The sequence below is a fragment of the Arthrobacter sp. 210 2 genome (genome assembly GCF_059093025.1).
In genome coordinates this window covers 165,766-334,352 of sequence record NZ_JBNHIE010000004.1, presented here as the reverse complement: position 1 = coordinate 334,352, position 168,587 = coordinate 165,766, and the positions used below count along the sequence as shown (strand labels likewise).

General features: G+C 66.0%; 148 protein-coding genes, 1 tRNA gene, 1 rRNA gene and 2 riboswitches (1 of these 152 running past the window's edge). Of the genes, 66 read left to right on the top strand and 84 right to left on the bottom strand.

Features of this window, described 5'->3' with window-relative positions:
• Positions 1-302 precede the first annotated feature (302 nt).
• The 5 genes from rrf (at position 303) to AC5RWA_RS11055 (ending at position 6,502) form a co-directional block, all read left to right on the top strand.
• Positions 303-419, top strand: a 5S ribosomal RNA gene (rrf, locus tag AC5RWA_RS11075).
• Positions 420-895: 476 nt separating this feature from the next.
• Positions 896-1,183 (top strand): HU family DNA-binding protein, encoded by a 288-nt coding sequence (locus AC5RWA_RS11070; protein WP_009358243.1) that lies wholly within the window; start codon positions 896-898, stop codon positions 1,181-1,183.
• 115 nt (positions 1,184-1,298) lie between these two features.
• The gene (locus AC5RWA_RS11065) at positions 1,299-3,461 is read left to right on the top strand and encodes a bifunctional copper resistance protein CopD/cytochrome c oxidase assembly protein (protein ID WP_494057628.1); all 2,163 of its coding nucleotides are present in this window, start codon (positions 1,299-1,301) and stop codon (positions 3,459-3,461) included.
• Positions 3,461-5,467, top strand: a complete 2,007-nt coding sequence (locus AC5RWA_RS11060) for an NHL domain-containing thioredoxin family protein (protein ID WP_494057627.1) — start codon at positions 3,461-3,463, stop codon at positions 5,465-5,467. Before AC5RWA_RS11065 ends, AC5RWA_RS11060 begins: the two co-directional genes overlap by 1 nt.
• 216 nt (positions 5,468-5,683) lie before the next feature.
• A complete protein-coding gene (locus AC5RWA_RS11055; RefSeq protein WP_494057626.1) occupies positions 5,684-6,502 on the top strand; it encodes a DUF559 domain-containing protein in 819 nt (272 codons plus the stop codon).
• A gap of 157 nt (positions 6,503-6,659) precedes the next feature.
• Here the strand turns inward: AC5RWA_RS11055 and AC5RWA_RS11050 are convergent, their stop codons facing one another.
• From AC5RWA_RS11050 to AC5RWA_RS11035, 4 genes are all read right to left on the bottom strand, one after another.
• The gene (locus tag AC5RWA_RS11050) at positions 6,660-7,652 is read right to left on the bottom strand and encodes a hypothetical protein (RefSeq protein ID WP_176156735.1); all 993 of its coding nucleotides are present in this window, start codon (positions 7,650-7,652) and stop codon (positions 6,660-6,662) included.
• 138 nt (positions 7,653-7,790) lie between these two features.
• A complete protein-coding gene (locus AC5RWA_RS11045; RefSeq protein ID WP_494057625.1) occupies positions 7,791-9,485 on the bottom strand; it encodes a helicase HerA-like domain-containing protein in 1,695 nt (564 codons plus the stop codon).
• 48 nt (positions 9,486-9,533) lie between these two features.
• A complete protein-coding gene (locus AC5RWA_RS11040) occupies positions 9,534-10,070 on the bottom strand; it encodes a GNAT family N-acetyltransferase (protein ID WP_494057624.1) in 537 nt (178 codons plus the stop codon).
• Positions 10,071-10,074: 4 nt separating this feature from the next.
• Positions 10,075-12,015 (bottom strand): FAD/NAD(P)-binding protein, encoded by a 1,941-nt coding sequence (locus AC5RWA_RS11035; protein WP_494057623.1) that lies wholly within the window; start codon positions 12,013-12,015, stop codon positions 10,075-10,077.
• Between the two features lie 309 nt (positions 12,016-12,324).
• On the opposite strand from AC5RWA_RS11035, the gene AC5RWA_RS11030 reads away from it, so the two are divergent.
• From AC5RWA_RS11030 to AC5RWA_RS11000, 7 genes are all read left to right on the top strand, one after another.
• Positions 12,325-13,320 carry an amino acid ABC transporter permease gene (locus AC5RWA_RS11030; protein WP_494057622.1) on the top strand — a complete coding sequence of 332 codons (996 nt, stop codon included), beginning with the start codon at positions 12,325-12,327 and terminating at the stop codon, positions 13,318-13,320.
• Complete coding sequence (locus tag AC5RWA_RS11025) at positions 13,320-14,138, top strand: amino acid ABC transporter ATP-binding protein (RefSeq protein ID WP_494057621.1); 819 nt, start codon at positions 13,320-13,322, stop codon at positions 14,136-14,138. The genes AC5RWA_RS11030 and AC5RWA_RS11025 overlap by 1 nt, the downstream gene beginning before the upstream one ends.
• A 9-nt stretch (positions 14,139-14,147) precedes the next feature.
• On the top strand, positions 14,148-15,206 hold the full coding sequence (locus AC5RWA_RS11020; protein ID WP_494057620.1) for an ABC transporter substrate-binding protein: 1,059 nt from the start codon (positions 14,148-14,150) through the stop codon (positions 15,204-15,206).
• Between the two features lie 62 nt (positions 15,207-15,268).
• A complete protein-coding gene (locus tag AC5RWA_RS11015; protein ID WP_494057619.1) occupies positions 15,269-16,102 on the top strand; it encodes a DUF1684 domain-containing protein in 834 nt (277 codons plus the stop codon).
• The gene (locus AC5RWA_RS11010; protein WP_494057618.1) at positions 16,099-17,163 is read left to right on the top strand and encodes an LLM class flavin-dependent oxidoreductase; all 1,065 of its coding nucleotides are present in this window, start codon (positions 16,099-16,101) and stop codon (positions 17,161-17,163) included. The genes AC5RWA_RS11015 and AC5RWA_RS11010 overlap by 4 nt, the downstream gene beginning before the upstream one ends.
• A gap of 10 nt (positions 17,164-17,173) precedes the next feature.
• Positions 17,174-18,535: an NtaA/DmoA family FMN-dependent monooxygenase gene (locus AC5RWA_RS11005; RefSeq protein ID WP_494057617.1), complete on the top strand. Its 1,362-nt coding sequence runs from the start codon at positions 17,174-17,176 to the stop codon at positions 18,533-18,535.
• 190 nt (positions 18,536-18,725) lie between these two features.
• Positions 18,726-20,144 (top strand): HNH endonuclease signature motif containing protein, encoded by a 1,419-nt coding sequence (locus AC5RWA_RS11000; protein ID WP_494057616.1) that lies wholly within the window; start codon positions 18,726-18,728, stop codon positions 20,142-20,144.
• A 22-nt stretch (positions 20,145-20,166) separates the two neighbouring features.
• Here the strand turns inward: AC5RWA_RS11000 and AC5RWA_RS10995 are convergent, their stop codons facing one another.
• Both AC5RWA_RS10995 and AC5RWA_RS10990 read right to left on the bottom strand, forming a co-directional pair.
• Complete coding sequence (locus tag AC5RWA_RS10995) at positions 20,167-20,565, bottom strand: hypothetical protein (protein WP_494057615.1); 399 nt, start codon at positions 20,563-20,565, stop codon at positions 20,167-20,169.
• Between the two features lie 154 nt (positions 20,566-20,719).
• Positions 20,720-21,700, bottom strand: coding sequence for an ABC transporter substrate-binding protein (locus AC5RWA_RS10990; protein ID WP_494057614.1), 981 nt, complete (start codon positions 21,698-21,700; stop codon positions 20,720-20,722).
• 321 nt (positions 21,701-22,021) lie between these two features.
• On the opposite strand from AC5RWA_RS10990, the gene AC5RWA_RS10985 reads away from it, so the two are divergent.
• The 4 genes from AC5RWA_RS10985 to AC5RWA_RS10970 all read left to right on the top strand — a co-directional run bounded on the left by AC5RWA_RS10985 (position 22,022) and on the right by AC5RWA_RS10970 (position 30,011).
• Positions 22,022-24,346, top strand: a complete 2,325-nt coding sequence (locus AC5RWA_RS10985) for a coiled-coil domain-containing protein (protein WP_494057613.1) — start codon at positions 22,022-22,024, stop codon at positions 24,344-24,346.
• 278 nt (positions 24,347-24,624) lie between these two features.
• Positions 24,625-25,614: an LLM class flavin-dependent oxidoreductase gene (locus tag AC5RWA_RS10980; RefSeq protein ID WP_079595421.1), complete on the top strand. Its 990-nt coding sequence runs from the start codon at positions 24,625-24,627 to the stop codon at positions 25,612-25,614.
• Positions 25,615-25,827: 213 nt separating this feature from the next.
• Positions 25,828-28,458 carry a trehalase-like domain-containing protein gene (locus AC5RWA_RS10975; RefSeq protein WP_494057612.1) on the top strand — a complete coding sequence of 877 codons (2,631 nt, stop codon included), beginning with the start codon at positions 25,828-25,830 and terminating at the stop codon, positions 28,456-28,458.
• An 89-nt stretch (positions 28,459-28,547) separates the two neighbouring features.
• Positions 28,548-30,011 (top strand): MFS transporter, encoded by a 1,464-nt coding sequence (locus AC5RWA_RS10970; RefSeq protein WP_494057611.1) that lies wholly within the window; start codon positions 28,548-28,550, stop codon positions 30,009-30,011.
• Positions 30,012-30,020: 9 nt separating this feature from the next.
• Here the strand turns inward: AC5RWA_RS10970 and AC5RWA_RS10965 are convergent, their stop codons facing one another.
• From AC5RWA_RS10965 to AC5RWA_RS10950, 4 genes are all read right to left on the bottom strand, one after another.
• Positions 30,021-31,151: an FAD-dependent oxidoreductase gene (locus tag AC5RWA_RS10965; protein WP_494057610.1), complete on the bottom strand. Its 1,131-nt coding sequence runs from the start codon at positions 31,149-31,151 to the stop codon at positions 30,021-30,023.
• A 47-nt stretch (positions 31,152-31,198) separates the two neighbouring features.
• Positions 31,199-32,125, bottom strand: a complete 927-nt coding sequence (locus AC5RWA_RS10960; protein ID WP_494057609.1) for an AEC family transporter — start codon at positions 32,123-32,125, stop codon at positions 31,199-31,201.
• Positions 32,126-32,177: 52 nt separating this feature from the next.
• A complete protein-coding gene (panD, locus tag AC5RWA_RS10955) occupies positions 32,178-32,603 on the bottom strand; it encodes an aspartate 1-decarboxylase (RefSeq protein WP_176156730.1) in 426 nt (141 codons plus the stop codon).
• 93 nt (positions 32,604-32,696) lie between these two features.
• On the bottom strand, positions 32,697-33,611 hold the full coding sequence (locus tag AC5RWA_RS10950; RefSeq protein WP_494057608.1) for a LysR substrate-binding domain-containing protein: 915 nt from the start codon (positions 33,609-33,611) through the stop codon (positions 32,697-32,699).
• Between the two features lie 153 nt (positions 33,612-33,764).
• Between AC5RWA_RS10950 and AC5RWA_RS10945 the strand changes: the two genes are divergently transcribed.
• Complete coding sequence (locus tag AC5RWA_RS10945) at positions 33,765-35,228, top strand: amino acid permease (protein WP_494057607.1); 1,464 nt, start codon at positions 33,765-33,767, stop codon at positions 35,226-35,228.
• A 129-nt stretch (positions 35,229-35,357) separates the two neighbouring features.
• Here the strand turns inward: AC5RWA_RS10945 and AC5RWA_RS10940 are convergent, their stop codons facing one another.
• A complete protein-coding gene (locus tag AC5RWA_RS10940) occupies positions 35,358-36,575 on the bottom strand; it encodes an MFS transporter (RefSeq protein ID WP_494057606.1) in 1,218 nt (405 codons plus the stop codon).
• Positions 36,576-36,891: 316 nt separating this feature from the next.
• Here AC5RWA_RS10940 and AC5RWA_RS10935 point away from each other — a divergent pair, with 316 nt between their 5' ends.
• Complete coding sequence (locus AC5RWA_RS10935; RefSeq protein ID WP_494057605.1) at positions 36,892-40,398, top strand: bifunctional proline dehydrogenase/L-glutamate gamma-semialdehyde dehydrogenase; 3,507 nt, start codon at positions 36,892-36,894, stop codon at positions 40,396-40,398.
• 117 nt (positions 40,399-40,515) lie between these two features.
• Here AC5RWA_RS10935 and AC5RWA_RS10930 read toward each other — a convergent pair whose 3' ends face one another.
• The gene (locus AC5RWA_RS10930) at positions 40,516-40,830 is read right to left on the bottom strand and encodes a hypothetical protein (RefSeq protein WP_494057604.1); all 315 of its coding nucleotides are present in this window, start codon (positions 40,828-40,830) and stop codon (positions 40,516-40,518) included.
• A 148-nt stretch (positions 40,831-40,978) separates the two neighbouring features.
• Positions 40,979-41,833, bottom strand: a complete 855-nt coding sequence (locus AC5RWA_RS10925) for a LysR family transcriptional regulator (protein WP_494057603.1) — start codon at positions 41,831-41,833, stop codon at positions 40,979-40,981.
• A gap of 143 nt (positions 41,834-41,976) precedes the next feature.
• Here AC5RWA_RS10925 and AC5RWA_RS10920 point away from each other — a divergent pair, with 143 nt between their 5' ends.
• Positions 41,977-43,359: an MFS transporter gene (locus AC5RWA_RS10920; protein ID WP_494057602.1), complete on the top strand. Its 1,383-nt coding sequence runs from the start codon at positions 41,977-41,979 to the stop codon at positions 43,357-43,359.
• A gap of 56 nt (positions 43,360-43,415) precedes the next feature.
• Here AC5RWA_RS10920 and AC5RWA_RS10915 read toward each other — a convergent pair whose 3' ends face one another.
• The 3 genes from AC5RWA_RS10915 to AC5RWA_RS10905 form a co-directional block, all read right to left on the bottom strand.
• On the bottom strand, positions 43,416-44,588 hold the full coding sequence (locus tag AC5RWA_RS10915; RefSeq protein WP_494057601.1) for a N(5)-(carboxyethyl)ornithine synthase: 1,173 nt from the start codon (positions 44,586-44,588) through the stop codon (positions 43,416-43,418).
• Positions 44,585-44,725 carry a hypothetical protein gene (locus AC5RWA_RS10910; protein ID WP_176156728.1) on the bottom strand — a complete coding sequence of 47 codons (141 nt, stop codon included), beginning with the start codon at positions 44,723-44,725 and terminating at the stop codon, positions 44,585-44,587. The genes AC5RWA_RS10915 and AC5RWA_RS10910 overlap by 4 nt, the downstream gene beginning before the upstream one ends.
• 100 nt (positions 44,726-44,825) lie before the next feature.
• Positions 44,826-44,899, bottom strand: a tRNA-Gly gene (locus AC5RWA_RS10905).
• Between the two features lie 241 nt (positions 44,900-45,140).
• Between AC5RWA_RS10905 and AC5RWA_RS10900 the strand changes: the two genes are divergently transcribed.
• Positions 45,141-45,605: an SRPBCC family protein gene (locus tag AC5RWA_RS10900; protein WP_494057600.1), complete on the top strand. Its 465-nt coding sequence runs from the start codon at positions 45,141-45,143 to the stop codon at positions 45,603-45,605.
• A 39-nt stretch (positions 45,606-45,644) separates the two neighbouring features.
• Here AC5RWA_RS10900 and AC5RWA_RS10895 read toward each other — a convergent pair whose 3' ends face one another.
• Positions 45,645-47,363 (bottom strand): CAP domain-containing protein, encoded by a 1,719-nt coding sequence (locus AC5RWA_RS10895; RefSeq protein WP_494057599.1) that lies wholly within the window; start codon positions 47,361-47,363, stop codon positions 45,645-45,647.
• A 133-nt stretch (positions 47,364-47,496) separates the two neighbouring features.
• On the opposite strand from AC5RWA_RS10895, the gene dcd reads away from it, so the two are divergent.
• On the top strand, positions 47,497-48,072 hold the full coding sequence (gene dcd, locus AC5RWA_RS10890) for a dCTP deaminase (protein WP_115523542.1): 576 nt from the start codon (positions 47,497-47,499) through the stop codon (positions 48,070-48,072).
• Positions 48,073-48,087: 15 nt separating this feature from the next.
• Here dcd and AC5RWA_RS10885 read toward each other — a convergent pair whose 3' ends face one another.
• The 6 genes from AC5RWA_RS10885 to AC5RWA_RS10860 form a co-directional block, all read right to left on the bottom strand.
• A complete protein-coding gene (locus AC5RWA_RS10885) occupies positions 48,088-49,269 on the bottom strand; it encodes a cation:proton antiporter (RefSeq protein WP_494057598.1) in 1,182 nt (393 codons plus the stop codon).
• Positions 49,270-49,274: 5 nt separating this feature from the next.
• On the bottom strand, positions 49,275-49,757 hold the full coding sequence (locus AC5RWA_RS10880) for a cation:proton antiporter regulatory subunit (protein ID WP_079595405.1): 483 nt from the start codon (positions 49,755-49,757) through the stop codon (positions 49,275-49,277).
• A gap of 40 nt (positions 49,758-49,797) precedes the next feature.
• On the bottom strand, positions 49,798-50,541 hold the full coding sequence (locus tag AC5RWA_RS10875; RefSeq protein WP_079595404.1) for a cupin domain-containing protein: 744 nt from the start codon (positions 50,539-50,541) through the stop codon (positions 49,798-49,800).
• The gene (locus tag AC5RWA_RS10870; RefSeq protein ID WP_494057597.1) at positions 50,538-51,506 is read right to left on the bottom strand and encodes a DUF6807 domain-containing protein; all 969 of its coding nucleotides are present in this window, start codon (positions 51,504-51,506) and stop codon (positions 50,538-50,540) included. Before AC5RWA_RS10870 ends, AC5RWA_RS10875 begins: the two co-directional genes overlap by 4 nt.
• Positions 51,503-52,603: a Gfo/Idh/MocA family protein gene (locus tag AC5RWA_RS10865; protein WP_494057596.1), complete on the bottom strand. Its 1,101-nt coding sequence runs from the start codon at positions 52,601-52,603 to the stop codon at positions 51,503-51,505. Before AC5RWA_RS10865 ends, AC5RWA_RS10870 begins: the two co-directional genes overlap by 4 nt.
• Positions 52,604-52,741: 138 nt before the next feature.
• Positions 52,742-54,013 carry an MFS transporter gene (locus tag AC5RWA_RS10860; protein ID WP_494057637.1) on the bottom strand — a complete coding sequence of 424 codons (1,272 nt, stop codon included), beginning with the start codon at positions 54,011-54,013 and terminating at the stop codon, positions 52,742-52,744.
• Positions 54,014-54,338: 325 nt separating this feature from the next.
• On the opposite strand from AC5RWA_RS10860, the gene AC5RWA_RS10855 reads away from it, so the two are divergent.
• From AC5RWA_RS10855 to mnhG, 6 genes are read left to right on the top strand one after another with little or no spacing between them, the layout of a single operon-like run.
• Positions 54,339-57,353, top strand: coding sequence for a Na+/H+ antiporter subunit A (locus AC5RWA_RS10855; protein WP_494057595.1), 3,015 nt, complete (start codon positions 54,339-54,341; stop codon positions 57,351-57,353).
• Positions 57,350-57,940, top strand: a complete 591-nt coding sequence (locus AC5RWA_RS10850; protein WP_494057594.1) for a Na(+)/H(+) antiporter subunit C — start codon at positions 57,350-57,352, stop codon at positions 57,938-57,940. Before AC5RWA_RS10855 ends, AC5RWA_RS10850 begins: the two co-directional genes overlap by 4 nt.
• Positions 57,937-59,628 (top strand): Na+/H+ antiporter subunit D, encoded by a 1,692-nt coding sequence (locus AC5RWA_RS10845; RefSeq protein WP_494057593.1) that lies wholly within the window; start codon positions 57,937-57,939, stop codon positions 59,626-59,628. Before AC5RWA_RS10850 ends, AC5RWA_RS10845 begins: the two co-directional genes overlap by 4 nt.
• Complete coding sequence (locus AC5RWA_RS10840; protein ID WP_115523548.1) at positions 59,625-60,170, top strand: Na+/H+ antiporter subunit E; 546 nt, start codon at positions 59,625-59,627, stop codon at positions 60,168-60,170. The genes AC5RWA_RS10845 and AC5RWA_RS10840 overlap by 4 nt, the downstream gene beginning before the upstream one ends.
• A complete protein-coding gene (locus tag AC5RWA_RS10835; RefSeq protein WP_079595396.1) occupies positions 60,167-60,445 on the top strand; it encodes an MrpF/PhaF family protein in 279 nt (92 codons plus the stop codon). The genes AC5RWA_RS10840 and AC5RWA_RS10835 overlap by 4 nt, the downstream gene beginning before the upstream one ends.
• A complete protein-coding gene (gene mnhG, locus AC5RWA_RS10830) occupies positions 60,435-60,890 on the top strand; it encodes a monovalent cation/H(+) antiporter subunit G (RefSeq protein ID WP_494057592.1) in 456 nt (151 codons plus the stop codon). Before AC5RWA_RS10835 ends, mnhG begins: the two co-directional genes overlap by 11 nt.
• Before the next feature lie 47 nt (positions 60,891-60,937).
• Here the strand turns inward: mnhG and AC5RWA_RS10825 are convergent, their stop codons facing one another.
• The 8 genes from AC5RWA_RS10825 to AC5RWA_RS10790 form a co-directional block, all read right to left on the bottom strand.
• On the bottom strand, positions 60,938-61,201 hold the full coding sequence (locus AC5RWA_RS10825; protein WP_079595394.1) for a DUF4235 domain-containing protein: 264 nt from the start codon (positions 61,199-61,201) through the stop codon (positions 60,938-60,940).
• Between the two features lie 77 nt (positions 61,202-61,278).
• A complete protein-coding gene (locus AC5RWA_RS10820; protein WP_494057636.1) occupies positions 61,279-63,333 on the bottom strand; it encodes a hypothetical protein in 2,055 nt (684 codons plus the stop codon).
• Positions 63,334-63,573: 240 nt separating this feature from the next.
• Positions 63,574-63,789, bottom strand: a complete 216-nt coding sequence (locus AC5RWA_RS10815; protein ID WP_494057591.1) for a CDGSH iron-sulfur domain-containing protein — start codon at positions 63,787-63,789, stop codon at positions 63,574-63,576.
• Positions 63,786-64,862, bottom strand: a complete 1,077-nt coding sequence (locus AC5RWA_RS10810) for a glycosyltransferase family 2 protein (RefSeq protein WP_494057590.1) — start codon at positions 64,860-64,862, stop codon at positions 63,786-63,788. Before AC5RWA_RS10810 ends, AC5RWA_RS10815 begins: the two co-directional genes overlap by 4 nt.
• On the bottom strand, positions 64,859-65,914 hold the full coding sequence (locus tag AC5RWA_RS10805) for an iron-containing redox enzyme family protein (protein ID WP_494057589.1): 1,056 nt from the start codon (positions 65,912-65,914) through the stop codon (positions 64,859-64,861). Before AC5RWA_RS10805 ends, AC5RWA_RS10810 begins: the two co-directional genes overlap by 4 nt.
• A 67-nt stretch (positions 65,915-65,981) precedes the next feature.
• Entirely contained in the window at positions 65,982-66,437 is a 456-nt protein-coding gene (locus AC5RWA_RS10800) for a DUF4383 domain-containing protein (protein WP_079595389.1), read from the bottom strand.
• 116 nt (positions 66,438-66,553) lie between these two features.
• A complete protein-coding gene (locus tag AC5RWA_RS10795) occupies positions 66,554-66,760 on the bottom strand; it encodes a hypothetical protein (RefSeq protein ID WP_494057588.1) in 207 nt (68 codons plus the stop codon).
• Complete coding sequence (locus AC5RWA_RS10790; protein WP_494057587.1) at positions 66,757-67,308, bottom strand: heme-degrading domain-containing protein; 552 nt, start codon at positions 67,306-67,308, stop codon at positions 66,757-66,759. Before AC5RWA_RS10790 ends, AC5RWA_RS10795 begins: the two co-directional genes overlap by 4 nt.
• Positions 67,309-67,394: 86 nt before the next feature.
• Positions 67,395-67,533, top strand: a riboswitch (TPP riboswitch).
• A gap of 57 nt (positions 67,534-67,590) precedes the next feature.
• On the opposite strand from AC5RWA_RS10790, the gene AC5RWA_RS10785 reads away from it, so the two are divergent.
• From AC5RWA_RS10785 to AC5RWA_RS10775, 3 genes are read left to right on the top strand one after another with little or no spacing between them, the layout of a single operon-like run.
• A complete protein-coding gene (locus tag AC5RWA_RS10785; protein ID WP_494057586.1) occupies positions 67,591-68,214 on the top strand; it encodes an ECF transporter S component in 624 nt (207 codons plus the stop codon).
• Positions 68,214-69,767, top strand: coding sequence for an ABC transporter ATP-binding protein (locus AC5RWA_RS10780; RefSeq protein WP_494057585.1), 1,554 nt, complete (start codon positions 68,214-68,216; stop codon positions 69,765-69,767). Before AC5RWA_RS10785 ends, AC5RWA_RS10780 begins: the two co-directional genes overlap by 1 nt.
• Complete coding sequence (locus AC5RWA_RS10775) at positions 69,764-70,564, top strand: energy-coupling factor transporter transmembrane component T family protein (protein WP_494057584.1); 801 nt, start codon at positions 69,764-69,766, stop codon at positions 70,562-70,564. The genes AC5RWA_RS10780 and AC5RWA_RS10775 overlap by 4 nt, the downstream gene beginning before the upstream one ends.
• Here the strand turns inward: AC5RWA_RS10775 and AC5RWA_RS10770 are convergent.
• Positions 70,561-71,394 carry a glycoside hydrolase family 25 domain-containing protein gene (locus AC5RWA_RS10770; RefSeq protein ID WP_275727289.1) on the bottom strand — a complete coding sequence of 278 codons (834 nt, stop codon included), beginning with the start codon at positions 71,392-71,394 and terminating at the stop codon, positions 70,561-70,563. The genes AC5RWA_RS10775 and AC5RWA_RS10770 overlap by 4 nt on opposite strands.
• A 177-nt stretch (positions 71,395-71,571) precedes the next feature.
• Here AC5RWA_RS10770 and AC5RWA_RS10765 point away from each other — a divergent pair, with 177 nt between their 5' ends.
• Together AC5RWA_RS10765 and AC5RWA_RS10760 are read left to right on the top strand one after the other, a co-directional pair.
• The gene (locus AC5RWA_RS10765) at positions 71,572-73,095 is read left to right on the top strand and encodes a UDP-N-acetylglucosamine 1-carboxyvinyltransferase (protein ID WP_275727287.1); all 1,524 of its coding nucleotides are present in this window, start codon (positions 71,572-71,574) and stop codon (positions 73,093-73,095) included.
• Between the two features lie 67 nt (positions 73,096-73,162).
• Positions 73,163-74,392, top strand: a complete 1,230-nt coding sequence (locus AC5RWA_RS10760; RefSeq protein WP_494057583.1) for a glutamate--cysteine ligase 2 — start codon at positions 73,163-73,165, stop codon at positions 74,390-74,392.
• A gap of 33 nt (positions 74,393-74,425) precedes the next feature.
• Here the strand turns inward: AC5RWA_RS10760 and AC5RWA_RS10755 are convergent, their stop codons facing one another.
• Together AC5RWA_RS10755 and AC5RWA_RS10750 are read right to left on the bottom strand one after the other, a co-directional pair.
• Positions 74,426-75,034, bottom strand: a complete 609-nt coding sequence (locus tag AC5RWA_RS10755) for a hypothetical protein (RefSeq protein ID WP_494057582.1) — start codon at positions 75,032-75,034, stop codon at positions 74,426-74,428.
• A 69-nt stretch (positions 75,035-75,103) separates the two neighbouring features.
• Entirely contained in the window at positions 75,104-76,951 is a 1,848-nt protein-coding gene (locus tag AC5RWA_RS10750; protein ID WP_494057581.1) for an HNH endonuclease signature motif containing protein, read from the bottom strand.
• 141 nt (positions 76,952-77,092) lie between these two features.
• Here AC5RWA_RS10750 and AC5RWA_RS10745 point away from each other — a divergent pair, with 141 nt between their 5' ends.
• Positions 77,093-77,410 carry a DUF1905 domain-containing protein gene (locus tag AC5RWA_RS10745; RefSeq protein ID WP_494057580.1) on the top strand — a complete coding sequence of 106 codons (318 nt, stop codon included), beginning with the start codon at positions 77,093-77,095 and terminating at the stop codon, positions 77,408-77,410.
• Here the strand turns inward: AC5RWA_RS10745 and AC5RWA_RS10740 are convergent.
• From AC5RWA_RS10740 to AC5RWA_RS10730, 3 genes are read right to left on the bottom strand one after another with little or no spacing between them, the layout of a single operon-like run.
• Entirely contained in the window at positions 77,407-78,615 is a 1,209-nt protein-coding gene (locus AC5RWA_RS10740) for an O-succinylhomoserine sulfhydrylase (RefSeq protein WP_115523563.1), read from the bottom strand. The two genes, AC5RWA_RS10745 and AC5RWA_RS10740, sit on opposite strands and share 4 nt — an antisense overlap.
• Positions 78,616-79,026, bottom strand: a complete 411-nt coding sequence (locus tag AC5RWA_RS10735; protein ID WP_079595377.1) for a rhodanese-like domain-containing protein — start codon at positions 79,024-79,026, stop codon at positions 78,616-78,618.
• Positions 79,023-79,301 carry a DUF1737 domain-containing protein gene (locus AC5RWA_RS10730; protein WP_494057579.1) on the bottom strand — a complete coding sequence of 93 codons (279 nt, stop codon included), beginning with the start codon at positions 79,299-79,301 and terminating at the stop codon, positions 79,023-79,025. The genes AC5RWA_RS10735 and AC5RWA_RS10730 overlap by 4 nt, the downstream gene beginning before the upstream one ends.
• 13 nt (positions 79,302-79,314) lie before the next feature.
• Positions 79,315-79,430: riboswitch (SAM riboswitch) on the bottom strand.
• A gap of 323 nt (positions 79,431-79,753) precedes the next feature.
• Here AC5RWA_RS10730 and opgC point away from each other — a divergent pair.
• From opgC to AC5RWA_RS10715, 3 genes are all read left to right on the top strand, one after another.
• Positions 79,754-82,138, top strand: a complete 2,385-nt coding sequence (gene opgC / locus AC5RWA_RS10725) for an OpgC domain-containing protein (RefSeq protein ID WP_494057635.1) — start codon at positions 79,754-79,756, stop codon at positions 82,136-82,138.
• A gap of 140 nt (positions 82,139-82,278) precedes the next feature.
• Positions 82,279-83,883: a flavin monoamine oxidase family protein gene (locus AC5RWA_RS10720; protein WP_494057578.1), complete on the top strand. Its 1,605-nt coding sequence runs from the start codon at positions 82,279-82,281 to the stop codon at positions 83,881-83,883.
• A 50-nt stretch (positions 83,884-83,933) separates the two neighbouring features.
• Complete coding sequence (locus tag AC5RWA_RS10715) at positions 83,934-84,605, top strand: Rid family hydrolase (protein WP_494057577.1); 672 nt, start codon at positions 83,934-83,936, stop codon at positions 84,603-84,605.
• Positions 84,606-84,653: 48 nt separating this feature from the next.
• Here AC5RWA_RS10715 and AC5RWA_RS10710 read toward each other — a convergent pair whose 3' ends face one another.
• Positions 84,654-84,908 (bottom strand): hypothetical protein, encoded by a 255-nt coding sequence (locus tag AC5RWA_RS10710; RefSeq protein ID WP_079595374.1) that lies wholly within the window; start codon positions 84,906-84,908, stop codon positions 84,654-84,656.
• Between the two features lie 225 nt (positions 84,909-85,133).
• On the opposite strand from AC5RWA_RS10710, the gene AC5RWA_RS10705 reads away from it, so the two are divergent.
• Positions 85,134-85,838: a TetR/AcrR family transcriptional regulator C-terminal domain-containing protein gene (locus AC5RWA_RS10705; RefSeq protein ID WP_115523566.1), complete on the top strand. Its 705-nt coding sequence runs from the start codon at positions 85,134-85,136 to the stop codon at positions 85,836-85,838.
• Between the two features lie 34 nt (positions 85,839-85,872).
• On the opposite strand, the gene AC5RWA_RS10700 is transcribed toward AC5RWA_RS10705, so the two are convergent.
• Both AC5RWA_RS10700 and AC5RWA_RS10695 read right to left on the bottom strand, forming a co-directional pair.
• Positions 85,873-86,337, bottom strand: a complete 465-nt coding sequence (locus tag AC5RWA_RS10700; RefSeq protein WP_494057576.1) for a pyridoxamine 5'-phosphate oxidase family protein — start codon at positions 86,335-86,337, stop codon at positions 85,873-85,875.
• Positions 86,338-86,364: 27 nt separating this feature from the next.
• Positions 86,365-87,294: an aminodeoxychorismate lyase gene (locus tag AC5RWA_RS10695; protein WP_494057575.1), complete on the bottom strand. Its 930-nt coding sequence runs from the start codon at positions 87,292-87,294 to the stop codon at positions 86,365-86,367.
• A gap of 130 nt (positions 87,295-87,424) precedes the next feature.
• Here AC5RWA_RS10695 and cls point away from each other — a divergent pair, with 130 nt between their 5' ends.
• Positions 87,425-88,864 (top strand): cardiolipin synthase, encoded by a 1,440-nt coding sequence (cls, locus tag AC5RWA_RS10690; protein WP_079595370.1) that lies wholly within the window; start codon positions 87,425-87,427, stop codon positions 88,862-88,864.
• Between the two features lie 41 nt (positions 88,865-88,905).
• On the opposite strand, the gene AC5RWA_RS10685 is transcribed toward cls, so the two are convergent.
• The 6 genes from AC5RWA_RS10685 to AC5RWA_RS10660 all read right to left on the bottom strand — a co-directional run bounded on the left by AC5RWA_RS10685 (position 88,906) and on the right by AC5RWA_RS10660 (position 96,003).
• Positions 88,906-90,180 carry a multidrug effflux MFS transporter gene (locus AC5RWA_RS10685; RefSeq protein ID WP_494057574.1) on the bottom strand — a complete coding sequence of 425 codons (1,275 nt, stop codon included), beginning with the start codon at positions 90,178-90,180 and terminating at the stop codon, positions 88,906-88,908.
• A 118-nt stretch (positions 90,181-90,298) separates the two neighbouring features.
• A complete protein-coding gene (locus AC5RWA_RS10680) occupies positions 90,299-90,457 on the bottom strand; it encodes a hypothetical protein (RefSeq protein WP_494057573.1) in 159 nt (52 codons plus the stop codon).
• A 99-nt stretch (positions 90,458-90,556) separates the two neighbouring features.
• Positions 90,557-92,920, bottom strand: coding sequence for a beta-xylosidase/alpha-l-arabinosidase (locus tag AC5RWA_RS10675; protein WP_494057572.1), 2,364 nt, complete (start codon positions 92,918-92,920; stop codon positions 90,557-90,559).
• 2 nt (positions 92,921-92,922) lie between these two features.
• Positions 92,923-93,741 carry a carbohydrate ABC transporter permease gene (locus tag AC5RWA_RS10670; RefSeq protein ID WP_079595366.1) on the bottom strand — a complete coding sequence of 273 codons (819 nt, stop codon included), beginning with the start codon at positions 93,739-93,741 and terminating at the stop codon, positions 92,923-92,925.
• Positions 93,742-94,695, bottom strand: a complete 954-nt coding sequence (locus AC5RWA_RS10665) for a carbohydrate ABC transporter permease (RefSeq protein ID WP_079595365.1) — start codon at positions 94,693-94,695, stop codon at positions 93,742-93,744. It lies immediately after the preceding gene.
• Between the two features lie 9 nt (positions 94,696-94,704).
• A complete protein-coding gene (locus tag AC5RWA_RS10660; protein ID WP_494057571.1) occupies positions 94,705-96,003 on the bottom strand; it encodes an extracellular solute-binding protein in 1,299 nt (432 codons plus the stop codon).
• A 139-nt stretch (positions 96,004-96,142) separates the two neighbouring features.
• Between AC5RWA_RS10660 and AC5RWA_RS10655 the strand changes: the two genes are divergently transcribed.
• Complete coding sequence (locus tag AC5RWA_RS10655; protein ID WP_494057570.1) at positions 96,143-97,168, top strand: LacI family DNA-binding transcriptional regulator; 1,026 nt, start codon at positions 96,143-96,145, stop codon at positions 97,166-97,168.
• Between the two features lie 29 nt (positions 97,169-97,197).
• Complete coding sequence (locus tag AC5RWA_RS10650; RefSeq protein WP_494057569.1) at positions 97,198-98,109, top strand: aldose-1-epimerase; 912 nt, start codon at positions 97,198-97,200, stop codon at positions 98,107-98,109.
• Between the two features lie 134 nt (positions 98,110-98,243).
• Here AC5RWA_RS10650 and AC5RWA_RS10645 read toward each other — a convergent pair whose 3' ends face one another.
• Positions 98,244-99,410, bottom strand: a complete 1,167-nt coding sequence (locus AC5RWA_RS10645) for an endo-1,4-beta-xylanase (RefSeq protein ID WP_494057568.1) — start codon at positions 99,408-99,410, stop codon at positions 98,244-98,246.
• Positions 99,411-99,601: 191 nt separating this feature from the next.
• Here AC5RWA_RS10645 and AC5RWA_RS10640 point away from each other — a divergent pair, with 191 nt between their 5' ends.
• On the top strand, positions 99,602-100,630 hold the full coding sequence (locus AC5RWA_RS10640) for a LacI family DNA-binding transcriptional regulator (protein WP_494057567.1): 1,029 nt from the start codon (positions 99,602-99,604) through the stop codon (positions 100,628-100,630).
• A gap of 221 nt (positions 100,631-100,851) precedes the next feature.
• A complete protein-coding gene (locus tag AC5RWA_RS10635; RefSeq protein ID WP_079595359.1) occupies positions 100,852-101,583 on the top strand; it encodes a polysaccharide deacetylase family protein in 732 nt (243 codons plus the stop codon).
• Between the two features lie 40 nt (positions 101,584-101,623).
• Here AC5RWA_RS10635 and pabB read toward each other — a convergent pair whose 3' ends face one another.
• The 8 genes from pabB to AC5RWA_RS10595 all read right to left on the bottom strand — a co-directional run bounded on the left by pabB (position 101,624) and on the right by AC5RWA_RS10595 (position 108,364).
• Entirely contained in the window at positions 101,624-103,705 is a 2,082-nt protein-coding gene (gene pabB, locus AC5RWA_RS10630; RefSeq protein WP_494057566.1) for an aminodeoxychorismate synthase component I, read from the bottom strand.
• A gap of 16 nt (positions 103,706-103,721) precedes the next feature.
• Positions 103,722-103,844 carry a type B 50S ribosomal protein L36 gene (gene ykgO / locus AC5RWA_RS10625; protein ID WP_011693081.1) on the bottom strand — a complete coding sequence of 41 codons (123 nt, stop codon included), beginning with the start codon at positions 103,842-103,844 and terminating at the stop codon, positions 103,722-103,724.
• 43 nt (positions 103,845-103,887) lie between these two features.
• Positions 103,888-104,976 (bottom strand): GTP-binding protein, encoded by a 1,089-nt coding sequence (locus tag AC5RWA_RS10620; RefSeq protein ID WP_494057565.1) that lies wholly within the window; start codon positions 104,974-104,976, stop codon positions 103,888-103,890.
• 57 nt (positions 104,977-105,033) lie between these two features.
• Positions 105,034-105,573, bottom strand: a complete 540-nt coding sequence (locus AC5RWA_RS10615) for a low molecular weight protein-tyrosine-phosphatase (RefSeq protein ID WP_494057564.1) — start codon at positions 105,571-105,573, stop codon at positions 105,034-105,036.
• A 132-nt stretch (positions 105,574-105,705) separates the two neighbouring features.
• Positions 105,706-106,329 (bottom strand): LysE family transporter, encoded by a 624-nt coding sequence (locus AC5RWA_RS10610; RefSeq protein WP_494057563.1) that lies wholly within the window; start codon positions 106,327-106,329, stop codon positions 105,706-105,708.
• A 92-nt stretch (positions 106,330-106,421) separates the two neighbouring features.
• Positions 106,422-106,874: a hypothetical protein gene (locus AC5RWA_RS10605; RefSeq protein ID WP_494057562.1), complete on the bottom strand. Its 453-nt coding sequence runs from the start codon at positions 106,872-106,874 to the stop codon at positions 106,422-106,424.
• A gap of 64 nt (positions 106,875-106,938) precedes the next feature.
• A complete protein-coding gene (locus AC5RWA_RS10600; RefSeq protein ID WP_494057561.1) occupies positions 106,939-107,757 on the bottom strand; it encodes a methyltransferase domain-containing protein in 819 nt (272 codons plus the stop codon).
• An 88-nt stretch (positions 107,758-107,845) separates the two neighbouring features.
• Positions 107,846-108,364 carry a MarR family winged helix-turn-helix transcriptional regulator gene (locus AC5RWA_RS10595; RefSeq protein WP_494057560.1) on the bottom strand — a complete coding sequence of 173 codons (519 nt, stop codon included), beginning with the start codon at positions 108,362-108,364 and terminating at the stop codon, positions 107,846-107,848.
• A gap of 192 nt (positions 108,365-108,556) precedes the next feature.
• Between AC5RWA_RS10595 and AC5RWA_RS10590 the strand changes: the two genes are divergently transcribed.
• From AC5RWA_RS10590 to AC5RWA_RS10560, 7 genes are all read left to right on the top strand, one after another.
• Positions 108,557-110,764, top strand: coding sequence for an MMPL family transporter (locus AC5RWA_RS10590; RefSeq protein ID WP_494057559.1), 2,208 nt, complete (start codon positions 108,557-108,559; stop codon positions 110,762-110,764).
• Positions 110,765-110,871: 107 nt separating this feature from the next.
• Positions 110,872-111,147: a hypothetical protein gene (locus tag AC5RWA_RS10585; RefSeq protein ID WP_494057558.1), complete on the top strand. Its 276-nt coding sequence runs from the start codon at positions 110,872-110,874 to the stop codon at positions 111,145-111,147.
• A 262-nt stretch (positions 111,148-111,409) separates the two neighbouring features.
• Positions 111,410-113,281: a molecular chaperone DnaK gene (gene dnaK, locus AC5RWA_RS10580; protein ID WP_494057557.1), complete on the top strand. Its 1,872-nt coding sequence runs from the start codon at positions 111,410-111,412 to the stop codon at positions 113,279-113,281.
• 2 nt (positions 113,282-113,283) lie between these two features.
• Entirely contained in the window at positions 113,284-113,982 is a 699-nt protein-coding gene (locus AC5RWA_RS10575; protein WP_494057556.1) for a nucleotide exchange factor GrpE, read from the top strand.
• A 276-nt stretch (positions 113,983-114,258) separates the two neighbouring features.
• A complete protein-coding gene (locus AC5RWA_RS10570; RefSeq protein WP_181884713.1) occupies positions 114,259-115,230 on the top strand; it encodes a DnaJ C-terminal domain-containing protein in 972 nt (323 codons plus the stop codon).
• Between the two features lie 15 nt (positions 115,231-115,245).
• A complete protein-coding gene (locus AC5RWA_RS10565) occupies positions 115,246-115,671 on the top strand; it encodes a heat shock protein transcriptional repressor HspR (protein ID WP_079595347.1) in 426 nt (141 codons plus the stop codon).
• A gap of 178 nt (positions 115,672-115,849) precedes the next feature.
• Positions 115,850-116,236: a hypothetical protein gene (locus tag AC5RWA_RS10560; RefSeq protein WP_079595346.1), complete on the top strand. Its 387-nt coding sequence runs from the start codon at positions 115,850-115,852 to the stop codon at positions 116,234-116,236.
• Positions 116,237-116,269: 33 nt separating this feature from the next.
• Here the strand turns inward: AC5RWA_RS10560 and AC5RWA_RS10555 are convergent, their stop codons facing one another.
• The 8 genes from AC5RWA_RS10555 to AC5RWA_RS10520 form a co-directional block, all read right to left on the bottom strand.
• A complete protein-coding gene (locus tag AC5RWA_RS10555) occupies positions 116,270-117,679 on the bottom strand; it encodes an aldehyde dehydrogenase family protein (RefSeq protein ID WP_494057555.1) in 1,410 nt (469 codons plus the stop codon).
• A gap of 270 nt (positions 117,680-117,949) precedes the next feature.
• The gene (locus AC5RWA_RS10550) at positions 117,950-119,455 is read right to left on the bottom strand and encodes an NAD-dependent succinate-semialdehyde dehydrogenase (RefSeq protein WP_494057554.1); all 1,506 of its coding nucleotides are present in this window, start codon (positions 119,453-119,455) and stop codon (positions 117,950-117,952) included.
• Positions 119,456-119,525: 70 nt separating this feature from the next.
• Entirely contained in the window at positions 119,526-120,329 is an 804-nt protein-coding gene (locus AC5RWA_RS10545; RefSeq protein WP_494057553.1) for an HpcH/HpaI aldolase family protein, read from the bottom strand.
• Positions 120,314-121,099 (bottom strand): 2-oxo-hept-4-ene-1,7-dioate hydratase, encoded by a 786-nt coding sequence (gene hpaH / locus AC5RWA_RS10540; RefSeq protein WP_494057552.1) that lies wholly within the window; start codon positions 121,097-121,099, stop codon positions 120,314-120,316. The genes AC5RWA_RS10545 and hpaH overlap by 16 nt, the downstream gene beginning before the upstream one ends.
• Before the next feature lie 2 nt (positions 121,100-121,101).
• Positions 121,102-122,181, bottom strand: coding sequence for a 3,4-dihydroxyphenylacetate 2,3-dioxygenase (gene hpaD / locus AC5RWA_RS10535; RefSeq protein ID WP_494057551.1), 1,080 nt, complete (start codon positions 122,179-122,181; stop codon positions 121,102-121,104).
• A gap of 43 nt (positions 122,182-122,224) precedes the next feature.
• Positions 122,225-123,766 carry a 5-carboxymethyl-2-hydroxymuconate semialdehyde dehydrogenase gene (hpaE, locus tag AC5RWA_RS10530; protein WP_494057550.1) on the bottom strand — a complete coding sequence of 514 codons (1,542 nt, stop codon included), beginning with the start codon at positions 123,764-123,766 and terminating at the stop codon, positions 122,225-122,227.
• 37 nt (positions 123,767-123,803) lie between these two features.
• Positions 123,804-124,487: a GntR family transcriptional regulator gene (locus AC5RWA_RS10525; protein WP_494057549.1), complete on the bottom strand. Its 684-nt coding sequence runs from the start codon at positions 124,485-124,487 to the stop codon at positions 123,804-123,806.
• On the bottom strand, positions 124,480-125,940 hold the full coding sequence (locus AC5RWA_RS10520; RefSeq protein WP_494057548.1) for a fumarylacetoacetate hydrolase family protein: 1,461 nt from the start codon (positions 125,938-125,940) through the stop codon (positions 124,480-124,482). Before AC5RWA_RS10520 ends, AC5RWA_RS10525 begins: the two co-directional genes overlap by 8 nt.
• A gap of 221 nt (positions 125,941-126,161) precedes the next feature.
• Between AC5RWA_RS10520 and AC5RWA_RS10515 the strand changes: the two genes are divergently transcribed.
• Entirely contained in the window at positions 126,162-128,075 is a 1,914-nt protein-coding gene (locus AC5RWA_RS10515; protein ID WP_494057547.1) for an FAD-binding monooxygenase, read from the top strand.
• On the opposite strand, the gene AC5RWA_RS10510 is transcribed toward AC5RWA_RS10515, so the two are convergent.
• The 6 genes from AC5RWA_RS10510 to AC5RWA_RS10485 all read right to left on the bottom strand — a co-directional run bounded on the left by AC5RWA_RS10510 (position 128,057) and on the right by AC5RWA_RS10485 (position 135,990).
• Complete coding sequence (locus tag AC5RWA_RS10510; RefSeq protein WP_115523591.1) at positions 128,057-128,914, bottom strand: prephenate dehydratase; 858 nt, start codon at positions 128,912-128,914, stop codon at positions 128,057-128,059. The two genes, AC5RWA_RS10515 and AC5RWA_RS10510, sit on opposite strands and share 19 nt — an antisense overlap.
• Before the next feature lie 108 nt (positions 128,915-129,022).
• Complete coding sequence (locus AC5RWA_RS10505) at positions 129,023-130,939, bottom strand: amylosucrase (RefSeq protein WP_494057546.1); 1,917 nt, start codon at positions 130,937-130,939, stop codon at positions 129,023-129,025.
• Between the two features lie 148 nt (positions 130,940-131,087).
• A complete protein-coding gene (locus tag AC5RWA_RS10500) occupies positions 131,088-132,806 on the bottom strand; it encodes a glycoside hydrolase family 13 protein (RefSeq protein WP_079595326.1) in 1,719 nt (572 codons plus the stop codon).
• A gap of 47 nt (positions 132,807-132,853) precedes the next feature.
• Positions 132,854-133,744: a carbohydrate ABC transporter permease gene (locus AC5RWA_RS10495; RefSeq protein ID WP_079595325.1), complete on the bottom strand. Its 891-nt coding sequence runs from the start codon at positions 133,742-133,744 to the stop codon at positions 132,854-132,856.
• Positions 133,741-134,679 (bottom strand): carbohydrate ABC transporter permease, encoded by a 939-nt coding sequence (locus AC5RWA_RS10490; protein WP_494057545.1) that lies wholly within the window; start codon positions 134,677-134,679, stop codon positions 133,741-133,743. Before AC5RWA_RS10490 ends, AC5RWA_RS10495 begins: the two co-directional genes overlap by 4 nt.
• A gap of 33 nt (positions 134,680-134,712) precedes the next feature.
• On the bottom strand, positions 134,713-135,990 hold the full coding sequence (locus tag AC5RWA_RS10485) for an ABC transporter substrate-binding protein (RefSeq protein ID WP_176156721.1): 1,278 nt from the start codon (positions 135,988-135,990) through the stop codon (positions 134,713-134,715).
• An 87-nt stretch (positions 135,991-136,077) separates the two neighbouring features.
• Between AC5RWA_RS10485 and AC5RWA_RS10480 the strand changes: the two genes are divergently transcribed.
• Positions 136,078-137,283, top strand: a complete 1,206-nt coding sequence (locus AC5RWA_RS10480) for an ROK family transcriptional regulator (RefSeq protein ID WP_079595322.1) — start codon at positions 136,078-136,080, stop codon at positions 137,281-137,283.
• Positions 137,284-137,293: 10 nt separating this feature from the next.
• The gene (locus AC5RWA_RS10475) at positions 137,294-137,668 is read left to right on the top strand and encodes a VOC family protein (protein ID WP_494057544.1); all 375 of its coding nucleotides are present in this window, start codon (positions 137,294-137,296) and stop codon (positions 137,666-137,668) included.
• 33 nt (positions 137,669-137,701) lie between these two features.
• Here AC5RWA_RS10475 and AC5RWA_RS10470 read toward each other — a convergent pair whose 3' ends face one another.
• The gene (locus AC5RWA_RS10470; RefSeq protein WP_079595320.1) at positions 137,702-138,370 is read right to left on the bottom strand and encodes a GntR family transcriptional regulator; all 669 of its coding nucleotides are present in this window, start codon (positions 138,368-138,370) and stop codon (positions 137,702-137,704) included.
• A 125-nt stretch (positions 138,371-138,495) separates the two neighbouring features.
• Here AC5RWA_RS10470 and glyA point away from each other — a divergent pair, with 125 nt between their 5' ends.
• Genes glyA through purU form a run of 7 tightly spaced genes read left to right on the top strand, consistent with a single transcriptional unit; the run spans position 138,496 to position 147,404 of the window.
• Positions 138,496-139,836: a serine hydroxymethyltransferase gene (glyA, locus tag AC5RWA_RS10465; RefSeq protein ID WP_079595319.1), complete on the top strand. Its 1,341-nt coding sequence runs from the start codon at positions 138,496-138,498 to the stop codon at positions 139,834-139,836.
• Entirely contained in the window at positions 139,833-141,053 is a 1,221-nt protein-coding gene (locus tag AC5RWA_RS10460) for a sarcosine oxidase subunit beta family protein (RefSeq protein WP_079595318.1), read from the top strand. The genes glyA and AC5RWA_RS10460 overlap by 4 nt, the downstream gene beginning before the upstream one ends.
• 28 nt (positions 141,054-141,081) lie before the next feature.
• Entirely contained in the window at positions 141,082-141,492 is a 411-nt protein-coding gene (locus AC5RWA_RS10455) for a sarcosine oxidase subunit delta (protein ID WP_079595317.1), read from the top strand.
• A complete protein-coding gene (locus tag AC5RWA_RS10450) occupies positions 141,489-144,446 on the top strand; it encodes a sarcosine oxidase subunit alpha family protein (protein WP_494057543.1) in 2,958 nt (985 codons plus the stop codon). Before AC5RWA_RS10455 ends, AC5RWA_RS10450 begins: the two co-directional genes overlap by 4 nt.
• Positions 144,439-145,089 (top strand): sarcosine oxidase subunit gamma, encoded by a 651-nt coding sequence (locus AC5RWA_RS10445; protein WP_079595315.1) that lies wholly within the window; start codon positions 144,439-144,441, stop codon positions 145,087-145,089. Before AC5RWA_RS10450 ends, AC5RWA_RS10445 begins: the two co-directional genes overlap by 8 nt.
• The gene (locus AC5RWA_RS10440) at positions 145,089-146,504 is read left to right on the top strand and encodes an L-serine ammonia-lyase (RefSeq protein ID WP_079595314.1); all 1,416 of its coding nucleotides are present in this window, start codon (positions 145,089-145,091) and stop codon (positions 146,502-146,504) included. The genes AC5RWA_RS10445 and AC5RWA_RS10440 overlap by 1 nt, the downstream gene beginning before the upstream one ends.
• Before the next feature lie 3 nt (positions 146,505-146,507).
• Positions 146,508-147,404, top strand: coding sequence for a formyltetrahydrofolate deformylase (purU, locus tag AC5RWA_RS10435; RefSeq protein WP_079595313.1), 897 nt, complete (start codon positions 146,508-146,510; stop codon positions 147,402-147,404).
• A 148-nt stretch (positions 147,405-147,552) separates the two neighbouring features.
• Here purU and AC5RWA_RS10430 read toward each other — a convergent pair whose 3' ends face one another.
• Complete coding sequence (locus AC5RWA_RS10430; RefSeq protein ID WP_079595312.1) at positions 147,553-148,155, bottom strand: TetR/AcrR family transcriptional regulator; 603 nt, start codon at positions 148,153-148,155, stop codon at positions 147,553-147,555.
• A gap of 161 nt (positions 148,156-148,316) precedes the next feature.
• Here AC5RWA_RS10430 and AC5RWA_RS10425 point away from each other — a divergent pair, with 161 nt between their 5' ends.
• From AC5RWA_RS10425 to AC5RWA_RS10415, 3 genes are all read left to right on the top strand, one after another.
• Positions 148,317-148,661 carry a cupin domain-containing protein gene (locus AC5RWA_RS10425; protein WP_079595311.1) on the top strand — a complete coding sequence of 115 codons (345 nt, stop codon included), beginning with the start codon at positions 148,317-148,319 and terminating at the stop codon, positions 148,659-148,661.
• Positions 148,662-148,666: 5 nt separating this feature from the next.
• Entirely contained in the window at positions 148,667-150,016 is a 1,350-nt protein-coding gene (locus tag AC5RWA_RS10420) for a flavin monoamine oxidase family protein (RefSeq protein ID WP_254865439.1), read from the top strand.
• An 88-nt stretch (positions 150,017-150,104) separates the two neighbouring features.
• A complete protein-coding gene (locus tag AC5RWA_RS10415; RefSeq protein ID WP_079595310.1) occupies positions 150,105-151,580 on the top strand; it encodes an APC family permease in 1,476 nt (491 codons plus the stop codon).
• On the opposite strand, the gene AC5RWA_RS10410 is transcribed toward AC5RWA_RS10415, so the two are convergent.
• Positions 151,573-152,256: an AmiS/UreI family transporter gene (locus tag AC5RWA_RS10410; protein WP_494057542.1), complete on the bottom strand. Its 684-nt coding sequence runs from the start codon at positions 152,254-152,256 to the stop codon at positions 151,573-151,575. The two genes, AC5RWA_RS10415 and AC5RWA_RS10410, sit on opposite strands and share 8 nt — an antisense overlap.
• A gap of 164 nt (positions 152,257-152,420) precedes the next feature.
• On the opposite strand from AC5RWA_RS10410, the gene gdhA reads away from it, so the two are divergent.
• The gene (gene gdhA / locus AC5RWA_RS10405; RefSeq protein WP_494057541.1) at positions 152,421-153,758 is read left to right on the top strand and encodes an NADP-specific glutamate dehydrogenase; all 1,338 of its coding nucleotides are present in this window, start codon (positions 152,421-152,423) and stop codon (positions 153,756-153,758) included.
• 5 nt (positions 153,759-153,763) lie between these two features.
• Here the strand turns inward: gdhA and AC5RWA_RS10400 are convergent, their stop codons facing one another.
• From AC5RWA_RS10400 to AC5RWA_RS10390, 3 genes are all read right to left on the bottom strand, one after another.
• Positions 153,764-154,732 carry an AraC-like ligand-binding domain-containing protein gene (locus AC5RWA_RS10400; protein WP_079595307.1) on the bottom strand — a complete coding sequence of 323 codons (969 nt, stop codon included), beginning with the start codon at positions 154,730-154,732 and terminating at the stop codon, positions 153,764-153,766.
• Between the two features lie 123 nt (positions 154,733-154,855).
• A complete protein-coding gene (locus tag AC5RWA_RS10395; RefSeq protein WP_494057540.1) occupies positions 154,856-155,953 on the bottom strand; it encodes a D-TA family PLP-dependent enzyme in 1,098 nt (365 codons plus the stop codon).
• Positions 155,950-156,531, bottom strand: a complete 582-nt coding sequence (locus AC5RWA_RS10390) for a TetR/AcrR family transcriptional regulator (protein WP_079595862.1) — start codon at positions 156,529-156,531, stop codon at positions 155,950-155,952. Before AC5RWA_RS10390 ends, AC5RWA_RS10395 begins: the two co-directional genes overlap by 4 nt.
• 122 nt (positions 156,532-156,653) lie before the next feature.
• Here AC5RWA_RS10390 and AC5RWA_RS10385 point away from each other — a divergent pair, with 122 nt between their 5' ends.
• Together AC5RWA_RS10385 and AC5RWA_RS10380 are read left to right on the top strand one after the other, a co-directional pair.
• On the top strand, positions 156,654-158,600 hold the full coding sequence (locus tag AC5RWA_RS10385; RefSeq protein ID WP_494057539.1) for a primary-amine oxidase: 1,947 nt from the start codon (positions 156,654-156,656) through the stop codon (positions 158,598-158,600).
• Positions 158,601-158,622: 22 nt separating this feature from the next.
• Complete coding sequence (locus tag AC5RWA_RS10380; RefSeq protein ID WP_494057538.1) at positions 158,623-159,057, top strand: hypothetical protein; 435 nt, start codon at positions 158,623-158,625, stop codon at positions 159,055-159,057.
• A gap of 7 nt (positions 159,058-159,064) precedes the next feature.
• On the opposite strand, the gene AC5RWA_RS10375 is transcribed toward AC5RWA_RS10380, so the two are convergent.
• The 4 genes from AC5RWA_RS10375 to AC5RWA_RS10360 all read right to left on the bottom strand — a co-directional run bounded on the left by AC5RWA_RS10375 (position 159,065) and on the right by AC5RWA_RS10360 (position 163,883).
• Positions 159,065-160,780 (bottom strand): alkaline phosphatase D family protein, encoded by a 1,716-nt coding sequence (locus AC5RWA_RS10375; RefSeq protein ID WP_494057537.1) that lies wholly within the window; start codon positions 160,778-160,780, stop codon positions 159,065-159,067.
• Between the two features lie 73 nt (positions 160,781-160,853).
• Positions 160,854-161,603, bottom strand: coding sequence for a ThuA domain-containing protein (locus AC5RWA_RS10370; RefSeq protein ID WP_275725955.1), 750 nt, complete (start codon positions 161,601-161,603; stop codon positions 160,854-160,856).
• Positions 161,603-162,673 (bottom strand): Gfo/Idh/MocA family protein, encoded by a 1,071-nt coding sequence (locus tag AC5RWA_RS10365; RefSeq protein WP_494057634.1) that lies wholly within the window; start codon positions 162,671-162,673, stop codon positions 161,603-161,605. Before AC5RWA_RS10365 ends, AC5RWA_RS10370 begins: the two co-directional genes overlap by 1 nt.
• A gap of 211 nt (positions 162,674-162,884) precedes the next feature.
• Complete coding sequence (locus AC5RWA_RS10360; RefSeq protein WP_494057536.1) at positions 162,885-163,883, bottom strand: LacI family DNA-binding transcriptional regulator; 999 nt, start codon at positions 163,881-163,883, stop codon at positions 162,885-162,887.
• Positions 163,884-164,084: 201 nt separating this feature from the next.
• On the opposite strand from AC5RWA_RS10360, the gene AC5RWA_RS10355 reads away from it, so the two are divergent.
• On the top strand, positions 164,085-164,681 hold the full coding sequence (locus AC5RWA_RS10355; protein WP_494057535.1) for a helix-turn-helix domain-containing protein: 597 nt from the start codon (positions 164,085-164,087) through the stop codon (positions 164,679-164,681).
• A gap of 57 nt (positions 164,682-164,738) precedes the next feature.
• Here the strand turns inward: AC5RWA_RS10355 and AC5RWA_RS10350 are convergent, their stop codons facing one another.
• The 5 genes from AC5RWA_RS10350 to AC5RWA_RS10330 all read right to left on the bottom strand — a co-directional run.
• Positions 164,739-165,077 carry a P-II family nitrogen regulator gene (locus tag AC5RWA_RS10350; RefSeq protein WP_275725950.1) on the bottom strand — a complete coding sequence of 113 codons (339 nt, stop codon included), beginning with the start codon at positions 165,075-165,077 and terminating at the stop codon, positions 164,739-164,741.
• A 41-nt stretch (positions 165,078-165,118) separates the two neighbouring features.
• Positions 165,119-166,363: an ammonium transporter gene (locus AC5RWA_RS10345; RefSeq protein WP_494057534.1), complete on the bottom strand. Its 1,245-nt coding sequence runs from the start codon at positions 166,361-166,363 to the stop codon at positions 165,119-165,121.
• A gap of 75 nt (positions 166,364-166,438) precedes the next feature.
• On the bottom strand, positions 166,439-167,428 hold the full coding sequence (locus AC5RWA_RS10340; protein WP_275725948.1) for a heme-dependent oxidative N-demethylase family protein: 990 nt from the start codon (positions 167,426-167,428) through the stop codon (positions 166,439-166,441).
• Positions 167,425-168,246: a PDR/VanB family oxidoreductase gene (locus tag AC5RWA_RS10335; protein ID WP_494057533.1), complete on the bottom strand. Its 822-nt coding sequence runs from the start codon at positions 168,244-168,246 to the stop codon at positions 167,425-167,427. Before AC5RWA_RS10335 ends, AC5RWA_RS10340 begins: the two co-directional genes overlap by 4 nt.
• A 173-nt stretch (positions 168,247-168,419) precedes the next feature.
• On the bottom strand, positions 168,420-168,587 hold the final stretch of the coding sequence (locus tag AC5RWA_RS10330; RefSeq protein ID WP_494057532.1) for a dimethylamine monooxygenase subunit DmmA family protein. 423 nt of this gene lie beyond the right edge of the window; the window shows 168 of its 591 coding nt (coding positions 424-591); its start codon lies beyond the right edge, outside the window — the gene reads right to left on this strand; the stop codon is at positions 168,420-168,422.

Below are 168,587 nucleotides of genomic sequence, written 5' to 3'. Positions count from 1 at the left end.
CCAGACCACTGGGTTGATAGGCCGGATGTGGAAGCGAGGACTAACGACTCGTGAAGCTGACCGGTACTAATAGGCCAACAACTTACACCACACACCCACCCCGCAAACGAACTTCAAAAGCGTTTGCACCCGGGGCGGGTAAAAAGATACACAAGACTGCTTGCGTCCACTATGTGGTTCCCAAACAACAAACCCGTTTGTTGCAGGGAACACCAACTGAATAACAACACCACACTGCTCGAACACGAGCACGAATGTTGTAACCAGGTTTTCCCACCCCCGCGGGGGTGTGGAGCAAGGGTTACGGCGGTCATAGCGTGGGGGAAACGCCCGGTCCCATTCCGAACCCGGAAGCTAAGACCCACAGCGCCGATGGTACTGCACCCGGGAGGGTGTGGGAGAGTAGGTCACCGCCGGACAACCATTAAGGTCGAGGCCCCAACCAGAAATGGTTGGGGCCTCCCGCATTTAAACAACACCGCCCCGGGATGCCCTATCAGATAACGCACCCAAAAACCCCGGATGACAACCACAACTGACAGAGCAACCCACCCCGGGTCACGCCGCGGGGCACCAAGGCACCGTCCCGCCGTCGGACAATCCGCCCGGGTGATAAGCCGTCCACAGCGAACCCAGGACAAGTGATGCGGCGTCGCCCGGGAACCCGCAACAGCTGATAGAGCGTCATCGGGGAACCTGCATTAGGTGAGAGAGCGTCCGCTGAGGGCACAATCGGGGCTGAAAACCCCCCAAAATCCGGTGATTAACCTCAAAAAGTCGCGGAAACACGCGGAATTTGCGGACCTCGACCGCCCAAGCTGGTAAGTTTTCGAACAGTGGCTTGTGCGCATGCCGCGTGCAGGCTCCATAAAGATGACCGTCCAGGAGGACATAAATGGCTAAGAACCGTAGTGAACTTGTTGCAGAGGTAGCGGGCAAGGCCGGCACCAGCCAGGCAGCCGTCAACTCCGTCCTCGACGCACTGTTCGAGGTTTTCGAGACTTCTGTCGCCGCGGGCGAGAAGATCACCATCCCGGGCTGGCTCGCCGTCGAGCGCACCGACCGTGCAGCACGCACCGGCCGCAACCCGCAGACGGGTGAAACCATCCAGATCGCAGCAGGCCACAGCGTCAAGCTGACCGCCGGCTCCAAGCTCAAGGCTGCGGTTTCCAACAAGAAGTAAGCTTCTTCCTCCCCGGCCCAGAGCCGGCGTGGAAAAGGAGCGGTGACCGGGAGGTTGCCGCTCCTTTTGCTTTTAAGGCCGATTCGCGGCCCGGGCAGGCGTAGCGGACAATGGAATGGTGTCTTCTGCCGCAAAACCCCGTTCCACAAACCCCCAGTCCGCTCCCGGCAAGGGAGCGCAGGGGCAGGACAGCGGCGCCTCCGGCATCTCACGCCCCTGGCAGCTTGCCGGACTGGCCGCAGTATTCCTTGGCCTTGTTGCCGCCCTCATCTTCTCCGGTGCTGCGGCAACCCGCGGCGTCGCTGACCCCGGCGCCCTGGTGCGTTGGGGCCTGCCCGCCAGCAAGGCCATCCACAACATTTCGCTGGCAACGGTCATCGGCGGCCTGATCTTCGCCGTCGGAATCCTGCCCAGGAGCTTGGCGCCCCGCAGCAGGGCCAGGGAAGCGTCCGAAGCCGACGGCGGCCCGGAGCACCCTGCCTTCAGCCGTGCTCTGGCCGTGGCAGCCGCCGCCGGCGCAACCTGGACCCTGTCCGCAATCGCCGTCCTGGTCCTGACGTACGCGGACGTCGCCGGGCAGGCGCTCTCGGGAGACGCCGAGTTCACGCAGGCCCTGGTGTATTTCATGACGGACATCGAGACGGGGCGCGCCTGGCTGGCCGTCACCATCATCGCCGCCGTAGTCACCACAGCGCTGTTCGGCGTCCGGTCCCTCGGCGGGCTGGCGCTGACCCTGGTCCTGGCGTTCATTGGGCTGGTCCCCACGGCGCTGATTGGCCACTCCTCAAGCTCGTCAGACCACGAGGGCGCCATCAACTCCCTCGGCCTGCACCTGGTGGGCGTCAGCACCTGGGTGGGCGGCATCATCCTGCTGGCCCTGCTCTCCGGCATCCTCACCGGTTCCAAGGCAGGGGCAGCCGGTGATATCACTGAATCCACCCTCCGCCGGTTCTCCTCCCTGGCCGGCTTCGCCTTTGTCCTGGTATTCGCCTCCGGAGTCATCAATGCCAGCATCCGGATCACCAACTGGGGAGACCTCTTCGGCTCCGCCTACGGCCAACTGATCCTGGCCAAATCCGCAGCCACCCTGGTCCTGGGCGGGATCGGCTTCATGCACCGCCAATGGGTCATCCCGCAGCTGGGCCGCAAGGGCTCCACAATGTCCTCGCGGCGCGTGCTGTGGCAGCTGGTCCTGGCCGAACTCCTGGTGATGGGCCTGACTTCCGGCGTGGCCGTCGCCCTGGGGCGTTCGGCCCCGCCGGAGCCCACAACCTATGCGCCGGACGCGTCGCCGGCCTTCATCCTGACCGGCTACGAACTGCCCCCCGAACTGACGCCGGAACGCTGGCTGACGGAATGGCGCCTCGACTGGCTCTGGATAGCCGTGGCCCTCTTCGGGCTGGTGTCCTACTTCCTCGGCGTGGCAAAGGTCTATCGCCGGGGCGACACGTGGCAGTGGTTCCGCACCGTGAACTGGGTGATCGGCCTTCTGGTGCTCACCTACATCACCTCCGGGCCGCCGTCGGTCTATGGCCGCGTCCTGTTCTCCGCGCACATGGTGGACCACATGGCGCTGACCATGGTGGCCCCCATCTTCCTGGTGCTCGGTGCACCGGTCACGCTCGCCCTGCGCGCCCTGCAACCCCGCGGCGACGGTTCACGCGGAGCCCGGGAGTGGATCCTGGTCTTCGTGCACTCGAAGTTCTCCCAGGTGGTTACCCATCCGCTGTTCGCGGCCGCCAACTTTGCCGGCTCCATTGTGCTGTTCTATTACTCCGACCTGTTCGGGTTCGCGATGCGCGAGCATGTGGGCCATGAGCTGATGATCGTGCACTTCCTGCTCACGGGCTACATCTTCGTGCTGAGCATGATCGGTTCGGACCCGCTGCCGCGCCGGGCGCCGTACCCCATGCGGCTGCTCCTGCTCCTGGCCACCATGGGCTTCCACGCGTTCTTCGGCGTGGCGATCATGGGCGGCACCAACCTCCTGGCCGCCGACTACTTCGGCAACCTGGGCCGGGACTGGGGACAGTCCGCACTGATGGACCAGCAGACCGGCGGCGCAGTGGCCTGGGGCATCGGCGAGGTGCCCACCCTCCTGGTGGCGATCGGCGTCGCCATCATGTGGTCCCGGTCCGACGCGCGGGAAACCAAACGGGTGGACCGGGCGGCCGACAGGAATAACGACGCCGATCTCACCGCTTACAACGATATGTTTGCCAAATTGGCCGAACGCGATGCCGAGCTGGCTGACCGCAACAAGCTGGAAGGACGCTGATGAGCGAAACCGTACGCACCCACCACCGGGTCCGAGCCTCCGAACTGGTGGGCCGTAACTGGTTGAACACCGGCGGCAAGACCCTCGACCTCGAAGCCCTGCGCGGCAAGATCGTGCTGCTGGACTTCTGGACCTTCTGCTGCATCAACTGCCTGCACGTCCTGGACGAGCTGCGCCCGCTGGAGGAAGAGTACTCGGACGTCCTGGTCACCGTGGGCGTCCACTCGCCCAAGTTCGAGCACGAGGCGGACCCGGTGGCGCTGGCCGCCGCTGTGGAGCGCTACGAGATCCACCACCCGGTCCTGGACGATCCGGAGCTGGAGACCTGGAAGGCGTACACCGCCCGTGCCTGGCCCACGCTGGTGGTCATCGATCCCGAGGGTTACATCGTGGCGCACCTCTCCGGCGAGGGCCACGCGGACGGCCTGGCCGTGCTGATCCCTGAGCTCATCGCCGAACACGAGGCCAAGGGCACCCTGCACCGCGGTTCCGGCCCGTACGTGGCGCCCGAGCCGACGTCCGGCACCCTGAGGTTCCCTGGCAAGGCGCTCTTCCTTCCCGCCGGCCGCGGTTCCGTCGCGGATGAAGCGTCCGACGGCGGCGCGGCAGCAGGTGCCGCATCGCACGGTTCATGGCTGGTCACCGATACCGGGCACCACCGCCTCGTGGAGCTCGGCACCGACTTCCATACCGTCCTGGCCACCTTTGGCTCAGGCACCAAGGGCTACGCCGACGGTCCGGCCGCCGGTGACACCGCGACCGCACAGTTCAACGAACCCCAGGGCCTGGTCCTGCTGCCGGAAGACGTGGCAGCCAAGGTGGGCTACGACGTCGTTATTGCCGACTCCGTCAACCACCGCCTTCGTGGGCTGTCGCTGACAGACGGCAAGGCCTCCACCCTGGCCGGCAACGGCGTCCAGCGTTTGCTGGAAACCGGCCCCGCGCGCGTGGACGAGGACGCTGCCGGGTTCACGGGCCGCCTCAGTGACCATCCCCTGGAAGTCTCCCTGAGCTCGCCCTGGGACCTGGTATGGTCGCGCAAGCTCAACGCCGTGGTGGTGGCCATGGCCGGGACCCACCAGATCTTCAGTTTCGACCCCGTGTCCGGTGAAGTGGACATTATTGCCGGCAACGGCCTCGAAGGACTGCTGGACGGCCCTGCCCACGAGGCCTGGTTCGCCCAGTCATCGGGCCTGGCCGAGGACGCCGACGGCAGCATCTGGGTGGCCGACTCTGAAACGTCTGCCCTGCGCAAGCTGGCCATGGATGACGACGGCGCCATCACCGTGGAAACCGCCGTCGGCAAGGGTCTGTTCGACTTCGGCTTCCGGGACGGCGCCGCCGAGGAGGCACGCCTGCAGCACCCGCTGGGCGTGACGGTCCTGCCGGACGGCTCAGTGGCAATCGCCGACACCTACAACGGCGCGGTCCGCCGTTACGACCCCACCACCAAGACCGTCTCCACGCTGGCCCGCGGCCTCGCCGAACCCTCCGACGTGATTGTGGACCACACCAAGGCAGCCGGCTCCGAGCCGCTGCTGGTGGTGGTTGAGGCGAACCAGCACCAGTTGGTGTACGTCCCCATCCCCAAGGAAGCACAGCAAGTGGACGAGGGCGCATCCCAGACGCACCGGCCCAAGAGCCCGGTGGCCCCCGGCCCGCTGGAGCTGACCGTCCGCTTCACCGCCCCCACCGGGCAGAAGCTGGATGACCGCTGGGGCGATCCCACGCAGCTGAAGATCTCCTCTACGCCCCCCGAGCTGCTGGTATCCGGCGGCGGAACATCGGTGGGGCTTCTCCGGACCCTTGAGCTGTCCCAGGACGTGCCCGAAGGCATCCTGCACATCACGGCGCGCGCGGCCGCCTGCGACGGGCCGGAGACCGAGGACGGCGAGATCCCCGATCACGCCGCCTGCCACCTGTACCAGCAGGACTGGGGCATCCCCGTGCTGCTGCAGGCCGACGGAGACACCGAGCTGGTACTGGACCTCCGCGGCATGGACTGACGCGCCGCCGTCGTCCGCGTATTACAGGGCTGCCGCCCGTGACCCTAACGTCACGGGCGGCAGCCTTTTGTGGCTGTACCCTGGCAAGAACCGCGGATTCGCGCGAATGCCGCTGCTAGCTGAACCCAAAAACGTGCCTGACGTGACGTACGCCAGTTCTCCACATAGGGCTGCCACCAGGTGCCGCACGCCCAAGGGCACGGCCAGCATGGCCGAATGGATGTCCCAGATGCACTCGCACGCTGCGGCGGAGCCGCCCGCCGTCCTGCCCTTGCCCGGCTCGGTGTTGACGACGCCGCGCTCAGACGCGCTGTGCGTAGGGGCATCCTGCAGCCGGACCGGGGACTTTACGCGCTTCCGACGGCGCCCCCGGACCTGGTTGCCGTGCTGCGGAACCGGGAGTTGCTCACCTGCTCCAGCGCCGCAGCACACTACGGCCTCTGGTGCCTGCATCCTCCAGGTCTTCGGCATGTCTACCACCAGCGGCATTCTGCAGTGGGTGACTCGGCCATCCACCACGCAGGGCTGCTGCTGCCACCTTCCCGGCTTCATCCTGTCGTTGCCCTCGCCGACGTACTGGTCCACGCCCTGCGCTGCCTGCCATTCGCTGAGTCCCTGGTTATGGTCGAAAGCGCGGTCTCCCGGGGTGACATGACCGTAGACTTCCTCCGCCAGCGGCTCGAGGGCCGGCGCAACGGCAAAACCCGCGAAGTTTTGGCGTGGGTGGACAGAGGCGCCGACTCCCTCCTCGAGACGCTGGCGCGAACCTATTTCCGCCAAGCCGGCATCTTCGTGCAGACCCAGGTTTACCTTGAACGGGTGGGTTATGTTGACCTGCTGCTGGACGGGTGGCTGGTGGTGGAGCTCGATGGCCGGCACCATGCAGAGTGGAGCCAGGTCAAGAAGGACCATCGGCGGAACAACGAATCCGTCGTCCAGGGATATACAGCGCTGCGCTACTACTACGCCGATGTGGTGCACCACCCCGCTGAGATGGTTGCCCAGGTCCAGGCTGTCCTGGGGCGGCGGAGGTAGAACGTCCTCATCAGCCGGCCGTTGCGTCACGCTGAACATGCTTTTGTGGGGGTGCCGGCCCTAAAAGCCCGGAATACAAAGGGCCTCCGCTGAACAGGTGGCCAAAACCATGCCTGGCGTGACGTGCGGCCCGTGACTGTAGAGCAGCGTGCGCAGCCTAGAAGCTCAGTACCGGGGTGACCCTCACCGCACCGCCGGAGACGTCCAGGCGGGTGGTGAAGCTGAAGTCCACTTCTTCTTCCAGCGGGTACCAGATCCCGGTGAAGGAGTTCTGCTGCAGCGCTTCCACCTTGGCCTTGCCGTCCAGGGGTGCCACCACCCACCGCCCGTCAAAGGGTTCGATGGCAACGTTCGGATACTCGGTGACGGTCCACTTGATGGTGCCGTCCTGGACCCTGTTGTTGCTGGCGTAGTAGAACGGGCAGTCCGGCTGGAGCTTCTGCTCCTTGACCGCTTCCGCCGCGCAGCCGTCCAGGAACTCCTTGACCTTGTCCGCCACGTCCTTCTTGAGGCTGGCAGTAGCCTGGGTCAGCAGGTTGAGCGGCGCCACGGGGACGTCCCGGGCGGTGACTGTGGCGCGGGTTGCGGGGGCTGAGAAGTACTGGCCGTTGAGGGCGGCCTCGTACTCACCCGGATAAAACACCGCGAAGGAGTTCCTGCCGTTGGGCATGTTCACCGGCACGCCGTTGACGTTGGCCTCGCTGCCGTTGACCACCGTGATGTCCACCGTAGGCAGCCGGGACGGGACGAACGCCCAGGTGTTGAAGAAGATCCATTCGGTGCCGGTCTTCTGCAGCATGAACTCCGTGCGGAGCCGGCTGCCGTCGATGGTGTATTCCATGGGCACCATGACCTGGTTGCCGGAACGCTCCTCCGGTTCACCGATCTCCACGTTGGCCAGGCGGGACGCGGCGGTCTGCAGCCCTGTCCCGTCGAGCATGGCGGCATTGCTGGGCGGTACAGTGGCGCGCAACAATCCCAGCGCCTTCCCGCCGTCGCCGCTTTGCAGCGCGTCCAGATACTCACGCACCGGCTGCTGCGGACTCGCCACCGTCTTGTTCACCAGGTTCACGGCAACAACGGCTCCGGCCACGGCAAGCATGAGGCCCAGCAGCCATCCGGCCGCTATCCTCACCAACGCTTGACTCATCTGCACGTTCCTTACACTAACGTTAGTGCGAACGCGCACTGAAGTCGGCGTCTACCCTTTGTGGGGGAGAGGCGCGGTGTTAAGGCCCGACGGCGGAAGCCGGAACAGGCGTCCGCAGCCCCTTGGGAGCGGGTCGGGTCAGCGGCGGCGCCGCCGGGACGACGTGCCGAACACACCACGCAGCAGTTCACGCCCCAGCTGGGTGCCGATGGACCGGGCCATGCTCTTCAGGCCGCCGCCCAAGGCGCCACCGAGTGCGCCGCCAAGGTCGTCCATCATCCCGCCGCCCGACTCCGGCCGCGAAGACCGGGGCGTCCCGGTCGGCGTACGGGGAACAGTGTTCCGGCTGGGAGCCGGCCTGCTGCTGGGCCGGCCCAGGATCTCCTCCTCAATCCGGCGGGCCTCGGCGTCCACGTCCGCAGCGTCGCCGGAACCCGGAACCGGCGGCCCGCCCGGCACCGCGGAACCGGTGGGTGCGGCAGCCTTGCCGGTCAGCTTCTCAAAGGCGGAATGGTTATCCACCGCGGTTCCGTACTTGGGCAGGAGTGCCGAGCCGGCCACCGTGCTCCGGACCAGGGCGTCATCGCTGGGTCCCATGACCGACTCGGGCGCCCGCAGCCGGGTGAGTGCCACAGGAGTGGGCGCGCCCCTGTCGTTCATGACCGTCACCACGGCCTCGCCGATCCCCGCGGAGGTCAGGGTTTCCTCCAGGTCGTAGTCGCTGACCGGGAACGTGGACACGGTGGCCTTGAGCGCCTTGGCATCCTCCGGGGTGAAGGCACGCAGGGCGTGCTGCACCCGGTTGGCCAGCTGGCCAAGGACGTCGGCCGGAACGTCCTTGGGAGTCTGGGTGACGAAGAAGATGCCCACGCCCTTGGACCGGATGAGCCGGACGGTGGTGGTGATGGCCTCCAGGAACGCCTTGGACGCGCCGTTGAAAAGCAGGTGGGCCTCGTCGAGGAAGAACACCAGCTTCGGCTTGTCCAGGTCCCCTGCTTCCGGGAGGTCCTCAAAGAGATCGGCAAGCAGCCACATGAGGAACGTGGAGAACAGCATCGGTTTGGTCTGGAGCGTGGGCAGCTCGAGGCAGGTGATGACGCCGCGGCCGTCCGGCGCGGTCCGCAGCAGCTCCGCGGTATCGAACTCGGGTTCGCCGAAGAACTTCTCCAGCCCCTGCGCCTCGAGGTTCACCAGTTCCCGCAGGATGACACCGGCGGTCGCCTTGGACAGCCCGCCCAGCTCCTCCAGCTGGTCCTTGCCGTCGGCGGACGTCAGGAACTGGATCACGGCCCGGAGGTCCTTGAGGTCGATGAGTTCCAGGCCGTTCTTGTCCGCGAAGTAGAACACCAGCTGCAGGCTGGATTCCTGCGTGTCGTTCAGTTCCATGATGCGCGAGAGGAGGATGGGCCCGAAGGACGATACCGTGGCCCGCACGGGGACCCCGTTACCATCGCCGCCCAGGGCCAGGAACTCCACCGGGAACGTCTTCCCCTGCCAAGCCTGTCCAATGCCCTCGGTGCGGGCGGTGAGCTTAGCGCTGCCGGTAGCGGCGGTGGCCAGCCCGGAGAGGTCACCTTTGATGTCCGCCAGGAAGACGGGGACGCCGGCGGTGGAGAGCTGCTCGGCCATCATGTGCAGCGTGACGGTTTTGCCGGTACCGGTGGCACCGGCCACCAGGCCGTGCCGGTTCATCATGGCCAGCGGCAGCCGCACCGGCGCGTCCTTGTGGAGTTCGCCGTCGATGATGGCGGCCCCCAGTTCGATGGTGGCACCGTCCAGCGCGTAGCCCTTCTGGATGGTGGCAAGCTTCTCTGCTGTGGTTTTGTTGGCCATGGCGCCAGCTTAGCGGCGCCCGGTGCCTGCGCGGCGGCACTCCGCCGGTCAGTTCTGCGCGGCCGGAAGTTCCTTGGTGAACGCCAGCGGCCCGATGGTCTCGGGGTCGGCGGCCAGGTCGAACTGCGGCTCATAGCCGGTGGTGAGGTAGAGGTGCTTGGCCTCGGGCTGCCGCGGACCGGTGGTGAGGTAGAGCCGGGTGTATCCGCGGCGGCCAGCCAGGGCCTCCAGTTCGGTGAGTACCATGCGGGCAAGGCCGCGACGGCGGTGTGCGGAGTGCGTCCAGATCCGCTTCAGTTCCGCCGTGGTGGCGTCATACTGGCGGAACGCCCCGCCGGCGATGGATTCGCCGTTTTCCTGGATCACCAGGAGCGCACCGTGGGGCTCCTCGAATTCGGCGGCTGGGTACCGGTTCAGCTCCTCTGCGGCAGCGCCCCGGCCAAAAAGGTCGCCGTAGCGGGTGTCGTATTCGACGGCGAGTTCGTCCAGCAGCGGCCGGACGCGGGGATCGTGCATGGGCAGGTTCAGGACCGCCAGGGCTGCGGGGTCAAGGGGCCTGCGCTTGAGTTCGGGTTCTGCGGTCACGGGTTCAGTACTTTCCGACGGCGGCTGGTTCTGGAGTTATTGTGGCGGAGGTTTCGGCGGACAGGCCGCGGGCAACGGTGAGGATGGTCCGCGCCAGGGCATCGTTCTCCCGGAACGGTGCCGCGTTGGTATTGGGCCGGGCAAACGCTCCCGCACCCCAGCCTGACGTTCCTGGCCCGATGCCGAACACGGTTTCCTGCGGGGTTCCGGCGGCATCCACCAGCTGGTGCCGGGCGGAAACCAGCAGTTTGCCCGTGGAGTGGATGCCGTCGGCCGTGAGCAGCTGCTGCTCCGTGCCCAGCCCCCTGCCGTACAGGGACGCTAGCACGGGATTGAGCGACCGGGTGACCGACGTGGACGGCAGCCGGGCCTCGATGAAGGCGCTGGCCGTGATGGCGGCGGGATGGTGCGGGGACGTTGCCCGGAACAGCCCGGTGGCCTCGTCGGCCGTCACCTCAAGGCCGGGACCCAGGAACTGGAGCAGCCCGGCACGGTGCAGGGCCAGCATCTGGCGCAGGCGGTGGGGCGGCGGGCCGGAGTCGACAAAGCTGAAGAACCCGTGCCACCAGCCGTGGACGGTCTGCTGGGACCGTGCATTGAGCCGTTCCGCAGGCACCACGCGCCCCAGTTCCATGTAAACGTGCAGCAGTGCCAGGAAGAGTGCCAGGGTCTCCGGATGGTCCGGGCTGTCCCGCAGCGCGAGGTCGTGCCCGATGTACCCTGCCACGGCGGACTGTACTTCCCCGAGGCCGGCGAAGCGGCGCCCGTCAAAGGGCCGGTCCAGCCGCTCGAGGTCGAGATGCAGGCCGGCATCCGGGACGGCGGCAGCCACGAGTTCGACGCGCGCGGTGCTGTACCAGTCCAGGCCGGAGTAGCGCGAGGCGAACTCTTCCCAGCCCATGGCGGCCCGCTCCGGGCTGCCGGTCAGCAGCTCCCGGTAGTAGCCGTACCCGGCTTCCTTGGCGATCAGCGGCCAGAGGTGGCTTCGGAAATCCAGTTCGCCGTGCCGCCGGAGCAGGGCCTCGACGGCGTCCGCGGTGAAGAACAGCAGCGGACCGGGTGCCTGACCACGGAGGGCAGACGAAATCTTGGAGTGGTACGGCACGCCGCGCCGCGACCCTGCCCACAGCCGGGGTTCCCTGCCGGACGCAAGGTAGCGCAGCCCGCCGTCGGATGTTTCCTCGAAGCGCCCGCCGCGGCCCTCCATCAGGAGGACCAGCAGGTCGACGAACGCGAGGCCCATGCCGGCGACGATCACGTCCTGCCCGGGGGCGATGGCTGAATAGTCGACGTCGGTGGTGTAGCTGGGCGCCGCATGGAACCCGCCGTGGCGGGCGGCGAAGCGGGACCAGCCGGCGGAGGCGGCGTCCGGGCGGGAGTCGGTGTGGCCCAGCGCGGTGACCAGGATGCCGGCATGCAAAGTCCGCCCGTTGGCCAGTTCCACGGCATGCGCGCCGTCGCCGAGCGGGGCGATGTCCACCGCCGTGGTCCGGTGCACGGTCACGCTCTTGCCGAGGGACCGGGCAGTGCGGCGGAAGAACCATTCGAGGTACTGGCTTTGAAGTTGGCGGGTGGGGAACGAGGAGCCCGTGAGGGAGTGAAGCTGGTCCCGCAGCTGCCGAGGGAAGTCCGGAACGTCGGTAATGGATCCGTCCAATACGCCGTCCGCCCATTCCGCCAGTCCGGGGCCGGATGCCGGGGGACCCTCGCAGGCGACGGACGCGTCCGTAAACATGGTGACGTCGGCCGCCGTCGAGTTCAGCAGCAGCCCGGGATGCTGGTCGTACCGCCAGATCCGGCCGGATCCGGGGACGTACGGCTCCACCACGTGGATCTGCAGGGCGCCGGCGAAGATCTCCGGCCGGTTGGCGGCAATCCGCTCAAGCACGCCGGCCGCCCGGGGGCCGCCCCCAATGAAGACGACGGCCGGAATGTTCGCTGGCATGGGACTCCTGACGGCGGTGCGGGGCGGACGGGGACGCGGCGGCCTTGGAAGGGCCGCCGGAGTGCCCATGCTAGGCAGCGGTGACGACGGCGGTCGAGCGCCTGGTCACGCCCGTTAACTCCCCGTCACAGCGCGTCAAGGGACGCAAAAAACCGACTCATGACGCCGCGCTAAGTCCCGTGACGATATGCAACCTGGCGCCTTGCTGGCCTCTTCCGGGCGGTCCTAGATTTGCAGCCAGCAACCGGGCCAGCCAGGACCGGTACCGGGGCAGCGGGCTCCAACCCGAATCGAGAAGCGAGGTGGCGCATGAGTTCAGCAGCAACGAAGGTGGCGCAGTCAGCACAATCACAGCCGGCACAGACGGCACAGCCACCTGCCCGGACCGCCATGGACTACTCCGGCTACCCGGTGGTGGCAGCCAGGCATCCCTGGCGCTGGGTGGGGACTGCCGCCGTCGCGCTTGGTGTCCTGGCGGTGGCGTGGTCCCTTGCCACGAACCCGCGCTGGGAATGGGGCGTGGTGGCGCAGTGGTTCACCGCGCAGTCCGTGATCAACGGCTTGCTGGAAACGCTGAAGCTGACGGCCATCTCGGGCCTGCTCGGGTTCGTCCTGGGCTTCATCCTGGCGCTCATGCGGCTGTCCGCCTCACCATTGCTGGTCTCGGTGTCCTGGACGTTCTCCTGGATCTTCCGGTCCACGCCGCTGCTGGTCCAGATGCTCCTTTGGTACAACCTGGGCTACCTCTACGAAAAGATCAGCCTGGGCATCCCCTTCACCGACGTGAGGTTCTTCGAGGTCCAGACCACCACGCTGATCAGCCAGTTCGCGGCCGCAGTGCTGGGCCTGACCCTGAACCAGGCGGCCTACTCGGCCGAGATCATCCGCGGCGGAATCCTCTCCGTTGACCAGGGGCAGCTGGAGGCCGCGGCGGCCCTGGGCATCCCGGCCTGGCGGCGGTCCACCCGGATTGTGCTGCCGCAGGCGATGCGGGCCATCCTGCCCACCGCCTTCAACGAGATCATCGGCCTGGTCAAGGGCACATCGATCGTCTACGTCCTGGCCTACTCCGAGCTGTTCTACACCGTGCAGGTCATCTACAACCGCACGCAGCAGGTCCTCCCGCTGCTCCTGGTGGCAACGCTCTGGTACGTGGTGATCACCTCGGTCCTCAGCGTCTTCCAGTACTACATCGAACGGCACTACTCCAAGGGTGCGGTGCGGAACCTGCCGCTGACCCCCTTGCAGAAAGCCCGTAAATTCTTCGCCACCCACGCAGTGGCCAACCGGACCAGGAGCCTCTGATGACCGTTACAGCTGCTACAGCCACCCAAGGCCTGGTGGAAATCACCGGCGTGCGCAAGTCCTTCGGGGCCACCGAGGTCCTCAAAGGCGTCAGCCTCACGGTTGAGCCGGGCGGCGTGGCCGTGATCGTCGGCCCGTCCGGCTCGGGAAAGTCCACCCTGCTGCGCACCATCAACCACCTGGAAAAGGTGGACGGCGGCCACATCTCAATCGACGGCACATTGGTGGGCTACGAAGTCCGGGGCGGGCGGCTCCATGAGCTGCGCGAGAAGGACATCCTGAAGCAGCGGACCGAGATCGGCATGGTGTTTCAGAACTTCAACCTGTTCCCGCACCTCACCGCTTTGGAGAACGTGGCCGAAGCGCCCGTCGTGGCGCAGCGTCCCGGAAAAGCACGGCCCTCCAAGGAAGAGGCAAAGCGCCGTGGCCTGGAGCTGCTGGACCGCGTGGGCCTGAAGGACCGCGCGGATGCCTACCCGCGGCAGCTGTCCGGCGGCCAGCAGCAGCGCGTGGCGATCGCGCGGGCCCTGGCACTGGATCCCAAGATCTTGCTCTTCGATGAGCCCACCTCGGCACTGGATCCTGAACTCGTCAACGAGGTGCTCGACGTTATCCGCGAGCTCGCCACCTCCGGCACCACCCTGATCATCGTCACCCACGAGATGGGCTTTGCCCGGGACGTGGCGGACACCGTGGTGTTCATGGACCAGGGCCAGATCGTGGAGCAGGGCACCCCGCAGGAGATTTTCACCAACCCCCAGGAACCGCGCACCAGGAGCTTCTTCTCCAAGGTGCTCGAACCGGCTTTCAACATCTAAGGACCTCCCATGGCATTCTCTTCACTCGCCGGCATCCGCACCCCGCGCTTCCGCAACAGGCGCACCCTGGCGGCGCTGCCCGCCGTCGTACTCCTCGGAACAGCCGCGCTGTCTGCCTGCGCCGATCCCGGTGCAACAGCTGCGGGCTCTGCCACGGGCGGAGCTGAGACGACGGCGGCACGCAACGGCGTGGTCTACAACGCGTCCCCGGACCAGCAGCGCATCCGTGCAGAGAAGGATCCGGCGCTCGCCGCCAAGGTCCCCGAACTCATTGGCAAGGACGGCAAGCTCACCATCGCCACCACAGCCGGTTCCATTCCGTTGTCCTTCCACGCCACGGACGACAAGACGCCGATCGGATCCGAGCTGGACATCGCGCAACTGGTGGCGGACAAGCTGGGCCTGGAGCTGGATGTCCAGGTCACCTCCTGGGACAACTGGCCGCTGAAGACCCAGTCCGGCGACTTCGAGGCTGTGTTCTCCAACGTGGGTGTGAACAAAGACCGGGTGAAGCTCTTCGACTTTGCCAGCTACCGGGCCGCCTTCATGGGTTTCGAGGCGAAGAAGTCCGCCAGCTATGACATCAAGGGCGCGGATGACATCTCCGGCCTGAAGGTGTCCGTGGGGTCCGGCACCAACCAGGAGAAGATCCTTCTCGCGTGGAACAAGGAACTCGAGGCCAAGGGCAAGGCGCCCGCCACCCTGCAGTACTACTCGTCCGACGCCGACACCATCCTGGCTCTGTCCTCGGGGCGGACAGACCTGAACATCGCCCCCTACCCGTCCACGGTGTACCGGGAAAACACCCGGGACGACCTGAAAGTGGTGGGCAAGGTCAACGCCGGCTGGCCCTCGGAAACCCTGGTGGCAGCCACCACCCTTCGCGGGAACGGGCTGGCCCCGGTCATCACCGAGGCCCTGAACTCGGCCATTGAGGACGGTTCGTACGCAGAGGTGCTGGAGCGCTGGGGCCTGTCCGAGGAGGCGCTGCCGGAGTCGAAGACCATCACCGAGGAGACCTTCGCGGCCGCCCAGGCTACTCCAACACAGGCTGCGAAGACCCCATGACGGGGACGTCATCCACGGCAACCGCCCCGAATCCGCCCGCACCAGCACCACAAGGAGCCACTTTGTCTACGCACACTGAAACCGCCCTCGAGTCCTTCGACGCCGACTGGCAGGAATGGCACACCGCCCACGAACGCCACCGCGCCCACCCGCACGGCTTCCTCGCCGTCACGCACCTGCACTGGCTGGACTCCTCCGCCAGGCGGCTGGACGGTGTTCCGGGCACGTGGAGTGCAGTGGACGACGCCGTCCGCATCGTTCTGGAGGCAGGCGAAAGCCTGCAGCGGGACGGGCAGGAGTTGAACGCCGGCTCCGGTGCCACCATTGAGCTGGGATCCATCGAGGAGCGCGGCGGGATCAACCTGGCGTCCGGCGATACGGTCATTGAGGTGGCGAAGCGCGGCGGCGAGTACATTGTGCGGCCGCGGAACCCGGAGAACGCACTGCTCCGCGAATACCAGGGCACCCCTGCCTACTCGCCGGACGCTGCCTACGCCGTCCGCGGGACCTTTGTGCCCTTCGAGGCGCCGCGGCCCACCACGGTGGGGGCCGCCGTCGAAGGCATCCAGCATGTCTACGAGGCCCCGGGTGAAATCCGTTTCAAACTGGCAGGCCGGGAACTGGCGCTGACGGCGTTCAACGGCCACGCACCCGGTTCGCTGTCCGTCCTGTTTACGGACCAGACCTCCGGCAAAACCACCTACGCAGCCAACCGTTCGCTCTCCGTGGTGCCGGCCGCGGACGGTTCGGTGGAGCTGGACTTCAACCGGGCCGTTAACCTGCCCTGCGCCTACACGGACCTGGCCACCTGCCCGCTGCCGCCGGCCGAAAACCGGCTGCCCGTTGCCATCGAAGCCGGCGAGAAGATCCCCTGCGAACGTCAGGACCAGAAGTGAGCACCAACGAATCAGCCCGCGCCGGGTTCCTGGCGATTGAACTCGACGGCGCCGGGTGGGACGGTGCCGGTTTCGGCAGCCTCACCAAAGCCGTGCTTGCCGCCGAATCCGCCGGGTTCCACGTGGCCACTTTTACCGATGAACCGGCACCCGGGCGCGTCAACGCCCTGCAGCGTGCGGCCTACGCCGGCCCCATCACTCGGACCATAGCCCTGGTGCCGGAGGTGGATACGGTCTACACCGAGCCGTTCCACGTTTCCACGCAGCTCGCGAGCCTGGACTACGTGGCGGGCGGACGCGCCGGATGGATCGCTACCGCAGGGGAATCACCCGAAGCCGCTGCCGCCGTCGGACGCGAATTTGTGAGCGGCGCTGCGCTCGGCCAGGAAGCCGCTGCCTCCATCGAGGTGTCCCGGCGTTTGTGGGACTCGTGGGAGGACGATGCGGTGATCCGTGACGTCGCCACCGGCCGCTACATCGATGTGGACAAGCTGCACTACGCCGACTTTGAAACCCCGGCGGACTTCGCGGGCCCGGCCTATTCAGTCAAGGGCCCGTCCATTATTCCCAGGCCGCTCCAGGGGCAGCTGCCGGTGCTGGTTCCGGCGTCCCTGCTGCGCGGGGTTTCAGCGGACGCCGTGGACGGTGTGCTGGTGAGCGCGCCGACCCCTGAACTGCTGGCCGTCGAGATCCGCGACGTCCGCACCCGCGTCGGAGCTGCGGTGGCGGTGGTTGCCGAGCTCGACGTCGTCCTGGACGCCCACGGGCAGGCTGCGGGGGACCGCGGGGCCGGCGCCGACAGCGGCCGGGCGAGGTACGCCGGCCCGGCGGCAGCCCTCGTTGACCTCCTGGCGCCGCTGCTCGCAGAAGCCGACGGCGTGCGGCTCCACCCGGCGTCGCTCGCGGTGGACCTCGGGGAACTGGCCCGGCTGGTCCTGCCGGAATTGAGGCGGCGCGGTGCCCTCCGTTCTCCCGTCCAGGACGGCACCTTCCGCGACCTGCTGGGCCTCGAACGTCCGACCAACCGCTATGCATCCGCCGCTGCCGGCACCGGAAAGTAAGGGAAAAACCATGACGCAGCACAGCCGTGCTACATCCAATGTTTTCACGCCGACAGGGAAGCTGCAGTTCGGCATTTTCTTCCAGGGGGTCAACTCGGGAACCATCTGGAAGGCCCCGGAATCCGGCTCGCAGACCGACTTCGAATCGTTCCGCCGCATCGCCCAGACCGCCGAGCGCGGGCTGTTCGCCGCGTTCTTCCTGGGTGAAGGGCTCCGCCTGCGGGAACACCTCGGGCGGCCCCACGCGCTGGATGTGGTTGGCAGGCCGGACGCCCAGACCATGCTCGCGGCGCTGGCTTCGGTGACCAACAACATCGGTCTGGTGGCCACCCAGAACACCACATACAACGATCCCGCGGATCTGGCCCACCGGCTCGCCTCGCTGGACCTGATTTCCGGCGGCCGGGCGGCATGGAACATCGTCACCACGGACAACGCCTGGACCGGCGCGAACTTCCGGCGCGGCGGCTACCTGGACCACGCGGACCGGTACAAGCACGCCGAGGCGTTCGTGGAGACGGCAAAGCGGATCTGGGACTCCTGGGAAACCCCGGACGGCCCCGCACGCAGGGTGCTTCACGAGGGGCAGCACTACACGGTGGACGTCACCCCGCGCCTGCCGCGGAGTGCACAGTACCGGCCGGTGCTGTTCCAGGCAGGCGACTCCCCGGAAGGCCGTGATTTCGCCGCGCGGCAGGCCGACGTGATTTTCTCCGCGCACCCCAAGTTCGATGACGCGGTGGAGTTCCGCCAGGACCTCGTGGCGCGCTCCCTTGCCGCCGGCCGCGGGGCAAATGCCGTGCAGATCATGCCGGCCAGCGAATTCATCCTGGCTCCCACCGCGGAAGAGGCGGCGGAGAAGAAGGAGTGGGTGCGCAGCCTGCAGATCGGTCCGCAGCAGGCGGTGGCGTACCTGGAACAGTTCTGGGGCCGGGAGCTGTCCGACTACGATCCCGACGGCCCGCTTCCGGACATTGATCCCGTGGTAGAGGAAACCTCCGAAACGCGGGGCAGCGGCTTCCACGGCGCGAAGGCGCGGCAGTTGGCGGACCAGTGGCGGGCCGAGGCCAAGGACAAGGGGCTCTCCATCCGCCAGTTCGTCACGTCCCGCACCGCGCGCGTGGATTCCACCTTCACGGGTTCCTACGCTGCGGTGGCCGACCAGCTGGCCGAGTACGCACGCGTGGGCGCGGTGGACGGCTTCAACATCTCACCGTGGCTCATTCCAACGGGGCTGGACGACATCGTGAACCATCTCGTGCCCGAACTGCAGGAACGCGGCGTCTACCCCACGGAATACCGGGGCACCACCCTGCGGGAGAACCTGGGGCTGGAGACGCCCGTGCGCTCCGCCGAGACGGTCCGCGCCTGATGAATTGGCACCGCGGTGGAAAGGCCGACGACGGCGAGGAGGGTGCCGCCGTCGTCGAGCCTTCCGCTGGGGCTGTACAGCTGCAGCTGACGGTGTGGGAGCAGCATCTGTAGGGCGTTTGTCAGACCCCGCACCTAGGCTGGAAGCGTCCGGATAAGGAAAACCCGACGTCTCAGGAGGAGGGCAGCGCATGCGGCATCAAACGGCCCCGGAGGTTGATGATGCCTGGGTTCCTGCTGTCGCCTTCGGGGATGGGGATCCGCTTCTGGTCGGGACTGTAAGCTTTCCACTCCCTTCCTTCCTCTCGGCTGACCAGGCTCTTCGGCTCGTCGCATCAGCTGACCGGCTCATTGCCTGGGGAACGGCCATGAAAACGCGTGCCCTGGCCCGGGTCGAAGAGGCCGTTGGCGAAGAGACCCCGGTGAGACGGGAGGAGCAGCCAGTGCGTTTTGGCGGGGACGAGGCCCATGCGCTCGCCGTCACAGAGGTGGCTACCGCCTGCGCCGTCTCCGAAGGTTCAGCCGCACGCTCCTTGAATGAAGCCGCAGAACTGACCACGTCCCAATGGGAAGTTCTTGAAGCGGTTGAAGAAGGAAAGATTTCCAACGGGCACGCACGGACCATCCTCGAACAGGCGCGCTTCCTGCCTGCCGGGCACGCTGAAAAGTTCTCGCGGGTGGCCCTGCAACGGACGCGGACCCGCCACGGCCGTCTCCGCACCGCCGTCGAACTGCGCAGCTGCCTGCGCAGGCTGCGTGAGCGGCTCCATCCAGAGAGCCTCGCGGCCCGGAAAGCAGCCGCCCACCGCGAACGCGGTGTGTGGTTCTCACCCGAGCCGGACGGGATGTGCACCCTCACCGCCTCCCTTCCTGCAGAGGTTGGCCTGGCCATTTTCAACGGGCTCGACCACGACGCACGGCTGATCAAGGCCAAGGTTGCAGAACATAGCCGTGACTCAGGCGCCATTGTTGGGGACGGTGTCCGGTCCGGCTCCAGCACGCTCCCGGAGTTCCGGGCGGATGCACTGGCCCACCGTCTCCTCGGCGGAACGGGGGAGTTAGAGTTCGGGGTGTTCCGGGCCGAGGTGGTAGTGACCATTCCCCTAGGTCTGGCACTCGGGGGTGGCACAGGAAGCGAAGCGACACTGGACTCCGCGGAACTTGCCGGCTACGGGCCCCTTGACGCTCCCACCGCCCGACAGCTGGCGGCACTGGCCCCCAACTGGCAGCGGCTTTTCACTGACTGCACCACCGGCAAAGCCCTCGGGGTTGGGCGGACGGCTTACCGTCCGCCGAAGGCGTTGCTACGGTACCTGCACAGCCGTGACGGCACCTGCAGGTTCCCGGGCTGTACCCGCCCGGTCTCTGTTTGCGAACCCGACCATACCGTTGAGTGGCAGGACGGGGGGACGACTGACGCCGGAAACCTTGCAATGCTGTGCCGAAGACACCACGCGCTCAAGTCCATAGGGGCCTGGAAGTACAGGCAGTTGCCTGGGTCCGGCAACCTCGAGTGGCAATCACCATTCGGCCGCGTCCACATCAGCGAACCCGTGGAAGTCCATCCGGAGCCTGATCCAGGCAAGCCGCCGGAACCGCCGCCGTTTTAGTTCCTGCGGTCGCGGTGGGACTTCAGTCGTAGGCAGGGCGGTGCCATTCCTGATCAGCGGGCACACGGCCGATGCTCCAGGCCGCGACTATACGCAGATCGACCCTGGTTGCCTGCAGGCGGACCTGGCGTCCCCCTGTCACGAGCACGGGGCCAAGAAAATGGACGTACGGATCGTCGTTCAGTTTCTGTTCGTCCGCGGGTGAGGCAACGGAGGCGAGCACGTCGGCGATGGCCGGGCTGCCGACGCGGATCTGGTCATTTTGCCGCCGCTCCCAGGTCTGCCCGGACGCGACCGATCCCGAAATGATGGTGCCGTCAACTACAACAGTCAGCTCGATTGTTGCATCGGGGTCGAGCCGGACGGTTGCGGCCAGCAGCTGCGCCAGGCGGCCGTCAATGTCATACTTCCCATCCGTCATGGCTCGTTCCTTTCGTGCTTCCTTCGTGCTTCCGTGGGCCTGGAACTGCTCCATCACAGCTTAGTTTCCGGCGTTCACGCCACCGCCGGAACTGGATATGAAAAATCCCCGCCGGGCTGGTGCCCGGCGGGGATTCCTTCGTCGGCAGGACCCTTTACTTCTTAGGCAGGCCTGCCGGGTTCAGCTCGGACTTCTGGATGGCCTCGGATGACAGGCCCCAGCGGTCCAGGATCTTGGCGTAGGTGCCGTTTTCGATCAGTTCGTTCAGCGCTGCCTGGGCAGCCACAGCCAGGCCGTTGTCCTTCTTGGTGGTGAAGGCGATTTCCGCCGTCAGCGGCCAGCCGCCGTTGAGCGTGCCCACCTGCTTGCTCTTTCCATCCTGCGCAGCCTTGTAGGCGGCACCCGCGTTGGGTCCGAAGGTCAGGTCCGCCCGGCCGGACTGAAGGGCAAGCGACGAGGCGGAATCGTCGTCGTAATACTGGAACTCGACCGGCGCCAGGCCATTCTTCTTGTTTTCCTCGTCCCAGCGCACCAGGATGGCTTCCTGGTTGGTGCCGGAGCCAACGATGACCCGCTTGCCCGCCACGTCCTTGGCCTCCTTGATCTCGCCGATGTTTGAGTCGCTCTTTGCGTAGAAGCCCAGCAGGTCATTGCGGTAGGTGGCGAAGTCGAACTTTTCCTTGCGGGCCTCGGTGACGGTCACGTTGGACAGCACCGCCTCATACTTTCCGGATTCAACGCCCAGCGGCCAATCGGCCCAGGCCACGGGAAGGGCTTCGACCTCCAGGCCAAGCGTCTCGCCCACTGCGTAGGCGATGTCCACCTCGCTGCCGATCAGGGTCTTGTTGTCGGTCGCGAAAAGGCTCAGCGGAGCAGTGCCTCCGGTGCTCACGATGGTGAGCTTCCCGTCGGCCTTGATGGCCTCCGGGACCAGTGCCGCCGCAGCGGGGTCAACGCTGACCTTGAAGCGGTCCTGCTCCGGGGACAGGTTGAACTGCTTCCCCGCAAGTGTGGCGGAGGACGACGACGGTGCTGTCGCCGCCGTCGCGCCCGGATCAGCGCAGGCAACCAGCCCCAGCAATGCTGCTGCTGTCAGGGCCGCGACGGCGGCGGGTTTCGTTCTGGTGATGGCCAAGATTCCCCCTTGGGAAGTAGGTAGCAGATGCAGCGGGTGTGCTCGTTGCAGCAACTATCCGCCAGCGCCGCGAAGGGAATCAAAGGCCGCCGCAACCCGGAGATACAGGGCGTAACGCCGGTTAATCGGGCGACCGCGGCGGTCATATTCGGGCCCTCTGCCGAGTCAAGAACCAAGTAGCGCGCGCCGGGTGTCGCCTTTTAACGAGTACCTGGGGCCTAAAGACAGGTGTGGGATTACGCGTGTGCTTGGCAGCTGCCGCAACCTACCGTTGGGCTAGCAGCGGCCAATGGGGGCCGTTCACCGGTCTCAGGAGCACACATGCGCACTTCCCCGTCAAAGCCGTCGGTTCCACGCCGCCTCGCCGCTGCCGTTGTCCTGCCGGGCCTGCTGGCCACCAGCTTGGTGCTGGTGCAGCCGGCCGTCGCCGGGACATCGTCCAACGGATCGATCTGCAATGGCGTGGTGAACCAGCTGGCACACCGGGGGACCGTCCAGGAAAACCTGCTGAAAGCCGCGGCCAAAAAGAACGCCGATGTCATTGCCAGGCTGCAGGCTGAACGTGATGGGCTGGCGGCACAGCAGGCGGCACTTATGGAGCAGATGGCTGCCGTGAATACGGAGATGGCGGCCCTCGAGGCGGAGGCACAGCAGCTGGCGAAAGACGTCAAGACTGCCGACGGCGACATCACCAGGCTTGAAGGGGAGAAAACCGCAACGCTGGCGGCCATCTCAGACACCCGGGAGGCCCTGGCCATCCTGCATGTCGACAAGGCCGGGGTCGAAGCCGAGCTCGCACCCCTGCTTGAGCAGCAGGCTGCGGCTGAAGCGGCCGCTGCCGGTCTTCGCGCCGAAGCGGCTGCCCTGTCCGCAGAAATGGCCGGTGCCCAGCGCGCGATCGATGCCGCTGCCGGCGAGCTTCTGGTCCTTCAGCAGGCGGCCGGGAAGGCGGCCTCTGAAGTGGCGGCCAAGGAAGCCCAGATCGAGGCGGCAGAGGACGATCTCACAACCCTGACCACCGCGGCGCAAGAAGCCGCCGCGGCGGTTGCCACCGCAACGGACGAACTGACCGCAGCCAAGAATGACCTCACGTCATGGGAGACAGCAGGCGAAGCCGCTGAGGAAGCCCTGCAGGCGCAGCGGGAGGCCATTCGGCTGGCAGAGCAGAAGCTCGCGGAACTGGAGGCAACGGCGGCGGCAGCGGACAAAGCCGTGGCAGATAAGAAAGCTGAGATCGCGGCCGTCGAAGCGGATCTGGAGGTTCGTGAAGCTGCCGCCGGCTCAGCAGCGGCAGCGCGCGCAGCCAAGACCGCCGAGATTGTTGCGGCCGAGGCACGCCTCGTCACCTTGGAGGCGGAGGCAGCGGCCGCGGCGGCCGCGGTGAAAGCCAACAATGACCACATCGCTGCGGCTGAAGCAGACGTAGCGGTATTCCAGGGCCGAATCAGCACCATAAATACCGCCATAGTGGCCATACAGGGTGAGCTGGCAACGGCCCAGGCCCAGCTGGGCCAGCTGGAGGCCAACAAGAGCGCCCTTGAAGCAGAGATCGCGGCTTTAACGGCGAAAATAGACAAGAACAATGGCAGCGCGAACGGCCTTATTACCCAACGGGCTGAGAAGCTGACGCTGCTTGCTGCCGTCAGCGCGCAGATCACCGACAAAGACGCCGAGATTTCCGGACTTCAAGGGGACCTGGCGGCCCTTAATGCGCAGGTGTCATCCTTGAACAGTCAGTTGCTGGCCAGGCAGCAGGAAAGCAGCGCGCTGCAGACGCTGTCCGTGCCGCTGCAGTCGGTCCTGACGATTGCGAATGCGGCCGTCACGGCCAAGGAAGGCGAGATCGCGAAGCTGACGGCCGAACTTCCCGCGCTTGAGGGCGCCGTGGACCAGGCGAACGGTGCCGTCGCTGGGAAGCAGACTGAACTGGACGCTTTGCAACAGCAGCTCACCATGCTTACGGAGACAGCCGTTGTGGCATCAGGCGAGCTCTCCACCCAGGAGACAATTCTGGAGGATATGGAAGCGGCGCTGCCGGCGCTCATCGGGAACGTCGCCGCTGCCGAGCAAGCCATTGCCGGCCAGAGGTCCGTGGTGGAGGCAAGGAAGGTGGCTTTGGCGGAGGCCGAGGCGGCCCGTGTTGCAGCGGAGTCCGCGGTGGGAGCAAAACAGCTGGAAATTTCAGGTCTCAAAGGCGAACTTCCGGCCCTTCAGGCGGCTGTTGATGCAGCGCAGAGTCTGGTTTCCGGCAAGACGAAAGAGATCGAAAGCCTGAACGCGATCATGGACAAGCTGGTGGCTGACCTGGCCCTGAAGAACGCGGAAATCCAGTCCAAGGAAGCGGAGATCCTCGTGCTGCAGGGCAGGGTGACGCCGCTTCTGGCCCAGCTCACCGCTCTGGAAGGTGAGATCACCGCGGCGGAATCAGCGCTCAAGGACCTGCAGCTCCAGCTGAACGCGCTTGACCGGCAGCTGGTGGAAGCCCAGGGTGTGCTGGCCGGCCTGGCGGGCAGGAAGGGGAGCAACAGTAAAGCCATTGATGTGCAGAAGGCAGTGGTGCGCAGCTTGCAGGATCAACTGGGGGCAGTGCAGACGAAGATCAATGCCATCGACACGCAGATCGGCTACGGAGGCTGCGCCGTTTAACGGCGTGGAAGACCGGCGCCCAATGATGTGCGCCGCAGCGAAGGGGCCAGGCCGTCAGGCCTGGCCCCTTCGTGTCTGCTCCAGGAGGCTACCCAGAGCCTCAACGACTTCCTTCGCCACGTCCTCCCTGGACTGGTGGTTCTGGCCCAGCCTCATCAGTTTGCTGAGTATTCCGAACATCACAGAAATAAGACGGGTACCGCCATGGTTATGCCTTTCGTGCCCGCCGTGACCCGGCGGGCAAAACTACGCAACGCTTCGAAAGGCCGGCACCTCACGTGACTCTTCCGCTTTCCATCCTTGACCTGGCAACCATCGGCAAAGGCCAGACGGCGGCGGAGAGTTTCGCAGGCAGCGTGGCCATGGCGCAAAGCGCCGAGCGGCTGGGGTACCGGCGGATCTGGTACGCCGAGCACCACAACATGTCCTCCATCGCTTCCTCCGCCACCAGCGTGCTGATCGCCCACGTGGCCGCGCACACGGAAAGCATCCGGCTGGGCGCCGGCGGCATCATGCTGCCCAACCACTCGCCCCTGACAATCGCCGAACAGTTCGGCACCCTGGAAACCCTGCACCCGGGGCGCATCGACCTCGGCTTGGGCCGCGCACCCGGCAGCGACCAGAACACCATGCGTGCGCTGCGGCGGGACCCGATGTCCGCGGACAGCTTTCCGCAGGACGTCCTGGAGCTCCAGGGCTACCTCACCGGCCCCACCCGCATCCAGGGTGTGGAAGCCACCCCGGGCAAGGGCACCAACGTGCCGCTCTACATCCTGGGCTCATCCCTGTTCGGCGCACGGCTGGCCGCCCAGCTGGGACTTCCCTACGCCTTCGCTTCGCACTTTGCGCCCAACGCGCTGCAGGATGCCGTGGCCATCTACCGCCGGGAATTCAAGCCCTCCGCCCAGCTGGATGCGCCGCACGTGATTGCCGGCGTGAATGTTATTGCCGCTGATTCCGCCTCTGAAGCGCAGGCCATGCTGCAGGAGACCAAGCGCGCAAGGGTCTCCCTGTTCTTCGGCGGCGGGCGGGAGTTCACCGACGACGAGGCGGACATGATCCTCGACTCACCGCAGGGCCAGCACGTCTCCCAGATGATGACCTATTCGGCGGTGGGCACGCCCGACGCCGTGATGGAGTATCTTGACAGCTTCGGCCGGCACGCCGACGCCGACGAACTCATCGTGGCCCACCAAAGCACCGGCACCGAGGCCCGGTTGCGGTCCGTCGAGCTGCTTGCCCAGGCGGCCGGCCTGGCCCGGGTGTAGCTGGGGGCGGCCACCCGCCGCCGGACTTTTCCACATACGCAGTGCTTTTACACATACGCAATGGTGGGGACTTTCGGCGGAAACCGGCCGGGCGGACCATGAGGGATGTCCCCTCCGGAGTTCCGGCGGACCTCCGGGGAGGGGCACCACCCGATCGCCGCGGGCCATCCCGCGGCTGCCTTACCGGGTGCGTCCTGCCTAAGGGGTGCACGAATGGCGATGCCGCTGAACCAAAGCGTGGCGGATTCCGCGCTGCTTACCCGGTCCCTCCCGCTGGGGCTGCTCCGTTCCTTCATCCAATCTGACGCGGCCGGCGACGGGCTGACTCCCACCCTGCTGGCGGAACTTAAGGTCCTGGCCCGGGTTCCGGGGCTTCTGGTTGCATGCAATTACGGCGGGACGCTCTGCGATGCCGAGGGGATCTCCACGGAAACCCTCCCCCTGGGAAGCGCTGCCATCGCCCTGCGCGCCCTCGCGGCGCTGCCCAACACCCATGCCGCCGTCATCTCCGGCCGTTCGCTTCGTGACCTGGCTGCCGTATCCCGCCTGCCCGCGGAAGTGCACCTCATCGGCTCGCACGGTGCCGAACCGGACATGCAGTTCGCGCATGTCCAGCCCCTGGCCACCGAAGCGGTTCTGCACAAAGTCAACGCAGCACTCACTGAGGCTGTGGGCTTCCATAAGGGAATCTGGATCGAGCGCAAGCCTGTGGCCGTTTCGGTCCACACCCGGCCTGCTACGGCGGACGTCGTCGCGGCTGTCACGGAAACCGCCCGGGAGATCGCCCGCAGCCACGGACTGTTCTTCATTGTGGACGGGTCGGTCCTGGACCTTTCGGTCGTGGAACCGGCGAAGGCCGAGGCACTGGAAAACCTCCGGTCGCGGCTCGGCGCCAGCGCTGCCATGTACGCCGGCGACGCCTACAGCGACGAGCTCGCCATCGCCACCCTCCGCGGGCCGGACATGGGCCTGCGGGTGGGCCCGGGGGAGACCCGCGCCGCGCACCGGCTCCGCGACCCGGAGTGCTTTGCCCGGGTCCTGGCCATCCTCTTCGAATTGCGCCGGGCGTGGCTGTTCGGCGAGGACGCCGTGGGGCTTGAGCGGCACTCCATGATCGGCAACGGATCCTCCACGGCCCTTGTCACCCCGGACGCCAGGATCTGCTGGATGAGCCATCCGCTCCCGGACTCCGGGTCACTCTTTGCCCACATCCTCGGCGGCGATGCGGCAGGGCACTTCTCCATCGAGCCGGTCAAGGCCTCCCAGGTACTGGGCCAGCGCTACGTGGACAGCACCATGATCGTGGAGACCCGCTGGGCGGACGTCACGGTCACGGACTACCTTGAACCTGCCCCGGAAGGCATCACCAGCCTGGTACGGGTCCTGTCCGGAAGCGGTGCAGCCCGGATCGTCTTCGCCCCCCGCCCTGACTACGCCAACGCGCCGTTCAGCATGGAGGCCCGCGGCGACGAACTGCATGTTGCGGGGACCTCGGACCCCGTTGTCCTCTACGCCCCGGGCGTGAAGTTCGCCATCGCCTCGGACGGCCGGCACGCCACGGCCACGGCCGCTGTCAACCTGCAGGACGGTCCAGTGGTGCTCAACCTGCGGTGCGGCGACACCGAACACCAGCCCGCAGATCCCGGCGGCGAAACGGACCGGCGGGCGGGCGTGGCACTCCACTCGCGGAGCTGGGTGCAGAGCCTGGACCTGCCCGGCGTCAAGCCCTCCCTGGTGCGCCGGTCCGCCCTGGTGCTCCGCGCGCTGGTCCACGAACCCACCGGCGCCGTGCTGGCCGCGCCCACAACGTCACTGCCCGAAGGGATCGGCGGCACCCGCAACTGGGACTACCGGTACTGCTGGCTGCGGGATGGGTCCATGACCGTCAACGCGCTGGTGGACCTTGGCTCCACGCAGGAAGCAGCCGGTTTCCTGGGCTGGCTTGGACGGATTTTGGAGCACGCCCCCGGCCCGGAGTGGCTCCATCCGCTCTACTCCGTGACGGGCGCGCCGCTCTCAACCGAAGCGGTCATCGACAGTCTCCCCGGGTATGCCGGCTCCCGGCCGGTCCGGATCGGCAACGCCGCGGACCACCAGGTCCAGCTGGATGTCTTCGGCCCCATCGCGGAACTGATCCATGCCCTGAGCGAAAAGGAGTCGGCGCTGACCGACGGCCACTGGGAGCTGATGGTCCAGATGGCTTCCGCGGTGCTGGCCCGCTGGCACGAACCCGATCATGGCATCTGGGAGGCGCGGCGCGCTCCCCGGCATCACGTGTACACCAAAGTGATGTGCTGGGTGACCCTGGACCGGGCGCTGCAAACCGCCGCCCGGCACGGGCGCACCCCCGACCCCTCCTGGGAAGCCACTGCCACAGCCATCCGGGACGAGGTGCTGCGTGAAGGCTGGGATGAGACAGCATCCTCCTACACCGTTGCCTATGACAGCCCCGATCTGGACGCCGCCGTCCTGCACATCGGGCTGTCAGGCCTGCTGGACGTCTCGGACCAGCGCTTCCTGGATACGGTCACGGCCGTGGAACGGGAACTGCGGGTGGGTCCCACCGTGTTCCGCTACAGGTACGACGACGGCCTGCCGGGCCTGGAGGGCGGGTTCCACATCTGCACCACCTGGCTGATTGAGGCGTACGTTGCGGTGGGGCGGGTTGAGGAGGCCTGGGACCTTTTCGACCAGTTGGTGAACCTCTTCGGGCCAACCGGGCTGCTGCCCGAAGAATACGATCCCGGCACCGAGACCCACTTGGGGAACCACCCGCAGGCGTACTCCCACCTCGGTTTCATCCGGTGTGCCCGCCTCCTGGACGCCCTGCAGGGCAGAAGGTAGCCGCTGGTCCTGATTGCTGCCTAGAGTGGAAGTTCCGGGTGCCTGCAGCGGACGGTTCCGGCAACGGAGACCAAGGCAGGAAACCCACCATGACAACCACATCTCAGGGCGTAGGATTCCGCTCCGAACGCGGGCCCATCCTCATCGCCCTCATGCTGGCCACGGGGCTCGTCGCGATTGATTCCACCATCGTGGCCACCGCCGTCCCGTCAATCGTGCGGGACGTGGGCGGGTTCTCGTCATTCCCCTGGCTCTTCTCGGCCTATCTGCTGGCCCAGGCCGTCTCCGTGCCCATCTACGGCAAGCTGTCCGACATGGCCGGCCGCAAGCCCATTATCCTGGCCGGCATCGGACTGTTCCTGCTCGGCTCCGTCCTGTGCGGCCTCGCCTGGAGCATGCCCTCGCTGATCGCGTTCCGGGCCCTGCAGGGGCTCGGCGCCGGCGCGGTGCTGCCGGTGTCCATCACGATCGCCGGCGACATCTATTCCCTGGAGGAACGCGCCAAGGTGCAGGGCTACCTCGCCAGCGTGTGGGCCGTGTCCTCCGTGGTGGGGCCGAGCCTCGGCGGAATCTTTGCGTCCCTGGGCCTGTGGCGCGGGATTTTCCTGGTCAACGTCCCCCTGTGCCTGCTGGCAGGATGGATGCTGCTCCGGACCCTGCACGAGAACGTGGAGCGGGCCAAGCACCGGGTGGACTTCGCCGGGGCGGCGCTGCTGGCAGTTTCCCTGGGACTGCTGATCCTTGGCGCCCTCCAGGGCGGCCAGGCATGGGAGTGGAACTCACCCGCCAGCATCGGCGTCTTTACGGTGGGCGGCGTGCTCCTGGCCCTCTTCCTCATGGTGGAGCGGCGGGCAGCGGAGCCCGTCCTGCCGTCCTGGGTGGTGTCCCGCCGCCTTCTTGGCACTACCGCCCTGGTGTCCTTCGGAGTTGGGGCGGTGCTGATCGGGCTGACCTCCTTCGTGCCCACCTTCCTGGAAGGGGCCTTGTCCAGCTCACCCCTGGTGGCCGGGCTGGCCCTGGCCGCGCTGACCGTCGGCTGGCCGATCAGCGCCTCGCAGGCCGGCCGGCTGTACCTGCGGATCGGCTTCAAGGCCACGGCCCTCATCGGCGTCTCCGTGACGGTGGCGGGACTCCTGGTCCTGGCCCTGACGGCAACCGTACCCAACGTGGCGTCCGTGGCCGGCAGCTGCTTCGTGGTGGGACTCGGGCTGGGGCTGGTGGCCACCCCCACCCTGATCGCCGCCCAGTCCAGCGTGCCCTGGAATGAACGCGGCGTGGTCACCAGCACCAACATGTTCGCCCGGTCCATCGGCAGCGCCTTGGGCGTGGCGGTGTTCGGGGCAGTGGCCAACGCAATCTACGCGGGAACCCCGGGCGGGGACAGCAGCGGTCCGGCGGTGGTGGCCGCTTCCGGTGCCGTCTTCCTGGCCGCGCTGGTGGCCGGACTGGTCACCGTCGCCGCGGTCCTGGCCATGCCCGCTGTCCGCGCCGGCACCAGCGGAGGGAAGGGGCCGGACCAGGTCCTCGCCGATGCGGAGGACAGCACCCAATAGCGGCAGTGCTTACCGGGAGGCGCGGAAGATCTCCGGTGCCGGGCGGGTGCCGGTGGCAAGGTCGGCAAGGATCCGGCCCACCACCGGCGTAAACTTGAAGCCGTGCCCGGAGAATCCGGCGCCTATGACCACCGGTCCGATCCGGTCCAGGATGAAATCCTCGTCCGGGGTAGTGGTGTAGGTGCAGCTGATCGCCTCGAAGGAATCGGCGTCCACACCCGGCAGCCAGGTCCGGGCGTAGTCCTGCAGCGCCGCGAGCTGCCTGGGTTCGGGCTGGAAGGACCGCCGGTCCGGGTCCACCACGGGCCCCACGCCGTGCCACCCGGCCTTGATCCCTTCGCCCGGGGTATGCATGCCGTACACCGGGGAGTACCAGCCCTGGTAGTCCCCGCCGGTACCGGGGTAGTGGTTGAACCCGGGCCACACAGCCTGCCCGTCGGTGATCCGGAAGTGCGCGGGCTGTTCCTGCGTGACGGTGAGCTTCGGGATCCGCAGCTTCGTACGTCCAACGGCACCCAAAAGCTTTTCGGTCCAGCCGCCCGCCGTCACCACCACCTGGGCCGCGGTGACCACCTCCATGCCCGCTGCGGACTCGAAACCCAGCCGGACGCCGTCGTCCATCACCTCGAAGTCCACCACCTTGGTGTGGTGCCTGATATCGGCGCCGCGGGCGACGGCAAGCCGCTGGAAGGCGGGCAGTGCAGCCTCCGGATTGAGCTGGCCGCCGTCGGGCATGTGCAGCACCTGCTGGTCGAACCGGATGCCGCCCCACCGCTCCCCTGCCTCGGCCGGTCGAAGGAACTCCGCGCGGATGCCGGCCTGGGTCAGCGCGGCAGCGACGTCGGGAAGCATCGGCTCGGGGCCGTGGTTCACAATGCCGGTCCGGGTGAGCAGCTTCTCGCCGCTGTCCTGCTCAAGTTCGTCCCACAGGGCCAGCCCTTCGGCCAGCATGGCCACGTACTCCGGGCGGTGGTAGCCGGGGTTCAGGTTCCGGGTGGTGCCGTGCGAAGCGCCGATCCGGTGCCCCGGGCCGAACTGTTCCACCAGCGTCACGTGGCGGCCCCGGCGCGAGAGCGCCCACGCGGCAGCCGAGCCCATGGCCCCGCCGCCGATCACCACAGTGTCAAGGATGGTGTGCATGGTTCTCCAATTGCTCTCTCGGTCCGGGTTGTGCAGTCAGTGCGTTCCTACGTGAGCAGCAGCGCGACGCCGATCATCGCAGGCACAGCCACGATGGTGGTAATCAGGACGGTGTCCTTTGCCACTGTAAGTCCGGTCTTGTAACGGCTGGCGGCCACGAAGACGTTCTGCGCGGTTGGCAGCGCCGAGGTCACCACCACCGCGAACAGGGCATGGCCGTCCATCCCCAGGGCAAACCGGGCGAAAAGGTACGCCAGTGCCGGCTGGACGGCCAGCTTGAAGCCGCTCGCGAGCAGGGTGTCCACGCGCCGGGCCGCCGCGGCCTGCAGTGGCCGGCTGCCGTTAAGGCTCATCCCGAACGCGATCAGCATCGCGGGGATCGCGGCCCCGCCGATCAGGTGGATGGGTTCCATGACCAGCGCCGGAACCTGGAAGCCGGTCCCGGCAACCACCAGCCCCAGCGCCGAACCCACGATCATGGGGTTCCGCAGGATCATCACGATAAAACTGAGGGGAGTGGTGCGGTGCGAGCTGGTGCTCGAATCCAGGATCATCAGGAACAGCGTGGTGAAGAAGGCGAGCTGGAAAATCAGCAGCGGGGCCACATAGCTGGCATCGCCCAGGACGTAGACGGCGATGGGGATGCCGAGGTTCGCCGAGTTGGCCAGCGACGCCGCCATGGAGGACATCAGGGATTCGGGCAGCGAGCGTTTCAGCCAGAACTTGGCGAGGGTAAAAAAGATAACCGCTGTGGACATGGCGGCCACCGCCGTCACCAGCAGTGGTTCGGCGAAGACTTCCTGGAGGCGGGCCTTGCTCAGCGTTTCGAAGAGCAGCGCCGGGCTGGCCACGAAGAAGGTGAGGGAGCTGAGGACCTGGCGGGCGTTGTCTCCGAGGATTTTCCGCCGGCCCACAAACCAGCCCACCAGGATGATGCACCACACCACAAAGAAGCCCGCCAGCACTCCTAGCACGGGGCAACCTGCCGGGCGCGGCGGAGTTGTCTACCGGGGCTCACGCTCCGGGTTAGAGTGCGGCGTTGTTAAGGGCGAACGGCGGACGCATCATCCCGGGGGTAAGCCCCTCGGCGGGGTCGTTGCCCAGCTGGATGACCTTGTTGTTCTCGTCCACGTGGACCACCCGGGGCTCGTACGCCTTGGCTTCCTCGGAGGTCATCTGTGCGTAGGTAATCAGGATGACAATGTCGTTCTCGTGCATGAGGTGCGCCGCTGCACCGTTGATACCGATGACACCGGAGCCGCGCTCGCCCGCGATGGTGTACGTCTCCAGGCGGGCGCCGTTGGTGACGTCCACAATGGACACGAGCTCACCGGGAAGGATGTCGGCAGCATCCAGCAGGTCCAGGTCAACGGTGACCGAACCTACATAGTGCAGGTCGGCGTGCGTGACGGTGGCCCGGTGGATTTTGGACTTGAACATTGTTCGATTCATAACGGCACAAGTCTAGCGCCGGCCCCGCTTCCCCGCAGTGACGCAGGGAACACTCGGCAGCACCCGCTGAGGGTAATGTACGACGGCGGGTGGTTACGCGGCGTCGTCCCGCGCCACGGCCGCCGCAGCCGCCGCCAGGGTTTCGCGGGCTGCGAGGATGGCAGGCCGCTGTGCGCTTGAACGGCGCACCGAGGTGAAAACCGTGCGGTGCGGCTTGCCCGGAAGCTCCAGCAGCTGGGCAGAGGTGCCGCGCCCGGTCCACACCAGGTCCGGCATCAGGGCCACCGCGTTGCCGGATTCAATCAGCCGGATCTGGGCCTGCAGGTCCGCGGTTTCGAAGCGGACGTCCGGTTCGAAGCCGGCGCTGCGGCACGCCTGCTCCGCCCAGTGGCGCGACGCGGCACCCCGTGGCTCCATGACCCACGCGAGTTCCGCGGTGTCCGCCAGCCCGCGGATGGCCGGGCCACCGTCGGACGCCGGGGGAACAGCCAGCCGGATGGCATCCTTGGTCAGGCGTACGCGGTCCAGCTCGGGATAACGTGGCGCGGCGTGCCCCGGGTACTGCTCGGCGATTACCAGGTCGAAGTCCCGTGCCCACGTCTCGTGGAGCGCCGTTTCGGGCTCACGCTGGATCATCTCGATCCGGACCTCGGGGTATGTGGCGGACATCCGTGTGAGGGTGTCCGGCATCAGCGCCAGCGCTGCCGACTGGAAGACCGCGATCCGCACGGTTCCGGTGACGGTTGTCAGTGACGCCGCCAAGTCCGCCTCGGCCTGTTCCATCGTCTGGAGCAGCTGCTCCGTGTGGGCCACCAGCACTTCAGCCTGCGGCGTCAGCTGCACCCGCCGGCCGGTTTTCCGGAGCAGCTCCACACCCACCTCCTTTTCCAGGAGGGCAAGCTGCTGGGACACCGACGACGGGCTGTACTGCAGTGCGTCCGCCACCTCCGCAAGGGTCCCGCGGATGCTTAATTCCCGGAGCAGCCGAAGCCTGCGGACATCAAGCATGAGGAATTCCTTACCGAAACTAACGAATATAGGTTAGAAGTAGTCACTTTATCTAATGCAAGCATGCTTGCATACTGTTGGGACCGAGTTACCCCCGTCACAGCCGATTTTCGGCGTGCCGCGGCGGGGTCGCACCCCAAGCAGGAGTTCCTGATGAGTACTAGAGATATGAGCCAGTCGGTCATGCGGCGCAAGCCCATCGATGACATTGAGGAAGAGAACAAACACAGTGGCCTCTTCAAGTCACTCGGGCTGTGGCAGCTGACCGCCATTGGCGTAGGCGGCATCATCGGCGTCGGCATCTTCTCCCTCGCGGGGCTGGTGGCCGCCGGAAGTGAAAGCGCACCCGGAGTGGGGCCGGCTGTGCTGATCTCGTTCCTTGTTGCCGGGCTTGCCTCCGCAGCAGCTGCACTGTCGTACGCGGAGTTCGCGGGAATGATCCCCCGCGCCGGCTCCGCCTACACCTACGGCTACGTGGCCCTGGGCGAAATTATCGGCTGGTTCATCGGCTGGGACCTCCTGCTGGAATACATCGCCATCGTGGCCGTGGTGGCCATCGGCATCTCCGGCTACTTCGACGCCTTCCTCTCCGGCATCGGCATCAACATGCCCCTCTGGATGACCTCCACCGCTGACGAGGGCCGGGGCGGCATCGTGAACATCCCGGCCATCGTGGTGTGCCTCCTGGTGACCTGGATCCTTTCCCGCGGTACGAAGGCGTTTGGCCGGTTCGAACTCGTGGCCGTGGCTATCAAGGTCATCCTGATCCTCTTCATCATCGGCCTGGGCGTCTTCTACATCGACACCAACAACTACAACCCGTTCATGCCCAGCGGCTTTGGCCCCGTCCTGGCCGGCGCGGCCACCGTCTTCTTCGCCGTCTTCGGCTACGACGCCATGAGCACCGCCGCCGAAGAGGCCAAGGACGGCAAGAAGCACATGCCCAAGGCCATCATCCTGTCGCTGATCATTGCCATGCTGCTCTATGTAGCCGCCACGCTGGTGCTGACCGGCATGCAGAACTACAAGGACATCGACCCCACGGCCGGTTTCGCCTCGGCCTTCACGGGTGTTGGGCTGCCGGTGATTGCCACGATCATCTCCGTGTTCGCCGTCCTGTCCATCCTTACCGTGATGCTGACCTTCCTCCTGGGCGTCACCCGTGTCTGGTTCTCCATGAGCCGCGACGGCCTGCTGCCCGGCTGGTTTGCCAAGACCGACCGCCACGGCACCCCGCAGCGCGTCACGTGGATTGCCGGCGTCGCCTCGGCCCTGCTGGCGGGCGTCTTCCCCATCAAGGCTGTTGCTGACCTGACGAACATCGGCATTCTGGCGGCGTTCGTTGTGGTCTGTTTCTCCGTGATCGTGTTCCGCTACAAGAGGCCCGACGCGCCGCGCACCTTCCGCCTGCCGCTGATGCCTGTCATTCCGGCCTTCGGCGTCCTGGCATCGGCATTCCTGATGTTCCAGCTCCACTGGGAAACCTGGGCACGCTTTGGGGTGTGGCTGGTGGTGGGCCTGGCGATCTACTTCTTCTACGGCAAGAAAAACTCCCTGATGAACCCCGCCAGCCCGCGGCACGAGGAGATCGTGGAGATGCACCGCCCCCTCCGCTGACCGGCCCTCGGGACGCTCTCTCAGCTTCCGCAGGTTTTCACGCGACGCCCTCTCACGTTCGGCGGAAATAAAAGAACCCTTTCCCACAGTCCTGTGGGAAAGGGTTCTTTTGGTTTCCGGGCTGCAGGCCTACTGGGCGACGGCGTTCTCATGGCTGGCAGCCATGGAGTGCGGAACCGCCAGCAGCGCAACCACGGCGAGGGCGCCGGCCGCTGCGAAGATGTAGAACCCCCAGGGGTAGGCGATGCCGGCTGCGACCAGCCCGCCTGTCACGGCAGGTCCGGCGATGGCGCCGATACGGCCCACGCCTGCGGCGAATCCAAGTGCCGTTGCGCGAAGGCGGGCCGGGAACAGCTGGCTGACCCAGGCGTACACGAGCACCTGGGAACTGAAGACAAACACTCCCGTGACGAAGACCAGGGCGTTAAGCAGGATTGCGTTGTCCACCTTGATGCTCAGGAGGGCGAGGCACACCGCCGAAAGGCCGAACCACAGCAGCACGATGGGTTTGGTGCCGTGCTTGTCCGCCAGGACGCCGGCGATGATGAGGCCGGCAACGGCGCCAAGGTTCAGGACCAGGAGCAGGGACAGCCCTGCGCTGACGGGGTAACCGGCGGAGGCCATCAGCTGCGGAAGCCAGGTATTCAGGCCATAGACCAGCAGCAGGCCCATGAACGAGGCTGCGGCAATCGCCGCGGCGACCAGGGGGTAGGGCTTTTTGGCCAGATCCCGGAATCCCGTCCGCTCCTCCGTCCTTGCAGTCCGGACGGAGGGCAGGGTCTCGGGAAGTTTGAACCACAGGAACGGCAGGAGAACCAGGCCGGCGATGCCGCCCACCACGAACATGGTGCGCCAGTCCGGGATGACGATCAATGCAAGGAAGGCGGTGGCCACGGCGCCCACGTGGTATCCCGTCATGGTACGGGTTGTGGACTTGCCGGCGGAACCTGCCGGGGCATAGTCGTTCATGTAGGCAAGGGCAGCCGGAAGGCAGGCCCCGAGACCGGCCCCTGCAAGAAGCCGGAAGGCACCAAATACGGCGACGTTCGGTGCCCACACCACCGCGAGGGTGAAAATCGAGAACCAGAGCACGCATGCAATCAGCAGGTTGCGGCGCCCGAAGCGGTCGGAGAGCGGGGCGATGAAGAGTGCTCCCAGGCCCACACCCACGAGGGAAATGGTGGCCACGAACGTTGCGCCTACGGCGTCGAAGCCCAGTTCGCCCGTCTTGATGAGGGTGGGGATGACGGTGCCGAGCACCACGAGGTCAAAACCGTCCAGGACCATTGCCAGCCAGCAGAGCCACACGGGCCACCGTGACGGGGAGGTGGAGGGGGAAGTTGTCATGGAATCCTCATTGATTAGGGACAGATGGGAGCGCAGCCGGCTGAGAGCCCCGACACACGGTGGCGTGACCTGCGGCATGCTTACGGTCAGCCAGAGTACAGCGCGGTTCATTGAACGTACAAATGTTCGAAAGACGAACAAAAGCGGCGGGCATCGGGTGCGCTCGCGGGCGGATGGGGACGCCCTTCACGAGGCTCCAAAAGCTTCATGTTTTCTAACCTGTATTGCTTAGAAAACATCGCTTTATCTTATGTGACAGCAAGCTCATACTGGTTCTAAGACCTCCTTGAATCCCCAGGAAAGAACGAGAAAAGCCATGACCCACATTGCAATGGAACCGGCAGTTGCAACCGGCCTCGCGCCGCAGACCGTCGACGTCGACGTGCCCCAGGCCAAAGCACTGGCCAACGACGCCGTCGCCCTGGTCCGCCGCTGGCTGACCGAGGCAGCGAAGGTTCCCGTCGACGCCTCCGCCGAGCAGTTGGCCGGCGTCCTGAAGGACCCCAACGGCCTGGAATTCACGGTCGGCTTCGTGGACGGCGTGGTCCGTCCCGAAGACCTGAACGTCGCCGCCCGGAACCTCGCCGCCCTGGCCCCCAAGGTTCCCGCGTTCCTGCCCTGGTACATGCGCAGCGCAGTGCAGCTGGGCGGCACTATGGCACCGGTCCTGCCGCAGGTTGTCATCCCCATCGCCCGCAAGGTCCTCCGCGAAATGGTGGGCCACCTGATCGTGGACGCCACCGACGCCAAGCTGGGCCCGGCCATCGCTAAGATCCGCAAGGACGGCGTCAAGCTCAACGTCAACCTCCTGGGCGAGGCCGTCCTCGGCGAGCACGAAGCCTCCCGCCGGCTCGAAGGAACGCACACCCTGCTGGCACGCCCCGACGTCGACTACGTCTCCATCAAGGTCTCCTCCACCGTGGCACCGCACTCCGCCTGGGCCTTCGACGAAGCCGTGGAACACGTCGTGGAGAAGCTCACCCCGCTGTTCCAGCGCGCCGCCTCCTTTGCCCGCGATGGCGGGAAGGCCAAGTTCATCAACCTGGACATGGAGGAGTACAAGGACCTGGACATGACCATCGCGGTCTTCACCCGGATCCTGGACAAGCCGGAGTTCAAGAACCTCGAGGCCGGCATCGTGCTCCAGGCCTACCTCCCGGACGCACTCTCCGCCATGATCCGCCTGCAGGACTGGGCTGCCGAACGCCGCGCCAACGGCGGCGCCGGCATCAAGGTCCGCGTGGTCAAGGGCGCCAACCTGCCCATGGAGCAGGTGGAATCCTCCCTGCATGACTGGCCGCTGGCCACCTGGGGCACCAAGCAGGACTCCGACACCAGCTACAAGAGCGTCATCAACTACTCCCTGCACCCGGAGCGCATCAAGAACATCCGAATTGGCGTCGCCGGCCACAACCTGTTCGACATCGCCTTCGCCTGGCTCCTGGCTAAGCAGCGCGGCGTGGAATCCGGCATCGAATTCGAAATGCTGCTGGGCATGGCCCAGGGCCAGGCTGAAGCGGTCAAGAAGGACGTCGGCTCGCTGCTGCTGTACACACCCGTGGTGCACCCGTCCGAGTTCGACGTCGCCATCGCCTACCTGATCCGCCGCCTCGAAGAGGGCGCCAGCCAGGACAACTTCATGTCCGCCGTGTTCGAACTCAGCGAAAACGAAGCCCTCTTCGAACGTGAAAAGCAGCGCTTCCTCTCCTCCCTGGAGGCCCTGGACAACAGCGTTCCCCTGCCAAACCGCCGCCAGGACCGCAGCCTGCCCCCGGCCCCGATGCCGCACGAAGGCTTCGACAACACCCCCGACACGGATCCGTCCCTGCCGGCCAACCGCAACTGGGGCCGGGCCATCCTGGAGCGCGTCCCGTCCTCCACCCTCGGCAACGCATCCGTGGCGGCAGCATCCATCAAGGACGAGGCCACACTCAACACCGTCATCCAGACCGCCCTGGACAAGGGCAAGGCCTGGGGCCAGCTCTCCGGCGACGAGCGCGCCGAGATCCTGCACCGCGCCGGCGACGTCCTGGAGGCCCGCCGGGCCGACCTGCTCGAGGTCATGGCCAGCGAGACCGGCAAGACCATCGACCAGGGTGACCCCGAGGTCAGCGAGGCGGTGGACTTTGCCCACTACTACGCCGAGTCGGCCCGTAAGCTGGAAAAGGTCGACGGCGCTACGTTCGTTCCGGCGAAGCTCACCGTGGTGACGCCGCCGTGGAACTTCCCGGTCGCCATTCCGGCCGGCTCCACCCTCGCGGCACTCGCCGCCGGCTCCGCCGTCGTGATCAAGCCTGCCAAGCAGGCCGCTCGCAGCGGCGCCGTCATGGTCGAAGCCCTCTGGGAAGCAGGCGTTCCAAAGGACGTCCTCACCATGGTCCAGCTCGGCGAACGGGAACTCGGCAAGCAGCTGATCTCGCACCCGGCCGTGGACCGCGTGATCCTCACCGGCGGCTATGAAACCGCCGAACTGTTCCGGTCCTTCCGGCAGGACCTGCCGCTGCTGGCCGAGACCAGTGGCAAGAACGCCATCATCGTCACCCCCAGTGCAGACCTGGACCTGGCAGCCAAGGACGTGGCCTACTCCGCGTTCGGCCACGCCGGCCAGAAGTGCTCCGCCGCCTCACTGGTGATCCTGGTGGGCTCCGTGGCCAAGTCCAAGCGGTTCCACAACCAGCTGATCGACGCCGTCACCTCCCTGAAGGTGGGCTACCCGGAGGACCCCACGAGCCAGATGGGGCCCATCATCGAGCCTGCCCACGGCAAGCTCCTGAACGCCCTCACCACCCTGGGCGACGGCGAAAACTGGGCCGTTGAACCCAAGAAGCTGGACAACACCGGAAAGCTCTGGAGCCCGGGGGTGCGCTACGGGGTCAAGCGCGGTTCCTACTTCCACCTGACCGAATTCTTCGGCCCGGTGCTGGGCGTGATGACGGCCGAGACCCTCGAGGAAGCCATTGCCATCCAGAACCAGATCGAGTACGGCTTGACTGCCGGCCTGCACTCGCTGAACCCGGAGGAGCTGGGAATCTGGCTGGACTCCATCCAGGCCGGCAACCTTTACGTCAACCGCGGCATCACCGGTGCCATCGTGCAGCGGCAGCCCTTCGGCGGCTGGAAGAAGTCGGCAGTCGGCGCCGGCACCAAGGCAGGCGGGCCCAACTACCTGGCCGGCCTGGGTGACTGGGTCTCCTCCCGCAGCACGGCAACGGCTGCCGTCACCCACCCCGGTGTCCGCCGGATCATCAACGCCGCCGGCGCCGCCCTGGAGCCTGCTGAGCTGGAATCCGTCCAGCGCGCCCTGGCATCCGACGCCGAGGCCTGGGCGGAGGAGTTCGGCACCGCCAAGGACGTGTCCGGGCTGAGCGCGGAACGCAACATCTTCCGCTACCGCAGCCTGCCCGTGACCATCCGTCTCTCAGAAGACGCGCCCTTGGCGCACCTCGTCCGGACCGTCGCAGCCGGCGTGCTGGCGGGCTCGGAGCTGACGGTGTCCACCGCCGTGGAACTTCCCGCCCAGCTGCGCCCCGTGCTCACCGCGCTGGATATCGACGTGACGGTGGAGTCCGATGCCGGCTGGCTGGCTTCCGCGGGCCGGCTCGCCAAAGCGGGCAGGCTGTCCGGCGCGCGTATCCGCCTCATCGGCGGCGACGCCACGGCGCTCGCCGAAGCAACGGGCGGCCGTCCTGACTTGGCGGTTTACGCCCACCCCGTCACCGAGGCAGGCCGCGTTGAACTGCTGCCGTTCCTGCACGAGCAGGCCGTCAGCATCACTGCCCACCGCTTCGGCACACCGAACCACCTCTCGGACGCCTTGATCTAGGTCCGGGGATGATGCACTAGGGCAAGCAGAAGGCCGGGCGGCCACCCTTAGGGGGCCGTCCGGCCTTCTTGATGTCATGTGTCCGCGCCGGCTGCGCGGCAGGAGACCTTGGGAAAATTAGCCCAGGTACCACCCCGGAGGTGACCACGTCACCGGGACGCTGTGGGCTGAGAAATCCTCGCAACGCGTGCAGGTGTAGGCGACTTCGCCGAGCGTAGCCACAGACCCGTCACGGCGGTAGGTGGGCGGGATGTAGGACTCGAGGTAGACGAACTCGTCGGTGCGGCACTTGTCGCAGGTTGGCTTACCCACATAACCGGAATCCGTGGTTGCTATTCCGGCGCCCAGGGTGGATTGGCGTGTGGAAGGCCGCGCGGTGGTGTGCGGACGTGCATGGGCCGCACTGAAATGGGTGTTCCTGGCTGTCGTCATTGGCTGCCTGTCCCGGGCGCGTTCACTGTGATTCAGGCGCGCTCGTGTTGCTGAACCGGCCAGCTGCTTGACCTGGAAAACCAGCATAGATTATGCAACGTTCCGACATCAATGGAGAACGGGTTGTCTCGTGTGCTAAGGCCGCCTGTTAGCCCTGGCGGTTGATGGTCCGGCCCACGATCGACTGCGTCAGGGCATCGATCACCTCCGTGTTGGCCAGCGGGTTGCGGATCAGCGTGAAGTCCACGTCCCCGACGGCCGGAAGGTCGAACCGGCGGGTGATGATTTTCAGGTCCTCGGGAACCAGCGACGACGGCATGACGGCCACGCCGATTCCCGCGCGGACGGCGGCCAGCACCCCGCTGATCTGGCGGGTGGTGCATGTGATGCGCCAGGTCCTGCCATGCGCCTCGAGGGCGTCGATGGCAAGTTTCCTGCTCAGGCTGGGGGAGGGGTAGGCGATGAGCGGGACTGGATGGCCCGGTTCCAGCGTGGTCTGCTCAAGTCCCACCCAGGAAAAGGAATCGTGCTGCACCACCGTGCCGTCCTTGGCGCCTGCCACCCATTTCACGAACACCAGATCCAACTGGCCGGCATTCAGCTTGCGGTACAGCTGGTCGCTTTGCCCCACCGTGAGTTCCAGGTTGATCTGGGGATAGATCTGCCGGAACTCCCGCAGGATCCGGGGTAGTCCGGTTATCGCAAGATCATCCGCGGTGCCGAAGCGGAGCCGCCCACGCATGGCGGAACCGGAAAAATAGCGTGCCGCAGAGTCATGCGCGGACAGAATGTTCCGGGCAAAACCGGCCATCGCATCCCCGTTGTCAGTGAGCCGGACGTCACGGGTATCCCTGGTGATCAGCACCCGCTTGGCTGCCGTCTCCAGCTTCCGGATGTGCTGGCTGATGGTGGGCTGGGCCAGGCCCAGCCGCTCGGCGGCCTTGGTGAAACTGAGGGTTTCGGCAACGGCCAGGAAAGAACGCAACTGGGCTGGTTCGAACACGTCGGGCTCCTTCGGCCGGCACCGCCGGATCTCTCATTGTGCTTCGCAATACGAGTTATAGGGAGAATAGGACTCCATAATCCGTTGGGCCCAGCCTAGCGTTAAGGGCATCCCGGACCGCCCGCAATTTTGAGGACACCACTGTGGCACCCCCACCGCCGTCATCGGCAAGCGTCACCCAGCCCGTCATCGATTCCGCGGGCACCGCTCCGCCGGACAACCAGACCCAGCCGCTGCCGGTTGCCTCGGAACGCCTTCCCTGGCGGCACACCTTCATCTCCCTGAGAGTCCCCAACTTCCGGATTTTCGCGGCAGGGCATTTCATCGCCGTGATCGCGATCTGGATGCAGCGGATCGCCCAGGACTGGATGGTGCTGCAGCTCTCCGGTTCCGTGACTGCCGTGGGGATCACCGTGGCGCTGCAGTTCCTGCCCTCGCTCCTCCTGGGGCCGTGGGGCGGCATGGTGGCCGACCGCTTCGCCAAGCGGAAGATCCTGATCCTCTGCCAGAGCCTTGCCGCGGTGCTGGCTGCAGCGCTCGCAGCCCTTGCGCTCACCGGAGCCGTCCAGGTGTGGCACGTCTATGTGATCGCACTGGTGCTGGGCCTGGTCACGGTCCTCGACCAGCCTGCGCGGCAGGTGTTCGTCAACGAACTGGTAGGACCCACATACCTGCGCAACGCCATCAGCGTCAACTCCACCACCTTCCAGCTGGGTGGCTTGATCGGCCCGGCCCTTGCCGGGCTGCTGCTGACAGCCGTGGGTGCCGGCTGGGCTTTTGCCGCCAACGCCGTGGCCTGCTGCTCAACGGTGGCCATGCTGCTGGTCCTCCGGAAGGACCAGCTCTTCGTGAGCCCGCCGGCGCCCAAGTGCAAGGGGATGCTGCGCGAGGGTCTCCGTTATGCCCTGAGCAAGCCCACCATCTACTGGCCCTGGCTCATGGCCGGTTTCATTGCAGTGTTCGCCATGAGCCTTCCCGTGGTGCTTGCCGCCTTCGCGGACCACGTGTTCAAGGTTGGTGCCGGCGGCTATGGCCTGCTCAATGCACTGGTGGCGCTGGGCGCCCTGGCGGGGGCCGTGGCTTCCACCCGCCGCCGGCAACTCCGGCTCCGGTCAGTAGTGTTCTGCGCAGGAATGTACGGGGCCATGCTGTGCCTCGCCGCCGGGGCGCCCTCCATGGCCTGGTTTGGCGCTGCGATGGTCCTGTCCGGATTCTGGTGCCTGATGTTCCTCACGGGTTCCAACCAACTGGTCCAGGTCAGCTCCAACATGGGCATCCGCGGTCGCGTGATGAGCCTCTACATCATGGTGCTGATCGGCGGCCAGGCCCTCGGCGGACCCATGCTCGGCTGGATCGCTGAACATGCGGACCCGCACGTGGCCCTGCTGGTTTCCGGCGGGGTGCCGGTGCTCGCGGCCCTGACCGTCGCCGTCGTCCTGGCGCGAAAGGGTTCGCTCAAGCTGCAGGTGGACTTCAAGGACCGGAGCCACCCGGTGCGCATCGTGAAAGCGGCCGCCGCCGCCTGAGAATGCAGATGCCGGCGCGTTTCCTGCGTGCCGGCATCGCTCAACGAAGGTGCGCTTTACAAAGCCGGTTGCACCTGCAGCACACGGTGCGGGTACGCCTCATCGCGCTGCTGGAACTCCAGCACGTCCTGGTTGCGCACCACTCCGTCGCGGATTTCAATGGCACGGGTGATGGTGTCGCTTCCCGCCCAGGAATCGGGCCCGCCCATGACCGTTTCCAGGAACGGCTGCAGGGCCTGGCTGATTTCCCAACTCGAGGAATTCCACAAATACGACGGGCTGTGGTCCACCGCGTAGTAGCTGATGTGGTCCCCGATGGTCACCATCGGCTCGGCAAAGGTGGTGGAACGCGCCCAGCTGAAGCCCATGCCGGGGTCACAGGACACGTCGATGATGAGGCTGCCCGGGGCGAAGGCGTCCAGGTCCTCGGTCTGCAGATACGTCAGCGGATTGTTCGGGTCCTGCAGGGTGCAGTTGACCACGATGTCGCTTTCGGCGAGGAACGGGGCGAGCGGAACCCGGCCCCGCTCGGTGATGACCTGGCTCAGGAAGGGCGCCTCGTCGTCGTGGTCGAACTGCACGATGTTCACGGAGTGGATGGGGGCGCCAACGGCGGCGACTCCCCGGTTGGTCAGCACCTGCACATCGTGGATCCCATGCGCATTCAGCGCAGTGACGGCGCCACGGGCGGTGGCTCCAAAGCCAATCACCACGGCACTCAGGCGCCGCCCGTAATCTCCCGTTGAACCCGTCAGGGAGAGCGCATGCAGAACCGAACAATACCCGGCCAGTTCGTTGTTCTTGTGGAACACGTGCAGGCCGAACCCGCCGTCGCTGGCCCAGTGGTTCATGGCCTCGAAGGCAATCAGCGTGAGCTTCTTGTCGATGGCCAGCTGCGTGATGGCGCGGTCCTGGACGCAGTGCGGCCAGCCCCACAGAACCTGCCCGTCACGCAGTTCGGCGAGATCCTCTGGCTGCGGCTTGGGCAGCAGCACGATGTCCGCTTCCGCCAGCAGCTCTTCCCTGCTGGCGATCGTGCCCACAAGGGTGGCGAGGTGCTGGTCCGAAACGCCGAAGCGCTCGCCGTAGCCGTGCTCCAGGATGATGCGCCGCCGCAGGGCCGGGGCAATGCGTTCAAAATGCAGGGGATGAATGGGGAGGCGGAGTTCGTCCGGTTTCCTTGTTGATGCCAGGACTCCCAGGCTCAGTTGGCTCTGGTGGCCGGTCACTTCTTTTTGGGAGCCTTGCCGGACGTGATGTCCAGGGAACTGGCCGGTGCGGAGGCGGCCTTCTTATCTGCGCGTTTTTCCTTGATGGACTTGCCGGACTTTTTTGATGCCGTTTGACGCGGGGACTTGTCAGCCATGATTGCTCCTGTAGCGGAACCGAAAAGGTTCCTGACTACTGACGATACACCTGGGCGCCTAACGGGACTCCTGGGCTGCAGGTGCCGCCAAGGGCAAGAGTGGAGCGGCTGACGGGAATCGAACCCGCGTATCAAGCTTGGGAAGCTAGCGCTCTACCATTGAGCTACAGCCGCATCGCCCCCACTCGCGCGGGGCAGAACTTAGCTTAGCGCAGTTGCGGCGGCGTGCCGCCCAACCCCGAAGCCGCGCCGCCGTGTCCCCTTACCCGCGGCGTCATCCAGTAACTCTTCAATAACGTCCCCCTGCCTGGCTAGGTGGGGACACAGTGCGCTGGCTAACCTGAACCGGATAGCTGCGGGCGTCAGGGGGAGGCGGCTATTGCGGCAGGCCGACGTCAACCACAGGAAGAATTTCATGGCATTCGCAGAGCACGAGGTCCTCATCCGGCGTGACGCCATGGCTGTGTACCTGTACCTGCTCGACGCCACCAATCTTCCGCTCTGGCGCGACGGTGTCCGCAGCGTCAAGCTGCTCCAGGGCCCGGCCGGGAGCAAGGGCGCGGTGTACCGGCAGATGGTGGCAGGGCGGTCCGGACTGAGCATTCCGGCCGACCTGGAAATCACCCAGGCAAGGCCAGGGGCGGAGATAGAGTTCCAGGTCACCTCCGGCCCCGCCAACCGCACGGGCGGTTACTACCTCAGCACCGAGAGCTCGGGAACCCGCGTCCGGTTCGCGCTGGAAGCATTGCCGGAGGGCTCATTCGGCTTCCTCGACCGGCTCGGCCTCCTGAACCGGATGGTCCAGCGAAGTGTCTGCTCCGAGGTTGCCCAGCTGGACCGGCTCAAGGACGTCCTGGAACTTCAGCCCGCCACCCAGTAGGCGGCCGCAGCTTGTCGCGCATCCGCCGCCCGGGTTGGCCTACTGTGCCAGCCGCTGTCCGGACCACGGCCCGGCGATGTTCGACGGCGTGGCAAGGGTTCCACCGGTCAGGTCCCAGTACTGCACCGCGTCCGACGCCCGGCGGAGCGCCAGTCCCGTCGAGTTCAGTCCGGTGACGTCCCGCAGCGCCTTGACGCCCGTGACGTCCTGCCACCCCGTGGCGACAGTCGGCCTCGCTTCCGCCCGCAGGGCGATGGTTCCCCAGCCCCGATAGAGCTGCACAGCACCATCGGACCGCACTGCCAGGATGTCCTGGAAGCCGTCGGCGTCGTAATCAACCATGGAGAGCCGGCTGGCCGTGATGCCGCTGGCAATAAGCGTGCGTCCGGAAAGGTCACCGGTGCCCTTGTTGGGGTACAGGTAAAGGCCGCCGGCAGTATCCAGGGCGAGGATCTGGGGCATCCGGTTGTTGGCGCACCAGCCACCCACCGCCAAGGTCAGGGACTGCCATCCCCCCGCTCCGAGCGTGGCAGGAGCCTGGAATCCACCGGTGGCGATGCCCCGGTGGAGCGTAAGGTTCCCGTTGGTCCATTGCGTCAGCAGGTCATACGCGCCGTCACGGTCCCAGTCCGTCACGAAGACCTCCTTGGCGCCGCTGAACCCGGAGCCGATCACCTTGGCCGGAGCGTAGGAGCGCGCGCCCAGCGAGGACCGGTTAAGGAGCTGGCCGGCGGAATCCACGGTTACCAGGTCTGCCGGGCCCTTGATCGCGGCGGCGGACAGGTCAAGCGTGGGCGGCATATGCCTGACGGGGGCATCGCACATGCTGGCAACCGGCGGCGGGAAGGCGTTGCCTGAGCCTGCGCCGCCGGGGGAATCGGTGGTGCCTGCCGGAAGTGTTGTGTAGCCGAAGAAGTTGACCACGCCCCAGATTTTGTACGTGCTGTCCGTGTACGAGATCCCGGCGCCCATGACATTGAAACGCGGGTCGAGCAGCATGGCGTTGTGGCCCGGGGAACCCTTCCACCATTCCACCAGCTGAGCGGCATCGCGGTCCGTGCGGATGGCGATGACCTCGCCGGCGCCGTTGTTCGGATTCATGGCGCGCGGATCCGTCCAGAAACTGGCGCGGTGCTCAATCACCTCACGCGAGGCAATGTTGTCGGACCATTCCTGCGCCAACCCGGCAACGGTGGCATGGTATTTCACCGGGTTCAGCTTGTTGGCCACCCTGTATTCATTGATCCGGTTGAACACCGTGAGGACAGCTGCGGTATTGCTGTCCCGGACCAGGCCCTCCGGTGCGGGCATCGCCGTGGCGGACTCGGGGGCCGCCAGGCGGGTGGCCGGGGGTGTGGCCAATTCCTCGTCCGGCGCCCACAGCGGCGGGATCCAGGGGACAGGGTCTGCAGAGCCGGCCGGAGCAGGTTCTCCGGTAACCGCGGGCGTGGGCGCAGGTGCAGCGGGGGCATCTGTGGACGGGCTGACGGCGGGCTCGGTGACCATGCTTGTCGCAGCAGCAGGTGATGCCGGGCGGATGTCCGGTTCCACAGCGGGTTTCAGGATGGACCCGGCGGATCCACCGCCGGCGGAGGCACCGCCGTCGTTGACCGCAGGCTCCAGTGAGACGCCCAGCGGAGCCGCTGCGCCGGCCGACTGGCTGGCGGGCGCAGGCACGGACAGTGTTCCCGCTGATGATGAGACCAGCGCCAGGGCGCAGAGCACACCAATAAAAGAGGGCGCAACCAATTTATTCACAACATCCCCAGCTCTGTTGGGCCATCCGGGAGACCATCCGGCGCCTGTGCATCTGAGGCAACATTAGCCCCACTAGGCCACAGCAACAACGGGAAAATATAGGTGTGGATAACGCATACGGTAATTTGGGACGGTGCTGATCTCTGACCGCGATATTCGTGCCGAAATAGACTCCCAACGGATCGTGCTGGAGCCGTACGATTCGGCGATGGTGCAGCCGTCATCCGTGGACGTCAGGATCGATAAGTTCTTCCGGCTTTTCGACAACCACAAGTACGCGCACATCGACCCTGCCCAGGAGCAGCCTGAGCTGACGCGGCTGGTGGAAGTGGAGCAGGACGAAGCCTTTATCCTGCACCCCGGCGAGTTCGTCCTGGGCTCAACCTACGAGACTGTTACGTTGCCGGATGACATCGCGGCCCGCCTGGAAGGCAAGTCCTCCCTGGGGCGGCTGGGGCTCCTGACCCACTCCACCGCCGGGTTCATTGACCCCGGTTTCTCCGGCCACGTGACCCTGGAGCTGTCCAACATGGCCACGCTGCCCATCAAACTGTGGCCGGGCATGAAGATCGGCCAGCTGTGCTTTTTCCGGCTGACGTCCTCCGCTGAGTACCCGTACGGCCATGGCGGGTACGGCAACCGCTACCAGGGCCAGCGCGGGCCCACAGCCAGCCGCAGCCACCTGAACTTCCACCGCACCAGCATTTAGGGCAGGTATCGGAGGCTACGCCTTGGCGGCGACGCCCGGGCTCCCCGTCGCCATCCTGGCGAGCGGTTCAACGTAGCGGGCTGCCAGCGGTCCAACCACGGCCATGATCAGCACGTAGGCGGTGGCCAAGGCAGCCAGTTCCGCGGGAATGGCTCCGGAGGCCACGGCCAGCCCGGCGATAACGATGGAAAATTCCCCGCGCGCAATCAACGTAGCCCCGGCACGGAACTGGCCGGGACGTGCAATACTTGCCCGCTTCGCCGCCCAGATCCCGGTGGCCATCTTGGTCACGGCCGTGATGACGGCCAGCACCAGGGCCCACCCCAGTACGGGCGGGATGGATGTGGGGTCCGTATTGAGGCCGAACGCCACGAAGAAGATGGCCGCGAACAGGTCACGCAGCGGTTCAAGGATGCGCGTGGCGTTATGGGCGGTGGCTCCGGAAATGGCGATGCCCAGCATAAACGCGCCTACCGCCGCCGAAACCTGCATGGCTGACGCCACCCCGGCTATCAGCAGGGCGGCGCCGAGGACGTTCAGGAGGAAGACCTCGGAGTTCTCGCTGTGGACGGCCTTGGAGACGCTGTGGCCGTGGCGCAGGGCCACCATAAGCACCAGGCTTACCACCGCCAGCGCGATGCCCACCGTTGTGAGGCCGCCCAGGAAGCTGACGCCGGCAAGGATGGCCGTCAGGATGGGCAGGTAGACGGCCATGGCCAGGTCCTCGAACACCAGGATGGACAGCACCACGGGAGTTTCGCGGTTGCCCAGGCGGCCGAGGTCGGTGATGACTTTCGCAGCGATCCCCGACGACGAGATGTAGGTGACGCCGCCCAGCACCATGGCTCCCACCCCGCCCCAGCCCAGGTAGTACGCCAGGGCGGCGCCTGGCAGGAAGTTCAGGACGAGGTCGAGGACACCGCCCTGCCATGACCGCTTGAGGCCGGTAAACAGCTCCGCTGCCGTATATTCCAGCCCGAGCATAAGCAGCAGCAGGATGACGCCGATCTCGCCGGAAAGGTGTGCGAACTCGTGCATGCCTTCGAGCTTGACGATGCCCCCGGCACCGAAAGCGAGCCCGCCCAGGAGATAGAGCGGGATAGGCGACATTCCAATCCGTCCGGCCAGCCTGGCCAACAGGCCAAGGCAGAACACAACGGCCCCCAGTTCAATGAGGGTCAGGGCCAGCGGATCCATAGGATTTATCCGTGGCGCAGGATGTCGGCCGCCGAGTCGAGGCCTTCCTGGGTTCCGACTGCCACCAGCAGGTCACCCGTGTGAAGCACGACGTCGGGTCCCGGCGACGGGAGCACCTCGCCTTCACGCATGATGGCCACGATGGACACGCCGCACCGGGTGCGGATGCAGGCCTTGCCCATCGGCTGGTTCTGGAACGGGGAGTCGGGAGCGATGGAGAACTGCCGGGTGACGATCCCGGGAACATCCTTGTGCTCCTCCGTCAGCTTCATGGCCAGGTGCTGCCCTCCCAGAAGGTTGCCCAGGGTGGCTGCTTCGTCGCTGGTCAGCGGAATTGAAGCCTGGCAGGTATCGGGATCGTCCCAGGTGGAAACGATAAGTTCCGTCTGGCCCTCCCGCAGCTCCACCACGCCGATCCGGCGCCCGGATGCTGTCATGAAATCCTTCCGCCGGCCCAGGCCCGGAAGGTTGGTCTCATCCACGTTCATGAACCAAGCCTAGTCTCCCGGGACGCACTTGGCGCGGGAGTCATACCACCCGGGAATCATCCCAGGTGGTCAGCCTTCCGCACATGCCGTACCCCTCGCCGGGGCGGCGGCCGGCGGTGGCCACTGCCGCTCCGGCCAACGGCCGCGCCGAGCCGTCCGCCAGGTCCTCCAGCGCCTGCTCCGTTGCGTCAACCTGGCTGCGGACCGTTTCCGACCAGATCTTCTTCCAGCGCTCCACGCGCGGGCGTACCAGGACGGCGGCTGCACGGTGGAAAGCGGCAAGGGCATCAGGGCCCTCACGCAGGACGGATGTATGCAGCTCGGCGTATCCTTCCATGGCGAGGTCCCGGCGCCTGCGGGCGGCTGCGGCGACGACGGCCTCGTCAGCATCGCGTGGCAGTACCGCGTGCTGCGCGTACTTGTCCGGATCCGCCAGGATGGCCCGGGGAAACGTGAGGACAGCGTCCCCTGCCTCGGGCAGCCCGGCGTTGGACATGATCACGTTGAGGGTGAGCTGATGGGAATTGACCAGCCGGTGGACTGTCCCGGGGCTGAACCAAAGCAGTGAACCGGCGGCAAGCTCATGTTCCGCGGCTCCCGCCATGGAGATGGTGTGTACCTGGCCGGTGCCGCCGGTCACCACATAGGCCTCGGTGGAGACGGTGTGCAGGTGGGGTGACCCTCCGCACAGCCCGTCAGCGGCCTCCCAGTCATAGACCCGGAGGCCGCTGACCGCGGTCCCGCCCGGAAAGCCGGGTAAGCCGGGAACGCCTGCAGTGTTCACTGACCGTTCCGGCCCTGGGTGGCGGCCAGGAGTTCCCGTGCCGCAAGGGCCAGGGCTTCGGACCGCTGGGCGTCGGACTGCCCGTCGGCGATTACCACCCCGTACCGGTAGTGCAGGGTGGTGCCGGCCTCGAACAGGACTTCCTCGCTGAAAAACGGCGCCGGCCCCATGCAGGCGAACGGCTCCGACCGCGCAAACCATTCCGGCTCGGGGTGTTCACTGCCGGGGTCATCCACCATGACCAGGGTGGAGAAGCGGCAGGTCTCATCGTGCTGGCCAACGAAGGAAAGCCAGGGTGCCCGCTGGCCGCGGAGCTCCTCGCCGGTAGCGCCGCCCGGTCCGATGATGGACCCACCGGCAAAGGACCGCGGACCGCGCCAGAACAGGCCGCCGTAGCCGGCGTTCTCCCGTCCCTCCGTAGTGGGCGAGCCGATGTGGATGGGTTCCCCGGAGACGTTGGTCATGGCCGTGTCGAAAACCAGGGTGTAGCTGCTGTCAGTCTCCGGCACCACCTGGAAGGACCGCTCCTCCTCCACCACAAGGGAGCCCTGCTGCGTGACCCACTGCAGGGAATGGGCAAAACGGAACGTGCCGTCGTCGTCCGTTGCCTGGCCAAGCTCGCGGTGCCGCATGGCGCCGTTGTTCGGCAGCCACCGGTAGTCCTGCCCCCGCCGGTAGCTGGGCCCGCCCCAGAAATTGTCCGGGCCAAGGTGCGGCAGTGACCAGGCGATGCCCTTGTGCCACACATGGTCGTGCGGGCGGTAGGCGCTCACCAGGTCCCCCGTCCTGGTCCGGACGGGGTGGAAGTACGGCCGCGGGGACTCCTCCTGCGGGTCATTGGCAGCATAGATATAGGTCAGGACCTGGACGCCGTCGAGGGTGACGGTGACGGCTGCGCCGTCGTCCATCCAGCTGAACGGGCCGCCGGTGGTGGAGGTGCCTGTGGCGGGGGCGGTGCTGCTCATGCATTGCTCTTTTCGAGTTTCCAGGGTTCCAGCCGGCCGTCGGCACGGTCGAAGAACGGGTTTCCTTCAATGATGTCGCCGCGGCGCACCGTCTTGCCGGTGATGGCGGAGGCGTAGATGGCGGCGGCAAGCTCCATGGTGGGGTAGGCCTCGGCGAGGGTGACCGGCGGGACGGCTCCGGAGCCGATGGCCTCCACAATGTGCGAGTACTGGGCGGGGTGCCCGCTGGCGACGGCGGCGGAACCGTCTGCCCACAGGCCGGCAAGGTGCTCCTGTCCCGGCGCGGGGGTAAAACGCCAGTGGGAGTCGTCGTAGCCGTAGAGGTGCTCGAGCTCAACGGTGGCGTTCTCGTAGTCGAACCTTAGCTGTGACGTCTCCCGGGGGGAGATGACGGAGTTGATGACGGTGCTCAGGGCGCCGGATTCGAACCGCACGATGGCCGTGGACACATCCTCGGTTTCCGTGCGCCGGGCAAGCCGGCCCGCGAACGCGGTGACTTCCTGCCAGGGGCCCCACAGGTGGAGCAGCATGTCGAACTGGTGAATGCCGTGCCCCATGGTGGGCCCGCCGCCCTCAACATCCCAGAGGCCGCGCCACGGAACGTCAAAGTACTCCTGGTTGCGGAACCACAGCGTGTTGCAGAAGCCGGTGAGCGGGTTGCCGAGGACCCCCGATTCCTGCAGCACTGCCAGTTTGCGCGCGCCCGTGCCAAAGCGGTGCTGGAAGATGCAGCTGACGTGTTTGCCCGATGCCCGCTCCGCCGCCTGCAGTTCAACCATTTGCCGCAGCGACAACGCGGGCGGCTTTTCAAGCACCACGTTCAGGCCCAGGGCGAGTGCCTCCAGGGCAAGGGAAGCGTGCGACGACGGCGGCGTGCAAATTGCCACCACGTCCAGTGTTGCGTCGGCGACCGCAGCCAGGCTTGGCGCGGTCTGCGCGAAGCCGGTCTCTGCCGCAAAGGCGGCGGCCCTGTCAGGGTCGATGTCCACGGCAACCACCAGCTCTGCCCCGGCCAGCTTGAGGGCTTCAGCGTGGGCGTGGGCTATCCCGCCGGTACCGATGATTCCGGCCCGGGGGCGTGGAGAGGTCCGTTCCATGGGCAGTGCTCCTCGTCATTGAAAGCATTCAAAATATTATCACCCACAAGTATGTGATCGATAACAAAAGGAGTCAATGCTTCCGATAAGGAATCTGTTGCTTGTCCTGCTTTGCCGCCGACGGGTGGTTCCGTCCGGTCAGGCGGCCGGAACAACCGCGATGGACGCCTTCCCCGGAGACTTCACGGGCAGCAGGACAAGGAGCCCGGCGAGGAGGACCACCATGATGCCCAGGATTCCCCAGCGTTGCGCCTGGCCGGCTGCCACCATCGGCGTGGCCACCGCGATGCAGAGCGTGAACAGGGCCGGTGCCAGGAAGCTGACGGCCCGCCCGGTGGTGGCGTACAGGCCGAAGAGCTCGCCCGATTCGCCATGCGGGGCAAGCCGTGCCAGGTAAGCCCGCGAGGAGGACTGGGCGGGCCCCACGAACAGGCAGAGGAAGAGGCCGAACACCCAGAAGGTGGTGCTGCCGGCCCAGTCCATGCCGAAGAAGACGTAGTCGCCGTTGCCGAGGACCAGGATGACCGTGCCGGCAATCAGCAGGCCTACCAGGGAGCCGATGATCACTGCCTTGGGTCCCACCCGGTCATCCAGGAATCCGCCGATCATCGCGCCCACGGCCGCCACCACGTTTCCGAAGATGGCGAAGAAGATGACCTGTGACAGCTCAAAGCCGAAGGTACCGGCGGCGATGATTCCACCGAACGTGAAAACAGCCGCCAGCCCGTCGCGGAACACCGCACTGGCCAGCAGGAAGTAGATGGTGTGGGGGCTGGTGGCGTAGATGGCCTTGATCCGCCGGACCAGCAGTCCGTAGCTGGCCAGGAAGCCCAGCCGCGCCGCCTGGCCGGTCCTCGGCAGTTCGGGGACCGCAAACAGCACAGGCAGGGCGAAAATGAAGAACCACAGGGCCGAAAAGAGAGCAACCAGCCGGATATTCAGGCTGTCCTCGGTGGAGGCGCCGAACCATTCGAAGCTGGGCTGGACGAACAGCTGCAGGACCACCAGCAGCGCCACGATGCCGCCCAGGTATCCCGCGCCCCAACCGAACCCGCTGACCTTGCCGATGTTCCGGGGCGTGGAGATCTGGGCGAGCATGGCGTTGTAGTTGACGCCGGCGAATTCGAAAAAGACGTTTCCGAGGGCGATCAGGGATACCCCGAGGAGCAGGAATTCAGGGCGCGGAAACACAAAAAAGCACAGGGCTGTCAGGATGGCGACGGCAGCCGTGTTGATTCCCAGCCACAGCTTCCGCCGGCCGCCGGCGTCGGAGCGCTGCCCGGTGACGGGGGCCAGCACTGCGATGGCGAAGCCCGCCACGGCCAGGGCGCCGCCCAGGACCGCCGATGCCTGGTCCTCCCCGCCGAAGGCGCTGGACGTCAGGTAGACGGTGAACACGAACGTGGTCATCACGGCGTTGAAGGCCGCGGAGCCCCAGTCCCAGGAAGCCCAGGCCAGGATCCGGCCCTTGCTGGACGCGTGGTGCCCGGATTCAAGTTCCGAGGCCGGCTGCATGGCCCCGGGAGCGCTGGCGGTGTTCATACGATGCATCGTATCCGCCGGTGGCGAACATCCAGCGGACGCGGCCCCCGGGCCTCCGGGGGAGGACGGCGTCAGCGGCTGCCAAGCCGACGGAACAGGTATAAGGACTTGATAAACTGTCCACTCCCGAACCTTACTTTTGCCGCCTGCTCCAACTTTTGACAATCGAATCCCTGACGTTGCGGAGATACCAGTGATCACAGTCCTTGCCGTGCACTTTACGGTGGCTGTGCTGGCGCCCCTACTGTTCAGGACGTGGGGCCCCAATGCGTTTTACGCACTGGCAGCAGTGCCGGCCGCCTCCTTCGCCTGGCTCCTCTTCCAGCACGCCCCGGTCTACTCGGCTCAGGGGGCAGTTGCGGAGGTCATTCCCTGGATTCCCGGCCTCCACCTGGAGCTTGCCTTCCGCATGGATGCGCTGGCGTGGGTGATGTCCCTCCTGGTGCTGGGCGTCGGCTCCCTGGTGCTGGTCTACTGTGCACGGTACTTCAAGGCAGGCGACCAGGACCTGGGCGCCTTCGGGGCGCAGCTCCTGGCCTTCGCGGGTGCCATGTTCGGCCTGGTGGTGGCCGATGACCTCCTGCTCCTTTTCATCTTCTGGGAACTGACCACCATCCTGTCCTACCTGCTCATCGGCTACGCCCGGACCAGGCTGGCAGCCCGGCGCTCGGCGCTGCAGGCACTGATGGTCACCACCGCAGGCGGCCTGGCCATGCTCGTGGGCCTGATCATGCTGGGCCACGCCGCCGGAACCTACCGTATCTCCGCCATCCTTGAACAGGCACCCGCGCTGGTTGGCGGTGCATCCGGCACCATGGTGAGTGCCGCCGTCGTGCTCATCCTGGTTGGCGCGATCACCAAATCAGCGCTGGTCCCGTTCCACTTCTGGCTGCCGGGCGCCATGGCCGCGCCCACCCCGGTCAGCGCCTACCTGCACGCCGCCGCGATGGTCAAGGCCGGCATCTACCTGGTGGCCAGGCTGGCGCCGGGCTTTTCCGAGACCGCGTACTGGCAGCCTGTGGTCCTGGGCCTGGGGCTGGCCACCATGCTGGTTGGCGGCTACCGGGCGCTGCGGCAGACGGACATCAAACTCATCCTGGCGTACGGCACGGTGAGCCAGCTGGGCTTCCTCACCATGGTGGTGGGGCTGGGCACGCCTGACGCGGCGCTCGCCGGCCTCGCGATGCTCCTGGCGCACGGGCTGTTCAAAGCAACCCTGTTCCTGGTGGTGGGCATCATCGACCACCAGTCCGGAACGCGTGACGTCCGCAAGCTCTCCGGAGTCTTCCGCTCCTCCCGCGCCCTGGGCATTGTGGCCGGCATCGGTGCCGCATCCATGGCGGGGTTTCCGCTGCTTGCCGGCTTCGTCGCCAAGGAATCCGTGCTGGAAGCGTTTGTACACCATGCCGCGGATCCCGGCGCAGGGCCGTGGGGAACGGTCGTCCTGGCCGGCCTGGTCCTGGGGTCCGTCCTCACCTTCGCCTACAGCGCCCGCTTCATGTGGGGTGCCTTTGCCGCCAAGCCCGGCGTGGAGCCCACTCCGTTCAAGGCCATCAAGCCTTCCTTCCTCGCCGCGCCCGCCATCCTCAGCATCCTCACCATTGCCTACGGCGTGTGGCCCGTCCCCGTGGATGCCTGGATCCAGCCGTACGCGGCGCTGTTTGCCTCCACCGCGTCCGACGCCGGGACGCCGGCTGAACAGGCAGGGCACCTTGCGCTGTGGCACGGTTTCACGCCGGCGCTTGGCCTGACTGCCGTCACGTTCGCCCTGGGGCTTGCCATGTACTTTGGCCGGAACGCGGTGGCCCGGCTGCAGTCCCTGGTGCCGCCGTGGGTGGACGCCGACCGCGCCTACCAGCTGACCATCGGCGCGCTGGACGACGTCGCCGTCTGGGTTACCGGGCGTACCCAGCGCGGTTCGCTGTACTACTACCTGGCCGTCATCCTCAGCGTCGCCTTCGTGCTGCCCCTGGCGGTGATCCTGCTCGCCGGAAAGCCCCTGCCCGAGGGCATCTACCTGGTGGATCCGGGCTCCCCGCTCCAGCTTGTGGTGGGGGCCGGGATCGTGATCGGTGCCCTGGCCGCCGTGAAGGCAAACAAGCGCTTCCTGGCCGTCCTGATGGTCTCCGTCACCGGTTACGGCATCGCGCTGATGTTCGCCCTCCAGGGCGCCCCTGACCTCGCCCTGACCCAGATGCTGGTGGAAACCATCATCCTGGTGGCGTTCGTCCTGGCGATGCGGAGCCTGCCTGCCGAGCTCCGCGACCGCACCGGCGGCAAATACCGGGTGGTGCGCGTGATCATCGGCCTGGGATTCGGCGTCACCATGGTGTTCGCCGCGATCTTCGCCATGGGTGCACGGATCGCCACCCCCGTCTCGCTGGAGTTCCCGCTCCTGGCCTACGAGGGCGGCGGCGGATTGAACATCGTCAACGTGACGCTGGTGGACATCCGCGCCTGGGACACCTTCGGGGAAATTACCGTCCTTGCCCTGGCCGCCACCGGAGTGGCCAGCCTCATTTTTGTCCGCGGCCGCGGCGACCGGATCCGGACCTCCGCCAGCATCGCCGAGGGCACGGTGGGCCGGCACCACGGGGTGGACCCCGGTTCCCGCGACGGCGCCGCTTTGGCCATCAGCCGCAAGTTCGCAGCCTCTGCCCGTGACGCCTGGCTGGTTGCCGGCCGGACCCTGGCGCCGGAACGCCGCTCCATCATCTTCGAAGTGGTCACCCGGCTGGTTTTCCACTCCCTGGTGATCTTCTCCCTGTACCTCCTGCTGGCCGGGCACAACCTTCCGGGCGGAGGCTTCGCCGGCGGCCTGACGGCCGGCCTGGCCCTGACCATCCGCTACCTGGCCGGCGGCCGGTTCGAACTCCGCGAGGCCACACCGGTCAGCGCCGGCGCCCTGCTGGGCATCGGCCTGGCCGTCGCCGCAGCCTCCGGCGCGGTGCCCCTGCTCCTGGGTGGCCAGGTGTTCCAGACCGCCATCATCGAGTTCTGGCTGCCGGTGTTCGGGGACATCAAGTTCGTCACGTCCACCATCTTCGACATCGGCGTCTACATCGTGGTGGTTGGCCTGGTGCTGGACGTGCTGCGGAGCCTCGGCGCCGAGATTGATGAACACTTCGAGGAACGGTCCGCGGCACCCGCCGAAGACCAGGAGCCGGACGGCATTCCTGCAGAAACCACCGCAAAGGGCAAAGCATGAGCGTCAACCTGACCCTGCTGATCGTCATGGGGGCCCTGTACGCCTGCGGAATCTACCTGATCCTGGAACGCAGCCTGACGCGTGTCCTGTTGGGCCTGATGCTCCTGGCCAACGCCACCAACCTGCTGATCCTGGCAACGGGCGGCTATGCCGGCCTGGCTCCCCTGTACTCCAAGGACATCGCGGCAGGGGACTATAACGACCCACTGCCGCAGGCGCTGATCCTGACGTCAATCGTCATCTCCTTCGCGGTGACGGCCTTCATGCTCGGCATCATCTACCGCACTTGGGTGCTGGCCCGCCGCGACGAAATCCAGGATGACGTGGAAGACCTCCGCGTTGCCGAAACCCCCAGCTTCGATGCCGAGGACGATGCCGAGATTCCCGCCGAGACCTCCGAGTTCCCGCTCACCATGCTGGGCGGCAACGGACGCGACATCTCGGACCACCGGCCGTCCGGAGACGGGGGACCTGCCACGGCCACCCTCCTCGCGGGCGGCCGCGAAATGCTTGCCGAACATGCCGCCGCGGAAGAAAAGCCCGGCTCCCAAAACATCGCCCCCGGCCCGGAAGGAGGCGGAAAGTGAACATCGCAAGCTTTGCCCCGCTCGCCGTCGTACTTCCCATCCTGGGCGCTGCCCTGACCTTCCTGCTGATCCGGCATTCCCGGGCGCAGCGGGCGGTCAGCATCGGCCTGCTGTCCCTGACGCTGCTGCTCGAATGCCTCCTGCTGGCCCATGTGTGGACCGCCGGCACGGCGGCAGTGACCATCGGCGGGTGGTTGCCGCCGTGGGGCATCGTGATGGTGGTGGACCAGTTTTCCTCGCTGATGCTGGTGGTTTCGTCGGCGGTGAGCCTGGCCGTGCTGGTGTACGCCACAGGGCAGGGCATGGCCGACGGCGACCATGACGCACCGGTTTCGATCTTCCACCCCACCTACCTGATCCTGGTGGCCGGGGTGTCCAACGCGTTCCTCTCCGGCGACCTCTTCAACCTTTACGTGGGCTTCGAAATCCTGCTGACCGCAAGCTACGTGCTGATGACCCTGGGCGGAACAGGCCCGCGCATCCGCGCCGGCGTCACCTACGTGGTGGTCTCCGTGGTGTCCTCGGTGCTGTTCCTGATCTCCATCGCCATGGTGTACGGCGCAACCGGAACAGTGAACATGGCCGACCTTGCCATCAAGCTGGGCGAACTGGACCAGGGCACCAAAACCCTCCTGCACGTCATGCTGCTGGTCGCGTTCGGCATCAAGGCGGCCGTCTTCCCGCTGTCCTTCTGGCTCCCCGACTCCTATCCCACCGCGCCGGCCCCGGTCACCGCGGTGTTCGCCGGCCTGCTGACCAAGGTGGGCGTCTATGCCATGGTCCGCACGGAAACCCTGCTCTTCCCCGGCGACTCGCTGAACACACCATTGATGGTGGCGGCGCTGCTGACCATGGTGGTGGGAATCCTCGGTGCGCTGGCGCAGAGCGATATCAAGCGTCTTCTCTCTTTCACTTTGGTCAGCCATATCGGCTACATGGTGTTCGGGCTCGCGATGTCCTCCGTGGCGGGGCTGGGGGCTGCCGTGTTCTACGTGGCCCACCACATCACCATCCAGACCAGCCTCTTCCTTGTCACCGGGCTTATCGAACGCCGCGGCGGCAGCTCGTCGGTGGACCGGCTGGGCGGGCTGGCCAGACTCTCGCCCCTCCTGGCGATTCTGTTCTTCATCCCCGGCATGAACCTGGCCGGCATTCCTCCCTTCTCCGGATTCCTGGGCAAGGTGGGGCTGATGCAGGCCGGGATCGAGCTCGGGACGCCCTTGGCCTACGCCCTGGTCATCGGCGGAGTTCTCACCAGCCTGCTGACCCTGCTGGCAATCGCCAGGGTCTGGAACCGGGCGTTCTGGCGCCGGCCATCCGACGCCGAGCACCCGGACCCGGTGCTGCTGGCGGTTCCCGAAGAAGCGGACCGGGCAGAGGACGCGGTCCAGCGCGCCGGCAGCCGGACCGGCATCATGCTTGCTGCGCGCACCGGCGTCCAGCGGCTCGCCGGCGCCTCGCCGCGCGCCGGTGCGCCCCGTCCCGCCACACTCCTGCCCAGGACCATGGTGGGATCCACCCTGGGCCTTGTGGCGCTGGGCGTGGCACTCACCGTTTTCGCGGGGCCCCTGTTCGGACTGTCCGACCGCGCCGCCGCGGACATGCTGGACCGGTCCCCCTACATCCATGCCGTGATGGGTGAGGACACCGTTGTTCCGGCGGTCAGCACCAGGGGAGGAGGGCAATGAGCCGCCAACGAATTTCGCTGCGCCAGGAACTGCCGCTCCTGGTGTGGCTGGTGATCGTCTGGGGCGCCCTCTGGCAGGACTTCAGCCCCGGCAACCTGCTGTTCGGGGCGCTGCTGGCCATAGCAGTGGCCAGGCTGTTCTACCTCCCGCCCGTGGAGCTCAGCGGCCGCTTCAACATCCTGTACGCCATCCCGTTCGCCCTGGTGTTCCTGGCCAAGGTGGTGATCGCCAGTGCCCAGATCCTGTACCTGGCCATTGCCAGGGGACCCGCGGTGACCAATGCTGTGGTGGCGGTAACCCTGCGGAGCCACCAGGACCTGATGGTCACCGCCACCGGGCACGTCATTTCCCTGATTCCCGGGTCCCTGGTGGTGGAGGTGGACCGTTCCACGTCCACCCTGTACCTGCACGCCATCAACATCAGCTCCCCGCAGGACGTGGAAAACCTGCGCAATGAGGTGCGCTCCATCGAGGCCGGCCTGATCCGCATCATGGGCACTGCCGAAGAGCTGGAAGCCGTCCGATCGGAGGCAGCCGCATGATGCAGGCCGTCCTGGCCATCACGGCCGTGATCTTCTCGCTCGCCGCCGGCGGCGCAATCATCCGCATCGCCCGGGGCCCGTCACTGCTGGACCGGGTGCTCGCGGCGGACGTGCTGCTCGCGATCCTGGGCGGGGCGCTGTGCATCGACATGGCCGTGAACCGGCACCTCAACAACCTGATGCTGGTGGTGGCCATTTCGGTCATCGGCTTCATCGGGTCCGTGACGGTGGCCAGGTTCGTGGCAGACCGGAGGGAACAGCCCCATGAGCCCTAATGTTGCCAACCCTGATGTGTCCGGCGTGGACGGCTGGATCGACCTGGTATCCGCCGTCTTTATGGTGGTGGGTGCCCTCATGTCCCTGGGCGCAGCGATTGGCCTGCTGCGCTTCCCGGACCTGCTGAGCCGCATGCACGCCGCCACCAAGCCGCAGGTACTGGGCCTGTTCCTGCTGCTGGCATCGATCGGGCTGCAGATGCGCACCTGGTGGGTATGGCCGGTACTGCTGGTGGCGTGGATTTTCCAGCTCCTCACCGTGCCCGTCTCCGCGCACATGGTGGGCAGGGCCGGTTACCGCACCAAGCACCTCCACCGGGAGCTGCTGACCTCGGACGAGCTGGAAGCCGTCGTCTTGAAGGCAGCTGGCCAGAAGGCAGCCGTGCAAAAAGCCGCCGCCAAAGCCGCCCAGGAGGACGGTTCCGGCGACGGCTCAGCGCGCTAGGTGTATTCAGCCAGGGGCTGGATCAGCCGCCAAACTAAGTCCTTGTCTTAGACAATGTCCTGGCTCTTGGCAAAGCGGGTGATGGCACGCTGGGTGCCGCGGTTTGCCAGCACCTGGATGATGGTGCTTACGGACGCTGAGATCAGCGCGAACGTCAGGGCCGAGTGGAGGCTTGTGGGGACGTCCTCGTCCTTGCCGGTGGGCGGCTTCCGGCCGGTGGTCTTTTCCCAGATGGCATTGACCAGTTTGGTGCCGACCAGGCCGGCGCCGAGGCTCACACCGGTGCCGAGCAGCTTGATGAAGAGGTTCATTCCTAGTACTCCTTGCGGGCGGAAAACGGGCTGTACCCAGCCTAACCGTCCCTGTGCCGCTATCGGGGCAGGCCGAACTAAGGTGCCGGGACCAGTCCTTCCCAGTCAACTGTCCAATCGGCGGGGAACCCCGGGGCGTGCCGGTCCGGTCCGCCGTCCCAGCCTGCCGCCATCAGCGCCACGGCCGCGAGCAGCCCGCCGTTGCCGGGCAGGTACAGCGGCAGCGAGTCGGTCTGCCGGTTGTGCCCGTTGGGCAGCACCAGGTTTTTGGGCGCGTCCTGCAGGAGCGCCGCCACGGCGGTCTCCGGATCCTCCAGCCTGGCCGCGGTCATGGCCATCACCGGGTAGTCCCACCCCCACGTGCTGTCCCAGTCCCAGCCGGCCATCACGTCTGCCAGGGTGGCCCGCATGATGGCGGGGTCGATAATGTCCGTCTGCGGCAGCACGCCCAGGGCGCAGAGCATGGAGGGATGGTCGGTGCGGATGGTGAAGGGTTCGACGCCGATCGCCGCGTAGACGCCGTCCACTACCTTGGGCCGGGCCATGCCGTCGGCCACGGCAAGCCATGTATCCCGGGGCGGCAACCCCAGCCGTTCCCGCCAGGTGCAGGCGACGCGCAGCGCCCATTGCCAGTAGGCGAGCTCGAAGGTTGGGTTGCTGACCGTGCCCCTGATTGATTCGTAGCTTTCCTGGGCCGGAACAAGGGGCGGGCCCAATTCGAATCCGCGGGCCGTGGGGTGCGCAAAGCTGGCCATGAAATCCGCGCTCTCGAACACGATCTCCGCGAACTCCTCCAGCAGTTCGCGCGAGGGTTCGGCCCGGTACGCGAGTTCCGCGAGGTGGATGGGATGCGGCTGCTGCCAGACCAGGAAGGTGCCGATGGGGCTGGGGCTCTCGCGCCCGTCCGGTCCTGACTGCTTGGGCCAGCGGACGCCGTAGAACCCCTGTGCCTTGGCAGTCTGCCGTGCCGGTTCCAGGATGGAGGCGTACCAGCGCAGCGCCGGGAGCAGGAGCGGAGTGCGGTTCCAGGCGGCGAAGTGGGCAGCGTGCCACCAGTGCATCTCGAGGTGGAACCGCCCGCGCCAGGAGTTGCAGACCAGCCCGGTCTCCTGGGGCGGCAGGGACCCGGAGCAGTTGATGGCGGTGAGGTACTGCGAGAGGACCACCCGGCGTTCGAGTTCCTTTGCGCGTGGGTCTTCCGTCGCGGAAAGTTCGACGGCGGCGCCTGACATCCAGAAGTCCGGCCAGGCGGTGCGGGACGCCTCGATCACCTCAGTACCCGGCGCGGGCGCCTTCTCCTTGCCGGTGGCACTGGCACTGGCGAAGCCGACGCCTCCCGTGCCGCGCAGCAGGCAGTCGCCCTGGCCGGTGCTGATGAAGTGCACGCTGAAGTCCAGGACATCCGCCCCGTTGGCTGCCCTAAGGATCACCCCGTGCGGGCTGGTTTGTTCCAGTTCCAGGCCCGCGCCGGCAACAGCCACCTGGTATCCGGAATTGTCGAGGCGACGGGAGATCAGCCACTCCCGTCCCTTGCCGGTGGCGGGCAGCTCTTCCACCCGGGTGCTGTGGGCCTCGGGACGGGTCCAGTCCGCGGCGTTATGCCAGGCCTCGGAGCCGTAAGGGAACGACAGGGAGATCGCCAGGCCCTGCTGCAGCGCCGTGGATTCAATGCGGAAGCCGAGTTCGTCGCGGTGCGGATGGCACGCGGTGGTGACCCCGACGGGCTGGCCGTGCAGGGTGAAGCGGCTGGTGGCCGTGCCGGTCCACAGGTCCAGCACCTGCCGCGGGTGGGCAACGTCTTCCGGGGCCAGCCCCGGGCTGTCGCGTCCCGGCAGGGCGAAGGCGATCCGGCCCAGGTCCAGCCGGTGCGGGTTGGCCCGCAACCAGGTTTCAGCGCGGGAGGACTCCGTTTCGCGGCCGTCCACGAGCCCGCCCGCCATGTCCACGTACGGGACCGGGCCGCGGGGAGAGTCGTAGAGGACGGTGGAACCGGCCAGGGTGTAATCCTGCTCCGGAGGGATGGAATGCCAGCCCCACTGGGCCTGCGTTCCGAGCAGGGTGCCGGCTGGCAGCCCGCCGCGGGCGACCACCGGGTATTTTGCCGGAAGGGACTGCAGGCCGGTGAGGTCCATCGTGAAGCAGAATTCCCCGTTCCCCACCGACACCGGGCTCCGGGGGTCGAGGCTGTCCTGTTCCACGGCGTGGCGGCGGACCAGGGCCTTGCGGTCGATGGCTGTCGGCCGGCTGTACACAGCGCTGGCCCTCCTCGGTCAGAAAACGCTTTCCAAGGTCCCATCCTTGTTGGCATGATCTTGGCTGTCAACCGCCCCGGACCTGTCGGCCGTACGGGCAGGCGCGGGCGCAGGAGGTGCTCAGGAGGCGGGCGGCTCCGTGCGGAACTTGATCATCTTGTGGGTCCCGTCGCAGTACGGCTTGATGGCCGAGGCCCCGCACCGGCACAGAGCCACCGTTTTCCGGTCGCGCGGCACGGGGGTGCCCGACGGCGTGACGATCTCAAAGTCGCCCCTGATGATCAACGGTCCGTCGGGGCAGACCACAATGGAGCTCTCGGCCGGTTCCTGGTTCATATCCGCTCCTTTGTAGCTGCTGTTGATGTGGTTGTTTGTTGCTGCCGGAATGCATGCAGCTTGCCCTGGTGGCGGCGCCTAAGCTCGGCTTCGGTATGGGCGGCCGTCCGTAGCCTCGCGCCGGCATACGGCACGCCGCCGGACAGTCGAAAAGCCACTGCCCACCAGATGCAGACGGCCCGTTCCATGGCCCAGAGCGGCGCGAACCACACGGCACGCAATGGAAAGACGTCCGTTCCGTTGAGCCGCCACCGTCCGATCCCTGCTACGGCCGTCGCGGCGGCCGCCAGTAACAGGAAAACCGTGAGGCGCGCCCTTCTGGGGAGAAGGGTGCCCCCGAGGATGGCCGGGAGCAGGGCAAGTTCCGCGGCCAGGCGACGGGGCTGCGCGAAGTCGTCGTACGCCTGCCGGACGCGCTGCTTCAGGAAATGCCTGGCGCGGGGCGGCCGGCGCGCCACGAACAGGTCCGGAACGATCTTTTCCCGTCCGCCGGCGGCTGTCACCGTCCGGATCAGCTCAAGGTTTTCGAACAGGACGGGTTCGTAGCCGTCCGTGGCCAGCAGGGCGCTTCGGCGCAGGGCCAGCGTGCCGGGGAAGTCGGCGGACCAGGCCCGGTTGATCAGCGTCCGGGACGTGTCCCAGCACGCGTGCCAGGGCAGGGGGTCGAAATAGTTCTGCGGGCGCACTACGTCCGCCGTCCCCAGGTGACCCACGACGGCGGCGAGGGACGCGCGCGTGTAGCGGACGTCGTCGTCGGCGATCACCAGAATCTCTGCCGTGGCGGCGCGGATGCCTGTCATCACCCCTGCCACCTTGCCGTTGCCGTGCTGCCCGCCGTCATTTCCCGGTCCCGCCGGCTGATCGGGGCGGATGTGGCGGACCTCCGGCGGGAACTGCTCCCGGTGGCGGGCGAACAGGTCCGGGGCTGAACCGTCCACCACAATGACCGGTATCCAGGTGGCCAGGCGTTGCAGGTAGGCCACCAGGTCAGGGAGGCCGGAGTCGTCGGCCCAGCGCAGGGGAAGGATGTACTCGGCCGCGTCGAGGCCTTGCTCCATGGCCTGGGACGTCATGCTGCCGCCGGCACTGCCGCCCTGAGCGAAGACCGGCCGTGTTCCCAGGACGCCAGGAGGTGGGCGGACAGCCTGGTGTCGATCGCCATCACCGCGGTGGCACCGAAAATGACGTCATCCAGCAACCCGGGCTCGGCCTCCACGAGGCCGCCTGCCAGGTCCCGGCCGGCGATCTGCTCGTGTACGGCATCTGCCTCGACGTGCTCGTCGAAATAGTGGGTGACGTCCGCATCGAAGCCGTGCCGGCGGAAGCCGTTGCCGTACAGGCGGTTGGGCTGGGAGGACGTCATTTCATAGATGGCCAGGTGCCCGGTGATGGCGCCGCGGAGCCGCCGGTTCAGTCCGCAGAGGGACATCAGGTTCACGGCGGCCAGGGAGATGGCCGGGACGGCGTTCACGTACGCACCGTAGTGGTCGTCCATCCCCAGGCCGCGCATGGTCCGGGCGAACAGGGCGCTGTGCATCCGGTCCGGCCGGCCGCCGCCATACTCGTCTGCCTGGATTTCCACCAGGGCGGCTTTCGCCCGGCCGCTCAGCCGTGGAATGGCCCAGGTGTGCGGGTCCGCTTCCTTGAGCTGGTAGATGGATTTGTGGATCAGGAACTCCTTGAGCTGCCCGAGGCTTGCCTTCTTTGCCACAAACCGGGAGACGCTGGGGCCGGTGTCCCGGGCCGCCAGGCCGAACAGGACATCGGCAACTGCGTCGCTGGTCAGGTCGGAGCCGGCCGGAAGGTCCAGATCCCCGCCGGCCTCCCGGGCGGCGAGGCGCAGGGCTTCCTCGAAGGGCTTCTCCAGCATTTGCCGCACCTGGATCAGCCCGGGTTCCCACTCCCACTCGTCCTGCACGCCTTCCAGGCCGGAGTAATGCAGCTCGTAGAGGCAGAAGAGGGCCAGCTGGACATCATCGTCGCCGATGATGTCCGTGACCCCGGCCAGCTTCCCGCCGACCAGCCGGCGCAGCCCGGAAAGGGACTCGCCGGCGCTGCCCGGCTCTCCTGCCAAAACCCCCAACAGGGCGCTGCTGATGGGGCCTCTCGGTTCCGGAAGTTTCATGGTGCTCCTTGGGTTCGGGCGGTGTGCCGGTGCGGTGCCGTCTGCATTGACGGCCCGTCAAGAAAGGTCAGTTGCCACGGCCGGCGGCGGGAGTGCGCGGGGACAGCATGATGGCCAGGGCGATCATGGCCAGGCCCAGGACGAGGTGCAGCCAGTTGTCCGCACCGTTCTCCGGGATGAAGTTTGCCGGCGTGTTGTCTCCTATGAGGAGGCCATACAGCCAGAGCACCAGGTAGATGACCCCGCCGTACGTGAAGAAGTTCCTGGCCTGGCGGTGGGTCCGCGCCATGAGCAGGCCGGCGGCGCCGAAGAGGCAGTGGACAAGGTTATGGAGAATGGATACCTGGAACACGCCCAGCAGCAGCGCCCCTGAACCGGGCCCTGCGAAACCGAGGGAATCATAGTTGCGGGTAACTCCGGGGACGAATCCCAGGATGCCAACGAGCAGGAATACGGCGCCGGCGGCAACGGCAGACCACTGCAGGGCGGTTCGGACGCCCGGTGGGCGGGTGCTGACTGCCATGTCCTGTACTCCTCTCACGCCTGAAACAATATAGTAAGCATGATTACTAATAAAAGCTAAGCAGGCTTTGTTTCTGCGTTGAGGGATGCGGAAACATTCCCCGTTCCGGCCTTTTCTTACGCCGGACCGGTCCAGGTGTAGGGGTTGGGGTGCTGCCCGGCAGTGCGGCCCTGCTCGTACCCCTGTTGCCATGCCTTGCCGACGGCGGACACCAGTTCGGCCAGCAGCGGATAGTAGGGATGGTCCGGGCCGATGAAGATCATCTCGTCCTCGGCTTTGTCCAGTGCCGCCCGGACGGCATTGTCAGCGGGCCTGCCGGTCATGCCGAGCCGTCTGCCCCTGCCGGGCGCAGCACCTCACGCATAGCCTCCACCACCAGGTCATGGTCCTGCATCTGCGGGAGCCCGGAAACGGTGACGGTGGCCACCGCGCCCACACCGGAGACATAGACCGGGAAGGACCCGCCGTGCGCGGCGTACAGGGTTTGGTCGAACCAGCCCTGGTCCTCGATCCGACCGCCCCGAAGCCGGCCGCGAAGCCCCACCAGCAGCGAGGGAACCTCATACCGGGCGGCGGTGCGCTGCTTCGCCCGGATCCAGTGTTCGTTGTCCGGGGTGGCGCCGGGCAGGGCCACATGGAACAGGACCTGATCGCCCTTGGTGATGTCGATCGCGATGGGCAGGCCACGCTCCTTCCCCAGTTCCACAAGGAGAAGTCCAAGGTTCAGCGAGTCGTCCAGGGAGAAGCCGGGGAACTGGAGCTCATGGATCTCCCCCTCGATGCGGCCGATGAGGGCCTGCAGCGATCCTTCCGGCTGCGCGGCGTCAGAGTCCGGATCGAAGTCGGTCACATGCGGCTGATTAGCAGTCATGGCCCACAATCTACCCCTGTCCCGGTGTAAACTGGACTCCGCCCAGCAGGGCAGTTCTACCCAAGCATCATTCCATTCAGAGCATTACTTAACGACAGGGGAGCGCCGCCGTCGGGCACTGGCCAAGGCCGGGAACCGCAGGTGGGCGCTGAGAGTGCGGACAGCCGCAGACCCTCGAACCTGATCCGGTTAGTACCGGCGCAAGGGAGTCGAGTTCTCGAAGTCCGGCAACGGCAGTAGCCGCTTGCCGTGCTTTCCCCTCCTGTTTCCCAGGAGGATCACATGAGCACTGCAGCAATCAAAAAGACCACCAGCAAGTCCTGGCGTGTCGTGGACATCGTGGTGGCGGCCCTGATCGCCATCGCCGGCGGCGTCATCTTCTGGGCCTGGTCCCAGGGTGCGGCCGCGGTTTCCGCGCCGATGAACGCCGTCTACCCGCCCCTGACCGGGCTGATCGCCGGCGGCTGGATGATCCCGGCGGTGTTGGGCATGCTCATCATCCGCAAGCCCGGCGCGGCACTGTTCTGCGAAACCGTCGCGGCCACCGGTGAGCTCCTGATGGGATCGCAGTACGGCGCCTCGGTGCTGTTCTCGGGCTTTGTCCAGGGCCTTGGCGCGGAGATCATTTTCGCGATCTTCGTGTACAAAAAGTTCAACCTGCCCGTTGCGCTGCTCGCAGGCGCGGCGGCGGGCCTCTTCTGCGGCCTGAACGATTCCTTCGCCCCGTGGGGTTGGAACATCGCCTACTCGGGCGGCGACAAGCTGGCCTACATCATCTTCACCGCGATTTCCGGTGCCATCATTGCCGGTGCACTGTCCTGGATCGCCACCCGGGGACTGGCCAAGACCGGGGTGCTGAGCTCCTTCGCCTCGCGCAAGGCAGCAACGGAGCCCGTCCTCTCCTGATGCAGGCACCTTCGCACCAGGCCGGGGCCGGAGCAGTGCGGCCGGCGGCCATCACGGCTCGCGGCTGGGGGTGGCGGCATGCCGGCCGCCCCAAGCCCGCGGTCCACGGCCTTGACCTCGACATCGCGCCGGGGGAGCGGGTGCTCCTGCTCGGCCCTTCCGGTGCCGGCAAATCCACCCTCCTGCATGCCCTTGCCGGGGTTCTGGGCGACGCGAACGACGACGGCGAGGCGGGTGATTCGGACGAGTCAGGTTCGCTGCTCGTCGACGGCGCGTCCCCCCGCGGGCAGCGCGGCCATGCCGGGCTGATGCAGCAGGACCCCGAAACACAGGTGGTCCTCTCCCGCGTAGGCGACGACGTCGCCTTCGGCGCCGAAAACCTTGCCGTGCCCCGTCATGCCATCTGGACCCGCGTGCACGAGGCGCTTGACGACGTCGGCCTGTCCCACCTGCCGCTGGACCATCCAACGTCGGCCCTGTCCGGCGGCCAAAAGCAGCGCCTCGCGCTGGCGGGCATCCTTGCGATGCGGCCCGGGCTGATCCTTTTGGATGAGCCCACCGCCAACCTGGACCCGGCGGGCGTGCTGGAGGTCCGCGACGCCGTGGCCCGGTGCCTGGACAAGACCGGCGCAACGCTGGTGGTGGTGGAGCACCGGGTGTCGGTCTGGAAGGACCTGGTGGACCGGATTGTGGTCTTGCAGCCCGGCTCGGCCTCTGATCCTGCGGTACTGCTGGACGGGCCTCCGGACCAGGTGCTGAGTGAGGCGCGGACCTTGCTGATGGCCGCCGGAGTGTGGGTGCCCGGTTATGTGCCTGCCACGCGTGCCCGTGCTGTCGTGCCGGCCGCGGGGACGGGAAATCTCCTGCTCGCCGCCGAAAAGCTGGCAGTGTCCCGGGAACGTCCGCGCCGCAGCGGGTGCCGCAGGATCCCGCCAGTCCCGGTGCAGGAAGACATCACCGCGCAGGTGCGGTCCGGCCAGGCGCTGGCTGTGGTGGGACCCAACGGTGCGGGAAAATCTACGTTCGCCCTGACCCTCGCGGGGCTCCTGGAGCCGGTTGCCGGCAAGGTTTCCGCCACCACCGACTTGAGCCGGGGAGCGGGAATCGACCCCTACAAGTGGAAAGCCGAGCAGCTGATCGAGCGGGTGGGGACGGTGTTCCAGGAACCCGAGCACCAGTTCGTTACCGGCAATGTGCTCGATGAACTGCTGTTCGGGCCCCGGCACCTGGGGCACGGCGAGGACCGCGTTGACGAACTGCTGGAACGGCTGCGGCTCACCGCGCTGGTGGACGCCAACCCGTACACACTTTCCGGCGGGGAGAAGCGGCGGCTCTCCGTGGCTACGGTCCTTGCAGCGAGCCCGCAGGTCCTGGTGCTGGACGAGCCGACGTTCGGCCAGGACGCCAACACGTGGGCGGAACTGGCATCCTTCCTCTCCGAACTCCTGGACGCGGGCACCGCAGTGGTGTCGGTGACCCACGATGCCGAATTCACCGCCGCGCTGGGCGGGACGGAGCTGCGGATGGCTGCAGCGGAACGGGTGGCACCATGAGGCAGCAGCTGAACCTGCGTGGCAACCACGCCCTCCTCACCCGCGCCAATCCGCTCAGCAAAGTGGCCGCCGTCGTCCTCATCACGGTGGTGCTGGCACTGTCCATCGACTGGGTCTCGGCCTCGGTGGCGCTGTTTTTTGAGTTCCTGCTGTTTCCGCTTGCCGGCCTGACCCTGACGCTGCTGTGGCAGCGTGGCTGGCCGCTCATTCTCGCCGCTGCCGTGGGCGGCTGGAGCACCTCCATCCTTGCCGCGGACAGCGGACGGACCCTGATCGACGTCGGCATCTGGACCATGAGCGAGGGTTCCCTGGAGACGGGAATCGGGTTCATGCTGCGGGGCCTGGCCATTGCCCTGCCGGCCGTGCTGCTCATGAGCTGCACGGATCCAACCGACCTCGCGGATGCACTGGCGCAGAAGGCCCGGTTGCCCCACCGTTTTGTGCTGGGCACGCTGGCCGCGATGCGGTTGGTGGGCCTGATGGCTGAGGAATGGCAGACCATCGGCATGGCGCGCCGGGCCCGGGGCGTGGGCTCGCGGGGCACAATTGTGCAGCGCGTGAAAGCGACGCTGGGGCAGAGCTTCGGCCTCCTGGTGCAGGCGATCCGCCGGGCGTCACGGCTGGCTGTCACCATGGAAGCGCGGGGCTTCGGCGGTGGAAGCCGGACGTGGGCCCGCGAGTCCACCTACAGCCTTTTGGACGCCTGGGTGCTGGCGGGAGGCCTGCTCGTGGCGGGCCTGGCCGTTGCCGCGGCTCTCTCTGCGGGCACGTGGAACATGGTGTGGCTGGGAAGCTAGGGTTCCTGCTTGCAGGCATGGTTGTAGTCGAAACCCCGCGCCACGAACTGCGTCAGGACCACCTTGCCGCCGCCCGTTAGCGGAGCCTTTGAGCAAGCGCCGGCCGCCCGGTAGGCGTTGCGGGAGCCCGCCAGCCAGCTCGGCAGCGGGTAGAGGTTGCTGGAGCTGCTGACGCTGCCCACGATCCGGCCCCACTGCAATGCGGTGGAGTAGAGGCCCACGCCTTCCACCCCAATGCTGTGGAAGAAGTCCGTCATGCCTTCCAGGACAGCCCGGTTGGCGTCCTTGTCGCTGGACCAGGTGTTTTCAGTCTCAACGTCCAGCCACCAGACATAGTCCGCCGGGTTGCTGATTCCGCGGATGTAGGCGTCGTCGTAGGCTTTGGCATAGCCGTACATGTAGGCGCAGGCCGTGCCGTAGTCCCCTTCTTCGCAGGGTCCGTAGGGGTTGTGGACGTGCCGCCCAATGGGGTACTCGTCGCTGACCGGCCACCAGGATCCTGCGCTGCCGGGGTTGGCAGTGTTGACGTACAGCGACACGGCCGGTTGGGTCGGGAGGCCCGGTGACCTCTCTGCCCACTCGAGCTGCTCCTCCAGGCACGGGTTGGTGTTGTTGGCCAGGCCGTTGTTGACGCCCACGATGCCGAAAGCCTGGCCCTTGGGCAGTTCCTTTTTGCATTGCGGCCACGAGATGTCGTTGCCGAGGAGTGATCGGCTTCCCTCATCCGGCGACGGCGCGGCGGACGCGGGACCGGCAAGAACCAGAATCAGGGCTGCTGCCAGCATCCACGCAAGCCGGATGGCGGGCAGAGGGGCTGGCGTCCGGGGCATGTAGGCTCCGTTAGGTGCTCGAAAAGATAGTTCCCCTCCAGTTTCCTCCGGACTGCGGGGCGGGACAAGGAGCGGGCCGGGCCGCTTTCTATCGCATGTAGTGGGTAAGCGGTCTCCGGATGCGGCTGAAGCCCCAATATTTCGCCAGCTATAACTCATGGATGATATATTTGCTGCATGACTCAGGAAACCGCTGAACACGTGGCCGCCATGCTGCGGGACGCCCGCAACGAGAAGGGCTGGACCCAGGGCCAGCTGGCCGCCGAACTCGGAACCAGCCAGAGTGCGGTGGCACGGATGGAGCAGGGGAAGCAGAACCTGAGCCTGAAAATGATCCAGCGCCTGGAAGCCATCTTCGACCGCAGCATCGTCAACGTGGGCAAACCGCAGATGACGCACCTCCGGGTGGAGGGCGGACGGACCCTGTCGGGCGCGGTGGACGTGAACAGCAGCAAGAATGCCGGCGTCGCCCTGCTCTGCGCAAGCCTGATCAACAGGGGAACAACAGTGCTCCGCCGCCTGGCGCGGATCGAGGAAGTCAACAGGATTGTCGAGGTGCTGAGCAGCATCGGCGTGGAGTGCACCTGGCTTAACGACACGGACCTCCGGCTCCGCCGCCCGGCCGTTTTGAACCTGGAAGCCATGGACGTCGACGCCGCCCGCCGGACGCGCAGCGTGATCATGCTGCTGGGTCCGCTGCTGGATGAGTCGGAGGAGTACCGGCTTCCCTACGCCGGAGGCTGCGACCTTGGCACGCGTACAGTTGAGCCGCATATGCAGGCACTGCGCCAGTTCGGACTTTCGGTGGAAGCCACCGCCGGCTTCTACACGGTGCAGGCGCCGTCCGCAGACAGGCAGGACCGTTCCTTCGTCCTGACCGAGCGCGGGGATACCGTCACCGAGAACGCCATCATGGCGGCCGCCCACCGCGAGGGCACCACCGTCATCCGTAACGCCAGCCCCAACTACATGGTCCAGGATCTCTGCTTCTACCTGGAGATGCTGGGGGTGACCATTGAGGGCGTGGGCACCACCACCTTGAAGATCACCGGGCGCCCGCAGATTGACGCCGAGATTGAATACTTCCCGTCCGAGGATCCCATCGAGGCCATGAGCCTCATCACCGCCGGCATCGTCACCAACTCCGAGGTCACGGTCCGCCGCGTCCCCATCGAGTTCATGGAGATCGAATTGGCAACGCTTGGCCAGATGGGCCAGCAGCTGGAGGTTTCCGGCGAATACATGGCACGCAACGGCCGCACGCGGCTGGTGGACGTCACCACCAAACCGTCGGAGCTTCGGGCACCCGAAGACAAGATCCATCCCATGCCGTTCCCCGGCCTCAACATCGATAACCTGCCCTTCTTCGCCGTCATTGCAGCGAACGCCAGCGGCCAGACCATGATCCACGACTGGGTCTACGAAAACCGGGCCATCTACCTCACCGAGCTCAACCGGCTGGGGGCGCAGGTGCAGCTGCTGGATCCGCACCGGATCTACGTCAACGGACCCACGCGGTGGCGTGCAGCGGAAGTGGGCTGCCCGCCGGCGCTGCGGCCTGCCGCCTGCCTGCTGCTGGCAATGCTGGCCGCGCGCGGCGTCTCCGAACTGCGGAACATCTACGTGATCGAGCGTGGGTACGAGGACCTGGCAGAGCGGCTGAACACTATCGGCGCCAAAATCGAGTACTTTCAGGACTGACCTTTCACGGTTCGTCATGAAGGGCCAGGTCCCGCTAAATATCCCGTGACTGCCGCAGAATGTGAGTATGCGTACTTTCGGCGTCGAGGAAGAACTCCTGATCGTTGATCCGGAGACCGGGGAACCGCTTGCCCTGGCCGACGCGCTGCTGTCCGGGCGGCGCATGGCAGCCGATGATTCACCGCGGGATCCGCATGCCCTCGAGACTGAAGACACGACCGTCTATGACGACGACGAGATGGGCCTGAGTGCCGAGCTTAAGCTTGAGCAGATCGAGACCCAGACCAGGCCGTGCCTGGACTACGGCACCTTGCTTGACCAGATCCGTGCGGGGCGGGCGCTGGCTGACCAGGCCGCCCGGAAGAACGATGCGCGGGTGGCAGCCCTGGCAACCTCGCCATTGGCTTCGACCACCCACACCACCCCGGATCCGCGCTATGCCAGGATGCTGGAGCGCTTTGGACTCACTGCCCAGGAGCAGCTGACCTGCGGCTTCCACGTCCACACCTACGTGGAGTCGCCCGAGGAGGGTGTTGCGGTGCTGGACCGCATCCGCGACAAACTTGCCGTGCTGACTGCGCTGAGCGCCAACTCGCCGTTTTGGAACGGCCTCCAGACGGGCTTCGAGAGCTACCGCACGCAGGCGTGGAACCGGTGGCCCACGGCCGGTCCTGCAGGTATCTACGGAACCTATCCGGCCTACCGCAGGGTGGTCACGCGGCTGCTGGACAGCGGCGTGATGCTGGATGAAGGGATGCTGTACTTCGACGCCCGGCTCTCACGGAATCACCCCACGGTGGAAGTCCGGGTGGCCGACGTCTGCCTTCGTGCCGAGGATGCTGCCCTCATCGCCCTGCTCGTGCGTGCACTTGTCGAGTCGGCCAGCAGGGAGTGGCATGCCGGCGTCGAGCCGGCCCCCGTACCTACGGTGCTTCTTCGGATGGCGTCGTGGCAGGCGAGCAGCGCCGGGCTCAGCGGTGACCTCCTGGACTTCGGGAACTTCCGGCCAAAGCTTGCGGCCGACGTGGTGCGCTCCCTGGTGGACTACCTCGCTCCGGTTCTGGACGAACAGGGAGAGCTCGGCCTGGTACGGCAAAGCGTGGAAGACATCATTGCCCGGGGGACCGGGGCAGCCGAACAGCGCCGCGTGCGGGACAAGGTCCTGGCAGGACCACCGCCTGAAGACATGGGTTTCGGCGCAGTGGTCAGGCACGCCGTGAACATCACTATGAGCGGAGCCGCGGATTTACCGGAGGCTGATGCGGTTCCGGAGCTGCTGCGGGTGCGGCAATCCTAGGGGAAGCAGTTTCCGGTCCCGCTGCATAGCGCATCAGCCTGATTCCTGCGGCGAGTTCCACGGCGTAGAAACAAAAGGCGGGAGGTCTTTGTAGCGCAGGAGAATGGCGGCGAAAAGCGGGGCACTCGCGGCTGCGCCTGTGGCCGTGGGCCCTTTGAGCGGTGAAAGCAGGAGGGCTCCGCCCAGCGCGCCAATGCCGAAGGTCTGCAGGCACGCATAGCTGAGGAATGGCCAGGCCGGGCCGCGCCGGTAAGCGAAACGTTCGATGTCAACGGCCCGTCCGGCGAGGGTCACGACGAACATGGGACTGCCCGCCAGGAATGCAGCGGCCGACGCAATGGCCAGCTTTTGCGCTGGTCCGGGTCCGGCTCCGGAGTCCTTCACCGGGCCGGACTGGTGCTGTTGGGTCCGCCCGAGCTGTTGGGCAAACCTGGCGAAGCCCAGGGGGGCCGCGGCGGTGCCGGCAGCGGCCAGGAACTGGCCCAGAATCCAGAGGCCGCGGTGGCGTTCCAGGGTAGACAGCCTGACGGCAGGGTCATGGATGGCGTGGACATTGCCAACCATGGCGATTCCCAGCCCCCAGCACACGCTCGCAGCGGCGATAACGGTTCCTGCCCGGCGGTACGGTTCCAGCTGGCTCACAACCCGACTCCTTTGACTCCCGCCCTGGCCGTGGAAAGAAGCACTGGTATCGGCCAGATGAGGCCGAAGCTACTCCTTGCTCGATATTGGGTCAACGGTCCTGTGGCCTGCCGGCACAGGCACCCAGGAGGGTAGGAGTTCCCAGTCTCTGCAGGGGTCCTCAGGCGCGACAACGGGCATGGTGTAGAACTCCTCCCACAGTGGATCGTCGGGTGGCAGTTCGTCGATGTCCAGGAGGTTGTCGCCAGGTGGTTCCTCTGGTGGAGGTGCCGGGTACATCAAAACCCGGAGCGGGTCCTCCGGCAGGACAAGGGGCATGGCGTAGAACTCCTCCAACAGTGGATCGTCGGGTGGCAGTTCGTCGATGTCCAGGAAGTTGTCGCCGGATGGTTCCTCTGGTGGAGGGGCCGGATACATCAGATTCCCGAGCGGGGGAAGATCTTTGACCGGCAAGTCCTGCGGAACCCGCGGCTGAGGCATGCCACCCTGCAGGTCGTCGCCCCCTTCGGGCCAGAACCCTTCGGGCCAGAACCCTTCGGGCCAGAACCCTTCCGGCCATTGTGGTGGTTCCCAGTCCTGGTGTTCGCTCTTATAGCGCCGAGCCGATGGTGAGATCCAGCCGGGTGGTTCGTGTTTCGTGGCCGGGGTGGGTGTCCAACCGCTGGTGTGCCTGAGGCGGTGGTGTTTGCGGCAGGGCTGGCCCAGGTTACTGACCCCGGTGGTCCCGCCGTGATGCCACGCCAACAAATGGTCTGCCTCGTTGTCCAGGGAGTTGTTGCTGCAACCCGGGAACGTGCACTTCCCGTCCCTCAAACGCAGCCAGCGGCGGATAGCCTTCGTAACCCGGTAACTGGTGCGCCCGATTTCCAGTGGCGCCCCGTCCCGCGGATCCACCAGCACCCGGTAAAACGAGCCGGCACCGTCCGCGACGAGCTTCCGGGCCATCGATGCGGGGATCGGGCCGTGGCCGTCAAGCATGGCCGGTTCATCCGTCAGACCCATAAGCGAAAACACGGGCACCGTCACCAGGACCTCCGCGTGCGGAGTGCGGACCTCCGCAACCGTACCGCCGGAATCCTGCACGGTCTGCCCGTTGCGCCCGTCCTGTCCGTTGCTGAGGACGGCGTCGGCGAAGATGTCGGCGCAGAGCTGGGGCAGGGTGCGGGACTCGTCCGGGCCCTGCAGTCCCCGGGCCAGGGCGGTGGTGCGGTTCCACATCGCCGACGCGGTGTCGGCAGGCAGGTAGGCGTGGAACCAGGCCATCCCGTCCAGGTCCGGGCGGTGTTCGACCCGCCGCTCCGCGACACTCCTGGCGTGGCGCTTTTCAAGGGATTCGGGGTGGTGGCGTTCGCGCCAGGTCCGGGCTTTGTGCCGGAACCGGTGCGGCACCAACTCCCCCGGCCCCGCACACCCGCGTGCCGGGTTCGGTGCGTCCGGGCCCAGGAAATGCGCCTCCAGCGCGGCGGCCCCGGCCCGATCCAGGGTGGCGGTTTCCTCCACCATCGCCTTCGCGTGCGCCCACGACAGGCTCCCGTCCTGCAACCCCGCCAGGGTCAACGGCAAAACATTGGCCAGCACCTGCGACTCGTTCAGCAGCACACCGGCAGCCCGCGCACCAATAGTCAACACACCGGCGACTTCGGCGACCATCGACGCTTCCTGCGCCATCGCCCCGCACGGCACCGTGGCCCGTGACGCCACAGCCTTGGCCGCTTCTGCATACCCTGCGGCCAGATGCACCTTCAACGCAGCGGTCCCGGCCTCGAGCCGGGCCACCCCGGCGAGCCCGTCCAGGCTCCGATCAGCCTGCTCCCGCAACGGATCAAAGCCCGTACCGGTCCCACGGAGCACAGCACCCAGCTCAGCAAGGGACGCCTCAAGGACCTCCAACGCTTCCAATGCCGCCCTGCCCGCCATAGGAAAACTATGACAGGAGGGTCTGACAAAGCATGGGGCAGCCCATCCAGCCCGGTGGTCAGGGTAACCGGTGCCTGGCCGTTAACTGGCAGGGCCGCCGGTCGTAGCGCGCCGGGAACGCGACGTGGCATACTCAGGCGCGTGACGCCGTCGTACGAAATCCACGCCGAGGTATGGCTCAATCCCGGCGAAGCGGGCTGGCATTTCGTCACCCTGCCTGCGGACGTGGCGGATGACATCAAGGAGCGGACCGCTGCCAGCAGCAGGGCCTTCGGAGCGGTAAAGGTGACAGCCGATATCGGAGGCCACTCCTGGCAGACCTCGCTGTTCCCCGACACCAAACGCGGCACCTATCTCCTGCCGGTCAAGAAAACCGTCAGGGACAAAGCCGGGATCGGCGCCGGGGACACCGTGGAAGTCCGGCTGGACTTCCAGCCGGACAATGCTCCACAGAACTAGATCTGCTTGAGGGCCTGTTCCAGGTCCCGGATCAGGTCGTCGGCGTCCTCAAGCCCCACGGACAGCCGCACCACGCCGTCGCTCAGGCCGATGGCGGCACGGCCTTCCGGCCCCATAGCACGGTGCGTGGTGGTTGCAGGGTGCGTAATCAGGGACTTGGAATCGCCAAGGTTGTTGGAGATGTCGATGATGCGCAGCCCGTCCAGCAGCGCAAAGGCGGCTTCCTTGCCCGACCGGCCGCCGGACGGAGCAAGCTCCAAAGTGAGCACCGTACCGCCGGCGCGCATCTGCTTGGCCGCAAGCTCGTACTGCGGGTGGGACTTCAGGAGCGGGTACTTCACCCAGCTCACCGCGGGCTGCTGCTCCAGCCACTCGGCGAGGCGCAGGGCGGTTGCGGAAGAGTGGTTGACGCGCAGGGACATGGTCTCCAGGCCCTTGGTGAGGACCCACGCGTTGAACGCAGACAGCGACGGGCCGGTGTGGCGCATCAGCTGCTTGACGGGTCCGTCGATGAATTCCTTGGTGCCCAGGATGGCGCCGCCCAGCACCCTGCCCTGGCCGTCAATATGTTTGGTGCCGGAGTAGACGATAACGTCGGCTCCGAGCTGGCCGCAGCGCTGCAGCAGGGGAGTGGCAAAGACATTGTCGACGACGACGGTGGCACCCGCGGCGTGCGCGAGTTCGCTGACCGCGGCGATGTCCACGATCTCCTGCATCGGGTTGGACGGCGATTCGAAGAAGACGGCGGTGGTGGGCTGGGACAGGGCCTCACGCCACTGCTCCAGGTCCGGCCCGTCCACGAAGACCGTCTCCACGCCCCAGCGGGGCAGGATTTCGTTCAAAATCACGAAGCAGGACCCGAACAGCGAACGGGCGGCAACAACGCGGTCGCCGGCAGCCAGCAACGCGCCGAGGGCAGTAAAGACGGCGGACATGCCCGACGCCGTCGCAAAGCACGCCTCGGTGCCCTCGAGCAGGCGGAGCCGCTCCTGGAACGTGGCCACCGAAGGGTTGCCGTACCGGGAGTAGACGAAGCGCTCGTCCTCACCCGTGAATGCCCGCTCGGCGGCGGCAGCGGATTCGTACACGAAGCCCGAGTTCAGGAACACGGCCTCGCTGGTTTCCTGGAAGTTGGTGCGGTCCAGCCCGCCGCGGACGGCCTGGGTGTCAGGGCTCCAGCCGGCGGCGTCGTTATTGAAGGTCACTTAATTCTTTCCCAGGTTGGTCGGCAGGCCGCGGTTCTTCCAGCCGTTGACGGTGCGTTCGCCGTAGCGGTCCGGCTCACCCTCGAAGCCCTCCAGGACGTTGTACGAGGTGAAACCGGCCTGGGTGGCGGCGATGGCCGCGGAGATGGAGCGCTGGCCGGAGCGGCAGATGAACAGCAGCTCGGTCCCGTTGTCCTCCGGCGCCTGCTGGCTCAGGTCTTTGATGAAATCGGGGTTGGGAATGCCGCCCGGGAACGTCCACTGGATGAACAGGGGATCATTGTCCGTGGCCTTGGTGTCCGGAATGCCGATGTGGGCCCATTCGCCCTCGGTGCGCACGTCCACCAGGATGGCGCCCTGCTCCAGCTTGGCCCAGGCTTCCTCAGGCGTCAGGTCTCCTGCGTAGCTCATGCGTGGCCCTCGCCGTCGAACTCGAGGTCTTCGGTGCCTGACTCCAGGTTGTCCACGGCGGTCGCGACGGCGGCATCCGCCGAGGCGATGGCCGCCGGCAGGACCAGGGCCTGGGCAACGATGACGGTGGTGCCGTTGAACGTTGCTGCCGGGCTGCCGTGCAGGACATAGCCCTCGGCCAGGGCGGTGGAAATCCGTTCACAGAAAGACCTGTCATCCGGGCCGGTGACAAGCCGGTACGACAGTCTCTCTTCAGGGGCAGGTGCGTCAGACACGACGGATCTCCTTCTCTCACGCTTGCAGCTCGAATCGGTCGATATGCCGAGTATTCACCTGAGGCACCCCGCCGCGAAAGGGAGGGTTGCCGACCGGCCAGTCAGGGCTTGGCGCCGGTACTCATTACTCCCCAAAAACGTAACATCTGGCAGGCGGAGCCGCACCGCCGCCGTCGTCATGTTCCGTAACTGAACCATACGGTGCGCAGCGTGCGGCGCTGCGCACTTAAGCGAGGGGACGTCCGACGGCGGTATCACCGCAGGTGGGCGCGCTTTCCTTACCGTGCGCCGGCCCTGCGTCCCGATAGAGTTCACGTGGGGCAACGCCCCGTCACCAGGTCGTCAGCAGTGGGGGTCCCATCAGCATGTGCACAACCGTGCCTCGAGTCAGCGCCGGTTCATCCAGCGTGCCCCTCCACCGGAAAACCCTGGTATTCCTCGCGGTGGTATTGATGGCACTCATCGCCGTAGTGCTGCCTGCCGCGCCCGCACAAGCCGCAAGGAGCTTTCCGGAAGAGGGGAAGCCGCTGCTGGGCACAGTCCTTGAATGGGGCGAGGATACCGCCGCCGATTTCGCGGGCCGCTTGGGTGCATCGCCGGCCGTTTTTGGCCATGACATTGCCTTCCCCTACCGCCCGTCCGAGGAGGACGACATCGAGGGCTTCCTGGAGCAGTCCTCACTTCAGGGCGCCCACGCGATGCTCACGGTGAAACCCACGGTGCCGCTGGATCAGATTGACGGCGCGGCCGCGAAAGCCTTCGCAGGCGAGGTGCGGGAGCTTGCTTCCACCTTCAAGGGCCAGCTGCTGATCCGGTTTGCCCCGGACATGAACGCAAGCTGGGTTGAATGGGGACAGCAGCCCGTTGCCTACCGCGCAGCGTTCCAGGCCGTCACGGCGGCGTTCCGGGAGGCCAACGGCGGCGGCACGGTGATGGTCTGGGAACCGTACCTGGGCACGGACTATCCGTTCGGCCGGAACCGGAACGCGCCTGCGCAGGGAAGTGAAGGGTTCGCGCTGCTTGACACCAACGGTGACGGCCAGTGGGACGGCGCAGATGCAGCCTACGCCCCCTACTATCCCGGGGACGATGCGGTGGATTGGGTGGGCCTGACGGCCTATCACGACGACACTGCCGGCGGTGCCGCGGTCAATACCGTCCCCCGCGCGGGGGAGCTGCAGGAGATGCTGACGGCCTCCGGCGGGGAAAACTTCTACGCCACCTATTCGGAGGGGCGCGACAAGCCGTTCCTCCTGCAGACCGCCGCGTTTTACAGCCCGGCTTCCGGTGGAGCCCCGGAAGCGGACATCAAAACCAGCTGGTGGGACCAGGTGGTGGGGACTGCCACTGATGCCGGGTTCCGCATGACAGGGGCGGTGGTGTGGGATGAGCGCACCAGTACCCGGGACACCGGAGTGGCAAGCATCGACTGGCCGCTCACCGGAAACCCCGGCATCGCCAAGGCCGCCTTGGGCAGGCTGGAAGCGTCCCCCATCGTCACCGGCCCCGTCACCGAGGTCAGCTCCGGCAGTGCGTTCGTGCGGGCAAACACCCTCACCGGGGCGGCTGCGTGGACAGTGGGTGCGGCGCTCCTCATCCTCCTGGTTGCCCTGTGGCAGATTCCCCGCCGGGTCAATGCCGCAACGGCGTGGGGATACTCAGACCCGTCCAGCAGGGATTCCCGGGTGGATATGCTGCGCGGCCTGGCCATTGTTTTTGTTGTGGTCAACCACCTGGGCATGACCTCGCTGTTCCAGTTGCTCACGCAGGAAGCGGTGGGGTTCGTCTCAGGCGCCGAGTTGTTCGTCCTGTTCTCCGGCCTGGTGGTGGGCATGGTGTACGGGCCCAGGGCCAAGGACGACTTCGGAACGGTGGTGGACCACACCTCGCGGAGGGCGGGCAAGCTCTACCTGACCGCGCTGATAGTCCTCATCGGCGTCTTCCTGGCCTCGCTGCTGCCGATCTTCCGGACCGACGCCCTGACCACCTTCGTGGACCAGGGAACCGGCGGCGCGGGGCACGACGGAGCGGGACGCACCTACGACCTCTACGCGGGCATGGAGTCCCTGTTCCAATTCCCGGTGCCGCCACAGGTGCTCCCTGCCATCCTGCTGCTGCAGTTTGGCCCGTGGCAGTTCAACGTGATGGGACTTTACGTGGTGTTGCTTCTGGTCAGCCCGCTAATCCTCGCGGCGCTCAACCGCGGCAAGGTGGTCTGGGTGCTGGCCGCTGCCCTGGCAGTTTACGCCGTAGGCTCGCTGACCCGCTTCCGGCTCCTGCCGTCGCAGTTCGAGGACTCGTTCCCGCTGCTCGTGTGGCAGGTGCTGTTCGTGATCGGACTGGTGGCGGGGTACCACCGGCGCAGCATCGTCGCCTGGCTCTCGGCGAGGCTCTGGGTGGTGGCCGCGTGCACCGCCGTCGCACTGCTGTTTGCGTTCCTCTCCTGGGGCAACCCCTACCTGGCCAACGGCTTTGACACCCGCCTCGGCATCATCCCGGACACCCTGTACCGGTCGCTCTATGACCTGCTGTTCGCCCGGACGTACCTTGCACCGGGACGGCTGCTCAACGTCCTGGTCCTGGTGGTGGCGGCCTACGCCTTCCTCACGGCGTACTGGAAACCCGTGCAGCGCGCGCTCGGCTGGTTCCTGATTCCGCTGGGCCGCGCCACCCTCTACGTGTTCATCATGCACGTGGTGCTGATCGCCGTCGTGGCCAATATCCCGGCCCTGCAGCAGGAGAACGTGCTGCTTAACACTGCCGCTTACGCCGCGGTACTGGGACTCCTGTGGGTCATGGTCCGGACCAGGTTCCTCTTCCGGATCATTCCCACGTAGAAAATCCGAGGAGTTGCCCCGCATCCGGGAAGCGTTTACTTCGCGGAAATATGAACGGTACAACACCGACACTGTCACAGCATTTGACGAAACATTTCACCCATACGATCACCGCGTAACACTCCGGTGAAAGGGAAAAAATGACAGATGCGACTCGCAGGAACTTCCTCCGCTATGTAGGCATGGTGGGGGGAGCCGGGGTGATGTACGAGACGATGGCAGCGATGGGCCTGGCTCCTGATACGGCTGCGCCTGCCTACGCCGCACCCCGGGCGGACGACCTGCGCGGCAGCGGCAAAAGCGTGGTGATCCTGGGCGGCGGCATCGCAGGCCTGACCACCGCCTATGAGCTCGGCAAGGCGGGCTACAAAGTGACCATCCTTGAGGCGCGGATGCGGCCCGGCGGACGCAACTGGACTGTGCGCGGGGGAACCGAGGAAACGGACTTGCGCGGAGTCACCCAGCGGGCCACGTTCTCAAAGGACCAGTACATGAATGCCGGCCCGGGCCGCATTCCCCAGCACCACATCACCATGGACTACTGCAAGGAACTGGGGGTGGCCATTGAGCCTTTCACCAACCAGAACGCAGACGGATACCTCTTCCGGGAGGGCAACACCAAGCTGTCAAACACCCCGGTCCGGCACCGTGCAGCCAAGGCGGATGTCTACGGCTATGTCTCGGAGCTGCTGGCCAAGGCCACGGACCAGGGCGCCCTGGACAGCTACATGAGCACGGCGGACAAGGAAAACCTCATCACCTTCCTCCGGAATTTCGGTGCCATCGGCGGCAAGGTGCCGGGTGATGCGGCCGCCAGCTTCAAGTACACCGGGACGGGCCGCAAGGGCTACTCAGTAGTGCCGGGCGCAGGGCTGGAAGCCGGGACACCGCTTGCGCCGGATGCCTTGTCCGACGTTTTCGCGAGCGGTGTGGGCAACTACTTCTCCTTCGAGTTCGGCTGGGACCAGGCCATGATGATGTTCCAGCCCGTGGGCGGCATGGACCGCATCCCCTACGCCTTTGAGGCTGCCATCGGCAAGGACAAATTCGTGTACGGGGCCCAGGTCCTGTCCATGAACAACACCGCTGCGGGCGTCGCGGTGGACTACACCAACCCCGGCGGCCAAACCAAGAGGATCGAGGCGGACTTCGCCGTCTGCACCCTGCCCCCGCACATCGCGGCCAAGATCCCCGGCAACCTCCCCGCAGACGTCCTGGACGCCCTCAACTTCGCCACCCCCAGTGACGCCGGAAAGATCGGCATCGAGTACTCCCGCCGCTGGTGGGAGGAGGACCACCGGATTTACGGCGGCATCACCAACACCAACATCGACCTCGGCAACATGTGGTACCCGTCCACCGGGTTCCACGGCCAGCGCGGCACCATGGTGGGCTACTACAACACGGGCAACAGCGCCCGTGTCTATAAGGAGCTCAGCCCGGAAAAGCGGCTCAGCCGGGCCCTCGACCAAGGCGCACGGATCCATGGCGACGTGTACCGGAAGGATGTGGCGGCGTCGTTCTCGGTGGACTGGGGGAGCGCCGCCTTCTCCGAGGGTGCCTGGGTGGGATGGCCGTCACAGACCGATGCCAAGTACGCCAAACTGCTCGAGCCCTCCGGGAACATCTACTTCGCCGGCGACCACCTGAGCCACGCCATCGCCTGGCAGCACGGTGCCATGACGTCCGCCCGTGCCGCCGTTACGTCGCTTCACACCCGCGCCGCAGCAATGGTGGCCGGATGACCCGGGCCCCCTTCACAGCCGCACCACAAGCCACAAGCAGAAAGCAGCCCATGCTCCGTCGCAGTCTTTCCCTGATCGCAGCCGGCGCCGCCGGTGTCGCCCTTACGGCAACCGCAGCGTTCGCCGCTCCCGCAGTTTTCAAGGACCTTACGGATCCCAAGCCCGGCACTACGGTGTCCAACCTCCCGGCCGGCCAGGACAATCCGATGATCGCCAGCGGGGTGGCCATCGGGGCGAACACGGCCATCTACAAAACCAGTGGACTGGGGCCGTCCGCCCTAAATACGGCCGCTCCGGCCGGCAGTGAGCAGCGCTACGTGGATACCGGAGTGTTCCCCGGCGGTGTCCTGCCGCCGGGCGTCACCATCACCGAGGCGCAGGGCATCAACGTTCTCCGCCGGATTGGCGAGAACCTGGCGCAGGCGGGGTTGGATTACGACGACGTCATCACCATGCGCGTCTTCCTGCAGAATCCGGCGGGGGCCGACAAGGCCGACTTTGACGGGTGGAACCGCGCGTACCGGCAGTACTTTGCGAACACCAGCCTCGCCGATGGGTCAGCCATCAAGGTTCCGCTGGGTTCGGCCGCGCCTGCCGAACCGTTCGTAACCACCGCTGCCCGGCCGTCACGTTTTGCCCTCGAAATCGAGAACCTGCCCGTCAGCGGCTGGCTGGTGGAGGTGGAAGTGGACGCCGCCTACCCCGCACCGGCAGGCAAGTAGCAAAAAGGGCGTGAACTGCCGGCGGTTCACGCCCTTTTGTGTGGGCTCTTAGACGAGTCCGGGGTAGCTGGTCATGATGTAGTCCGCAGCGGCGGGGCCCTTCATGCGCAGGCCGTTGTGCCCTGGCGTGATCCTGTTTTTCATGGCCGCCCAGAACTTTGACTCCGGACCTGGGGCCTGCTGGTTGATGAAGCACCAGCTGGTGTAGAGGCCGTAAAGGCGGTCCTGGTCCAGCGTTGAGTCGGAGGATTGGTCGATGTAGGTGGCTTCATGGAGGAAAAGGTCGAACTGCGAATTAGCCATGACGGCGTCCCTTCGCTAAGTGCGTGGCGCCGCCGTTCGGCTACAGCAGCAAGCCTCAACTGCCGTGCACGGGGCAATGGAGTGTGAGGTGGGCCCCGAAAGAAATGAGGTCCGGATGCGGCGTCAACGCCGCATCTACAATGTAGACTTTACTCGTAGACTACAAATACAGCAAGCGTCTGGAATTACCGCTGGACCTGCACCGCCCCTCCCAGGATGGAAACAATGGCTTCCCCGAAAAGCGCTCCGGCCGCCGACCGCAAGGCCAGGCTGAGCCGGGAACTGGTGTTGGCCACGGCCCTGGAACTCGTGGACGCCGAAGGCCTGGACGCGCTGACCATGCGCCGCCTCGGCCAGGAACTTGGCCGGGATCCCATGAGCCTTTACCGCTACGCCGAGAACCGGGCCGCACTGCTGGACGGGGTCTCCGAACTGGTGCTCAACGAACTCCCTGTCCACGAAGAAGACCCGGACTGGAAAGCCCAGCTCCGGCAGATTGCCCACAATCTTCGGCTGCTGGCGCTGCAGCACCCGAACGTGGTGCCGCTGCTGGTGACCCGGCCGCTGTCCACGCCGCTGGGCCTCCGGCCGCTCGGCACCCTGCGGCCGCTCGAACAGATCCTCGCGCTGCTGGTCGGGGCAGGATTTTCGCCGCCGGACGCGTTGCACGTCTACCGCGCGTACTACGGCTTCCTGTATGGGCACATCCTGAACGAGCTGCAGGAATTCGTGGTGGACCCGGAGGAGAACGAGGTACTGCTGCGGCTGGGGCTCCACCGGTTGCCTGCCAAGGAATTCCCCCTGCTCCGCGCGCTGGCGCCGGCACTCGCGGAGTACGACGGCTCGGCCGAACTCGACCAGGGGCTCACTATCCTGCTGTCCGGGCTGGAATCCCAGCTCTCGCTGCAGCCTGCGCATTCCCCGGCTTAGCTGCCCGGCCTGTGGCGGTGAACCACCTGCGCACCTACTCGAACGAGGCCCGTCTCCGGTCCTGAACGCGCGTGTTCCAGACATCCGGCCGGGTGACCTTGAAACGGCGGCCGGTAAGTGCGCGTGCTGACAGGCGGATGTAGTGGACCTTCTCGCCCGGCTGCCATGGCTCCAGCCCCAGGCTGTCCACGGCGTCCCTGTCAGCCTGGTCCTCAATGACCGCGGTGCCGCCGCGGGCCACTACGCTCCAGGCCTCTTCGGTGTGGGGGTCGTAACCGTCGATTTCGAGGGCAGCGGGCCGCTCCTCCTTTGCGTTCCAGAGCTTGGTGACTCCGGAGGTGCGGAAGACGATGCTCCGGCGGTGGACTACGTAGTTGACCGGGAAGATCTCGGGGTGGCCGTCCACCACAACGGCCAAGCGGCCAAGGGTGTCACTGTCCAGCAAGTCCCAGCACTCATCAAAGGTCAGGTTCCCGGTGGGCTGCTCGTGAGTAGTCATGACCACACCCTACGGCCCTGGAAATCGTTATTGAATACCGGCGAACAATTCGTTCAGCTCCGCGGTCAGCTCCTTCTGGAGCGAAGGCGTGCCGATCTCCTTGCCGTCTATCCGGTTCACTGGTGCAAGCATGCGGATACTCGAGATGAGCCAGACGGCGTCAGCGTCGAGGAGGTCCTGGGGTTCCAGCGGGCCGTAACCCAGTTCCCAGCCCGCGGCCTTGGCGGCGTTGAACAGGGCACCCTGGGATGTCCCGGCCAGGATGCCGCTGTCCAACTGGGGCGTGATGAGGCGCTTAACGGAAGCCCCGCCGTCGGACTTTTCCACATGGGCCAGCAGCACGGTGGACGTGGGGCCTTCCAGGACCCGACCATCGGAGGAGAAGAAAATGACGTCGTCGGCGCCCTGCTTATGGGCGTGGCGCAGGGCCGCCATGTTCACGGCGTAGGAGAGGGTTTTGGCACCGAGGAGAAGCCAGGGGGCACGTTCGGCGGCGTCACTGTCGTAGCCGCGGTCAAGGAGGATGACATCGATGCCCGTTTCGCGCTGCCGGCGCCCCGCCGCTCCCACGGGTGACACCTGCACCCAGGCGGTGGGGTTGGGGGCACCTTCGACGCCCCGGGTTACCACCAGCTTGACCACCAGCTCATCCTCGGAGGCAGAGGCCGCCGGGTGCTGGGACCGGTGCTCGGCGAGGCCGGTCGCGATGGCACGCCGCCATGCGTCCTGGTCCGGGATCCTGAGGTCCATCGCCTCGGCGGAACCGCCAAGCCGGTCAAGGTGTGCCTGCAGCTTGCGGACCGTCCCACCCACGGCCAGCATGGTTTCGAAGATACCGTCACCCCGTGTGGCGCCCTGGTCCGTGACCATCAGCTGCGGCTTGGACGCGTCGGCGAGCCGGCCGTCGTGGAAAGCGGGGTCGAGGAAAACGAGAACCACGGAAGCTGGAGAGGTCATGGCTCCAGCTTAGTGCGGCGCCGCGCGGATAAGCTGGGCGGAGTGCCCCGGCCGGAAACCGCCCGCCGGGAGCCCATGTTCCGGGGGTTTTCTCGTGTTGTGGCCATTTTCGCTTGCCGGCTCGGCGCCGATGTGGGTAGTGGTGCTGCTTGCCGTCGCCGATCTGGCGATCAGGGTGCTTGCCCTGGGAATCATTCCGGGAAACCGGCGCCCCACCACCGCCATGGCGTGGCTGCTTGGCATCTTTTTCGTGCCCTTTGTGGGCATCGTCCTGTTCCTGCTCTTCGGCAATTTCAAGCTGTCCAGCCGCCGCCGCGAGCAGCAGCAGCAGGTCAATGACCGGGTGCGCGCAGGCATTTCCTCCCTCGCCGACGTCGAAAGCGTCTACCCCGGCCCTGAATGGGTGAAGTCTGCGGCCGAGCTGAACCGCAGGCTGGGGTCCCTGCCCATGGTGGACGGCAACGCGGTGGACCTCATTCCCGGTTACCCGGACTCCATCCTGGCCATGACGGAGGCAGTTCGGAAGGCGAAGAAGTTCGTCAACGCCGAGTTCTACATCATGAGCACGGACCACATCACCAATGACCTGCTCACCGCTTTGGAGGAAGCGGCCGAGCGCGGGGTGGAGGTGCGGGTGCTCTTCGACCACATCGGCACCCTCCGGGTCCAGGGGTACAGGAACCTCCTCAAACGCCTCAAGGCTGGCAAAATCCAGTGGAAGCGGATGCTGCCGCTCATGCCCATCCATGGCCAGTGGCGCCGGCCCGATCTCCGGAACCACCGCAAGATCATGGTGATCGACGGCGAGATCGCCTTCACGGGCTCGCAGAACCTCATCGAGCCCTCCTACAACAACCCCCGGCACCGCAAGGCGGGCCGTGAGTGGGTGGAGCTGATGGCGTGCCTGCGCGGCCCCATCGTCACCACCCTGAACGTTGTTTTCGCCACCGACTGGCTCAGTGAAACGGACGAGTCCCTGGAGCACCAGCTGCAGCTCCCGGCGAATCCCCATCCGGGGGAGGTCACGGCGCAGGTGGTCCCCAGCGGCCCCGGCTTCATTACCGAAAACAACCTGCGGCTGTTCAATACCCTGATTTACTCGGCCCAGCACCGCATCTCCATCTGCAGCCCTTACTTCGTGCCGGACGATTCGCTGCTCTACGCCATCACGACGGCCGCCCAGCGCGGCGTGGACGTGGAACTGTTTGTTTCCGAGAAAGGCGACCAGTTCCTGGTCCACCACGCCCAGCGCTCCTACTACGAGGCGCTGCTGGAGGCGGGCGTGCGCATCTTCCTCTACAAGGCACCGTTTGTGCTGCACGCCAAGCACTTCACCATCGACGACGAAGTGGCGGTGCTGGGCTCCAGCAACATGGATATGCGCTCGTTCTCGCTCAACCTTGAGGTGTCCGTGATGCTGCTGGGTGACGACATCGTGGCAAAGATGCGCGCTGTGGAGGACACCTACCGGGACATTTCGCATGAACTACGGCTGGCGGACTGGCTCAACCGTCCGCTGGCGGCGCGGTACGTGGACAACGTGGCCCGGCTGACGGCAACAGTGCAGTAAGAAAAACAGTGCAGTAGGAAAACGGTGCAGTAAAAGAGGCGCTAATCGTCGGCAGCGACGCGTTCGTTGCCGGTGCGTGCCGCGTTGTCAGGCCACCCGCCCTTCCGGTAGGCGGGGGTCCCGGCGGCAAGCACAATCACGGTCAGGACACAGGTCCCGATCATGACTCCCACCATCGACAGCGCATTTCCGCCCAGGAGTCCCACCAGGGGACTGACAAGTCCGGCCACGCCGGACTGGAGGGCTCCGATGACGGCCGCCGCGGTCCCGGCCATGTGTCCATAGTTGTGCAGGGCCAATACCGAGGCATTGGCTGGAATCATTCCCTGCACCCCGAGGACAAGCCAGAGGCCAGCCATCAGGCCAAAAGCGCCGCCGGTGCCTGTGGACACCGCCGCGAGCAGCAGCAGGGCCAGGCCCAGCTGGACAATGACTGCCGTGCGCAGCAGGCGGACAGGCGGGACTTTGCGGACCAGTGCGGCATTGAGCTGGGCGGAGAGCACCAGCGCGGCACCATTCAACGCGAAGGCCAGGGCGAACTGCTGCCCGGTGAAGCCATACTCGTCCTGGAAGACGAAGGGCGACCCCACCACGTAGCTCATGATCAGTCCCAGTCCCAGCCCCGGGATGACGGCCAGCGCCATAAAGTGCTTGTCCCGCAGGAGCGACCAGTAGGCGCTGGCAACGTGCCGCGGGCTGCCGGGGCTGCGTCTGTCCTCCGGCAGGGTTTCGGGCATGAACTTCCAGACGATGGCCACCAGGACCACGCCGATGAGTGCCAGGGCGTAAAAGACGGCACGCCAGTGTGAGATTCCGGCGATTGCCTGGCCTATGGTCGGGGCAAAGAGGGGCGCGACGCCGATCACCAGCATTAGGCGGGACAGCAGCCGCGCGGCGGCGGCGCCCACGAATCGGTCACGGATGACGGCAATGGCCACCACCGCTGCGGCGGCGTTGAAGAAGCCCTGGAGCACGCGCAGTCCCACGAGCGTTTCGATGTTCGGCGTGATGGAGCACAGCATGGAGATCACCACATGCAGAGAGATGCCGATGACCAGCGGCAGGCGCCGTCCAAACCGGTCCGAGAACGGGCCCATGACCAGTTGGCCTATTCCGCCGCCCAGCAGCATTCCGGACAGCGTGAGCTGGGCCGCTGCCTGGGTGGTGTCAAGATCGGCCACCACGGCGGGCAGGGACGGCAGGTACATGTCGGTGGTCACGGCCGGGAGGGCGGCCAGGGCGCCAAGCATCAGGACGTACTTGACGGTACGGGGTGGCCTGGGATGCGGGGCAGGGGATCGGGCGGTGTCCGTCACGCGGCAAACCTAACTATTTTTGGAAGGACTGATGGCCGCCGCATGTCTTGAGCGTTTCAGTTGGCGGAGTCCAGCAGCTGCACGGATTCCCACGTCTGCCCGTAAGGGACGTGGTCGCTCAGTTCCACCGTGAACTGGCCGGCACCCTGGTCACGAGGATACCCCTCGTCGGGTTTTCCTTGGCGAGGTCCAGGAGCTGCCGTACGGAGGAATTGAGCTTCTCGTCAGCCTCGGAGCTGGTGGTTGCGGAGATTGTCACGCAATGGTCGGTGGTCATGGCATGTCCTTTCAGCCTTGGCCGATTCTGCCGGGGTGATCGGGGGAGCAGGGCTGCGGGTGGCCGGGGTACCGGAAGGGCGCCCCGGCCACCTTGCCGTCAGGCGGAGGGTGTAACCGTGACTCCGCAGTGCAGCCGGCGGGTATGGTCCACCGTCCGGGGCGTACCCGTGAGGGTGACCGTTGCCTGCAGGCGGATGTCCCCGCTTGAGGCGCCGAAGCCGAGTTCCAGGTCACCGGGCTCCACGATGCGCCGTCCGTCGCGGCCGGTAAAGGATGCGACGTCGGCGGGGACCGTGAAGGCAACGCGGGCCGAGGCTCCCGGTTCCAGGGGGACGCGGGCATATCCCACGAGCCGCTGCTCCGGGCGGACAACCGATGCCACCGGATCGTGCAGGTACAGCTGGACCAGTTCCGTTCCTGCCCTGTCACCCGTGTTGGTGACCGTGATGCTGGCCTTGGCCTCGCCGTCCACCGGTACAGCGGCGGCGCCGTCAACAGTCAGGCCGCTCCACTCAAAGGTGGTGTAGCTCAGGCCGTGGCCGAACGGGTAGGCCGCGGCGGGATCAATGTTGGAGACGCTGCTGGCGCGGGCCAGCCGGGACGCCAGATAGGTCGAGGGTTGCGCCCCCGGCCGGGCCGGAATGCTCACGGGCAGCCGGCCGCTGGGATTGACGCGGCCGCTGAGGATTTTTGCAACAGCAGGGCCCCCTTCCTCTCCGGGGAAGAACGCCTGCACGATCGCTGCGGCGTTCTCGACGGCGGAGCCCACAGCGTAGGGGCGGCCGGTGAGGAGCACCACCACCACGGGCACGCCGGTTTCGATCAGCCGGTCCAGCAGTTGCTGCTGGACTCCCGGAAGCACCAGGGATTCCACGTCGCAGCCTTCGCCGCTGGTTCCGCGGCCGAAAAGTCCGGCCCGGTCGCCCAGGACGGCGATGACGACATCCGCGGAGGAAGCGGCAGCAATGGCTTCGTCGAATCCTTCGGTGGAATCGCCGTCGATGGAGCAGGCGGCGGTGACGGAGAAGGAGCTGTCAGGGAACTCCGACCGGAGGGCCTCGGCCACGGTGGGCAGTTCGATGCCGACCGGAACGTCCGGGTGCTGTCCGCCAACGTGGGCGGGGAAGGAGTAGCAGCCCAGGAACGCCTGGGTGTTGTCGGCGTTGGGTCCGACGACGGCGATGCGTCCGGGCGTGCGCAGCGGCAGGATGCCGTTGTTGCTGGCGAGGATGATCGATTCCTCGGCAATCCTGGCTGCGAGTTTCCGATTGGCCTCAGTGTCCAGGGTGATGCTGCCTTCGAGGCCGGCGGTATCCTGCAGATTGGCGTCTTGCAGGGCAGGCGGAACGGCTGACCAGTCAGTATCCAGCAGGCCCAGTTCGATCTTCTGCACAAGGACGCGGCGCAGGGCGCGGTCCACCATGCTGACGGGGAGGCGGCCCGCTTCAATTTCGGCGATAAGGTGCTCGCCGAAGGCGTGCACGGTGGGAAGTTCGACGTCGACTCCCGCGGACAGTGCCGCGGCTGCAGCTTCACCGAGGGACCCTGCGATGCCATGCAGTTCCTTGAGGAAAGCAATACCAAAGTAGTCGGCCACAACCGTGCCGCTGAATCCCCAGGTGTCGCGGAGGAGCCCAGTGAGCAGGGAAGCATCGGCGGCGGTGGGGACGCTGTCCATGTCCGTGTAGGCATGCATGACCGAGCGGACGCCCGATTCCCGGATGGCCATCTCGAACGGCGGCAGCAGGACGTCGGCCTGCTCACGCGCGCCGACGGACACAGGTGCCAGGTTCCGGCCGGCCTTGGACGCCGAGTAGCCCACGAAGTGCTTGAGCGTGGCGATGATGCCGCTGCTTTCCAGGCCCTGGATGTAGGCGGTGGCCAGGGTCCCGATGAGGTAGGGGTCCTCGCCGATGGTCTCCTCCACCCGGCCCCAGCGGGCGTCGCGCACGACGTCAAGGACGGGGGCAAGGCCCTGGTGCACACCTACGGAGCGCATGTCGGCCCCGATCACGGCACCCATCGTGCGGATGAGGTCTGCGTTAAAGGTGGCCCCCCAGGCAAGTGGCACCGGGTAGGCCGTGGCCTGCCAGGTGGCGAAGCCGGCCAGGCATTCCTCGTGGACCAGGGCGGGGATGCCGAAGCGGTTGGCCGCGGCAATGCGCTGCTGGGTCCGCTGGAGCGACAAGGCGCCCAGGGCCGGGTCCACGGGTGCGGTCCCGAACGGCCTGGTGAGTTGTCCGAGGCCGTTCGGCAGGATTTCGTCCAGGTCGACGGGAGGGTTCATCTCGTTCTGGTGCGGGGCCACTTCGCCCCCTTCAGTGGAGGCGCCCACCCAGACCCCGAAGAGCTGGGCCGTCTTCTCCCGGAGGGTCATGGCTGCGATGAGGCTGTCGGCACGTTCCTGCGGTGTGGCGTCGGTGTCGCGCCAAGGCGCGTTGTGAGTTGCGGTTTCGGTCATGATTACTTTCCGCCAGCGCCCATCAGGCCCTGGACAAGTGCGCGGCGCGCGAAGAGGTAGACAAGAAGTACCGGCACCATGGACAGTGTCACGGCGGCCAGGAGCCCGGGAATGTTGATGCCGAACTGGGTTTGGAAGTTGAACAGGCCCAGCGTGACCACACGGGTGGACTCGGACTGGGTCAGGATCAGCGGGAAGAGGAAGCCGTTCCAGGCCTGGAGGGCCGAGAACACGGCGATGGTGGACAGGCCGCCCTTGGACAGCGGCAGCACCAGGCGCAGGAAGGACTTGGCCGGGGTAGCGCCGTCCATGGCCATGGCCTCGTACAGCTCGGGGGTGATGTCCCGCATGGTTCCGCTGAGGATGATGGTGCAGATCGGCAGGGCGAAGGCCGCGGTGGGGAGGATGACGCCCAGCAGGTTGTCGTAAAGGCCCACAGTGTTGATGAGGTAGAACACGGGGACAATGACGGCCTGGGCGGGGATCGCGAGGCCCAGCAGGAACAGGCGGAAGATGGCCGAGGCGGCGCGGCTCTGGCTCCGCACGATCGCGTAACTCAATGGCGGCACCAGGAGCAGGACCAGGCCCACGACTCCGACGGTAACGATGATGGTGTTCAGGAAGTACCGGCCAAAGCCGCTGGTCACGGCATCCACGTAGTTCTGCAGCGTAAAGCTGGTCGGCAGGGACAGCGGCCCGTTGTCGCCGAACTCAGCACGGGTCTGGAAGGTCGCGGACAGCATGACGTAGAGCGGAACAGCCACGATGGCCAGCCAGATGAAGGCTCCGATGCCGGCGAGGTAATTCGGGCGTGTTTTCATTTAGAGCCCCTCCAGCGAACTGCGCATCTTGTCGTACCCGGACAGGCGGACCACGGCGAAGGAGATGGCCGTGGAGATGACGACGAGCACCAGGGCGATGGCGCTGCCGGTGCCGAAATCGAACCGCCGGAACGCTTCCTGGTACATGTGGAAAGCGGTGATGGTGGTACCGGTGCCCGGTCCGCCGTTGGTCAGGATGAGGACGGTTTCAAAAGTGGTCAGGCCGCCGACCACCATCAGGATCACTGACGTGATGATGCTGTTCTTCAGCTGCGGCAGGGTGATGCTGAAGAACTGCCGGACGGTGCCGGCGCCGTCGATTGACGCGGCCTGGTACAGGACGGGCGGGATCTGCCGGGCGGCGCCTTGGTAGATCAGCGTGTGGAAGGGCGTGAACTGCCACATGCCCACGAAGATCAGCACCGCGATGGCGCCGGTCTGCGTGCCAAGGATGTTGCCGTCCCCGAACAGCCAGGACATCTGGCCGGGAATGCCGAAGTTGGGGTCAAGAAGTGCCCGCCACAGCACGGAGATGGCGGCCGAGGAGAGCAGCAGCGGCACGAAGTAGACAGCGCTCAGGATGGCGCGGTTCTTCTGGTTGCCGGCTGCCCAGACGCCGAGCAGGATGCTGAGCGGAGTCTGCGTGACGATGCCGAGCACAATGAACAGCAGGCTGAGCCAGAGGCTCTGGAGCATGACCGGGTCTGCGAAGAGGGCTTCCCAGTTCTTGAGCCCGACGAACTTCGGGTCGCCAAGGCCGCTCCAGGTGGTGAAGGAGAGCACGGCCACCGCGAGGAGCGGGACAAGTGCGAAAAGGGCAAAGAATATGCTGGCAGGAAGGGCCCAGACAAAGCCGGGGCGGCCCACGTTGGAGCCGCCCCGGCCTGCCGGGCGGCCCTTGGCGGGGCCGCCCGGATGTGCCGGGCGCCTGCGTTGTGCAAGCGTCGTCGTCATTGTTGTTTCCTAGAGGCTCTGCATGGCCTTGATGAAGCCGGCTTCGTCGATCTGTCCGCTGAAGAACTGGGCGACGGCGGTGTGGATGGTGACAGTTGCTTCCGGCGGGTACGCCTGGTCCCAGGAGAGCTGGAAGGAGGGGGCTTCCTTGACCAGGTTGAACTGGTACCTGGCGTATTCCGGATCTGCTGCCTTGTCGAGGAACTTCTCGGTGTTCGTGGTGGTGGGCAGGTTTCCGATGCCTACCTGCTCCTGCACGAACTGATCGGAGTACATGAGCTTCAGGAAGTCGCGGGCGGCTTCCGGGTAGCGCGTGTTTTTGTGGATCGAGTAGAAGTTGTTGGTGTTGCCCACCAGGTTGTCCTCGTCGCCGAGGCCCCCTTCAACCTTGGGGAACTCGCTGTAGCCCAGGACCTCGGCGGCGAACTGCGGGTCGCTGCTCTGCTGGGTGGCGTATTCCCATGAGCCCATCAGCTCAAAGCCTGCCTTGCCGCTGGCGAGGAGGGCGGGAGAGCCGCCGTGGGTGAACTTCACGGAATCGAAATTGGTGCCGAACGCACCGGCGTCGACCAGTTCGCGGAGCATGCCCAGGGCCTTGCGGCTCTCTTCCGATTCCCAGACGCTGGTGTCCCCCTCCAGGGCCTTCTTGAACAGCCCTTCGCCTGCAACGCGGTCGTAGACGTACTCCACCCACATCAGGGTGGGCCACTTGTCCGCACCACCCAGGGCGATGGGGGTGATGCCCTTGTCCTTGAGGATCTTGACGTCTTCAAGGAGTTCATCCCACGTTGCGGGAGGATTGGAAATGCCTGCGTCCGCGAGGACCTTGGAGTTGTTGAACAACATGACGGGCTGGGTGCCCCGCATGGGGATCCCGTATGCCTTGTCACCGATGACGGCAGTCTCGAACACGGACGGCAGGAAGGCGTCCTTCAGCTGCGGGTCCTCCTTGATGAAGTCGTCAAGGGGGAGCAGGAGGTCGGCATCCACGAAGTTCTTGATGCTGCCCCCGCCCCAGTTGAAGAAGATGTCCGGAGCCGTGGGCGTGTCGATGATGGTCTGGAGCTTGGACTGGTACTCCGCGCCTGGGATCTTGTCCAGGACAACCTTGACGTCGGATGTTGCATTGAAGGTGTCGATCATTTTCTGTTCGACGGTGTTCCCCGCATCGCCGTACATGGCGACGTGAATTTCGTTTTCGGGCCGGCTTGCTGCGCCGGACCCTCCTGAGCACCCGGCCATTGTCAGGCCAAGGGCCAGAGCCGCGCTGCCGGCAATCGTGCGGGCCACCCAACCGTGGTGGTTCATCTTTGAACGCCTCTCGAAAGTTTCGATGCTAGGACCGAAAGTTGTTTGATGGATCACAGTCTAGGCGCGGCCATTCACCGGCGCAAGAGGTTCGCAAATTTGCGGTACAAAAACCGAAAGTATCGCTATGCTGTTTCCCATGACGAGCCCTGCTTCTTCTTCCGACGTGCGCGTTACTCTCGCCCAGCTGGCGGAGGAGGCGGGCGTTTCGCTGTCGACAATTTCGAAGGTCCTCAACGGACGCGCCGACGTTTCCCGCAAAACCAGGACGAAAGTTGAGGAGCTCCTGGAGGAGCATGGGTACAAACGGCGAAAGGCATCCACCAAGTCGGCGCTTCTGGAGCTGGTCTTCCCGGAACTCGAAAGCGCCTGGGCGCTGGAAATTATCCGCGGCGTCGAAAATGTCGCCAAGGCGAACGGCATGAGCGTCATCCTCACCGAAAGCGGCACCAGGCATGCACCGGGCGCAGGCTGGGTGGAGGGCGTGATGGCGCGGCAGCCCGCCGGGGTTGTCCTCGTTTCCTCCGACCTGCCGCTGGAATACCGGCAGCAGCTGGAGGCCCGCTCCATTCCCTTTGCCATCATTGATCCCGCGGGTGACCCCGCCCCCGGTGTTCCCTCTGTTGGCTCCGCCAACTGGGCCGGAGGCATGATGGCGACCCGCCACCTCATCGAACTCGGCCACACACGAATAGCCGCCATCTCCGGCCCGGAGGACATGATGTGCTCCCTGGCGCGGATCGACGGCTACAGCTCAGCCCTGAATACAGCCGGTATTCCCATCGACCGCTCCTTGATCAGGTACGGCGACTTCCACGTGGACGGCGGACGCGCCCATGCCCTGGAGCTGCTGGCCCTCGAGGAAAGGCCCACCGCCATCTTCGCGGGCAGTGACCTGCAGGCCCTCGGCGTGCTCGATGCCGCCCGCCAGCTGGGCCTGTCCGTTCCCGGGGACCTGTCCATCGTGGGATACGACGACCTTCAGGTGGCACGCTGGTCCAGCCCTGCCCTCACCACCGTGCACCAGCCCCTGATCGAAATGGCCGAAGAGGCTGCCCGGATGGTTCTGCGCCTGCGGGAGGGCGAGCGGCCCAACAACCTGCGCCTGGATCTCGCGACGTCACTCGTTGTCCGCCAAAGCACTGCACCTCCAGGCCGGATCTGATCCTGGCCCCGCCTCCCGAAAGGAACCGCATGTCATCCATCGTCAACGCCAACGGCGAGCTCATCACGCTCGAGGCGGGGGACTACACGGCAGTTGTCACCACCGTGGGGGCCGGGCTGCACAGCCTGGCTTTCCGCGGCCAGGACCTGGTCCTGCCCTATCCTGCCGACGAACTGCCCCCCGCCTTCGCAGGCAAGACGCTCATGCCCTGGCCGAACCGGGTGAACGGCGGTGCGTACTCCTTCGATGGGCAGCGCTATGAGCTGCCGGTCAACGAGGCGGCCACCGGGAGCGCGCTGCACGGGCTTGCGCTGTGGAGCGAATGGCGGGTGGAGCAGCGCTCGCAGGCCGAAGCGACCCTGGCGCATCTGCTGCACGGCGAGCCCGGGTACCCCTTTCCGCTTGCGCTCTCGGCAACCTACGCGCTGGACGCGGCCACGGGGCTGCGAATCGAGCTCAGTGCCCTCAACTGCGGCCCGGCACCAGTGCCTTACGGCTGCGGCTCCCATCCATACCTCACGGTGGGCGGCGGGGACATCTCCACCTGCGAGTTGAGTTTCCGGGCAGGCAAGGTGCTCCTGACGGACGACAAGCTGCAGCCTACGGACCTTGTTGATACCAAGGGCACGGACTTTGACTTCTCGGACGCCCGCAGGATTGCCTCGCAGTCGCTGGACCATGCCTTCACCAACCTCCCTGAGGGGGAGTGGGACGTCATCCTCCGCAACCCTGCCCTGCAGCTTGCGGCGGTGCTGCAATCAACGGGGGACCAGGCACCCTGGCTGCAGCTCTATTCAGGAGAATTGCGCGGCCGCAAGGGGCTGGCGGTTGAACCAATGACCTGCCCGCCCGATGCCTTTAACTCCGGCCAGGACCTTGTTGTCCTGGAACCTGGCCAGTCGCACACGCTCGCGTTCACGATCCACGCCCTGGAGGGTTAGCGGATCAAACCAGTCGGCGGATCAGGACAGCCGCCACTGGGCAGTAGCTGGAGCACAAAGCGGCCCGGAACCCTTCGGTTCCGGGCCGCTTTGCCGGCAATTGCCGCTTTCGCCAGGATTTACTGCGGCAGCGCCTACTGCTGGTAGGCCGGGTGGTGGGCCAGGCGCTGCTCTCCGCCCGGGGTTGCTGCGGCCAGGGTGGACTGCAGCGCGTAGTACGAGGGCTTGCGGGTATAGTCCTCCCACATCACCGTTGCCTCGCCCTCGCCGCTGAAGAAGACAGGCACCCAGGAGTACTTGTCGTTGAATCCCCAGATGGTGAAGGACTTGCATCCCTCAATGTTCAGGCAGGCTTCCAAAGCACGCTGGTAGTAGCTGGCCTGCTTGGCCAGCTGTTCGGTCGTCGGCTTGGTGCCGGCCGGAACGTCCATGCGGACGTCGATCTCCGTGACGGCGGTTTCCAGGCCAAGGTCTTCGAAACGCTGAAGGTTCGCCTGGAGGTCGCCGGGGAAGCCGTAGCGGGTGCTCAGGTGGCCCTGCACGGCGAAGCCGTCCACCTTGACGCCTTTTGCCTGGAGCTTCGAAATGAGGTCCACATAGGCTGTGCTCTTTGCGTTGATGCCTTCAACGCCATAGTCGTTGAAGAAGAGCTTTGCATTCGGATCTGCTTCATGGGCCCAGCGGAAGGCATCCTCGATGATCCCCGGACCCAATTCGCGGATCCAGATGTTGTCGCTGGTACGCAGGGTGCCGTCGCCGTTGAAGATCTCGTTGGCAACATCCCACTGCTGGATCTTGCCGGCGTAGCGTCCCACCACCGTAGTGATGTGGTCCTTCAGGATGGAGCGGAGTTCATCCTCAGAAAAGCCGCCGTTCTCCAGCCAGGCGGGGTTCTGGCTGTGCCAGAACAGGGTGTGGCCGCGGACCACCTGTCCGTGCTGCTGGGCGAACTCGACGATGGCGTCCATCTCAGCGAAGCGGTACTGGTCCCGCTGGGGGTGGATGAACTCCCACTTCGCCTGGTTTTCGGGGGATACGGAGCTGAACTCGGCAGCCAGGACTTCGCGGTACTGCGCGTCGGAAGTGAACGGGTTGGCGTAGGGCATGGTGTCATGATGGCCGCCGCCGGCAACCGCGGTGCCGATCCGGACGTCGTTGGGTGCGGCCCAGCGCAGGGTGTCCTGCTTGGCAAGTCCCGGGGGCTTCGGCTGGTCGTTTTGGCCGGCCATTGCGGGCAGTGCCGTGGGGAGGACAAACGTCGACGCCAGCACGGCGGCGGCGACTAGTTGGGCAACCTTCATTAAATGCTCTCCTTTGAGGTGCTGAAGTGATCGGTCCAGGAGGTCCGATGGCGACCGACTTCCGGAAGTTTCCGGAAGTCGGTCGTTGTAGATTAGGAATATTCCGGAGAGTGCGTCAAGGGTTTCGGCAAAACTTTTGAAACCGCCCCGCCGGGCGAGGGCCTATACTTGCAGCGGACCAGGAGGAATGCGTGCAGGAGAGTCCCCGCCGGGCAGTCACAATTTCGGCCATCGCCGCCGAAGCGGGAGTATCGGTGCCCACTGTCTCCAGGGTGCTCAACGGCCGCAGCGACGTCGCCCCGCAAACCCGGGAACGCGTGGAAACGCTGCTTCGGGACTACGGGTACCAACGCCGGGGCGCGCGCCCGGAAGTACGGTCCGGCCTTATCGACCTCGTGTTCAATGACCTGGACAGCCCCTGGGCAGTGGAGATCATCCGCGGGGTGGAGGAAGCCGCCAACGAAGCCGGTGCTTCCACTGTGGTCTCCGCCATTCATCGCCAGAGCAGCCCCGCGTCCACCCGGCAGTGGCTGGACAATGTCAGTGCCAGGGCAAGTGACGGGGCCATCCTGGTCACCACCGACCTCGATTCCTTCCTCCGCGCCGAACTGCAGCGCCTCCACGTGCCGGCAGTCGTGGTGGACCCGGCCGGCGTTCCGGACTTGGATGTGCCCACGATTGGCGCCACCAACTGGACCGGAGCAGTGGGTGCTACCGAGCACCTGACCGGAATCGGCCACCGCCGCATCGGCTTTGTGGCCGGAACGCCGGGGTTATGGTGCAGCAGGGCCCGGCTGGACGGCTACCGGGCAGGCCTGGACGCGGCGGGCATTTCCTTCGATCCCGAACTCGTTATCGAGGGGGACTTCGACTACCAGTCCGGCTTCCGCGCCGGTTGCCGCCTGCTCGAGTTGGCTGAGCCGCCCTCCGCCGTCTTCGCAGCCAGCGACCAGATGGCCCTAGGCGTCTACGAAGCGGTCCGCAAGAAGGGACTCCGGGTGCCCGAGGACATCAGCGTTGTGGGCTTCGATGACCTTCCCGAGGCCCAGTGGGCCTCACCTCCGCTCACCACAGTCCGGCAGCCGCTGGCCGAGATGGGCAAACTTGCCGCCCGCACGGTACTTCGGATGCTGCAGGGCGAAGGCGCGGAGAGCCCGCGGGTGGAACTTTCCACACGGCTGATGGTCCGGGAGAGCACGGCTCCGCCGGCCGGCCGCTGACCTCCGGAAGCCGCTGCCTCCCCGCAACTACACCAGGGCCGGATAACCCTTGACGGCGCTCGCGGCGTGGACCTACGCTGAGCAAGTTCCGGAACTTACCGGAAAACTTCCATGATCCTCCCCGCCAGCCACGCGGCTCTGTGGTCCGCAAAGCAGCGGTCTTTCGTGCTTTCACGACGTGCGGCGTGCCGGCGAGGTTCATGACGACAGGAAGGAAAACAATGCACCTCCCGACGTACAACCCGGTTTCCCTGCGCAGGGCCGCACTGCCACTCGCGGCGGCTGTCCTTGCCCTCGGTGCCTCCGTCCCGGCAGGCCTCGCCGGAGCAACCCCCGCGCAGGCGGACCAGGCAACCCCGGCCATTGTCGATTCGACCCGGCATGAGGGCAAATACCTCAGCCTGACGTTCGATGACGGTCCCGACCCCGTAAGTACCCCCAAACTGCTGGCCGTCCTGGAGAAACACCACGTCAAGGCCACCTTCTGCCTGTGGGGTGACCATGTGAAGCAGTACCCCGACATCGTGCGGCAGATTGCCGCCGCCGGCCACCTGCTCTGCAACCACACCATGCACCACGACAACATGGCCACCTGGGGCCCGGAAGCCATCAAGGCTGATCTGCTGGAAACCAGCGCCGTTATCCGGGAAGCGGTGCCGGACGCAAAGATCGACTACTTCCGCGCCCCGTACGGCAGTTGGGGACAAACGCCTGAAGTGGCCGCCGAACTGGGCATGCAGCCGCTGGGCTGGCAGCTGACCATCGGCGACTGGGAGCCGCCGGGGACGCCGGAACTGGTCCGCCGTATCCGTGAGGGAATCCGGCCTGGCGGTGTTGTGCTCCTGCACGACGGCGGCGGTGACAGGACCCAGACCGTGGAAGCCGTTGACCAGGTCATCCCGGAGCTCAAGTCCGAGGGCTGGAAGTTCGACAGGCCCGCCCGCCGCGGCTGACCTGTCGCGCGGGCGGCACGGCAACGGCCCGCGCGGCGCATCAGGTGTCCGGGAATTCCGCACCCAGCGTGGACAGCACTCCATATGCCTTGGTGCGGATCTCCTCGTACTCCTCGTCCGGCACCGAGTCGGCGGTGATGGCACCGCCGACGCCGAGCGTCAGTTCCGCGGTTCCGTTCCCGTCTGCGCTGATCACCAGGGTCCGGATGGCGACGGCGAGGTCCGTTGCGCCGTTCAGCGAGAAGTATCCGATGGCGCCGGAATAGAGGCCCCGCGCTTCGCCTTCCAGCTGGTCGAGGAGGGCCATGGTGCTGATTTTGGGCGCGCCGGTCATCGAGCCCGCCGGGAAGCAGGCGGCAACTGCCTCCGCCCGGGACGATCCGGGCAGGAGGCGGGCGTCAATGGTGCTGACCATCTGGTGCACGGTGGCGTAGCTCTCGATGGCGCAGAGCCGGCTAACCGTGACGGAACCTGGAGCGGCGAAATGGCTGAGGTCGTTCCGCAGCAGGTCGACAATCATGATGTTCTCCGCGCGGTCCTTCAATGACGTGGCCAGATCGGTGCGCAGCTGTGCATCCTCGGCCGGATCAGCAGCCCGGCGCCTGGTGCCCTTGATCGGTTCGGCGCGCATGCCGCCGTCGGACGCTATCTTGAGGAACCGCTCGGGGGAGGTGCTCGCCACCGTGACGTTGCCCAGCCGGAGGAAGCTCGCGAAGGGTGCGGGGTTCCTCCGGCGAAGCGCCAGGTACGTGCTCCAGGGGTCCAAGGTGTCGGCCGGCACGCGGGCTGACAGTGTTGTGGTCAGACAGACCTCGTAGGTGTTTCCCTCGGCGATCTCGTGTTGGGCAGCGGCAATCTTTTCCCGATATTCCGCGCCTGTGTCGCGGCTTTGAAAGGCAGGCGCTGCAGGGAGTACGACGCCGGTGCTGCCGCCGGGAGGGGTTTCTTCTTGCCGTTGCGCCGCGTCTTCGACGGCCGCTGCCGCGGCGTCCAGCCAGTCCTCCGCGTCCGGAGCCTCCAGGGCGAGGAGCCAGGCCGTGCCCTCGGAGTGGTCCAGGACCACGGCCCTACCTGCGAAGATCAGCGCGGCGTCAGGGGTGGGTGCAGGCAGGTCGGTGCCGCCGGTTTCGCGCTTGAGCTCATAGCCCAGGCACCCCAGCCAGCCCAGTGTGAAGTGGCCCGGGTAGCCTTCGGGCGCGCGGACCGCCCGGCAGCCCCAAACGGTGTCGAGCCACCGGAAGAACGGCCCGTTTACCCGGACTGCCGCGGAGCCCGTGCTGATCAGGCTTTTCCCGGAGCGGTGGGTCACTGCCTGGCCGAAAGTGCCGCCGTCGTCCGCCATGATGCTGAAGCGGCTGCGCGCGGCGGCTGTCTTTCCGGTCAGGTCCTCCCCGCCTGGTTGGAAACCAGCGGCAGCGGCGTTGGACGAGTCCAGCCAGACGGCGTTGGCCGAGCCGCCATAGAGGGAGCGGAACAGGGCCGGGGCGTCCGGGAGCCGGTCCAGCCGCCTTGCCCTGAGGGTGAGTCCGCGGCGGGCGGACAGTTCGGGTGCCAGGACCGGGGCCAGTGCCGGGAGGTAGGGGAGAAGTTGCAGCAGGTCGGTCACCGCGAAACCGTCTGCGAGATTGTTGACGCGGACATCCGCGTGCCGCGGGACGTCATCGCCCGCCAGCCATTCCTCTTCCTGCGCCGCCCACTGATCCCAGTAGGGTTCATACGTGTCGCCGTCGCGGTCCAGTGCCCGGGTCCGCCGCACGTCGTCCGGCGACTCGGCCCAGATCACGGCGCTCACGAGCGGACGCGCTTCCGCCGCTGCCGCCCCCACTCCCTCCACGATGACGATCTCTGCGGGCAGCGTTACCTTGGGGTCGCCGTCGTAATGTTTCTCCCAGTCCCAGCTGGTCCAAGTTGCCGCTTCCCCCCGGCTCAGCGGGCCGAGGACGGTGGAGACGTAGCGTTCGACGCCGGCCGCGAGGCCGTTCCAGCCGGGGTAGATGTCTTCGAGGTGGAAGAGGGAGACCTTGTGGTGGACGCGCAGGCGGGCCGCCAGTTCGACGGCGAGTGTGGTCTTCCCTGCGCCCGAGCGCCCGTCGACGGCGATGATGACGGGGGCTGGGCTCATGGATTAGAGCGTACCGTTATCCCTGTCGCGCTTTCATCCGGGGGTTCTTCTTGTTAATGACAAAGGTCCTGCCGCGGCGGCGGACAATTTGTGCCCCCGGGATCTTCTTCAGTGCCCGTAGTGAATTGCGTACCTTCATGGTTCTTCCTTTGTTTTGTTTTTTGGGGGTGAAACGGCGGGTGCTAGCTGGCACGCCGGAGGCCGAAGGGGTCGTGCAGGCCCTCACCGGATGCCAGTTCCTCATCGGTGAGCTCGCAGTTCCGCAGGAGCCGCTCGAACTCCTCCGGATCCAGGTCCTCTCCCGTTGCGGCAATCACGGTGGCGGCGGCAGGGGCCAATGCCCGCACCGCGGGCTGTTTCCCCGGCCGCCCCTCCGGCCAGCCGCCCACGTTTTCGAGCCAGACCCGCGGGCCGATGCCCTGGATTGCTATCCGGCATTCGGGCGCGGAGGCGACCCACAGTTGGCCCCGCAGGACGCAGCAGCCCTGGGCGAGGATGCCCAGCGCCTGGCGGAAACGTCCGGGATGCAGGGGGCGCTCAACGTGCTGGAACACGGTAGTAAACGGCGAGCCGGTGGCCTTGCCGTCCGGGCGGGGCTCCTGGATGGTCCCCGGAGCTGTCCTTGCCACGGCCTCCGCATACCGGTGCAGGCCGGGTCGGACAGCTGCGGCGCCTGGTGCAATGTCTGCGTGCGGGGCCACTTCCCGGATCAGGTGCAGGCCACGTTTCCGCCCCACGGGATCAGCCGGAACGATATCCGGTTCTGCCGGCAGGACGGTGTCCACAAACGCGAGTTCGCCGAGCAGGAATTCACCGGGTGTGCGCTCGTCATCGGCCACCGGAGTAAACCCGGACTCAAACAGCGTGTGCGGGTCCCAGATGTGGTCCTCCACCGCGTCCGGGGCGCAGGCAAGGATGGTCGAGGAAACCCGGGCCGGGCTCCTGAGGCCCCGGTCCAATGCGGAAACGGCGACCGACGCAGGCACGGCCGGAGGCAGGCCGATGATGATCGGCTGGCCCTGGTTTTCCTCGATCAACCGGTCGACGGCCGGGACCAGGTCCAGGCGGACCGCACAACTGAGGCAGCCATGCTCCAATATGGTCTCGTCCCGTTCCCGCATTATGGAGCCGCTATACACGCGGCGGATAACGAGTCCGTTTTCCAAAAGGTCGTGGAGGACCACCAGGCTTCCCGGGTGGGCTGCAGCCAGGCCCTCGCAGGCCTGCTGGCGGCAGAGGGCATCAAGGGAACTGACAACGATCAGGTGCATGCAAGCAAGAGTAATTGAGAATCATTCTCAATTACAAGCCGGGGGCGTTTCCCCTCATTAGCTTTCCTGCGGCTGAAGCTCGGAACCCCTTAGTACTGCCGCCCTGATGTGGTCCACGATGCCTGGCAGGGCGCCGCTGATCTGGCGCCATACAGTGTCGAAATCGGCCTGCCCGCCGTACCAGGGGTCCTCAATCCCCTGGTCCAGCATGTCCCGGCCCGCCACTTTGGGGTCGAAGCTGCGCAGCATGCGGATCTTTTCCAGTGACTCGCGGTCCGGGGCCGCCTCGCTCAGCCAGGCGTAGTGATCGACGTCCAGCGCCAGGATCAGGTCCCGTTCGCGGAACCAGTCGGGAACCCATTCCCGGGCAATGTGAAGCTCGGAAGCCAGGTGCGCAACCGCCAGTTTGCGGGCAGCGCGGGGATCGATGGGCCGGCCCGCCTCATAACCTGTGGTTCCGGCCGAGTCCACGGCCACCATTCTGTCCAGCCCTTCGCGCTCCAGGGCTGCCCTCAGCATAAGTTCAGCCATGGGGGAGCGGCAGATGTTGCCGGTGCAGACGGCAATGACGCGGTATGGGCTCGACGCTGAGTTCATGAAAGTAAGCATGCGCGCTAATTGGCCTTGTTGGCTAGGGCGCGATTCATAAATGTTGACAGGCTTGTAAAGAAGGATGACTGTCGCCGCCATTCCCGCACTGTTGAGCCGTCGTTGAGCCGCCCGGACCGGCTAGTGGATCAGGGCAAGCAGGATTCCGACGGCCACAAACAGCACGCCAAACACTTTGCTGAGGAGCAACTGTCCACGGCTGGTCTGGGTAAAACGCTGGAAGGACCTGGCTGTGGCGGCGAAGAAGAACCACATCACCAGGATATCGATGCCCACAATGGTGGCGGTGAGCACCGCATACTGCGCGAAGAGGGGCTGTTCGGGCCGGATGAACTGCGGCATGAACGCGAGGAAGAAGACGATGGCCTTTGGGTTGAGCAGGTTGACCCACAACCCGCGCCGGAAGATCGACCAGGCCGGCTCGTTCCGCAGGGCCTCAGCCTTGTCCTCTTCAATGTCCGGCTTGCTGAGGAACTGCCGGACCCCCAGGTACACGAGGTACGCGGCGCCTGCATAGCGGATCACGTTGAAAGCGACCGGGGAGCTGGCAACCAGCACGCCCACCCCCAGGGCCACGATCACCACGTGGACCACCAGGGCTGCCTGCTGCCCAAGGATTCCCCACATCGAGCGCCGGAAACCGGCGTTCAGCGAGTTGCTCATGGTGTTGATGGCCCCTGCGCCCGGGGTGAAGCTGATCAGGGTGCCGGCGCCGGCCAGAGCCAGCCAAAGGGAAAATTGCACCTCACAATCCTACGCGGCGCACGTGCGTCTACAGCCCTCACCACAATGTGGTCATTTGGAGGCGTAAATTTCCAGGTAAGTCACCCGAAAGGTCAGCCGCATTTCCCGTGCTTTGAATGCACCCAATGGTCCATGGTGCACGGCAGGCCCAGGCGATAGCGGTCAAAATAGTAGTGGGGTCCGTTCGACATGTACCCGGCATCATCGAGGCCGAAATGTCCGATCATGACGAATCCACGGTGAAGGGCCAGTTCCCGCAACTCCTCCGCTTCTACGAGGACCGGTTCATGGATATCAGCGCACTCCGGCCAGCACCCGGCATGTGCGATCGCAAAGTACCGCGTCGAGTCCTGATCCAAATGACCCAGGATGGTGTCGTAATGGGGTTTGAGCCTCCCGTCGAATTGGCAGCTGACAAGCTCAATATCTCCAAACTGCATGTCGGCGTCCAGCTCAATCAGGACGAGCCGGGGTAGGACTTCGCCAGCGGGAGCTATCAGCAGACGTGCAAGGAACTCGAGGTCGAAGCCTGCTTGGATGATCATGCTTCGATGCTATGGACCCGGAGTTGCAGGCGGGAGTACAAGCACAGGCTATGTGGACAAGGACTTATGCCCGGGCGATGACCTCGCCGTTGGGGATCAGGAACCAGCCGTCATCCGTGGAGCCCCAGCGGTGCCAGCCCGCCGAAATGCGGGCCAGGTCTGCAGCGTTCGCGAAGCCGTACTCCAGCGCCTGCTCGGCGAAGGCGGAGTGAAGTACCCGCTCGCCCCAGACGCGCGCCTGCCAGCGGCGCTGCTGGCCAGTGGCGTAAAGCCAGTTGCTGCTGGTGGGGGCGACGTCCGTGAAGCCTGCCGACTGGGCCCAGCTGACCAGCCGCCGGCCGGCGTCGGGCTCTGCTCCGTTCCGCCGCGCGATGCGCTGGTACAGGTCCATCCACTCGTCCAGTTCAGGAATGGCGGGATACCAGCTCATGCCGTGGAAATCGGCGTCCCGCACGGCAACGATGCCGCCCGGCTTGGCCACGCGGCGCATCTCCCGGAGAGCCTCAACCGGATCGGTAAGATGCTGCAGCACCTGGTGGGCGTGAACCACGTCGAAGGTCTCGTCCTCGAAGTCCAGGTCATAGATGTTGCCCGCCACAAACTCCACATTGGGCACCTCGCGCTCGACGGCGAGGGCCTGCGCCTGGGCGATGATGTCCGGTGAGCGGTCCAGGCCGGTGACTTTTCCGGGGCTGACAAGGGTGGCGAAATCGCAGGTGATGGTGCCCGGGCCGCAGCCGACGTCCAGGACGTCCGAGCCCGGCGTCAGGTGCGGCAGGACAAACGCGGCGGAATTCTCTGCGGTCCTGGCGGCATGGGCGCGGACCACCGATTCGTGGTGTCCGTGCGTGTAAACGTCGTCTTCAGGCTGCTGGGCACTCATAACCAAACGCTACCCCCAACCGGGCTGCATTTAACGTCGCGAAAAGCGCGTTTGTCTGGGTTAGGCGACAGTTACCTGCCTGGAAAGGTCAGGCTGGCGGGTTTGAGGTCTCGTCCCGCGCCGCCACCGTTGCTTCCACCATCGCCGTCATGAACCGGGAAACGGTCTCCAGTTCATCCTCGGAGAAGCTGGCCATGGCGGTCCCCATGTGGCGTGCGAGCGGGCCGAAGATGGCGCCGCCCTCCTGGTATGCCTTGGGCGTCATCTTGAGCTGGACCTGCCTCCGGTCCGAGGTGCCGCGCTCGCGGACCACGTGGCCCGCGCTGTCCAGCCTATCGATCAAGGCGGTGGTGGCCGGCGAACTCAGGTGCAGCTCCTTGCGGAGGACCCCGGGCGTGACCACGCTGCCCTTGGCCGTGTGCCGCATGATGACGGCCAGGGCGTTCAGGTCCGTCCGGTGCATGTCTTTCCGGCCCCCGGCCGCATCGACGTACCGGTTGGCTTCGATCGTGAAGTCCTGAAGGAGCCGGACCAGGGGGTGGGGGCCGCCATTGGGTACTGGGCCTGCGGGAGGAGCCTGCACGCCGGAGGGTTCCTTGCCTGCCATGCCCACCTCCTCCATTCTTCTGCACTCACCCGCACCGGATCTGCCGGACCGTCCTGACGGATATTACTTCAGCAGCCCGGCGCCCCGCGTACCGGTGAAGCACAAAACAAAAGCTTGACTGGCACTTATCTCCATTATGGAGATACTCTGTTGTGGAACAAGTCTACGCCCCTGTCCCCTCCGGAAGGCATCATGAAACATCACACCGCTGGCAAGGAACGTGTCCCGTTCTGGCTGCGCTGGCGCCTCCCTGTCATCCTGGTGCTCACCTGGCTTGCGATCGCGGGCGTAGGCGGACCCACCTTTGGACGGCTGGAGGAAGTGTCCTCGAATGACCAGGCCTCGTTCCTGCCGGCAAGTGCCGAGGCAACGGCTGCGCAGGACTGGCAGGCAAAGTTCCGGGATTCGGACGAGGTTCCCGGCGTCATCGTTATTGAAAGCGGCGCACCTTTCACCCCGGCCCAGTTGGGCGAAGTGGCCGGCCTCCGGACGGAACTGGAAGAGCTGAAACTGGGCAGCGCCGTCGTCGGGCCTATTCCGTCCGACGACGGCAAAGCGGTCCAGTTCATCGTCCCGGTGAATGAATCGACGGAAATCAAGGAAGCCGTCCAGGAGCTGCGGGACGCGGTGGCTGAAGCGGCGCCTGCCGGGATGCAGGCCTTCGTCACCGGCCCCGCAGGCCTGGCGGCCGACCTCACCGCGGCGTTCGCCGGCATTGACGGGATCCTGCTGCTGGTGGCGCTGGCCGCAGTGTTCCTGATCCTGCTGGTCGTTTACCGCTCCCTGCTCCTGCCCATCATGGTCCTCCTGACGTCCGTCTTTGCGCTGTGCGCCGCCATCCTCCTGGTCTTCGGAATGGCCAAGGCCGGCTGGATCCAGCTGAACGGCCAGAGCCAGGGCATCCTCTCCATCCTGGTGATCGGCGCCGCTACGGACTATGCCCTGCTGTATGTGGCGCGCTTCCGCGAGGCGCTGACACACACCACCAACCGCACCGGGGCCGTCCTGACAGCCTGGAAAGCATCCTTCGAGCCCATCCTGGCCTCGGGCGCCACGGTGATCATTGCCCTGCTGTGCCTCCTCTTCTCGGACCTCAACTCCAATAAGGCGCTCGGTCCCGTGGCCGCGGCGGGCATCCTCTGCTCGCTGTTCGCCGCGCTGACCCTCCTGCCCGCCCTGATGGCGCTCCTGGGCCGTGCAGCCTTCTGGCCATTCCGCCCCAAGCTGGTGCCCGCCGAGGAGCGCGAACCGGAACTGGTCACCGGGCTGGAAGGCCAAAAGGGGCTGTGGCGCGCCACCGGCTCCCTGGTGTCGCGGAGGCCGCGGACTATCTGGGTTGCCTCGGTCCTGTTGCTCGTGGCGGCCTCGGCCGGCGTCCTGCAGCTCAAGGCCAACGGCGTGCCGCAGACGGACGTGATCCTCTCCGCCTCCAATGCTGTTGACGGCCAGGACGCCCTGGCGCGCCACTTCGACGCCGGCAGCGGCAGCCCCGCCGTCGTGGTGGCGGACCAGGGCAAGGCCCAGGAGGTCCTAAACAGCGTGAAGGCGGCCGACGGCGTGGGCGAGGCCTATCTGCTGGCTGAGGGCAGTGTGCCCATCACCGGGGCCCCGGGCACTCCCAGCGAGCCGGACGTCCGCGAGGGCAGGGTGCTGATCAATGCCACCCTGAGCTCTGCCGCTGATTCACTGGAAGCCGAGGAAGCCGTCAAGGCCCTCCGCAACGACGTTAAGGCCGTGGACCCCGGGGCGCTGGTGGGTGGCGTCACGGCCACCGCATTGGACACCAACACCACGGCCCAGCGCGACCTGGTGATCATCATCCCGGTGGTCCTGGTGGTGATCCTCTTCATCCTGATGCTGCTGCTGCGCTCGGTGGTGGCCCCGGTCCTGCTGGTGCTCTCCGTGGTGCTGTCCTACGCCGCAGCCATGGGCGTGTCAGCGTTGGTCTTCAACAACATCCTGGGCTTCCCCGGCGCCGACGCCACCGTTCCGCTGTTCGGTTTTGTGTTCCTGGTGGCGCTGGGCGTGGACTACAACATCTTCCTGATGAGCCGGGTCCGCGAGGAGTCCCTGAAGCACGGCACCCGCCCCGGCATCCTCCGCGGCCTGGGCGTCACCGGCGGGGTCATCACCTCGGCCGGTGTGGTGCTGGCCGCGACGTTCGCCGCTTTGGGGGTCATCCCCATCATGTTCCTGGTGCAGCTGGCCTTCATTGTGGCTTTCGGCGTGCTGTTAGACACCGTGCTGGTGCGTTCTCTGCTGGTGCCTGCCCTGGCCTACGACATCGGCCCGAAGATCTGGTGGCCGAGCAAGCTGGGGCGGCCGGAGGCGGATACTGCTGCGCGTTCCGGCGCCGGCACCAGCCCGGAGACAGACCTGGAAGGTGCTGGCCGCCGGTAGCCGCGGGGCTTGCCGACGGTCGTATCCGGGCCCTGTTGACCGGCTCCGCTGCTCGATAAACTGCGAATGTGCCCGTATGGACGCGGAACTCGAAGGAGAGATGCCACATGAGCGAATACGACGCCTATGAGGAGCCCCGCCAGGGCAGCCCTGCCCCGGGCCTGGAAGGCGAGGGCGGGGACTACAGCGATACGGGCTCCGTGGAAAGCCCCACTGAGAACCTTGCGGACGGAGAATATCCGGACGGGGATTACGGACCTGCAGGTACCGTGGGCTCCGCACGCCAGGAGGATGCCATCCGCGAGCGGCTCACGGACGGCCAGGTCAACACCACGGCCGAAGAGCGTGGCCCCCTGCACGGCGACGGGAACGTCGAAAGGTAACCCCTGGTGCACTGACGCACGCCGACAGCAGCCCGGCGGTGGTTCTCCCGTAGCGAAACCGGAGAGCCGCCGTCGGCCTTTTTTGAGCGTAAAACCGCGGCATTCCAAGGAATGCAAAGACTCTCCGCCCTCCTGCAAGAACAGAAGTTGAGCGTACTTCACTCAACTTTGGTTGACATCGGAAGCGCCCTGAGTAAAGTTGAGTGCAGAACGCTCAATATCAGGGCGCCAGCAAGTTTCCAAGGAAAGAAGGAAGCAACACATGTCACGTGCAGTAGGTATCGACCTCGGAACCACAAACTCCGTCGTCTCCGTTCTCGAAGGTGGCGAGCCCACCGTTATTGCCAACGCCGAGGGTGGCCGCACCACGCCGTCCGTCGTTGCATTCTCCAAGTCCGGCGAGGTCCTGGTCGGCGAAATCGCCAAGCGCCAGGCCGTCAACAACATCGACCGCACCATCGCCTCGGTCAAGCGCCACATGGGCACTGACTGGAAGGTGGACATCGACGGCAAGAAGTACACCCCGCAGGAAATCTCCGCGCGTACGCTCATGAAGCTGAAGAACGACGCCGAGTCCTACCTGGGCGAAAAGGTCACCGACGCTGTGATCACCGTTCCCGCGTACTTCAACGACGCCGAGCGCCAGGCCACCAAGGAAGCCGGCGAAATCGCAGGCCTGAACGTCCTGCGCATCGTCAACGAGCCCACCGCCGCAGCACTCGCCTACGGCCTGGACAAGGGCAAGGAAGACGAACTCATCCTGGTCTTCGACCTCGGCGGCGGCACCTTCGACGTCTCCCTGCTCGAAGTCGGCAAGGACGAGGACAACTTCTCCACCATCCAGGTCCGCGCCACCGCCGGTGACAACCGCCTGGGCGGCGACGACTGGGACAACCGCGTCGTTGAGTACCTGCTGAACCAGCTGAAGGTCAAGGGCATCGACCTCTCCAAGGACAAGATCGCCCTGCAGCGCCTCCGCGAAGCTGCCGAGCAGGCCAAGAAGGAACTGTCCTCCTCCACCAGCACCAACGTCTCCCTCCAGTACCTGTCCGTCACCCCCGACGGCCCGGTCCACCTGGACGAGCAGCTGACCCGCGCCAAGTTCCAGGACCTCACCAAGGACCTGCTGGAGCGCACCAAGAAGCCGTTCCACGACGTGATCAAGGAAGCCGGCATCAAGCTCTCCGACATCAACCACATCGTGCTCGTGGGTGGCTCCACGCGTATGCCCGCTGTCTCCGAGCTGGTCAAGGAACTCGCCGGCGGCAAGGAGCCCAACAAGGGTGTAAACCCGGATGAGGTTGTGGCCGTTGGCGCAGCCCTGCAGGCCGGTGTGCTGAAGGGTGAGCGCAAGGACGTCCTGCTGATCGACGTCACCCCGCTGTCCCTCGGTATTGAAACCAAGGGTGGCGTGATGACGCACCTGATCGAGCGCAACACCGCCATCCCCACCAAGCGGTCCGAGACCTTCACCACCGCTGACGACAACCAGCCGTCCGTGGCCATCCAGGTCTTCCAGGGCGAGCGTGAGTTCACCCGCGACAACAAGCCGCTGGGCACGTTCGAGCTGACCGGCATCGCGCCGGCTCCGCGCGGCGTCCCGCAGGTTGAGGTCACCTTCGACATCGACGCCAACGGCATCGTCCACGTCTCCGCGAAGGACAAGGGCACCGGCAAGGAACAGTCCATGACCATCACCGGCGGCACCGCGCTCTCCAAGGAAGACATCGACCGCATGGTTCGTGACGCCGAGGAGCACGCAGCCGAGGACAAGGCCCGCCGCGAGGCAACCGACACCCGCAACAGCGCCGAGCAGCTCGCCTACTCCGTGGACAAGCTGATCGCCGACAACGCCGACAAGCTGCCCGAAGAGGTCAAGACCGAGGTCCAGGGCGACGTCGACGACCTCAAGAAGGCCCTCGAAGGCACCGACGACGCCGCAGTGAAGTCCGCTTTCGAGAAGCTGCAGGCTTCGCAGGGCAAGCTGGGCGAGGCCATCTACGCCCAGGCCGGTTCGCCGGACGGCGCCACCGGTGCCGCAGGCGCTGAAGGTGCAGCCGGTTCCGAAGGTGCCAAGGCTGACGAGGACATCGTCGACGCCGAGATCATCGACGAAGACGAAGCGAAGAAGTAGCCATGCCGCACCACGGTAACGAGGAAGAGCACAACTCATCCACAAACCAGGAGCGCATGGGCCAGCAGGGCAACGGACAGGAACCGGTCATCCGGGACAACCGCAAGGTTGACCCGGTGACCGGCCAGGCCCGGCACCCGGAGGGCGGCCAGTCCGCCGCCGGCGCTTCGGCCGGTGAAACGGATTCCGACGGCGACGCGCTCGCCCAGGCCGAGGAGATCCTCAACGGCATCGACGTGCCGGCCGAGGAATCCGTGGCCCAAGGGGTTCCGGCAGGCTCAGCCACCGTCGAGGCAGCCGAGCTGAAGAACGACCTCCTCCGCCTGCAGGCCGAGTACGTCAACTACCGCAAGCGCGTTGAACGCGACCGTGCCGTGGCAGGGGAGATGGCCGTCATCGGCGTCCTGAATTCCCTGCTTCCGGTCCTGGACGACGTCGACGCCGCGCGGCAGCACGGCGACCTCACCGACGGGCCCTTCGCCGCGATCGCCACCAAGCTGGAGAACGCGCTGAAGACCTACGGCCTGGTCCGCATCGACGAGACCGGCGTGGAGTTCGATCCCACGATCCACGAGGCCCTGATCCAGCAGCCCGGCGACGACATCGAGGTTGACACCGTCAGCCAGGTGCTCCGCTCAGGCTACAAGTCAGGCGAACGCGTCCTCCGGGCCGCACAGGTGATCGTCGCAGTGCCGGCTTAGTCGGGGTACTTCCGGTGCTACGCCGGATAGGGGGCGGTGCCCGCTCCGCGGTGCCCTCCACACCGCCGCCCCCTATCCGGCCTCCGCACCGGCTGGTCATCTCGCCTAAGGTGAGGTAACCACAAAGCTCGCAGCGGTACAGGGGCCCCGGGAGTGGCATCGGGCCTGCCGGAGCGTGGCGGCTGGGGTCCGCAAGGACCCAGCCGCCACGCGAAGGGGCGGGGGCCCCTGTACCGCGGAGAGCTGTTAGTTAGAAGACTTTGAAAGGAAACGCCATTGGCTAGCCAGGATTGGGTGGACAAGGACTTTTACAAGATCCTTGGTGTTGCCAAGGACGCTTCCGACGCCGATATCAAGAAGGCTTACCGGAAGCTGGCCCGCGAGCACCACCCTGATACCAACTCGGGGAACACTGCTTCCGAGAAGAAGTTCAAGGACATCTCCGAGGCCTATTCGGTGCTCTCGGATCCCGACGAGCGCCAGCAGTATGACGCCATCCGCGCCATGGGCGGCGGGGCACGCTTCGCTCCCGGCGGTGCCGGTGGCGGCAACGGCGGGTTCGAGGACATGTTCGGCGGCCTGTTCACCGGCAACACCGGCCGGCACGCGGGCGGCTTCAACCCCTCCGCCGGAGGCATCCCGCCCGAGTTCGCCGACCTGTTCGGCGGCGGCTTCGGCCAGACCGGCTTCCAGCGGGCGCCGTCAAAGGGTGCCGACCGCACCGCGTCCACGAGCATCTCGTTCTCGGGCGCCATCCGGGGCACCACCATCGGCCTGCGGGAACCCAGCGGCGAGGTCATTGATGTCCGTGTGCCCGCCGGCATCAAGGACGGCCAGAAGATCCGCGTCCGCGGCAAGGGCCAGCCCGGCCCGGCCGGCAACGGTGACCTGGTGGTCACCGTGTCCGTCAAGCCGCACGAGTTTTACACGCGCGACGGCGACAACCTCCGCATCCACGTCCCCGTCACCTTCCCGGAGGCTGCCCTGGGCGCCGACATCGAGGTGCCCACCATCGACGGCGAAAAGGTGCGGGTCCGCGTTCCGGCCGGGACGCCGTCGGGCCGTACACTGCGCGTCAAGGGCAAAGGCGTGAAGACCTCCAAGGCCACCGGCGACCTGCTGGTGACCATCGACGTCGCCGTTCCCAAGAACCTGAATAAGGAAGCCGAAGCTGCGGTCAAGGCGTTTGCCGAAGCCACGGCCGGTGCCGACGTCCGAGAGGGCCTGGCCGCCAAGGCCCGGTTGTAGGAGCGGAGGTGTTGCGTGGAGATCAATGCTGACCAGCCAATCTTCGTGATTTCGGTGGCAGCTGAGCTTGCGGACATGCACCCCCAGACGCTCCGGCAGTACGACCGGCTGGGCATCGTCTCGCCCAGCCGTGCACCCGGAAAGTCCCGCCGCTACTCGCAGCGGGACGTCAACATGCTCCGGGAGGTGCAGCGGCTGTCGCAGGAAGGCGTCTCGCTGGAAGGGATCAAGCGCATCCTGGAACTCGAAAACCAGGTGGCCGCCCTCCAGCGGCGCGTCTCCGAACTTACGGAGGAACTCACGCGCCGCCCGCAGTCCTTCGATTCCCGCATCTTCGCTGCAGGCGCGGCCGGCGATGTGGTGAGCCTGGCCCGCGGCCAGCGTCCGCGGCCCCGCTCCCAGGCAGTGGTGCTCTGGCGGCCCCGGGCCATCGGGCAATAACTGGGCACAGGGCAATAAGTACCTGATATTGGTCGCGGGTCGAAAATAGAGTACCCACTACTCGTGACCCTTCCACCCCCGGAAACTTCAATGGAACCACCGCTGGATCAGCAGTGGTTCCAAGTTTCTGGGGGTTTTCCATGTGTGGTTCCAACAAGGCCCGGCCATGAGCCCGGGGATGGAGGCGGTGTCCGCGTTCAGCGGCTCGGTCCCCGGCCAGCTCCTGCTCGCCATTGGGCAAACGATCGTGGTGGTGTGCGTCTGCTTCGACATGGTGCGGGCCCTGTCCGTCCCGAGGTCGCACCGGCGCTATGTAGCCAGCACCGTTTTCCGGACCCTGGCCATCCCGTCCATCATCGCCAACGGCCTGACGGTCCTCATCGCACTGGTGGTGGCATCCTGGATCGATGTGGTCATGGGCATGTTCGTGCTCATGGCCATCATCTTCCGGCTGCACCACGACAAGGACGAGGACAACTGGTGGAAGGGCAAGGGCAAGAAGCTCGCCCGGTGGGCCCGGCGGCAGTTTGCCGGCCGGACCGCCGCCGCCCCGGCGATGGGGTAATCCCGTCGCCAGGGCAGCACGCCGGTATTTGGCTTAGCCGTTGATGACCTGGGGTACGCCGAGGGCCTTCAGGCCTTCGACCCCGAACTCGAGGCCGTAGCCTGACTGCTTGGCGCCGCCGAAGGGGATGCGGGGGTCCACAGCGCCGTGTTTGTTGATCCACACGGTGCCGGCCTGGATGCGGGAGGCGACCTCGCGTGCCGCTGCAAGGTCCGAGGACCAGACGGAGGCGCCGAGGCCGACGTCGAGTCCATTGGCTTTTTCCACTGCTTCGTCGATGGTGCTGTAGCGGATGATCGGCAGGGCGGGGCCGAACTGTTCTTCGGCGACGAGCGGGTTGTTGTTGTCGATGTCCGCCACCAGGGTGGTGGGGTAGAAGTAGCCGGGCTGGTCGGTGTCCGGGTTTCCGCCCAGGAGTACGCGGGCGCCGGAGTCCTTGGCGGCCTCCACGAGGTTCGCGACGACGTCGTACTGTGCTTTGTTTTGCAGGGGGCCGAGGACGTTGTTCTCGTCGAGGCCGTTGCCCATGGGCATGGCTTTGGCGACGGCGGTGAGTTCTTCGCAGACGGCGTCGTAGATGTCGTTGTGGACGTAGAGGCGTTTGAGGGCGGCGCAGGTTTGGCCGGTGTTGAGGAAGGCGCCCCAGAAGATGTCTTCGGCGATGGCTTTGGGGTCGGCATCGGGCAGGACGATGCCGGCGTCGTTGCCGCCCAGTTCCAGGGTGAGGCGTTTGACGGTGTCGGCAGAGGATTTGATGATGGCGCGGCCGGCGGCGGTGGAGCCGGTGAACATGATTTTGCCGATGGCGGGGTGGTTGGTGAGGCGGGCGCCGACTTCCCGGCCGCAGGAGACTACCGACAGGATGCCGTCGGGGAGTTCTTCGTTGAGGACCTTGACCAGGGCCAGGACGGAGAGCGGAGTGTTGCCGGATGGCTTGACCACGACGGCGTTGCCCATCCGCAGGGCCGGGGCAATCTGCCAGATGGCGATCATCATGGGCCAGTTCCAGGGACCGATCGCGCCCACAACGCCGATGGGCTTGTAGTGCAACTCCGCATAGGTCTGGCCGTCATCAACAAGAGTTTCAGGCTCAAGGGGCAGCCCGGCCGTGGCGCGCAGCCACGCGACGCAGGCGCCCACCTCGAAGCGGGCGTTGGGGCCATTCAGCGGCTTGCCCTGCTCACGGGAGAGCAGCTGGGCGAGTTCCTCGGCGGAGCGTTCGACGGCGTCGGCGGCCTTGAGGAGCGCGGCGGAACGGGCGTCGTGGCCCAACGCAGCCCATGCCGGCTGCGTCTCGACGGCGGTGGCGACGGCCTGCTCGAGGTATTCGAGGCTGTGGATGGGGGCCTCACCTACCGCTTCACCCGTGGCCGGGTCCAGGATGGTCCGGGTGGGGCCGGACGTGGGGGTAATGGACGCAAGAAGCGCATCATAGGTTTCCAAGGTTTACTCCACTTCGAGTAGGCAAGGGCGCCGGCCGGGCGGCCTGGCGGGTTGCTTCCCAGTCTGGCCGAGCTTGCCGCGCGTCTCTTGTCTATGTGCGCAGGACCCTTGACGTTGAAGGAACGGTCACGCGCGTTGCTCAGCACCTGCGTCACGCAGGGCACCGTTTTGCGGGACGACCGACGGCGGGTCCCGGTTTTCCGGGGGTCCCGCGATTGCGGTGCATCAAAAGCGTGCCGTGCGTGACGTCGGTGTTTGCGTTGACCGGGGTCAGCGCGCGTACGGGTTGGCGATGCCGATGTATTGGGTGGTGGTGTATTCGGCGATGCCTTCGGTGCCGCCTTCGCGGCCGAGGCCGGATTGTTTGACGCCGCCGAAGGGTGCTGCGGCGTTGGAGATGACGCCGGCGTTGAAGCCGACCATGCCGAACTCGATCTGCTCGGCCACCCGCAGCAGCCTGTTGAAGTCGCGGCTGTAGAGGTAAGAGGCGAGGCCGTACTCGGAGGCGTTGGCCAGCCGGATGGCGTCCTCTTCGGTGGTGAAGGTGGTGACGGGGGCGACGGGCCCGAAGATTTCCTGGCCCAGGATAGCCGCACCGTTGGGCACATCGGCGAGGACGGTGGGCTGGTAGAAGTAGCCGGGCCCGTCCACGGGTCCGCCGCCGGTGACGGCCACCGCTCCGGCGTCGACGGCGGCAGCCACCAGGGCGTGGACGTCGTCGCGGGCTCCGGCGTCGATCAGCGGACCCACCTGCGTTGAAGCTTCCGTGCCGCGGCCGGTGGCCAGGGCGCCCATGGCCGCGGCGAACTTCTGCGTGAACTCGGCGGCGACGGATTCGTGGACGAGGAACCGGTTCGCTGCGGTGCAGGCTTCGCCCATGTTCCGCATCTTGGCAGCCATCGCCCCTTCGACGGCGGCGTCCAGGTCGGCGTCTTCGAAGACGATGAAGGGGGCGTTCCCGCCGAGTTCCATCGAGGTCCGGAGCACGTTCTGCGCGGCGTCTGCCATGAGGCGCTTGCCGACCGGGGTGGACCCGGTGAAGCTCACTTTCCTGAGGCGGGAGTCCTTCAGCAGCGGCCCGGAGATCCCGGACGCGGAGGAGGAAGCGACGACGTTCAGGACCCCGGGCGGGAGGCCGGCGTAGAGCATGGTCTGGGCAAAATACTGGGCCGTGAGGGGTGTGAGTTTGGCGGGTTTGAGGACCATCGTGCAGCCCGCAGCAATTGCGGGTGCGACTTTGCGGGTGGCCATCGCCAGGGGGAAGTTCCACGGGGTGATGAGCAGGCAGGGCCCGACCGGCTTGTGCTGGACGAGGATCTTGTTCTTCCCCTCCGGCGACGTCAGGTAGCGGCCGTAGTCGCGGACGGTTTCCTCGCTGAACCAGCGCAGGAATTCGGCGCCGTAGGTGACCTCGCCGCGGGCCTCGGCCAGGGGCTTGCCCATCTCCAGGGTCATGAGGAGGGCAAAGTCCTCGGCACGCTCGGTGACCAGGTCGAAGGCGCGCCGGAGGATCTCGGCCCGCACCCGCGGCGCGGTCCGGGCCCAGGACGCCTGGGCGGCGTCGGCGGCATCCAGTGCGGCGACCGCGTCATCGCTGGTGGCGGAGGCGAGCGTGGCCAGCACCTCCCCGGTCGCGGGATCGTGCACGTCAAACGTGCCGCCGTCGGACGCGTCGCGCCACTGCCCGCCAATCAAAAGGCCGGTTGGAACGGACGCAAGGAGTGCGGCTTCGCGCTCCCGTGAGATGGCAGGGGAAAGTGCGGGAGAAAGAGTCATGGTGCTCCTAGGGAAGTTCAGGGTTTCGACAGGCTCAACCACCGGTGGCGGGTTACGGGCTCAACCACCGTTAGTAGCTGGCAGGGGTGTCGCCGTCGGCCTTCTGGATGTACTGCTTGGCAAGGGCTTCGGAGCCTCTTGCCAGGAGGGCGACGTCGGCGCCGACCAGGATGAAGTCTGCGCCGTGGTCCAGGTAGTGGCGGGCCGTGTCCGGGTTGAAGGCATTCACCCCGGCCGGCTTTCCGGCGGCTTTCGCGGCGGCGAGGCAGTGTTCGACGGCGGCGCGCACCTCAGGGTGTTCCTGCTGTCCCAGCAGGCCCATGGAGGCGGCGAGGTCGGAGGGCCCGACGAAGACGGCGTCCACGCCATCGACTTTCAGGATGTCCGCCACAGAGTCCACTGCCGCCGTCGACTCAATCTGGACGGTGACGCTGATGGTCTCGCCGGCCCGGGCCAGGTAATCCGGCACCCGGTTCCAGCGGGCGGCGCGGGCCAGGGCTGACCCCACTCCGCGAACGCCCATCGGCGGGTAGCGGGTGGCCGCCACGGCGGCCTCGGCCTCGGCGACGGAGTTGACCATGGGGATGAGGAGGTTCTGCACGCCGAGGTCCAGGTACTGCTTGATGATCACGGTGTCATTCACGGGCGGCCGGACCAGGGTGTGGACCGGGTAGCCGTGGATGGCCTGGAGCTGGGTGAGGACGGACTCGAGCCCGTTGGGGCTGTGCTCGGCGTCCACCAGCAGCCAGTCCAGGCCGGACCCCGCGCACAGTTCGGCAACCAGGGGGCTGCCGGAGCAAACCCACATCCCGGCCAGCGGGCGCTTGGCCTCACCCAAAGCGGACCGGAAGGTGTCCTCTATTCGAAGCGGCATGTGACACTCCCCGAAGGTCCGTAGTCAGCGTGAACGGTGTCACCCTTGTAAACCCAGAGCGGGCGGGTGAATGAGCCGGCGAGGATGATGTCACCGGCCTTCAGCGAATCGCCGTGGGCGGCAATCTTGTTGGCCAGCCAGTGCACTCCGTTAGCGGGCTGGTCCAGGACTCCGGCGGCCACGCCGGTCTCCTCCACGGTCTGGTTCTTATACAGGATGGCCGAGACCCACCGGAGGTCCACGGCGTCCGGCTTCACCGGGTTGCCGCCGATCACCATGGCGCCCATGGCTGCGTTGTCGGAGATGGTGTCCACGATGGTCCGGCCCTCCATCTCGATCCTGGAATCGAGGATTTCCAGGGCCGGAACCACGTAGTCGGTGGCCTTCAGGACATCGAAGATCGTGACCCCGGGACCCTTCAAACCGTCCTTCAACACGAAGGCCAGCTCCACCTCCACCCGGGGGTGGGTGTATTTGTCCCACTCCACCGAGCAGCCGGTCTCCAGCACCATGTCATCAAAAATGGCCCCATAGTCCGGCTCCGTGATGCCCGTGGCCGCCTGCATGGCCTTGGACGTGAGGCCGATCTTGCGCCCCACCAGGGTCCGGCCGGCCTCCTCGTTCCGGCGCCGCCACAACTGCTGCACGGCGTAGGAGTCCTCCACGGTCATGTCCGGGTACCGGGCAGTGAGCCGCGGTACGGGGGTGCGGGTGCGGCCGGCCTCCACCAGCTCGTCCGCGATGGCCTCGATCGTCCTGTCATCCAGCATGGCTACAGCTGCGCTCCCAGCTTGAAGCCCTCAGCCCCGGCTGCTTCGCTGGGCCGGGTGTAGGAGAAGCCGTCGGCGCCGACGGTGACGGCCATTTCGCTCTTTTCCTCACGGACGATGACCGGCTGGGGGTTGCCGTCCAGGTCCAGGACCAGGGAGGCTTCGGTGTACCAGGAGGGGACCACGGGGTTGCCCCACCAGTCGCGGCGCTGGTTGTCGTGGACGTCCCAGGTGATGGTGGGGTTGTCGGGGTCGCCTGTGTAGTAGTCCTGGGTGTAGATCTCGATGCGGTGGCCGTCCGGGTCCAGGATGTAGAGGTAGAACGCGTTGGACACGCCGTGACGGCCGGGGCCGCGTTCGATCCGGTCGCTGATCCGCAGGGCGCCCATCTTGTCGCAGATCTGGATGATGTTGTGCTTCTCGTGCGTGGCGAACGCGACGTGGTGCATGCGCGGGCCGTTGCCGCCGGTGAGGGCGGTGTCGTGGACGGTCTGCTTGCGGTGCATCCACGCGGCGTAGGTGACGCCGTCGGAGTCCTTGATGTCCTCTGAGACGCGGAAGCCGAGGTCCTCCAGGTAGGCGCGGCCGCGGGGGACGTCGGGGGTGACCTGGTTGAAGTGGTCCAGCCGGACCAGTTCGCCGGCGGAGTACAGGTCGTAGCGCTGGGTGAGGCGCTCCACGTGCTCCACGTCGTAGAAGAACTCGTAGGGGAAGCCCAGCGGGTCCTCGACGCGGACGGAGTCACCGACGCCTTTGGTGAAGCCTTCCTTGCGGCGCTCAACCCGGCAGCCCAGTTCCTTGTAGTAGGCCTCGGCGGCGTCCACCTCGGCGGGGGACTTCACCCGGTAGGCGAACGCGGCGACGGCGGCGATGGGTCCCTTGCGGAGCACCAGGTTGTGGTGGATGAACTCCTCGAGGGAGCGCAGGTAAATGGCGTTCTCGTCTTCCTCGGTGACGTGCAGGCCCAGGACGTCAACGTAGAACTCGCGGGACTTGGCGAGGTCGGTGACCACGATTTCCATGTAGGCGCACCGGACGATGTCCGGTGCCGGGACGGATGGGGTGGGGACGAAGTTGGTCATGATGGTCTCTCTTCTTTGAGCAGGTTCTTCAGTAATTAAGGGGTTAGCCTTCGTTGGCGGCGGAGGTTTCGATGCTGCCGAACTTGGGAGTGTGGACGGTGCCGAGGGTGATGTGCACCGCCTGCTGGTCGGTGTAGAAATCGATGGAGCGGTAGCCGCCCTCGTGGCCCAGGCCCGAGGCCTTCACGCCGCCGAACGGCGTGCGGAGGTCGCGGACGTTGTGGCTGTTGAGCCACACCATGCCGGCTTCGACGTTCTGCGAGAAGTTGTGGGCCCGGGTGAGGTTCTGGGTCCAGATGTAGGCGGCGAGGCCGTATTTGGTGTTGTTGGCCAGGGCGAGGGCCTCGTCGTCGTTCTCGAACGGGGTGATGGCCACGACGGGTCCGAAGATTTCCTCCTGGAAGATCCGGGCGTCGGGGGCGACGTCGGCGAACACCGTGGGTGCGATGTAGTTGCCTTCGGGCAGGTGGTCGGGGCGGCCGCCGCCGGCCAGGAGCCGGCCTTCGGACTTGCCGATCTCCACGTAGGAGGCCACCTTTTCGTAGTGCTCCGGGTGGACCAGGGCGCCCACCTGGGTCTTGGGATCGTGCGGGTCTCCGACCACGATGTTCCTTGCACGGGCGGCGTACTTTTCGCAGAACTCGTAATAGATGGCGCGCTCGACGAGGATGCGGGAGCCTGCGGTGCAGCGTTCGCCGTTGAGGGAGAAGACCCCGAACAGCGCCGAATCGATCGCGGCGTCCAGGTCGGCATCGGCGAACACGACACACGGGGACTTGCCGCCGAGCTCCATGGACAGGCCCTTGAGGTTGGCGGCCGCGTTCCGGAAGATCGTCTGGCCGGTGGTGGTTTCGCCGGTGAAGGAGATCAGCGGGACGTCCGGGTGCTTGACCAGGGCGTCGCCGGCTTCCTCGCCCAGGCCATTGACCAGGTTGAACACGCCGTCCGGGAGCCCGGCGTCCTTGAAGATGGTGGCCCACAGTGAGGCCGAGAGCGGGGTGAACTCGGCGGGTTTGAGGACGACTGTGTTGCCGGTGGCCAGGGCCGGGGCGAGCTTCCAGGACTCGAGCATGAACGGGGTGTTCCACGGGGTGATGAGGCCTGCGACGCCGATCGGCTTGCGGTTCACGTAGTTGATCTGCGAGCCGGGGACCTTCATGGCGTCGTCGAACTGGGCCACGATCAGGTCCGCGAAGAACCGGAAGTTCTCGGCAGCACGGAGCGCCTGGCCCTTGGCCTGGGTGATCGGCAGGCCGGTATCGAACGTTTCGAGCTCGGCGAGCCGGGCTTCCTGGGCCTCGACCGCGTCCGCGATCCTGTTCAGGATGCGGGCGCGTTCGCGGGGCTTCATCTTCGGCCAGGGGCCGTTCACGAACGCTTCGCGTGCGGCGGCAACGGCGAGATCGATGTCCTCTTTCTGGCCGGCGGCGGCGGTGGCGTAGTTCCGGTTGGAGACCGGGTCCAGCACATCGAAGGTCTTGCCGCCCACGGAGTCAACGAACTGGCCGTTGATGTAGTGCTGGATGTGGGTGGGCAGATCCTGGGGCACGTAATGGGCGGTTGTTTCTGCTGCAGTGAACGTCATTGTTGTTTCCTTACTGCTTCTGAACGGGTGGGGAGTGTCAGATGGTTTTGGCCTGGGCGAGGTAGGCGTCCAGGGTGGCGGAGCGGTGGAGCCGGGCGGCTTTTTCGATGGCGTCGGCATCGGCGCCGGATTCGATCAGCTTCAGGAGTGCTTCGTGTTCGTCCACGGAATCGCGGGCGCGGCCGGGGACGAAACGGAAGGTGGAGGACCGCAGTGCTGCAAGCCGGTTCCAGCCGCGGTGGACGAGGTCCAGGATGTGCGGGTTGGGGCAGTGCTCAAACAGGACGCTGTGGAATTCCTGGTTGAGCTGGGTGAAGCGGACGGGATCAAAGTGCTCCAGGCATTCGCGCATCTGCTCGTTCACGGCCCGGGCCCTGGCTATTGCCACAGCATCGATCAGGGGAGCGGACAATGCGGTGGCGGCGCCTTCCACGATGCTCAAGGTCTGCATGGTGTAGAGGTATTCGGTGGGGTCGATCCCGGCCACCGTGGCACCCACGTTGCGTTCGAACGTCACCAGGCCTTCAGCCTCCAGCCGGCGGATGGCTTCGCGGACCGGAACCACGCTGAACCCGAGGTCCTTGGCGATGGCGCCCAGGACCAGCCGGTAGCCGGGGGTGTAGGTGCCTTCCACAATGCGTGCCTTGACGGCCTGGTAGGCCTGTTCGGACTTGCTGCCGGCAGGGGCCGCAGCGGAAAACTCAGCCAATGTTTCAGTCATTCGCCTCGCCTGCCTTCCATTCCTCGTACCGGGCCTGCCACTCGGCGTTCATCGGGTAGAGGCCGTCCACGCTGTTGCCCTGCTTGACCATCTCGAAGATAAACGCTTCTTCCTGCTCCTGGGCGATGCAGTCGTCCACGAGTTCTTCGGCGATGGCCGGCGGGATCACCAGGATGCCGTCGGAATCGGCCACGATGATATCGCCGGGCTGGACGGTGGCGCCGCCGCAGGCGATGGTGATGTCCGTGTCCCACGGGATGTGGCGGCGTCCCAGCACTGCCGGGTGCGGGTTGGCGAAGTAGGTGGGCATGTCCAGGCCGGCCACGGCGGTGTAGTCGCGGACGCCGCCGTCGGTGATGATGGCAGCGGCGCCGCGGACCTGGGCGCGCAGGGCCAGGATGTCGCCCACGGTGCCGGTGCCCTTTTCACCGCGGGCCTCCATGACCAGGATTTCGCCCTCGTTCACGGAATCGATGGCTTTCTTTTGGGCGTTGAACCCGCCACCGTGGGTTTTGAACAGGTCCTCACGGTTGGGCACGTACCGCAGGGTGCGGGCCAGTCCCACCACCCGGCGGTCCGGCCGGGTGGCCTGCAGGCCGTCGATGCTCACGTTGTTAAGGCCGCGCTTGCGCATCTGGGAGGACAGGGTGGCCGTGGCCACGCTCTCCAGCTTGGCCTTCAGCTCAGGGGTGAGGGTGCTGGCAGGGGCAGGAAGGCCAGCAGCCTCGCGTGAGCCCCACGCCTCCTCACGCTGCACGTCGTCAACCTTCGGTCCGGCACCAAAGTCAGCGAACGGCGTCGTGCCTTCCTCCACCCTGGTGACCAGGCGGCCAGTGGAGAGGCCGCCGGCGGACACTTCCACTTCGAGGACGTCACCGGGTTTGGCGACGGAGGCGCCGGCGGGGGTGCCGGTGAGGATGATGTCCCCTTCCTCGAGGGTCAGGAGCTGGGACAGGTCCGCCACCAGCCGGGCGAACGGGAAGAGCAGGTCTTCCGTGGTGTCGTCCTGGACCAGCTGGCCGTTATGCCAAGTGCGGATGCGCAGCTGGGCGGGGTCGACGGCGTCTGCCGGGATGAGTGCCGGGCCCACCGGCGTGAAGCCGTCACCGCCCTTGGACCGGAGGTTTGATCCCTTGTCCGCGTAGCGCAGGTCGTAGACACCGAGGTCATTGCTGGCAGTGACGGCGGCAACGTGGCTCCAGGCGTCATCGATGCCCACCCGGCGTGCGGTTTTGCCGATGACCAGTGCAATCTCGCCCTCATAGCCCAGCAGTTCGCAGCCCGCGGGGCGTTCGACGGCGCTCCCCGTCAGGGAGAGCGACGACGACGGCTTGAGGAAGTAGGAGGGCTGCGCCGGGGTTCGTCCCCGCTGGGCAGCACGGCTTGGGTAGTTGATGTGCACCGCGATCACCTTGCGTGCCGCAGCCAGGGTGTCGCCGCTGACCTGCTCCAAAACTGTCTCCCTTATCAGGTACGAAATCGTATACGATCACTTTCGCTCGATACCTGGCGGTTGTCAACCCCTGCATTCCGGCCTCTTCCGGCACTCTTGTCGTCTGCATCACAGGTGGCGTACAGTGATGCTCCAACAGCAGGTTTTCTCATATGGAAACCCCAGTTCTATTATCGAACACCTCTTGGCTTCCCAGCCACACAACGAAGTGAGGACATCCCGTGCAGTTTCACCATCACGGTTACGTATCCGGAGACCCGCGGGTAAAGCCGGCCGCCGGCGTCGGACTCAACCGCCCCGATGAACTTCCGGACGAGGTTGACGTGCTGATCGTCGGCACAGGTCCTGCGGGAATGCTCGCCGCCGCGCAGCTGTCCATGTTCCCGAATGTCACCACGCGGATTATTGAGCGCCGTCCCGGACGGCTCGCGATCGGCCAGGCCGACGGTATCCAGGCGCGCAGCGTCGAGACTTTCCAGGCCTTCGGCTTTGCCGAACGGATCATCGCGGAGGCATACAGGATCACCGAGATGGCGTTCTGGAAGCCGGACCCCGCCAACCGCTCGAACATCATCCGGACGGCCCGCGCCGTGGATGATGAGATGGGCATCAGCGAATTCCCGCACCTCATCGTCAACCAGGCCCGCGTGCTGGACTACTTCGCCGAATTCGCGGCCAACTCGCCTACGCGCCTGAAGCCCGACTACGGCTACGAGTTTCAAGGCCTGGAGGTTACGGAGCAGGGCGAGTACCCCGTGGCCGTGACGCTGCTCCACACCGCGGGCCCAAACGAAGGCCGGGAGCGCGTTGTCCGCGCCAAGTACGTGGTGGGGGCCGACGGCGCCAGGAGCAAAGTGCGCGCGGCAATCGGCTGCACCCTCGCCGGCGACCAGGCCAACCACGCCTGGGGCGTGATGGACACCCTCGCCGTCACCGACTTCCCGGACATCCGCACCAAGTGCGCCATCCAGGGTGAAAAGGGCAGCATCCTGCTGATCCCCCGGGAAGGCGGCCACCTGTTCCGCATGTACGTGGACCTTGGCGAGGTGGACCCGGCCACGCACCACGCCGTGCGCAACACCAGCATCGAACAGATCATCGACAAAGCCAACGAGATCCTCCACCCCTACACCCTGGACGTGCGGAACGTGGCGTGGCACAGCGTCTACGAGGTGGGGCACCGGCTCACCGACAGGTTCGACGACGTCCTGCCGGAGGACCGCGGCACCCGCACGCCGCGCGTCTTCATTACCGGCGACGCCTGCCATACCCACAGCGCAAAAGCCGGCCAGGGCATGAACGTGTCCATGCAGGACGGCTTCAACATCGCCTGGAAACTGGGGCACGTCCTCGAAGGCCGCAGCCCGGAGAGCCTGCTGTCCACCTACTCGGCGGAGCGCCAGGTGGTGGCCAAGAACCTGATCGACTTCGACAAGGAATGGTCCACCATGATGGCCAAAAAGCCCGAGGAGTTCGAAAACCCCTCGGACCTCGAGGACTTCTACGTGCGCACTGCCGAATTCCCAGCCGGCTTCATGACCGAATACGCGCCGTCCATGCTGGTGGCACCCGCCACGCACCAGGGCCTGGCCACCGGCTTTCCTGTGGGCAAGCGCTTCAAGTCCGCGCCCGTGGTCCGCGTCGGTGATACCAACCCGCTCCACCTCGGCCACCACGCCACAGCCGACGGCCGCTGGCGCATCTACGTCTTCGCCGACGCAGCGCCGGCAGGCGGGCAATCAGGTGTGGCGGACTTCGCCGAGTGGATCGCCAACTCGCCGGACTCACCGCTGGCCGCAACGCCTTCGGGCGCTGACCCCGACGCCTGGTTCGACGTGAAGGTGGTCTACCAGCAGCCGCACACGGCCGTGGACATCGGACAGGTTCCCGCCGTCTTCAAACCGCAGGTGGGCCCGTTCAAACTGACCGACTACGAGAAGGTGTACGCCACCGATCCGTCCGCGGACATTTTTGAGCTGCGCGGCCTGGACCGCAACGGCGTGGTGGTGGTGGTCCGCCCGGACCAATACGTGGCCAACGTCCTGCCGCTGACGGCGACGGCCGAACTCGGCGCGTTCTTCGGACCGCTCCTGAAAACGCCGCTGGCGAAGCCGCGTCAGGCCGCCGCTGTCTGAGCCGTCCGGTACTCCGCGGCTGCGTACACGCCGAGGATCCGCACCTCGGTGGTGAAGAAGTCCAGTTCCTCGAGGGCCAGCTTCAGCGGCAGGTCCTCGGGGTGGCCTTCGACGTCCGCCATGAACATGGTGGCAGCGAATTCGTTCCCTACCATGTAGCTTTCCAGCCGCGTCATGTTGACGCCGTTGGTCGCGAAGCCGCCCAGCGCCTTGTACAGGGCGGAGGGGACGTTGCGGACGCGGAACACAAAGCTGGTGACTGCCGGTCCGGGAAGTTCGTCCCGGGCCGGCAGTTCCTTTTCGCGGGCCAGGACCACAAAGCGGGTGGTGTTGGAGGGGTCGTCCTCAACCCGTGAAGCAAGCACTTCCAGGCCGTAGATCTGGGCAGCCAGCGGGGGAGCGAGGGAGAGTTTCCGGGGATCGTTCCATTCGCTCACTTCGCGGGCCGAGCCTGCGGTGTCCCCGGCAATGACCGGCTTGAGCCCATGCTCGCGGATCAGCTTCCGGCACTGGCCCAAAGCGTGGATGTGGCTGTGGACCTCGGTGGCGTCCTCGATGGTGCTGCCGGGGATGCCCAGCAGGTCGAAGTGGATGGGCAGGAAGAACTCGCCCACGATCTGCAGGTTGGACTGTGGCAGCAGGATGTGGATGTCCGCCACGCGGCCCGCAATCGAGTTCTCGATGGGGATCATGGCCAGGTCCGCCTCGCCGCTGGCCACCAGTTCGAAGGCGTCCTCAAAGCTGGCGCACGGGACGCTTTCCAGCTCGGGGAACATCTGCTTGCACGCGATATTGGAGTTGGCGCCGGGCTCACCCTGGTACGCAATCTTCTGGGCCATGATCCGTATGGTTTCACGCCCCGCGCCCGCGGACCCAACTGGGTAGCGCTAAGTGTCGTTATGGGCAGTTGAAACGACCCTTGGCGCTACCCAGTTGGGGAGGGTGCGTCACACCGGGGTGACGCGAAGCCAGACGTATTGCCGGGGGAGGAGCATGACGCCTTCGTTCAGCTGCAGGCGGGCTTCCGAGAGAAGGTCGACGGCGGCGGGCAGGAACCCGCCGAAGGTTTCCGCGGGCAGGGACTGGGGAACGTTGCTGAAGTTCGCGAGTGCCAGGACGCGGGTTCCGCCCGTGGTCACGCCGCCCGGCCGCTGGTAGGCCAGGACTCCCCGGTTGTGGGTCTGGAAATCGATCAATGTGGTCCCGGCAAACTCAGGAGTGTTCGCGCGGACCTCGATCATCCGCTGCAGGCCCGCGTAAACGGCACCTCCGGGTGTGGCCGGATCGGTGCGCCGGGCGTACTGCGCGGCCGGGTAGTGCGGCCGGTGCACCCAGCGGCTGTCATCCCCGTGGCCGGGCTCATCCGCGTAATCGTAATCATTGACCTGGCCCACCTCGTCGCCGAGGTACAGGAGCGGGATGCCGCCGGTGCTGAAGGCAACCGAGTGGGCCAGGAGGATCCGTTCCACCGCCTCGGCCGGGTTGACCTCCATGCCGCACAGCGACGCCGTCGTACCTGAAATACGGCAGTCTCCGGTGCGCGGGTTGTCCTGGAAGGGGACGCCGCGGGCAAAGCTGCCGGGGAAGCGGTTGACGTAGAAGGAGTTGAGGAAGCGGCGGTGGTCGAAGCCGTTGATGCCCAGTTCCGCGGCGTCCTCGTCCGCGAAGGTCCAGCCGATGTCGTCATGGCTTCGGACGTAGTTGACCCAGGACGTCCCCTCGGGGATGTTGTGCCGGCGCTTCAGGGCCTGGGCCAGGAGCGAGACATCCCGGGTGGCCAGGGACTCCCAGATGAGCGCCATCTGCAGGGGATTATAGGAAATCTGGCATTCGGTGGGGTCGATGTAGAGCGCCACCTCGTCCGGATGCACGATGGCCTCCGACTTGAACAGCAGCGACGGAGCCGCCAGCCGGCACACCGCGTTGAAGGCCCGGAGCAGGGTGTGCGCCTCGGGAAGGTTCTCGCAGGGCGTGCCCAGCTGTTTCCAGATGAAGGCCACGGCGTCCATGCGCAGGATGTCCACGCCCTGGTTGGCCAGGAACAGCATCTCGCCGGCCATGGCGCGGAAAACATCCGGATTGGAGTAGTTCAGGTCCCACTGGTACGTGTGGAACGTTGCCCACACCCACCTCCCGTCCTCCATCTGGATGAACGAGCCTGAATGGTTCTCCGGGAAAATCTCCCGGACATTCTGCTCGAAGGCGTCCGGCATGGTCCTGTCCGGGAAAATCCAGTAGTAATCGCTGTACTCCGGGTCCCCTGCGGCCGCCTTCCGGGCCCACTCATGCTCGTCAGAGGTGTGGTTGAAGATGAAGTCAACCACCAGGCTGATCCCGTTGCTGCGGAGTTCGGCCGCCAGCGAGCGAAGCTGCTCCATGGTGCCCAGCTTCGGGTTGACCTCACGGTAGCTGGACACCGCGTAGCCGCCGTCGGAGTGCGGTTCGGGGGCCAGGAACAGCGGCATCAGGTGCAGGTAGGTGAGTCCGAGCTCCTTGAAGTAGGGAATGCGTGCCCGCACTCCCTCCAGGCTCTCCGCGTAGCGGTCCACGTAGCAGACGCCGCCCAGCATGGTGTTGGACTGGAACCAGCCGCTGTTGCCTTCCCGCTCCGCGTCCAGCTCCTTGAGTTGAGCCGGGCGCTCCTGCCAGGACCGGGCGCTCTGGACCACCAAGGCTGCCAGCTGTTCCTGCCAGTCCGGCCGGGAACCGTACAGGGAGCCAAACAGTTCCGTCAGCTGTGGGAGATGCCGGTCCAGCCTTCGGTCAAAGACCGGGTCCGGGCTGAGCCCGGCCGTCCGTTCGCGGAAAAGCGCCGTGAGGACATGCTGCCGGGTCATTTCGTCCGCACTAACGGATTTCTGCATGCCCACGGCCCTTTCCCACTTCCGCCGGCGGTTCCGGCAGCACCTGTAGGGAAGTATTCCACGCCACACTTCCGCGCGTTGACCTGGACCTATACATGGACCTGGACCTGGACCAGGACGCGGCAGCGGACACGGGAGGTTTCACCGGCTACGCCTGGAGCCAGGCAGTGGTTGCCCCGGGCAGGGAACCTGCCATGAGCGGCGAACTGGAGACCAGGACCTCGCCGTCGGGCAGTCCGAAGGCTTCCGTCCCGAAGTTGGTGACGGAGATCCAGCCGTTGGGGCGCCGGAAGGCCAGGACATCGGTCCTCCCGGTTTCCAGCCATTCCAGCGCTTCGGCGGTTTGCAGCTGTGACCGCAGGGCCAATGCGCGGCGGTAGAGGGACAGGGTTGAGTCGTCCTGCAACTCCTGGGCTTCCACGGAGTAGCTGGCGAACCATTCGGGCTGCGGCAGGTGCGCGCCGCCGGTCCCGAAACCGAACGAGGTGCCGGAGGCTGTCCATGGCAACGGGACGCGGCAGCCGTCGCGGCCGATTTCCACGCCTTTGTTGCGGAAGAAGGCCGGGTCCTGGCGCTGGGAGTCGGGGATTTCGCTGCCGACTTCCTGCAGGCCCAGTTCCTCGCCCTGGTACAGGTATGCAGAGCCCGGAAGGGCGAACATCAGCAGCGATGCGGCGCGGGCGCGGCGCAGGCCGAGTTCGGCGTCGACGTCTTCCTGCTTGCCGCCGGCGAGCAACCATTGCTTGCCGGCCTCGCCGGCCATGATCCCGCCCTCGGCCGAGGGCCCTGGCACGGGGAGCCCGTAGCGGGTGGCGTGCCGGACGACGTCGTGGTTGGAAAACACCCACGTGGAGGAAGCGCCGGAAGCCTCGGCCTCGGCGAGGTTCTTGGTGATGATCTTCCGGAACTGGGCGCCGTCGAAGTCTGCCTGCAGCAGGTCGAAGTTGAAGGCCTGGCCCAGCCCCTCCGGGCTGGCATAACGGGCACGGCGGTCCGCGTGCACCCAGGCTTCGGCGACGGCGGTGCGCGGCGGGCTGTATTCGTTGAAGACCTTGCGCCACTCGGCGTAGATCCCGTGGACTTCGTCACGGTCCCAGTACGGATGTGATCCGGCAAGGTAAAGCGCCTCGCCCTGGGCTTCAAGGTCTGCCTTGCTGGGGAGGGACTCTTCGAGGTTCTTGGTCAGGGCATGGGCCACGTCGATGCGGAAGCCGTCCACGCCCCGGTCGGACCAGAAGCGCAGGGTGGTCAGGAAGTCGTCGCGGACCTCGGTGTTGTCCCAGTTGAAGTCCGGCTGTTCCTTGGCGAAGATGTGCATGTACCACTGCCCCGGCGTCCCGTCAGGTTCAGTAATGCGCTCCCATGCGGGACCGCCGAACACGGAGTCCCAGTCTGACGGCGGCAGTTCGCCGTTGTCGCCCAGTCCGTCCCGGAAGATGTAGCGGTCGCGGGCCGGGGACCCCTTGGGCGAGGCCAGGGCTTCCTGGAACCACTGGTGGCGGTTTGAGGAGTGGTTGGGGACGATGTCCACGATCAGCTTGATGCCTGCGGCGTGCAGGGCGGATGCCATATGGCTGAAGTCCTCGAGGGTGCCGAGCCGCGGGTCAACATTACGGTAATCGTCCACGTCATAGCCGCCGTCGGCGAGGGCTGAAGGGTAGAACGGGCTCAGCCAGACCGCGTCGACCCCCAGATCCTTCAGATACGGGACCTTGCCGGTGATGCCGTTGATGTCGCCGATGCCGTCACCGTTGGAGTCAGAGAAGCTGCGGGGGTAGATCTGGTAGACCGAGGCCTGGCGCCACCAGTTGGGGTCGGCCATGGTTTTGGGTTCGGTGCTGGTTGCCGTGGTGGCGATGGAGGGCAAGGCTGGGTCCTTTGCGTTTTTCGTGGAGGTCGGTTTCGCGGCCGGGATCATTTCACGGCGCCCTGGGTGAGTCCGGACATGACCCAGCGCTGGGTAAACAGGTAGACGACGATCGCGGGCGCCATCGCCATCAGGTAGGAGGCGAAGGCGACGTTGTAGCTGTTGCTGAACTGGGTCTGGAAGATCTTCTGCAGCACCGGGATGGTCTGCAGTTCCGGGTCGGAGATGATGAGCGACGGCATCATGAAGTCGTTCCATGAGGCGATGAAAGCGAAGATGCCGACAGTGGCGCTCATGGGTGCGAGCAGGGGGAAGATGAGCTTCCAGAACACCTGCCAGGTGCCGGCGCCGTCGATGCGCATGCTTTCTTCCAGCTCCAGCGGGATGGAGCGCAGGAACGCGGTAAACAGCATGGTGTTGAACGCCAGGGCAAAGACGATGTGCAGGATCGCGACGCCGAGCGGGTTGTCCAGACCGGCGAGGCCGGTGAGCTGGATCTGCGGCAGTGCCACCACGGGGAACGGGATGAACATCGCCGCGAGCAGGTAGAAGAAGGACCAGCGGAAGAGCCGGCGGTCCCAGTTGCGGACGATCGCGTAGGCTGCCAGCGCCGAGACGATGATTTCCCCCGCTACGGCGGTCACGGAGACGAACACGGAGATCGCGAAGCCGCGGGGGAAGTTCGTGAGCGTCCATGCCTGGACGAAACTGTCGAACGTCAGCGGGCTTGGCAGCGAGAAGGCGTTGCCGTCCACAGCCTGGCCGGTGGTTTTGAACGCCATGCTCGTGGTGACGTAGAGCGGCACGAGCACGCTGAGCGTGCAGACGATCAGGACGATGGTGGCAGGCCAGTTGCTGCGTTCACGGCCGGCGCGGATCCTTTGCTTCTTTCCGGCGGCGGCGGATCCTCCTGGGATGGTGCTGGGTGCGCTGCTCATGCGGCGATCCCTCCTTTGCCACGTGTGAAGCGAAGCTGGATGAGTGCGATGACGATGCTGATGAGGAAGAAGATCACGGCGTTGGCCATCTGGTAGGCATAGTCGCCGCCTTCGAAGCCGCGGAAGATCGACATGGCGACGCTGCGTGTAGCGACGCCCGGGCCGCCGTCGGTAAGGCCCACGATGATGTCGTAGGCGTTGAGGTAGTTCTTGAAACCAAGGACCATATTGATCACTGCATACCCGGCGACGAGCGGCAAAGTGATGTGCCGCAGGTTGTGCCAGGGCGTTGCTCCGTCGATGGAGCTTGCCTCGTACACCTCGGCGGGAACCGTGAGGAGCCCCGCGATGTAAATCAGCATCGCGCTCGGAATCGACTGCCACGCCGTGACGAAGACGATGGCCAGCCACGCGAGTTCGGGGTTGGCGAGGATGCTGGTCGCCAGCGGTTCGATTCCCATGCCTTGGCCCAGGAGCGGCAGCGAGTTCGAGAAGAGGTATTGGAAGACGAACGCGATGACGATGCCTGAGATCACCATGGGGATAACGAATACCGTGCGCAGGGCGGCGCGGAAGCGGACACGGGACGTGAGTCCCACAGCCAGGAAAAAGGCCACGGCGTTGACGACAATGACGGTCACGAGCGCAAAGGCAAGGGTGAAGCCGTAGGCGCTGAGGACCCCCTCATCCTGGAACACCGCTATGAAGTTTCGGATGCCGATGAAGTCGAAGTCGCCGAAGCCAACAGAGTTCGTGAAGCTGTAGACGAAGCCGAGTATGGCCGGCAGCGTGACGGCGAGCGTGAAAATTACGAGCGAAGGAAACAGGAAAAAGTAGTACAGCGGATCGATGCGGCTCTTGCGCGCTCTTGCCGCTCTCACCGCTGCCGGGGCCGTCACCACCGCTCGAGGGGAAGGCTTAGTCGTCGATGACATGAATGGTCCTCGTTTCGTGCGTTGGAAGTGTGATCACGCGCGGAAAGCCAGGCGCGCCCAGTCGGCGTCCATACGGCGGAGCGTGCTCTCGGCGTCGGCGCCGCCGATGATCGACTGGAGGTAGTTGGCGGCGGGAATCGAGTTTGGAATGAACTGTGAGGCACCCATGTAGAAACGGCCCTCGTCGTAGTACTTCTGCATCTCAACGATTCGGGGGTCGGTGACCGCCGGTGCGTCCTTACCCGTGCCGAATCCCAGGAATTCGGCATTGTAGGAGTTCTGGATTTCCGGCTGCATGAGGTACTGGAGGAAGGCGCGGGCCCCCTCCTGTGCGTTGCCGGCTTCGGGAACCCACAGCGAAAGGTCGATGTTAACGCGGACTTTCAGGTCGGCGGGATTGCTGGTCATTGGCAGTGGAAAGGTGCCCAGATCCACATCGGTCCCCGCCTTTTCAATTTCTCCGAAGGCCCACGGCCCCTGGAAGTACATCGCCGCCTGTCCCTGCGCCATGGCGGTGTTGCCGTCACCGTAGCCTCGGCTCGACGCATCGGGGTTGACGTAGGACGTCAGCTGCACCATGCGCTGCACTGGCTCGAGCATCGTTTTCTGGAACGACACTTCGGAATCCGGTCCGACATCCTCGCCGATCCCGTGCATTGTTTTATAGAACTCGCGCACGTTGACCATGCCGCCCACCGTGTAGTCGAACAGGCCCTGCGCGATGGTCCAGGGGTCGCGGAAGGTGCCGTAAATGGGCGTGATGCCCGCCGCCTTTAGCACCTCACATACTTCAATCAGTCCGTCCCAGGTTGTGGGAACGGCCAGCCCGTTCTGCTCGAAGATGCGGCGGTTGTAGATGACCGAGGCGGCCATGACCGAGTAGGGGATGACGCTCGTACGGCCCGGGTAGGTGGGGTACCAGTTCGTGAGGTCCAGAACGTCGTTCCGGATGGAAGCTGCTGCCGGGAGATCGGAAAGGTCGGAGAGGGCGCCGCGCTCCATGAACCGGGCCATTTCAAGGTTGTAGTTGAGGCAACCGAGGTCCGGCGGACTGCTGCGCACAAAGCTGGCAGAAAGATTTGTCGCCATGTCATGAAGGACGCGGACGCGGTCCTGCGACGCGGTGAACTTCGCCGCGAGATCGCGGAAGTATGGCACGGCCTCCGGTTTTGACTGGTGGAACGTGATGGTGGGACGGGTTCCTCCCGGAGCACACCCTGCCAGGCCGAAAGCGGCCAGTGCGCCCCCGGCAGCGGCAAGGAAGGTGCGTCGGGAGACTCGCGTCCCTCTGGACGGCAAAGGTGGCAACATCGGCTCCTCAGGGTCTCACAGAGTTTATTTGGATCTTATATTTAAGTCCTATACGAGGATGAGGCATCGTGGGGATATCGTCAAGGGATGAAGGAGACAACCGCGAGTTCGACGCAATTGTTGCGGCAGATCAATTCCGATGCGTTGCTGCGGTTTGCCCTGCAGGAGCAAGTGTTCACAGCCGGGGAAGCCATGGCGGTGACGGGGTTGACCCGCGCGACGGTGCTCGGCGTTTGCCATGCCCTGGTCGACGCCGGCTGGCTGGAGGAAGTGGACGACAGTGCTGCCGCGGCCCGCACCAACAAAGGCAGGCCGGCACGCCGCTACCAATTGCGCGAGGCTGCCGGTGTGGTTGTTGGACTGGACGCCGGGGAAAGCTACTTCACCACCATCGTGGCGGATCTGCGGGGCCGTGAGCTGGGTTTGCGCCGCCAGAACGTTGACTCGAAGATGCTCGGACGCTCCGGCCGCTGCGCGGCTGCACGGGAGCTGATCGGCCTGGCCCTCCACGACAGCGGACACGAGGCGGACGATGTTTTGCTTACGGTTGTCGGTGTTCCCGCGCCGATCGACGCCCATGGCACGTCTCCTGAAGGAGAATTCTGGCATCTGATGAATTCCGGATTCGCCTCCCACCTTCACGGCAAGGTGGTTGTCGAAAATGACGCCAACCTCGCCGCCATTGCCGAACGCGCGCACAAGCCATCAGCCAACCTGGCCACGCTGCTGACAGGCGAGCGGTTCGGCGCCGGGCTGATCGTCGATGGGCGCCTGCTGCGGGGACCGCGCGGCGGCGCCGGCGAGATGCGATTCCTCGACACTATTACCGCCGGCAAGTTCGTGCCCGACGAAGGCAGCACGGATGGGTTTGGGGCACTGGCCCGTAAGTGGGCGCGCTCGCGGATCCACTCCCACGGCGGACAATCCACACTGCGCCATATACCCGAGGGGGAGATCAACGCCGAGGACGTGTTCCAGGCAGCCCGGGAGGGGGATCCGTTCGCGGGGGACATCATCGCCCGGCTCGGTGCCAGGCTGGCGCGTATTGCTGTTGTGCTTTCCAGCCTCCTGGACATTGAACGCGTCATCATCGCGGGCGGGATCTCCCGGGCCATCGAACCTGTCCTGGAACAGGCACGCTGCCTGCTGCCCGCCGATTCCGGTGTGCCCCTCCCGGACTTGGTTGCAAGCACCTTCGGAGCGGAGGTGGTGGTCAAAGGTGCCATCGAGTCCGCCCTGACGCAGGTCAGGCGCGAACCGGCGGCATTCCTCCCGCGGGCACCCCGAACCTAGACTGGCTCTCATGTCATGCCGAATCAGCGAACTGGTCCTGAACTGCGCCGACCCCGAACTGCTGGCAAAGTTCTGGAGTGACGTCCTTGGCTATGTCGAACTGGACCGGGAGGACTGCGCCATCGAAATCGGCCCGGCCGCCGGCTTTGGCGGCCTGCAGCCCACCATCATCCTGAGTCCGAGCAGCAATCCGCGGACCGGACGGCTTCCCCTGCACATCGACGTCAATCCCGTGGACCGGGACCAGGCCGCCGAGCTGGAACGGCTGCTCGCCCTCGGCGCCAGGCCGGCCGACGTGGGGCAGAGCGGCGACGAACAGTGGCACGTCTTGGAAGACCCGGAGGGCAACGAGTTCTGCCTCCTCCGCAGGCGGCTTGACCCCTGACGCAGCGGCGGGCGGTTAACCGCTGAAGGTTCCTTAGAGGACTGCGCGGATGGCGTGTTCGAAGCTGGTGACGTGCTCCAGCGCGAGCTTGCCGGACCGGTCGGCGTCGCCGTCGGCAATCGCTTCCAGCAGCTCCACATGCTCCGAGATGTGCTCGGACACCGCGGGCACCTTCTCCAGCACCATGCACCAGATCCGGGTGGCCAGGTTGTCGTAGCGGATCAGGACATCTTCCAGGTGCGCGTTGGCCGCGGCACGGTAGATAAGGCGGTGGACCTTGATGTCATACCGCATCAGGTCGTAGGGATCCTCGGCGGCGGCCATCCGGGCAATCGCGGCCGCGGTTTCGCGCAGCTCGGCGCGCAGTGCGGGTGTGGCGAGTTTGGCTGCCCGCCGCGCGGCGAGGGGCTCCAGTGATTCCCGGAGCTCCGAAACATCGGCCAGCTCGGTGATGTCCACAACGGTGGCGAAGGTGCCCCGGCGCGGGTAGGAGATCACCAGGTGGTCGCTTTCAAGTCGCTTCAAGGCTTCCCGGACGGGGGTGCGGCCGATGCCCATTTCGGCGGCCAGCTTGCCGTCGTTGATGGCTTCGCCGGGCCGGATGTCCAGCATGATGAGCCGGTCCCGGAGATGCCGGTACGCCCGCTCGGCCAGCGAGAGATCCCCGCCGCCCTCCAGATGGTTCTCTAGCGTCAGGCTCATTACGAGGCTCTCCATGGTTCCTATTGACTCCTGCGTGATGTGGAACATACTATTACGTCAGTTCTAATATATCAGTTACAGGTCAGTTGTTGATCAGTAAACCGAAGGGCCTCTGAAGGAGAAACATGCAGAACGTACTCAACGCCTCGCTCGCCCAGGTGGACTCCGATGTTGCCGCCGCTGTAGCAAAGGAGCTGGAGCGGCAGCAGAACACCCTGGAGATGATCGCCTCGGAGAACTTCGCCCCGGCGTCGGTCATGGAGGCGCAGGGTTCGGTCCTGACCAACAAGTACGCAGAGGGCTACCCCGGGAAGCGCTACTACGGCGGCTGCGAGCACGTGGACGTCGTGGAACAGCTCGCCATCGATCGCGTCAAGGCCCTGTTCGGCGCAGAATTCGCCAACGTGCAGCCGCATTCCGGCGCCCAGGCCAACGCCGCAGCGATGTTTGCCCTGCTGAACCCGGGCGACACCATCCTGGGCCTTTCCCTGGCGCACGGCGGCCACCTCACCCACGGCATGAAGATCAACTTCTCCGGCAAGCTCTACAACGTGGTTCCCTACCACGTCCGTGAATCCGACCTCCGGGTGGACATGGCCGAGGTGGAAGCCCTGGCCCTGGAGCACAAGCCCAAGCTCATCGTCGCCGGCTGGTCCGCCTACTCCCGCCAGCTGGACTTCGCCGAGTTCCGCCGCATCGCCGACCTCGTTGGTGCCTACCTGATGGTGGACATGGCCCACTTCGCCGGCCTCGTTGCCGCAGGGCTGCACCCGAACCCGGTCCCCTTCGCGGACGTGGTCACCACCACCACCCACAAGACCCTGGGCGGCCCGCGCGGCGGCGTCATCCTGGCCAAGGAGGAGTACGCCAAGAAGATCAACAGCGCTGTGTTCCCCGGCCAGCAGGGCGGCCCGCTGGAGCACGTCATTGCAGCCAAGGCCGTGGCCTTCAAGCTCGCCGGATCGCCCGAATTCAAGGAACGCCAGGAGCGGGTCCTGCAGGGTGCCAAGCTGCTGGCCGAGCGTCTCCTCCAGTCCGACGTCGAAGCCGCAGGCATCTCCGTTGTCAACGGCGGCACGGACGTCCACCTGGTCCTCGTGGACCTGCGCAACTCGGAGCTCGACGGCCAGCAGGCCGAAGACGCCCTCCACCGGATCGGCATCACCGTCAACCGCAACGCAGTACCCTTCGACCCCCGCCCGCCGATGGTTTCCTCCGGCCTCCGGATCGGCACCCCTGCCCTGGCCACACGCGGATTCGGCGCCGCTGAATTCACCGAGGTCGCGGACATCATCGCCACGGCCCTGATCGCGGCAGCCGGCAGCGGCACCCTGGACGAGGACACCGCCGTCGAACTCCGCAGCCGCGTCACCGCCCTTGCCGACCAGTTCCCCCTTTACCCCCACCTCAACGACGATGCCGCCCTGGCCGGTGTTGAAGCAGACCTGATTGGAGCCGCCCAGTGAGCACCCAGCAGCTTCCGGAGCACCCGGACTTCCTCTGGCGGAACCCCGAGCCCAAGTCCTCCTACGACGCCGTGATCGTCGGCGGCGGCGGGCACGGCCTGGCCACCGCGTACTTCCTGGCCAAGAACCACGGCATGACCAACATCGCCGTCCTGGAAAAGGGCTGGCTGGCCGGCGGCAACATGGCCCGGAACACCACCATCATCCGCTCCAACTACCTCTGGGACGAGAGCGCGGCCATTTACGAGCACGCCCTCAAGCTCTGGGAAATCCTGCCGGAGGAACTCGAATACGATTTCCTCTTCAGCCAGCGCGGCGTGATGAACCTGGCCCACACCCTCGGCGACGTGCGTGAAAGCATGCGCCGCGTGGGCGCCAACAAGCTCAACGGTGTTGACGCCGAATGGCTGGACCCGCAGCAGGTCAAGGAACTCTGCCCCATCCTGAACATCAGCGACAACATCCGCTACCCCGTCATGGGCGCCACCTACCAGCCCCGTGCCGGCATCGCCAAGCACGACCACGTGGCCTGGGCCTTCGCCCGCAAGTGCGACGAGCTGGGCGTGGACATCATCCAGAACTGCGAAGTCACCGGCTTCGTCAAGGATGGAGAGCGCGTGGTGGGCGTCAAGACCAACCGCGGCACCATCAACACCGAAAAGGTGGGCCTGTGCGCCGCCGGCCACAGCTCCGTCCTGGCCGAAATGGCCGGCTTCCAGCTCCCCATCCAGTCCCACCCGCTGCAGGCACTGGTCTCCGAGCTGCACGAGCCGGTCCACCCCACCGTTGTGATGTCCAACCACGTGCACGTCTACGTCTCCCAGGCCCACAAGGGCGAACTGGTGATGGGCGCCGGCGTGGACTCCTACAACGGCTACGGCCAGCGCGGCTCCTTCCATGTGATCGAGCAGCAGATGGCGGCCGCCGTCGAACTCTTCCCCATCTTCGCCCGGGCCCACGTGCTCCGGACCTGGGGCGGGATCGTGGACACCACGCTGGACGCTTCCCCGATCGTGGGCAACACCCCGGTGGAGAACATGTTCGTGAACTGCGGCTGGGGTACCGGCGGCTTCAAGGGCACGCCCGCGGCCGGCATGACCTTCGCGCACAACATCGCTACGGGCTCCCCGCACAAGCTGAACGCGCCGTTCTCCTTGGAGCGCTTCGAAACCGGCGCGCTCATTGACGAACACGGCGCCGCCGCCGTAGCCCACTAGCCGCCGCCTCCACAGAAAGACAACGCACATGCTGCTGATCTCATGCCCCAACTGCGGCCCCCGGGATGAAACCGAATTCCACTATGGCGGCCAGGCCCACGTGGCCTACCCGGAAAACCCGAACGAACTGAACGACACGGAGTGGTCCCGGTACCTCTTCTACCGCGAGAACCCCAAGGGCACCTTCGCCGAGCGCTGGGTCCACAGCACCGGCTGCCGCCAGTGGTTCAACATGCTGCGTGACACCGTCAGCTACGACATCCAGGCCATCTACCCGATGGGCACGCCCCGGCCCGACCGGGCAGCCCCGCGAACCGCCGAATCCGGAACTGCCAGCACCGCTGCTGACAGCACCACCACCGGAACCGCGGCGCCCGACATCTCAGGCACCAGCACAACACCTGCCAGCACCACCGCCCCGGAAGGAGCAACCAAGTGACTTCCCAGAATGCCCGCCTCGCCGCCGGCGGCCGCATCGACCGCACCATTTCCTGGCGCTTCACTGTGGACGGCGAGGAATTCACCGGCCACCCCGGGGACACGCTGGCTTCCGCGCTGCTCGCCAACGGCCGTGTCGCGGTCGGCAACTCGCTGTACGAGGACCGGCCCCGTGGCATCCTGGCTGCCGGAGTCGAGGAACCCAACGCCCTGGTGAAGGTGGCCCCGCGCTTCCCCGGCCACGTTGCCGAATCGATGCTTCCCGCCACCACCATCTCCCTGGTGGACGGCCTGAAGGCCGAACTGCTCAACGGCCTCGGCCGGCTGGACCCCGAAGAGGACCGCGCCGAATACGACAAGAAGTACGTCCACACCGACGTCCTGGTCATCGGCGGCGGCCCCGCCGGCCTGGCGGCTGCCCGTGAGGCCGTCCGCACCGGCGCCCGCGTGATGCTCCTTGATGACCAGCCCGAACTGGGCGGTGCCCTGCTCTCCGGCTCCACCGCAGCTGAGCTCGGCGAGACGGTCGAAGGCAAGCCCGCCCTGGAATGGGTGGCGGACGTGGAAGCCGAGCTGGTCTCCAACGCCGAATGCACTGTCCTGAACCGCACCACGGCGTTCGGCGCCTACGACGCCAACTACGTCATTGCCGTCCAGAACCGTACGGACCACCTCTCCAGCCCGGCCGCCCCCGGTGTGTCCCGCCAGCGTATTTGGCACATCCGTGCCAAGCAGGTTGTGCTGGCTCCGGGCGCGCACGAGCGTCCCCTGGTCTTTGAAAACAACGACCGCCCCGGCATCATGCTCGCCTCCGCCGTCCGCAGCTACCTGAACCGCTACGCCGTGGCCCCCGGCCAGCGCGTGGTCATCAGCACCACCAACGACAGCGCCTACGCCCTGGCCGCCGACCTCCGCGCCGCCGGCGTCAAGATCGCCGCCGTGGTGGACGCCCGTCCCAAGCTCACGGACGTGGCAGCCGCCGCCGTCGAAGCCGGCACCCGCGTGCTGATCGGCAGCGCCGTGGCCAACACCAGCGCCGCCGCCGGTGAGGGAGCGAACGCAGGCAGGCTGGACGGCGTGACCGTCCGCAGCATCAACGACGACGGCGAACTCACCTCGGGCATCGAACAGATCGCCTGCGACCTGCTGGCAGTGTCCGGCGGCTGGAGCCCGCTGGTGCACCTGCACTCCCAGCGGCAGGGCAAGCTGCGCTGGGACGACGCCCTGGCCGCCTTCGTCCCCAGCACCGAGGTTCCGAACCAGCAGATCGTCGGCTCCGGCCGCGGCTCCTTCGACACCGCTGACTGCCTCGCCGAGGGCGTCTCCGCCGGCGCGAAGGCGGCCATCGGCGCCGGCTTCACCTCCGCCGTCGAACCTTCCCCGCTGGGCGGGCCGACAGCGTCTGCCCCCACCCGCCAGCTGTGGCTGGTGCCGGGCGAGACCGGCACGCCGGACGACTGGCACCACCACTTCGTGGACTTCCAGCGTGACCAGTCCGTGGCGGATGTCCTCCGTTCCACCGGCGCCGGCATGCGGTCCGTTGAGCACATCAAGCGCTACACCTCCATCAGCACCGCCAACGACCAGGGCAAGACCTCCGGCGTCAACGCGATCGGCGTCATCGCCGCCGCACTCCGGACCGCCGGCGAAGCGTCCCGCGGCATCGGCGACATCGGCACCACCACCTACCGCGCCCCGTTCACGCCGGTTGCGTTCGCGGCACTGGCCGGACGCCAGCGCGGCGAACTCTTCGACCCCGCACGCATCACCTCCATCCACCCGTGGCACGTCGCCAAGGGCGCGTTGTTCGAGGATGTGGGGCAGTGGAAGCGGCCCTGGTACTACCCGCAGGACGGGGAGGACATGGACGCCGCCGTGCTGCGCGAATGCGCAGCAGTCCGTGACTCCGTGGGCTTCATGGACGCCACCACCCTGGGCAAGATCGAAATCCGCGGCAAGGACGCGGGCGAATTCCTGAACCGCATCTACACCAACGCGTTCAAGAAGCTCGCCCCCGGCTCCGCCCGCTACGGCGTCATGTGCACACCGGACGGCATGATCTTCGACGACGGCGTGACCCTGCGCCTCGACGAGGACCGTTTCTTCATGACCACCACCACCGGCGGAGCCGGCAAGGTGCTGGACTGGCTGGAGGAATGGCTCCAGACGGAATGGCCGGAACTGGACGTGCACTGCACCTCAGTGACCGAACAGTGGAACACCATCGCCGTCGTCGGACCGAAGTCCCGCGAGGTCATCGCCAAGGTGGCACCGGAGCTGGCCGCGAACGGAGGCCTGGACACCGAGGCCTTCCCGTTCATGACCTTCCGGGAAACCACCCTCGCCTCCGGCGTCCGTGCCCGCATCTGCCGGATCTCGTTCTCCGGTGAACTGGCCTACGAAATCAACATCCCGGCCTGGTACGGGCTCAACACCTGGGAAGCCGTTGCGGCTGCCGGTGCCGAATTCAACATCACCCCCTACGGCACCGAAACCATGCACGTCCTGCGCGCCGAAAAGGGCTACCCGATCGTCGGGCAGGACACGGACGGCACCGTCACCCCGCAGGACGCCGGCATGGAGTGGATCGTTTCCAAGGCCAAGGACTTCATCGGCAAGCGCTCCTACTCCCGGGCGGACGCGCAGCGTGAAGACCGCAAGCACCTGGTCAGCGTCCTTCCGGTGGACGGCACCCTGCGGCTGCCCGAAGGCACCCAGCTCGTGGAAAAGGGCCGTTCCACCAATCCCGCCTACGGGCCGGTGCCCATGGAAGGCTTCGTCACCTCGAGCTACCACAGCGCAGCACTGGGCAGGTCATTCGGCCTCGCCCTGATCAAGAACGGCCGCAACCGCATCGGCGAGACCCTCGTGGCAGCTGCCGGCGATCAGCTGGTGGACGTCGTTGTCGCAGAAACAGTGCTTTTTGACCCCGAAGGGACCCGTAAAGATGGCTGAAACAGCAGCATCCCCGACCTCTGCCAAGAACCTCGCAGACAAGAACCTTGCCGTCCGCGTCAGCCCGGCGAAGCAGCTGCAGGACGCCTTCGCTGCCGGCTCCCTGGCGGGCACCGTGGAACTGTCCGAGCTGCCCTTCCTCACCATGGTGGGGCTCCGCGCCGGTGCCGGCACCGAAACGGCCCAGCGGCTGGCCTCCGTCACCGGCGGCCTGCCCGCCCGGTCCGGTGACGTGGCCGGCAACGGTGACACCTCCGTCCTGTGGCTGGGACCCGGGGAGTTCCTGGTGGTGGCACCCACCGAGGCGCACGAATCCCTGGGCGGCGACCTGATCCGTGCCCTGCAGGACGCGCTGGGCGACGGCGAAGGCCAGGTGGTGGACCTCTCCGCCAACCGCACCACCTTCGAACTGACCGGTCCGCAGGGGCGGGCAGTGCTTGAGAAGGGCTGCTCCCTGGACCTGCACCCCCGGGAGTTCAAGGCCGGAACCGCCGTCTCCACCGAGATCGCCAACATCCCCGCCATCCTCTGGAAGACCGGCGAGGAGTCCTTCCGGATCTTCCCCAGGGCGTCCTTCGCCGAGTTCCTGGGCCGGTGGCTCCTGGACGCGATGCGGGAGTACGCCTCGCCAGAGGTCCCCTGATGGCGCTCAGCGTCCTTGACCTGTTCTCTGTCGGCATCGGGCCCTCCTCGTCACACACGGTGGGCCCGATGCGGGCGGCCAAGCTCTTCGCTGATGGCCTGAAGGGCGACGGGCAGCTCAGCTCCACCGTGCGCGTCCAGTCGGAACTTTTCGGTTCCCTGGGCGCCACGGGGCGGGGCCACGGCTCGGACAAAGCGGTTGTCCTGGGGCTGCAGGGCCTCGAACCGGAAACCGTCAACACCTTCACCGCCGACGACCAGGTGGCGGCCGCCGCGCTGGACGCCGAGCTGCACATCGCCGGCACCCACCGGGTGGACTTCAACTGGGATGAGGACGTGGTCCTGCACCGCCGCAAATCCCTTCCCGCCCACCCCAACGGCATGACGTTCCGCGCGCTGGACCACACCGGATCCGTGCTCAGTGAACGGAGCTTCTATTCCATTGGCGGCGGCTTCGTGGTGGATGGTGACGCTGCCGGCGCGGACAAGGTAGTGGCGGATGACACCGTGCTGCCCTACGCGTTCAGCACCGCCGACGAGCTGCTGGAAATCTGCAGCCGCGAAGGCATGTCCATCTCCGACGTCATGCTCGCCAACGAGCTGGTCTGGCACACGGAGGCCGAGCTGCGGGAGAAGCTGCTGGGCCTGTGGGCAGTGATGCGCGAGTGCGTGGAGAACGGCTGCAACGCGGAGGGCATTTTGCCCGGCGGGCTGAACGTGACGCGGCGCGCACCGGCGCTGTTCCGCACGCTGACCGCCTCTGCTGCCAGCGCGGAAGCCGCGGCGGCATCACCGTCGCCCGTCCAGGCCCCCGCGGATCCGCTGCTGGCGATGGAATGGGTGAACCTGTTCGCCCTCGCCGTCAATGAAGAAAACGCCGCGGGCGGGCGGATCGTCACCGCTCCCACCAACGGCGCGGCCGGCATCGTGCCGGCGGTACTGCACTACTACGTGAAGTTTGTTCCGGGAGCCGACGACGACGGTGTGGTCCGCTTCCTCCTGGCGGCAGCCGCCGTCGGGATCCTTTTCAAAACGAACGCCTCCATCTCCGGAGCCGAAGTGGGCTGCCAGGGCGAGGTGGGCTCGGCCTGTTCCATGGCGGCCGCAGGGCTGTGCGAGGTGCTGGGCGGAACGCCCGCGCAGGTGGAGAACGCCGCCGAGGTGGGCATCGAACACAACCTCGGGCTCACCTGCGATCCCGTGGGCGGGCTGGTGCAGATTCCCTGCATCGAACGGAATGCCATCGCCAGCGTCAAGGCCATCAACGCGGCCCGGCTGGCCCTGCACGGGGACGGCAGCCACAAGGTCTCCCTGGACAAGGCCATCAAAACCATGCGCGACACAGGAGCTGACATGAAAACCAAGTACAAGGAAACCTCCCGAGGCGGCCTGGCCGTGAATGTGATCGAGTGCTGAGCCATGACCGCTACTGAAACCCACATCCCCGCCCCGCAGCAGTCCACCACGGTGGAACATGTGCTGACCCTCGACTGCCCGGAATCGCCCGGCATCGTGCATGCGGTCTCCAGCTTCCTCCTGGAGCATGGCTGCGACATCATCGACAACAAGCAGTTCGGCGAACGCTCCGAAGGCCACTTCTTCATGCGCGTGCATTTTGCGTCCGACGGCGATGCCTCCACTGCGGATACGCTGCGGGCAGCTTTCGCCCCCGTAGCTGAAAAGTTCGGCATGCGGTGGCAACTGGAACGCCAGGGAGCCAAGCGCAAGGTCCTGATCATGGTGTCCAAGTTCGGCCACTGCCTCAATGACCTGCTGTTCCGTGCCCGGATCGGCGAGCTGCCCATGGAGGTGGTTGCGGTGGTGTCCAACCACACCGACCACCAGGCACTCGCGGAGTGGCACGGTATCCCGTTCCACCACATCCCGGTGACGGCCGATACCAAGCCCCAGGCCGAAGCCAGGCTCCTGGAGCTGGTGGACGAACTGGATGTTGAGCTTGTGGTGCTGGCCCGCTACATGCAGGTGCTCAGCGACGAGCTGACCCGGAAGCTGGACGGCCGCGCCATCAACATCCACCACTCGTTCCTGCCCAGCTTCAAGGGCGCCAAGCCGTACCACCAGGCCTACGCCCGCGGGGTCAAGACCGTCGGTGCCACAGCCCACTACGTCAACGCGGAGCTGGACGAGGGACCAATCATCGCCCAGCAGGTGGTGGAAGTGGACCACACCTACGGACCCGAAGACCTCGTGGCCGCCGGCCGCGACACCGAATGCAAGGCCCTTTCCAACGCGGTGCGCTGGCACTGCGAGGGCAGGGTCATCCTGCAGGGCAACAGGACCGTGGTGCTTCGCTAGCCTTCGGCACGCCGCAAGCAGGCATGTGACTTAACTGAACAGCAACAGAAGGGCCCCTGCGGCCGCGCGAACTGCGCGGCGGCAGGGGCCCTGTGCGTTAAAGCAGCCGGAGTGCCGTCAGTCCGCGAGGGGACGGGCCGGACAAGGGTCAGGTGAGGCCGGAAGCGGCTGCACCATCCCGCCGGAGGATGACCACCTGGTGCACCTCCTCGAGGGCCGCCGCAATCTCCTCCCGTGAAACCCCGGCCAGGTACTGCAGCACCAGCCCGTCCAAGGCGGCGAACAGTGTGCGGGCGACGACGCGGACATGTGCAGTGACTCCAAAAGCCTCAAGTCCCGCGGCGAGGGCGTCAACGTAACTCTCGTACAGCGCGGCTACCGGTCCTGCCAGCTCCGGGCGCCGCCTGGCTTCCAGGATCATCTCGTACTGGAATACCTGCAGCTCGGGGTCCGTGAGGAGCAGGTCCATCAGGGCCTCGGTGAACGTTGCCTCCTGCTGCGCCGCATCGCGCAGGCGGGAGGCTGCAATTGACTGTTCGGAAGCCCACTGCAGGGCGGCCGCGATCAGCGCGTCACGTGATCCAAAGTGGTGTGCCACCAAGGTGTTGTTGACTCCCGCCGCTTCTGCCACTGCCCGGTAGGTGAGTCCCCGAAGGCCCTTGTGCGCCACCACATCCACAACGGCCCGAAGCAGCGCTTCGCGGCCTTTGCCGTACTTCGACGGGGAGGCTGGGGCGGAGGAAGGGGCCATGCCGTCGATTCTAGCCACCTGCGTGGCGGCCGACGGCGGCTATTGACTTAAAACTAAGCACTTGCTTAGATTAATTCACCATCCGTGACGGCAATCACACGCCGAGCCGGATGAACCACTTCCTTCCGACGCATCCCGCCCGTCCCCCCTTGGAGCCATTCATGACCATCGCACCTGCCTTCAGCACGTCCTCGACCCTTGATCAGGCCAAGAATGAACCCTTCGAACTCGGCCAGGTCCAGTGGGTCCGCCGGTTCGGCGAGGGCGGCCGCGAGGCGCTCGCCTGCGGCTACTGGCACGTCAACCCGTCCGAAGCGCCGGACCCCTTTGACCTGATCATGGAGGCCGATGAGACCATCCACATCCTCGCTGGGCACCTCCGCATAGAGGTTGAGGGAGGCGAGGCCTACGAGCTCACTGCCGGAAGCTCGGCGTCATTCAACAAGGGCGTGCGCACCCGCTGGGCCGTGCTGGCACCCACCATCGAATTCTTCGTCTATTCCTAGGGGCCATGATCATGGAGCAGCAGGACATTGACCGAAAAAAGCCGGACGTCATCGTGGTGGGGGCCGGGTTCGCCGGCCTTACCGCGGCACGCGAACTTACCCGGCAGGGCTTCTCGGTCCATATCATCGAGGCGCGCGACCGGATCGGGGGCAGGACGTGGCTGGACCACCGCCTCGGCCGCAACCTGGAGATCGGTGGAACATGGGTCCACTGGACGCAGCCCTATGTCTGGGCTGAGCTGAAGCGATATGGCCTGGGCACGGTCGCAAGTCCGGAGCCGGAGCGCGCCTTCTGGTGGGCAGACGGCGGCCGCCAGGAAGGTGCCCCCGGCATCCTCCTGCAGCTGATCGGGAAGTACAACCATGAACTGGTGAAGGACTCCCGCGAGTACTTCCCCGAACCCTTCCGGCCATTGGCCCGGGACGCTTTCAAGGAGATTGACCACATTTCCGTCCAGGACCGAATCAGGGAACAGTTCCCGGCAGGTTCATCCAGGGACATCCTTGAGTCATTCTGGGCCCTGAACTTCAACGGTCCACTCGAAGACGCCGCCCTGACGCAGGCCCTGCGCTGGATAGCGCTGACCAACGGCGACTGGGCGGTCAACTTCGAGGCCTGCGCCACCTACAAGATCGAGGGCGGCACGGCTGCCCTCGCGGAGTCCATCTTCCGGGACAGCGGAGCCGGGATTGACTACGGCTTCACCGTGGCTGGAATTTCGGACGACGGCGGCAGCGTCACCGTCCGCAGTTCCGACGGCAGGACCATCTCCGCGCGGTCCGCCATCGTTACCGTCCCGCTCCACGTCCTGCCCGGCATCGCCTTTGAGCCGCCGTTGCCGCCCTCCAAGGCGGACGGAGCCAGGCGCGGGCAGGTATCCAAAGGCGTCAAGGTCTGGATTCGGCTGCGGGGTGAGCATGCGCCGTTTGTCGCGCTGGGACAGGCCGACTGGGCGCTGAACTTCTTCCAGGTGGAATACACGCTCGACGGCGACACGATCGCCGTCGGCTTCGGCCCGGACGCTTCGAACATCGACGCCACGGACCCGGCCGCCGTCCAGGCGCACCTTAACCGTCTGGTGCCCGGCGCCGAGGTGGTGGACGTGGCCACCTATGACTGGGTGTCCGACCCGCTGGCCGGCGAAACCTGGCCGATGCACCGCACCGGTTTCCTCTCCGCGCACCTGGCCGCCCTGCAGGCACCACACGGCAACATCCTGTTCGCCGGCTCGGACATCGCCAACGGCTGGGGTGGATTCATCGACGGCGCCATCGAAAGTGGCATGGAGGCTGCCCTGGAAGCGGCAGCACATTCCGCCGCCGCATCCGGCACTGCGCTGACGGACAAGAACTGATCGCTGGCGGACAAAGCCGTCGGGCCGCCCGCTGCCAAGCTGGATTTCACAGCATTTCCCCACACTCATGACCGTTAAGAAGGATCCAATGAGTATTTCGAATTCCGAGTCCCGGACCACTGACGCTCCGGCCAGGGAGCATTCCACAGCCCTCCGCGCCGGGAGCATCGGCGTCATGGGCATCCTCTTTTTTGTCCTCTCCGCCCAGGCACCGCTGACGGGCATTGTGGGCGCTTCCCCGCTCGCGGCGGCCCTTGGCAACGGCGCCGGCGCCCCGGGCGCCTACCTGATCGTCGGCATTGTCATCGTCATCTTTGCCGTGGGCTTCGTGGCCATGAGCCGCAGGATCCAGGCCAACGGCGCCTTTTACGCCTACGTCACCGCCGCCTTCGGCAGGAAAACCGGTGCCGGGGCGGCCTGGCTTGCGCTGCTTGCCTACAACACCGTCCAGGCTGCCATGTACGGACTCTACGGGGCAGTCTTCTCCGGCCTGCTCGCCTCGATGGGCCTGGACGTGCCCTGGTGGCTCCTGGCCCTGGCCACCATGGCGGGCGTACAGGTGCTCGGGTCCCTGAACATCGAACTCGGCGCCCGCGTCCTGGCCCTGCTGGTGGGACTTGAGGTGGCCGTGCTGCTGCTGTTCGGTTTCACCGTCCTGTTCAGCGGCGGCGGCCCCGAAGGCATCAGTGTGGCAGCCTCCTTCTCGCCGGAAGCCATCGCCGCCGGCGCCCCCGGAGTGGCCATCATGTTCGCCGTGGCCTCCATGTTCGGCTTTGAATCCACGGCCATCTACTCGGCCGAGGCAAAGGACCCGCACCGCACCGTGGCCCGGGCAACCTACCTGTCCGTGGGCGTCATCGCGGTCTTCTTCTCGTTCATCTCCTGGATGCTGGTCAGCTACTACGGCCCGTCCCGGGTCATGGACGCGGCAGGCGCCGCCCTCGAATCAGGCGATGCCACCATCTTCGTCCTGGGGCCCATGGTGGAGCTTTTCGGTCCGTGGGCCGGCGTGGTCACCGGCGTCCTGCTGGTCACCTCGCTGCTCGCCGGAATCATCGCCTTCCACAACGGCATCAACCGCTACCTGCACTCCCTTGCCCTGCGCGGTTCCATGCCCGCCATCGTGGCCCGGACCAACCGGCACCGCGCACCGGCCGTGGCTGCCTGGATCCAGACCGCCACCGCCGTCGTCCTGGTGGCGCCGTTCGCCATCCTGGCGCTGGATCCCGTCCTGACACTCTTCTCCTGGTTCAGCGGACTGGCAGTAGCGGCACTCCTGGTGCTGTACATGCTCTGCTCGACCGCCGTCGTCGGCTTCTTCCGCCGTGAACGCGCCGGTGCCCAGCTCTGGCAGACGCTGGTTGCCCCGACGCTCGCGGCGCTGCTGCTGGGATGGATCCTGTTCCTGGTGGTCAGCAACTTCACGGCATTGATCGGCGGCAGCGCAGAGACGGCAACCGCCCTTCTGGTGGCTGTTCCCCTTGTTTTTGCGGCCGGGGTGCTGGTGGAAGCCCAGGTGCAGCGCCGGCAGAAGGCTGCAAGCCTGGGGCATCCGGTCAGGTAGAGCTCAGCCTTTCCGGGGGCTGCACGGGATGTCCGGCACTGGCCCGGCGTGGAGCGGCTCCGCGCCGGGCCAGCACTCGTGCCACAACAAACAGTGCGGCCAGGACTGCTGCCGCCGTCCAGGCAGCTGCCTGCCCGCGTGGCCAGTTGCCGGCCAGCCCGAGGAAAGCCGGAAGTGTGGCAGTCGTCTGGCTGGTCAGCACCAGCGCCCAGCCGATGAACGGGTCCAGGCGTGTGAGGCCCAGCGCCATTGATGCGAAAAACAACGCCCACAGCGCAGACCAGGCCAGCCACAGGACGGCCAGCAGCGGGTCCGGTCCAGCCCAGGCGGCGGCGAGCAGCAGGCCGACGACGCCCACCATGCCGCAGAACCACCCCAGGCCCTTCGAGCCAAGATCCAGCAGGGTGTCCAGCCCCACGTACACGTACGTCAGGCCGAACAGGAACATCCCTGCAGCAGCCAACAGCGGCCCTGCCTCTTCGAGCGCCGCCGCGCCTGGCAAAAATACGACGCCGAGCGCCAGTTGAACGGTCCCGATGGCAAGGCTGACCACGGCTGCGTCGCGACGGGGGAGGAGGCCCAGCGTGGCGAGTCCGTTGAGGAGCAGGGCTGCCCCCGAAAGCAGCAGGCAGATGTAGGCCATCAGACGGCCTTCCGGATGCACATCCTCGTGCACCTTACTTTCATTATGCGGAAGAGAACTGTCACAATACGGAGAATAAGGGACAAATAGCGCTCCGCCTACTGGCCTCCGGTCTTAATCCGATAGCTTGAAGGGTCAAGTTTCGAGCGGTTCAACAAAACGTACCGTTCCTGTTTCACGCAGAGGTGAGGAAAACCATGGATTCACGGCTCGAGGCCATCAGGGATACGGTCCTGGCACGGAACCCCGGCGAAGCGGAGTTCCACCAGGCGGTGGTCGAAGTCTTCGAAAGCCTCGGCCCCGTCCACGACAGGCACCCCGAATTCCTCGAAGCCGCCATCCTGGAGCGGCTCTGCGAGCCCGAGCGCCAGATCATCTTCCGCGTGCCGTGGACGGATGACACCGGGCGGGTGCAGATCAACCGCGGCTTCCGGGTGGAATTCAATTCGGCGCTGGGCCCGTACAAGGGAGGCCTGCGGTTCCACCCGTCCGTCTATTTGGGAATCGTCAAGTTCCTTGGTTTCGAGCAAATTTTCAAAAATGCCCTCACCGGCATGCCCATCGGCGGCGGCAAGGGCGGCTCCGACTTTGATCCGCGCGGCCGCAGCGATGCCGAAGTCATGAGTTTCTGCCAGTCCTTCATGACGGAGCTGTACCGGCACATCGGCGAGTACACCGACGTTCCGGCGGGGGACATCGGCGTGGGCGGACGCGAAATCGGGTACCTCTTCGGCCAGTACAAGCGCATCACCAACCGGTACGAATCCGGCGTGCTGACCGGCAAGGGCATCTCGTGGGGCGGCTCGCTCGTCAGGCCCGAAGCCACCGGCTTCGGGACCGTCATCTTTACGCAGGAAATGCTGAAGACCCGCGGAACGTCCTTTGACGGCAAGCGCGTGGTGGTCTCAGGCTCCGGCAACGTCGCCATCAACGCCATCGCCAAGGCCCAGGCCCTCGGCGCCACCGTGGTGGCCTGCTCCGACTCCTCCGGCTACATCGTGGATGAGGCGGGCATCGACGTCGGGCTCCTGCGCCAGGTTAAGGAGGTGGAGCGCGCACGGCTCAAGGAATACGCTGCCCGCCGGGCCGGCGTCTCCTACCTGGAGGGCGGTTCCGTGTGGGACGTTGACGCGTCGGTGGCACTGCCGTGCGCCACGCAGAACGAGCTCGACGGCGGTGCTGCCGCCAGGCTGGTGCGCGGCGGGCTCCTTGCAGTGGGCGAGGGCGCCAACATGCCGTCCACCCGTGACGCCGTCGCGGTGTTCCAGAAGGCGGGCGTGCTCTTCGGTCCCGGCAAGGCAGCCAACGCGGGCGGCGTTGCAACGTCCGCCTTGGAGATGCAGCAGAACGCCAGCCGGGACTCCTGGTCCTTTGAGCACACCGAAGAACGGCTGACGGAGATCATGGTGGGAATCCATCACCGGTGCGCGTCCACAGCCGACGAGTACGGCGACCCCGGCAACTACGTCCTCGGCGCCAACATCGGCGGCTTCGTGAAGGTGGCGGACGCCATGCTGGCCCAGGGGCTCATCTAGGAGTGCTAAGCGCCCCGGCGCCAGTCGCTTGGGGAGACGCCGAAGGCATCGCGGAACGTGCGGCTGAAATGTGCGGCGTCCAGGAAACCCCAGCGGGCTGCGACGGCACCCACGGACTGTGCGGCGTGCAGGGGGTCGCGCAGGTCGCGGCGGGCCCCCTCCAGCCGCTGGCTCCGGATCCAGCTGGCCACCGTTGTCCCGGACTCGTGGAACACGTTGTGCAGGTGGCGCGTCGAGATGAAGTGCGCGGCGGCGATGCTGGCGGGGGACAGCAGGGGATCGGCCAGGTTGGCCTCGATGTATTCACGGACGGACACTGCCAGGAGTGCCTGCGGCTTCATCCGGTCCGGCGTCATGTCCATTTCGGCGTGCAGCATGGTGGACACCAGGTCCAGGGCGTTGGCTGCCAGCCGCGAACCGCTGGGGCCGTCCAGGACGTCCAGATTCTCGGACAGCTGGCGGATGAACTGTCCCACAATTCCGCTGAGGCCGGTGCTGCCGGCCATCCTCACGGCAGCGAGCTGGCCCACGAAGTCGGTGGGCAGGGACAGTGCGTCGCAGGGGAACATCACCACCATCATCCGCGCCTGCTCCGCGAACGTCAGGGTGTAGGGCCTGTTGGTGTCGTAGATGGCCAGGTCGCCGGGCCGGAGGACGGCCTCGCGGTTGTCCTGGATGAGCAGCCCGGTGCCCTCCAGCTGCAGGTTGAGCTTGAAGTAGCGCTCATGGGCCTGGGCAATCAGGGCCGGGGTGCGGTGGACCTCGTGCGAGGTGGCCGTGACTTCGACGATGGACATGCGGTCCAGCACCCTTGCGCGCAGCTGTCCGCGGAACCCGTCCACGTCTGCCGTCCGTGCCGCGAGGGGTACGAAGGACTCGGCCACCAGGTGCTTCCAGTGGTCAAAGGACGTGGCAACGCTGGACGTAAGGCTTTGGCTGGCGGAATGTACCGCAGGCCGGGCTGGTGCTGGCATGGATGTTCCTGACGACGGCTGGCCATCTGATGTTCCCCGGGAGCTGTGTCCTGCAACACAGTCCCATCAGGTTACGGTCCGCAGGATCTTTTTTCAACGGTTGGCGAAAAAAGAGTGGAAGTACTACGCGTTCCTGCCGCGGGCCGCCACCGTCCACCGGTCCACGAGCTGCCCGCCGCTGGTGACGGCGACGTTATCCACGAGGTTGATGGCCAGGCAGACGTGGTTCGGGATGACCCGCAGCCGGTCGCCCAGGGCCGGCCTGTTTCCCGGGCCGTGCCACTCGACCGTGGCATGGTGCTCCGAGATGGCGGTGATCCGGGCCTCCGGATGATCGATCAGGCGGCCATATCCGGTGGCCCAGGCCGGCCGGTCGCTGCCCAGGATCTTGCTTCCGGCATCGATGATGAAGCGTTCCGGGGTACCGGGCGTGCTTGCATGGTGGCTCACCACCGTCGCCGCCACCGTCAGCGCGATGTCCTCCACACCGCACCGGCCAAGCTCAAGCTGCTGGGCGTCGCCGAACACGTAGACGCCCGGGCGCACCTCCGTTGCCACCGAGCTTTCGGTCAGCAGTGCAGTGGGCGTGGATCCACCGCTTCGCACGGTTGCGTTGTGTCCGGCGGCGGCCAGCGCACCCGAAGCCTGCCTGAGCGCCTCCTGCTCCTGTGCCGCTGCTTCCACCGGCATGCCGGGCGCGTAGCTGTGCCCGGGGAAGGTGAACACTCCCGCGACTTCAAGGCCGGCGTCGGACGCTGCTTTTGCCACGTCCGCCGCCGTCTGTGGGCGGACACCGCTGCGGTGATGGCCGCTGTCTATTTCAACCAGCACGCTGACGTTTCGGGCTGCCGGGCCGAGCCCCGCGCCGAGCATTGCTGCGCCTTTCGCCGAGTCCACGCCGACGGCGACCGTCACTGTGTCCGCCAGGCGCCGGAGCCGTTCGGCCTTCCCCGGCGAGACCCACAAGGGGTAGGCGATGAAGAGGTCGGTAACCCCTGCCGCCGCGAAGACTTCAGCCTCGCCGATGGTTGCCACCGTGAGTCCGGCGGCCCCGGCTGCCAGTTGGCGGGCGGCGATCTCCGGGATCTTGTGCGTTTTGGCGTGCGGACGAAGGGTGAGGCCTTTTGCCCGGACGGTTTCGCCCATCCGGGCAATGTTCCGGTCCAGGATGTCGAGGTCCACCAGGATGTCCGGGGTGTCGATGTCGGGCGGGATGGTCATAGCAGGGCCAGGAATCCCTCGAGCTGCTCCTCGAGCCCGGGATTGGGTGTGCCGTTGCCGAGTGCTGCGGCAATCTGCGCGCCGAGCAGCATGTTCAGGAGCTGGCCCGCCAGGACGGAATCATCGACGGCGGCCCGGACGTCTCCGCTGTCCCTCGCCTCTGCCAGGTAGCGCCGGATAGTGGCCAGCCACTCGCTCATGGACTGCTGATGGATGTCAGCCTTCTGGGGGTCGTTGACCGCCTTCTGCCAGAACGGGATGACGATCCGCGCCTCGTTGATGCGCTCCTCGTCGAGCGGGAGCACTTCGCGGCAGAAGGCCCGCAGGGCGGCCAACCCTGACTTGCCCCGGGTGACGTCCGCGATCCGCTGGTTGGTGCGGTTGAAGACGTGCCCGAACGCGAATTCCAGGAGCGTGTCCTTGGTGGGGAAGTAGGGCTTGAGCGCTCCGTTTGCAAAGCCCGCTTCCATGGCGATCTCCCGCATCGTGGCACCCTCCAGGCCCTGCCGGGCAATGATGCGCCAGGTGGCATCCACCAGTTCCAGGCGCCGCTCGTCATGGTCAACTATCTTCGGCACCGCGGCCACTCCCCGGGAAATATTTTCGCTCAGACTCTTGTGAGCCATGTTACGGAGGTTTATTCTCTACAACTATAGAAAATAAATCCGCAGACCCGAAAGGGTCAGGACAAAGGTTTCCCATGACGCTTGCTCCAACCCACGCCACATCAGCCTTCCAACTGGCCACCGGCGACGAAATTTCCGAGGTCCGGTCCATCCTGCATTCTGAAGGCCACCTCGAGCCGCACCACCGCATCGCCTACCTGGGTTTGGTGGAGCCACCCCGGGGAGCCGCGGCACATACTGTTGACCGGCGCTTCCGCATCTTCCTCCACGACGTCTCGGGTGGTGCCCCCAGCGACATCGTCGTCTCTTTGACGCAGCGCAAGGTGGTGTCCGCCGTCGTGCTTGACACTGCGGTGACCGGAGAACTCCCGGTCCTGGAGGAGGAGTTCGAAGTCGTCGAGGCGCTCCTGGCCGACGATGAGCGCTGGCTCAAAGCGCTGGGGGACCGGGACCTGGACGTCAACAAGGTCCGGGTTGCCCCGCTCTCCGCCGGCTCGTTCGAGTACACCGAGGAAAAGGGCCGCCGGATCCTGCGAGGCCTGGCCTTTGTCCAGGAATTCCCGGAGGACAGCGCCTGGGCCCATCCCGTGGACGGGCTCGTGGCCTATGTTGACGTGGTCAACAAGGAAGTCACCCAGGTGCTGGACCTCGGCCCCATGCCGGTGCCGTCCGAGCACGGCAATTACACGGATCCTGAACTGACCGGCCCGCTCCGCACCACGCAGAAGCCCATCAGCATCACCCAGCCGGAAGGCCCCAGCTTCTCAGTTTCGGGCGGCAACCACGTGGAGTGGGAAAAGTGGAGCGTGGATGTGGGCTTCGACGTCCGGGAAGGCGTGGTCCTGCACAACCTCGCCTTCCGGGACGGCGACAAGAAGCGCCCCATCATCAACCGCGCCTCCATTGCGGAAATGGTGGTTCCCTACGGGGACCCCTCGCCCATCCGGTCCTGGCAGAACTACTTCGACACGGGCGAATACCTGGTGGGCCAGTACGCGAACTCCCTGGAGCTGGGCTGTGACTGCCTGGGCGACATCACGTACCTCAGCCCGGTGATCAGCGACGCCTTCGGCAACCCGCGCGAGATCCGCAACGGCATCTGCATGCACGAGGAGGACTGGGGCATCCTGTCCAAGCACTCCGACCTGTGGTCCGGCGTCAACTACACCCGCCGCAACCGCCGCCTGGTGATCTCCTTCTTCACCACCATCGGCAACTACGACTACGGCTTCTACTGGTACCTCTACCTGGACGGCACCATCGAATTCGAGGCCAAGGCCACCGGTGTCGTCTTCACATCCGCCTTCCCCGAGGGCGGCTCGGACAACATCTCGCAGCTGGCACCCGGCCTCGGTGCCCCCTTCCACCAGCACCTGTTCAGCGCCCGCCTGGACATGGCCATCGACGGCTTCACCAACCGCGTGGAGGAGGAGGACGTGGTCCGCCAGGCCATGGGTCCCGGCAACGAACGCGGCAATGCGTTCTCCCGCAAGCGCACCGTGCTGGCCCGCGAGTCCGAGGCTGTCCGGGAAGCCGACGCCCGCGCCGGCCGGACCTGGATCATCTCCAATCCGGAGTCCCGCAACCGGCTGGGTGAGCCCGTGGGCTACAAACTCCACTCCGAGAACCAGCCCACCCTGCTGGCCGACCCCGGGTCCTCCATTGCCGCGCGTGCCGCCTTCGCCACCAAGGATCTCTGGGTCACCCGCTACGCCGAGGATGAGCGGTACCCCACGGGCGACTTCGTGAACCAGCATGCAGGCGGCGCAGGTTTGCCCGCGTATGTTGCGCAGGACCGTGACATCGACGGCCAGGACATCGTGGTGTGGCATACCTTCGGCCTGACCCACTTCCCGCGCGTCGAGGACTGGCCCATCATGCCCGTGGATACCGTGGGCTTTAAGCTCCGCCCCGAAGGTTTCTTTGACCGCAGCCCCGTCCTGGACGTGCCGGCCAACCCGAACAAGCCGGCCTCAGGGTCCTGCCACAGCGGGGGCGATAGCGGTGGCTCCTGCCACTAGTACCGGCAGCGGGATCCGGGACATGACGACGACGGCGGGACGGGTCCGCGCCTGCGGGCCTTTCCTGCATCCCCGCGTGTGCGCCGTGGCCATCGCTGTCTCCTCCCTTGTGCATGTGTGGCTGGCGGCTGCCGGCCATCATGGTGTGTGGCTTGGCGTCCTGATGGTGGCGATGGCGGCAGTCTGCGTCCCCTGCACCGTGCACGTGTGGCGGCACAGCCGGGTGGGTGCGCTCCATCAGGTGACCGTCACCGCCGTGCTGATGGCCGCTTTGCACGCGGCATTGCTGCTGGGAATGGCAGGTGCCGGACACGCTCATGGCGGGGGACCGTCGTCGTACGTCCCTGACACGTCCGGGGCTGCCCGCCTGCTGCTGGTCATCGGACTGGAAATGACGACGGCGATGCTCGCCGCCACGCTGGTGGCGCGGCTTCGGCGGCAGCCGGACCCGGGGTGAGCGGCGTCTACAGCCGTTCCCTCGCCGGCTCGCCGGCTTTGCGGCGGGCGACCGTCATCTCCGCCACGCGTTCCAGCCGTGGGTGCAGGTGATCGCCGCTGTCCACCACCCCTTTTTGCCACCACAGCCTCAGCCCCTCCGGCACCACTTCAAGGCAGGCAAGGTTGTTGTCGAACCAGGGACCATTGATGCCGGACCAGCGGAACGGCGGGTCCTGGACCTTTGCCGAACGCGCCACAGCCGCGCCCACCGGTGCGGCCAGGCCGTAGGACATGAGCGCCCCAAAGGAGCGCATCACCCGCGGCAGGGGGTTGCGGATGGGTGAGCAGACTGCCTGGATGATGCGGCTGCCCGAGGACCGCTCCACCTCGGAGACATAGGAAAAGTGGACGTCGCCGGACAGGAAGGTAATGGTTTCCGGTGCCGGCCCCCGTTTGCCGTCGGCCACCTCCACCGCCATTGCCGCCACCTGCCGGAAGCTTTTCTGGAACGCGGCCCAGTGCTCCAGGTCGGCCGCCTGGCGCAGCTTTTCACCTGCCCATGCCGCCGGCTTGCCCCATGCTCCTTCCGAGATGGCTTCGTCCCACGATTCCAGGTGGTGCAGGCCCATCGGCAGCAGGAACGGCAGGGACGTCGCCACCAGGACATGGCGGAAGCCGCCCTGCATCCGCTCGTCCAGCCAGGCCATTTCGACGTCGTCCAGGAGGGCGCGGCGGTCCGGGTCCAGGTTCCGGGCGGCACGGGAATCCACCACGATCAGCCGGGTATCCCCGAAATCCCGGGAGTAGCTCCACCGATAGTACTCAGGGTCCCTGTTCGCCCGTTCCGCGAGGCTGTCCAGATCGTCACTAAGGTCGAGCTCCTGCGCGCCCCGGTGCGCGGCGACTTTTTGCCACACGGGATCCGCGGCCCGTTCCTGCGGCGACAGGTTGCCCAGATGCTGGTACACCCAGTAGGACGCCAGCCCGGCCTTGATCCGGCCCCGCCACCAGGGAACATCCTGCATTGCCTCGCGCCAGGACCGTGAGGCGTTCCAGTCGTCCCGGATGTCATGGTCGTCGAAGATCATCGCACTGGGCAGGGTGGACAGCAGCCACCTGTTGGCCGGGTCCGACCAGGCGAGGTAATAGAGGTGCGCGTACTCTTCGTAGTCCTTCAGCTCCTCGCCGGGCGGTGCCTTGATGTCCCGGCGGGCCTTAATGAACTCCTGCATCTGCTTGCTGGTGGAATCGGCGTAGACCTGGTCCCCCAGGAAGGCCACCAGGTCCGGCCACGGCTCGCTGCTGCCGGAGATCATGTTCAGCGCGTAGGCCCTTAAGGAGTCCACCCCGTGGCTCCGGTTTCCTGCCGCATCATGTGGGACGCTGGTTCGGCAGGAACCGTAGGCCAAACGCAGGGGCTTGCCGGGGTTGAGGGTGGCAATGACCGGCGGCGGGAATTGGCCGTCGGGGTTTGAGCCATCCACCCCGCGCTGTTCCGGCGCCGGCCAGACGTGCGTCCCGTTGATCTCCACGGTGTAGGGCGTCACCGTTCCCGGCTCGAGGCCCTCCACTTCCACCAGCGCATAGTGGTGGCCGTGCACTGCGAACGTGGGGACTGCCCACTCCCCGGCGCCGGTCTTGACCTTGACCAGGGCAGTATCACGGGTTTCCACCCAGATACTCGCCGACGTCTCGTCCACGTACCGCATCATGGGGCCTAGCACCAGCGCTGGGGTAGTCATCTCTCAGTTGTACCCGCTGGCGGCCGGACGGGCTATGGGAGAAACCGCAGCATTGTGGTCGGCATCGTAAATGCTAAGCGTTCTCGAACCATTCCCTCTGCGGGTTGGTGACCTCCGGGGCCGAACGGTGCAGTCCGGGCTGGGCTGCCCAGTTCACACCGTTGGCCAGGACCCGCTGGATCTGCGGGTGGTGGTAGACCGGGTATTCCTGGTCGCCGGGGCTGAAGTAGAAGATGCGCCCCTTTCCGCGGGTGAACGTGACGCCGGAGCGGAACACCTCGCCGCCCGCGAAGGAGCTGATGAAGATCAGGTCGTCCGGGTCCGGGATATCGAACAGTTCCCCGTACATCTCCTGCTCGGGGATAACGATGGGGCTGTCCACACCTTCGGCGATGGGGTGCGAGGGCTTCACGGTCCACACCAGCTCGCGCTCGCCGTCGTTCCGCCAGGCGAGTGAGCAGCTGGTGCCCAGCAGTTTGGTGAAGACCTTGGCGAAGTGCCCCGAGTGGAGCACGATCAGCCCCATACCGCCCAGCACGTGCCTGTGGACGCGTTCGACGACGGCGTCGCTCACCTCGTGGTGGGCCATGTGTCCCCACCATAGCAGGACGTCCGTCTCGGCGAGCACCTCCTCGTCCAGGCCGTGTTCATCGTCGGTGGCCAGGACCGCCGTCGTAATTTCCGCCTCCGGGTAGTAGGGGCGCAGGCCCGCGGCGATGGCACCGTGGATGCCGTCCGGGTAGATCTCGCCGATGTGGGACGGCTCGTTGATGGCCTCGTGGACGCCTTCGTTCCAGACCCGGATCCTTAGTTTGCCGTTCATTAGAGACGAACCTCCCTCTGCTCCAGCGCGGACTGGTAGCACGCGTCGATGATCTGTGCACGATAGAGCGCCAGGGAGCCATCGTGCTCACCCCAGACTGCCTCGCCGCCGCGCACTGCCGTGATGAAGTCTTCCACCACTCCGTCGTGGGCGCGGCCCGGCAGCACCGGCGGGACGTAGTCCGCGGATTCGCCGTCCTTGTCCGTAAACACCCGGAGCTGTCCGACGGTCGGGAAAGGTGCGCCCTGCACCTTGAGTTCGGCTCCGCCATCGGTGCCGTAAACCGTGAAGTCCAGGAGGTCGTCCGATTCCCGGTAGGTGGCCCAGCTCGCTTCGATCAGGAGGGTTCCGCCGCCCTCAAGCCGAAGGAACGCGGAGGCGAAGTCTTCGACGTCGAAAGCGTGGCTGGAGGCGAGGGCAGAGTACTCGTTCCCGCCGCCGCGCCCCTGCGGGCCCAGCTCGGAGTGGGTGGCGGCGGACACGGCCACCACCTTCGGTTCGCCCAGCAGGTGCAGGGCGTAGTCGAGGGCGTGGACGCCGATGTCCGCCAACGGCCCGCCGCCGGCGAGTTCGGGATTGGTGAACCAGCTGCCCAGCGTGGGGATGCCGGAACGGCGCAGCCAGGATGCCTTCGCGTAGTACGGGCGGCCCAGGCCGCCCTCGTCGATAACACCCTTGAGTGCCTGGATATCGCCGCGGCGGCGGTGGTTGAAGGCGACGTCCAGGACACGCCCGGCCTTACGGGCCGCGTCCACCATGGCCTGGCCTTCGACGGCGTTCCGTGCGATGGGCTTCTCGCTCAGCACATGGATTCCGCGCTCCAGGGCTGCGACCGCGATGGGTGCGTGCAGGAAGGTGGGCACTGCGACGCTGATCGCATCCAGGCCGCCGTGGTCCAGCATGTCTTTCCAGTCCGCGAATGCATTCGGAATGGAGTATTCGGCCTGCAGGGACTCGCGGAGTTCCTGCTCCATCCCTGCCAGCGAAACGATGCTGACGCCGTCCAGTGCCTCATAGGCCTTCAGGTGCTGCTGGCCGGCCCAACCTATGCCAACGACTCCCACCCGCAAATCCTGGGCCCGTGCTCCGTCCGGGAGGGCTGCGGGCTGCGTTGACGACTGCTGCTCGTGGTTCAAAAGATGCTTCCTTAGGTGTTCGGGAGGAGAGTGTGGCTAGGAATTGGAATCGATTCCAACGTGCGGGGTGTTGTGGCACTCTTAAAGCTTTGGAATCGATTCCAAAAGTCTGGCAGCCATCCGTTGCGGCTGTCAACCCCTGGCGCTAGTTCCTGGTGGAGTCGCGGACCACGAGTTTGTGCGGAAGGAACGTGCGCCCGCGGCGGTGCCCGCCCGGTTCTGTCATGCGGGCGAAAAGTGCCTCAAAGGCCACCCGGCCCATCTCATAGGCGGGCTGCCGGATGGTGGTCAACTCTGGAACGCACATTTCCGCCTGGATGGAGTCGTCAAAACCCGCCACGGCGACGTCCTCCGGAACCCGCAGGCCGGCGTCCGTGATTTCCCGGACACACCCGGCCGCCACCGTATCGCTGCCGCAGAACACGGCATTCGGCAGCGGGTCCAGCTGCAGGAGGTCCCTGGCGAGGCGGCGCCCGGCGTGGAAGTCGAACTCGCCCTCGGCCAGGAGCAGATGTTCCGGCGACAAACCCGCTTGGGCGGCCGCTTCCCGGAAGCCTTCCTCGCGCAGCCGGCCGGAGCGGGCCAGCCTGTTGCCGATCATCGCCAGGCGGCGGCTTCCCGACTCGATGAGGTGCCGGGTGATGTCGAAGGCGGCCTGGCGGTCATCGATGGAAACACCAAATGCCGCTTCGGAATCAACGATTTCGCAGACCTGGACAACGCTCAACTGCTCCGCCAGCGCTTCAACCTCTGCATCCGGCATGGTGGGCGAAAACATGATCAGGCCATCCACCGAGCCGTTGCGCAGCATGTCCACCAGCTGCTGTTCGCGTTCGAGGTCCCCCGAGGTGGGTGCAATCAGGCTGACATAGCCGGACAAGGCCGCTGCGTCACCGAATCCCCGGAAGGCCTCACTGATCACGGGGGAGTTGAGGTTCTTGGCGAGCGCCAGGATGCGCATGGTCCGGTCGCGGCGCAGGTCGCGGGCAGAGGCAAGGGGCCGGTAGTTGAGCTGGCGGATGGCGCCCGTGACCTTTTCCTTGCTCGCCGCGCTGACGGCCGGACTTCCGTTCAGAACACGGGAGACGGTTCCGACGGACACTCCAGCCGTTTTGGCGACGTCCTGGACTGTCGCTCGCGCCATGTGCCGTTTCCTTCCGCGACCAATGACCAGGTCCTCGCTGCCATGCCCGTGCCGTGCAGTGCTGTGGCGGGTTTTCCCAGCATAGCCCGCCCACGGGTCCCTGACCCGAGCCGCCCTGCGAGGCCCGGGCGCAGTTGGCGGCGAAGCTCCAGGCAGCGAAACCCGTGAGGCGGCAGGTCTGCTGGGGGTTAGCCACCTAAGATGGCTGACATGACCGAACATGCCCGGGAAGAGGTTGCCGGAAAACTCGAACAGGTGATCGCTGCCCAGCTCCGGCATTACCGCACTTCCCAGGGCCTGTCCTCCGCGGAGCTTGCGGCCCGCACGGGGCTGTCCAAGGCGATGATCTCCAAGATTGAAACAGCCAGCACGTCCTGCTCGCTGACCACCCTGCAACGCCTCGCGGACGGACTCAAAATCCCGGTAACGGCACTGTTCCGCGGTGCGGACACAGACCGGGACGCGACATTTACCAAGAGTGGCCAAGGCAGCCTCACCGTCCGCAGCGGCACCCAGCACGGGCACGAATACCGCGTCCTGGGAACCCTCAAGGGCCGCAGCGATGCCCTGGAGCCCACCCTCGTGACCCTGACCGACGCGTCAGACGTTTTCCCGCTCTTCCAGCACCCGGGCACGGAATTCATCTACATGCTCGCCGGCAAGATGGTCTACGGCCACGGCCAGTACGAATACACCATGACGCCGGGGGACTCGCTGCTCCTTGACGGAGAAGGGCCGCACGGTCCGCTCGAGCTGCTGGAGCTTCCCATCCGGTTCCTCGCTGTGGCAGCGAAGTAGAACCGGCCACGCCCCGCGCAACATGACCTGCGGGGCCGGGCCGCTTCCATCACCCAACTAGATTGCCTCGACTCCACGTTCTCCTGTGCGTACCCGAATGACGTTGGAGATGTCCTGTGTCCAGATTTTCCCGTCACCCAGGCTTCCAGTCCGCGCTGCCATGACAATAGTTTCAATGACGCCTTCTGCGTCTTCATCCGAAACGATGAGGTCGATCCGAACCTTGGGACGGAAGTCCACTTGATACTCCGTACCCCGGTAGACCTCGGTGTGTCCTTTTTGCACGCCATAGCCTTTGACGTCGCTGACTGTGAGTCCCGTGTGCAGGGTGTCGGCCAGAGCTTGCTTGACTTGCTCTAACCGGTGGGGCTGGATGACGGCTGTGACAATCTTCATGGTGCTCCTCGGATGATCCTTGGTGTTTTGAGTTGCGCTGGTCAGTCCGCCTCGGCGTAGGCAGCTTCCGCATGGAGGGTAAGGTCCAGGCCGCGGTGTTCCGCTTCTTCATCAACCCGGATGTTCATTACCTTGTTCAAGGTCCAGGCGATGGCGTACGTGGCGACAAAGGCATAGAGACAAGTCGCGACGATAGCAATCAGTTCCCTCCACAGGATGCTCCAGTCTCCTCCGAAAAGTAGCCCTGACACGCCCGCCGGTGCTGATGCTGCTCCGATCAGCACTACACACAGTGTGCCGACTATGCCGCCGATGCCGTGGACCGCGAAGGCGTCGAGGGTGTCATCGACTCCCCACTTCTTCTTCCAGGTGATGGCCCAACACACAACCGCACCAGATGCTGCACCAACAGCGAGTGCGCCCAGAGGATTTACGGCATCGGCTGAGGGGGTGATCCCGACCAGGCCGGCAATTGCCCCGGTGGCGAGTCCGAGCGCAGACGCCCGTCCATCCCGAAGTCTCTCGATCGCAAGGTATCCGATGATGCCGGCGGAGCCGGCCAGGAGTGTGGTCATGACGACGTACTGGGACAGGAAGTTGGCCCCTGCGGCAGACCCGCCGTTGAATCCGAACCATCCGAACCACAGGATGCCTGCTCCCAGGATGGCGAGGGGAAGGTTGTGGGGTTTTGCCTGCGGGGCTTTGCTTTTCCCCAGGACGAGGGCAAGTGCGAGGGCGCCTACACCTGCCGTCATGTGCACCGCCGTGCCTCCGGCGAAGTCGTGGAGGTGAACCAAGTTGCGTAGCCATCCGCCGACGTAGCCGGTCTCTTCGTCGGAGTAGGTGAACACCCAGTGGGCGATGGGAAAGTAGACGACTGTCAGCCAAATGGCACTGAAGATTATCCACGCACCGAATTTCATACGACCCGCGGCTCCACTGGCGACAATTGCTATGGTTATTGCGGCGAACAGGACGAAGAAGGCCGCCCAATAGATTGACTGCGGCCCGCCGCTTTTATCATCAATCTCGAAGCCGTTCATACCAAAAAATTCGAATGGGTTGCCGACAAGGCCCAGGCCGGCAACGGAATTTCCTGAAACCATGCCGTATCCGTACAGGACGTAAAGGACCGCGGTGACAGCAAGGGTGCTCAGCACCATCATGAACATGTTGAGAATGTTGTTTTTTCCGAGCAGCCCACCATAATAAAGGGCCAGGCCGGGGAACATGAGCACTACAAGTGCAAAGGCGGCGAGAAGCCACGCGAGATCTGCCTGTGGCATGAAGAACTCCGATCAGAAAAGTTGAAGTGTTGAACAGGCCTGGAATGGCTCACGAAGTCCAAACACGGGGCCTCGTCAGTTGAGCAGCCAGGTGGCAGCTTCGGCCCGGTAGTCGCTTATTCCCTTGTAGGTTGCGATGTCTTCTGGAGTGGACACCAGTATTTGGGCCAGCTGGTCGCGCCATACGGGTATGGTCTTTATCTCTTCGAGAGAAGCCATGAATGTCCGGATGCTAAATGTCACCGCACCTGACATTGGAAGGCGGATGAAGTGCTCCAGTTCAATGCGGAGCTGCAAACTGCCAAAATCACGTTCAGCCAGGAGCCGCGGGATGTCCTGGCCCCACTCCGGCAGCTCCTCCAGACTGATGTCAAGCTTGCGGGAACCCGAGGCGGACAGCGTCCAGTTGACTCTGCGGAACACCTGGTCTGCCGGCAGCCGCATGAGAAACTGCTCTGCCCGCGAGGTAATGCCTTCGCTGGTGAGGCGCGGCACCGGTTGGTGTATTTCATTGAAACTCATGCCCGCGTCGAAGGTGACGGACCAGGCGGCAGCAAAGGTGACCAGGCCTGCATCGAAGTGCAGCTGTCCGCCGCGTTCCTTGACCAGGAGCAGGTCGTCCGGGATTTCCCTTCCCAGAAAAGTCATGGGGTCGTACGGCAGCGAAGATTCAACGCCCACAACGAAGGTTTGGTCCGTGCCAAGAAGATGGTTCTGCCACCGGACGAGGTCACCGTCTTCGTCCAATTGCATGTGGTCCTTATGGCTGATGGCCAGATCCCTGAGGTAGTACATCAGCAGGTCCCAGCAGGCCGGCATCATGCCGGGAAGGATCTGGACCCTGGAGGGATCGGCCTCAAGGATGCGGCGGCGTTCCTTCATGATGTGCAGGTAATCGTCCCTACCAAGGTCCACAATGTTCGCGCCCCATTCCCCTCCAGCGGTCTTTTTCGGCACGCGGGCAGGTTCAACATTCACGCTGTACTGGAAGTCCTTCTGGTCTTCCGCGAAGGGCCATGGCAGGTTTGCGGTGTACTTCGTGCCTTCGGATACGTGCATGCTCATAGGTCGACCTCAATCTCGGTGCCCCGCGAAACGCAGCAGAGCATGGTGGTGTTGGTGCTCTTTTCTTCGTCGCTCAGGACAAGGTCACGGTGTTCAACCGTTCCTGATCTGACTGGTATCTTGCATTCACCGCAGACGCCTTGACGGCAGAGGTTGGCCACGTTGTGCCCGGCGTCCAGGAGTTTTTGCAGCAGGCTCACGCCCGGCTCCACTGAGAGAAGCGCGCCAGTGGAAGCGATTTTGACCCGGAATTCCCTGCCTGGGTCCTGTTTCGGTGCCTCAAACCTCTCCAGGTGAAGACGGCTGGAAGGCCATCCCGCAGCCAAGCCTTCACGCCTATACGTCTCCAGCATGTCCACGGGACCACAGGCATATGCGTGCGTCCCCAAGGGCTGCGCGCGCAGTCGCTGGCGAAGCAGCTCGAGACCGGCCTCATTTCCCACGGCTTCAAAAAGGTCCATCTGACCTCCGGCAGCTAGGATCCGGAGATCGTCGAGATGTGCGGCTGCCCCGGAGCGGTAGATGTAAATAACCTCGGCGGCCCTGCCCCACCTTGCTGCTGCGCGCGCGTGGGAGAGCACAGGTGTGACCCCGATACCTGCAGCAACAAGAAGCAGTTTCCTGGCTGTTGGATCCGGGGAAAACATGGACCGGGGGCCTTCAACCAAAACCGTGCTGCCGACGCCAAGGTTGGCGTGCAGCCACTGGGATCCTCCACCTGTGTCATGTCTTAGGACCGAGATCCCGTACTGGCGGGGGTTCACGCCGTCTCCAACGAGCGAGTATGCATTGCGCTTTCCGCCGGCTTGGATGACCACGTGGCTTCCCGGCTCGTAACTGGTGAGAACTCGCCCTGCGGCATCGCCGAGAACGAAATGCGTTACCTCCGGCGTGACCGGTTCAACGGAAAGGACAACCAACGGCCGGGGACGTGTTTCGAAGGAGTGGTGCAGGTGCCCCGACAGCCGGGGTGAGCTATCGAGCATCGTACTCATGGCAGTTCCCGTGCAAGGGCATCGGACGCCAGGTAGCTTCCCCGCACGCTGGACAGGTGGGCGTGTATTTCGAGTGTCCTCGCGCAAGCTGGGCAGGTCACTGCATCCCCGACGCCGCCGACGACCCTGCTCGTTGCGCGGCAGTGTGCGCAGTAGACAGGAAG

Coding starts and splice junctions, on each gene's coding strand:
- AC5RWA_RS11055 (WP_494057626.1), top strand. CDS start 5,684: ATGGATGTCCCAGATGCACTCGCACGCTGCGGCGGAGCCGCCCGCCGT.
- AC5RWA_RS11070 (WP_009358243.1), top strand. CDS start 896: ATGGCTAAGAACCGTAGTGAACTTGTTGCAGAGGTAGCGGGCAAGGCC.
- AC5RWA_RS10600 (WP_494057561.1), bottom strand. CDS start 107,757: ATGAGTGCCCAGCAGCCTGAAGACGACGTTTACACGCACGGACACCAC.
- AC5RWA_RS11065 (WP_494057628.1), top strand. CDS start 1,299: ATGGTGTCTTCTGCCGCAAAACCCCGTTCCACAAACCCCCAGTCCGCT.
- AC5RWA_RS10470 (WP_079595320.1), bottom strand. CDS start 138,370: ATGAGCCTGACGCTAGAGAACCATCTGGAGGGCGGCGGGGATCTCTCG.
- AC5RWA_RS10590 (WP_494057559.1), top strand. CDS start 108,557: ATGAAACATCACACCGCTGGCAAGGAACGTGTCCCGTTCTGGCTGCGC.
- AC5RWA_RS10940 (WP_494057606.1), bottom strand. CDS start 36,575: ATGACAACTTCCCCCTCCACCTCCCCGTCACGGTGGCCCGTGTGGCTC.
- AC5RWA_RS10560 (WP_079595346.1), top strand. CDS start 115,850: ATGGAGGCGGTGTCCGCGTTCAGCGGCTCGGTCCCCGGCCAGCTCCTG.
- AC5RWA_RS11020 (WP_494057620.1), top strand. CDS start 14,148: ATGGCATTCTCTTCACTCGCCGGCATCCGCACCCCGCGCTTCCGCAAC.
- AC5RWA_RS10440 (WP_079595314.1), top strand. CDS start 145,089: ATGGCGCTCAGCGTCCTTGACCTGTTCTCTGTCGGCATCGGGCCCTCC.
- AC5RWA_RS10800 (WP_079595389.1), bottom strand. CDS start 66,437: ATGGCAGTCAGCACCCGCCCACCGGGCGTCCGAACCGCCCTGCAGTGG.
- AC5RWA_RS10400 (WP_079595307.1), bottom strand. CDS start 154,732: ATGCCAGCACCAGCCCGGCCTGCGGTACATTCCGCCAGCCAAAGCCTT.
- AC5RWA_RS10995 (WP_494057615.1), bottom strand. CDS start 20,565: ATGACGGATGGGAAGTATGACATTGACGGCCGCCTGGCGCAGCTGCTG.
- AC5RWA_RS10670 (WP_079595366.1), bottom strand. CDS start 93,741: ATGAAAACACGCCCGAATTACCTCGCCGGCATCGGAGCCTTCATCTGG.
- AC5RWA_RS10770 (WP_275727289.1), bottom strand. CDS start 71,394: ATGCCCCGGACGCCAGCCCCTCTGCCCGCCATCCGGCTTGCGTGGATG.
- AC5RWA_RS11045 (WP_494057625.1), bottom strand. CDS start 9,485: ATGGCCAACAAAACCACAGCAGAGAAGCTTGCCACCATCCAGAAGGGC.
- hpaH (WP_494057552.1), bottom strand. CDS start 121,099: ATGCTGGATGACAGGACGATCGAGGCCATCGCGGACGAGCTGGTGGAG.
- AC5RWA_RS10715 (WP_494057577.1), top strand. CDS start 83,934: ATGCTCCGTCGCAGTCTTTCCCTGATCGCAGCCGGCGCCGCCGGTGTC.
- AC5RWA_RS10880 (WP_079595405.1), bottom strand. CDS start 49,757: ATGAACGTGGATGAGACCAACCTTCCGGGCCTGGGCCGGCGGAAGGAT.
- AC5RWA_RS10865 (WP_494057596.1), bottom strand. CDS start 52,603: ATGGAACGGACCTCTCCACGCCCCCGGGCCGGAATCATCGGTACCGGC.
- AC5RWA_RS10680 (WP_494057573.1), bottom strand. CDS start 90,457: ATGACCACCGACCATTGCGTGACAATCTCCGCAACCACCAGCTCCGAG.
- AC5RWA_RS10975 (WP_494057612.1), top strand. CDS start 25,828: ATGGCGATGCCGCTGAACCAAAGCGTGGCGGATTCCGCGCTGCTTACC.
- AC5RWA_RS10635 (WP_079595359.1), top strand. CDS start 100,852: ATGCACCTCCCGACGTACAACCCGGTTTCCCTGCGCAGGGCCGCACTG.
- mnhG (WP_494057592.1), top strand. CDS start 60,435: ATGAGCCCTAATGTTGCCAACCCTGATGTGTCCGGCGTGGACGGCTGG.
- AC5RWA_RS11030 (WP_494057622.1), top strand. CDS start 12,325: ATGAGTTCAGCAGCAACGAAGGTGGCGCAGTCAGCACAATCACAGCCG.
- AC5RWA_RS10750 (WP_494057581.1), bottom strand. CDS start 76,951: ATGGCGGGCAGGGCGGCATTGGAAGCGTTGGAGGTCCTTGAGGCGTCC.
- AC5RWA_RS10775 (WP_494057584.1), top strand. CDS start 69,764: ATGAGGCAGCAGCTGAACCTGCGTGGCAACCACGCCCTCCTCACCCGC.
- AC5RWA_RS10385 (WP_494057539.1), top strand. CDS start 156,654: ATGACGCTTGCTCCAACCCACGCCACATCAGCCTTCCAACTGGCCACC.
- AC5RWA_RS10605 (WP_494057562.1), bottom strand. CDS start 106,874: ATGATCATCCAAGCAGGCTTCGACCTCGAGTTCCTTGCACGTCTGCTG.
- AC5RWA_RS10595 (WP_494057560.1), bottom strand. CDS start 108,364: ATGGCAGGCAAGGAACCCTCCGGCGTGCAGGCTCCTCCCGCAGGCCCA.
- AC5RWA_RS10795 (WP_494057588.1), bottom strand. CDS start 66,760: ATGACCGGCAGGCCCGCTGACAATGCCGTCCGGGCGGCACTGGACAAA.
- hpaE (WP_494057550.1), bottom strand. CDS start 123,766: ATGACGTTCACTGCAGCAGAAACAACCGCCCATTACGTGCCCCAGGAT.
- AC5RWA_RS10660 (WP_494057571.1), bottom strand. CDS start 96,003: ATGAACCACCACGGTTGGGTGGCCCGCACGATTGCCGGCAGCGCGGCT.
- AC5RWA_RS10650 (WP_494057569.1), top strand. CDS start 97,198: ATGTCATCCATCGTCAACGCCAACGGCGAGCTCATCACGCTCGAGGCG.
- AC5RWA_RS11050 (WP_176156735.1), bottom strand. CDS start 7,652: ATGAGTCAAGCGTTGGTGAGGATAGCGGCCGGATGGCTGCTGGGCCTC.
- AC5RWA_RS10850 (WP_494057594.1), top strand. CDS start 57,350: ATGAGCGTCAACCTGACCCTGCTGATCGTCATGGGGGCCCTGTACGCC.
- AC5RWA_RS10355 (WP_494057535.1), top strand. CDS start 164,085: ATGGCTGACATGACCGAACATGCCCGGGAAGAGGTTGCCGGAAAACTC.
- AC5RWA_RS10345 (WP_494057534.1), bottom strand. CDS start 166,363: ATGCCACAGGCAGATCTCGCGTGGCTTCTCGCCGCCTTTGCACTTGTA.
- AC5RWA_RS10700 (WP_494057576.1), bottom strand. CDS start 86,337: ATGACTACTCACGAGCAGCCCACCGGGAACCTGACCTTTGATGAGTGC.
- AC5RWA_RS10545 (WP_494057553.1), bottom strand. CDS start 120,329: ATGCCGCTTCGAATAGAGGACACCTTCCGGTCCGCTTTGGGTGAGGCC.
- AC5RWA_RS10455 (WP_079595317.1), top strand. CDS start 141,082: ATGCTGCTGATCTCATGCCCCAACTGCGGCCCCCGGGATGAAACCGAA.
- glyA (WP_079595319.1), top strand. CDS start 138,496: ATGCAGAACGTACTCAACGCCTCGCTCGCCCAGGTGGACTCCGATGTT.
- AC5RWA_RS10705 (WP_115523566.1), top strand. CDS start 85,134: ATGGCTTCCCCGAAAAGCGCTCCGGCCGCCGACCGCAAGGCCAGGCTG.
- AC5RWA_RS10550 (WP_494057554.1), bottom strand. CDS start 119,455: ATGACTCTTTCTCCCGCACTTTCCCCTGCCATCTCACGGGAGCGCGAA.
- cls (WP_079595370.1), top strand. CDS start 87,425: ATGTGGGTAGTGGTGCTGCTTGCCGTCGCCGATCTGGCGATCAGGGTG.
- AC5RWA_RS10790 (WP_494057587.1), bottom strand. CDS start 67,308: ATGACTGCTAATCAGCCGCATGTGACCGACTTCGATCCGGACTCTGAC.
- AC5RWA_RS10840 (WP_115523548.1), top strand. CDS start 59,625: ATGAGCCGCCAACGAATTTCGCTGCGCCAGGAACTGCCGCTCCTGGTG.
- AC5RWA_RS10870 (WP_494057597.1), bottom strand. CDS start 51,506: ATGAGCAGCACCGCCCCCGCCACAGGCACCTCCACCACCGGCGGCCCG.
- AC5RWA_RS11060 (WP_494057627.1), top strand. CDS start 3,461: ATGAGCGAAACCGTACGCACCCACCACCGGGTCCGAGCCTCCGAACTG.
- AC5RWA_RS10835 (WP_079595396.1), top strand. CDS start 60,167: ATGATGCAGGCCGTCCTGGCCATCACGGCCGTGATCTTCTCGCTCGCC.
- AC5RWA_RS10820 (WP_494057636.1), bottom strand. CDS start 63,333: ATGGACCTCACCGGCCTGCAGTCCCTTCCGGCAAAATACCCGGTGGTC.
- AC5RWA_RS10370 (WP_275725955.1), bottom strand. CDS start 161,603: ATGAACGGCAAACTAAGGATCCGGGTCTGGAACGAAGGCGTCCACGAG.
- AC5RWA_RS10710 (WP_079595374.1), bottom strand. CDS start 84,908: ATGGCTAATTCGCAGTTCGACCTTTTCCTCCATGAAGCCACCTACATC.
- AC5RWA_RS10445 (WP_079595315.1), top strand. CDS start 144,439: ATGGCTGAAACAGCAGCATCCCCGACCTCTGCCAAGAACCTCGCAGAC.
- AC5RWA_RS10860 (WP_494057637.1), bottom strand. CDS start 54,013: ATGACCACGTTCGTGTTCACCGTCTACCTGACGTCCAGCGCCTTCGGC.
- AC5RWA_RS10350 (WP_275725950.1), bottom strand. CDS start 165,077: ATGAAGATTGTCACAGCCGTCATCCAGCCCCACCGGTTAGAGCAAGTC.
- AC5RWA_RS10585 (WP_494057558.1), top strand. CDS start 110,872: ATGAGCGAATACGACGCCTATGAGGAGCCCCGCCAGGGCAGCCCTGCC.
- purU (WP_079595313.1), top strand. CDS start 146,508: ATGACCGCTACTGAAACCCACATCCCCGCCCCGCAGCAGTCCACCACG.
- AC5RWA_RS10825 (WP_079595394.1), bottom strand. CDS start 61,201: ATGAACCTCTTCATCAAGCTGCTCGGCACCGGTGTGAGCCTCGGCGCC.
- AC5RWA_RS10735 (WP_079595377.1), bottom strand. CDS start 79,026: ATGAGCTACGCAGGAGACCTGACGCCTGAGGAAGCCTGGGCCAAGCTG.
- AC5RWA_RS10615 (WP_494057564.1), bottom strand. CDS start 105,573: ATGAACTCAGCGTCGAGCCCATACCGCGTCATTGCCGTCTGCACCGGC.
- AC5RWA_RS10415 (WP_079595310.1), top strand. CDS start 150,105: ATGAGTATTTCGAATTCCGAGTCCCGGACCACTGACGCTCCGGCCAGG.
- AC5RWA_RS10810 (WP_494057590.1), bottom strand. CDS start 64,862: ATGACGTCCCAGGCCATGGAGCAAGGCCTCGACGCGGCCGAGTACATC.
- AC5RWA_RS10360 (WP_494057536.1), bottom strand. CDS start 163,883: ATGGCGCGAGCGACAGTCCAGGACGTCGCCAAAACGGCTGGAGTGTCC.
- panD (WP_176156730.1), bottom strand. CDS start 32,603: ATGAATCGAACAATGTTCAAGTCCAAAATCCACCGGGCCACCGTCACG.
- AC5RWA_RS11000 (WP_494057616.1), top strand. CDS start 18,726: ATGCGGCATCAAACGGCCCCGGAGGTTGATGATGCCTGGGTTCCTGCT.
- AC5RWA_RS11025 (WP_494057621.1), top strand. CDS start 13,320: ATGACCGTTACAGCTGCTACAGCCACCCAAGGCCTGGTGGAAATCACC.
- AC5RWA_RS10645 (WP_494057568.1), bottom strand. CDS start 99,410: ATGAAGGTTGCCCAACTAGTCGCCGCCGCCGTGCTGGCGTCGACGTTT.
- AC5RWA_RS10780 (WP_494057585.1), top strand. CDS start 68,214: ATGCAGGCACCTTCGCACCAGGCCGGGGCCGGAGCAGTGCGGCCGGCG.
- ykgO (WP_011693081.1), bottom strand. CDS start 103,844: ATGAAGGTACGCAATTCACTACGGGCACTGAAGAAGATCCCGGGGGCA.
- AC5RWA_RS10395 (WP_494057540.1), bottom strand. CDS start 155,953: ATGACCATCCCGCCCGACATCGACACCCCGGACATCCTGGTGGACCTC.
- AC5RWA_RS10575 (WP_494057556.1), top strand. CDS start 113,284: ATGCCGCACCACGGTAACGAGGAAGAGCACAACTCATCCACAAACCAG.
- AC5RWA_RS10340 (WP_275725948.1), bottom strand. CDS start 167,428: ATGAGCATGCACGTATCCGAAGGCACGAAGTACACCGCAAACCTGCCA.
- AC5RWA_RS10985 (WP_494057613.1), top strand. CDS start 22,022: ATGCGCACTTCCCCGTCAAAGCCGTCGGTTCCACGCCGCCTCGCCGCT.
- AC5RWA_RS10965 (WP_494057610.1), bottom strand. CDS start 31,151: ATGCACACCATCCTTGACACTGTGGTGATCGGCGGCGGGGCCATGGGC.
- AC5RWA_RS10885 (WP_494057598.1), bottom strand. CDS start 49,269: ATGGATCCGCTGGCCCTGACCCTCATTGAACTGGGGGCCGTTGTGTTC.
- AC5RWA_RS10495 (WP_079595325.1), bottom strand. CDS start 133,744: ATGAGCAGCGCACCCAGCACCATCCCAGGAGGATCCGCCGCCGCCGGA.
- AC5RWA_RS10945 (WP_494057607.1), top strand. CDS start 33,765: ATGAGTACTAGAGATATGAGCCAGTCGGTCATGCGGCGCAAGCCCATC.
- AC5RWA_RS10935 (WP_494057605.1), top strand. CDS start 36,892: ATGACCCACATTGCAATGGAACCGGCAGTTGCAACCGGCCTCGCGCCG.
- AC5RWA_RS10475 (WP_494057544.1), top strand. CDS start 137,294: ATGTCATGCCGAATCAGCGAACTGGTCCTGAACTGCGCCGACCCCGAA.
- AC5RWA_RS10655 (WP_494057570.1), top strand. CDS start 96,143: ATGACGAGCCCTGCTTCTTCTTCCGACGTGCGCGTTACTCTCGCCCAG.
- AC5RWA_RS10375 (WP_494057537.1), bottom strand. CDS start 160,780: ATGACTACCCCAGCGCTGGTGCTAGGCCCCATGATGCGGTACGTGGAC.
- AC5RWA_RS11035 (WP_494057623.1), bottom strand. CDS start 12,015: ATGCCAGCGAACATTCCGGCCGTCGTCTTCATTGGGGGCGGCCCCCGG.
- AC5RWA_RS10785 (WP_494057586.1), top strand. CDS start 67,591: ATGAGCACTGCAGCAATCAAAAAGACCACCAGCAAGTCCTGGCGTGTC.
- AC5RWA_RS10675 (WP_494057572.1), bottom strand. CDS start 92,920: ATGACCGAAACCGCAACTCACAACGCGCCTTGGCGCGACACCGACGCC.
- AC5RWA_RS10695 (WP_494057575.1), bottom strand. CDS start 87,294: ATGACCTCTCCAGCTTCCGTGGTTCTCGTTTTCCTCGACCCCGCTTTC.
- AC5RWA_RS10930 (WP_494057604.1), bottom strand. CDS start 40,830: ATGACGACAGCCAGGAACACCCATTTCAGTGCGGCCCATGCACGTCCG.
- AC5RWA_RS10480 (WP_079595322.1), top strand. CDS start 136,078: ATGAAGGAGACAACCGCGAGTTCGACGCAATTGTTGCGGCAGATCAAT.
- pabB (WP_494057566.1), bottom strand. CDS start 103,705: ATGAGCCCAGCCCCCGTCATCATCGCCGTCGACGGGCGCTCGGGCGCA.
- AC5RWA_RS10760 (WP_494057583.1), top strand. CDS start 73,163: ATGCGTACTTTCGGCGTCGAGGAAGAACTCCTGATCGTTGATCCGGAG.
- AC5RWA_RS11005 (WP_494057617.1), top strand. CDS start 17,174: ATGACGCAGCACAGCCGTGCTACATCCAATGTTTTCACGCCGACAGGG.
- AC5RWA_RS10380 (WP_494057538.1), top strand. CDS start 158,623: ATGACGACGACGGCGGGACGGGTCCGCGCCTGCGGGCCTTTCCTGCAT.
- opgC (WP_494057635.1), top strand. CDS start 79,754: ATGGCACTCATCGCCGTAGTGCTGCCTGCCGCGCCCGCACAAGCCGCA.
- AC5RWA_RS10765 (WP_275727287.1), top strand. CDS start 71,572: ATGACTCAGGAAACCGCTGAACACGTGGCCGCCATGCTGCGGGACGCC.
- dnaK (WP_494057557.1), top strand. CDS start 111,410: ATGTCACGTGCAGTAGGTATCGACCTCGGAACCACAAACTCCGTCGTC.
- AC5RWA_RS10490 (WP_494057545.1), bottom strand. CDS start 134,679: ATGTCATCGACGACTAAGCCTTCCCCTCGAGCGGTGGTGACGGCCCCG.
- AC5RWA_RS10720 (WP_494057578.1), top strand. CDS start 82,279: ATGACAGATGCGACTCGCAGGAACTTCCTCCGCTATGTAGGCATGGTG.
- AC5RWA_RS10970 (WP_494057611.1), top strand. CDS start 28,548: ATGACAACCACATCTCAGGGCGTAGGATTCCGCTCCGAACGCGGGCCC.
- AC5RWA_RS10485 (WP_176156721.1), bottom strand. CDS start 135,990: ATGTTGCCACCTTTGCCGTCCAGAGGGACGCGAGTCTCCCGACGCACC.
- AC5RWA_RS10525 (WP_494057549.1), bottom strand. CDS start 124,487: ATGACTGAAACATTGGCTGAGTTTTCCGCTGCGGCCCCTGCCGGCAGC.
- AC5RWA_RS10805 (WP_494057589.1), bottom strand. CDS start 65,914: ATGAAACTTCCGGAACCGAGAGGCCCCATCAGCAGCGCCCTGTTGGGG.
- AC5RWA_RS10430 (WP_079595312.1), bottom strand. CDS start 148,155: ATGGCCCCTTCCTCCGCCCCAGCCTCCCCGTCGAAGTACGGCAAAGGC.
- AC5RWA_RS10950 (WP_494057608.1), bottom strand. CDS start 33,611: ATGCTTGATGTCCGCAGGCTTCGGCTGCTCCGGGAATTAAGCATCCGC.
- AC5RWA_RS10910 (WP_176156728.1), bottom strand. CDS start 44,725: ATGGCTGACAAGTCCCCGCGTCAAACGGCATCAAAAAAGTCCGGCAAG.
- AC5RWA_RS10510 (WP_115523591.1), bottom strand. CDS start 128,914: ATGGCCCAGAAGATTGCGTACCAGGGTGAGCCCGGCGCCAACTCCAAT.
- AC5RWA_RS10665 (WP_079595365.1), bottom strand. CDS start 94,695: ATGACGACGACGCTTGCACAACGCAGGCGCCCGGCACATCCGGGCGGC.
- AC5RWA_RS10815 (WP_494057591.1), bottom strand. CDS start 63,789: ATGAACCAGGAACCGGCCGAGAGCTCCATTGTGGTCTGCCCCGACGGA.
- AC5RWA_RS10425 (WP_079595311.1), top strand. CDS start 148,317: ATGACCATCGCACCTGCCTTCAGCACGTCCTCGACCCTTGATCAGGCC.
- AC5RWA_RS10620 (WP_494057565.1), bottom strand. CDS start 104,976: ATGCACCTGATCGTTGTCAGTTCCCTTGATGCCCTCTGCCGCCAGCAG.
- AC5RWA_RS10900 (WP_494057600.1), top strand. CDS start 45,141: ATGGCATTCGCAGAGCACGAGGTCCTCATCCGGCGTGACGCCATGGCT.
- hpaD (WP_494057551.1), bottom strand. CDS start 122,181: ATGACCAACTTCGTCCCCACCCCATCCGTCCCGGCACCGGACATCGTC.
- gdhA (WP_494057541.1), top strand. CDS start 152,421: ATGGATTCACGGCTCGAGGCCATCAGGGATACGGTCCTGGCACGGAAC.
- AC5RWA_RS10505 (WP_494057546.1), bottom strand. CDS start 130,939: ATGCAGAAATCCGTTAGTGCGGACGAAATGACCCGGCAGCATGTCCTC.
- AC5RWA_RS10420 (WP_254865439.1), top strand. CDS start 148,667: ATGATCATGGAGCAGCAGGACATTGACCGAAAAAAGCCGGACGTCATC.